At 60.6% G+C, this 227268-nt stretch carries 226 protein-coding genes, 3 tRNA genes, 9 pseudogenes and 1 riboswitch (2 of these 239 running past the window's edge); of the genes and pseudogenes, 172 read left to right on the forward strand and 66 right to left on the reverse strand.

The genetic code is table 11. The features are described 5' to 3' along the window. Window positions 1-105 carry the end of a CopD family protein gene (locus AT395_RS01515; protein ID WP_048628226.1) on the forward strand. It extends 294 nt beyond the left edge of the window, so the window shows 105 of its 399 coding nt (coding positions 295-399); the start codon falls outside the window, past its left edge; it ends in the stop codon at window positions 103-105. Window positions 106-351: 246 nt separating this feature from the next. Continuing rightward, entirely contained in the window at window positions 352-1020 is a 669-nt protein-coding gene (locus AT395_RS01520) for an AraC family transcriptional regulator (RefSeq protein ID WP_231586157.1), read from the forward strand. Here the strand turns inward: AT395_RS01520 and AT395_RS01525 are convergent. The 3 genes from AT395_RS01525 to AT395_RS01535 form a co-directional block, all read right to left on the reverse strand. Further along, window positions 968-1690 carry an HAD family hydrolase gene (locus tag AT395_RS01525; protein WP_042113429.1) on the reverse strand — a complete coding sequence of 241 codons (723 nt, stop codon included), beginning with the start codon at window positions 1688-1690 and terminating at the stop codon, window positions 968-970. The genes AT395_RS01520 and AT395_RS01525 overlap by 53 nt on opposite strands. Before the next feature lie 216 nt (window positions 1691-1906). Continuing rightward, complete coding sequence (locus AT395_RS01530; RefSeq protein WP_048628225.1) at window positions 1907-3163, reverse strand: hypothetical protein; 1257 nt, start codon at window positions 3161-3163, stop codon at window positions 1907-1909. Between the two features lie 161 nt (window positions 3164-3324). Further along, window positions 3325-4719 (reverse strand): aminotransferase-like domain-containing protein, encoded by a 1395-nt coding sequence (locus AT395_RS01535; protein WP_042113426.1) that lies wholly within the window; start codon window positions 4717-4719, stop codon window positions 3325-3327. Window positions 4720-5117: 398 nt separating this feature from the next. Here AT395_RS01535 and rpsL point away from each other — a divergent pair, with 398 nt between their 5' ends. The 35 genes from rpsL to dsbD all read left to right on the forward strand — a co-directional run bounded on the left by rpsL (window position 5118) and on the right by dsbD (window position 26800). Further along, window positions 5118-5492 (forward strand): 30S ribosomal protein S12, encoded by a 375-nt coding sequence (gene rpsL, locus AT395_RS01540; protein ID WP_010804142.1) that lies wholly within the window; start codon window positions 5118-5120, stop codon window positions 5490-5492. 124 nt (window positions 5493-5616) lie between these two features. After that, window positions 5617-6087, forward strand: a complete 471-nt coding sequence (rpsG, locus tag AT395_RS01545; RefSeq protein WP_010804141.1) for a 30S ribosomal protein S7 — start codon at window positions 5617-5619, stop codon at window positions 6085-6087. 117 nt (window positions 6088-6204) lie between these two features. Continuing rightward, on the forward strand, window positions 6205-8307 hold the full coding sequence (gene fusA, locus AT395_RS01550; RefSeq protein ID WP_042113425.1) for an elongation factor G: 2103 nt from the start codon (window positions 6205-6207) through the stop codon (window positions 8305-8307). A gap of 86 nt (window positions 8308-8393) precedes the next feature. Then, a complete protein-coding gene (gene tuf / locus AT395_RS01555; protein WP_042113424.1) occupies window positions 8394-9602 on the forward strand; it encodes an elongation factor Tu in 1209 nt (402 codons plus the stop codon). A 118-nt stretch (window positions 9603-9720) separates the two neighbouring features. Further along, window positions 9721-10032, forward strand: coding sequence for a 30S ribosomal protein S10 (rpsJ, locus tag AT395_RS01560; protein WP_010804138.1), 312 nt, complete (start codon window positions 9721-9723; stop codon window positions 10030-10032). A 204-nt stretch (window positions 10033-10236) separates the two neighbouring features. Next, the gene (rplC, locus tag AT395_RS01565; RefSeq protein WP_010804137.1) at window positions 10237-10893 is read left to right on the forward strand and encodes a 50S ribosomal protein L3; all 657 of its coding nucleotides are present in this window, start codon (window positions 10237-10239) and stop codon (window positions 10891-10893) included. Window positions 10894-10895: 2 nt separating this feature from the next. Then, window positions 10896-11516: a 50S ribosomal protein L4 gene (gene rplD / locus AT395_RS01570; protein WP_042113423.1), complete on the forward strand. Its 621-nt coding sequence runs from the start codon at window positions 10896-10898 to the stop codon at window positions 11514-11516. Next, the gene (gene rplW, locus AT395_RS01575; RefSeq protein ID WP_010804135.1) at window positions 11513-11827 is read left to right on the forward strand and encodes a 50S ribosomal protein L23; all 315 of its coding nucleotides are present in this window, start codon (window positions 11513-11515) and stop codon (window positions 11825-11827) included. The genes rplD and rplW overlap by 4 nt, the downstream gene beginning before the upstream one ends. 2 nt (window positions 11828-11829) lie before the next feature. Then, entirely contained in the window at window positions 11830-12657 is an 828-nt protein-coding gene (gene rplB / locus AT395_RS01580; protein ID WP_039374943.1) for a 50S ribosomal protein L2, read from the forward strand. A 13-nt stretch (window positions 12658-12670) separates the two neighbouring features. Continuing rightward, window positions 12671-12946 (forward strand): 30S ribosomal protein S19, encoded by a 276-nt coding sequence (gene rpsS / locus AT395_RS01585; RefSeq protein WP_010804133.1) that lies wholly within the window; start codon window positions 12671-12673, stop codon window positions 12944-12946. A 7-nt stretch (window positions 12947-12953) separates the two neighbouring features. Continuing rightward, window positions 12954-13286 (forward strand): 50S ribosomal protein L22, encoded by a 333-nt coding sequence (rplV, locus tag AT395_RS01590; RefSeq protein WP_197090685.1) that lies wholly within the window; start codon window positions 12954-12956, stop codon window positions 13284-13286. A 9-nt stretch (window positions 13287-13295) separates the two neighbouring features. Continuing rightward, window positions 13296-14099: a 30S ribosomal protein S3 gene (gene rpsC / locus AT395_RS01595; RefSeq protein ID WP_039374939.1), complete on the forward strand. Its 804-nt coding sequence runs from the start codon at window positions 13296-13298 to the stop codon at window positions 14097-14099. A 2-nt stretch (window positions 14100-14101) separates the two neighbouring features. Beyond that, on the forward strand, window positions 14102-14518 hold the full coding sequence (gene rplP / locus AT395_RS01600; protein WP_010804130.1) for a 50S ribosomal protein L16: 417 nt from the start codon (window positions 14102-14104) through the stop codon (window positions 14516-14518). A 14-nt stretch (window positions 14519-14532) separates the two neighbouring features. Then, the gene (gene rpmC, locus AT395_RS01605; RefSeq protein ID WP_010804129.1) at window positions 14533-14727 is read left to right on the forward strand and encodes a 50S ribosomal protein L29; all 195 of its coding nucleotides are present in this window, start codon (window positions 14533-14535) and stop codon (window positions 14725-14727) included. Further along, on the forward strand, window positions 14724-14996 hold the full coding sequence (rpsQ, locus tag AT395_RS01610) for a 30S ribosomal protein S17 (RefSeq protein ID WP_042113421.1): 273 nt from the start codon (window positions 14724-14726) through the stop codon (window positions 14994-14996). Before rpmC ends, rpsQ begins: the two co-directional genes overlap by 4 nt. Before the next feature lie 266 nt (window positions 14997-15262). Beyond that, window positions 15263-15631 (forward strand): 50S ribosomal protein L14, encoded by a 369-nt coding sequence (gene rplN, locus AT395_RS01615; protein ID WP_010804127.1) that lies wholly within the window; start codon window positions 15263-15265, stop codon window positions 15629-15631. Window positions 15632-15642: 11 nt separating this feature from the next. Continuing rightward, on the forward strand, window positions 15643-15954 hold the full coding sequence (gene rplX / locus AT395_RS01620) for a 50S ribosomal protein L24 (RefSeq protein ID WP_010804126.1): 312 nt from the start codon (window positions 15643-15645) through the stop codon (window positions 15952-15954). Window positions 15955-15972: 18 nt separating this feature from the next. Further along, window positions 15973-16512, forward strand: a complete 540-nt coding sequence (gene rplE / locus AT395_RS01625) for a 50S ribosomal protein L5 (protein ID WP_023593829.1) — start codon at window positions 15973-15975, stop codon at window positions 16510-16512. Between the two features lie 7 nt (window positions 16513-16519). Beyond that, entirely contained in the window at window positions 16520-16825 is a 306-nt protein-coding gene (gene rpsN / locus AT395_RS01630; RefSeq protein WP_042113420.1) for a 30S ribosomal protein S14, read from the forward strand. Between the two features lie 13 nt (window positions 16826-16838). Further along, complete coding sequence (gene rpsH / locus AT395_RS01635) at window positions 16839-17234, forward strand: 30S ribosomal protein S8 (RefSeq protein WP_010804123.1); 396 nt, start codon at window positions 16839-16841, stop codon at window positions 17232-17234. Window positions 17235-17249: 15 nt separating this feature from the next. Beyond that, window positions 17250-17783: a 50S ribosomal protein L6 gene (gene rplF, locus AT395_RS01640; RefSeq protein ID WP_010804122.1), complete on the forward strand. Its 534-nt coding sequence runs from the start codon at window positions 17250-17252 to the stop codon at window positions 17781-17783. 11 nt (window positions 17784-17794) lie between these two features. Next, window positions 17795-18160, forward strand: a complete 366-nt coding sequence (gene rplR, locus AT395_RS01645; RefSeq protein WP_010804121.1) for a 50S ribosomal protein L18 — start codon at window positions 17795-17797, stop codon at window positions 18158-18160. 13 nt (window positions 18161-18173) lie between these two features. Next, window positions 18174-18692, forward strand: a complete 519-nt coding sequence (rpsE, locus tag AT395_RS01650; protein ID WP_010804120.1) for a 30S ribosomal protein S5 — start codon at window positions 18174-18176, stop codon at window positions 18690-18692. Between the two features lie 11 nt (window positions 18693-18703). Next, entirely contained in the window at window positions 18704-18886 is a 183-nt protein-coding gene (rpmD, locus tag AT395_RS01655; protein WP_010804119.1) for a 50S ribosomal protein L30, read from the forward strand. An 11-nt stretch (window positions 18887-18897) separates the two neighbouring features. Next, entirely contained in the window at window positions 18898-19332 is a 435-nt protein-coding gene (rplO, locus tag AT395_RS01660) for a 50S ribosomal protein L15 (RefSeq protein WP_010804118.1), read from the forward strand. Window positions 19333-19355: 23 nt separating this feature from the next. Further along, window positions 19356-20693 (forward strand): preprotein translocase subunit SecY, encoded by a 1338-nt coding sequence (secY, locus tag AT395_RS01665; protein WP_010804117.1) that lies wholly within the window; start codon window positions 19356-19358, stop codon window positions 20691-20693. Between the two features lie 12 nt (window positions 20694-20705). Then, window positions 20706-20924 carry a translation initiation factor IF-1 gene (infA, locus tag AT395_RS01670; RefSeq protein WP_010804116.1) on the forward strand — a complete coding sequence of 73 codons (219 nt, stop codon included), beginning with the start codon at window positions 20706-20708 and terminating at the stop codon, window positions 20922-20924. 19 nt (window positions 20925-20943) lie between these two features. Further along, window positions 20944-21060, forward strand: coding sequence for a 50S ribosomal protein L36 (gene rpmJ / locus AT395_RS01675; RefSeq protein ID WP_010804115.1), 117 nt, complete (start codon window positions 20944-20946; stop codon window positions 21058-21060). Window positions 21061-21095: 35 nt separating this feature from the next. Continuing rightward, on the forward strand, window positions 21096-21461 hold the full coding sequence (gene rpsM, locus AT395_RS01680) for a 30S ribosomal protein S13 (RefSeq protein ID WP_010804114.1): 366 nt from the start codon (window positions 21096-21098) through the stop codon (window positions 21459-21461). 18 nt (window positions 21462-21479) lie between these two features. Further along, window positions 21480-21884 carry a 30S ribosomal protein S11 gene (gene rpsK / locus AT395_RS01685; RefSeq protein ID WP_010804113.1) on the forward strand — a complete coding sequence of 135 codons (405 nt, stop codon included), beginning with the start codon at window positions 21480-21482 and terminating at the stop codon, window positions 21882-21884. Between the two features lie 150 nt (window positions 21885-22034). Next, window positions 22035-22658, forward strand: a complete 624-nt coding sequence (gene rpsD, locus AT395_RS01690) for a 30S ribosomal protein S4 (protein WP_042113418.1) — start codon at window positions 22035-22037, stop codon at window positions 22656-22658. Between the two features lie 102 nt (window positions 22659-22760). Beyond that, complete coding sequence (locus tag AT395_RS01695) at window positions 22761-23738, forward strand: DNA-directed RNA polymerase subunit alpha (protein WP_010804111.1); 978 nt, start codon at window positions 22761-22763, stop codon at window positions 23736-23738. A 155-nt stretch (window positions 23739-23893) separates the two neighbouring features. Continuing rightward, entirely contained in the window at window positions 23894-24286 is a 393-nt protein-coding gene (gene rplQ / locus AT395_RS01700; RefSeq protein ID WP_010804110.1) for a 50S ribosomal protein L17, read from the forward strand. Window positions 24287-24480: 194 nt separating this feature from the next. Beyond that, window positions 24481-24813, forward strand: a complete 333-nt coding sequence (gene cutA / locus AT395_RS01705; protein ID WP_048628223.1) for a divalent-cation tolerance protein CutA — start codon at window positions 24481-24483, stop codon at window positions 24811-24813. A 58-nt stretch (window positions 24814-24871) separates the two neighbouring features. After that, window positions 24872-26800, forward strand: a complete 1929-nt coding sequence (gene dsbD, locus AT395_RS01710) for a protein-disulfide reductase DsbD (RefSeq protein ID WP_048628222.1) — start codon at window positions 24872-24874, stop codon at window positions 26798-26800. A gap of 226 nt (window positions 26801-27026) precedes the next feature. On the opposite strand, the gene hemB is transcribed toward dsbD, so the two are convergent. Next, on the reverse strand, window positions 27027-28025 hold the full coding sequence (gene hemB, locus AT395_RS01715) for a porphobilinogen synthase (protein ID WP_042113413.1): 999 nt from the start codon (window positions 28023-28025) through the stop codon (window positions 27027-27029). Window positions 28026-28617: 592 nt separating this feature from the next. Next, a complete protein-coding gene (yihA, locus tag AT395_RS01720; RefSeq protein ID WP_042113412.1) occupies window positions 28618-29286 on the reverse strand; it encodes a ribosome biogenesis GTP-binding protein YihA/YsxC in 669 nt (222 codons plus the stop codon). Between the two features lie 297 nt (window positions 29287-29583). On the opposite strand from yihA, the gene AT395_RS01725 reads away from it, so the two are divergent. From AT395_RS01725 to AT395_RS01745, 5 genes are all read left to right on the forward strand, one after another. Continuing rightward, window positions 29584-30240: a c-type cytochrome gene (locus tag AT395_RS01725; RefSeq protein ID WP_042113409.1), complete on the forward strand. Its 657-nt coding sequence runs from the start codon at window positions 29584-29586 to the stop codon at window positions 30238-30240. Between the two features lie 166 nt (window positions 30241-30406). Further along, window positions 30407-32542, forward strand: coding sequence for a cytochrome c biogenesis protein ResB (locus tag AT395_RS01730; protein ID WP_048628221.1), 2136 nt, complete (start codon window positions 30407-30409; stop codon window positions 32540-32542). A gap of 11 nt (window positions 32543-32553) precedes the next feature. Next, window positions 32554-33738: a c-type cytochrome biogenesis protein CcsB gene (gene ccsB / locus AT395_RS01735; RefSeq protein ID WP_042113406.1), complete on the forward strand. Its 1185-nt coding sequence runs from the start codon at window positions 32554-32556 to the stop codon at window positions 33736-33738. Between the two features lie 220 nt (window positions 33739-33958). Then, window positions 33959-34957 (forward strand): protein-methionine-sulfoxide reductase catalytic subunit MsrP, encoded by a 999-nt coding sequence (msrP, locus tag AT395_RS01740; RefSeq protein WP_042117507.1) that lies wholly within the window; start codon window positions 33959-33961, stop codon window positions 34955-34957. Window positions 34958-34968: 11 nt separating this feature from the next. Further along, window positions 34969-35772: a protein-methionine-sulfoxide reductase heme-binding subunit MsrQ gene (locus AT395_RS01745; RefSeq protein ID WP_048628220.1), complete on the forward strand. Its 804-nt coding sequence runs from the start codon at window positions 34969-34971 to the stop codon at window positions 35770-35772. Here AT395_RS01745 and lysA read toward each other — a convergent pair. Both lysA and lptM read right to left on the reverse strand, forming a co-directional pair. Further along, on the reverse strand, window positions 35700-36968 hold the full coding sequence (lysA, locus tag AT395_RS01750) for a diaminopimelate decarboxylase (protein ID WP_048628219.1): 1269 nt from the start codon (window positions 36966-36968) through the stop codon (window positions 35700-35702). The two genes, AT395_RS01745 and lysA, sit on opposite strands and share 73 nt — an antisense overlap. 63 nt (window positions 36969-37031) lie before the next feature. After that, window positions 37032-37319 (reverse strand): LPS translocon maturation chaperone LptM, encoded by a 288-nt coding sequence (gene lptM / locus AT395_RS26330; protein ID WP_376738474.1) that lies wholly within the window; start codon window positions 37317-37319, stop codon window positions 37032-37034. Between lptM and cyaY the strand changes: the two genes are divergently transcribed. After that, a complete protein-coding gene (gene cyaY, locus AT395_RS01760) occupies window positions 37318-37638 on the forward strand; it encodes an iron donor protein CyaY (protein WP_042113403.1) in 321 nt (106 codons plus the stop codon). The two genes, lptM and cyaY, sit on opposite strands and share 2 nt — an antisense overlap. A 97-nt stretch (window positions 37639-37735) precedes the next feature. Here cyaY and AT395_RS01765 read toward each other — a convergent pair whose 3' ends face one another. Then, entirely contained in the window at window positions 37736-40183 is a 2448-nt protein-coding gene (locus AT395_RS01765; RefSeq protein ID WP_042113402.1) for a penicillin-binding protein 1A, read from the reverse strand. 244 nt (window positions 40184-40427) lie between these two features. Here AT395_RS01765 and pilM point away from each other — a divergent pair, with 244 nt between their 5' ends. The 6 genes and pseudogenes from pilM to AT395_RS01795 all read left to right on the forward strand — a co-directional run bounded on the left by pilM (window position 40428) and on the right by AT395_RS01795 (window position 47820). Further along, window positions 40428-41477 (forward strand): type IV pilus biogenesis protein PilM, encoded by a 1050-nt coding sequence (gene pilM / locus AT395_RS01770; RefSeq protein ID WP_048628218.1) that lies wholly within the window; start codon window positions 40428-40430, stop codon window positions 41475-41477. Then, window positions 41468-42136: a PilN domain-containing protein gene (locus tag AT395_RS01775; protein ID WP_125347731.1), complete on the forward strand. Its 669-nt coding sequence runs from the start codon at window positions 41468-41470 to the stop codon at window positions 42134-42136. The genes pilM and AT395_RS01775 overlap by 10 nt, the downstream gene beginning before the upstream one ends. Then, window positions 42126-44918 carry a type IV pilus secretin PilQ gene (gene pilQ, locus AT395_RS01780; RefSeq protein ID WP_048628216.1) on the forward strand — a complete coding sequence of 931 codons (2793 nt, stop codon included), beginning with the start codon at window positions 42126-42128 and terminating at the stop codon, window positions 44916-44918. The genes AT395_RS01775 and pilQ overlap by 11 nt, the downstream gene beginning before the upstream one ends. Beyond that, window positions 44824-45342, forward strand: a pseudogene (locus AT395_RS01785) (shikimate kinase); the annotation flags it as partial. The gene pilQ and the pseudogene AT395_RS01785, both read left to right, overlap by 95 nt. 248 nt (window positions 45343-45590) lie before the next feature. Next, on the forward strand, window positions 45591-46667 hold the full coding sequence (aroB, locus tag AT395_RS01790) for a 3-dehydroquinate synthase (RefSeq protein WP_042117505.1): 1077 nt from the start codon (window positions 45591-45593) through the stop codon (window positions 46665-46667). Window positions 46668-46683: 16 nt separating this feature from the next. Beyond that, entirely contained in the window at window positions 46684-47820 is a 1137-nt protein-coding gene (locus AT395_RS01795; protein ID WP_048628215.1) for a deoxyguanosinetriphosphate triphosphohydrolase, read from the forward strand. Between the two features lie 102 nt (window positions 47821-47922). Here AT395_RS01795 and AT395_RS01800 read toward each other — a convergent pair whose 3' ends face one another. From AT395_RS01800 to AT395_RS01810, 3 genes are all read right to left on the reverse strand, one after another. Then, window positions 47923-48300 carry an ElaB/YgaM/YqjD family protein gene (locus tag AT395_RS01800; protein ID WP_048628214.1) on the reverse strand — a complete coding sequence of 126 codons (378 nt, stop codon included), beginning with the start codon at window positions 48298-48300 and terminating at the stop codon, window positions 47923-47925. A 269-nt stretch (window positions 48301-48569) separates the two neighbouring features. Continuing rightward, on the reverse strand, window positions 48570-49319 hold the full coding sequence (locus AT395_RS01805; protein WP_042113396.1) for an OmpW/AlkL family protein: 750 nt from the start codon (window positions 49317-49319) through the stop codon (window positions 48570-48572). Window positions 49320-49585: 266 nt separating this feature from the next. Then, window positions 49586-50434 (reverse strand): OmpW/AlkL family protein, encoded by an 849-nt coding sequence (locus AT395_RS01810; protein WP_042113394.1) that lies wholly within the window; start codon window positions 50432-50434, stop codon window positions 49586-49588. Between the two features lie 198 nt (window positions 50435-50632). Between AT395_RS01810 and AT395_RS01815 the strand changes: the two genes are divergently transcribed. Next, window positions 50633-51334 carry a transposase gene (locus tag AT395_RS01815; RefSeq protein WP_048628213.1) on the forward strand — a complete coding sequence of 234 codons (702 nt, stop codon included), beginning with the start codon at window positions 50633-50635 and terminating at the stop codon, window positions 51332-51334. Between the two features lie 55 nt (window positions 51335-51389). Here AT395_RS01815 and AT395_RS26220 read toward each other — a convergent pair whose 3' ends face one another. After that, window positions 51390-51518 carry a hypothetical protein gene (locus AT395_RS26220; RefSeq protein WP_257787204.1) on the reverse strand — a complete coding sequence of 43 codons (129 nt, stop codon included), beginning with the start codon at window positions 51516-51518 and terminating at the stop codon, window positions 51390-51392. Window positions 51519-51714: 196 nt separating this feature from the next. Here AT395_RS26220 and AT395_RS01820 point away from each other — a divergent pair, with 196 nt between their 5' ends. The 5 genes from AT395_RS01820 to AT395_RS01840 all read left to right on the forward strand — a co-directional run bounded on the left by AT395_RS01820 (window position 51715) and on the right by AT395_RS01840 (window position 61729). Then, on the forward strand, window positions 51715-56448 hold the full coding sequence (locus tag AT395_RS01820; protein ID WP_376738420.1) for a glutamate synthase-related protein: 4734 nt from the start codon (window positions 51715-51717) through the stop codon (window positions 56446-56448). Between the two features lie 95 nt (window positions 56449-56543). Continuing rightward, entirely contained in the window at window positions 56544-58010 is a 1467-nt protein-coding gene (locus tag AT395_RS01825) for a glutamate synthase subunit beta (protein ID WP_042113392.1), read from the forward strand. Between the two features lie 468 nt (window positions 58011-58478). Further along, entirely contained in the window at window positions 58479-59789 is a 1311-nt protein-coding gene (locus AT395_RS01830) for an MFS transporter (protein WP_048628212.1), read from the forward strand. 177 nt (window positions 59790-59966) lie between these two features. Continuing rightward, window positions 59967-60791 (forward strand): NAD-dependent epimerase/dehydratase family protein, encoded by an 825-nt coding sequence (locus AT395_RS01835; protein ID WP_042113390.1) that lies wholly within the window; start codon window positions 59967-59969, stop codon window positions 60789-60791. Continuing rightward, entirely contained in the window at window positions 60788-61729 is a 942-nt protein-coding gene (locus tag AT395_RS01840) for an SMP-30/gluconolactonase/LRE family protein (protein WP_048628211.1), read from the forward strand. Before AT395_RS01835 ends, AT395_RS01840 begins: the two co-directional genes overlap by 4 nt. A gap of 264 nt (window positions 61730-61993) precedes the next feature. On the opposite strand, the gene AT395_RS01845 is transcribed toward AT395_RS01840, so the two are convergent. The 3 genes from AT395_RS01845 to AT395_RS01855 form a co-directional block, all read right to left on the reverse strand. Beyond that, window positions 61994-63253 carry an MFS transporter gene (locus AT395_RS01845; protein WP_048628210.1) on the reverse strand — a complete coding sequence of 420 codons (1260 nt, stop codon included), beginning with the start codon at window positions 63251-63253 and terminating at the stop codon, window positions 61994-61996. Between the two features lie 85 nt (window positions 63254-63338). Then, complete coding sequence (locus AT395_RS01850; RefSeq protein ID WP_042113384.1) at window positions 63339-64139, reverse strand: SDR family NAD(P)-dependent oxidoreductase; 801 nt, start codon at window positions 64137-64139, stop codon at window positions 63339-63341. 110 nt (window positions 64140-64249) lie between these two features. Continuing rightward, on the reverse strand, window positions 64250-66037 hold the full coding sequence (locus tag AT395_RS01855) for an ABC transporter ATP-binding protein/permease (protein ID WP_048628263.1): 1788 nt from the start codon (window positions 66035-66037) through the stop codon (window positions 64250-64252). 253 nt (window positions 66038-66290) lie between these two features. Further along, a riboswitch (TPP riboswitch) is annotated at window positions 66291-66418 on the forward strand. A gap of 134 nt (window positions 66419-66552) precedes the next feature. Between AT395_RS01855 and AT395_RS01860 the strand changes: the two genes are divergently transcribed. From AT395_RS01860 to AT395_RS01875, 4 genes are read left to right on the forward strand one after another with little or no spacing between them, the layout of a single operon-like run. Continuing rightward, a complete protein-coding gene (locus AT395_RS01860; protein ID WP_042113383.1) occupies window positions 66553-67686 on the forward strand; it encodes an FAD-dependent oxidoreductase in 1134 nt (377 codons plus the stop codon). A gap of 16 nt (window positions 67687-67702) precedes the next feature. Continuing rightward, a complete protein-coding gene (thiS, locus tag AT395_RS01865) occupies window positions 67703-67900 on the forward strand; it encodes a sulfur carrier protein ThiS (RefSeq protein WP_039375141.1) in 198 nt (65 codons plus the stop codon). A gap of 1 nt (window position 67901) precedes the next feature. After that, window positions 67902-68747: a thiazole synthase gene (locus AT395_RS01870; RefSeq protein WP_042113377.1), complete on the forward strand. Its 846-nt coding sequence runs from the start codon at window positions 67902-67904 to the stop codon at window positions 68745-68747. 59 nt (window positions 68748-68806) lie between these two features. Then, complete coding sequence (locus tag AT395_RS01875) at window positions 68807-70000, forward strand: thiamine phosphate synthase (RefSeq protein ID WP_082164686.1); 1194 nt, start codon at window positions 68807-68809, stop codon at window positions 69998-70000. Window positions 70001-70072: 72 nt separating this feature from the next. Here the strand turns inward: AT395_RS01875 and AT395_RS01880 are convergent, their stop codons facing one another. Continuing rightward, window positions 70073-70567 carry a GNAT family N-acetyltransferase gene (locus AT395_RS01880; protein ID WP_042113374.1) on the reverse strand — a complete coding sequence of 165 codons (495 nt, stop codon included), beginning with the start codon at window positions 70565-70567 and terminating at the stop codon, window positions 70073-70075. A gap of 341 nt (window positions 70568-70908) precedes the next feature. Between AT395_RS01880 and AT395_RS01885 the strand changes: the two genes are divergently transcribed. The 26 genes from AT395_RS01885 (at window position 70909) to tatC (ending at window position 89749) form a co-directional block, all read left to right on the forward strand. Beyond that, window positions 70909-71727, forward strand: a complete 819-nt coding sequence (locus AT395_RS01885) for an ABC transporter ATP-binding protein (RefSeq protein WP_042113373.1) — start codon at window positions 70909-70911, stop codon at window positions 71725-71727. Next, complete coding sequence (gene mlaE / locus AT395_RS01890) at window positions 71724-72491, forward strand: lipid asymmetry maintenance ABC transporter permease subunit MlaE (RefSeq protein ID WP_042113372.1); 768 nt, start codon at window positions 71724-71726, stop codon at window positions 72489-72491. Before AT395_RS01885 ends, mlaE begins: the two co-directional genes overlap by 4 nt. Window positions 72492-72545: 54 nt before the next feature. Continuing rightward, window positions 72546-73100, forward strand: coding sequence for an outer membrane lipid asymmetry maintenance protein MlaD (mlaD, locus tag AT395_RS01895; RefSeq protein ID WP_048628209.1), 555 nt, complete (start codon window positions 72546-72548; stop codon window positions 73098-73100). A 6-nt stretch (window positions 73101-73106) separates the two neighbouring features. Next, window positions 73107-74018, forward strand: a complete 912-nt coding sequence (locus AT395_RS01900; protein ID WP_042113367.1) for an MlaA family lipoprotein — start codon at window positions 73107-73109, stop codon at window positions 74016-74018. A gap of 187 nt (window positions 74019-74205) precedes the next feature. Beyond that, on the forward strand, window positions 74206-74826 hold the full coding sequence (locus AT395_RS01905; protein ID WP_042113365.1) for an MlaC/ttg2D family ABC transporter substrate-binding protein: 621 nt from the start codon (window positions 74206-74208) through the stop codon (window positions 74824-74826). A gap of 4 nt (window positions 74827-74830) precedes the next feature. After that, complete coding sequence (locus AT395_RS01910) at window positions 74831-75088, forward strand: STAS domain-containing protein (protein WP_042113364.1); 258 nt, start codon at window positions 74831-74833, stop codon at window positions 75086-75088. A 340-nt stretch (window positions 75089-75428) separates the two neighbouring features. Next, complete coding sequence (locus AT395_RS01915) at window positions 75429-76355, forward strand: ABC transporter ATP-binding protein (RefSeq protein ID WP_042113363.1); 927 nt, start codon at window positions 75429-75431, stop codon at window positions 76353-76355. Further along, complete coding sequence (locus AT395_RS01920) at window positions 76352-77107, forward strand: ABC transporter permease (protein ID WP_042113361.1); 756 nt, start codon at window positions 76352-76354, stop codon at window positions 77105-77107. Before AT395_RS01915 ends, AT395_RS01920 begins: the two co-directional genes overlap by 4 nt. 18 nt (window positions 77108-77125) lie before the next feature. Further along, complete coding sequence (locus tag AT395_RS01925) at window positions 77126-77365, forward strand: BolA family protein (RefSeq protein ID WP_010808172.1); 240 nt, start codon at window positions 77126-77128, stop codon at window positions 77363-77365. Further along, entirely contained in the window at window positions 77362-78702 is a 1341-nt protein-coding gene (gene murA, locus AT395_RS01930; RefSeq protein WP_094067959.1) for a UDP-N-acetylglucosamine 1-carboxyvinyltransferase, read from the forward strand. Before AT395_RS01925 ends, murA begins: the two co-directional genes overlap by 4 nt. Further along, a complete protein-coding gene (hisG, locus tag AT395_RS01935) occupies window positions 78699-79379 on the forward strand; it encodes an ATP phosphoribosyltransferase (RefSeq protein ID WP_010808174.1) in 681 nt (226 codons plus the stop codon). Before murA ends, hisG begins: the two co-directional genes overlap by 4 nt. Beyond that, complete coding sequence (hisD, locus tag AT395_RS01940; RefSeq protein WP_042113359.1) at window positions 79376-80698, forward strand: histidinol dehydrogenase; 1323 nt, start codon at window positions 79376-79378, stop codon at window positions 80696-80698. The genes hisG and hisD overlap by 4 nt, the downstream gene beginning before the upstream one ends. 1 nt (window position 80699) lies before the next feature. Then, window positions 80700-81263, forward strand: coding sequence for a hypothetical protein (locus AT395_RS01945; protein ID WP_042113357.1), 564 nt, complete (start codon window positions 80700-80702; stop codon window positions 81261-81263). Window positions 81264-81315: 52 nt separating this feature from the next. Beyond that, complete coding sequence (gene hisC / locus AT395_RS01950; RefSeq protein ID WP_042113355.1) at window positions 81316-82380, forward strand: histidinol-phosphate transaminase; 1065 nt, start codon at window positions 81316-81318, stop codon at window positions 82378-82380. 27 nt (window positions 82381-82407) lie between these two features. Then, entirely contained in the window at window positions 82408-82995 is a 588-nt protein-coding gene (gene hisB / locus AT395_RS01955; protein ID WP_042113353.1) for an imidazoleglycerol-phosphate dehydratase HisB, read from the forward strand. Between the two features lie 111 nt (window positions 82996-83106). Then, window positions 83107-83733: a MarC family protein gene (locus AT395_RS01960; protein ID WP_042113352.1), complete on the forward strand. Its 627-nt coding sequence runs from the start codon at window positions 83107-83109 to the stop codon at window positions 83731-83733. Next, window positions 83730-84368 (forward strand): imidazole glycerol phosphate synthase subunit HisH, encoded by a 639-nt coding sequence (hisH, locus tag AT395_RS01965; protein ID WP_042113351.1) that lies wholly within the window; start codon window positions 83730-83732, stop codon window positions 84366-84368. The genes AT395_RS01960 and hisH overlap by 4 nt, the downstream gene beginning before the upstream one ends. 193 nt (window positions 84369-84561) lie before the next feature. Beyond that, complete coding sequence (gene hisA, locus AT395_RS01970) at window positions 84562-85311, forward strand: 1-(5-phosphoribosyl)-5-[(5-phosphoribosylamino)methylideneamino]imidazole-4-carboxamide isomerase (protein WP_042113350.1); 750 nt, start codon at window positions 84562-84564, stop codon at window positions 85309-85311. A 38-nt stretch (window positions 85312-85349) separates the two neighbouring features. Continuing rightward, window positions 85350-86123: an imidazole glycerol phosphate synthase subunit HisF gene (gene hisF, locus AT395_RS01975; protein ID WP_048628208.1), complete on the forward strand. Its 774-nt coding sequence runs from the start codon at window positions 85350-85352 to the stop codon at window positions 86121-86123. Between the two features lie 17 nt (window positions 86124-86140). Next, window positions 86141-86539 carry a phosphoribosyl-AMP cyclohydrolase gene (gene hisI, locus AT395_RS01980; RefSeq protein WP_042113348.1) on the forward strand — a complete coding sequence of 133 codons (399 nt, stop codon included), beginning with the start codon at window positions 86141-86143 and terminating at the stop codon, window positions 86537-86539. Between the two features lie 5 nt (window positions 86540-86544). Then, window positions 86545-86901, forward strand: coding sequence for a phosphoribosyl-ATP diphosphatase (locus AT395_RS01985; RefSeq protein ID WP_042113347.1), 357 nt, complete (start codon window positions 86545-86547; stop codon window positions 86899-86901). Window positions 86902-86983: 82 nt separating this feature from the next. Further along, a complete protein-coding gene (locus tag AT395_RS01990; protein WP_224787520.1) occupies window positions 86984-87409 on the forward strand; it encodes a DUF4870 family protein in 426 nt (141 codons plus the stop codon). A gap of 53 nt (window positions 87410-87462) precedes the next feature. After that, on the forward strand, window positions 87463-87837 hold the full coding sequence (locus AT395_RS01995; protein ID WP_042113345.1) for a histidine triad nucleotide-binding protein: 375 nt from the start codon (window positions 87463-87465) through the stop codon (window positions 87835-87837). Between the two features lie 248 nt (window positions 87838-88085). Beyond that, window positions 88086-88334: a Sec-independent protein translocase subunit TatA gene (gene tatA / locus AT395_RS02000; RefSeq protein WP_042113344.1), complete on the forward strand. Its 249-nt coding sequence runs from the start codon at window positions 88086-88088 to the stop codon at window positions 88332-88334. A gap of 12 nt (window positions 88335-88346) precedes the next feature. Further along, window positions 88347-88889 (forward strand): Sec-independent protein translocase protein TatB, encoded by a 543-nt coding sequence (tatB, locus tag AT395_RS02005; RefSeq protein ID WP_042113343.1) that lies wholly within the window; start codon window positions 88347-88349, stop codon window positions 88887-88889. A 68-nt stretch (window positions 88890-88957) separates the two neighbouring features. Further along, window positions 88958-89749, forward strand: coding sequence for a twin-arginine translocase subunit TatC (gene tatC, locus AT395_RS02010; protein WP_042113340.1), 792 nt, complete (start codon window positions 88958-88960; stop codon window positions 89747-89749). Between the two features lie 230 nt (window positions 89750-89979). Here tatC and AT395_RS02015 read toward each other — a convergent pair whose 3' ends face one another. Further along, a complete protein-coding gene (locus AT395_RS02015; protein ID WP_042113339.1) occupies window positions 89980-91197 on the reverse strand; it encodes a Do family serine endopeptidase in 1218 nt (405 codons plus the stop codon). Window positions 91198-91215: 18 nt separating this feature from the next. On the opposite strand from AT395_RS02015, the gene AT395_RS02020 reads away from it, so the two are divergent. Further along, the gene (locus AT395_RS02020) at window positions 91216-91965 is read left to right on the forward strand and encodes a Nif3-like dinuclear metal center hexameric protein (RefSeq protein WP_048628207.1); all 750 of its coding nucleotides are present in this window, start codon (window positions 91216-91218) and stop codon (window positions 91963-91965) included. Between the two features lie 56 nt (window positions 91966-92021). Here the strand turns inward: AT395_RS02020 and mscL are convergent, their stop codons facing one another. After that, a complete protein-coding gene (mscL, locus tag AT395_RS02025; RefSeq protein WP_042113335.1) occupies window positions 92022-92468 on the reverse strand; it encodes a large conductance mechanosensitive channel protein MscL in 447 nt (148 codons plus the stop codon). Between the two features lie 417 nt (window positions 92469-92885). Between mscL and petA the strand changes: the two genes are divergently transcribed. The 7 genes and pseudogenes from petA to AT395_RS02055 all read left to right on the forward strand — a co-directional run bounded on the left by petA (window position 92886) and on the right by AT395_RS02055 (window position 97064). Continuing rightward, window positions 92886-93500: a ubiquinol-cytochrome c reductase iron-sulfur subunit gene (gene petA / locus AT395_RS02030; RefSeq protein ID WP_042113334.1), complete on the forward strand. Its 615-nt coding sequence runs from the start codon at window positions 92886-92888 to the stop codon at window positions 93498-93500. Between the two features lie 147 nt (window positions 93501-93647). Beyond that, window positions 93648-94742 (forward strand): annotated as a pseudogene (locus AT395_RS02035) (cytochrome b); the annotation flags it as partial. A gap of 20 nt (window positions 94743-94762) precedes the next feature. Further along, window positions 94763-94921 (forward strand): annotated as a pseudogene (locus AT395_RS26435) (hypothetical protein); the annotation flags it as partial. Beyond that, a complete protein-coding gene (locus AT395_RS02040) occupies window positions 94918-95637 on the forward strand; it encodes a cytochrome c1 (RefSeq protein ID WP_048628206.1) in 720 nt (239 codons plus the stop codon). The pseudogene AT395_RS26435 and the gene AT395_RS02040, both read left to right, overlap by 4 nt. An 83-nt stretch (window positions 95638-95720) precedes the next feature. Next, window positions 95721-96332, forward strand: coding sequence for a glutathione S-transferase N-terminal domain-containing protein (locus AT395_RS02045; protein WP_010808196.1), 612 nt, complete (start codon window positions 95721-95723; stop codon window positions 96330-96332). A gap of 76 nt (window positions 96333-96408) precedes the next feature. Continuing rightward, the gene (locus tag AT395_RS02050; protein WP_048628205.1) at window positions 96409-96867 is read left to right on the forward strand and encodes a ClpXP protease specificity-enhancing factor; all 459 of its coding nucleotides are present in this window, start codon (window positions 96409-96411) and stop codon (window positions 96865-96867) included. Window positions 96868-96988: 121 nt separating this feature from the next. Further along, window positions 96989-97064, forward strand: a tRNA-Thr gene (locus AT395_RS02055). 80 nt (window positions 97065-97144) lie between these two features. On the opposite strand, the gene AT395_RS25430 is transcribed toward AT395_RS02055, so the two are convergent. Beyond that, a complete protein-coding gene (locus tag AT395_RS25430; RefSeq protein ID WP_156219668.1) occupies window positions 97145-97309 on the reverse strand; it encodes a hypothetical protein in 165 nt (54 codons plus the stop codon). A gap of 181 nt (window positions 97310-97490) precedes the next feature. Here AT395_RS25430 and AT395_RS02060 point away from each other — a divergent pair, with 181 nt between their 5' ends. Next, a complete protein-coding gene (locus AT395_RS02060; protein WP_082164685.1) occupies window positions 97491-98018 on the forward strand; it encodes a DUF1819 family protein in 528 nt (175 codons plus the stop codon). Here AT395_RS02060 and AT395_RS25955 read toward each other — a convergent pair. Beyond that, window positions 97946-98221, reverse strand: coding sequence for a hypothetical protein (locus AT395_RS25955; protein ID WP_231606077.1), 276 nt, complete (start codon window positions 98219-98221; stop codon window positions 97946-97948). The genes AT395_RS02060 and AT395_RS25955 overlap by 73 nt on opposite strands. On the opposite strand from AT395_RS25955, the gene AT395_RS26015 reads away from it, so the two are divergent. The 5 genes from AT395_RS26015 to AT395_RS25810 all read left to right on the forward strand — a co-directional run bounded on the left by AT395_RS26015 (window position 98132) and on the right by AT395_RS25810 (window position 103249). Continuing rightward, entirely contained in the window at window positions 98132-98617 is a 486-nt protein-coding gene (locus tag AT395_RS26015) for a hypothetical protein (RefSeq protein WP_231606079.1), read from the forward strand. The genes AT395_RS25955 and AT395_RS26015 overlap by 90 nt on opposite strands. 414 nt (window positions 98618-99031) lie before the next feature. Further along, window positions 99032-99964 (forward strand): hypothetical protein, encoded by a 933-nt coding sequence (locus AT395_RS25435; RefSeq protein ID WP_048628203.1) that lies wholly within the window; start codon window positions 99032-99034, stop codon window positions 99962-99964. A gap of 74 nt (window positions 99965-100038) precedes the next feature. Continuing rightward, on the forward strand, window positions 100039-101055 hold the full coding sequence (gene istA, locus AT395_RS02080; protein ID WP_048628202.1) for an IS21 family transposase: 1017 nt from the start codon (window positions 100039-100041) through the stop codon (window positions 101053-101055). Next, window positions 101052-101837 (forward strand): IS21-like element helper ATPase IstB, encoded by a 786-nt coding sequence (gene istB / locus AT395_RS02085; protein WP_048628201.1) that lies wholly within the window; start codon window positions 101052-101054, stop codon window positions 101835-101837. The genes istA and istB overlap by 4 nt, the downstream gene beginning before the upstream one ends. Before the next feature lie 638 nt (window positions 101838-102475). Next, the gene (locus AT395_RS25810; RefSeq protein ID WP_072632746.1) at window positions 102476-103249 is read left to right on the forward strand and encodes a helix-turn-helix transcriptional regulator; all 774 of its coding nucleotides are present in this window, start codon (window positions 102476-102478) and stop codon (window positions 103247-103249) included. Window positions 103250-103299: 50 nt separating this feature from the next. Here AT395_RS25810 and AT395_RS02100 read toward each other — a convergent pair whose 3' ends face one another. Then, window positions 103300-103647: an H-NS histone family protein gene (locus AT395_RS02100; protein ID WP_231606074.1), complete on the reverse strand. Its 348-nt coding sequence runs from the start codon at window positions 103645-103647 to the stop codon at window positions 103300-103302. Between the two features lie 105 nt (window positions 103648-103752). Then, window positions 103753-104694, reverse strand: coding sequence for a hypothetical protein (locus AT395_RS02105; RefSeq protein ID WP_058375279.1), 942 nt, complete (start codon window positions 104692-104694; stop codon window positions 103753-103755). An 822-nt stretch (window positions 104695-105516) separates the two neighbouring features. On the opposite strand from AT395_RS02105, the gene AT395_RS02110 reads away from it, so the two are divergent. Continuing rightward, a complete protein-coding gene (locus AT395_RS02110; RefSeq protein WP_082164683.1) occupies window positions 105517-106680 on the forward strand; it encodes an inovirus-type Gp2 protein in 1164 nt (387 codons plus the stop codon). Between the two features lie 304 nt (window positions 106681-106984). Beyond that, window positions 106985-107794 carry a peptide arginase family protein gene (locus tag AT395_RS02115; protein ID WP_048628259.1) on the forward strand — a complete coding sequence of 270 codons (810 nt, stop codon included), beginning with the start codon at window positions 106985-106987 and terminating at the stop codon, window positions 107792-107794. Between the two features lie 278 nt (window positions 107795-108072). On the opposite strand, the pseudogene AT395_RS26275 reads toward AT395_RS02115, so the two are convergent. Further along, window positions 108073-108483 (reverse strand): annotated as a pseudogene (locus AT395_RS26275) (hypothetical protein); the annotation flags it as partial. Here AT395_RS26275 and AT395_RS25445 point away from each other — a divergent pair. The 7 genes from AT395_RS25445 (at window position 108380) to AT395_RS02155 (ending at window position 113228) form a co-directional block, all read left to right on the forward strand. Then, a complete protein-coding gene (locus tag AT395_RS25445) occupies window positions 108380-109132 on the forward strand; it encodes a hypothetical protein (protein WP_048628198.1) in 753 nt (250 codons plus the stop codon). The pseudogene AT395_RS26275 and the gene AT395_RS25445 overlap by 104 nt on opposite strands. A gap of 216 nt (window positions 109133-109348) precedes the next feature. Beyond that, complete coding sequence (locus AT395_RS02130) at window positions 109349-109717, forward strand: hypothetical protein (RefSeq protein WP_048628197.1); 369 nt, start codon at window positions 109349-109351, stop codon at window positions 109715-109717. A 262-nt stretch (window positions 109718-109979) separates the two neighbouring features. Beyond that, window positions 109980-110978 carry a hypothetical protein gene (locus tag AT395_RS02135; protein ID WP_150691303.1) on the forward strand — a complete coding sequence of 333 codons (999 nt, stop codon included), beginning with the start codon at window positions 109980-109982 and terminating at the stop codon, window positions 110976-110978. 178 nt (window positions 110979-111156) lie between these two features. Then, complete coding sequence (locus AT395_RS02140) at window positions 111157-111900, forward strand: hypothetical protein (RefSeq protein ID WP_048628195.1); 744 nt, start codon at window positions 111157-111159, stop codon at window positions 111898-111900. A gap of 99 nt (window positions 111901-111999) precedes the next feature. After that, window positions 112000-112194 carry a YqaE/Pmp3 family membrane protein gene (locus tag AT395_RS02145; RefSeq protein WP_048628194.1) on the forward strand — a complete coding sequence of 65 codons (195 nt, stop codon included), beginning with the start codon at window positions 112000-112002 and terminating at the stop codon, window positions 112192-112194. Window positions 112195-112235: 41 nt separating this feature from the next. Then, window positions 112236-112610, forward strand: coding sequence for a hypothetical protein (locus AT395_RS02150; RefSeq protein ID WP_048628193.1), 375 nt, complete (start codon window positions 112236-112238; stop codon window positions 112608-112610). Window positions 112611-112895: 285 nt separating this feature from the next. Beyond that, the gene (locus AT395_RS02155) at window positions 112896-113228 is read left to right on the forward strand and encodes a hypothetical protein (RefSeq protein ID WP_048628192.1); all 333 of its coding nucleotides are present in this window, start codon (window positions 112896-112898) and stop codon (window positions 113226-113228) included. A gap of 202 nt (window positions 113229-113430) precedes the next feature. On the opposite strand, the gene AT395_RS02160 is transcribed toward AT395_RS02155, so the two are convergent. Beyond that, window positions 113431-114486: a hypothetical protein gene (locus AT395_RS02160; RefSeq protein WP_048628191.1), complete on the reverse strand. Its 1056-nt coding sequence runs from the start codon at window positions 114484-114486 to the stop codon at window positions 113431-113433. A gap of 150 nt (window positions 114487-114636) precedes the next feature. Between AT395_RS02160 and AT395_RS02165 the strand changes: the two genes are divergently transcribed. After that, the gene (locus AT395_RS02165; protein WP_048628190.1) at window positions 114637-115158 is read left to right on the forward strand and encodes a hypothetical protein; all 522 of its coding nucleotides are present in this window, start codon (window positions 114637-114639) and stop codon (window positions 115156-115158) included. Window positions 115159-115341: 183 nt separating this feature from the next. Here AT395_RS02165 and AT395_RS02170 read toward each other — a convergent pair whose 3' ends face one another. Beyond that, window positions 115342-115698 (reverse strand): hypothetical protein, encoded by a 357-nt coding sequence (locus AT395_RS02170; protein WP_048628189.1) that lies wholly within the window; start codon window positions 115696-115698, stop codon window positions 115342-115344. A 57-nt stretch (window positions 115699-115755) separates the two neighbouring features. Then, window positions 115756-116307: a DUF4339 domain-containing protein gene (locus tag AT395_RS02175; RefSeq protein WP_048628188.1), complete on the reverse strand. Its 552-nt coding sequence runs from the start codon at window positions 116305-116307 to the stop codon at window positions 115756-115758. A 181-nt stretch (window positions 116308-116488) separates the two neighbouring features. Between AT395_RS02175 and AT395_RS02180 the strand changes: the two genes are divergently transcribed. Beyond that, window positions 116489-116833: a helix-turn-helix transcriptional regulator gene (locus AT395_RS02180; RefSeq protein ID WP_048628258.1), complete on the forward strand. Its 345-nt coding sequence runs from the start codon at window positions 116489-116491 to the stop codon at window positions 116831-116833. On the opposite strand, the gene AT395_RS02185 is transcribed toward AT395_RS02180, so the two are convergent. The 13 genes and pseudogenes from AT395_RS02185 to AT395_RS02245 all read right to left on the reverse strand — a co-directional run bounded on the left by AT395_RS02185 (window position 116811) and on the right by AT395_RS02245 (window position 128676). Next, entirely contained in the window at window positions 116811-117449 is a 639-nt protein-coding gene (locus tag AT395_RS02185; RefSeq protein ID WP_048628187.1) for a hypothetical protein, read from the reverse strand. The two genes, AT395_RS02180 and AT395_RS02185, sit on opposite strands and share 23 nt — an antisense overlap. Before the next feature lie 2 nt (window positions 117450-117451). Next, a complete protein-coding gene (locus AT395_RS02190) occupies window positions 117452-117748 on the reverse strand; it encodes a hypothetical protein (protein WP_048628186.1) in 297 nt (98 codons plus the stop codon). A gap of 118 nt (window positions 117749-117866) precedes the next feature. Further along, a complete protein-coding gene (locus AT395_RS02195) occupies window positions 117867-118673 on the reverse strand; it encodes a DUF4942 domain-containing protein (protein WP_048628185.1) in 807 nt (268 codons plus the stop codon). A 66-nt stretch (window positions 118674-118739) separates the two neighbouring features. Continuing rightward, complete coding sequence (locus AT395_RS02200; RefSeq protein ID WP_048628184.1) at window positions 118740-119738, reverse strand: hypothetical protein; 999 nt, start codon at window positions 119736-119738, stop codon at window positions 118740-118742. Continuing rightward, window positions 119735-120661, reverse strand: coding sequence for a recombination directionality factor (locus AT395_RS02205; protein ID WP_048628183.1), 927 nt, complete (start codon window positions 120659-120661; stop codon window positions 119735-119737). Before AT395_RS02205 ends, AT395_RS02200 begins: the two co-directional genes overlap by 4 nt. Before the next feature lie 93 nt (window positions 120662-120754). Continuing rightward, on the reverse strand, window positions 120755-121750 hold the full coding sequence (locus tag AT395_RS02210) for a YqaJ viral recombinase family nuclease (protein ID WP_048628182.1): 996 nt from the start codon (window positions 121748-121750) through the stop codon (window positions 120755-120757). Between the two features lie 83 nt (window positions 121751-121833). Then, window positions 121834-122802 (reverse strand): DUF932 domain-containing protein, encoded by a 969-nt coding sequence (locus AT395_RS02215; RefSeq protein ID WP_048628181.1) that lies wholly within the window; start codon window positions 122800-122802, stop codon window positions 121834-121836. Between the two features lie 298 nt (window positions 122803-123100). Then, a complete protein-coding gene (locus AT395_RS26025) occupies window positions 123101-123706 on the reverse strand; it encodes a hypothetical protein (RefSeq protein ID WP_231606073.1) in 606 nt (201 codons plus the stop codon). Window positions 123707-124086: 380 nt separating this feature from the next. After that, the gene (locus AT395_RS02225; RefSeq protein ID WP_048628180.1) at window positions 124087-124278 is read right to left on the reverse strand and encodes a hypothetical protein; all 192 of its coding nucleotides are present in this window, start codon (window positions 124276-124278) and stop codon (window positions 124087-124089) included. 15 nt (window positions 124279-124293) lie between these two features. Further along, window positions 124294-124894 (reverse strand): annotated as a pseudogene (gene arsH, locus AT395_RS02230) (arsenical resistance protein ArsH); the annotation flags it as partial. Between the two features lie 95 nt (window positions 124895-124989). Further along, window positions 124990-126474, reverse strand: coding sequence for a caspase family protein (locus AT395_RS02235; protein WP_058375280.1), 1485 nt, complete (start codon window positions 126472-126474; stop codon window positions 124990-124992). Window positions 126475-126508: 34 nt separating this feature from the next. Continuing rightward, entirely contained in the window at window positions 126509-128305 is a 1797-nt protein-coding gene (locus tag AT395_RS02240) for a SulP family inorganic anion transporter (RefSeq protein ID WP_167370710.1), read from the reverse strand. Beyond that, the gene (locus tag AT395_RS02245) at window positions 128302-128676 is read right to left on the reverse strand and encodes a hypothetical protein (protein WP_058375281.1); all 375 of its coding nucleotides are present in this window, start codon (window positions 128674-128676) and stop codon (window positions 128302-128304) included. The genes AT395_RS02240 and AT395_RS02245 overlap by 4 nt, the downstream gene beginning before the upstream one ends. Window positions 128677-128890: 214 nt before the next feature. Here AT395_RS02245 and AT395_RS02250 point away from each other — a divergent pair, with 214 nt between their 5' ends. The 9 genes from AT395_RS02250 to AT395_RS02290 all read left to right on the forward strand — a co-directional run bounded on the left by AT395_RS02250 (window position 128891) and on the right by AT395_RS02290 (window position 137026). Further along, entirely contained in the window at window positions 128891-129787 is an 897-nt protein-coding gene (locus AT395_RS02250; RefSeq protein WP_048628176.1) for a hypothetical protein, read from the forward strand. A 2-nt stretch (window positions 129788-129789) separates the two neighbouring features. Continuing rightward, window positions 129790-131358 (forward strand): hypothetical protein, encoded by a 1569-nt coding sequence (locus AT395_RS02255; protein WP_048628175.1) that lies wholly within the window; start codon window positions 129790-129792, stop codon window positions 131356-131358. Then, window positions 131333-132265: a glycerophosphodiester phosphodiesterase gene (locus AT395_RS02260; protein WP_048628174.1), complete on the forward strand. Its 933-nt coding sequence runs from the start codon at window positions 131333-131335 to the stop codon at window positions 132263-132265. Before AT395_RS02255 ends, AT395_RS02260 begins: the two co-directional genes overlap by 26 nt. Before the next feature lie 143 nt (window positions 132266-132408). Then, window positions 132409-132843, forward strand: coding sequence for a T3SS (YopN, CesT) and YbjN peptide-binding chaperone 1 (locus AT395_RS02265; RefSeq protein WP_048628173.1), 435 nt, complete (start codon window positions 132409-132411; stop codon window positions 132841-132843). Between the two features lie 62 nt (window positions 132844-132905). Beyond that, window positions 132906-133670, forward strand: a complete 765-nt coding sequence (locus AT395_RS02270) for an RNA polymerase sigma factor (RefSeq protein ID WP_048628172.1) — start codon at window positions 132906-132908, stop codon at window positions 133668-133670. Beyond that, a complete protein-coding gene (locus AT395_RS02275) occupies window positions 133667-134314 on the forward strand; it encodes a hypothetical protein (protein ID WP_048628171.1) in 648 nt (215 codons plus the stop codon). The genes AT395_RS02270 and AT395_RS02275 overlap by 4 nt, the downstream gene beginning before the upstream one ends. A 274-nt stretch (window positions 134315-134588) precedes the next feature. Next, entirely contained in the window at window positions 134589-135365 is a 777-nt protein-coding gene (locus tag AT395_RS02280) for a hypothetical protein (RefSeq protein WP_048628170.1), read from the forward strand. A 90-nt stretch (window positions 135366-135455) separates the two neighbouring features. Further along, window positions 135456-136244, forward strand: a complete 789-nt coding sequence (locus tag AT395_RS02285; protein ID WP_048628169.1) for a DUF4852 domain-containing protein — start codon at window positions 135456-135458, stop codon at window positions 136242-136244. Between the two features lie 155 nt (window positions 136245-136399). Further along, the gene (locus tag AT395_RS02290; RefSeq protein ID WP_167370711.1) at window positions 136400-137026 is read left to right on the forward strand and encodes a class I SAM-dependent methyltransferase; all 627 of its coding nucleotides are present in this window, start codon (window positions 136400-136402) and stop codon (window positions 137024-137026) included. 29 nt (window positions 137027-137055) lie between these two features. On the opposite strand, the gene AT395_RS02295 is transcribed toward AT395_RS02290, so the two are convergent. After that, window positions 137056-137604 (reverse strand): hypothetical protein, encoded by a 549-nt coding sequence (locus AT395_RS02295; RefSeq protein WP_150691302.1) that lies wholly within the window; start codon window positions 137602-137604, stop codon window positions 137056-137058. Between the two features lie 160 nt (window positions 137605-137764). Between AT395_RS02295 and AT395_RS02300 the strand changes: the two genes are divergently transcribed. From AT395_RS02300 to AT395_RS25815, 7 genes and pseudogenes are all read left to right on the forward strand, one after another. Further along, on the forward strand, window positions 137765-138844 hold the full coding sequence (locus tag AT395_RS02300; RefSeq protein WP_167370712.1) for a TauD/TfdA family dioxygenase: 1080 nt from the start codon (window positions 137765-137767) through the stop codon (window positions 138842-138844). 23 nt (window positions 138845-138867) lie between these two features. Next, window positions 138868-139974: an aminotransferase class I/II-fold pyridoxal phosphate-dependent enzyme gene (locus tag AT395_RS02305; RefSeq protein ID WP_048628165.1), complete on the forward strand. Its 1107-nt coding sequence runs from the start codon at window positions 138868-138870 to the stop codon at window positions 139972-139974. Window positions 139975-140048: 74 nt separating this feature from the next. Beyond that, window positions 140049-141233, forward strand: coding sequence for a hypothetical protein (locus tag AT395_RS02310; RefSeq protein WP_072632750.1), 1185 nt, complete (start codon window positions 140049-140051; stop codon window positions 141231-141233). Further along, window positions 141230-141991 (forward strand): nucleotidyltransferase family protein, encoded by a 762-nt coding sequence (locus AT395_RS02315; protein ID WP_048628163.1) that lies wholly within the window; start codon window positions 141230-141232, stop codon window positions 141989-141991. Before AT395_RS02310 ends, AT395_RS02315 begins: the two co-directional genes overlap by 4 nt. Beyond that, window positions 141988-142872, forward strand: coding sequence for a glycosyltransferase (locus AT395_RS02320; protein ID WP_048628162.1), 885 nt, complete (start codon window positions 141988-141990; stop codon window positions 142870-142872). Before AT395_RS02315 ends, AT395_RS02320 begins: the two co-directional genes overlap by 4 nt. Window positions 142873-142887: 15 nt before the next feature. Then, window positions 142888-143676, forward strand: coding sequence for a 2OG-Fe(II) oxygenase (locus AT395_RS02325; protein WP_053086327.1), 789 nt, complete (start codon window positions 142888-142890; stop codon window positions 143674-143676). Window positions 143677-143683: 7 nt separating this feature from the next. Further along, window positions 143684-143845 (forward strand): annotated as a pseudogene (locus AT395_RS25815) (IS3 family transposase); the annotation flags it as partial. Here AT395_RS25815 and AT395_RS02330 read toward each other — a convergent pair. Then, window positions 143840-144483 (reverse strand): annotated as a pseudogene (locus AT395_RS02330) (tyrosine-type recombinase/integrase); the annotation flags it as partial. The pseudogenes AT395_RS25815 and AT395_RS02330 overlap by 6 nt on opposite strands. Before the next feature lie 245 nt (window positions 144484-144728). Here AT395_RS02330 and AT395_RS02340 point away from each other — a divergent pair. Beyond that, window positions 144729-145837 (forward strand): IS3 family transposase gene (locus tag AT395_RS02340; protein ID WP_150691301.1). Its coding sequence is split into 2 segments (ribosomal slippage): window positions 144729-144978 and window positions 144978-145837, totalling 1110 coding nucleotides; the frame shifts between segments, so codons are not numbered across the junction. 352 nt (window positions 145838-146189) lie between these two features. Here AT395_RS02340 and AT395_RS02345 read toward each other — a convergent pair. Further along, window positions 146190-146939: an alpha/beta hydrolase gene (locus AT395_RS02345; protein WP_231606072.1), complete on the reverse strand. Its 750-nt coding sequence runs from the start codon at window positions 146937-146939 to the stop codon at window positions 146190-146192. Between the two features lie 975 nt (window positions 146940-147914). Between AT395_RS02345 and AT395_RS02350 the strand changes: the two genes are divergently transcribed. Then, a complete protein-coding gene (locus AT395_RS02350; RefSeq protein WP_048628159.1) occupies window positions 147915-149039 on the forward strand; it encodes a porin in 1125 nt (374 codons plus the stop codon). A 178-nt stretch (window positions 149040-149217) separates the two neighbouring features. Here the strand turns inward: AT395_RS02350 and AT395_RS02355 are convergent, their stop codons facing one another. Continuing rightward, window positions 149218-150144 carry a LysR family transcriptional regulator gene (locus AT395_RS02355; RefSeq protein WP_048628158.1) on the reverse strand — a complete coding sequence of 309 codons (927 nt, stop codon included), beginning with the start codon at window positions 150142-150144 and terminating at the stop codon, window positions 149218-149220. A 114-nt stretch (window positions 150145-150258) separates the two neighbouring features. Here AT395_RS02355 and AT395_RS02360 point away from each other — a divergent pair, with 114 nt between their 5' ends. The 5 genes from AT395_RS02360 to AT395_RS02380 all read left to right on the forward strand — a co-directional run bounded on the left by AT395_RS02360 (window position 150259) and on the right by AT395_RS02380 (window position 154335). After that, entirely contained in the window at window positions 150259-151545 is a 1287-nt protein-coding gene (locus AT395_RS02360; protein ID WP_048628157.1) for an aromatic ring-hydroxylating oxygenase subunit alpha, read from the forward strand. Further along, window positions 151542-152039 carry an aromatic-ring-hydroxylating dioxygenase subunit beta gene (locus AT395_RS02365; RefSeq protein WP_048628156.1) on the forward strand — a complete coding sequence of 166 codons (498 nt, stop codon included), beginning with the start codon at window positions 151542-151544 and terminating at the stop codon, window positions 152037-152039. Before AT395_RS02360 ends, AT395_RS02365 begins: the two co-directional genes overlap by 4 nt. An 83-nt stretch (window positions 152040-152122) precedes the next feature. Beyond that, window positions 152123-152686, forward strand: coding sequence for a nuclear transport factor 2 family protein (locus AT395_RS02370; RefSeq protein ID WP_048628155.1), 564 nt, complete (start codon window positions 152123-152125; stop codon window positions 152684-152686). 92 nt (window positions 152687-152778) lie between these two features. After that, window positions 152779-153759, forward strand: a complete 981-nt coding sequence (locus AT395_RS02375; RefSeq protein WP_048628154.1) for a PDR/VanB family oxidoreductase — start codon at window positions 152779-152781, stop codon at window positions 153757-153759. Between the two features lie 63 nt (window positions 153760-153822). Further along, window positions 153823-154335 (forward strand): nuclear transport factor 2 family protein, encoded by a 513-nt coding sequence (locus tag AT395_RS02380; RefSeq protein ID WP_048628153.1) that lies wholly within the window; start codon window positions 153823-153825, stop codon window positions 154333-154335. 29 nt (window positions 154336-154364) lie between these two features. Here AT395_RS02380 and AT395_RS02385 read toward each other — a convergent pair whose 3' ends face one another. After that, complete coding sequence (locus AT395_RS02385) at window positions 154365-155285, reverse strand: LysR family transcriptional regulator (RefSeq protein WP_048628152.1); 921 nt, start codon at window positions 155283-155285, stop codon at window positions 154365-154367. A gap of 532 nt (window positions 155286-155817) precedes the next feature. On the opposite strand from AT395_RS02385, the gene AT395_RS02390 reads away from it, so the two are divergent. The 3 genes from AT395_RS02390 (at window position 155818) to AT395_RS02400 (ending at window position 159549) form a co-directional block, all read left to right on the forward strand. Then, a complete protein-coding gene (locus AT395_RS02390) occupies window positions 155818-156990 on the forward strand; it encodes an amidase (protein WP_048628151.1) in 1173 nt (390 codons plus the stop codon). A gap of 129 nt (window positions 156991-157119) precedes the next feature. Then, window positions 157120-158460 (forward strand): MFS transporter, encoded by a 1341-nt coding sequence (locus tag AT395_RS02395; RefSeq protein ID WP_082164679.1) that lies wholly within the window; start codon window positions 157120-157122, stop codon window positions 158458-158460. A 156-nt stretch (window positions 158461-158616) separates the two neighbouring features. After that, window positions 158617-159549, forward strand: coding sequence for a LysR family transcriptional regulator (locus AT395_RS02400; protein WP_048628150.1), 933 nt, complete (start codon window positions 158617-158619; stop codon window positions 159547-159549). A gap of 70 nt (window positions 159550-159619) precedes the next feature. Here AT395_RS02400 and AT395_RS02405 read toward each other — a convergent pair whose 3' ends face one another. After that, the gene (locus AT395_RS02405; protein ID WP_048628149.1) at window positions 159620-160333 is read right to left on the reverse strand and encodes an EthD family reductase; all 714 of its coding nucleotides are present in this window, start codon (window positions 160331-160333) and stop codon (window positions 159620-159622) included. Between the two features lie 44 nt (window positions 160334-160377). Beyond that, on the reverse strand, window positions 160378-160887 hold the full coding sequence (locus AT395_RS02410) for a flavin reductase (protein WP_048628254.1): 510 nt from the start codon (window positions 160885-160887) through the stop codon (window positions 160378-160380). Between the two features lie 298 nt (window positions 160888-161185). Here AT395_RS02410 and AT395_RS02415 point away from each other — a divergent pair, with 298 nt between their 5' ends. The 7 genes from AT395_RS02415 to AT395_RS26440 all read left to right on the forward strand — a co-directional run bounded on the left by AT395_RS02415 (window position 161186) and on the right by AT395_RS26440 (window position 170136). Beyond that, entirely contained in the window at window positions 161186-162340 is a 1155-nt protein-coding gene (locus tag AT395_RS02415) for an acyl-CoA dehydrogenase family protein (RefSeq protein ID WP_231606076.1), read from the forward strand. A 79-nt stretch (window positions 162341-162419) separates the two neighbouring features. Next, window positions 162420-162611, forward strand: coding sequence for a tautomerase family protein (locus AT395_RS02420; RefSeq protein ID WP_048628253.1), 192 nt, complete (start codon window positions 162420-162422; stop codon window positions 162609-162611). A 61-nt stretch (window positions 162612-162672) separates the two neighbouring features. Beyond that, window positions 162673-162894 carry a tautomerase family protein gene (locus AT395_RS02425; RefSeq protein WP_072632751.1) on the forward strand — a complete coding sequence of 74 codons (222 nt, stop codon included), beginning with the start codon at window positions 162673-162675 and terminating at the stop codon, window positions 162892-162894. A gap of 88 nt (window positions 162895-162982) precedes the next feature. Further along, window positions 162983-163909 (forward strand): catechol 2,3-dioxygenase, encoded by a 927-nt coding sequence (locus AT395_RS02430; RefSeq protein ID WP_048628147.1) that lies wholly within the window; start codon window positions 162983-162985, stop codon window positions 163907-163909. Between the two features lie 585 nt (window positions 163910-164494). Then, window positions 164495-168469, forward strand: coding sequence for a filamentous haemagglutinin family protein (locus tag AT395_RS26030; RefSeq protein ID WP_048628146.1), 3975 nt, complete (start codon window positions 164495-164497; stop codon window positions 168467-168469). A gap of 57 nt (window positions 168470-168526) precedes the next feature. Further along, entirely contained in the window at window positions 168527-169774 is a 1248-nt protein-coding gene (locus AT395_RS02440) for a ThiF family adenylyltransferase (RefSeq protein WP_231606071.1), read from the forward strand. Then, entirely contained in the window at window positions 169771-170136 is a 366-nt protein-coding gene (locus tag AT395_RS26440; RefSeq protein WP_072632752.1) for a ubiquitination-like system serine protease family protein, read from the forward strand. The genes AT395_RS02440 and AT395_RS26440 overlap by 4 nt, the downstream gene beginning before the upstream one ends. Here the strand turns inward: AT395_RS26440 and AT395_RS02450 are convergent. Next, window positions 170128-171326 (reverse strand): IS3 family transposase gene (locus AT395_RS02450; protein ID WP_167370756.1). Its coding sequence is split into 2 segments (ribosomal slippage): window positions 170128-171011 and window positions 171011-171326, totalling 1200 coding nucleotides; the frame shifts between segments, so codons are not numbered across the junction. The genes AT395_RS26440 and AT395_RS02450 overlap by 9 nt on opposite strands. Window positions 171327-171591: 265 nt before the next feature. Here AT395_RS02450 and AT395_RS02460 point away from each other — a divergent pair. Further along, window positions 171592-171765 (forward strand): annotated as a pseudogene (locus tag AT395_RS02460) (integrase); the annotation flags it as partial. A gap of 147 nt (window positions 171766-171912) precedes the next feature. Here the strand turns inward: AT395_RS02460 and AT395_RS02465 are convergent. Then, window positions 171913-172140, reverse strand: a complete 228-nt coding sequence (locus AT395_RS02465) for a helix-turn-helix domain-containing protein (protein WP_231606070.1) — start codon at window positions 172138-172140, stop codon at window positions 171913-171915. Window positions 172141-172164: 24 nt separating this feature from the next. Between AT395_RS02465 and AT395_RS26040 the strand changes: the two are divergent. Further along, window positions 172165-172296: pseudogene (locus AT395_RS26040) on the forward strand (ShlB/FhaC/HecB family hemolysin secretion/activation protein); the annotation flags it as partial. A gap of 333 nt (window positions 172297-172629) precedes the next feature. On the opposite strand, the gene AT395_RS02470 reads toward AT395_RS26040, so the two are convergent. Beyond that, the gene (locus AT395_RS02470) at window positions 172630-174003 is read right to left on the reverse strand and encodes a tyrosine-type recombinase/integrase (protein WP_048628144.1); all 1374 of its coding nucleotides are present in this window, start codon (window positions 174001-174003) and stop codon (window positions 172630-172632) included. Between the two features lie 968 nt (window positions 174004-174971). Between AT395_RS02470 and AT395_RS25450 the strand changes: the two genes are divergently transcribed. Next, complete coding sequence (locus AT395_RS25450) at window positions 174972-175346, forward strand: hypothetical protein (RefSeq protein ID WP_124988582.1); 375 nt, start codon at window positions 174972-174974, stop codon at window positions 175344-175346. Window positions 175347-176050: 704 nt separating this feature from the next. Then, complete coding sequence (locus AT395_RS02475) at window positions 176051-177892, forward strand: DEAD/DEAH box helicase (RefSeq protein ID WP_174554637.1); 1842 nt, start codon at window positions 176051-176053, stop codon at window positions 177890-177892. A gap of 81 nt (window positions 177893-177973) precedes the next feature. Here the strand turns inward: AT395_RS02475 and AT395_RS02480 are convergent, their stop codons facing one another. Together AT395_RS02480 and AT395_RS02485 are read right to left on the reverse strand one after the other, a co-directional pair. Further along, window positions 177974-178267: a hypothetical protein gene (locus tag AT395_RS02480; RefSeq protein ID WP_042113330.1), complete on the reverse strand. Its 294-nt coding sequence runs from the start codon at window positions 178265-178267 to the stop codon at window positions 177974-177976. A 319-nt stretch (window positions 178268-178586) separates the two neighbouring features. Further along, window positions 178587-179459, reverse strand: a complete 873-nt coding sequence (locus AT395_RS02485; RefSeq protein ID WP_048628143.1) for a LysR family transcriptional regulator — start codon at window positions 179457-179459, stop codon at window positions 178587-178589. 190 nt (window positions 179460-179649) lie between these two features. Between AT395_RS02485 and AT395_RS02490 the strand changes: the two genes are divergently transcribed. The 3 genes from AT395_RS02490 to AT395_RS02500 all read left to right on the forward strand — a co-directional run bounded on the left by AT395_RS02490 (window position 179650) and on the right by AT395_RS02500 (window position 183429). Beyond that, window positions 179650-180975 (forward strand): MFS transporter, encoded by a 1326-nt coding sequence (locus tag AT395_RS02490; RefSeq protein WP_072632753.1) that lies wholly within the window; start codon window positions 179650-179652, stop codon window positions 180973-180975. A 171-nt stretch (window positions 180976-181146) separates the two neighbouring features. Beyond that, a complete protein-coding gene (locus AT395_RS02495; protein ID WP_042117493.1) occupies window positions 181147-182337 on the forward strand; it encodes a M20 aminoacylase family protein in 1191 nt (396 codons plus the stop codon). Window positions 182338-182349: 12 nt separating this feature from the next. Then, the gene (locus tag AT395_RS02500) at window positions 182350-183429 is read left to right on the forward strand and encodes a M14 family metallopeptidase (RefSeq protein ID WP_312024206.1); all 1080 of its coding nucleotides are present in this window, start codon (window positions 182350-182352) and stop codon (window positions 183427-183429) included. 176 nt (window positions 183430-183605) lie between these two features. Here the strand turns inward: AT395_RS02500 and AT395_RS02505 are convergent, their stop codons facing one another. The 3 genes from AT395_RS02505 to AT395_RS02515 are packed head-to-tail and all read right to left on the reverse strand — an operon-like array spanning window position 183606 to window position 187268. Continuing rightward, a complete protein-coding gene (locus AT395_RS02505; RefSeq protein WP_048628140.1) occupies window positions 183606-185102 on the reverse strand; it encodes a caspase family protein in 1497 nt (498 codons plus the stop codon). A 25-nt stretch (window positions 185103-185127) separates the two neighbouring features. Next, on the reverse strand, window positions 185128-186897 hold the full coding sequence (locus AT395_RS02510; RefSeq protein WP_048628139.1) for a SulP family inorganic anion transporter: 1770 nt from the start codon (window positions 186895-186897) through the stop codon (window positions 185128-185130). Continuing rightward, window positions 186894-187268, reverse strand: coding sequence for a hypothetical protein (locus tag AT395_RS02515; protein WP_042113321.1), 375 nt, complete (start codon window positions 187266-187268; stop codon window positions 186894-186896). The genes AT395_RS02510 and AT395_RS02515 overlap by 4 nt, the downstream gene beginning before the upstream one ends. Window positions 187269-187559: 291 nt before the next feature. On the opposite strand from AT395_RS02515, the gene AT395_RS02520 reads away from it, so the two are divergent. The 8 genes from AT395_RS02520 (at window position 187560) to AT395_RS02555 (ending at window position 194828) form a co-directional block, all read left to right on the forward strand. Continuing rightward, window positions 187560-188438: a hypothetical protein gene (locus AT395_RS02520; protein WP_048628138.1), complete on the forward strand. Its 879-nt coding sequence runs from the start codon at window positions 187560-187562 to the stop codon at window positions 188436-188438. A gap of 2 nt (window positions 188439-188440) precedes the next feature. Next, window positions 188441-190009, forward strand: coding sequence for a hypothetical protein (locus AT395_RS02525; protein ID WP_058375285.1), 1569 nt, complete (start codon window positions 188441-188443; stop codon window positions 190007-190009). After that, a complete protein-coding gene (locus tag AT395_RS02530; RefSeq protein WP_048628136.1) occupies window positions 189984-190922 on the forward strand; it encodes a glycerophosphodiester phosphodiesterase in 939 nt (312 codons plus the stop codon). The genes AT395_RS02525 and AT395_RS02530 overlap by 26 nt, the downstream gene beginning before the upstream one ends. A 111-nt stretch (window positions 190923-191033) precedes the next feature. Further along, window positions 191034-191459 carry a hypothetical protein gene (locus AT395_RS02535; protein ID WP_042113312.1) on the forward strand — a complete coding sequence of 142 codons (426 nt, stop codon included), beginning with the start codon at window positions 191034-191036 and terminating at the stop codon, window positions 191457-191459. An 82-nt stretch (window positions 191460-191541) separates the two neighbouring features. Then, window positions 191542-192306, forward strand: coding sequence for an RNA polymerase sigma factor (locus tag AT395_RS02540; protein WP_042113310.1), 765 nt, complete (start codon window positions 191542-191544; stop codon window positions 192304-192306). Further along, window positions 192303-192959 (forward strand): hypothetical protein, encoded by a 657-nt coding sequence (locus tag AT395_RS02545; RefSeq protein ID WP_048628135.1) that lies wholly within the window; start codon window positions 192303-192305, stop codon window positions 192957-192959. The genes AT395_RS02540 and AT395_RS02545 overlap by 4 nt, the downstream gene beginning before the upstream one ends. A 234-nt stretch (window positions 192960-193193) precedes the next feature. Next, window positions 193194-193970: a hypothetical protein gene (locus AT395_RS02550; protein ID WP_042113306.1), complete on the forward strand. Its 777-nt coding sequence runs from the start codon at window positions 193194-193196 to the stop codon at window positions 193968-193970. Window positions 193971-194036: 66 nt separating this feature from the next. Next, complete coding sequence (locus AT395_RS02555) at window positions 194037-194828, forward strand: DUF4852 domain-containing protein (RefSeq protein ID WP_048628134.1); 792 nt, start codon at window positions 194037-194039, stop codon at window positions 194826-194828. Between the two features lie 128 nt (window positions 194829-194956). Here the strand turns inward: AT395_RS02555 and yiaY are convergent, their stop codons facing one another. Both yiaY and exaC read right to left on the reverse strand, forming a co-directional pair. Then, window positions 194957-196105, reverse strand: a complete 1149-nt coding sequence (yiaY, locus tag AT395_RS02560; RefSeq protein WP_042113304.1) for an L-threonine dehydrogenase — start codon at window positions 196103-196105, stop codon at window positions 194957-194959. Between the two features lie 170 nt (window positions 196106-196275). Next, on the reverse strand, window positions 196276-197796 hold the full coding sequence (exaC, locus tag AT395_RS02565; RefSeq protein ID WP_048628133.1) for an acetaldehyde dehydrogenase ExaC: 1521 nt from the start codon (window positions 197794-197796) through the stop codon (window positions 196276-196278). A gap of 293 nt (window positions 197797-198089) precedes the next feature. On the opposite strand from exaC, the gene AT395_RS02570 reads away from it, so the two are divergent. Then, window positions 198090-199994: a sigma-54-dependent Fis family transcriptional regulator gene (locus AT395_RS02570; RefSeq protein WP_082164676.1), complete on the forward strand. Its 1905-nt coding sequence runs from the start codon at window positions 198090-198092 to the stop codon at window positions 199992-199994. Between the two features lie 28 nt (window positions 199995-200022). Here the strand turns inward: AT395_RS02570 and AT395_RS02575 are convergent, their stop codons facing one another. The 6 genes from AT395_RS02575 to AT395_RS02600 form a co-directional block, all read right to left on the reverse strand. Then, entirely contained in the window at window positions 200023-200487 is a 465-nt protein-coding gene (locus AT395_RS02575; protein ID WP_042117490.1) for a CreA family protein, read from the reverse strand. A 95-nt stretch (window positions 200488-200582) separates the two neighbouring features. Continuing rightward, complete coding sequence (locus AT395_RS02580) at window positions 200583-202766, reverse strand: UvrD-helicase domain-containing protein (protein ID WP_048628132.1); 2184 nt, start codon at window positions 202764-202766, stop codon at window positions 200583-200585. A 191-nt stretch (window positions 202767-202957) separates the two neighbouring features. After that, window positions 202958-204301 (reverse strand): CsgG/HfaB family protein, encoded by a 1344-nt coding sequence (locus tag AT395_RS02585; RefSeq protein ID WP_231606069.1) that lies wholly within the window; start codon window positions 204299-204301, stop codon window positions 202958-202960. A gap of 139 nt (window positions 204302-204440) precedes the next feature. Beyond that, complete coding sequence (locus tag AT395_RS02590; protein ID WP_082117680.1) at window positions 204441-205091, reverse strand: hypothetical protein; 651 nt, start codon at window positions 205089-205091, stop codon at window positions 204441-204443. Window positions 205092-205130: 39 nt separating this feature from the next. Beyond that, the gene (locus tag AT395_RS02595; RefSeq protein ID WP_237165742.1) at window positions 205131-206261 is read right to left on the reverse strand and encodes a hypothetical protein; all 1131 of its coding nucleotides are present in this window, start codon (window positions 206259-206261) and stop codon (window positions 205131-205133) included. Beyond that, complete coding sequence (locus AT395_RS02600; RefSeq protein ID WP_231606068.1) at window positions 206261-207454, reverse strand: hypothetical protein; 1194 nt, start codon at window positions 207452-207454, stop codon at window positions 206261-206263. The genes AT395_RS02595 and AT395_RS02600 overlap by 1 nt, the downstream gene beginning before the upstream one ends. Window positions 207455-207726: 272 nt before the next feature. On the opposite strand from AT395_RS02600, the gene AT395_RS02605 reads away from it, so the two are divergent. The 12 genes from AT395_RS02605 to AT395_RS02660 all read left to right on the forward strand — a co-directional run bounded on the left by AT395_RS02605 (window position 207727) and on the right by AT395_RS02660 (window position 222830). After that, window positions 207727-207802 (forward strand) — tRNA-Ala (locus AT395_RS02605). A gap of 17 nt (window positions 207803-207819) precedes the next feature. Then, a tRNA-Glu gene (locus AT395_RS02610) sits at window positions 207820-207895 on the forward strand. A gap of 660 nt (window positions 207896-208555) precedes the next feature. Beyond that, window positions 208556-209716 carry a non-hydrolyzing UDP-N-acetylglucosamine 2-epimerase gene (wecB, locus tag AT395_RS02615; protein WP_042113295.1) on the forward strand — a complete coding sequence of 387 codons (1161 nt, stop codon included), beginning with the start codon at window positions 208556-208558 and terminating at the stop codon, window positions 209714-209716. A gap of 209 nt (window positions 209717-209925) precedes the next feature. Further along, window positions 209926-212106, forward strand: a complete 2181-nt coding sequence (locus AT395_RS02620) for a hypothetical protein (protein WP_042117486.1) — start codon at window positions 209926-209928, stop codon at window positions 212104-212106. 19 nt (window positions 212107-212125) lie between these two features. After that, window positions 212126-213823, forward strand: coding sequence for a glycosyl transferase family protein (locus AT395_RS02625; RefSeq protein WP_042113293.1), 1698 nt, complete (start codon window positions 212126-212128; stop codon window positions 213821-213823). After that, complete coding sequence (locus AT395_RS02630) at window positions 213820-216606, forward strand: NfrA family protein (RefSeq protein ID WP_231606067.1); 2787 nt, start codon at window positions 213820-213822, stop codon at window positions 216604-216606. The genes AT395_RS02625 and AT395_RS02630 overlap by 4 nt, the downstream gene beginning before the upstream one ends. A 44-nt stretch (window positions 216607-216650) precedes the next feature. Continuing rightward, window positions 216651-217661, forward strand: coding sequence for an alginate O-acetyltransferase AlgX-related protein (locus tag AT395_RS02635; RefSeq protein WP_048628129.1), 1011 nt, complete (start codon window positions 216651-216653; stop codon window positions 217659-217661). Window positions 217662-217719: 58 nt separating this feature from the next. Continuing rightward, complete coding sequence (locus tag AT395_RS02640) at window positions 217720-218781, forward strand: alginate O-acetyltransferase AlgX-related protein (RefSeq protein WP_082117986.1); 1062 nt, start codon at window positions 217720-217722, stop codon at window positions 218779-218781. Between the two features lie 13 nt (window positions 218782-218794). Then, window positions 218795-220372: an MBOAT family O-acyltransferase gene (locus AT395_RS02645; protein WP_042113285.1), complete on the forward strand. Its 1578-nt coding sequence runs from the start codon at window positions 218795-218797 to the stop codon at window positions 220370-220372. Between the two features lie 27 nt (window positions 220373-220399). After that, window positions 220400-220639: an acyl carrier protein gene (locus tag AT395_RS02650; protein ID WP_042113284.1), complete on the forward strand. Its 240-nt coding sequence runs from the start codon at window positions 220400-220402 to the stop codon at window positions 220637-220639. 32 nt (window positions 220640-220671) lie between these two features. Then, a complete protein-coding gene (locus AT395_RS02655; protein WP_048628128.1) occupies window positions 220672-222153 on the forward strand; it encodes an AMP-binding protein in 1482 nt (493 codons plus the stop codon). 2 nt (window positions 222154-222155) lie between these two features. Then, window positions 222156-222830, forward strand: a complete 675-nt coding sequence (locus tag AT395_RS02660) for an alginate O-acetyltransferase AlgF (RefSeq protein WP_053086326.1) — start codon at window positions 222156-222158, stop codon at window positions 222828-222830. Window positions 222831-222867: 37 nt separating this feature from the next. Here the strand turns inward: AT395_RS02660 and AT395_RS02665 are convergent, their stop codons facing one another. Continuing rightward, the gene (locus tag AT395_RS02665; protein WP_072632755.1) at window positions 222868-223911 is read right to left on the reverse strand and encodes a DUF4434 domain-containing protein; all 1044 of its coding nucleotides are present in this window, start codon (window positions 223909-223911) and stop codon (window positions 222868-222870) included. Here AT395_RS02665 and AT395_RS02670 point away from each other — a divergent pair. Further along, window positions 223910-224131, forward strand: a complete 222-nt coding sequence (locus AT395_RS02670; RefSeq protein WP_042113282.1) for a hypothetical protein — start codon at window positions 223910-223912, stop codon at window positions 224129-224131. The two genes, AT395_RS02665 and AT395_RS02670, sit on opposite strands and share 2 nt — an antisense overlap. Window positions 224132-224293: 162 nt before the next feature. Here the strand turns inward: AT395_RS02670 and AT395_RS02675 are convergent, their stop codons facing one another. The 3 genes in view from AT395_RS02675 to AT395_RS02685 are tightly spaced (at most 20 nt apart) and all read right to left on the reverse strand, a layout consistent with a single transcriptional unit that may run on beyond the window. Beyond that, window positions 224294-225433: an acyltransferase family protein gene (locus AT395_RS02675; RefSeq protein ID WP_048628127.1), complete on the reverse strand. Its 1140-nt coding sequence runs from the start codon at window positions 225431-225433 to the stop codon at window positions 224294-224296. 5 nt (window positions 225434-225438) lie between these two features. Next, window positions 225439-226428, reverse strand: a complete 990-nt coding sequence (locus tag AT395_RS02680) for a DUF6492 family protein (protein ID WP_042113281.1) — start codon at window positions 226426-226428, stop codon at window positions 225439-225441. 20 nt (window positions 226429-226448) lie between these two features. After that, a protein-coding gene (locus AT395_RS02685; RefSeq protein ID WP_042113280.1) for a GumC family protein crosses the window boundary here: on the reverse strand, window positions 226449-227268 show its final stretch. Its footprint extends 1319 nt past the window's final position; only the last 820 of its 2139 coding nucleotides appear in the window; the start codon falls outside the window, past its right edge — the gene reads right to left on this strand; its stop codon occupies window positions 226449-226451.

The raw sequence follows: 227268 nt of genomic DNA on the forward strand, positions 1-227268 counted from the left end.
CGTGACGGCGCCACGGCGTCGCCGGCGCTTTTTCAGCGAGCCCTGCCCGTTACGCTGCTCTCGATGGCGGGAATCGTGGCGTTGGTGATCGTCAAGCCATTCTGAACTGTGCGCGCCGCGCAACGGCGCGGTAAGGGATTCGGCTTGGTGGGCGTGCGTGCCCGGTGTTACGCTGACGACATCGCCAAAAACGTCCCAAAAATTACGCCTTTGACACGCCTGGTGCCGATGCCGATCCCAAGTGCGGTACCCCTGGAGTTTCAGGGGCATGCCCGCCCCGTCGGCGCGTTGGCGAAAGATTATCCGGATGGACACGTCGTGCGGACGCATAGGCACCCGCGCGCACAACTGATGTATGCCACCGCGGGCATTCTCGAAGTGCGCACCGACACGTCGTTCTGGGTGATACCGCCGCAACGCGCGTTGTGGATTCCGGGGGAAGTCGCGCATGAAGTGCGCATGCGCGGCAGAGTCGAGATGCGCACGATCTATGTCGACGTGGCTCGATGCGGTATCGCGGCACCCGACACGCCGGTGGTCATCCGGGTTTCCGCCCTGCTGCGCGAGTTGATCCTGCGCGCGACGACGCTCCCCGAAGACTGGTCGCCCAACGGCCGCGACGCGCTCGTCATGGCGCTATTGCTTGAGGAGGTCGAGTGGAAGAGCGACTCGCCGTTGCACTTGCAAGTGCCCCGCGATCCGCGTCTGCGCAAGATCTTCGATATTTATCTGAGTACGCCGGCCGACGCGCGCAGTTTGCAGGATTGGGCGATCGAGGTTGGGGCGTCGAGCCGCACACTTGAGCGACGCTTCATGACGGAGTTCGGATTGCCGTTCCGCGAGTGGCGTCAGCAGATGCGTCTGCTGGGCGCGCTGCCGCTGTTGGGCGCCGGGCGGCCCATCACGCAAGTAGCTCTCGAAGTCGGTTACGACACCCCGAGCGCGTTTTCCACCATGTTCCGCCGCTTTATGGGCGTGACGCCAAGCGAGTACCTGACACGCGCCCGCGGCCATGCGTGAGCCAGTGCAGGGCGTCCCACATGTCGTCGTAGACCGTCACGCCTTCGGCATGCAAAGGTGAGCGCTGGCGCTTCGAACCAATGCCGACGAAGTCGATGCCGAGTTGACGCGCCACTTTCAGATCCCACATGCCATCGCCAATCGAGACGATCGCGCGAGGTTTCGTAATGCCGTAACCGGCTTGCGCCCGCTTGATCGCTTCGGCCACGAGTTGTTCGCGCGAACTGTATTCCGACGCGGTGATGAGCATCGCGTCCGTGTAGTCGATAGCCACCGAGCGCAGCTTGCGGTGACTGACTTGCCGGATACCGCCCGTGGCGAATACCACGCCCCAGCGCGACCGGTGCGCGGCTTCGACGAAGGCTCGGGCGCCGGGAATTTCGGCCAGACCGTGGGCGTTGAGCAGGGCGGTGAAACGCTCGTCGATCTCGTGTTCGAAGCGAGCGAGGTCGTGAGGTTGCGGCAACGCCCGGCCGTGCTCGGCGTGGGCGTGAATCAGGATGCCGGTGTCGGTGTGATGGGGGTAGCTGCCCCAATCGGTATTCAGGTCCTCGAATGCCAGTGACTCCATTGCACCCAGCAGCGCGCGCTGGTGAATGCGGACCGAATCGGTCAGAGTGCCGTCGACATCGAGCACCAGAATGCTGTCTTTTTCGAAACTGGCCTGCATGGCGGAATGGGACTCGTGTCAGGGCGGAGGTCTAGCCACCTAAATGTCGCAGTGTACGAATTCGCGCTGTTTAAAAAAACGCGTTGAGTGACATCGGATACGCCGGATGCGACATGGAACCTGCGGGATTTGATAGTTCGGGCATCGTTTGCCGGCCATCTCCCGTGAAGGCGGCGCCAGGCCGCCCTTTCGCGGGGAGGGGGAGGCGCTGCACGATCAGCCGTAGCGAGGGCGCGACAGCGACGAGTATTTCTGTGCCAGACGTTCAAGCTTGGCAAGCGCCGCTTGCATTTCGGCGATCGATGGCGCCTGAGCGCGCTGAGCGCGGCGCATGCGTGAGCTGGGAAGGGTCTGCGTTGAGGTTTCGCCAGTCTTCGATTGCGCTTGGGGGGCAGGTTGCGCCGGGGCCGGTGGGGATGCCGGCACCCGCGGCGGGAAGGTCAGGGTCGAAGCGCCCGGTTGGCAGGGTTGCTGCCGGACATGGGCATGCGATTCGGGGGCGAGGGCTTCGCGTGTCTCGCCGCGAGCGAATTCGCCAAAACGTTGGTGTCCGTCATGAAGCAGCTCGGCGAGTGTGTGCACGATGTCTTCGCCCGGTCCCACGGCGCGCATTTGCATACGGGCCGTCATGTACGTATCGGGGACTTCGCCGAACAGTTGATTTACATGCTGAGCCGCATGTGCGAGCGTGTCCTCGAGAATCTGCTGCACGGTGGAAGGCGTAGCCAGCGAGACGAACAGCGAGTGGTGCCGGCCACCCGCAGGTGTTCGGATGTAAGCGCCCAGCATGGCGTCGCGCACCTCCGGGACGCCGGCCGAACGTCGGCTCTGCGCATTCGGGAATGGGCCTGCGACGTGATGGCGCCGGGCTTCCTGTTCGCCGCTCAGCACGCGCAGGAAGGCGAGTTGAGGGACTTCGACATAGGTGTCGGCATGGCGCAGCATGCGTTGCGCGTCGGGTGGCATCTGGCCAAGTTGCTGCGTGAGGCGTGCTTCGATGGACGCCACGGAGAACTTGCCCTGCGACTCGGCCGCGAAGGTTTCGGAGAATGCGCGCTCGAGCGAGTGGCTATCGCGGCGCTGTCTGGCGAGCATCGTGCGCATCGGCGCAGGGAGCGACGCTTCGCAACCGGCCAGCATCAAATGGCTTGGGCGCACCGCAACGTTGGTATCGGGGGGAAGGTCGAGCAGGCAATTCTCAGCGTCGTTGCGGCTGCCCCTCACGCAAACCGAACGCACATCCATGAGCCGTTCCGCGAAGACCTGTGCTCGGGTCGTGGGGGCGCGCGACCAGTCGAGCCTGTCTTCGGTGGCGACGCAGGCCAAACCTTGCGAAGCGGCAGAGGCGGGCGCCATCGCGACCTGCCGCAGTCCGGCTGTCATATCTTGCGCGTGTGCCGACTGATGCGGCAGCGCGACGCCGTGCGAGATGGCAAGGGCATTCGTTACCCAGTTCAGCAGGGGAATATGCATGGCGGTTACTCCGGTTGAGGTCACGGGTCCGTTCCCGCGATGCGCCGGAGTATGGCCGCTACACCGCTACGGATTGTTGCGTCGGGGCGCCCGCGTTCGGAATTCGGCACAGGCCGGTGCGCTCTCCTGCACAAGCGTATTCAAAGCGTACGTAACGGTATTCACACGATAGCGGCGCGCAGGCTGGGCGGCGCTTCGCGCAGCAACGACCTGAGGCGCTTGAGAGCGCTGGCGAGGCGCTCGGTATCGCGCACGCCGCCCAGCGAAATCCGGATGGCGTTGGGGGCGTCGGGGTTCAGACAGAAGGCGTCTGCTGGCGTGACGGCCAGCCCTTCGGCGCGCGCCGCCATCGTCAATTCGCGGGCGGTCCATGGCGCTGGCAGCGTATGCCAGAGATGAATGCCCTGCGTCACGGGGGTGTGCGCGTCGCCAAGAATGTCTGCGGCAATCGCCTGACGCTGCGCGGCGGCCTCCTTCACTCCGTCAAGAATGCGGTCGGCCATGCCGTTGTGTATCCACTGCGTGGCCAGCCCCGTCATCAACGGCGGCGCCATGAGCGCGAAGGAGTGCAACGTATTCAGGAAATTGTCGCGCTGACGCGCGCTGGCGAGCCGGACGTAGGCGGTGCGCAACCCCGGTGTGAGACATTTAGACAGCGTCGCCACGTAATGCACGCGATGCGGTGCGAGACGCGCCAGCGGCGGCGGCGCGTCTGCGGCGAGACGCCAATAGGGGTCGTCTTCGATCAGCGTCAGATCGAGTGTCTCGGCGACAGCGAGTAGCTCGCGGCGACGACGCTCCGGCATCGTGCGGGTGGTCGGATTCTGGAGGGTAGGGTTCAGATAGACGAGGCGCGCGCCGTGATCGCGTGCGGCGGCGCTCAGGGCGTCGGGCAGCATGCCGTCGTCGTCGGCGGCGACGTACGCCAGTTGGCGCCCGAGCGTGCGTGCCGCGCTATGCAAGCCTGGATAGACGATCGGCTCGCACAGCACCGTTTCGTCACGCGCGGTGCCGATGAGCAGTAGGGCGGCCAGCGTGGCCTGCGCGCCGGGGCAGACGAGCACATCGGACGGGGAAACCGCGCCGAGCATCGGGGCCAGCCACAAGGCGCCGGCCTGCCGGTCGGCCATACCGCCATCACCCAGTTGATAGGCCATGAGCATCGACGCATCCGTGTGCCGGAGCACTTCGTCGATACCCTTTTGCAACATCTCTCCCAGAAACAGACCGGCCGGGGCGGGCGGAATATTCATGCCCAGATCCAGTACCTGATCGAGGGCTACGCGCGGCGTACTCACGAAGGTGCCGAGCGGGCCGCGGCCTTCGATAGCGTTGCGCTCGCGCGCCCGGTTGTAGGCACGTGTGACGGTGGTGAAATCGATGCCCAGCCATGCCGCCAGTTCGCGCTGCGCCGGCAGACGGTCGCCCGGCCGCAGACGTCCATCCGCCACCGACTGCTCGATGAATCCGGCCAGCCGCAGATAGCGGGGCCCTTTGCCGGTGGTCAGGGCGGGCTTCCAAAAGGTGGCGCGCAGGCTGTCGTGAGAGGCGTCCATGGCAATGTGGGTGTGATGTATGGATATTTTTGGCGACTTGGCCGGGTGATTGCAGTGTAGTTTGCATACATGGTGGTCGCAATACTTGAATTCGGGAGGTGCCGCCGCATCTTGAGCGGGGACACTTGCACGGATTGCGGTGCAGGGTGGGTGGCAAGGCGTTAACAATCAACGACTTACCGGGCAAATCTGCTGGTGAGTGCATTGACACTTGCGGCGAGCGCAGGTATAGTCGCAGGCTCCGGTTTTTCCGGCGGCATGCCTGTGCCTAATGCAAAATGCTTATGCATCAAGCGGTTAGGTGCGGACAATCCGCAAGAGCAGCCGGTGAGTACGCAGTAAAGTCGCATGACGGCCCGCCTTGGCTTTCATGCTTTTGACACGTTTAGGAAATCACAATGCCAACGATTAACCAATTGGTCCGCAAGCCGCGCACCTCTGCTCAAATCAAGAGCAAGAGCCCGGCACTGCAGGACTGCCCGCAGCGTCGTGGCGTGTGCACCCGTGTGTACACGACGACGCCGAAGAAGCCGAACTCCGCACTTCGTAAGGTTGCCAAGGTGCGCCTGACGAACGGTTTCGAAGTCATCTCGTACATCGGCGGTGAAGGCCACAACCTGCAGGAACACTCGGTCGTGCTGATTCGCGGCGGTCGCGTGAAGGACTTGCCGGGTGTGCGTTACCACATGGTGCGCGGTAGCCTCGACACGCAAGGCGTCAAGGACCGTAAGCAAGCCCGTTCGAAGTACGGCGCGAAGCGTCCGAAGGCCTAAGCGGCTAAGCGGATATATGTTCGGTGATGGTGTATATCGTCACTGAGTAAGTGGTCACTCGGCCTCTGGTGGCTAGTAGGTGGCCTGGAGCAAAGCTCCAACTGAATTTATTAAGGAAGAAATCATGCCGCGTCGTCGCGAAGTCCCCAAGCGCGAAGTGTTGCCCGATCCGAAGTTCGGCAACGTTGATGTCGCTAAATTCATGAACGTGCTCATGCTTGCCGGCAAGAAGTCGGTTGCAGAGCGCATCGTTTATGGTGCTTTCGAGCAGATCCAAACCAAGGCGGGCAAGGATCCGCTGGAAGTCTTCAACACCGCTCTCGGTAACGTGAAGCCGGTGGTTGAAGTCAAGAGCCGCCGCGTTGGCGGTGCAAACTATCAAGTTCCGGTCGAAGTGCGTCCGTCGCGTCGTATGGCATTGGCGATGCGTTGGTTGCGTGAGGCCGCGAAAAAGCGTAGCGAGAAGTCGATGGCCCTGCGTCTGGCAGGTGAGCTGATCGAAGCCTCGGAAGGCCGTGGCGGCGCCATGAAGAAGCGTGACGAAGTTCACCGCATGGCTGAAGCCAACAAGGCATTCTCGCACTTCCGCTTCTGACGCTGGCAAGCAGTACCTAGAGCAGAAACCGGGGCGGGTGCGCATGAGAAATTGCGCCTCGCCCGTTTGTGTTAGTAGCCCCCTCAAAAATGGCGGCTACATTGAAAGAGGTTTAAAGTGGCTCGTACAACCCCTATCGAGCGCTACCGCAACATCGGTATTAGCGCTCACATCGACGCAGGTAAAACCACGACGACCGAGCGCATTTTGTTCTACACCGGTGTGAACCACAAAATCGGTGAAGTGCACGATGGCGCGGCGACGATGGACTGGATGGAGCAGGAACAAGAGCGTGGCATTACGATTACGTCGGCTGCCACGACCTGCTTCTGGTCCGGCATGGCGAACAATTACCAAAAGCACCGCATCAACATCATCGACACCCCGGGGCACGTCGACTTCACGATTGAAGTCGAGCGCTCGATGCGTGTTCTCGATGGCGCGTGCATGGTGTATTGCGCTGTGGGTGGCGTGCAGCCCCAGTCGGAAACCGTTTGGCGCCAGGCCAACAAGTACGGCGTGCCGCGGCTGGCGTTCGTCAACAAGATGGACCGTACCGGCGCGAACTTCTTCAAGGTCTATGACCAACTGAAGAACCGCCTGAAGGCCAACCCGGTGCCGGTGGTGGTGCCGATCGGTGCAGAAGAAAGCTTCAAGGGCGTGGTTGACCTCATCAAGATGAAGGCGATCATTTGGGACGAGGCGTCGCAAGGCATGAAGTTCGACTACGTCGACATTCCGGCCGAGCTGCAAGCCGAAGCCCAGAAGTGGCGCGAAGGCATGGTCGAAGCGGCTGCTGAGTCGAGCGAAGACCTGATGAACAAGTACCTGGAAGAGGGCGACCTCTCCGAGGCTGAAATCATCAACGGTCTGCGCACGCGTACCATCGCTTGCGAAATTCAGCCGATGCTGTGCGGTACCGCGTTCAAGAACAAGGGTGTGCAGCGTATGCTGGACGCCGTGATCGACTTCCTGCCGTCGCCGGTCGACATTCCGCCGGTCAAGGGCACGGACGACAAGGAACAGCCGGTCGAGCGTCGTGCGTCGGATGACGAGAAGTTCTCGTCGCTGGCGTTCAAGATCATGACCGACCCGTTCGTTGGCCAGTTGATCTTCTTCCGCGTCTACTCGGGCGTTGTGAACAAGGGCGACACGCTGCTGAACTCGGTCAAGGGCAAGAAGGAACGCCTGGGCCGTATCGTGCAGATGCACGCGAACCAGCGCGAAGAAATCGACGAAGTGCGTGCAGGCGACATCGCCGCAGCCGTCGGTTTGAAGGACGCGACCACGGGTGACACGCTGTGCGACCCGACCGCCCCGATCGTGCTTGAGCGCATGGTGTTCCCGGAGCCGGTGATTTCGCAGGCTGTCGAGCCGAAGACCAAGGTCGACCAGGAGAAGATGGGCCTCGCCCTGAACCGCCTGGCGCAGGAAGATCCGTCGTTCCGCGTGCAGACCGATGAAGAATCGGGTCAGACCATCATTTCGGGTATGGGCGAGCTCCACCTCGAAATTCTGGTTGATCGTATGAAGCGCGAATTCGGCGTGGAAGCCAACATTGGCGCTCCGCAAGTGGCTTACCGCGAAACCATTCGCAAGTCGGCAGCGGACGTCGAAGGCAAGTTCGTCAAGCAGTCGGGTGGTCGCGGCCAATTCGGTCACGCGGTCATCACGCTGGAGCCGAACGAGCAAGGCAAGGGCTACGAGTTCGTGGACGAGATCAAGGGCGGTGTCATTCCTCGCGAATACATCCCGGCGGTCGACAAGGGTATTCAAGACACCCTCAAGAACGGTGTTCTGGCTGGCTTCCCGGTCGTGGACGTCAAGGTTCGCCTGACGTTTGGTTCGTACCACGATGTGGACTCGAACGAAAACGCGTTCCGTATGGCCGGTTCGATGGCTTTCAAGGAAGCCATGCGCCGTGCTAACCCGGTGATTCTCGAGCCGATGATGGCCGTGGAAGTCGAAACGCCGGAAGACTACATGGGTAACGTGATGGGCGACTTGTCGTCGCGTCGCGGCATTATCCAGGGCATGGACGACATGGTTGGCGGCGGCAAGATCGTGCGCGCTGAAGTCCCGCTGTCGGAAATGTTCGGCTACTCGACCTCGCTGCGTTCGGCCACGCAAGGCCGCGCCACGTACACGATGGAGTTCAAGCACTACGCTGAAGCTCCGAAGAACGTGAGCGAAGGCATCATCAGCGCTAAGAATAAGTAAGTTATTGATTTGGTGGGTGTCCGCATCGGACGATACGGCACCCTACTCACTGTTTAATCGTCTATTCAGTATCTGAGGATTCGGAAATGGCAAAGGAAAAATTCGAGCGGACTAAGCCGCACGTGAACGTTGGCACCATCGGTCACGTTGACCACGGCAAGACCACGCTGACGGCTGCTATCGCAACGGTTCTGTCGTCGAAGTTCGGCGGCCAGGCCAAGAAGTACGACGAAATCGACGCAGCACCGGAAGAAAAGGCACGCGGTATTACCATCAACACCGCGCACATCGAGTACGAAACGGCTAACCGCCACTACGCACACGTTGACTGCCCGGGCCACGCCGACTACGTCAAGAACATGATTACCGGTGCTGCCCAGATGGACGGCGCTATCCTGGTTTGCTCGGCCGCCGACGGCCCGATGCCGCAAACGCGTGAGCACATCCTGTTGGCCCGTCAGGTTGGCGTGCCGTACATCATCGTGTTCCTGAACAAGTGCGACATGGTCGACGACGCCGAGCTGCTCGAGCTGGTCGAAATGGAAGTTCGCGAACTTCTGTCGAAGTACGAGTTCCCGGGCGACGACCTGCCGATCATCCAGGGTTCGGCCAAGCTGGCGCTGGAAGGCGACAAGGGCCCGCTGGGCGAAGAAGCCATCATGAAGCTGGCTGAAGCCCTCGACACGTACATCCCGACGCCGGAGCGCGCTGTTGACGGCACGTTCCTGATGCCGGTGGAAGACGTGTTCTCGATCTCGGGTCGCGGTACCGTTGTGACCGGTCGTATCGAGCGCGGCATCATCAAGGTCGGCGAAGAAATCGAAATCGTCGGTATCGCCATGGACGGCGACAAGCCGAAGATCGACAAGACGACCTGCACGGGCGTTGAAATGTTCCGCAAGCTGCTCGACCAAGGTCAGGCTGGCGACAACGTCGGTATTCTGCTGCGCGGCACGAAGCGTGAAGATGTTCAGCGTGGTCAGGTTCTGGCCAAGCCGGGCACGATCAAGCCGCACCGCAAGTTCTCGGGCGAGGTCTACATTCTGTCGAAGGACGAAGGCGGCCGTCACACCCCGTTCTTCAACAACTATCGTCCGCAGTTCTACTTCCGTACGACGGACGTGACTGGCTCGATCGGCCTGCCGGAAGGCAAGGAAATGGTCATGCCGGGCGACAACGTGTCGATCAAGGTTGAACTGATTCAGCCGATCGCCATGGAAGAAGGTCTGCGTTTTGCAATCCGCGAAGGTGGCCGTACCGTCGGCGCCGGCGTCGTTGCCAAGATTGAAGACTAATTGCGGATTCGATGAGGCGGGTGCCGGCGTGGCCGGTGCCTGTTTCTCAAAGTCTGTTTGCTCTTTGTGATTTACCCGGCACCCGAACGAGGGCTGCCACGCTCTTTGGAGAATTTCCATGCAGAACCAGAAGATCCGCATTCGCCTGAAGGCTTTCGACTACCGCCTGATCGACCAGTCGGCCGCCGAAATCGTTGAAACCGCCAAGCGCACCGGCGCAATCGTCAAGGGCCCGGTGCCCCTGCCGACGCGTATCGAGCGTTTCGACATCCTGCGTTCGCCGCACGTCAACAAGACGTCGCGCGACCAGCTCGAAATCCGTACGCACCAGCGCTTGATGGACATCGTCGATCCGACGGACAAGACCGTTGACGCACTGATGAAGCTGGACCTGCCGGCTGGCGTCGACGTCGAGATCAAGCTGCAGTAAGGCTTGCGAGCGACTTTGCTCTTGAAAGCCCCGCCAATGCTGGACCGGCGGGGCTTTGTTATGCGATTTAGCAACACTTGTCAAGCGATAAAAGTCCGTCTATAATGGCGGGCTCAAGTGTAGTTTTGAAAAGATGGCCCACATCCGTGGACCATCCTTTTGTCATTTAGCCCCGGCCAATCGCAGTCGGGAATGGAGAAAATCATGAGCCTTGGCCTTGTCGGTCGCAAGGTTGGCATGACGCGTATTTTCACGGACGACGGCGATTCGATTCCCGTCACCGTGCTCGACGTGTCTAACAACCGCGTGACGCAAATCAAGACGGATGAAACGGACGGCTACACCGCCGTTCAAGTCACTTTCGGCAATCGCCGCGCAACGCGCGTCGTTAAGGCCGCCGCCGGTCACTTCGCGAAAGCGGGTGTCGAAGCCGGTGAAATCCTCAAGGAATTCCGCGTTGACGCTGCCAAAGCTGCTGAACTGCAGCCGGGCGCAGTCGTTGGCGTCGATCTGTTCCAAGTGGGCCAGAAGGTCGACGTGCAAGGCGTGTCGATCGGTAAGGGCTACGCCGGTACCATCAAGCGCTACAACTTCGCTTCGGGCCGCGCTTCGCACGGTAACTCGCGTTCGCACAACGTGCCGGGTTCGATCGGTATGGCGCAGGATCCGGGTCGTGTGTTCCCGGGTAAGCGCATGACGGGTCACCTGGGCGACGTCACCACGACGGTGCAGAATCTCGAAATCGCGCGCATTGACGCTGAGCGTAACCTGATCTTCGTGAAGGGTGCCGTTCCGGGCGCCAACGAAGGCAAGGTTTTCGTGACCTCGGCAGTCAAGGCCAAACTCGCGAAGGGAGCGTAACAATGGAACTGAAGCTCCTGAATGAGCAAGGTCAGGAAGGCGCTGCGGTCAACGCGTCGGACGTCGTGTTCGGCCGTGACTACAACGAAGCGCTGATCCATCAGGTTGTGGTGGCTTATCAAGCCAACGCCCGTAGCGGCAATCGTGCGCAGAAAGACCGCGAACAGGTCAAGCACACGACCAAGAAGCCGTGGCGTCAGAAGGGTACGGGCCGCGCTCGTGCCGGTATGTCGTCGAGCCCGCTGTGGCGCGGCGGTGGCCGTATCTTCCCGAATTCGCCGGAAGAGAACTTCACCCACAAGGTCAACAAGAAGATGTACCGCGCCGGTGTGTGCTCGATTCTGTCGCAGCTCGCCCGTGAAGGTCGTCTGTCGGTCGTCGAGGACATCAAGCTGGATGCTCCGAAGACCAAACTGCTCGCTGACAAGGTCAAGGCCATGGGTCTTGACTCGGTGCTGCTGATCACGGATAGCGTGGACGAGAACCTGTTCCTGGCCTCGCGCAATCTGGCTCACGTTGCCGTCACCGAGCCGCGTTTCGCCGACCCGCTGTCGCTCATCTACTTCAAGAAGGTGCTGCTGACGAAGGGCGCGATCGCCAAGATTGAGGAGATGCTGTCATGAGCGACGTGCGTAAAAACGACCATCGTCTGTACCAGGTCCTGCTCGCGCCGGTGATCTCCGAAAAGGCGACGCTGGTGGCTGACAAGAATGAACAAGTGGTGTTCCAAGTTGCACGCGACGCGAACAAGCAAGAAGTGAAGGCTGCGGTTGAGCTTCTCTTCAAGGTGGAAGTCGAGTCGGTGCAGATCCTGAACCGTAAGGGCAAGCAAAAGCGCTTTGGCCGCTTCATGGGTCGTCGCGACCACGAGAAGAAGGCTTACGTGAGCTTGAAGCCGGGTCAGGAAATCAATTTTGAAGCGGAGGCCAAGTAATCATGGCACTCGTCAAAACGAAACCGACGTCGCCGGGCCGCCGTTCGCTGGTCAAGGTCGTCAACAAGGATCTGCATAAGGGCAAGCCGTTCGCCCCGTTGCTCGATACCAAGAGCAAGACCGCCGGCCGTAACAACAACGGTCACATCACCACCCGTCATATGGGTGGCGGTCACAAGCAGCACTACCGTATCGTCGATTTCCGTCGCAACAAGGACGGCATCACGGCGAAGGTTGAGCGTCTGGAATACGACCCGAACCGCAGCGCGAACATTGCTCTGCTGTGCTACGCCGATGGCGAGCGTCGTTACATCCTGGCCCCGAAGGGTCTGACCGTCGGCCAGCAACTGGTCAGCGGCTCGGAAGCCCCGATCAAGGCCGGTAACACGCTGCCGATCCGTAACATTCCGGTCGGTACGACGATTCACGGCATCGAGCTGCAACCGGGCAAGGGCGCGCAAATCGCTCGTGCTGCCGGTACCTCGGCAATGCTGCTGGCTCGCGAAGGCACGTACGCTCAAGTGCGTCTGCGTTCGGGTGAAGTGCGTCGCGTGCACATCGAGTGCCGCGCAACCATTGGTGAAGTCGGTAACGAAGAACACAGCCTGCGCCAACTCGGCAAGGCCGGTGCAAAGCGTTGGCGCGGTATTCGCCCGACCGTTCGCGGTGTGGCGATGAACCCGGTGGATCACCCGCATGGTGGTGGTGAAGGTCGTACGGCTGCTGGTCGTCATCCGGTCAGCCCGTGGGGTCAGCATACCAAGGGTAAGCGTACCCGCTCGACCAAGCGCACCGACAGCATGATCGTTCAGCGTCGCAAGAAGCGTTAATTGGAGCTAGCAAATGACTCGTTCTGTTAAAAAAGGTCCGTTTTGCGACGCTCATCTGCTGAAGAAAGTGGAAGCGGCAGCTGCATCGCGTGACAAGAAGCCGATCAAGACCTGGTCGCGTCGTTCGACCGTCCTGCCCGATTTTATCGGCCTGACGATCGCTGTACATAACGGCCGTCAGCACGTGCCTGTGTACGTGACGGAAAACATGGTCGGCCACAAGCTGGGTGAGTTCGCTCTCACCCGTACCTTCAAGGGCCATGCGGCCGACAAGAAGGCGAAGAAATAAGGGGCCGATCATGGAAGTGAAAGCAATTCATCGCGGTGCCCGTATCTCGGCGCAGAAGACGCGTCTGGTCGCTGACCAGATTCGTGGCCTGCCGCTGGAGCGTGCACTCAATGTCCTGACCTTCTCGCCGAAGAAGGCCGCGGTCATTATCAAGAAGGTTCTCGAGTCGGCTATCGCCAACGCCGAGCACAACGACGGTGCTGACATCGACGAACTGCGCGTTAAGGGCATTTACGTCGACAAGGGCACCTCGCTCAAGCGTTTCACGGCCCGTGCAAAGGGTCGCGGTAACAAGATCGAGAAGCAAACCTGTCACATTACTGTGACGCTGGGCAACTAAGGGGTCACGATGGGACAGAAAATTCATCCGACTGGCTTCCGTCTGGCTGTCAGCCGTAACTGGGCTTCGCGTTGGTATGCCAACAACCAGAATTTCGCACAGATGCTGAAGGAAGACATCGGCGTTCGCGAATATCTGAAGAAGAAGCTGAAGAACGCTTCGGTTGGTCGTGTCATCATCGAACGTCCGGCAAAGAACGCTCGCATTACGATTTTCAGCTCGCGTCCGGGTGTTGTGATCGGTAAGAAGGGCGAGGACATCGAAATCCTCAAGGCCGAGCTGCAAAAGCGCATGGGCGTGCCCGTGCACGTGAACATCGAGGAAATCCGCAAGCCGGAAACCGATGCGCAGCTCATCGCTGATTCGATCGCTCAGCAGCTCGAGCGCCGTATCATGTTCCGTCGCGCAATGAAGCGTGCGATGCAGAACGCGATGCGTCTGGGTGCCCAAGGCATCAAGATCATGAGCGCCGGCCGTCTGAACGGTATCGAAATCGCCCGTACCGAGTGGTACCGCGAAGGTCGTGTGCCTCTGCACACGCTGCGCGCTGACATCGACTACGCGACCTCGGAAGCGAAGACGACGTACGGCATCATCGGTATCAAGGTGTGGGTGTACAAGGGTGACACGCTGGGCCGCAACGACGCTCCGGTGGCTGAAGAGCCGGCCGAAGAAAAGCGTCCGCGCCGCAACGCGCGTCCGGGCGACCGTCGCCCCCGTCGTGACGACGCTGGCGATAAGGCCGGTGCGAAGCGCGGTGGTGCACGCCGTCCGGCTGGCAAGCCTGAAGGCGATGCCAAGACTGGAGAATAATCATGCTGCAACCGAAACGCAGAAAGTATCGCAAAGAGCAGAAGGGCCGTAACACTGGCGTCGCCACCCGTGGCAACGAAGTGTCGTTCGGCGAATTCGGCCTGAAGGCGGTCGGTCGTGGTCGTCTGACGGCTCGTCAAATCGAAGCCGCGCGTCGTGCCATGACTCGCCACATCAAGCGCGGTGGTCGTATCTGGATCCGTATCTTCCCGGACAAGCCGATCTCGCAAAAGCCGGCAGAAGTACGTATGGGTAACGGTAAGGGTAACCCGGAGTACTACGTCGCCGAGATTCAACCGGGCAAGATGCTGTACGAAATGGACGGTGTGGATGAAGCGCTGGCTCGCGAGGCGTTCCGCCTGGCTGCTGCCAAGCTGCCGATTCAGACGACGTTCTTCGTACGTCGCCTTGGCGCCTGAGGGGAGAATTTGAAATGAAAGCATCCGAACTTCGTGCCAAGGATGTCGACGGCCTGAACAAGGAACTGTCGGATCTGCTGAAGGCCCAATTCGGTCTTCGCATGCAAGCGGGCACCCAACAGCTGAGCAATACCAGCCAGTTGAAGAAGGTGCGCAAGGACATCGCGCGTGTGCGTACCGTGTTGACTGAGAAGGCGAGCCAGAAATGAACGATACCGCTAAGACCTCGCTGAAGCGTACCCTCGTGGGTAAGGTTGTCAGCGACAAGATGGACAAGACGGTTACCGTGCTGGTCGAGCGTCAAATGAAGCACCCGCTCTACGGCAAGTACATCGTGCGTTCGAAGAAGTACCACGCGCACGATGAGGCCAACCAGTACAAGGAAGGCGATACGGTCGAGATTCAAGAATCCCGCCCGCTGTCGAAGACCAAGGCCTGGACGGTCTCCCGTCTCGTGGAAGCCGCCCGTATCATCTAAGGTGAGCTGAAGCGAAGGCTTGACTTGCAAGTCCGGAATTATCATTGTATAATTCCGGACTTTCCGCTTCTTTCGCTAAAACCGGTCTTTGGTTTCGCAAGGGAGTGGATGGCTTCCGGAGCCGATTCGTATCCTCTACGGGTCAGGTAAAGGTAAGCAAGGTTGTCCACTTTTGAACGACTCAACCCAAACGGCACCCTTTGGTGCTGACGGGGACCAAGACTGACCGACGCGTATGTGTCGGATTAAGTTGGGAAGATAACACCATGATTCAAACTGAAACCCGGCTCGAAGTAGCCGACAACACCGGTGCGCGCGAAGTGATGTGCATCAAGGTGCTGGGCGGCTCCAAGCGTCGCTACGCCGGCATTGGCGACATCATCAAGGTCAGCGTGAAAGACGCTGCCCCGCGTGGTCGTGTCAAGAAGGGCGAAATCTACAACGCAGTGGTCGTGCGCACCGCCAAGGGCGTGCGTCGCCAGGACGGCTCGCTGGTCAAATTCGACGGCAACGCCGCCGTGCTGCTTAACACCAAGCTCGAGCCGATCGGCACCCGTATCTTCGGGCCGGTTACGCGTGAACTGCGTACCGAACGCTTCATGAAGATCGTGTCGCTGGCCCCGGAAGTGCTGTAAGGAGCCGACACATGAACAAGATTCGTAAGGGTGACCAGGTCATCGTGCTGACGGGTAAGGACAAGGCCAAGCGTGGCACGGTCCTGGCCGTTGATGGCGACAAGTTGGTCGTCGAGGGCGTGAACGTTGCAAAGAAGCACGTCAAGCCGAACCCGATGAAGGGCACGCAAGGTGGCGTAGTCGATAAGACGATGCCGATCCACGTTTCGAACGTGGCGCTGGTGGATGCCAATGGCAAGCCGTCGCGTGTCGGCATCAAGGTCGAAGACGGCAAGAAGGTCCGCTTCCTCAAGACGACCGGTGCTACGGTCGTCGGTGCCTAATCGCAGGGAGTATAGATAATGGCCCGTTTGCAAGAATTCTATAAGGACAAAATTGTCGCCGAGCTGACTAAGCAGTTCGGTTACAAGTCTGTCATGGAAGTGCCGCGCATCACCAAGATCACCCTGAACATGGGCCTTGGTCAAGCCGTTGCTGACAAGAAGATCATTGAGCACGCCGTTGGCGACCTGACGAAAATTGCCGGTCAAAAGCCGGTGGTGACGAAGGCTCGCAAGGCTATCGCCGGTTTCAAGATCCGCGAAGGTTACCCGATCGGTACGATGGTGACGCTGCGCGGTGAGCGTATGTTCGAATTCCTGGATCGTTTCATCACCGTGGCTCTGCCGCGCGTGCGTGACTTCCGTGGTATTTCGGGTCGTGCGTTCGACGGTCGTGGCAACTACAACATCGGTGTGAAGGAACAGATCATCTTCCCCGAAATCGAGTACGACAAAATCGACGCATTGCGTGGTCTGAACATCAGCATCACCACGACTGCGAAGACTGACGAAGAAGCCAAGGCTCTTCTGTCGGCGTTCAAATTCCCGTTCCGTAACTGAGGTAATCGTGGCTAAACTGGCACTTATCGAACGCGAAAAGAAACGCGCCCGTCTGGCGCAGAAATTTTCTGCCAAGCGCGCCGCCCTCAAAGCGATCATCGAAGACACCAGCAAGTCGGAAGACGAGCGTTATGAAGCACGTCTGGCGCTGCAACAGCTGCCGCGTAACGCAAATCCGACGCGTCAACGCAATCGTTGCGACCTGACCGGCCGTCCGCGCGGAACCTTCCGCAAATTCGGCCTGGCCCGTAACAAGATCCGTGAAATCGCCTTCCGTGGCGAAATCCCGGGCGTGACCAAAGCAAGCTGGTAATAGGAGAAGCACCATGAGCATGAGCGATCCTATCGCCGATATGCTGACTCGCATCCGCAACGCTCAGATGGTTGAGAAGGCATCGGTCAAGATGCCCTCGTCCAAGCTGAAGGTCTCGATCGCCAAAGTCCTCAAGGACGAAGGCTACATTGAAGACTTCGCGGTTGAAGCAGAAGAAACGAAGCCGGTGCTGAACATCGCACTGAAGTACTACGCTGGCCGTCCTGTGATTGAGCGCCTTGAGCGCGTGTCGCGCCCGGGTCTGCGTGTGTACAAGAGCCGCAACGACATTCCGCAGGTCATGAACGGCCTCGGCGTTGCTATCGTCTCGACCCCGAAGGGCGTGATGACCGATCGCAAAGCACGCGCCACCGGCGTGGGCGGCGAAGTCATCTGCTACGTCGCCTAACCGAGGAGAGTTGAAATGTCTCGAGTAGGTAAGAGTCCCATTGCACTGCCGAAGGGCGTTGAAGCGACGCTGGCTGGCAATGTGCTGACGATCAAGGGCGCCCTGGGTTCGCTGACCCGCGGCATCAATCCCCTCGTGATCGTCAAGATCGAAGACGGCACCGTCACCTTCGCCCCGGCCGATGAAAGCCGCGAAGCGAATGCGCTGTACGGTACGGAACGTGCGCTGGTCAACAACATGGTGACCGGCGTGAGCAAGGGTTTCGAAAAGAAACTGCAACTCGTTGGCGTGGGTTACCGTGCCAAGGCTGAAGGTAACAACCTGAAGCTCGAGCTGGGTTTCTCGCACGATGTTGTGCATGCCATGCCGGAAGGCGTGAAAGCAGAGACCCCGACGCAGACGGAGATCATCATCAAGGGCGTTGATAAGCAACGCATCGGACAAGTGGCTGCGGAAGTTCGCGGTTACCGTCCGCCCGAGCCCTACAAGGGTAAGGGCGTCCGCTATGCGGACGAGGTGGTGATCCTCAAGGAAACCAAGAAGAAGTAAGGGTGCGAAACATGGACAAGAAACAATCTCGTGTGCGCCGCGCTCGCCAGACTCGTATCAAGCTGGCAGCTCAGAAGGTGCATCGCCTTTCCGTGCATCGCACCAACGTGCACATTTACGCGCAAGTTTTCTCGGAAGACGGCACGCAAGTGCTGGCCAGCGCTTCGACGCTGGAAGCCGAAGTGCGCAAGGAACTGGGCGACAAGGAAGGCAAGGGTGGCAACGCTGCCGCAGCAGCGCTGATCGGCCGTCGTATCGCCGAAAAGGCGAAGGCTGCCGGCATCGAAAGCGTTGCTTTCGACCGCTCGGGCTTCCGCTATCACGGTCGCGTTAAGGCTCTCGCCGACGCAGCCCGTGAAGCCGGCCTCAAGTTCTAAGTAAGGATCCGTCATGGCAAAGATGCAAGCGAAAGTTCAGGCTGACGAACGCGACGACGGCCTTCGCGAGAAGATGATCGCGGTCAACCGTGTCACGAAGGTTGTGAAGGGTGGCCGTATTCTCGGGTTCGCCGCGTTGACCGTGGTTGGTGACGGCGATGGCCGCATCGGCATGGGCAAGGGCAAGGCGAAGGAAGTGCCGGTTGCCGTTCAAAAGGCAATGGAACAAGCCCGCCGCAATATGTTCAAGGTGCCCCTGAAGAACGGCACCCTGCAACACAACGTTCTCGGCCAGCATGGCGCCTCGCGCGTCCTGATGTCGCCGGCGAAGGACGGTACCGGTGTTATCGCCGGTGGCCCGATGCGCGCGGTGTTCGAGGTGATGGGCGTGACCAACGTGGTGACGAAGAGCCTTGGCTCGACGAACCCGTACAACCTGGTCCGCGCCACGCTCGACGGCCTGAAGAAACAATCGACTCCTGCTGACATCGCCGCCAAGCGTGGCAAGTCGGTGGAAGAGATCCTCGGCTAAGGGTGATCAATATGTCGCAGCAAACTGTGAAAGTTAAGCTGGTCAAGAGCCTGATCGGTACGCGTGAAGAACACCGCGCGACCGTCAAGGGCCTGGGCCTGCGTCGCCTCAATTCGGTCAGCGAGTTGCAGGATACGCCCGCTGTGCGGGGCATGATCAACAAGGTCTCGTACCTTGTGAAGATCGTCGACTGAGCGAGGGCAAAATGGAATTGAATTCGATTAAGCCGGCAGAAGGCGCCAAGCACGCCAAGCGCCGCGTTGGCCGTGGCATCGGTTCGGGTCTGGGTAAAACCGCCGGCCGTGGTCACAAGGGGCAGAAGTCGCGTTCGGGCGGCTTCCACAAGGTGGGCTTCGAAGGCGGTCAAATGCCGCTGCAACGTCGTCTGCCGAAGCGTGGTTTCAAGTCGCTGACGCGTCGTTTCGTGGGCGAAGTTCGCCTGGCTGACCTGAACAACCTGCCGGTCGACGAGATCGATCTGCTGGTTCTGAAGCAGGCTGGTCTGGTGAGCGAGCTGTCGCTGTCGGCCAAGATTATCGCCTCGGGCGAGATCACCCGCAAAGTCGTTGTGAAGGGTCTGGGCGTCACCAAGGGTGCGCTCACCGCCATTCAAGCGGCTGGCGGTTCGGTTGCAGAGTAAGTTAGGTCACCCCGGAGCCAGCATTGGCCAAGTCTCCTAATCTCGCTAAGCCTGGTACGCAGGGCCCAAAGTATGCGGATCTGCGTCGGCGGCTGGTTTTCCTGCTGCTGGCGCTGATTGTCTACCGTATTGGTGCGCATATCCCGGTGCCGGGCATCGACCCCGATCAGCTGGCGCAGTTGTTCCAGCGCCAGTCGGGCGGGATCCTGGGCATGTTCAACATGTTCTCGGGCGGTGCGTTGTCGCGTTTCACGATCTTCGCGCTGGGGATCATGCCGTATATTTCGGCATCGATCATCATGCAGTTGTTGGCGATGGTTTCGCCTCAGCTGGAAGCATTGCGTAAGGAAGGCCAGGCCGGACAGCGCAAGATTACGCAGTACACCCGGTACTTTACGGTGGTACTCGCGCTCTTCCAGGCAGCGGCGATCGCGGTGACGTTGGAAAGCGAGCCGGGGCTCGTCGTCGATCCGGGCATGTTGTTCCGCCTGACGACGGTGATCACGCTCGTGACCGGCACGATGTTCCTGATGTGGCTCGGTGAGCAGATCACCGAACGCGGCCTCGGTAACGGTATCTCGATCATCATCTTTGGTGGTATCGCGGCCGGTTTGCCGAACGCTGTGGGCGGTCTGTTCGAGCTCGTCGGTACCGGTTCGATCGGTCCGTTCTCGGCCATCGTGATCTGTGCCCTCGTGGTGCTCGTGACGTTCTTCGTCGTGTTCGTCGAACGTGGTCAGCGCAAGATCCTTGTGAACTACGCCAAGCGTCAGGTCGGCAACAAGGTGTACGGCGGTCAGGCTTCGCACCTGCCGCTCAAGCTGAACATGGCAGGCGTGATTCCGCCGATCTTTGCGTCGTCGATCATCCTGTTCCCGGCAACGATCGCGAATTGGTTTGGTGCGGGTGATAACGCGCGCTGGCTCAAGGATATCGCGGCGAAGTTGTCGCCGGGTCAGCCGATCTACGTGATGCTCTACGCACTGGCGATCGTGTTCTTCTGCTTCTTCTACACCGCACTGGTGTTTAACAGCAAGGAGACCGCCGAGAACCTGAAGAAGAGTGGTGCGTTTGTTCCGGGGATTCGTCCGGGCGACCAGACTGCGCGATATATCGACAAGATCCTGACGCGTCTGACACTGGCCGGCGCAGCTTACGTCACCTTGGTGTGTTTGCTGCCTGAGTTTCTGGTGTTGCGCTGGAATGTCCCGTTCTACTTCGGTGGAACCTCACTGCTGATTATCGTGGTGGTGACGATGGACTTCATGGCGCAAGTGCAGTCGTATGTGATGTCGCAACAATATGAGTCGCTGCTCCGCAAGGCGAATTTCAAGGGCGGCAATAACATGACGCTTCGCTAATGATCCTGGATCATGTCGAAAGACGACGTTATTCAAATGCAGGGTGAGGTACTTGAAAACCTCCCCAATGCCACCTTCCGGGTAAAGCTGGAAAATGGCCATGTAGTACTCGGACATATTTCCGGCAAGATGCGGATGCATTACATCCGCATCCTTCCCGGAGATAAGGTGACGGTAGAGTTGACGCCCTACGATCTGTCGCGTGCGCGGATCGTCTTCCGGGCGAAGTGATTAGAGAGAGGGAATTGTCATGAAAGTTTTGGCATCTGTTAAGTGCATCTGCCGCAATTGCAAGTTTGTGAAGCGCAAAGGCGTGCTGCGCGTGATCTGCAGTTCGGATCCGCGCCACAAGCAACGTCAGGGCTAATCGGCCTTTAACGCTATTTAGTTGGGGAATTACGAATGGCTCGTATCGCAGGGGTTAACATCCCGAACCACCAGCACACCGCTATCGGCCTGACGGCTATTTACGGTGTCGGCCGCACGCGCGCTCGCCAGATTTGCGAAGCCGCCGGTGTGCCGTTCTCGAAGAAGGTCAAGGACCTCGACGACGCTGATCTCGAAAAGCTGCGTGATCAAGTCGGTCAATTGACGGTTGAGGGTGACCTGCGCCGTGAAGTGACGATGAACATCAAGCGCCTGATGGATCTGGGCTGCTATCGTGGCATGCGTCACCGCAAGGGCTTGCCGCTCCGCGGTCAGCGCACCCGTACCAATGCGCGTACCCGCAAGGGTCCGCGTAAGGCCGGCGTCTCGCTGAAGAAGTAACCAGAGGATAGGAAACTCATGGCTAAGCAACAGAACAACGCCGCTTCGCAGCGCGTTCGCAAGAAGGTCAAGAAGAGCGTTGCGGAAGGCGTCGTGCACGTCCACGCTTCGTTCAACAACACCATCATCACGATCACCGATCGTCAGGGCAATGCGCTGGCATGGGCGACGTCGGGTGGCCAGGGCTTCAAGGGTTCGCGTAAGTCGACCCCGTTCGCTGCCCAGGTTGCTGCTGAGTCGGCTGGCCGCGTGGCACTGGAATACGGTGTGAAGAACCTGGAAGTTCGCATCAAGGGCCCGGGCCCGGGTCGCGAATCTGCGGTTCGCGCGCTGAATGCGCTGGGTATCAAGATCACGGCCATTTCGGACGTGACGCCGGTCCCGCACAACGGCTGCCGCCCGCCGAAGCGTCGTCGTATCTAAGACGCTTCAAAATCCTGCTATAATCGCGGGTTCGCGCACGGTCTAGGCCGTGCGCGAAGCAATTTCTAAGACCACCGTCCGGTACATTGGTACCGGACTTGCGTAGTGGACAAAGTTCGCTGCGTCAAATTTTGAGATAAAGGAACAACCGTGGCACGTTATATCGGCCCGAAGGCCAAACTCTCCCGCCGTGAAGGTACTGACCTCTTCCTGAAGAGCGCACGTCGCTCGCTCGCCGACAAGTGCAAGCTGGATAGCAAGCCGGGTCAGCATGGCCGCACCTCGGGTGCTCGTACGTCCGACTACGGCAACCAACTGCGCGAAAAGCAGAAGGTCAAGCGTATTTACGGCGTGCTCGAGCGTCAGTTCCGTCGTTATTTCGCGGAAGCCGACCGTCTCAAGGGCAACACGGGTGAAAACCTGCTGCAAGTGCTCGAGTCGCGCCTGGACAACGTCGTGTACCGCATGGGCTTCGGTTCGACGCGCGCTGAAGCGCGCCAGCTGGTCGGCCACAAGGCGATCGTGCTGAACGGTGTTGTTGCTAACATCCCGTCGATCAAGGTCAAGGCCGGTGACGTGATCACCGTGCGCGAAAAGGCCAAGAAGCAAGTGCGTATTCAAGAATCGCTGTCGCTGGCTGAGCAAGTCGGTTTCCCGATCTGGGTTTCGGTTGACGCCAAGAAGATGGAAGGCACTTTCAAGGCACTGCCGGAACGTAGCGATATCGCGGGCGACATCAACGAAAGCCTGATCGTCGAATTGTATTCGCGTTAATCCGTATGCTGACGCGCCTCACGGCGCGTTTTGCGTTCCGTGCAGGTTGTCACCCATCAGCCTTATCGGTGTAACGAGCCGAGGGTATTGAAAAGGAAACCTATGCAAACCAGTTTGTTGAAGCCCAAGATCATCGCGGTTGAGCCGGTCGGTGAGCATCACGCCAAAGTCGTGATGGAGCCGTTCGAACGTGGCTACGGCCACACCTTGGGCAACGCGCTTCGCCGCGTGCTGTTGTCGTCGATGGTGGGCTACGCGCCGACCGAAGTGACGATCGCCGGCGTTGTGCATGAATACTCCACTATCGACGGTGTCCAGGAAGATGTTGTCAACTTCCTGTTGAACCTGAAGGGTGTCGTGTTCAAGCTGCATAACCGTGACGAAGTCACCGTTACGCTGCGCAAGGATGGTGAAGGTGTAGTGCGCGCTTCGGATATCGAAGTGCCGCATGATGTGGAACTGATCAACCCCGATCACGTGATTGCGCATCTGGCCAAGGGCGGTAAGCTCGACGTTCAGATCAAGATCGAAAAGGGTCGTGGTTATGTCCCGGGCAACGTGCGCCGTTACGGTGATGATTCGGCCAAGGTGATTGGTCGTATCGTCCTCGACGCGTCGTTCTCGCCGGTCAAGCGTGTGAGCTATGCGGTCGAATCGGCCCGTGTGGAGCAGCGTACGGACCTGGACAAGCTCGTGATGAACATCGAAACCAACGGTGTGGTGTCGCCGGAAGAAGCGATCCGTCAATCGGCTCGCATCCTCGTCGACCAACTGTCGGTGTTCGCTGCGTTGGAAGGCACGGAAGCCGCCAGCGAAGCGCCGTCGCGTGCGCCGCAGATCGATCCGATCCTGCTGCGTCCGGTGGACGATCTCGAGTTGACGGTGCGTTCGGCCAACTGCCTGAAGGCCGAAAACATCTACTACATCGGCGACCTGATCCAGCGTACCGAGAACGAATTGCTCAAGACCCCGAACCTGGGTCGCAAATCGCTCAACGAGATCAAGGAAGTGCTTGCCTCGCGTGGTCTCACGCTCGGCATGAAGCTCGAAAACTGGCCGCCGGCTGGTCTCGAGAAGTAAGGTGTAATGACATGGCCGCCTTCGGGTGGCCATGTTGCTACGTAAGTGCGGCGCGTCGGAATGTTCCGATACGGCCGATAGCGAAGGTACCGGCCCGCGGTGTTTGTCACCGATAGAAGAGCTAGGTCGAAAACTCTGTTTAAAGGAAAGTTGAAATGCGTCACCGTCATGGTCTGCGTAAACTGAACCGTACCAGCAGCCACCGTCTGGCAATGCTGCGTAACATGTCGAACTCGTTGATCCAGCACGAAGCGATCAAGACCACGCTGCCGAAGGCCAAGGAGCTGCGTAAGGTTGTCGAGCCCCTCATCACGCTGGGTAAGAAGGACTCGGTTGCCAACCGTCGTCTGGCGTTCAACCGCCTGCGCGATCGTGAAATGGTCACCAAGCTGTTCAACGAACTGGGCCCGCGTTTCGCCAACCGTCCGGGTGGTTATCTGCGTATCCTGAAGATGGGTTTCCGCGTTGGCGACAATGCGCCGATGGCTTTCGTCGAACTGCTGGACCGTCCGGAAGTCGACACGGAAGCGCCGGAAGTCGCTGAGTAAGCGATTCGCGCAACGGTCTTTTCAAGATCGTCTGTCGTAAGAAGAAGCCAGGTCGCCGACCTGGCTTTTTTTGTTTTGAGGTGTTGTCAGACGCTGTCGCAGTACAGATCCGAAAATCACGGGTCGATTGCACACGTTTCGTGGCCTCGGTGTACAGTGAACAATCCTCACGCTTGAATGGTCTACCGCACATCATGGATGTCCTTCTTATCGTCATGACGACATTTCCCGACGAGGCCAGCGCCGAAGCCGCGATCGACGGCATGCTCGCCCAGCGGTTGGCGGCTTGCGTGCAGCAAATGGCGCCGGTGCGTTCGAGCTATCGCTGGCAGGGAAAACGCGAGACGAGTGTGGAAGTACCACTCATGATCAAGACGACTGCCGCGCGTTATGGTGCACTTGAGCAGTACATCAAAGAACATCATCCTTACGACGTACCTGAAATCGTCGCATGGCCGGCTACCGCAGCGTTGCCGGCCTATGCGCGCTGGGTCGAAGATGAGACGCGGGGGAAATTGCATGTCTGAGGGAGCGAGCGTGGTAGGGCCACTGATCTTGGACGCAGATCGTTGTCAGGGAGCACCGATGCGGCATCGCACTGTGCAATTCTGGGTGTTGGCATGGCTGGTCGTGGCCATGTTGCTCGCTCTTGGCTTGGGACATGCGCGTGCAGCCGATGATTTTCTCGATCCGGACGTCGCCTTCAAGGTGTCGAAGACGGAACAGCCTGGTGCTGTGCTGCTGCATTTCGAGGTTGCCAAGGGCTACTACCTCTACCGAGACCGATTTGCTTTCACTGCGGATAACCCGGCCGTCAAGCTCGGTACCCCAGAGTTTCCCAAGGGAGAGATCAAACATGACGAGACCTTCGGCAAGGACATGGAGGTCTATCACGAGCCCATCGACGTTCGTGTCCCGGTCGTTCAACCGAGTGGTCCGTTCACGCTGAACGTCACCATGCAGGGTTGTGCGGACAAGGGGTTGTGCTATCCGCCAATGGACAAGCCACTCAAGATTTCGGCGGATGGCCTCGGCGGTGCAGCGGGCGGGAGTTCGGCTGCGGTATCGACGGCAGGGCCGACGGCATCGGCTTTGTCTGGTAATGGCGCACAAGTGGCGGGTAATTCGCCCGAGGGAATGGCGGCTCAGTCTGCACCGTCGTCCAGGACAGCGGGCGGATGGTTGTCGGCGCGCGAAGACTACAGCGAGGCGGAGCGTATTCTCTCGGGCGGCAGCTTCGCACTGGCACTAGGGATATTCTTCGCGCTCGGCGTCGGGCTGGCCTTTACGCCGTGCGTGTTGCCAATGGTGCCGATTCTTCTGTCTATCGTTGCCGGCCAGGAGGCCAGCCGTGGCAAGGCAATACGTCTCGCTATTGCCTACGTACTCGGCATGGCTGTGGTGAACACGGTCATCGGTGTCGCGGCCGGATTGCTGGGGCAGGGCCTCATCGCGTTCTTGCAAGCGCCGTGGGTCTTGGCGCTGTTCGCTTTGCTAATGGTCGTCCTGTCGCTGTCGATGTTCGGAATGTACGAGCTTCAATTGCCGTCGGGCTTGCGAGCCAAAATCGATGACGCCGCTCGCAAACAGAAGTCCGGTCAATGGATCGGCGCCGCGATGATGGGTGTGCTATCCGGGCTGATCGTCAGCCCGTGTGTGACGGCTCCTCTGGCGGCCGCGCTTGCTTTCATCGCGAAAACCGGCGACGCCGTTTTCGGCGGTGCAACGCTCTTCGCATTGTCATTGGGCATGGGGCTGCCGCTGGTGATTCTCGCTGGCGGGGGCGGTGCGCTGCTGCCGCGTGCTGGGGCGTGGATGGATGGCGTGAAGCGTTTCTTCGGTTTCCTGCTTCTGGGCGTTGCCTTGTGGATCGTTCGGCCGTTGCTCCCAACACCTGTATTACTGTTGGGCTGGGGCGTCTTGCTGCTGGTGGCGGCCACATTCATGCGCGTGTTCGATAGCCTGCCTGAAGGCGTGAGCGGTGCCCGACGTCTTCTCAAGGGGCTGGGTGTTGTCGTCGCGCTTCTCGGAGCCGTCGCGCTGGTGGGCGCTGCGGCTGGGGCACGGGACCCACTGGTGCCGTTGGCCGGATTGACCACGGCGGCTTCCGGGAATGCCAATGCGAATGCGAACGCTGCTGCAATCGAGGGTGTCAGGTTCCAACGCGTGCGCAGCGTAGCGGAACTCGAGAAAGTCGTGGCGACGGCTGGGCGTCCGGTGATGTTCGACTTCTATGCGGACTGGTGCATTAGCTGCAAGGAGATGGAGCGATTCGTCTTCACGGATCCGAAGGTGAAAGCACGTCTCGATCAGATGGTGCTTGTACAGGCAGACGTTACCGCGAACAACGCCGATGATCAGGCCTTGCTTAAGCGTTTCGGATTGTTTGGGCCACCCGGCATCATCTTCTTTGACGCCAGCGGTAAGGAAGTCGCAGACACGCGTGTCATCGGCGCACAGTCGTCAGACCAGTTCCTGCGCAGCCTGGACAAGGCATACGGCCCCGCAGCTTAAGTTTCTGAGCCCGGCGCCGCGGGCGATGCCTGAGCAAATGATAGTGTGCTGAACCGACGACTTGCTCGGCCTTACGCGCGACGCAAAGCAAAACGGCCAACCCGAGATCGGGCTGGCCGTTTTCCTTTATGCGCGAAAGATCGCACTAGCGAGAGCATAGAAAACCAAGCTACCTAGGTTCACCTGATTCCGAGTGCAAATCTGTGGGTCGCGTTGGCCGTCTTGCTCAGGCTTGCGCACGGATCAGGCGGGCTGCGTCCAACGCGAAGTACGTCAGAATGCCGTCTGCGCCTGCGCGCTTGAATGCAAGCAGCGATTCCATCATCACCTTGTCGTGATCGAGCCAGCCGTTCTGTGCGGCGGCCTTGAGCATCGCGTATTCGCCACTCACTTGATAGGCGTACGTGGGGAAACGGAACTCGTCTTTCACGCGGCGCACGATGTCGAGATACGGCATGCCGGGTTTGACCATCACCATATCCGCGCCTTCCTCGATGTCCAGCGCGACTTCGCGTAGCGCTTCGTCGGAGTTGGCCGGGTCCATCTGGTAGGTCATCTTGTTGCCCTTGCCCAGATTCGATGCGGAACCGACGGCGTCACGGAACGGGCCGTAAAAAGCCGAGGCGTATTTTGCCGCGTAAGCCATGATCCGCGTGTGGATGTGGCCGGCCTCCTCAAGCGCTTCGCGAATGGCGCCGATACGCCCGTCCATCATGTCGGACGGGGCCACGATGTCCACGCCGGCCTCGGCCTGCGTGAGCGCTTGCTTCACGAGAAGTCGCGTCGTCACGTCGTTGATGACGTAACCGTTTTCGTCGAGTACGCCGTCCTGACCGTGACTCGTGTATGGGTCGAGCGCCACGTCGGTCAGTACACCCAGATCGGGGAAGTTGCGCTTGAGTTCGCGCACGGCACGCGGAATCAGGCCTTCGGGATTGGTCGCTTCAATACCGTCGGGCGTTTTCAGCGACGTTTCGATGTTCGGGAACAGTGCGATCACCGGGACGCCGAGCGTGACGCATGTATCGGCTACGCGGAGCAGATTGTCGATGGAGACGCGCTCGACACCAGGCATCGAATCGACGGCTTCACGACGGTTTTCGCCTTCAAGCACGAACACCGGGTAGATGAGGTCGTCGCAAGTCAGGTGGTTTTCACGCATCAGACGGCGTGAGAAGTCATCGCGTCGCATGCGGCGCGGGCGAAGCAGGGGGTAGGAACTCATGCGATCGGTCCTTTGGACGGAGAGTGGTGCTTCGAAAATTTCCGCGAAATGGGGCGTGTGGACTTGTCCCGAAAACGGATAGTCGTTGCGGCTGGCTCAACGATCCCCTAAGAGGGAAGGCGCGCAAAAAACGGCACTTGCCGGGAAACTTTCGAACGCATGGTATATCATACCAACCGGATGTTCGCACTGTGTGCGAGGGTCCCCCGCTTCTCCTCCCTGAGCGGGCGCCTGTCGTTCTACGATAAGGCTTATTTAAACCCGCCGTGCCTACACGGCGGTTTTTTTATGTGCGCGCGAATTGTCACTGCGAAGCCCCGGGTGCCCGTGATTTCCGGCAGATTCGAGAAGCCTCATCCGTTCGGCTGAGGGGACGTTATGCCGTCACTTGCGCATACGAGATTCCATTGCCCTTACCCAGCGTCACGCGGCTCGCCGCGACGATTTGTCGCGCCTGCCGAGCCTGAATGCCGTCTACCGTAGCGACTTGGTGGGGGTGTCTCGCGTGCGCGGAGTAGCGTTGCGTGGACCGCGTCGAAATAGACAATGAGAATTCGCCGATCCCCCATATGTACGAGGGATCAGGCGAAGATCACTTCTTGGCAGTGTCGCGCGCAGGAATGGCGAGCCAATCTTCGAGCACGCGCTGCGCGGCGTCTACGCCGGTGCGCTTGAGCGACGAGAACAGTTGTGCCGTGAACTGCGGCGGCGTGGCGGGATCGTCGGCAGGCAGGCCGTCGGTGCGCGGCAGCGCGGCCAGGCGTTTTTGCGTGTCACGCAGCACGACCGTCGCTTCCTGGCGCGTGAGCTTGTCCACTTTGGTCAGCAACACGTGAATGGGACGCCCCGTCGGCATGAACCAGTCGATCAGTTCGCAATCGAGGTCGGTGAACGGCCGGCGCGAGTCCATCAGAAGCACGAGACCACGCAGTTGCGGGCGCTGCACCAGATAATCGCCGAGGAGTTTTTGCCAGTGAATCTTCACGCCGCCACCGACCTCGGCGTAGCCGTATCCGGGCAAGTCGACGAGATAGCCGTACAGGGTCTCGAGGTGAGCGATCTCGAAGTAGTTGATGTGCTGTGTACGCCCCGGCGTCTTGCTCGAGAAGGCCAGGCGCTTTTGGTTGCAGAGGATGTTGAGCGCGCTGGACTTGCCCGCGTTCGAGCGTCCCGCGAAGGCGACCTCGGGCACAGCCGTGGGCGGCAAATCGCGCAGATGATTGACGGTCGTAAAGAAGCGGGCTTGATGAAGTAGGGACATGACGGAAACCGGGGAGCGCCACAGCCACAGGGATCGGGCCGCAACGCGGGTGCAGGGGCGCAGGACGGTGGGTTTGATGCCCACCGGCGACAGGCCGGGGAGCCCCGTTCTGCGGCCTTCTACATGGAAATCCCCTAAAGTCGGGGAAAGACTTTATTGTACAATATGAAAGTTAACCTTGGCCTTGCCAAGGCTTGCCCGAACGTCTCGCACGCCGTGAGGTTGGAGGAGAAACACGGCGTCGGACGGTGAGTTCGAACGACCGATTTCCCGACAAAACAGATATAAGGTGTGCGAATGAACCGAGGAGTGTGGAAGTCTCTCGCTGCAACACCGTTGGCGCTGGCATGCTTTCTTCTGAGCGGTGCAGGACAAGCCGCCGAGCCTCAGACGCCTGCAAAACCAGACTTGAACCGGGGACAGGCGATTGCCAGTCAGGTCTGCGCCGCCTGCCACGCGGCAGACGGCAATAGTACCGGCGCCGCCTATCCGAAGCTCGCCGGTCAACATGCCGAGTATCTGGATAAACAGCTCCTCGACTTCAAGGCGCAGCCCGGCAAAACTCCCGCGCGAAACAATCCCATCATGGCCGGCATGGTTGCGGCATTGTCCGAACAGGACATGCGCAATGTGTCTGCCTATTTCGCCTCGCAGACCGCGAAGCCGGGCGTGGCGCGTAACAAAGACACCGTGCCGCTGGGCGAGAAGATTTATCGCGGCGGTCTGGCTGATAAGGGCGTTCCCGCGTGCGCCTCGTGCCACGGACCGACCGGTGCCGGCATGCCGTCGCAGTATCCACGTCTGTCCGGGCAGTGGGCCGACTACACTGCGGCCCAACTGGTCGCGTTCCGAGATGAAACCCGCAAGAACAACGCGCCGATGCACACCGTGGCCTCGCGTTTGTCGGATAAGGAAATCAAGGCAGTCGCGGATTACATCGCCGGTTTGCGCTGATCGGCAGCCCCGCCCTGACATCATGTGAACGTCAGGGTATATTCGCTGACTTATAACGAAACCAGCAGCGGCGCCGCAGAGCGACCGGATAGATCTGGTTTAGCATACACAGGGTGGCGGGCGCGTGAGATACGCGTCCCCGCCCTTTTTTGTTGTCGGAAACAGGATGAGCATCAGTACCTCCGGAATGCAGATCAAAGGCACGCAGCGATGGGTGCGCGACGGTGTCGAGCTGGTCAGCTCGATGCGTTTTGCCATCAGCCTGCTAAGCGTGCTTGCCATTGCCAGCATCATTGGCACCGTGCTCAAGCAGGGCGACCCGTATCCCAATTACGTCAATCAGTTCGGTCCATTCTGGGCCGACGTTTTCCGCTCGATCGGACTGTACACGGTGTACAGCTCGTGGTGGTTCCTGCTGATCCTCTTCTTCCTGATGGCGTCCACGACGCTGTGCATCGTGCGCAACGCACCGAAGATGATCGCGGACATTCGCAGTTGGCGCGATCACGTGCGCGAGGGCAGCCTGCGCGCTTTTGGTCACAAAGGCGAATTCACCGGGCCCACGCCACGTGGCGACCTGCTGCCGCGTCTCACGGGCTATCTCGGGCGCCGTGGCTACCGTTTTGTGGTACGTGAGCGCGATGGCGCTACGCTCGTCGCGGCCAAGGCCGGCGCGATCAACAAGATCGGCTACATCTTCGCGCACAGCGCCATCGTCATCATCTGTCTGGGTGGGCTGGTCGACAGCGATCTGCTGATCCGAGCGCAGATGGCGCTATTCGGCAAGTCGCCGCTGCAAGGCAATGCCGTGATTTCGCAGATTCCCGAAACGCATCGCCTATCGCCGAACAATCCCGCGTTCCGAGGCTACTCGTTCGTGCCGGAAGGCGGCAAATCGACCACGGCGATTCTGAATTTCCAGGACGGCTCGGTCGTGCAGGATCTGCCGTTCTCCATTGAACTGAAGAAATTCCACGTCGACTACTATTCGACGGGCATGCCGAAGCTGTTCGCGAGCGACATCGTGGTGACCGACCCCGAGACCGGCAAATCGGTGGACGCGACGGTGAAGGTCAACGAACCGTTCATCTTCAAGGGCGTGGCGATTTATCAGTCGAGCTTCGAAGACGGCGGCAGCAAACTGAAGCTGACCGGATATCCGATGCGTGGGGCATCGGATCGTACGTTCGCTTTCTCCGGCGACATCGGCGGCTCGACGCAATTGCGCGGCGGCGCGGCCGGCAAGGATGAATACACCGTCGAGTTCAGCGATTTTCGCGCGATCAACGTCGAGAACATCAGCAATGGCGGAGGCGAACGCGATGTGCGCGGCGTGGCCCGCAAGTCGTTGCGCGACGATCTGAGCGCACAGCTCGGTTCGGGCGCCCGCACGGATCTGAGCAAGGATCTGCGCAACGTGGGGCCGTCGGTGCAATACAAGGTGCGCGATCGCAGCGGGCAGGCGAAGGAGTACCGCAACTACATGCTGCCGATTCTGGTGGACGATGGCGAGCGTGTCTTCATGACGGGCGTGCGCGACACGCCGGATGGCCCGTTCCAGTACCTGCGCATTCCGGCTGACGCGGACGGTTCCGTGAAGCAATGGATGCTGCTGCGTGCCGCGCTTCAGGACGATGGCGCACGTGCCGAGGCGGCTCGTCGCTTTGCCGCACAATCGCTGCCGGCACAAACGTCGACGACGCTTCGCGAGCAGTTGCAAGAGAGCGCCAAGCGCGAACTGGACCTGTTTGCCGGCGTGATTCCGGCGAGTAAAACCAGCCAGACGAAGGGCGGCTTGCAGGCAATCGCGGAGTTCGTGAACGAGAAGGTGCCGCAAGAGCAGCAGTCCAGCGCAGCCGATATGTTCCGTCGCATTCTCGACGGTACCGTCTGGCAACTGTGGCAAGTCGCCCGCGAACAGGCCGGGCAGCCAGCCATGGCGCCCTCGCCGGAGAACGAGCGCTTCGTGCATACGGCCACTAACGCGCTGTCCGACAACTTCCTGTACGACGCGCCGGTCTTCCTGCAACTCGATTCGTTCGAGCAGGTCCAGGCAAGCGTCTTCCAGCTCACGCGCTCGCCCGGCAAGAAGATCGTGTATCTTGGCAGCTTGCTGCTGGTACTCGGCATCTTCTCGATGTTCTACGTACGCGAGCGGCGTCTGTGGATGTGGCTGAAGGACACGCCGGACGGTGGCAGTTTGGTCTTGATGGCCGTGTCGACGACACGCCGCACACTGGATTTCGAAAAGGAATTCGCCCGCACGAAGGCGGAGATTGACGAGATCGTCACAAAACGATGAAGGTGAGACAGATGGAGTTATCGCAAAGCTATTCGGAAGCCTCCTGGCTGCGCCGCCGCAGCATCGGCGACTGGCTATTTGCACTGGCCCTGGCGATCGGTGCGGGCTTTGCCCTCAATCGCTACGGCCACTACATGGATTACTACGAGCACACGATTCTGGTGCTCGCTGTGCCCACTTTCGCGCTACTCGGCTGGCATTGGCGGTCGGTGCGCTGGCTGATGGCGGGGATCGCGATTCTCGCGCTCTCGGGCATCGGCTTGTATCACCACGATCTCGCGCGTGCAGATCAGGCGTTCTTTCTCAAGTACTTCCTCTCGAGTCAGTCGGCCATCCTGTGGATGAGCGCACTGTTCTTTCTGGCAACGATTTTCTACTGGGGCGGCTTGCTCGCCCGTTCGCCATTCGGTGCGAGCGTAGGGTCGTCGTTGTGCTGGGCGGCGGTGTTGCTCGGGTTCACCGGCATGATGGTGCGCTGGTACGAGTCGTATCTGGTGGGGGCCGACGTTGGCCACATTCCAATCTCGAACCTGTACGAAGTTTTCGTGCTCTTCTGTCTGATCACGGCGCTTTTTTATCTGTACTACGAGCGTCGTTACGAAACGCGCGCACTCGGGCCATTCGTGTTGCTCGTGATCAGCGCGGCTGTCGGCTTCAACCTCTGGTACAGCGTGGCGCGTAGCGCCTACGAGATCCAGCCGCTGGTGCCGGCGCTGCAAAGCTGGTGGATGAAGATCCATGTGCCGGCGAATTTCATCGGTTACGGTACGTTTGCGCTCGCGGCGATGGTTTCGGTGGCGTATCTGCTCAAGTCGGGCGAAAACAAGCGGCTGGCCGCGGCCGGCAAGCCGCTCGACAGTGGCTTCTTCTCGTCGCGTCTGCCGTCGCTCGAACTGCTCGACGATGTGATGTACAAAGCCATTGCCGTGGGCTTCGCGTTCTTCACGATCGCCACGATTCTCGGCGCGCTGTGGGCTGCCGACGCTTGGGGCGGTTACTGGAGCTGGGACCCGAAGGAGACGTGGGCGCTGATCGTCTGGCTGAACTACGCGGCGTGGTTGCACATGCGTCTGATGAAGGGGCTGCGCGGTGTGGTGGCGGCGTGGTGGTCGCTGACCGGCTTGCTCATCACGACGTTCGCGTTCCTCGGCGTGAATATGTTCCTCTCGGGGCTGCACAGCTACGGACAGCTCTGACGCGGGCTGCCTGCCGCATCGGGGCCCATGGGAAAGCCGCCGCATTCAGATGCCGGCGGCTTTTTTCATCGTGCCGTATGATTTCCCGCAGTGCGGCCGTGGGAACGGCGTTGTGCGCAGGGCTGTCTCAATCGACAGACGCGTCAGCATGCCGGCCGTGATTGCGACGGTGATGGCGGCAGTACCGAAGGGGCAGAGCTCAGGGTCAGGGGAACGCATCATGAAGACTAGTAAATCGCATCTGCGCGGCGAGGACATTCCGGCGAGCAGTATCACGCCGCGAGAGGTCGCCACGTCACGGCGGCGCTTCTTGCGTGCGTCCGGTGCCGGATTGACGGGGTTGGGCGGCGCGGTCCTTGGCGTGCTGCCGCAACGTGTTGCGTTCGCCGCCGATAGCGCCGGCACGGGACTGGCAAAACTGACGGCTGCGCGTAACACGCGCTACGTGATCGCCGACAAGCCGACCGACATTCAGGACGTCACCACCTATAACAACTTCTACGAATTCGGTACCGACAAATCCGATCCGGCACGACGGGCGGGCACGCTCAAGCCGCGTCCGTGGCAAATTGCTATCGAAGGCGAGGTGAAGCAGCCAAAGGTCTACGACATCGACACGTTGCTCAAGCTCGCCCCGCTGGAGGAACGGGTCTATCGCCACCGCTGTGTCGAGGGCTGGTCGATGGTCATTCCATGGATTGGCTATTCGCTTGCCGAACTCATCAGGCAGGTGCAGCCGACGGGCAATGCGAAGTATGTGGAATTCGTCACGCTGGCCGATCCGAAGCAGATGCCGGGACTGTCGTATCCCGTGCTGAGCTGGCCATACGTAGAAGGCTTGCGTATGGACGAGGCGATGCATCCGCTTTCCCTGTTGACGTTCGGGCTGTACGGCGAAGTGCTGCCGAACCAGAATGGGGCGCCTGTGCGAATGGTCGTGCCGTGGAAGTATGGATTCAAGAGTGCAAAATCCATCGTGAAGATCCGTTTCGTCGAGAAAATGCCGCTCACGAGCTGGAATCGCGCCGCACCGGATGAGTATGGCTTTTATTCGAATGTGAATCCGGGCGTCGATCATCCGCGCTGGAGTCAGGCGACCGAGCGGCGCATTGGCGACGGCGGAATCTTCACGCCCAAGCGCAAGACGCTGATCTTCAACGGATATGGGGAGCAGGTCGCCGGCCTGTATCAGGGCATGGATCTGCGTAAATTCTTCTAAGCCGATATCTCGTGTCGATCACGCCATCCGAGTCGGGCGACGTGCCTGGCGTTCCCGCCGCTTCCACCGGGGCTGCCGCGGCCACGGGGGCATCGCGTGCAACCGATACCGCTGCGCGGGCGGGGCGACGCTCGACACCCCATGTGCAGCGCTGGCTACCTTGGGCGAAAGTGGCCGTCTTCCTGTTGGCGATGGTGCCTCTGCTGCGGCTCGTTACCTATGGGCTAACGGATAAGCTGGGCGCCAATCCCGTCGAGTTCATCACGCGCTCGACGGGTACCTGGACGCTGGTGATGCTCTGTATCACGCTCGCGATCACGCCCGTGCGTCATCTATCGCGACAGCCTTGGTTGCTGCGCTTTCGCCGCATGCTCGGACTATTCGCTTGCTTCTACGGCGCGTTGCATTTCACAACGTACTTCTGGCTGGATCAGTGGTTCGACTGGTCAAGCATTCTGCGCGATGTGTCGGGCAAACGTCCGTTCATTACGGTGGGATTCGCGGCGTTCGTGCTGATGGTGGCGCTGGCGCTGACGTCGCCGCGCGCGATCGTGCGCCGCATGGGCGGGAAGCGCTGGCAGCGGCTGCATCGTCTGATCTATGCGATTGCCGTGCTGGCGATTCTGCACTACTGGTGGATGAAAGCGGGCAAGAACGATCTTGCCCAGCCGGCGATCTACGCGATCGTCGTGGCAGCCTTGCTCTGCGCCCGTCTGATCTGGGCGCTTCGCAGGCAGCGAGGTCAGATGCTCTCGGGCAGCAGTCGTTCGCCAGCGAACAGCGATTCGATCGTCTCGCGCTCGCGAACGAGGTAAGCCTCGTTGCCGTCGACCATGACTTCGGCGGCACGCGGACGCGTGTTGTAGTTGGAACTCATCGTGAAGCCATAGGCACCTGCCGAGCGGATCGCGAGCAGATCGTCCGGACCAATGGCCAGCGCGCGGTCGCGGCCCAGCCAATCGCCGCTTTCGCACACGGGGCCCACCACGTCATAGATCACGGCTTCGTCGGCGCGGCGCACCACCGGATCGATCCCGTGATAAGCCTCGTACATTGCCGGACGCGCCAGATCGTTCATCGCCGCGTCGACGATAGCGAAATTCTTCGTCTCGCCGTGCTTGAGGAATTCCACGCGAGTCAGCAGCACGCCAGCGTTACCCACGAGCGAGCGACCCGGCTCGAATAACACCTGACGATGGCCGTGACCGCGCTTGGCGATGTGATCGAGCAGCGTGGTGGCAAACGCGGTGATGTCGGGCGGCGTCTCGTCGGTGTAGGTGATGCCCAGACCGCCGCCGACGTCGATGTGATGCAGCGAAATGCCAGCAGTTTCGAGCTTTTCGACGAGATCGAGGATCTTGTCGGTCGCGTCGAGATACGGCGAAATCTCCGTGATTTGCGAGCCGATATGACAGTCGATGCCAACGACTTCGAGGTTTGGCATGGCAGCGGCGGCGCGATAGGCGTCGAACGCCTCTTCATACGCCACACCGAACTTGTTGCCGCGCAGGCCCGTGGAGATATACGGGTGCGTCTTGGCGTCGACATTCGGGTTCACGCGCAGTGAAACCCGAGCGCGCTTGCCGGCTTGTCCGGCCACTTCGTTGAGGCGATCGAGTTCCGGGCGCGATTCGACGTTAAAGCAGAAAACGCCCATTTCCAGCGCATAACGCATTTCCTCGGCGTGCTTGCCAACGCCCGAGAATACGGCGCGCTTCGGATCGCCACCTGCCGCGATCACGCGAGCGAGCTCCCCCGCCGACACGATGTCGAAACCCGCACCGAGCTTGGCGAACACGCCGAGCACGGCGAGGTTCGAGTTGGCCTTGGCGGCGTAGTGTACGGCGGCGTTGCGGCCCTCGCAGGCTTTCGCGTAGGCCTGATAGGCGTTCGTCAGGGCCGCCTTCGAATAGACGTACAACGGCGTGCCGAAGCGCTCGGCGAGGGCGGGCAGAGCAACGTTCTCGGCGTGGAGTACGTTATCGCGGTAGGAGAAGATGGCGTCGGGCATCGCAAAAACTCGGTAATCAACTAGGGCACGCTGGCAAGGCGGGGGCTTCCGGACAGAAACCGCTTACTCCGGTTTGGCGGCGGGCACCGAAGCGGCCGAGGGAACATCGACCGACGGCCCTCGCTGCGGCTCGGGGACACGCGGCGGCGGTGGCAGCGGCGCACCCGGAGGCGGCGTCGGTTTCGTGGGACGGGCAGGCATATACAGCGGCCCAGCCTGACCGCATCCGGCCAACACGCTGAAAAGGGCAATCGAGGCTACAATCGCGCAGGTTCGAATAGGTGCAGTCATTGGGGGTATCGCCGCGTGGTGCGGCATGCGAACGATGACGCAAAGCGTGGAGTTTAGCATGACGGAAAGTGAATTCCTGGCGCTCGCCGAGGCAGTACTGGCGCAGGTAGAGGCGGCTGTCGAGAGCAGCGACGTGGATATCGATTGCGAACGTACAGGCAACGTCCTGACGCTCGAATTCGAAGACGGCAGCAAGATCATCGTCAACCTGCAAACGCCGATGAGCGAAATCTGGGTGGCCGCTCGCTCGGGCGGTTTCCACTATCGCCTCAAGGGCGACAAGTGGCGCGACACGCGCGACGATTCCGAGCTGTTTGAAGCGTTGTCGCGCTTCGCGTCGCAGCAGGCGGGCGAGACGGTGACGTTGCAAGCCGGCTGACAAAAAAATCGAGGCGCCGCGCTCCCGGTGTGAAAGGGGCTGCGGCGCCTCGTGACGGCCCGGAACACGCCGGACCGTGAGCTTGAACGGCCCTTCGTCAGGGCTTGCTATTGAACATGTCCAGAATGCGCTGACGCTCCTGACGGTCCACCGGCGCGGGCGCAGCGCTCGGTTGCGCCGGCATTTGACCGGGCACGGGGCCGACCGACGGGCCAGGTGCCGCGGACCCATCGGGCGCAGTGTCGGCGCTCAACCCGACCGTGCTCACGGCGCGTCCCGGCGGATAGTCGTCGTAGAAGTAATCGCCATTGGCCTGAATGACGCCCGGCGGCATGGTTCGGGTCGTTTCCGGTACACCGCGCAGCGCCTTCGACATGTAGTCGATCCAGATTGGCAGTGCCAGACCACCGCCCGTTTCGCGATCGCCCAGATTGCGCGGCTGATCGAAGCCGATCCAGGCGACCCCCACCAGTTGCGACTGATAGCCGGCGAACCAGGCGTCGTGCGAATCGTTGGTCGTCCCCGTCTTGCCCGCCAGATCGCTGCGCTTGAGCACGTTGGTCTTGGCGGCCGTGCCGCGCGTCGCGACGTCGTGCAACATCGAATTCATGATGAACGCGTTGCGTGCCGGAATAGCCCGGATCGTCTCGTCGCCGGCCGTGGACGGCTTCTCCTCCATGATGACGTTGCCCTTCGAGTCGGTAATGCGCGCCACGATGAACGGGTTCACGCGGAAGCCACCGTTCGCAAACACGGCATAGGCACTCGCCATTTGCAGCGGCGTCACCATCCCGGCACCCAGCGCCATCGGCAGATAAGCCGGATGCTTGTCGGCCTCGAAGCCGAATCGTCCGATGAACTTCTGGGCATAGCCCGGCGTGATGCTTTGCAGAATCCGGATCGACACGAGGTTACGGGAGCGCATCAGGGCGACGCGCATCGGCATCGGCCCTTCGAAGCCGCCGCCGTAGTTCTTCGGCTCCCACGGCTGGCCACCTGTCTGCGCGGCGGTGAAGTACAGCGGGCCGTCATTGATGATGGTCGCGGGGGCGAAGCCCTTCTCGAGCGCAGCCGAGTAGATGAACGGCTTGAAACTTGAGCCCGGCTGACGCCATGCCTGCGTGACGTGGTTGAACTTGTTCCGGTTGAAGTCGAAGCCGCCGACCAGCGAGCGAATGGCACCGTTCTGCGGGTCGAGCGACACGAACGCCGCTTCGATATCCGGCATTTGCACGATCCGCCAGTTTTCCTTCGCGTCCTTCGTCACACGAATCACCGAGCCGCGGCGAATCTTCTGTTTCGGCTGGGCTTTGGCGTTCAGGCCGGCGGCGGCAAAGCGCAGGCCGTCGCCGGTCACGGTCACGTCGTCGCCGTTCAGGAGCACGGCCTTGACCTGCTGCGGCGACGCGGAAAGCACCACGGCGGCAACCATATCGCCACTGTCCGGATGTTCGACCAGCGTATCGTCGATCAATTGTTCGCGCTCGTCCTGATCGTCCGGCAAATCGATATTCGCCTCCGGGCCGCGATAGCCATGACGCAACTCGTAGGCCATGACCCCGGCGCGCAACGCCTCGTAGGCGGCTTCCTGGTCGGCCGAATTGATCGTCGTATAGACGTTGAAACCGCGCGTGTAGATCTCGTCTTTGAACTGAGCGTAGAGCAACTGGCGAACCATTTCCGCCACGTATCCGGCGTGGACGCTGAACTCGCTGCCCAGCCCGCGCACCACCAGTTCTTGCGAGACGGCCTGATCGTATTCGGCCTTCGAGACATACCCGAGGTCGTACATCCGCTTGAGGATGTATTCCTGACGCACGCGAGCGCGCTTGTAATTGACGATCGGGTTATACGCCGACGGCGCCTTCGGCAGCCCGGCAAGCATGGCAGCTTCGGCGAGCGTGATGTCCTTCAGATCCTTGCCGAAATAAACGCGCGCCGCGCTGGCGAAACCGTAGGCGCGTTCTCCAAGGTAGATCTGATTCATGTACAGCTCGAGAATCTGATCCTTCGTGAGGCGCGACTCGATCTTGTAGGCGAGCAGTGCTTCGTAAATCTTGCGGGTATAGGTCTTTTCGCTGGACAGAAAGAAGTTTCGCGCCACCTGCATCGTGATCGTACTGGCGCCCTGCGATGACCCGCCACGCGTGAAGTTGGCCAGGCCTGCACGGAAAATACCGATGAAGTCGACCCCTCCATGCTGATAGAAGCGATCGTCTTCGATCGCGATCACCGCCTTCTTCATCACATCGGGAATATCGGCAAAGCGCACCAGATTCCGGCGCTCCTCACCGAATTCGCCAATCTGAATTTCGTCGGCAGTGTAGATACGCAGGGGGATCTTGGGCCGGTAGTCGACGATCGTGTCGAGCGACGGCAACTGCGGTGTCATCACCACCAGGATGTACCCCGCGAGCAACGCGCCACATACGACCATCGCGGCGATCAGGCCGGCGAACCAAAGAGCGATGCGCAGCCAGATGGAGCGGCGCGGTTTGGGCGGGCGCTTGTCGCGGGGTGTCTCGGTTTGGGGTGTGCTTGCCATGGGGGAACCGGAAAAATCGATGGGCCGATTATAACGAACGACCCGCAACCTCCCTCCGCAGCCCCCCGAAATCGGAGTTCAGGCCTATGGAATCTCGGAATCGGACGACTAAAAAGTGGCATGAATTCCTAAAACGCATCTTGCTCACCTCATCACCGCATGGATTCGGACTGGTCCGATTGGGCTGCCGCATTGCGCTCGATAGCATCGATCACATCGACAAGGAGAAAGACGGGAGGAAGTCATGATCGAAGCGGTTCTGCGCGGCGTGCGCCACATGGGCAACCAATTGACGGCGGTAATGCCACGCGCCGGAGGGGGTGGTTGCGGTATACATTTTGACGCTGGCGGACTGCATTTCGTTCGCCTGACGCGTGTGGCCGGGCTTGCACGGCTGCGCTTGGCAGGCTACGGGTCGGCCGTTCTGGAAGATGACATGGTGCGCGGCGCATTGATCGCCAAGCCCGAGGCGGTAGCCCGTCGTCTTGAAGAGTTGCTGGAGCGAATCGGTATCGACGGACAGGATCTGCGTGGCGACACCATCGTGCTTGCCCTTCCCGCACATGGGCTCAAAACGCAGGTCGTCGAGCACCCGGCGAATCTTCCGTCGCGTGCGTTGCGTGCCTGGTGCGAGCGGCGTGCCGCCTTGCTGCTGCCTGGGGATGGCGACCTCGACTTGCGCAATCGCGTAGGCGTCACGTGGGCCGACCCGGGAGAGCATCGGCTGCGGTTGTATGCCTGTGAGGCAGCCCTGGTGGATGACCGCGTCGCTGTGCTCGAAATGGCGGGGCTTCGGGTGCATGCGATCGACTCGGCACACGAGGCTGGGCGAAGAGCTTTCCGATGGGCCTGGCCAGAAGACGACGATACCGCAGGGGCTGAGCGAAGTGGCGCGCCTATGGCGCTGTTGCAGGTAGACACCCGCGATCTCGATTTGTCGGTATTCGATGCGGACACCTGTGTTGCCGATGCACGGGAACGATTTGACGGTGTCGGCGGCCATCCCGAGGCGTTGGCAAGTGTTGTGCGGGAATTGGTGACGAAACTGTCGGTCGCTCCACGTGTCATGTACGTGGCTGCACAAGGTGCAAGCTCCGGCGGACTCGTAGCAATCTGCGACGCGGTGAGTGTGGCGTGCCGCATGCCGGTGCGCCCCTTCGATCCCTTGCGGCGGTTTGAGACACCCGGGCCGGCTGGCCCGAGACGACAAACGTTCGCGCAGCGCACATCGCTTGCCGCGCCTTGCGGGCTGGCACTGCGTGCCATGTCGATGCAGGGGGTGGCATGCGAGTGAGCGCGACGATTCCTCCGCTCGATTTCCTCCCCACGCTAGCTCAGCTACGGCAGCGCGAATTCCGGCGGCAATGGCGCCTATGGGCGTGTGTGGCGGCATTTGGGGCGCTGGCGGCGCTCGCGCCGATTGCCCGGGACATTCAATTGCGTCGTGAGGCACAGTCGCAATTGGCGGCGTTACGTGCGGCAAGCGAAAAGTTGAGCGGAACGCTGGCGGCGTTCGATGTCACGGGGCGCAAGCTCGCCGTCATGGATGCTCATCGCCGGGCCACCGTGGCATTGATCGAACGGCGGCAACCGGTCGCCGCCCAGTTGCTGGACGTTATGCGCGCCTGTGCCGACGGTGTGAGGCTGACTGCGGTGAAGTCGGGCGACGGTCAACTTCGTATAGCCGGCTATGCCACAACACAATCGCGGGTTCGGGAAACCCAGAAGCGCTTGAGAGCCCTACCGTGGGTGCGCAAAGTGGCGGAAGTCGAATCGAGTGTCGTGCCGGAGAGCGTCAGACGCCAATGGGTGAGCGTCGCAGCGCAGGCACTGGTGCCAAATATCCGTCGATTCACGTTACGTATCGAACTGAAGGTTGACACCAACCCGGTCGCGCTCGTGATCGGCGCAGACGGCGGTGCCGTGAGCGAGGAGGTGTCCGATGTACGGTGAACGCCCTCCGCCGGACGACGTGCGAGATGTTCTTCACGACGTGGTGACCCGCTGGCGTGTGCGATGGGCGGCATGGATGTCGGTGTCTCCGGTCGAATGGGCGCGGCCGGTAAGGTGGACGCTGGCCGTACTGGCGTGGCTCATGGGGCTGGCAATGGCATGGTCCGTCTGGTGGCTGGTGGGCTTGCCGACGCGTGCGACCTTGCAGAAGGATCTGGGTGTCGAACAGAGGGCGCTGGCGCGAGCCAACGACGCTGCACGTCGATTGCCTGTTGCCATGACAGCGCTTCAGGAGGCAGAGGCCGAGTCGATGGCCTGGGCGCGCTTGTTGCCGCGCGCCGCGAAAAGTGACGTCGGCGGCATTCCCGACGCGAACCGGAATGAAGCATCGCTGCCGGGGTCGGCGAATGACGTGGATGCGGCGTGGCGTGCGGATCTTGAGCGCCTCGCCGCTCAAGCGGGCCTGACGCTGGAGAGGGCGCGAGCGGGGCCATCGGCATCGGCAGGCGAGATTGAGATCGAGCGTGCGGAAATACGAGTGAGGGGGCCCGTCGCGAGTGCACTCGGCTGGCTCGCTGAAATCGACAATTTGCCGCGTCATGTGGCCATCGAACATCTGTCGCTCGAGGGGCCAGGTATGGGATCGGCGGATAGCGCGGCTGGCGCGGATGGCGACGCCGGACTTGCGGTCACCGTTGCCGCTTACCTATGGCGGCAGCCGGCAGAACTATCCGGTGTTTTCCCTGGGAACCCCCTGCCATCGCTACCTTCGCCGGTGGCTCGCTGGCAAATGCCCAAGGACACAATCAATGTATTTCTGACGCCGCTCACGCGCCAATCGGGTCAGAGCGCCGTAACGATGGCGCCGTCTGGCGCATCGTCATCGATCGGGGACGAGAACCCTATCGGTTCGATGCGCTCGGGATCGCGCCGCGTCACGTTGCACCGGATGGCAACGACCGGGTTGTCGGCGACATGGAGCGAAGGGCTGTCACGGCGCGGGATGGTGAGCGGAGATGTTGAGGAGGCATCCGTCGACGTCACGCTTCATGGTGTCGAGGTGGTCGATGCACTGCGGACGTTCGCGCGCCTGATCGGGCGGAGCGTCGTGATCGGCGAGCGCGTTACGGGGCGTCTCGATATGGAGGTGCAGAACGTCTCCGCAGCCACAGCTTTCGACGTCATGATCCGGAGTGCCGGACTGGGTGTCCACTCCCTGAACGGGGTCGACTGGATCGCGCCGCGTGCCGACCTCCTGGCCGACGAGCAGACGCAACTCGAGGCCGCCGCGAAGCGTGCGGCACTGTTGCCGCTGGCAAGCCGGCGTTTCACGCTGAACTACCCGCGTGCGCTAGCATTGCGGGAGATCATCATGGGCGAGAAAGACAGCAAGGGGCAGCGGCTGTTGTCCTCACGCGGCAGTCTGATTGCCGACCCGCGTACGAACCAGCTCTTCGTGACCGACCTGCCGGAAAAGCTCGATACGCTGGCGTCGTTTATTGCGCGGATCGACGTGCCTGTCCGGCAGGTACTGATCGAAGCGCGCATCGTCGAGGCCGACGATCGGTTCAGCGAGTCGTTGGGCGTTCGTTTGGCGGGATACGATGGGCGAGGAGAGGCTGGACAGAAGCGTGCCGCTCAAACCGTAGCGGGCAATTCGTCCACCAACGCTGAGACGGGCTCGGGCGATGGGAGGTCAGTAGGCAATGCGCTCGATGTCGGCCTGCCGGCGGCGGCGCTGGCAGGTGTCACGCCGCCGAGTCTGGCCATCACGCTATTCGGCCGGTCGGCAACGCGCTTTCTGCAATTGGAGTTGTCGGCACTTGAGACGACCGGGCGTGGGCGCGTCGTCTCCCGCCCCCGTGTGGTCACGGCGGATAAGATCCAGGCCGTCATCGAGCAAGGTACCGAGTTGCCCTACCAGACTCGAAGTGGCCGTCGCAGTGTAACGTCCGTCCAGTTTCGGAAGGCCACGCTGAGGCTCGAAGTGACGCCGCTGATCACGCCTGACGGTCAGGTGATATTAGACGTCGACGTACGTAAGGACAGCGTCGGGCAAGCCGTGGCGGACGGATTTGCGGTGGACACCCGGCACGTCAAAACACAGGTGCAGGTCGAGAACGGCGGCACGGTGGCTATCGGCGGGATCTATCAGGAAGAGCGCCGCGACAGTCGCGCCAGCGTGCCATGGTTAGGCGATGTGCCTCTGCTGGGAGCGTTGTTCCGTAATCGCGCCAACAATGATCGTCGTACCGAATTGCTGGTGTTTCTTACGCCCAGTGTGGTGCCTGAGGGGGGGCACGGGGAAGAGAGCATCGATCCGGTGGGAGCGTTGCCCCCCGCCGCGGGTGAGGCAGTCGGCTCCCCGAGCCGTCGCGGCAGCGCGCGTGTATGGGGCGATAAACGGGAGCACAAACGGGAGTACAAACGGGGGCATAAATGGGCCGACGAGCAGGCCGACGAACGGGGAACGGTGCCGGCACGGGACTCAACCGCGGATTTCCCCCGACAGCACGGTCTCCCGCCCGCGCCTCTAACGGCGTCGGAGGCGCGCCCAGAGCCGTCGCAAACTGACCTGCCGGCTGGTCATCCGCGGCTCACCGGGGTGTTCCCTGAGGCGACGCGTTCCGCACGCCCGACGCATATCCCGGTATCATCAGGGATTGGAATCCAAATATCAGCGATTTATGCTGGAAAACGTAATACTTGTCGGACTGATGGGGGCGGGCAAGACCACGGTTGGACGCGCAGTGGCACGACGTCTCGGACGGCAGTTCTATGACTCCGACCATGAGATCGAGGCGCGCACGGGCGTGCGCATTCCGGTCATCTTCGAACATGAAGGCGAGGACGGTTTCCGTCAGCGCGAAGCCCAGACCATCGACGAACTCACACAACGACGCGGCATCGTACTCGCGACTGGCGGAGGCGCGGTGCTGCGCGCAGAGAATCGCGAGAACATCAAGTCGCGAGGCACCGTCGTCTATCTTCGTGCCAATCCGCATGACCTCTGGCTGCGCACACGGCGCGACAAAAATCGTCCGTTGTTGCAAACGGCAGACCCGCGCGCGCGTCTCGAACAGTTGTTTCAGGAGCGCGATGCCCTCTATCGCGAGTGCGCAACCTTCGTTATCGAAACCGGCAGGCCGAGCGTCAATGCGCTCGTCAACATGGTGCTGATGCAACTCGAGATGGCAGGGATCGTTCCCAGTAATCCCGGGGCGCCGCACGAAGGGCTGGAAGTTTCTGACGGTGGGCCGGCAAGGACTTCCGAGGCGGCGGCCGACGTTGCGCCGGATGTTGCGCATGAGGTGGCTGCACCGACCGGCGATGCCGGCACGGTGACGCCTCCCGCCGGACGCGATGACGCATTGCAGGCAATACCCCCGTCGCCGGCATCCGATACCCTTCCTCGCTGATTCCGCCGATATCGCTGAATATGACAACAAGCGGCATGATTACCCTCAAACTCGACCTTGGCGAGCGCGCCTATCCCATTCACATCGGCACGGACCTGCTCACGCAGGAAGCGCTGTTTGCGCCGCATGTGCGCGGTACGCACGCTGTGATCGTAACGAACACGACTGTCGCGCCGCTCTACGCGGAGCGTGTCGCCGCAACGTTGCAACGCCTCGGCAAGCGAGTGGTGACTGCGGTGCTGCCCGATGGCGAGGCACACAAGAACTGGCAGACGCTCAATCTGATCTTCGACGAACTGCTCGGGGCCCAGGCGGACCGCAAGGCCACACTGATTGCACTGGGTGGTGGTGTCGTCGGCGACATGACCGGGTTTGCCGCAGCTTGCTACATGCGGGGTGTCCCCTTCGTGCAAGTACCGACGACGTTGCTCGCGCAGGTCGATTCATCGGTTGGCGGCAAGACGGGGATTAATCACCCGCTCGGCAAAAACATGATCGGGGCGTTTTGGCAGCCGAGCGCGGTACTCGCCGACATCGGCACGTTGTCCACGCTACCCGAGCGTGAGTTGGCGGCAGGATTGGCGGAAGTCATCAAGCACGGCGCGATTGCCGATGAAAAGTACTTCGACTGGATCGAAGCCAATATCGGCGCGTTGAACGCCCGCGATACGGCGGCGCTCTCCTACGGGGTGCAGCGTTCCTGCGAGATCAAGGCGCAAGTCGTCGCCAGCGACGAACGCGAGCAGGGGTTGCGCGCCACGTTGAACTTCGGGCATACGTTCGGTCATGCCATTGAGGCCGGACTCGGGTATGGCGAATGGTTGCACGGTGAGGCTGTGGGGTGCGGCATGGTAATGGCTGCCGATCTGTCGGCGCGATTGGGCTTCATCGACGAAGCACTAGTGCCGCGGATCAAGGCATTGGTCACGGCGGCCAAATTGCCGGTGAAAGCGCCGGACCTCGGAGAGGATCGCTACATCGATCTGATGCGAGTCGACAAGAAGGCGGAAGGCGGCGACATCCGCTTCGTGCTGCTCAACCGGCTGGGCCAAGCGTTCATGACGAGCGTTCCCGACGCAGAGCTTCGCGCCACGTTGCGCGCCAACATCTGAGGACGGAGGGCTGGCGATGATCGATTATGAAGCGTCGCTTGCCCCTTACGCGGCGCGCTCCAACGCGTCACGCGGGCGGCGGTTCGCGGAACCGGCGCCAACGACGCGCACGGAATTCCAGCGCGACCGCGACCGTATCATTCATTCGACCGCATTTCGGCGGCTCGAATACAAGACGCAAGTTTTCGTGAATCACGAAGGCGATCTGTTCCGCACGCGCCTGACACACAGTCTGGAAGTCGCGCAGATCGGCCGTTCGATCGCAAGGAATCTGCGCGTCAACGAAGACCTTGTCGAGGCAATTGCGTTGGCGCATGACCTGGGGCACACCCCCTTTGGTCACGCAGGGCAAGACGCGCTCAACGCGTGCATGCAGGATTACGGCGGATTCGAGCACAATCTGCAAAGCCTGATTGTCGTTGATGAACTCGAGGAGCATTACGGCGGGTTCAACGGTCTGAACCTCTGCTTCGAGACACGGGAAGGCATACTCAAACATTGCTCCCGCGCCAATGCACGAGGGCTCGGCGAGCTTGGTGAGCGGTTTCTCAAGGGGCGGCAGCCTGGCATTGAAGCGCAGATTGCCAATCTGGCCGACGAGATCGCCTACAACAACCATGATATTGACGATGGCGTGCGCTCAGGCCTGCTATCGCTCGATCAGCTCGACGACGTGCCGCTCTGGAAGCGTTATTGCACCGAAGCACGGGCGGCATGGCCGGAGATCGCTGGCCGGCGGTTGGTGCACGAAACGACGCGACGGATCATCAACGCGCTCATCGTCGACCTGATCACGACCACACGCCAGCGTGTAGCAGACGCTTCCCCGTCCTCAATCGACGACGTGCGAGGCGCGGGACCGCTGGTGGCCTTCAGCAGTGAGATGCGCGAGCAGGCCGGACAACTCAAGCGGTTCTTGTTCGACAATCTGTATCGGCATTACCTCGTGATGCGAATGTCCGCGAAAGCGCAGCGCATCGTTCAGGAATTGTTCGACGCATTCCTCGCCGATCCACGGCTGCTGCCACCGAATTACCATACCGAGAACGTCGAGGATCAGCCCCGTTGGATTGCACACTACGTGGCCGGGATGACGGATCGCTATGCCATCAAGGAATACCGAAGGCTTTTCACGATTGAGCCGACGCTCTGATGCGCAGACGGGAACCAAACGAAACAGCCGGCGTTAGCCGGCTGTTTTAATGTTGGTAGCTACGACGAGGGCGGAGGGCCGCCTTTCGTCGGCAGGGGAGAATTAGCTGCGACCCGCGATAAACCCGAGTACCAGTGCCACGGCGGCCACGGTACCCACGGTCTGCCACGGCCGTTCGTGCACATAGCCGTCGGCTTCTTCCCAGACTTCATTGGCACGGAGTCGCAGATTGGCGCGAGCATCGCCGAAGTCGCTACGGGCCTGACGCAACTTGTCGCCGATTTCGGCGCGCAGCGCTTCGACGTCGGAGGCTGACTTCGCGTTGGACAGCGCGTGGTCCAGATCGTCCAGAAGGTCGCGAACACGCGACGATACGTCGCTGCTCGCCAATCGCGCTGCGCGAGCCGTACGCCTGCCGGCATAGCGCGCATCTTCCAGACCGCTGTTGAGTGCCGTTTCCGCTTTCGAGGCAATTCCCATTTTCAGACTCCCAAGAGGTGGTATTGAAACGCGGCGTTCGATGGACCCGGATGGGCCGACGCCGGTGGAACCCTGAGGCGAACGGCCATTATGGCGCGGCAGTTCGCGTGCGTACACCTTTACAGACCGGGGAAGAAGAAAGAAAGTTGCGGCGTGTTCGCTGAAGATCGTGTGAGAAGGCGCCTACATTGCCCTCGAAAATGAGAAAACGCCGCATGAAGCGGCGTTTTCGGAGCAGCTCGGCGCGTCTTTCAACGCGTCAAGGCTGTTTAGAAGCGATAACCCAGCGACAGGAACGTCACCACCGGATTCAGCCTGACCTTGGCTTCGCTGGTCGTGGTGATAGGACCGCGAGTCGTGGTCAGCTTGGCCGTCGTGCTGACCGGGATGTACGACACGGAGAAAGCCAGCGTCCAATGCTTGTCCATGTTGTAGTTGATACCGGCGTTGAAGACCGGGGCCCACGAGTTAGTCAGGCTTGCCGTGGTGTTACCGCCGGGGCCGAGGGTCAGCGCATTGCTGGCCAGCGACTGGAAGCCCGGTGTGAGCTCGATGTTCGAGTAGAAGAAGTAGCTTGCACCGATGCCCAGGAACGGACGCCACGTGTCGTTCGCCTGGCCGAAGTAGTACTTCAGCAACAGCGCGGGGCTCCACTGTTTTGCCGAGGCCAGCGAACCGCCACCCGGCAGCGCGAGCTTGCCCTGACCGTACAGACGGAACTTCGGCGGAACGCCGAGCACGGCTTCCACTGCGATGTTGTCGGTGAAGAAGTGGGCAAACGTGATGCCTACCGTGTCTGCGTCGTCCACCTGTGCGCCGGTATTGCCCAATTGGCTATTCAATGCATTGGCCAGGCCGGGCACGTTCGAACCCGTCACCCGCAGCGGATCGCTCGAAACCTGGGGCGAGAGGTGGAACCAGCCAAGGTTGATAACGTTATCGCCAGCTTGCTGCGCGAAGGCGGCCCCCGATGCCGTCAGCATGGCTGCGGCAGCAATCGTCAAATGCTTCAACTTCATCGATTCGTCTCCTGCTCAAGATTCTTTATTGTCGAGAATTTCGTTAAATGAAATTCAGGGCCATTATGCCGACCGTGCAAAACGTCGGATAGCAAGAGTCTGGAGGCCGCGCTCTAAAGGTGTTGTTTCTGCGCATCGACTCATGGAATGCCCTTAGAAAAAAGGGCTGGACGAAAGAAAAGCGTGCCTTTATACGTCAGGCACGCTTTAGGAATTCACTGCGGAGTCCGATATGCCGGACGCATTATGCGTCCCGCACACTGAGGTTAGAACTTGTAGCCGAGCGATACGAAGGTCACAATCGGATTCAGCTTGATGTCGGCGTCGGAGGACGAGAGCACCGTGCCGTCCTGCGCCTTGATCTTGATGTTCGCGGTAGTCTTGAGTGGCAGGTAGGAGACTGAGGCGCTCGCGACCCAGTGCTTGTCGAAGGCGTAGGAGAAGCCGGCGTTAAATACCGGTTGCCACGACGCCGACGATTTCGCTTCCACGCTCGTCGGGCCGTTATGCCCCGAAGTAAAAGCGAGCACGCTGCCGAAATTCTGATTCAACGCCGCTTCGAAATTCGGATTGAGATTGACGTTGGTAAAGAACGTATAGCTCACGCCGACACCCAGAAATGGGCGCCACGTCGAATTGGCCTGACCGAAGTAATACTGCAGCACGAGGGCTGGGCTCCATTGGCGAACGCTTTGCACAATCGGGTTGTTTTGCGCAGCGCCGAGGTCGATACTCGTGAGCGCGCCGGCAATGCCCGGCGGCGCGATCACGCCCTGACCCGTGAGCTTGAATTTGGCGGGAACGCCAGCCACCGACTGCAAGGCAATGTTGTCGGTGAAGAAGTGAGTAATGACAAGCCCGAGCGTGTCGGCGTTGCTGACCTTCGCGCCGCTGCCCGGGGAAGTGAAGTTCGACGGCACCAGGGCAGGCGTGAGACCCTCCTGAGTGACGCTGGTGGTCATCGGCTTGCTGGAGTCTTGCGGGGCGATGTGAAACCACCCGAGGTTGACGACGTTGTCGCCGGCTTGTTGTGCAATGGCGCAGGTGGACGCCAGGGAAACGCCGAGTCCGAGCGCGCAAAAACGCGCCGCGGACCAATAGGTCCGAGTTGTCATTTGTCTATCCTCCCAAGATTATTTATTTATTTTTCGATGCATTATGCGCTTGGGATTTCGCGGCGCAATTGCCGGATCTAGAGCTTTTGTACGAATCAATGGGGTTTGGCTAGATATCAGTATTTAAAGAGGTTTTTTAAGATAAAACCCTCTCGCAAATCGTGATGTCGAGCTTTAAAGCATTACATTTGAATAAGCATGGCCCGATTACCGAGACTTTTCATTCCGCGCCAACCGCAACACATTATTTTGCGTGGCAATAACCGGCAGGCAATCTTCGTGGACGATGAAGACCGGCGTGTATTTCACGACCGGCTTCGCGACGCTGCACGCGCTCACGGGCTGGCCATTCACGCGTGGTGCATGATGCCGAACCATCTGCATCTGGTTGCCACGCCGTCAGACGAGCGCAGCCTGCCCGCCACCTTGCAGGCGGTCGGCCGCTATTACGTGCTGTATTTCAATCGTCGCCACCTGCGCACCGGCACGCTGTGGGAGGGCCGGTATCGCGCCACCGTGATCGAGGCCGAGCACTATCTGCTGCTCGCCAGCCGTTACGTCGAACTCAATCCGGTGCGTGCAGGGTTGGCGGATGCGCCTGGCAATTACGTATGGTCGAGCTACAACCATCACGTCGGTCTCACGGTCGACAGTCTGGTGACGGACCACGCACTCTATTGGGCGCTTGGGAATACGCCGTTCGAGCGTCAGCGTGCTTACGCGGAGGGGTTCTCGACGCCGCTGCCGCCGCACGAAGTCGACGCATTGCGTACAGCAACACAGAAAGGGTGGTTGCTCGGCGGTCCGGAATATCAGGCCCGCATGTCGCTTGCGGCGAATCGCCGAGTGAGTCCACTTACGCGGGGCCGACCCCGTAAAACGGTGTCCGACACGCTTTGATGCCTCTCCCGGCAGGCCGATTCCGGCCTGCCATTCATCTTCCAAGCATTTGAAATCACAGATTTTTTGTTGGTAGCTCTGCTGCACGAAAATAATCTGACCCCAATAAAAACAAGCCTTCTTTTGGTGCGGTTTTTAATTGGAATCTGACCCCATTAAAATATTTTGTCATTGTGAATTTCATGGCGTATATTCCAACTTCGGCCGATTGGTGCGATGCGCAAAAGCGTGCGCGCTGAGTCGGCTCCTGTGGCAACGCCCGAGAACGATCTTCGACGTGCGCGAATCCGCAGCCCTGGCCCGCCCGGCCAACCCCCACTTAACCCGGTCGACCGCGACGAGCATGCGCGCGGCGACCTCGCCAAGAGACGGTGTAACTCGTGGAAAAGAAACAACAACCGATTGCGACGGCAGCAGCGCTGCCGGGTGAGGCGTACTTGGCGCCGGCCGCACAGGGCATGTACGACCCGGCCAACGAACACGATGCCTGCGGCGTCGGCTTCGTGGCGCACATCAAGGGCGTGAAAAGCCACGCCATCGTCGAGCAGGGCCTGAAGATTCTCGAAAACCTCGATCACCGGGGCGCCGTTGGTGCCGACCCGTTGATGGGTGACGGCGCCGGTATCCTGTTGCAGATTCCCGACCAGTTCTACCGTGAAGAGATGGCCAGGCAGGGTGTGACGCTGCCGCCGGCCGGCGAATATGGCGTCGGCATGATCTTCTTGCCGAAGGAGCACGCGTCGCGTCTGGCCTGCGAGCAGGAACTGGAGCGCACCGTGAAGGCCGAGGGGCAGGTCGTGCTGGGCTGGCGCGATGTTGCGATCGACCGCGACATGCCGATGTCGCCCAACGTGAAGGCCACCGAGCCGGTGATCCGCCAGATTTTCATCGGCCGCGGTCAGGACATCATGGTGACGGACGCTCTGGAGCGTAAGCTGTACGTCATCCGCAAGACGGCGAGCCACCGCATTCAGGCGCTCAAGCTCAAGCACGGCAAGGAGTATTTCGTGCCGTCGATGTCGGCACGCACGGTTGTCTACAAGGGCCTGCTGCTGTGCGATCAGGTTGGCCGCTACTACCGCGATCTGGCCGACCCGCGCACTGTCTCCGCACTCGCACTCGTTCACCAGCGCTTCTCGACGAACACGTTCCCGGCCTGGGAACTGGCCCACCCGTATCGCATGGTGGCGCACAACGGTGAGATCAACACCGTGAAGGGCAATGTGAACTGGATCAACGCCCGCACGGGCGCGATCTCGTCGGCCGTACTCGGCAACGATCTGCAAAAGCTGTGGCCGCTGATCTATCCGGGGCAGTCGGACACCGCGTCGTTCGACAACTGCCTCGAAATGCTCACGATGGCCGGCTATCCGCTTGCCCACGCCGTGATGATGATGATTCCGGAAGCGTGGGAGCAGCACACGCTGATGGACGAGAACCGCCGCGCATTCTACGAATACCACGCCGCGATGATGGAGCCGTGGGACGGCCCCGCCGCCATCGCGTTCACCGATGGCCGTCAGATCGGCGCTACGCTCGACCGTAATGGTCTGCGTCCGGCACGCTTCGTGATTACCGACGACGACATGGTCATTCTGGCGTCGGAGTCGGGCGTGCTGCCGATCCCCGAGTCGAAGATCGTGAAGAAGTGGCGTTTGCAGCCGGGCAAGATGTTCCTGATCGACATGGAGCAAGGCCGCATCATCGACGACAAGGAGCTCAAGGACAACCTCGCCAACGCGAAGCCGTACAAGAGCTGGATCGACGCCGTGCGCATCAAGCTCGACGAAATCGAGCCGAAGGTCGAAGAAGCCGGCGTGCATCACGACACGGCCACGCCGCTGCTCGACTTGCAGCAGGCATTCGGCTATACGCAGGAAGAAGTGAAGCTGCTGATGACGCCGATGGCGATCAACGGCGAAGAAGCCGTGGGCTCGATGGGCAACGACAGCCCGCTCGCGGTCATGAGCAACAAGAACAAGACGCTCTATCACTACTTCCGCCAGCTCTTCGCGCAGGTGACGAACCCGCCGATCGATCCGATCCGCGAGAACATGGTGATGTCGCTGGTGTCGTTTATCGGCCCGAAGCCGAACCTGCTCGACACGAACAACATCAACCCGCCGATGCGCCTCGAAGTGTCGCAGCCGGTGCTGGACTTCAAGGAAATCTCGAAGATCCGCCACATCGACAAGTACACCGGCGGCAAATTCCGCTCGTACGAGTTGAACATCTGCTATCCGGTGGCATGGGGCAAGGAAGGGATCGAAGCGCGTCTCGCCTCGCTGTGTGCGGAAGCCGTCGATGCCGTGAAGTCGGGCTATAACATCCTGATCGTCTCGGATCGTCTGACGAACCGCGAACAAGTCGCGATTCCGGCGCTGCTCGCCACGTCTGCCGTGCACCAGCATCTGGTCGCACAGGGCCTGCGCACGAGCACGGGCCTCGTGGTCGAAACCGGTTCGGCGCGTGAGGTGCATCACTTCGCGTTGCTCGCGGGCTACGGCGCGGAAGCCGTGCATCCGTATCTCGCGATGGAGACGCTTGCCCAGATCGCCCGCAAGCAAGGCGGCGACCTGACGCCGGAGAAGGCGATCAAGCATTTCGTCAAGGCAGTCGGCAAGGGCCTGCACAAGGTCATGTCGAAGATGGGCATCTCCACGTACATGTCGTACACGGGGGCGCAGATTTTCGAAGCCATCGGCCTGTCGCAGGAACTGGTGAAGAAGTACTTCCAGGGCACGGCCTCGAACGTTGGCGGGATCGGTATCTTCGAAGTGGCCGAGGAAGCTGTGCGTCTGCATCGCGAGGCCTTCGGCGACAACCCGGTGCTGGCCAACATGCTCGACGCCGGCGGCGAATACGCATTCCGTATTCGCGGTGAAGATCACATGTGGACGCCGGACGCCATTGCCAAGCTCCAGCACTCGACCCGCTCGAACTCGTACCAGACGTACAAGGAATACGCGAACCTCATCAACGACCAGAGCAAGCGTCACATGACGTTGCGCGGTTTGTTCGAGTTCCGCGTCGATCCGCAGCGCGCGATTCCGCTTGATCAGGTGGAGCCGGCCAAGGACATCGTGAAGCGTTTCGCCACGGGCGCGATGTCGCTCGGTTCGATCTCGACCGAAGCCCACGCCACGCTGGCTGTCGCGATGAACCGTATCGGCGGCAAGTCGAACACGGGTGAGGGCGGTGAAGATCCGCGCCGCTATCGCAATGAACTGAAGGGTATTCCGATCAAGAAGGGCGAATCGCTCGCATCGATCGTCGGTCGCGATGTCATCGAGACGGATATCGAACTTCAGGACGGCGATTCGCTGCGCTCGCGCATCAAGCAGGTGGCGTCGGGCCGCTTTGGTGTGACGGCCGATTATCTGGTCTCGGCCGACCAGATTCAGATCAAGATGGCGCAGGGCGCGAAGCCGGGCGAAGGCGGTCAGTTGCCGGGCCACAAGGTGACGGAATACATCGGCAAGCTGCGTTACTCGGTGCCGGGTGTGGGCCTGATTTCGCCGCCGCCGCACCACGACATCTACTCGATCGAAGATCTGGCGCAGCTCATTCACGATCTGAAGAACGTGAATTCGTCGTCGTCGATCTCGGTGAAGCTCGTGTCCGAGGTGGGGGTGGGTACGGTGGCTGCCGGTGTCGCGAAGGCCAAGGCCGATCACGTGGTGATCGCCGGTCACGACGGCGGTACGGGCGCCTCGCCGCTGTCGTCGGTGAAGTATGCCGGCACGCCGTGGGAACTGGGTCTGGCGGAAACGCAGCAGACGCTGGTGCTCAACCGTCTGCGCGGTCGTATCCGCGTGCAGGCCGACGGTCAGATGAAGACCGGTCGCGACGTGGTGATCGGCGCACTGCTCGGCGCCGACGAATTCGGTTTTGCGACGGCGCCGCTCGTCGTCGAAGGCTGCATCATGATGCGCAAGTGCCACCTGAACACTTGCCCGGTGGGCGTGGCAACGCAGGATCCGGTGCTGCGCAAGAAATTCCAGGGCAAGCCGGAACACGTCGTCAATTACTTCTTCTTCGTGGCCGAGGAAGTGCGCGAGATCATGGCGCAACTGGGCATTGCGAAGTTCGACGATCTGATCGGCCGCGCCGATCTGCTCAACACCAAGTCGGGCGTTGAGCATTGGAAGGCGAAGGGGCTCGACTTCTCGCGCATCTTCTATCAGCCGGAGGTGGAAGCCGACGTGCCGCGTCTGCATGTCGAATCGCAAGACCACGGCCTGGCCGGCGCACTCGATCACGCGCTCATCGAAAAGGCCATGCCTGCGCTGGAAAAGGGCGAGCACGTTTCGTTCATCCAGCCGGTGCGCAACCGTAACCGTACGGTCGGCGCCATGCTCTCGGGCGAAGTGGCCAAGCGTTACGGTCACGAAGGTTTGCCGGAAGACACGATCCACGTGCAACTCAAGGGCACGGCGGGCCAGAGCTTCGGTGCATTCCTCGCGCGCGGCATCACGCTCGATCTGGTGGGCGACGGGAACGACTATGTGGGCAAGGGCCTGTCGGGCGGGCGCATCATTGTGCGTCCGACCAACGACTTCCGTGGCAACGCCGAAGACAACATCATCGTGGGCAACACCGTGATGATCGGCGCCATCGAAGGCGAAGCTTTCTTCAACGGCGTGGCCGGCGAACGCTTCTGCGTGCGCAACTCGGGGGCGACGGCGGTGGTGGAAGGCACGGGCGATCACGGTTGCGAATACATGACCGGCGGTACGGTGGTCGTGCTGGGCGAGACCGGCCGTAACTTTGCTGCGGGGATGTCGGGCGGTGTGGCTTACGTGTACGACGCCGACGGCACGTTTGCTGCCAAGTGCAACACGGCGATGGTCGCGCTCGATCCGGTGCTGCCGCATGGCGAGCAGGAGCGCACGGTGAGTCAGGGGCTGTGGCATCGCGGCCAGACCGACGAAGCGCAACTGCGCGACCTGATCGAGCGTCACTTCCAGTACACGGGCTCCACGCGTGCGAAGGCGCTGCTCGAAGACTGGGACGGCGCACGCCGCAAGTTCGTGAAGGTGTTCCCGAACGAATACAAGCGTGCCTTGGGCGAAATGGCCAAGGCAGGTGACAAACAAGCACTGGCGGCCTGAAGCCGCTCGCGCGGCAACGCGACGGGGTGAGGGCCCCGTGGCGTGCCGCGCGCCGGTGAGGCACGGTAACCACAAAACTTTCCGACTGAAGAAACATGGGCAAGGTCACAGGTTTTCTCGAATTCGAGCGCCAGAGCGAGTCGTACGAAGCACCGCTGGCACGGGTAAAGCACTACAAGGAGTTCGTGCTCGCGCTCTCCGACGATCAGGCAAAGGTGCAGGGCGCACGCTGCATGGACTGCGGCATTCCGTTCTGTAACAACGGTTGCCCGGTCAACAACATCATTCCCGACTTCAACGATCTGGTGTATCGCCAGGACTGGAAGTCGGCCATCTCCGTGCTGCACTCGACGAACAACTTTCCGGAGTTCACGGGCCGCATCTGCCCGGCGCCGTGCGAAGCCGCGTGCACGCTGAATATCAATAGCGATGCCGTCGGCATCAAGTCGATCGAGCACGCGATCATCGACAAGGCGTGGAGCGAAGGCTGGGTCGAGCCGCAACCTGCGAAGCACAAGACCGGCAAGACGGTTGCCGTCGTCGGTTCGGGGCCGGCAGGCATGGCGGTCGCGCAGCAACTCGCGCGCGCCGGTCACGACGTGACCGTGTTCGAGAAGAACGATCGTGTGGGCGGTCTGCTGCGTTATGGCATTCCCGACTTCAAGCTGGAGAAGTGGCTGATCGACCGCCGCATGCGTCAGATGGAAGCCGAGGGTGTGACGTTCCGCACGGGTGTCTATGTCGGTAAAGACGCTCCCGATGCGCACATCAACAACTTCTCCAAAGAGACGATCTCGCCGGAGCAGTTGCAGGCACAGTTCGACGCCGTGGTCATCGCCGGCGGCGCAGAGCAACCGCGTGATCTGCCGGTGCCGGGCCGCGAGCTGGACGGCATTCATTTCGCGATGGAATTCCTGCCTCAGCAGAACAAGGTCAACGCCGGCGACAAGCTGGCGAACCAACTGCTGGCCACGGGCAAGAACGTGATCGTGATCGGCGGTGGCGACACCGGCTCCGATTGCGTGGGCACGTCGAATCGCCACGGCGCAAAGAGCGTGACGCAGTTCGAGCTGCTGCCCCAGCCGCCCGAGCAGGAAAACAAGCCGATGGTGTGGCCGTATTGGCCGACCAAGCTGCGCACGTCGTCGAGTCACGAAGAGGGCTGCGAGCGCGACTGGTCGGTGGCGACGAAGCGCTTCGAAGGCAAGAACGGCAAGGTCGAGAAGCTGATCGCCGTGCGTCTCGAATGGAAGGACGGCAAGATGCAGGAAGTGGCGGGCTCGGAATTCGAACTCAAGGCCGATCTGGTGTTGCTGGCCATGGGCTTCGTCTCGCCGTTGCAGACGGTGCTCGACGCGTTCGGTGTCGACAAGGACGCGCGTGGCAACGTGCGTGCCTCGACCGAAGGCGAGCGTGCCTACACGACGAACCTGCCGAAGGTATTTGCGGCCGGTGACGTGCGGCGCGGCCAGTCGCTGGTGGTGTGGGCAATTCGCGAAGGCCGTCAGTGCGCGCGCGCTGTCGACGAGTTCCTGATGGGACACTCGGAATTGCCGCGCTAAGCCTCAACAGCATCAAGCGCGCCCTCCGGGGTGCGCGCAGGTAATGCCTGCCAAAACCACAAATACGGGGTTGAGAGGAGGGGCGCAGAGGTAGGCATCTGCGTCACTGTGGAGAAACCGTCCGGACGGCAACGTCCGGACGGTTTTTTCTTGCCTGCGCGTTTTGTCTGCCCGGGGCTGGCGCGCGGGCGACCAGAGTAGCTAGATTTCTGTAGATCGCAAAATATAAGATGTCATACAACAAGACGTCTTTGAGGCTTTTGGGCATGTGAGAAAATCCTCTCAACATGTGCAAACATCAATGTTATTAAGGGTTGTGCGGCCGAGTGGCATCACGGCGAGAAACCCTAGGGATTATCCGTAAACAGCGTATTCCGTGATTGTCATCGTACATCATCTCACGTAGGATGCCTCTCCATGCGAGCGACGGACTCGCAACAAGAATATCCACGGAGAGAGACAACCATCATGGCACTGAAGATCAAAGGCCTGCGCTGGTGGATGATCGGCTTGCTGACGCTCGGCACGGTCATGAACTACCTTGCGCGCAGCTCGCTTGCTGTTGCCGCCCCCACGGTAATGACGGATCTCCACATTACCACTCAACAATACGGCTGGATTACCGGCGCATTCCTCGTGCTGTACCCGATCGGCGCTCCGCTTACCGGCTACCTGATGGATCGTATCGGTCTGCGTCTGGGTTTCCTGTTGTGCGGGGTGATGTGGTCGGTGGTGTGCATGCTGCACGGCCTGGCAGACGGCTGGATCGGTCTTTTCGTGTTGCGCGGTTTGCTGGGGCTGGCCGAGGCGTCGTTCATTCCGGCCGGCATGCGTGCCGCCGCGTTCTGGTTCCCGTCGAAAGAGCGCGCGCTCGCCGCAGGCATCTTCAACATCGGTACGTCGATCGGCGCGATTCTCGCGCCACCGCTGATTGCCTGGTCGATCCTGCGCTATAACTGGGAAACGGCGTTTGTGATCGCAGGCGGACTGGGGTTGGTGTGGGGCGTGCTGTGGTACGCGTTCTATCGTCACCCGACCGATCATCCGGCGCTCACGAAAGCCGAGTCCGAGTACATCAACGAAGGCAATGTGGTTGATGCCGCAGCCGATGCACGCAAGCCGAATCTGATCTCGATCCTGGGGCAGCGCAATTTCTGGGGCATCGCCCTGCCGCGCTTCTTTGCCGATCCCGTATGGGGCACCATCGTGTTCTGGATGCCGTTGTACCTGAATCAGGCGCGCGGTTTCGATCTGAAGACGATTGCTGCGACCGCGTGGCTGCCGTTCGTGGCGGCGGACATCGGATGCCTGATGGGGGGCACGATTTCCGTGTGGCTGAATAAGCATTTCAAGATCACGATCTTCAACGGCAAGCGCGTTGTGTTCACGATCGGTGCCATCGTCATGACGGCGATGTGCGGCGTGGGCTTTGTCAAAGACCCGATGGTGGCAATCTTCCTGCTGTGCCTCGGTGGCTTTGCGCACCAGACGCTTTCCATCAGCGTGATCTCGATGTCGGCCGACCTGTTCCCGCGCAACGAAGTGGCGACGGTAACGGGACTCGCCGGGCTGTCCGCCGGTATCGGCAATCTGCTCTTCACGCTGGTGATCGGCACTTTCGTCACGGCGGTGGGCTACGCCCCGTTCTTCGTCGCGCTGGGGCTCGGCGATCTGATCGGTGCGGTGATTCTGTGGACGGTGGTGAAGCCCGGCATGTCGGGCACGGCTACGCCGTCCGCGCTCAAGCGTGTCGACGTGGGCCGCACCGCGAATGCCTAGTGCGCAATGCGAGTGATGAGAGTGATGAGAGGGGTTCGATGAGGCAAGACTTCGTCGCCCGATGATTCGACGCGCGCCGCGCCGCACGCTCCCCCTTGGGTGTGCGGCGCGGTGTTGGCTTTGTTGTGGCGATGCGTTGCAGAACGCATTGCGATTTACCAATGAACAAGGAGTGAGATGAGCAAGACTTCCGGCAAACCCTTCCGCCGTCTGCTGCTGACCGGCGCGGCGGGCAATCTTGGCAAACAACTGCGCGGTAAGCTCGCCGAGTGGGCGGACATCGTGCGCGTGAGCGACATTGTGCCGCTCACCGCCGACGCGCCGCACGAAGAGGCCATGCAGGTCGACCTCGCCGATCGCGCAGCGGTGCATGCGCTGCTTGAAGGTGTCGACGCGCTGGTGCATCTGGGCGGCATTTCCGTCGAAGCGCCGTTCGACGACATCCTGCAAGCGAATATCCTCGGCCTCTACAACGTCTACAGCGCGGCGCAGAAGCAAGGTGTAAAGCGCATTGTCTACGCGAGTTCGAATCACGCGGTCGGTTTCCATCCCGTGACGGAAGTGCTCGACATCGACGCACCGCATCGCCCGGATGGCATGTATGGCATTTCGAAGTGCTTCGGCGAAGACCTGTCGCGCTATTACTTCGATCGTTTCGGCCTTGAGACCGTGTGCCTGCGCATCGGGTCGTCGTTCGAGCAGCCGAAGAATCCTCGCATGATGGTGACGTACCTGAGCTATCGCGATTTCATCGAACTCGTGCGCTGCTCCCTATTCACCAATCGCGTGGGGCACGCCATCGTCTACGGCGTGTCCGACAACCCGACGCTGTGGGTCGACAACACGAAGGCCGCATTCCTCGGCTTCCGGCCGCAAGACAGCTCGGCCGAATTCGCCGGACTATTCCCGCCCACGGCGCCCGATCCGCAGATGGACGACTGGACGCAGCGGTATCAGGGCGGCCCGTTCGTGTTGTTGGGGCCGATGGAGCCCGAGGCATGAGCGTGTCTGTCGAACGTCTCGAGCCGTCGCGAGCGACGCCTTATGCTGTGGGCGAAAGCCCGTTGTGGCGAGCGCACGAGCAGGCCCTCTACTGGGTGGATATCCCCGCGAAGCAACTGCATCGCGTGACGCCCGCCGACGGCGAGCATCGTGAGTGGACCTTCCCGGAACAGATCGCGTGCTTCTCGTTCGACGTGTCGGGCACGTTGCTCGCGGGTTGCGAAACCGGGCTGTTCGCGGTGTCGCTCGGAGAACCCGGCGTGATCGGGGCGACCGGGTGGCGGCAACTGGCCGCGCCGGTATTTCCTGCGCCGGGCATGCGCTTTAACGACGGCCGCTGCGATCGTCAGGGGCGCTTCTGGGCGGGCACAATGGTGCAGGACATGTCGCTCGCGAGCGACGCGGGCGCGCTCTTTCGCTTCGATGCCGAGGGCCGTCTCTCCGCGCCGCTCGTCGACGGCCTCGTGACGCAGAACGGTCTGGGCTTCTCGCCCGACAGCCGCACGATGTATCTTAGCGATTCGCATCCGACGCGCCGCCGCGTGTGGGCGTTCGACTTCGATGCCGAGAGCGGTGCGATCGGCGCACGGCGCTTGTTCGTCGACATGAATCAGTATCCGGGACGCCCCGACGGCGCGGCCGTCGATGCCGACGGTTGCTATTGGACGTGCGCGAACGATGGCAGCCGCTTGCTGCGATTTACGCCCGCGGGAGTTCTCGATCGCGAGATCGTGTTGCCGGTGTCGAAGCCGTCGATGTGCGCGTTCGGCGGCCGCGATTTCGACACGTTGTTCGTCACGTCGATTCGTCCGGGAACGGGGGGCAATGACCATGACGGGCATGTCTTCGCCGTGCGGTGCGGCGTGCAGGGATTGCCGGAAGCGCCTTATGCAGGTTTCGCAGGATCGGCCGGCGCGTTTTCGGCGGCAGGTGTGTAGGCGGGGGTATGTCGGTAGCGACGCCGCGCGCAGGTAAATAAGCGGCGAGCACTGCGGAAGTGGTTCCGGGTTGGCTGGCTTACACGCAAGGCCGCCCGGTGAGGCGGCGGGACGCCGGATCGAGAGTCCTTAGCGATCCGGTGTCCCGTTTTGCCATCGGCAGACGGCCGGGGCCGACGGTGGTTTAAGACATCGAGACGGTCGGCGTCGTCAGTATCGTGGGTGCCATTATTTTCATCAGTGCCATCAGTGCCATCAGTGCCATCAGTGCGTGAAGTCGGCCGAGACGAGCGACTTGCCGCGCGTCTCGGGCAGCAGCAACGCGCATACGACCACGAGCAGATAACCGCCGCCAGCGACCAGCCCGATCGCCTTCACGAGTGAGCCGGTCTGCGCGAGCATGCCCACGGCAATGGGGAAGAACGAGCCGATGCCGCGTCCGAGGTTGTAGCAGAACCCTTGTCCGGAACCGCGAATGTGGTTCGGATATAGCTCCGTCAGATAGGCGCCGATGCCCGCGAAAATGCCTTGCACAACGATCCCGAGCGGGAAGCCGAGCAACAGCATCGCGCTATCGGTGATCGGCAGCATCGTGTACGCCATGCCGAGCACGAACGATGCGACGGCGAAGAAGATAAAAGCGCCGCGACGTCCGAGTTTGTCGGAGAGTATCGCGCCGACAATGTAGCCCACGAACGAGCCGACGATCAGCACGATCAGATACGCGCTCGTGTTGAACACCGAGAGGCCGCGCACCGTTTTCAGATAGGTCGGCAGCCACGTAGTGATCGCGTAGTAGCCGCCCAGCATGCCGGAGCAGAGCAGGCTGCCCAGAATCGTCGTCTTGAGGTGTTCCGGCGCAAAGATCTGCATGAAGTTGCCTTGCAGCTTGCCCTCGGCAATCTTGCGACGGGTCTGCGTGAAGATCTCCGGGTCCGACACGTTACGGCGCACGTACGTGATCCAGAGCGCCGGCACAATGCCGATCCAGAAGCACGCGCGCCAGGCGGTGCCTTCGTCGAGCACGGCGAAGAAGAACCAGTACAGCAGCGCGGCGGCGGCCCAGCCGACCGACCAGCTGCTCTGCACCGTGCCGACCGCCTTCGCGCGATGCTGCGGCGAGCGGATCATCTCGCCCATCATCATCGTCACGACCGTCCATTCCCCGCCGAAGCCAATGCCCTGCAATGTGCGCGTGATGAGCAACTGCCAGAACGAGTTCGTGAAGCCCGAGAGGAACGTGAACAGGCAGAACGTGGCAATCGTCCATTGCAGCACGCGCACCCGGCCGTAGCGATCCGCGAGAATGCCCGCGAGCCATCCCCCTACGGCCGACGAGATGAGCGAACTGGTGGCGATCATGCCCGCTTCGCCCTTCGTCATTCCCCACGCGGCAATGAGCGTGGGAATCAGGAAGGAGTAGATCATGAAGTCGAACGCGTCGACGGCGTAGCCGCCGAAGCCCGCATACAGGGCCTTGCGCTCCTTCGTGTTGAGTTCCTTGAACCAGGAAAAAAATGCCATGAAGACTCCTCGGTGGATCGTGGGCTTGTCGTTATGTGTGTGACGTCTGTGTTTTTCTTGTGCGGTGCGCAGGCCCGCGCGCGGCTCAGAGTGTCAGGCCGCCGTCGACGTGGATCACCTGTCCCGTGATCTGACGCGCATGCGGCCCGAGCAGAAACACGGCGAGCGCGGCAATGTCGTCCGGCTCGCAGAGGCGGCCGGTCGGCGTGGCGTCGGCCGCGCGCTGCCACGCGGCCGGATCGATCGCAGAGTGCCCGCCGTCCTTCCGGGTATAGCCGGGCGCCACGCAATTGATCGTCACGCCCGAGCGTGCATATTCGGCGGCGGCACTCTTTGCGAGCGCTTCAATCGCGGCTTTGGCGGCGGCCGTTGCCGGAAAGCCGGGCTGATTCGGCGCGAAGCGATGCGCCACGAACGAACTGACGGCGACGACGCCGGCTTGCGGCGAGCCTTGCAGATCGGGCAACGTGCTGCGCAGAAGCGCGGCAAATGCGCCCGGCATGGCGGCGAGCGTGCGGGCGAAGGCGTCGTCGTCCACGTCGGCCAGACTTTGGCGAGTGGCGAAGCCTGCGTTGCTCACGAGTTGGTCGACGGGGCCGAAGGCGTCGTGCGCCGCATCGATCAGATGCGCGGCGGCCGAGGGCTCGGTGAGATCGCCGAACCAGACCGCGCACTGCGCGCCGAGCGACTCGCAGGCGTGGCGCACTTCGGCGAGCCGTGCCTGACTCGCATCGGACGCCCCGCGGGTGTGCAGTACCAGACGCGTTTGCGGGCCGGCGAGTTGGCGGGCGATGGCTGCGCCGATGCCCGACGCGGCGCCGGTCACGACGATAGTGCGTCCGGCGGGTCGATGAGACTGGCCGGATGAGGAGGCGGGGGTGGTCACGATGAGCCCGGGGCAAGCAAAGGGTGCTCGTGATTATGCCAAAGCCCTTGCGCGCCGGGACAGGCGCGTCAATATTATTTAGGAAGTGAATGAACTGGCTTACGCGCGCGCTACGCGGCGCCGACCACCCTTGAGCGTTCCACGTCGTCGATCGCCCGCAACGTCATGGTGTGCTGATGGAAGCGTCCGAGGGTTTCGCGATGCGCCACGCTCACCATCGTCGTCCCGGGCAAACGCGCATGCAGTGCTTCGTACACGGCTTCTTCCGACTCCACGTCGAGTGCACTGGTGGCTTCGTCGAGGAACAGATAGTCGGGCTTTTGGAGCAGGGCGCGTGCGGCCGCGAGGCGTTGTTGTTCTCCGCCGGAGAGCCGTCTCGCCCAGTGGGAGACTGTTTGCAACTCGTCCGCGTATTGTCCGAGATTGACGGCCGCCAGCGCCGCACGGCACTCGTCGTCGCTGAACGTGTCGGGCGACGAGGGGAACGCCAGTGCGGCCTTCAATGTGTCGATGGGCAGATAGCTTTGTTGCGAGAGGAACAGCACGCGGGCGTTGGCGGGAACGTCGATGCGACCGCTGCCGAACGGCCACAGGCCGGCGAGCGCGCGCAGCATGGTGCTCTTGCCGCAGCCCGAGCGGCCGCGAATGAGCCAGCGCGAGCCCGGCGCGAACGCAAACGATCCGGCCACCGCGAGCGGTGTGCCGTTGGGAAGCGCGAGATGCAGATCGGTCGCCGCGTAACCGGGAGATGCTGCGTTGCCCCCCGTCACGACGGAGATCGCGCTCGCGTCGGATGGCGAAGGGGGGGCGTCGATCACCCGCGTGAATTCGCGCAGACGATTGATCGTCGCCTTCCAGTCGGCCAGTGTTGCGAAGCTGTTCACGAACCAGGAGAAGCCGTCGCTCACCTGCCCGAAGGCGTCGATGATCCGCATGAGCACGCCGAGGGTGAATGCGCCCGCGAAGTAGCGGGGCGCTGCCGCCATGATCGGGAAGACGATGGCGATCTGCGCGTAAATCGAGTTCGCGAATATCAGGCGCTTCGTCACGACCATGATCTGCCACCAGTTGTCGCGCACCGCGCCGAACGCCGACTTCAGGCGCGAGAGTTCGGCGCCTTCGCCACGATAAAGCGCGACCTGTTCGGCCGACTCGCGCAAACGCACCAGCAGAAAACGGAAATCGGCTTCCACTTGTTGCTGCCGATAGCTCAGCCCCACGAGCGGACGGCCGACCTTGAAGATGAAATACGAGCCCACGAGGGCATAGAGCGCCGCGACCCAGACCATGTAGCCGGGAATCGTGATGTTCATGCCGCCAAGCAAGAACGACACCGCACCCGAGATCGTCCAGAGAATCGTGATGAAGGAGAACAGCGAGACGAGCGTGGTGAGCAAATCGAGCGATAGCGCGAGCGACGAACTCACGAGCGTGCGAATGTCTTCCGAAATACGTTGGTCGGGGTTGTCGGCGAGATGGTCGCGTTCGATACGGTAGTACGCCTGACGGGTGAACCACTTCGACAGGTTCATATTCGTCACCCATTGCCGCCAGCGGATTTCGAGCATCTGACGGAAGTAGGTGCGGAACGTGGCAATGATGATGAAGCTGAAGGCGAGGACCGCGAATTCGGCGAGCGACGACTTGAACACTGGCCAGTTGCGCTTGTCGAGGGCGTCGTAAAAGCTGGCGTTCCATGCGTTCAGGCGCACGTTGATGAACACGACCGCCAGATTCAGCGCCACGACGAGGGCGAGCAGCCGGCGTCCCTCCCAACGCTTCTCCGACACCCAGTACGGCCGGATCAATTGCCAGGCCGTGGGGTGCTTCGGCGGTTTGGGCGCGGGCGTGGCGACAGGGCTGCCGGTCGGCGGCGCTTCGGGAGGTTGGGAAGACATCGGCGTGTGAACCATGATCGTCTGGCGGCAATGCCGCAGTGGGGCAACGTGTTATGGGGGACGACGGCTCATTTGACCTCAGTTCCCAATGCTGCGTTGCACGAATTGGGCTCCGAAACTCGGGTTACGTCGAATTCCAGTTTACGTGCCGTTACAAGCGCCCGGAGATTCGTCAAAAAACGAGACGCAACGGACGTGCAATCGGCCGGGAGCCCAGCTTGCACGGGCGTCGGCATCTATGTTGTAATGGCTGCGGGCGAAACAGGGGTGCTCCGTGTCGGACGCGGGTGATGACCATGCGTAACGGCGTCACGGGGCTGAGAGAGACCCTTTGCACCCGACCCGGGTAATACCGGCGTGGGAAGTTTCCGACTACTCCAGTGGGGGTAAGGTGTCCAACACCGTTTCGTCCTTTTGCTTTCATGAGGAAAGGACCCCATGCGCTGCCTTCCACAGATTCCTTCGTTTTCCCCTGAGTGCCTGCGCGCCGTGATGGCTTGCGCGGCGGTGCGCGTATGAGCGCCTCGACTTCCCGTGCCACTTCCCGTCCTGACGTTGCCGTGCTCGGCGGCGGACTGTCCGGCCGTCTGCTCGCATGGCAACTGATTCGCACCGGTGTGCGCGTGGCGCTGTACGAGCGGGGCGATGCCGACGGTTCGTCTGCCGCTGGCTGGGTGGCGGCCGCCATGCTCGCGCCACTGGCCGAGGCCGCTGTGGCTGAGCCGAGCATCGTGGAGATGGGCGCGGCGGGTCTCGAGCGCTGGCCGTCGTTGATCGACGGGCTGCCCGAGCACGTTTTCTTCCAACGCAACGGCACGCTGGTCGTGTGGCACAACCCCGACCGCGCCGAGGCCGTGATGTTCGATCGCCGCATGCGCGCGAAAGCGCCACCGGAGTTGCTGCGCGGCGGGGTCGAGCGGGTGACGGGCGCGCAGTTGGGCGAGGTCGAACCCGCACTCGCCGGGCGATTTCAGGAAGGCTGGCTGCTGCCGAACGAGGGGCAGCTCGACAACCGCCAACTGCTGCGTGCGCTGGCGGCCGGCCTCGAGAAAGCGGGGGCGGAACTGCATTGGCATACCGAGATCGCGGAAGGCGCCTACCCCGACGCGGGTCTTGTCATCGATTGCCGCGGGCTGGGCGCACGCGGGGTGCTCGCGCGCCTGCGGGGCGTGCGTGGCGAGGTCGTGCGCATTCACGCGCCGGGTATCGGATTGCGGCGGCCGGTGCGGTTGCTGCATCCGCGCTATCCGATCTATATCGCCCCCAAGGAAAACGACCTTTATGTGATCGGCGCGACCGAACTCGAGTCAGAAGACATGTCGCCGATGACTGTGCGCTCGGCGCTCGAATTGCTCTCGGCGGCTTATTCGCTGAACCCGGCGTTCGGCGAGGCACGCATCATCGAGTTGAACGTCAACTGCCGCCCCGCGCTGCCCGACCATCTGCCGCGTGTGCAGTGGGACGGTGCGCGGCTGCTGCGGGTGAACGGCTTGTACCGGCACGGCTATCTGCTCGCGCCGGCAGTCACGGGAGAGGCTTGCGCGTTGGCGCAGGCATTGATGCAATCGACGGGCGCTTCACCGAATGCGTTCGACTGGGAGACGTGGCGAGCGAGCCGGCCGTGGCCGGACCTGTTCCGTCAGGCATGAGAGGGAGCTGTACGCGATGGACATTCATATCAATCAACAGACGCTGAGTGTGGCCGAGACGGCAACGCTGGCCGAGGCACTCGCCGCTTACGGCGCGCAGCCGCCGTTTGCGGCGGCGATCAACGGGCAATTCGTGCCCAAGACGCAATACGCTGCGCGCACCCTCGCGCAGGGCGACAAGATCGATGTCGTGCAACCGGTGGCCGGAGGCTGAAATGAACGCATTCACCGAATCGGCCAATGTGGCCGCAGGCAGCGCGCGCGACGCGCTTACGCTGTACGACACCCGCTTTGGCAGTCGTTTTCTGCTAGGCACGGCGCGCTATCCGTCGCTGCAAGCGCTCAACGACTCCATCGATACTGCGCGGCCGGGCATGGTGACGGTAGCGCTGCGCCGTCAGTTGTCCGGTGCCGGCGCACAGGCGTCGGAAGGACATTTCTGGGAAACGCTGCGGCGCCTTGCGGTGCCGGTGCTGCCCAATACGGCAGGCTGCCATTCGGTGCAGGAAGCGGTGACGACGGCGCAAATGGCACGTGAGGTCTTCGAGACCGACTGGATCAAGCTTGAGCTGATCGGCGACGACTACACGTTGCAGCCCGATCCGTTCGGTCTGGTGACCGCCGCCGAGCAACTGATTCGCGACGGCTTCAAGGTGCTGCCGTACTGCACGGAAGATCTGGTGCTGTGCCGCCGCCTGCTCGACGTGGGTTGTCAGGCGCTGATGCCGTGGGGCGCGCCGATCGGCACCGGTAAGGGGGTGATCAATCCGTATGGTTTGCGGCTGCTTCGCGACCGTTTGCCGGATACGCCGCTGATCGTCGACGCCGGCCTCGGTTTGCCGTCGCACGCCTGTCAGGTCATGGAATGGGGCTTCGATGGCGTGCTGCTCAATACCGCCGTGGCGCTTGCCGCACAACCGGTGGAGATGGCCGGCGCGTTCGCCGGGGCGATCAAAGCGGGGCGCACCGCATGGCTTGCGGGGCCGATGGCCCAGCGCGAAAGCGCCGAAGCCAGCACGCCGGTGGTCGGTGTACCGTTCTGGCACCAGACCGGCGTCTGAGCGCCGTTCGCCTGAGTTTCGCCCGTCACCCGGCGCCCCTCGATTCACAAGGACATTTCATGACGACGCAGATTGGCGCCACCCGGTTGGCACATGTGCAATGCCTGCCCGCCGATGCGCCACTTGCGGTGGCATGGCAGCAGGCTGCCGCCGACATTCGCGCGCGGCTGGCGCCGTGGCCCTCGGACGAGACGTCGTCGCATTGGCGCCTGTATGCCGAGACGCCGGCGAGCGCAGGCAAGGGCGACGTGGTCTGGTGGCCGTTCGCGCCGCAAGGCGGGGCAGGCACGGCGGCGTTGGTGCAGATCGATGCGTGGCGCGCTGCCGGTGCCGTGGTGCTGTGTTCGCATGCGCTCGCAGAGGGTCAGGTGCAAGACACGCTGTACACGGCTGACGGGGTCTATCGCGTAGCCGGGGCGGACGATCCCGCGTTCTTTCCGGCGTTCGCGGCGTTTCTCGACTGCGGCCTCGTGCCGCACGACGCCCTCGTGCTGGCGCGCGCATGGCGCACCGACGGCAGCCACGCGCGCCCGGAAGATGCGCACACGCTGGGCGCATGGCCGACCGTGCTCGAAACCTTCCCGACTGTGTTGGGACAGGTGCCGTCGCCCGGCCGCTTTCCGGCATGCCCCTCACGGCTCGGCCTGTATCCGGTGTTGCCGGATGCCGACTGGTGCGAGCGCATGGCCGATCTTCAGGTCGGTACGGTCCAGTTGCGCATCAAGGACCCGGCACATCCCGCCTTGCGTGCGGAGATCGAACGAACCGTAGCCGCAGGGCGACGTGTGACGCGCAACAGCGCATGGTTCATCAACGATCACTGGCGCGAGGCGGCGCAAGCGAACGCTTACGGCGTCCATCTCGGGCAGGAAGACATGGCGGCGCTCTCGGCCGACGAGGTGGCGACGCTGCTGGCGAGTGGCATGCGGCTGGGCATCAGCACGCACGGCTATTACGAGATTCTCGCGGCCCACCATTTCCGCCCGAGCTATCTGGCGGTCGGCGCCGTGTTCCCCACGACCACCAAGGTGATCGCGACCGCGCCGCAGGGGCTCGCGAAGCTGGCGCGGTATGTGAAGCTGATTGCGCCCCATTACCCGCTTGTCGCGATCGGCGGTATCGACGCGGGCAATCTCGCGCAGGTGCTCGATACGGGGGTGGCGTGCGCGGCCGTTGTGCGGGCTGTCACGGAGGCCGCCGATGTGCCGGCAGCGGTGAAAAGCATGCAGCAGGCGTTCGCGCAGCGCGCGTGATGCGACGGTACGCCGCTGGCGGTGGCTAAACGGCCACAGCATCGCGGCGTGGCAGGGGATGGCGTTACAGGGTTACAGGTCGCGTGTCATGAACACCGCGCCATCGCCGTACCCTTCCAGCTTGGCGGCAATCAGCGGCGAGATGTCCGTTGCGACGGCATAACCGAAGCGCGCCCAGAAGCCCTGCGATTGCTGCACCGCGACAAGCGCCGAGGCGCGCAGCCCCAACGACTGCGCCGACGCCAGCGCTACCGCGTAGAGTTGGCTGGCGACACCCGCGCCGCGCGTGCGGGGAGCGAGCGCCATATCGTGTACGTACCAGCAGTCGGGCGTGTCCGGCAGGGCGTCCAGAACGGTGTCCAGCGGCGGCGGGGCGGCAATGCGCCATGGGTGCGTGAACAGGTAGCCCGCCACCGGGGCGTGCGCCGAGCCGGCGTCGACCGCGACCCAGCAGGTGGATGGCGATAACCTGAGCCGTGAGGCCAACGTGGCTTCCGACTCGTGCATCAGGTCGCGATAGGCTTGTGCCTGCACCGCCAATACTTGGGAGATGTCGCCCGGTTGCATCGGACGAATCCGAAACTTCGGCGTCTCCGTTGACTGCGTGGGATGGCGGCGGAAAGGCGATGGCGGGGCGGGGGGCATTCGGGTCAATGATTTATTGCGTGAAACGCCGTATTGTAGCAACGGCGCAACACCCGTGGCGGCTAAGGGCTCGGTAAGTCCTTGCCGCGGTTACGTTTTCTGCCTGTCACGTAAATCGGAACATGAGGCGGCGTCCGTGCCAAGGCACTGTAGAATGCCCCGGGGCTACGCCGATCCTCGCTTTCACCCACCCTCCTTGGGCGGCATCAATCGGCATTCCCCCCTATAATTGGCGTTTTGCGCCGCACTATAAGACCCGAAACGTGCCTACCCCGAATCCGGAAAATTTGCTCGAATTGCGCGACGTCAGCTTTGGTTATGGCGAACGGCTGGTGCTTTCCGGGTTGAATATGCGGTTTCCCCGCGGCAAGGTGATCGCCGTAATGGGCGGCTCGGGCTGTGGCAAGACAACGGTATTGCGCCTCATCGGCGGGCTCGTCCACGCCAGCCGGGGCGTTGTCGATTTCGACGGTACCGATGTTGCATCGCTTGACCGCGACGGCTGGTACCGGCTGCGCCGCCGCATGGGCATGCTGTTCCAGTTCGGCGCGCTCTTCACCGACATGACGGTGTTCGACAACGTGGCCTTCCCGCTACGCGAACACACCCGGCTCGATGAAGACCTCATTCGCGATCTCGTGTTGATGAAGCTCAATGCGGTCGGTCTGCGGGGCGCGCGCGACATGAAGCCCGCCGAGATCTCGGGGGGGATGGCACGCCGTGTGGCGCTGGCGCGAACGATCGCGCTGGATCCGGATCTCGTCATGTACGACGAGCCGTTCACCGGTCTGGACCCGATCTCGATGGGCATAACGGCGAATCTGATTCGCAAGCTCAACGATGCTCTGGGCGCCACCTCCATCATTGTTTCGCACGATGTGTCGGAGACGTTCGCCATTGCCGACTACATCTATTTCATCAGCGAAGGGCGCATTGCTGCGGAGGGTGAGCCTGAGGCGCTGCGCGCCTCGAGCGACCCGACCGTGCGCCAGTTTATCGATGCGCAACCGGACGGCCCTGTGAAATTTCAGTATCCCGCGCCACCGCTCGCGGAAGATTTCGGTATCGGAGCGCGTGCATGATTACCGCCATCGGCAGTTTTGTTCGCGGCCACGTCGAGCGAGTCGGCTACGGCGCCCGCTTGTTCCTGCGCATGCTTTCGTCGAGCGGTGCGCTGTTGCGCCGGCCGCGTCTGGTGACCGATCAGGTTCATTTCGTCGGTAACTACTCGTTCGTCATCATCGCCGTCTCGGGCCTGTTCGTCGGCTTTGTGCTGGGCTTGCAGGGCTATTACACGCTTAATAAGTATGGCTCGGAGCAAGCGCTGGGACTGCTCGTGGCGCTCTCGCTGGTGCGGGAGCTGGGGCCGGTCGTGACGGCGTTGCTGTTTGCCGGGCGCGCGGGTACCTCGCTGACGGCCGAAATCGGTCTGATGAAGGCGGGCGAGCAACTGACCGCCATGGAGATGATGGCGATCGATCCGATCGCGCGTGTCGTGGCGCCGCGTTTCTGGGCCGGTGTGATCGCCATGCCGATTCTCGCGGCGATCTTCTCGGCGGTGGGTATTTTTGGCGGTTATCTGGTCGGCGTGCAGTTGATCGGTGTAGACGCCGGCGCGTTCTGGTCGCAGATGCAAGGCGGCGTGGACGTGTGGGCGGACGTCGCAAATGGCGTTATCAAGAGCATCGTGTTCGGCATTGCCGTCACATTCATCGCGCTGTATCAGGGGTTTGAGGCGCATCCGACACCGGAGGGCGTGTCGCGTGCGACTACGCGCACGGTGGTGCAGGCGTCGCTTGCCGTACTCGGCCTCGACTTCCTGCTGACGGCCCTTATGTTCAGCTAAACGGGCCAACGTGCCTGCCAAGACATAGACAGACAGTTTGCGCACACTGACACAATGAAAAAACACCCTCTCGACTTCTGGGTTGGCTTGTTCGTGGTTCTCGGATTTGCAGCGTTGCTATTCCTCGCGCTCAAGGCTGGAAACATGAGCTCGCTGTCGTTCTCGAGCACGTATCCGGTGACGGTGCGCTTCGACAATATCGGCGGTCTCAAGCCGCGTGCAGCGGTCAAGAGCGCAGGCGTGGTGGTTGGGCGTGTGGCGTCGATCAAGTTCGACGACAAGCGTTATCTGGCTGACGTCACGCTCAACATCGATTCGCAATACCAGTTCCCGAAGGACTCGTCGGCCAAGATCCTGACGTCGGGTCTGCTCGGCGAGCAGTACATTGGCCTCGAACCCGGTGGTGACGACCAGATGCTCAAGGCCGGAGATACGATCACGCTCACGCAATCCGCGATCGTGCTGGAAAATCTGATCGGGCAGTTCTTGTACAACAAGGCGGCGGATGCCGGTGGCGCCCAGGCGGGCGGTGCACCGGCCGCGCAGGCACCCGCAGCGCCCGCTGGCGCACCGACGCCGGGGGCAGCAACGGTAACCCAAGGAAAATAAGAGAAAATGACCAGCTTCCGTACTTCGGCAGTGCTGGCCGCCGGCGCGATGGCGCTGGCAGGTTGCGCCACTGTTACCAACCCGAACCCCGCTGACCCCATCGAAGGTTTCAACCGTTCGATGTATTCGTTCAATGACACGCTCGACAAGGCGGTCATGGTGCCGGTGGCCAAGGGCTACCGTTTCGCAGTGCCGGAACCGGCGCGCGACATGGTCACGAACTTCTTCTCGAACGTGGGCGACGTGTACAACTTCGCCAACAACCTGTTGCAGTTGCAGGTCACGGCCGCCGCGCAGGATCTGATGCGCCTGACCATCAACACGTTCTTCGGCGTGGGCGGTCTGTTCGACTTCGCAACCCCCGCCGGGCTGCCGAAGCACAGCCAGGATTTCGGCGTGACGCTGGGCAAGTGGGGCTTGCCTGACGGCCCGTATCTCGTGCTGCCGCTGCTCGGCCCGAGCACGGTGCGCGACACCGTCGGCATGGCTGGCAATATGTTCATCGACCCGACGTCGTATATCAAGCCGGACTGGGTGAGCTACACGATTTATGGCGTGCGTCTGGTGAACACGCGCGCGAACCTGCTCGACGCTTCGAACCTGCTCGAAGCGGCGGCGCTCGATCCGTACTCGTTCACGCGAGACGCCTATCTTGCGCGTCGCAAGTTCCTGATCAACGGCGGCGCGTCGGGGAACGCAGCGCTGCCGAACTACGAAGACGAAGGTGACACGGCAGGTGCTGCTGGCGCCGCCGGGGCGGCTGCGGGCGGTACGAGCGGCCAGCCGATGCCGGCTGCGCCCGCGTCGGGCGTAAGCGCACCGGCGCCGGCCTCTGGCGCGCAGGGCGAGTCGGACACGCCGCAAGGCTCTCCGGTGCCCGGACCGATGGTCCCGGGAGGACTCCCGTTCCGTCGTTGATCGGCGCAGATCGCGCATCGTTCGGCGCCGATTCGCAAAGATGACAGGGTGCCCCGCTCGCCGGGGCGCCGTCGGCAGGCCCTCGGGCAACAGTTTGTTACACGACACTGCCGTTATTCCGAGAACTCAAGACGCAACGCGGGTATCCAATCCCGCAACACTCGTCACTCGAAAGAGGAAGTCCACAATGAAGAAGTTCTGGCTCATTCCCGTCATGGCATTCATGACGTTTACCGCTGCCGGTTCCGCGATGGCGCAGGCACAGGCACCGGACGCGCTGGTCAAGCAGACCGTGACCGAAGTGATGGCGGCCGCCAAGAGCGATCCGAATGTGCAGAAGGGTGATCTGAACAGCATTACCCGGCTGATCGAAACGAAGATCATGCCGCATGCCGATTTTGTGAAGACCACGCAATTGGCGACCGGCCGCGCATGGGCAACTGCCACACCGCAGCAACGCGAACAACTCACGAACGAATTCAAGAAGCTGCTGCTGTACACGTACGCCGGCGCCATTGCGCAGATTCGCGATCAGCAGGTGGAATACAAGCCGTTCCGTGCCCAGCCGGGCGATACCGACGTGGCCGTCAACACCAGCGTGTTGAACAATGGCCAGCCGATCGAACTCGATTACCGTCTGTACAAGAACGCGAATGGCGAATGGAAGCTGTATGACCTGAACGTGCTCGGCGCGTGGCTCATCCAGGCCTATCGTAGCCAGTTTGCCGAGCAGATCAACAAGAGCGGTGTCGACGGCCTGATTCAGTTCCTGAAGACCCGTAACCAGCAACTCGCAGGCGGCAAGTAAGCGCATGCTCGCGTTGCAGACCGACCTCACACACGACACCGCCGGCGAGGTTCTCGCGAAGGCGATCGACCGCATCGACGCGGGGGAAACCCAGATCGATTGCGCCGGACTGAAGCAGTTCGACTCGTCCGCGCTCGCCGTGCTGCTGGCCCTTCGCCGGCACGCGGTCCGTCGTGGTGCGACGTTGGCGTTCACTAACTTGCCGACGGGGTTAGCCAGCCTTGCGCTGGTGTACGGTGTCGACCATCTGCTCTCGAGCTGATGCGTCTGGCCGGACTGCCGCCCCCGATGAAAGCGCCGTCTCCCAACGGCGCTTTTTTTATGGCTGAGGGGGCGTGCCGGCCGGAAATCGCGCGTTACCGGGTTTTTGAAGGTTACGCGTGTTACGGGGGCTGTCAGGCCGGCGAGACCCGTGTTGAGTACGGCCGGTACCGGCTTCCTTTATAATCGGGGGTTTTCTGCCGACTTTTAGGCAGTTACCCCCTATCCGGGCACCCCTGCCGCCGATTTGGCAGCCGCCGCGATGTTCGCGGCCTGCGCACGCGGCCCGCCGTGGCCGGAGAACACAATGGCGCACCCGCCAAGACGGGTGCGCGCAGTCCATGGCCGCCATCGAAATCCGTAACGTCAAAAAACGCTATCAGGCGTTGCAGGCGCTCAAGGGCGTCAGCTTCTCGATCGAAGAAGGTGAATTCTTCGGTCTGCTCGGGCCCAACGGCGCCGGCAAGACTACGCTGATCAGCATTCTCGCGGGCCTCGCGCGCGCAGATTCGGGCAACATCAGCGTGCTCGGTCACGATGTGGTGCGCGACTACCGCAATGCCCGCCGCAAGCTCGGTGTGGTGCCGCAGGAACTCGTCTTCGATCCGTTCTTCTCCGTGCGTGAAACGTTGCGTATCCAGTCCGGCTATTTCGGGCTGACGCGCAACGACGACTGGATCGACGAAGTGATGGCCAACCTCGATCTGACCGACAAGGCCAACGCCAACATGCGTCAGCTCTCGGGCGGCATGAAGCGGCGCGTGCTCGTTGCGCAGGCGCTTGTGCACCGTCCGCCGGTGATCGTGCTCGACGAGCCGACCGCCGGGGTCGACGTGGAACTGCGTCAAACGCTGTGGAAGTTCATCTCGCGTTTGAACCGCGAAGGCCACACCATCGTGCTGACGACTCACTATCTGGAAGAAGCGGAAACGCTTTGCGACCGTATCGCCATGCTCAAGCGCGGCGAAGTCGTGGCGCTTGAGCGCACGGCCTCGCTGCTTCAGCGCTTTGCGGGCACCCGTCTCGTGTTGCGCTTCAAGCAGGGTACGCTGCCCGACGCACTGCGCCCGCTGCTGGTTGACGCCCAGGCCACGAGCGGAAATCAGTTCGCGCTGCGTCTGGCGGGGTGCGACGAAGTGGAATCGATTCTTGCCACCTGCCGGGCGGCGGGCGGCATTGTCGAGGACATCGACATTCAGAAGGCCGATCTCGAGGACGTGTTCGTGCAGATCATGTCGGGTTCGCGCGCGCAGGAGGTGTCGGCATGATCGGCTTCCGCACGCTGTTCTACAAGGAAGTGTTGCGTTTCTGGAAGGTCAGCTTCCAGACTGTGGGCGCGCCGGTACTCACCGCATTGCTGTATCTGATGATCTTCGGCCACGTGCTCGAAGACCGCGTGAAGGTCTATGACCAGATCACCTACACGGCATTCCTCGTGCCGGGGCTGGTCATGATGAGCGTGTTGCAAAACGCGTTCGCCAACAGTTCGTCGTCGCTGATTCAGTCCAAGATCACGGGCAACCTCGTGTTTGTGCTGCTGCCGCCGCTCTCGCACTGGGAGATGTACGGGGCCTACGTGCTCGCCGCCGTCGTGCGCGGGCTGTCCGTGGGGCTGGGGGTCTTCGTGGTCACGGCCGCGTTCACGCATCTGTCGTTTGCTGCGCCGCTGTGGATCATCGGCTTCGCATTCCTCGGGGCGGCGATTCTCGGCACGCTGGGACTGATCGCGGGTATCTGGGCCGAGAAATTCGACCAGCTCGCGGCATTCCAGAACTTCCTCATCATGCCGGCGACCTTTCTCGCGGGCGTGTTTTACTCGATTCATTCGCTGCCGCCGCTGTGGCAGGCTGTCTCGCACTTCAACCCGTTCTTCTACATGATCGACGGGTTCCGTTACGGCTTCTTCGGCGTATCCGACGTGGCCCCGGAGACGAGCCTCGCCGTCGTCGGTGCGACTTTCCTGATACTCGCAATCGTGGCGCTGAATCTGCTGCGCCGCGGCTACAAACTGCGTCACTGAACTTCTCCAGGATCAGCCATGCTGCCTACCCCCGAACAAATCAAACAGTACATCGAAGCCGGTCTGGCTTGCGAACACGTGGCCGTCGAAGGTGATGGCCAGCACTTCTTCGCGACCATCGTCAGCGCGCAGTTCGAAGGCAAGCGCCTCATTGCGCGTCATCAACTTGTGTACGCCGCACTGGGTGATCGCATGAAGGCCGAAATTCATGCGCTGTCGATGAAGACCCTGACGCCCACGGAGTATCAGGCGCAATGAGGATTACGCAAGAGAGCGCTGGCGCAGCCGGCAATAGCGAGGCCGCCGCCGGCGAGCGCGTGGCCGCGGACCACCTCGAAATCGAAGGTGGCGAGCGGCTGGCAGGAGAGATTACCGTCTCGGGTGCGAAGAACGCCGCCCTGCCCATTCTGTGTGCGAGTCTGCTCACGGACGAGCCGCTGGTGCTTGGCAACGTGCCCGATCTGCACGACGTGCGCACCATGTTGACGCTGCTCGCCCGCATGGGCGTGAAGGTTGAGCGCAACGGCGAATCGGTAACGCTCGACGCGTCGCAAATCACCGAGCCTGCGGCCCCGTACGATCTCGTGAAGACCATGCGGGCGTCGATTCTGGTGCTGGGCCCGTTGCTCGCTCGCTGCGGCGAAGCGCGCGTGTCGCTACCGGGCGGGTGCGCCATCGGCGCGCGGCCTGTCGATCAGCACATCAAGGGGCTTCAGAAGATGGGGGCCGAGATCACGCTGACGCATGGCGATATTGTCGCCAAGGCGTCGCGTCTGCGCGGCGAGACTCTCGTGACCGACATGATTACCGTCACGGGCACCGAGAATCTGCTCATGGCGGCAACGCTCGCCGACGGTGTGACCGTGCTGGCCAACGCTGCGCGTGAGCCTGAAGTGACGGACTTGGCGCGCCTGCTGGTGAAGATGGGCGCGAAGATCGAGGGTATCGGCACGGATCGCCTGGTGGTGACGGGTGTGGCGCGCTTGCATGGTGCAACGCACGATGTCGTGCCCGACCGTATCGAAGCCGGCACGTTTCTGTGCGCGGCCGTGGCGACGCGTGGCGATATCACGCTGCATCGCGTGGCGCCGTCCACGCTCGACGCCGTGATCGAGAAATTGCGCGAAACGGGCGCAAACATTACGGCCGGTGCGGATTGGCTGCGCGTGACGATGGATCGGCGCGCGCGGGCGGTGAGTTTCCGGACGTCGGAATATCCGGCGTTCCCGACCGATATGCAGGCGCAGTTCATGGCGCTGAACTGCATTGCACAAGGGGCTTCGCAGGTCGTTGAAACGATCTTCGAGAACCGCTTCATGCATGTGCAGGAACTGATGCGTCTGGGTGCGAATATTGGCATCGACGGCAACACGGCGCGGATTTCCGGCGTAGAACGCCTGTCGGGTGCGCACGTCATGGCGACCGATTTGCGCGCATCCGCCAGCCTGATCGTCGCGGGTCTGACGGCCGATGGCCGCACGCTCGTCGACCGTATTCATCACCTCGATCGCGGCTATCATCGTATCGAGGCAAAGTTGTGCGCCGTGGGCGCGCGAATCCGGCGTGTCGAAGCACGCCAGGGAGAGATTGCATGAGTTCCGCCAAGCCGGCCCAGCCGCTCGCTCAGCCGTTGACGCTGGCACTTTCCAAAGGCCGCATCTTCACGGAGACGCTGCCCCTGCTGGCCGCAGCCGGTATCGAAGTCACGGAAGATCCGGAGACCTCGCGCAAACTGATTTTGCCGACGACGGATCCGAACCTGCGCGTCATCATCGTGCGCGCGACCGACGTGCCGACCTACGTGCAATATGGTGCCGCCGACTTCGGCGTCGCCGGCAAGGATGTGCTCATCGAGCATGGCGGCGGCGGTCTGTATCAGCCGATCGATTTGAACATTGCGCGCTGCCGCATGTCTGTCGCTGTACCGAAGGGTTTCGATTACGCCAATGCCGTACGTCAGGGGGCGCGCCTGCGGGTGGCGACCAAGTACGTGCAGACCGCGCGCGAGCACTTCGCGGCCAAGGGCGTGCACGTCGACCTGATCAAGCTGTACGGTTCGATGGAGCTGGGGCCGCTCGTCGGTCTTGCCGACGCGATCGTCGATCTGGTGAGCACCGGCGGTACGCTGCGGGCCAACAATCTGGTGGAAGTGGAAGAGATCATGGATATCTCGTCCCGCCTCGTGATCAATCAGGCTGCGCTCAAGTTGAAACGCGAGTCGTTGCAGCCTATTCTGGACGCCTTCGAGCAGGCTTCCCGGCAAACAGCATGAAACTCGATATCCGCAAACTCGATTCCTCCGCCGAAGACTTCGCGAAGCAGCTTCGCGATGTTCTCGCGTTCGAGGCGAGCGAAGACGCCGCCATCGATCGCGCGGCCGCCGAAATTCTCGCCGACGTGAAGACGCGCGGCGATGCGGCCGTTATCGAATACACCAACAGGTTCGACCGTCTGAGCGCGAGCGACATGACGGCGCTCGAACTGCCCGCTGAAGCGCTGGCGGCTGCGCTCGAGAGCCTTGAGCCGAAGCGCCGCGCTGCGCTGGAAGCGGCGGCGGCGCGTGTGCGCGCCTACCACGAGAAGCAACGCATTGAATGCGGCACCCATAGCTGGCAATACACCGAGTCGGACGGCACGGTGCTGGGCCAGAAGGTCACGCCGCTCGATCGCGTAGGCATCTATGTGCCGGGTGGCAAGGCGGCGTATCCGTCGTCGGTGTTGATGAACGCCATTCCGGCGCGTGTCGCCGGCGTGAAGGACATCATCATGGTGGTGCCCACGCCGGACGGCGTGCAGAATCCGCTGGTACTCGCCGCCGCGCATATCGCCGGGGTGGACCGCGTGTTCACCATCGGTGGCGCGCAGGCTGTCGGGGCGCTGGCATATGGCACTGAAACGGTGCCGGCGGTCGACAAGATCGTCGGGCCGGGCAACGCCTTCGTGGCGGCGGCCAAGCGCCGCGTGTTCGGCACCGTCGGCATCGACATGATCGCCGGGCCGTCTGAAATCCTCGTCATCTGCGACGGGTCGACGGATCCCGACTGGGTGGCCATGGACCTGTTCTCGCAGGCCGAGCACGACGAACTCGCGCAGTCGATCCTGCTGTGCCCGGACGAGAAATATCTCGCGCGCGTGCATGCCTCGATGGAGCGCCAGATCGACGAGATGCCGCGTCGCGACGTGATCGCCGCATCGCTGCAAGGCCGTGGCGCGCTGGTCAAGGTGCGCGATATGGCCGAAGCCTGCGAGATCGCCAACGTGATCGCGCCCGAGCATTTGGAAATCTCGGCCGAAACACCGCAGCAGTGGGGCGAGAAGATCCGTCACGCCGGTGCGATTTTCCTCGGCAAGTTTACGAGCGAGAGTCTGGGCGATTACTGCGCCGGTCCCAACCACGTGTTGCCGACATCGCGCACTGCACGTTTCTCGTCGCCGTTGGGCGTGTATGACTTCATCAAGCGTTCGAGCCTCATCGAGGTGAGCGAAGGCGGTGCCCGCATGCTCGGCGAGATCGCCGCCGAACTGGCCTATGGCGAAGGTCTGCAAGCGCACGCGCGCAGCGCGGAATACCGCCTGCATCACGAGTCCTGACATGCGCGACGACGCCCTGCGGCCCGCGTACTGTCAAACGACGTCGGCCACCGCCTGGCGTCGGACCCGCGCACTCGCTGCTTTCCCCTTGTTCTCGCTGCCCGCCCGCCATGCGCGGGCTGGGCTGCGTGCTGCCGCCGTATTCGCCATGTTTGCGCTCGGGGCGGCGGCCAGCACCGCAGCGCATGCGGCCAGCAATGATTGCCAGCACGCCACGTTCGACGGCGCGTCCGTCGAGCGGTTGACGGTGTGCGTGAGCCGTCAGGCTTTCGACAACGATGTCTACGTGTTGCGGCTCAACGGCAAGACCGCCCTGCGCGGCACCGACGACGAAGTCGCCCACGGTGTGTTCGCGCGGGTGGGCAACCGACTCGTGGCTATGCGCTGCGAGGCCGAGGCGGCGCCTGCGCGTGTGAGCCCGGCGGTTGCGCAGGCGCTGTCGTGGCAGACCGGCGTGCGCGTGCAGCGCATTACGGACGCCCTCGGCAGTGTGGAGACGGGCCGCCGGTGTACCGTGAAGATCGACGGTGCCGATGCCGGACGGCTCACGTTCGCGTTCAACTGACTCTCGCTGTCCGACACGCGCCGACTTTCACGCAAGACACTCATTCATCGCCATGTCCGTCAACCAAGTGATTCGCCCCGATGTGCTCGCCATGAGCACCTACCCCGTGCCCGATGCCAGCGGCTTCCTCAAGCTCGACGCGATGGAGAACCCGTACGGTCTGCCGGCGGCGTTGCGCAATGAACTTGGGCAGCGGCTGGCCGACGTGGCGCTCAACCGTTACCCGGCGCCGCGCCCGCAGGCGTTGCTGGAAAAGCTCGCACACGCGATGGGCGTGCCGGCCGGGGCCCGGTTGCTGCTGGGCAACGGGTCGGACGAGATCATCAGCATGATCGCCATGGCCACGGCGCGTCCGGGCGCAGCGGTGATCGCCCCGATGCCGGGATTCGTCATGTACGAAATGTCGTCGCGCTTTGCGGGCATCGAATTCCTGGGCGTGCCGCTGCGCCCGGACTTCTCGCTCGACATGCCGGCCATGCTGAACGCCATTGCGGCGCATCCGGGGGCGGTCGTCTATCTGGCCTATCCGAACAACCCGACCGGCAACCTGTTCGCCGATGACGACATCGAGACGCTCGTGCGCGCCGCAGGCCGGGGGTTGGTGGTGATCGACGAGGCGTACCAACCGTTCGCCGGGAAGACGTGGATGCCGCGTTTGCCGGAATTTCCGAATCTGCTGGTCATGCGCACTGTTTCGAAGCTTGGCCTGGCGGGTATCCGGCTGGGTTATGTGGCGGGGAGTGCCGACTGGCTGGACCAGCTCGACAAGGTGCGTCCGCCGTACAACGTGAATGTGCTCACGCAGGCATGCGCTGAATTCATGCTCGATCATCTTGACGTGCTTGATGCGCAGGCGGCCGAACTGCGGGCCGAACGCACGCGGCTGGCCGCGGCGGTGGCGGCGCTGCCGGGCACGACCGTGTTCCCGAGCGATGCGAATTTCCTGCTCGTGCGCGTGCCGGATGCCGACAAAACCCACGCTCGCCTGCTGGCACAGAAGGTGTTGATCAAAAACGTGGGTAAAATGCACGTATTGCTGGCCAATTGCCTGAGATTGACGGTCGGCACCCCCACGGAGAATGCGGCAATGGTTCAAGCCCTGGCAGCATCACTCTAACAAGCTATACGACGAGAACTCACCATCATGCGCATTGCGGAAGTCGTTCGCGATACCAGCGAAACGCAAATACGCGTCAAGATCGATCTGGACGGCACCGGCCGGAAGACGCTCGATACCGGCGTGCCGTTTCTGGACCACATGCTCGACCAGATCGCGCGCCACGGCCTTATCGACATGGAAGTCGAGGCAAAGGGCGATACCTTCATCGACGACCACCACACGGTGGAAGACGTCGGCATTACGCTGGGCATGGCGGTCGCCAAGGCCATTGGCGAGCGGAAGGGCATTGTGCGCTACGGCCACAGCTACGTGCCGCTCGACGAAGCGCTCTCGCGCGTGGTGATCGATTTCTCGGGCCGTCCCGGTCTCGAATTTCATGTGCCGTTCACGCGTGCGCGGGTTGGCAATTTCGACGTCGATCTGACCATCGAATTTTTCCGTGGCTTCGTGAATCACGCGGGCGTCACGTTGCATATCGACAACCTGCGCGGTATCAACGCCCATCATCAGTGCGAAACGGTGTTCAAGGCGTTTGGCCGTGCGCTGCGCATGGCGGTCGAGATCGATCCGCGTGCGGCGGGTGTCGTGCCGTCCACGAAGGGAAGCCTGTAACGCGAGACGGTCCGGTGCGTAGCGCCGGACAGGATAGCCCGCCGGCCGGTGAGGCCGGCGCCCCCTGCGACGCATTACCGACCGGCCGCACGCCGGCGCCGTGTGCCCCTTATGACGCTCGACGCCTTCAAGTTCTTTATTTCGTTGCTGGCCCTGATCAACCCGCTCGGGGCGATCCCGTTGTTCATCAGCCTGACGTCTTCGCAGACGCGCGAAGAGAAGCGCCATACGATCAAGGTTGCAGCGATCGCCGTGGCGCTGGTCGTTGCCGGTTCGGGATTGTTCGGCGAGGCGATCATTCGCTTCTTCGGCATTTCGATTGCATCACTTGAAGTGGGCGGCGGCGTCATCATGTTGCTCATGGCAGTGAACATGATCAACGCGCAGACGGGCAACACGCGGGCGACGGCGGAAGAGCGTCACGAGGCGGAGGAGCGGCCGAACATTGCCGTGGTGCCGCTTGCGATCCCGCTGCTCACCGGCCCGGGCACGATCAGTACCGTAATCATCTACTCGGGCCGCGCGCACGGCTGGGCGCAGATTCTGGCGCTCATGGCGATCGGTGTGGGCGTGGGAGCGGTGTGCTGGGTGGCGTTGCGTAGTGCCGGACGTATCGAAGGCTGGCTTGGGCGTACGGGCATCAACATCGGCACGCGTCTGATGGGGTTGATCCTCTCGGCGCTGGCCGTGGAATTCATTATCGATGGTTTGAAAATACTGCTGCCGGGTTTGAGATGAATAAGATTGCGATTGTCGACTACGGAATGGGTAACCTGCGCTCGGTCTATCAGGCGCTGCGTGCGGCCGCGCCGGAAGCCGACGTGAGCATCAGCAGCGACGCCGCCGAGATTCGCGCCGCCGACCGCGTGGTGCTGCCGGGCCAGGGGGCCATGCGAGACTGTATGGGCTGCCTGAACGAGTCGGGCCTGCGCGAAGCGGTGGTCGAAGCGGCCGCCACCAAGCCGATGTTCGGCGTGTGTGTGGGCGAGCAGATGCTGTTCGACGTGTCGGACGAAGGCAATACGCCCGCCCTCGGTTTGCTGCCGGGCCGCGTGGTGCGCTTCGACCTCGAAGGTCAGGTGCAGGACGACGGCTCGCGCTTCAAGGTGCCGCAGATGGGGTGGAATCGCGTGCATCAGACGCAGGGCCACCCGATCTGGGCCGGCGTGCCCGACGACAGCTATTTTTACTTCGTGCACAGCTATTACGTCGTGCCCGGAAAGCCGGAACTGACGGCTGGCGAGACAGTCTATGGCGTGCCCTTTACCTGTGCGGTGGCCCAAGATAATATCTTCGCCACCCAGTTCCACCCGGAAAAGAGCGCCCAGGCTGGCCTTGCCCTTTATCGCAATTTCGCACAGTGGAAGCCCTGATCGTGCCCCGGGCGGTGTGTATGCGCCCCGGTGCCTCTCCGAGCTCGTCTGCTGTCCCGGCTTATACTGTGTGTCATGTTGACGAATCCGATTCCGATGTGCCGGTGCCCGGCAAGGCAGGGATCGGTTTTGTGTTGTCCGCGTAATTTGCGATTTTCTTTTACCTCCCACTAGCGACGTTTCACGATTGCCTATGCTGCTCATTCCGGCCATCGACCTCAAAGACGGTCAATGCGTTCGCCTTAAACAAGGCGACATGGATCAAGCCACCGTATTCTCGGAGGACCCCGCTGCCATGGCTCGACATTGGGTCGAGCAAGGCGCGCGCCGCCTCCATCTGGTGGACTTGAATGGTGCATTCGTCGGCAAGCCGCGCAATGAGGCGGCGATCCGCGCCATCATTCAGGAAGTGGGCGCCGATATTCCCGTGCAATTGGGCGGCGGCATTCGTGACCTGAATACCATCGAACGCTATCTCGACGACGGTCTGTCGTACGTGATCATCGGAACGGCGGCGGTCAAGAACCCCGGTTTTCTGAAAGACGCGTGCAGCGCGTTCGGCGGCCACATCATCGTCGGCCTCGATGCCAAGGACGGCAAGGTCGCCACCGACGGCTGGAGCAAGCTCACCGGCCACGAAGTCGTGGATCTGGCGCGTAAGTTCGAGGACTACGGCGTCGAGTCGATCATCTACACCGATATTGGCCGCGACGGCATGCTCCAGGGCATCAATATCGATGCGACGGTGCGTCTCGCTCAGGCGGTGACCGTGCCGGTGATCGCCAGCGGCGGTTTGTCGAATCTGGGCGATATCGATGCGCTCTGCCAAGTCGAGCGTGAAGGTGTCGAAGGTGTCATCTGCGGTCGCGCGATCTACTCGGGCGATCTGAATTTCTCGGCGGCGCAATCGCGTGCCGACGAGCTTTCCGGAGGAGCGGCATAAGCGAGACCACGGCTACGGCCGTCTCGCCTGCCATCATCATGGCTCTCGCTAAACGCATCATCCCGTGTCTGGACGTGACGGCCGGACGTGTCGTCAAGGGTGTCAATTTCGTTGAACTTCGCGACGCGGGCGACCCCGTCGAGATCGCCCGCCGTTACGACGAGCAGGGCGCAGACGAACTGACGTTCCTCGACATCACGGCGACCTCCGACGGGCGCGACCTCATCCTGCCGATCATCGAAGCGGTGGCCGCGCAGGTCTTCATTCCGCTGACCGTGGGCGGTGGCGTGCGTGAGGTGGCCGATGTGCGCCGCCTGCTCAACGCCGGTGCCGACAAGGTCAGCATGAATTCGTCGGCGGTGGCGAACCCGCAACTGGTGGCCGACGCGGCAGCCAAGTATGGCTCGCAGTGCATTGTGGTCGCGATTGACGCCAAGCGTGTCTCGGCCGATGGCGAAGCGCCGCGCTGGGAAGTCTTCACCCACGGCGGCCGCAAGGGAACCGGGCTGGACGCGGTGGGCTGGGCGAGGCAGATCGAAGCGCTGGGCGCCGGCGAGATTCTGCTCACCAGCATGGATCGCGACGGCACGAAGAGCGGCTTCGACCTGGCGCTCACGCGCGCTGTCTCTGACGCCGTGAACATTCCCGTGATCGCCTCCGGCGGCGTGGGATCGCTCGCCGATCTGGCCAATGGCGTGACCGAAGGCCACGCAGATGCCGTGCTCGCCGCAAGTATCTTCCATTACGGCGAGCACACGGTCGGCGAAGCGAAGCGCTTCATGGCCGACAAGGGCATTTCGGTGCGGCTCTGAACGGGAATCGACGGATCATGACGCAAGACTGGCTGGACAAGGTAAGTTGGGACGCACAGGGCCTCGTGCCCGTGATCGCGCAGGAAGTCGGCAGCAACGACGTGCTGATGTTCGCCTGGATGAATCGTGAGGCGCTTGCGCGCACGGTCGAGACCGGTGAAGCCGTCTACTACTCGCGCTCGCGCAAACGCCTGTGGCACAAGGGCGAGGAATCGGGCCACGTGCAGAAGGTGCATGAGATTCGTCTGGATTGCGACGAAGACGTGGTCCTGCTCAAGGTCGAGCAGATCGACGGCATTGCCTGCCATACCGGCCGTCATTCCTGCTTCTTCCAGAAGTTCGAGGGCAGCGTCGAAGATGGCCGCTGGGCCACCGTCGAGCCGGTGCTCAAAGACCCCCACAAGATCTACAAGTGACCGCCATGAACGATACGCTCGAGCGTGTTGCCGAAGTGATCGCCTCGCGTAAGGGGGGCGATCCCGACAAGTCGTACGTTGCACGCCTGTTTCACAAGGGCGACGACGCGATCTGCAAGAAGATTGGCGAAGAAGCTACCGAAGTGGTGCTCGCGGCGAAAGACATTCGCATTGGCGGGGCCGACAATCTGCGCCAGAAACTCGTCAACGAGACGGCCGACCTGTGGTTTCACTGCATGGTGCTGCTCGCCCATCACGACCTGAGCCCGAACGAAGTGCTCGCCGAACTGGCACGCCGCGAAGGGTTGTCGGGGCTCGTCGAGAAAGCGCAGCGCGCCACGCGCGGCGAACACGCGGACTGACTTCCCCTGGCCGTCTGGCCGTCGTGCCCGCCGTGGCGCCCATCGCGCGCCTGGCGGGCAGACTCACGCGAGGAGACGCCTCATGAACGATCCGCAATCCCCCGGCACGACCGGTTCGCCCGGCAGCACTGACCACCCGTACGTCGTCACCCCTCCGGCGAGCGCACCGAGCGCCGAGCAGGAGCGGGCGTTGCGCAAGCTCACGCATGTGCTCTACGCGCTCTATGCGCTGTTCTGGCTCACGGGAGGCGTGACCGCCATCGTGGCGATCATCATCAACTACATCAAGCGCGACGATGCGACCGGCACGCTCTACGCCTCGCATTTCACCTGGCAGATCCGCACTTTCTGGTGGTCGGTGGCCTGGGGCGTGCTGGGTGTGGCGCTTGCCGTGGTTATGGTCGGCTTTGCGATTCTCTGGGTGCTCGGCATCTGGACGCTGTACCGAATCGTCAAGGGCTGGCTCTACCTGAACGACAACAAGCCAATGTACGCTGCGCGCGCCTGAACGGCGTTGGCCGCGTTTCGATCCATTCGAGAATTCGAGAGGAAGACACACGTATGACGCAAGATAACTGTATCTTCTGCAAAATTATCGCCGGGCAGATTCCGAGCACGCAGGTCTACGCCGACGACGACGTCGTGGTGTTCAAGGACATCAATCCTGCAGCCGACCTGCATTTGCTGATGGTGCCGCGCGAGCACATTGCCACGTTGCAGGACTGCGAGCCCGAACACCAGGCGCTGCTCGGCAAGATGATGCTGCTCGCACCCAAACTGGCGGCCGAACAGGGCTATCGTTTCGACGGGAATGCGTCGAACATCGAAGGCAACGGCTTCCGGGTCGTGATGAACACGGGGCCGGGTGGCGGGCAAGAGGTTTATCATCTTCACATGCATATCCTGGCCGGCCCTCGGCCGTGGAAGCGTATGTAAGTGATGGTGGCAGCATAATGCGACGAATTGCCGCGTGATGTTGTCAGTTTGTGCAACAGTTCCGCATCGGGAAAGGTTTCACGAAACATTTATTTCTACCCGGCGTCCGGCCCGGTTACGATGCAGGACGTGACGCACGATGTGCCACAATGGGGCATTATTGCTGCGCTCACCGGGGCAAACACAGAGCGCCCCAATAAGACCCCGTCGCGAGGCGGCAGGGGTGGGGAAACGCAAGGAGAGTGGTCATGGGTTCGTTGAGTATTTGGCACTGGCTGATCGTGCTGGTGATCGTGATGATGGTTTTCGGCACCAAGAAGCTGCGCAATATCGGTAGCGATCTGGGCGGTGCGGTAAAGGGCTTCAAAGATGGCATGAAGGAGGGCGAAGGTGGCGCTCCGGCGGCCAAGGACGACCCGGCTGCTGCCAAGGAACTGCGCGATTCGACCACCATCGACGTGCAGGCCAAGGACGCGAGCAATCACAAGCAAGGCTAAGCCGGCGTCGACATGATCGATCTCGGCCTTTCCAAACTGATGTTGATCGGCGTTGTCGCGCTGGTCGTGATCGGTCCCGAGCGCCTGCCGAAAGTGGCTCGTACGGCGGGCGCGCTCTTCGGCCGCGCCCAGCGCTATATCAACGATGTGAAGGCTGAAGTGAGCCGCGAGATGGAGCTCGACGAGCTGCGCAACATGCGCACGCAGTTCGAGGAAGCGGCCCGCAGCGCCCAGAACACCGTTCAAAAACAACTGCACGAGCAGGAAGCATCGCTCAACGACGCTTGGGCGAGTGCCACGGGGACATCGACGGGCGAGATCGCCGGCGGAGGCACAGATGCAGCGACCGGGTATTCCGATAGCTATCTTGCCGAGCCGGTGGTGACGTCGGGCATACGTGCCTCGACCAAGCGCCGCAACTGGCGCGTGCGCCGGGCTGCCACGCCGATGTGGTTCAAGCAGGCCAGCACCACGCGCACGCGGGTGCAGTCGGGAGCCGCGCGCGTGGCGCGTCACACGCCGGCCAAACTGCGCCGGCCCGTCAAGTTCTTCTGAGGCGCTTGCGCACCGAACTTCCCGCCAACTGGCACTGTGCTGCCGGCTTCATTCCTGGATAAGTCGACGTGAGCGACGACAAGCAAATCCCCGACGGGGGCACCGAAGAGACTTTCATCTCGCATCTGATCGAGCTGCGCAATCGCATTATTCGCGCAGGTACGGCAGTGATCGTTGTGTTCCTCTCGCTGGTCTATTGGGCGCCTGACATCTTCCGGCTGCTTTCCCGCCCGCTGATGCAATCGCTGCCGGCCGGCGGCAAGATGATCGTCACGGACATCACCGGTTCGTTCTTCGTGCCGATGAAGGTCACGATGATGGTCGCGTTCGTCGTGGCGCTACCCATCGTGCTGTATCAGGCATGGGCGTTCGTCGCACCGGGGTTGTACCAGCATGAAAAGAAGCTGGTAATGCCGCTCGTTGTCAGCAGCTACACGCTGTTTCTGCTCGGCATGGCGTTCGCCTACTTCCTTGTGTTCCCGACCGTGTTCCACTTCATGGCGCATTACAACGCGCCTTTGGGCGCGGAGATGAACACCGATATCGACAACTACCTGAGTTTTGTCCTCACAATGTTCCTGTGCTTCGGGGTGACCTTCGAAGTCCCGGTCGTGGTGGTGGTGCTCGCGCGTATGGGCGTGGTGAGCATTCAGAAGCTCAAGCAGATTCGGCCGTACGTGGTGGTGGGCGCCTTCGTGCTGGCCGCCGTCGTCACGCCGCCGGACGTCCTCTCGCAACTGATGCTGGCGATTCCGCTGATCATCCTTTACGAGTTGGGCCTGATCGCCGCACGGATCTTCGTCAAGCAGGGACGCACGGAGGACGAAGGCAGCGAAGGGAACGGGCAGGCGGCGCCGTAACGTCATCGGACGTTGCCCGAGCGGGGACGCCGGGCACACCGCTCGCGACAGCGATAGGTTGGCAAGCACACGAAAGCACGGGCGAGTCCCGTGCTTTTTTGTTGGGCGATGGGAAGCGACGGCGCGACGGCGCTCAATTCGCCAGGGTCGAGGGCGCCGATATTCGTCGCCCAAACGAAAACGGCCGCGCCGAAGCGCAGCCGTTTTGTCTTGCCGGGAGCCCGATGCCGTCAATCGGCGTTGTTGTCGTCGCTACCGTCGTCTTCGTCCTGCGCCGGCCGCTTGGGCGGCGGCGGGCGCTTGCCGATCATCACGGTGAGGTCCAGTTCCTTCTTCTTGCGCGTGACATGCAGCTTGGCCTGCGTGCCCGGCTTGATCTGGGCGATGACGTTGAGCAACTCGGTCGTGTCGCGAATCGACGCGTCGTTCACCTTGGTCAGAATGTCGCCCGGCTGAACGCCCGCCTTGTCGGCCGGCCCGCCCTGCACCACACCTGCGATGATCACGCCCGAATCCTGTTGCAGACCGAAGGACTCGGCGATATCCGAGGTGATGTCCTGCGGCTCTACGCCGACCCAGCCGCGCGTGACCGCACCGGTGGTGATGATGCTCTCGAGTACCGAGCGGGCCGTCGACACGGGAATCGCGAAACCGATACCCATATTGCCGCCGCTACGCGAGTAGATCGCGGTGTTGATCCCCAGCAGATTGCCGTTCACGTCGACCAGCGCGCCGCCCGAGTTGCCCGGGTTGATGGCGGCATCCGTCTGAATGAAGTTCTCGAACGTGCTGATATCGAGGTGATTGCGGCCCAATGCGCTGATGATGCCCATCGTGACCGTCTGACCCACGCCGAACGGGTTGCCGATCGCGAGCACCACGTCGCCCACCCGCACCTGCTCCATGCGGCCGAGCGTGATGGCAGGCAGGTTGTCGAGCGTGATCTTCAGAACCGCCAGATCGGTCTCGGGGTCGCTGCCGACCAGCTTGGCGCGGGCCTTGCGGCCATCGGCGAGGGCGACTTCGATCTCGTCGGCGCCGTCCACCACATGGTGATTCGTGAGAATATAGCCTTCGCTGCTCACAATCACGCCCGAGCCGAGGCTCGACACCGGATCTTGCCGCACCGTGCCGCCGCCGTCGCCGAAGAAATAGCGGAACAGCGGATCGTCGAGGCGCGGATCGCGATTCTGCTTTTGTTCCTTGCTGGAAAAAATGCTGACCACCGCGGGCATGGCCTTTTGCGCGCCGTCAGCATACGAGCCGGTCGCCGGCTTGTCCGACAGACTCGGCGCCACTTCCTGCAAGGCGATGATCGGATTGGCCAGTTGCTTGCCGAACGAACCCTGGCGTTGCAGCCACTGAGGCTTGAGAGTGGCGATGATGAAGAGCAACGCAAGCAGCACGGTGACCGCTTGCGCGAACAGTAGCCAGAAGCGTCTGAGCATGAAAGAGCGAGACCTTATATGAATCGTGTTGAACTCGAATTGTATCTGAACGATACCCTGCAAATCGCGCAATTTCGCGATTACTGCCCCAACGGTCTACAGGTCGAGGGGCGTAGCGACATCCGAAAAATCGCTAGTGGCGTGACCGCCAGCCTGGCCTTTCTCGAGGCAGCCCGCGACTGGGGCGCCGATGCCGTTCTCGTTCACCACGGCTATTTCTGGAAGAACGAAGATGCCCGCATTACCGGCATGAAACGTCGTCGTCTGGGGGTGTTGATCGGTCATGACATCAACCTGTTCGCCTACCACTTGCCGCTCGACGCGCATCCTGAAATGGGGAACAACGCACAACTCGGCAAATTGCTGGATTTTACCGACGATGGGGGCCGATTCGGCCCGGATCAGCTCGGCTGGCTCGGGGCACCGGCGCAGCCGACGACATTGGCGGCGCTGGCGGCGCATGTCGGGGCCCGGCTGGGGCGCGTGCCCCTGATGCTGGGGGCGCCGAACCGGGAGGTGCGCCGCGTAGCGTGGTGCACCGGCGGGGCACAGGGCTTCTTCGAAGCGGCGATTGCGGCCGGGGCCGATGCTTACATCAGCGGCGAAGTGTCCGAGCCGACCCAGCATCTCGCGCTTGAAAGCGGCGTGGGATATCTGGCGGCGGGACACCACGCGACAGAGCGTGGCGGCGCGAAGGCCGTTGGCGAGCATGTCGCGGCGCGTTTCGGGCTCGAACACCGGTTCTTCGATATGCCGAACCCGGCCTGACCCGGACGAGCCCCGCTCGGGGGCGGCGTTACATCAGCCTCGCCGCCCGCGAAGCGTCACCCGTTCTGCTTCTTGAGGCTGTCGCGGATTTCGCGCAGCAGAACAATGTCTTCCGGGGTGGGCGCCGGTGCTGCCGGGGCTTCCGGTGCCGGGCGCTTGAGCCGGTTGATCTGCTTGACCATCAGAAAGATGATGAAGGCCAGAATCAGGAAGTTGAGGGCGACGGTGATGAAATTACCGTAACCGAAGACGGCCACACCGGCCTTGGTCAGGTCGGCGTAGGACGTCGGGTTGCCCTTGAAGTCAGGGGGGATCGTGCCGAGCAGGATGAATTTGCTCGAGAAATCGAGACCGCCGAAGATCGCACCGACGATCGGCATGATCAGGTCCTTGACGACCGAATCGACGATCTTGCCGAAGGCCCCGCCGATAATCACACCGACGGCCAGATCGATCACATTGCCTTTGACGGCAAATTCCTTGAATTCCGACATGAAGCTCATGCCATTCCTCCGCTGTTTTGATGAGTGGCCGGGGGGTGCATCGCTGCGCCAGCCCTCACGAATTGGCATTGATTGACCGGTAATTCCGTGCGAGGCCACAGGCCAGCGGCATGGGTCGCGATGAGCATTGTCACGCGATTGCCACAGGCCGCGCACGATGTCACCGGGGCGAGACAACGAAAATGATGACTAAATGTCGTGCACGCGTCAACGAAAGCAGCGATCATAGCGGTTCTCGTGCAGCATCCCAGAAGCGAAACCCCGGGTGAGCGCTTGCCACCCGCAGGGTACGTTAATCCTTTGAAAATACGCGAAAACCACTAGGAGACTGGGGCGTTTTGCCGTTGTTTCAGGCATTTGCGCTCGCGTATGATTTCAGGTTGACGGAAATACCAATTCAACCGTGTGGGGCTTGTGATGAGTGACAATCAAGAAAAGGCCGTCGACAGTAGCCGCCGGAATCTGTTGATTGCGACGTCCGTAGCTGGAGGCGTGGGCGGCGTTGCAACACTGGTTCCTTTCGTCAGTTCCCTGGAACCCTCGGAGCGTGCCAAGGCAGGTGGGGCACCGGTCGAGGCCGACATTGGCAATCTCAAGCCCGGGGAGAAGATGACCGTGGCGTGGCGGGGTCTGCCTGTCTGGATCGTGCGCCGCACGCCGGACGAGATGGCTTCGCTGTCCAAAGTGACGGCAGAACTGGCCGATCCGGACTCCAAGGAAACGTTTTCCTACCCGATGCCCGACTATTGCAAGAACGCGTTCCGCGCGCGTACCGAGCAGAAGGACCTGCTCGTGGTGGTCGGCATCTGTACTCATCTCGGCTGCATTCCTTCCGGCCCCTATCAGGCGAACACCAACGCCGCGCTGGGCCACGATCCGGGCTTCCTGTGCCCGTGCCATGGTTCCACCTACGATATGTCGGGCCGCGTCTTCAAGAACAAACCGGCGCCAAAGAATCTCGACGTTCCTCGTTACATGTTCGTGAACGACACCAAGATCGTGATCGGTAAAGACGAAAAAGGAGAAGCGTAAATGGCCGCCGACAAACAGGTCGACACGACGGGCTTGCTGGGCTGGATCGACCGACGGTTCCCGCTCACCCAGCTCTGGCGGGAGCACGCGTCCGAATATTACGCGCCCAAGAATTTCAATTTCTGGTATTTCTTCGGTTCGCTGGCCATGTTAGTGCTGGTGATCCAGATTCTCACCGGTATTTTCCTGGTGATGAACTACAAGCCCGATGCCAACCTCGCGTTCGCGTCGGTCGAGTACATCATGCGCGAAGTGCCGTGGGGCTGGCTCATCCGTTACATGCACTCGACGGGCGCCTCGATGTTCTTCGTCGTGGTGTATCTGCATATGTTCCGCGGGCTGTTGTATGGCTCGTATCGCAAGCCGCGCGAGCTGGTGTGGGTGTTCGGCTGTCTGATCTTCCTGTGCCTGATGGCCGAAGCGTTCATGGGCTATCTGCTGCCCTGGGGGCAGATGTCGTACTGGGGCGCTCAGGTGATCGTGAACCTCTTCTCGGCGATTCCGTTCATCGGCCCGGATCTGTCGCTGTGGATCCGTGGCGACTACGTGGTGTCGGACGCCACGCTCAACCGCTTCTTCGCGTTCCATGTGATTGCGATCCCGTTGGTGCTGATCGGGCTGATCGTCGCGCACATCATCGCGCTGCACGAAGTCGGGTCGAACAACCCCGACGGCATTGAGATCAAGGACAAGAAGGACGCCAACGGCCGGCCGCTCGACGGTATTCCGTTCCATCCGTATTACACGGTGCACGACATCATGGGCGTGGGCGTGTTTCTGATGGTGTTCTCGGCGATCGTTTTTTTCGCGCCGACGATGGGCGGTTACTTCCTGGAAGCGAACAACTTCATCCCGTCCGATCCGCTCAAGACGCCGCCGCATATTGCGCCGGTGTGGTATTTCACCCCGTTCTACTCGATGCTGCGCGCCACGACCGACGACTTTAAGCACGTGCTCATGGTGCTGGCGGTGATCGTCACGGCTGTCTGGTGGATCAAGGGCAAGGCGGCGGCGACGACGAAAGTGGCAGCGTCTGGCGGTGTGGTGTTGCTGCTGTTGGCGATGTATCTGACCGAAGCCAAGTTCTGGGGTGTGGTGGTGATGGGCGGTGCGGTGGTCACGCTGTTCTTCCTGCCGTGGCTGGACCATAGCCCGGTGAAGTCGATTCGTTACCGTCCGGGCTTCCACAAGGTGCTGTTGGGTATTCTCGTCGTCATTTTTGCCGTGTTGGGGTATCTGGGGATCCAGGAACCGACGCCCGTGAAGACCGCGATCTCGCAGGTCGGCGCGCTGTACTACTTCGGATTCTTCTGGCTGATGCCGCTCTGGAGCAAGCGGGGCACATTCAAGCCGGTGCCGGAGCGCGTGACCTTCGCGGCGCACTGAGCGCACGCAAACGACGACTAGGGATATCAAGATGAGAAAACTGTTGCTTATCCTGGCGCTCCTGAGTAGTTTCACGGCGCCGGCTTTTGCTGAAGAGGGTGTGGCGCTCGACACGGCGCCCAATCGGATCGACGATCTGGCCTCGTTGCAGCGCGGCGCGAAGCTGTTCGTGAACTACTGTCTGAATTGCCATTCGGCGGCGTCGATGCGGTATTCGCGCCTGAAAGATCTGGGATTGTCGGACACGGAGATCAAGAACAACCTGCTTTTCACGACAGACAAGATTGGCGAGACCATGACAGTGGCCATGCGCGCTGCGGATGCCAAGGAGTGGTTCGGATCGGCACCGCCCGATCTGTCGGTCGAGGCGCGGGCGCGCGGTACGGACTGGCTGTACACGTACTTGCGTACGTTCTATCGGGACGATGCGCGGCCGACGGGTTGGAACAACCTGGCGTTCCCGAATGTGGGCATGCCGAACCCGTTCTGGCAGTTGCAGGGGCAGCGAGGTTTGAAGCACGTGGAGGGCGCGGAGCATGGTCCGGCGCAGTACGTGCAGATCACTCAGGGGACGATGAAACCGGTGGAATTCGATTCTGCCGTGGCTGATCTGGTATCTTATCTGGATTGGATGTCAGAACCGGCGCAACGCACGCGTCGGCAGTTGGGTGTCTGGGTTTTGTTGTTCTTGGGACTCTTTACGGTACTTGCCTGGCGCCTGAATGCGGCCTATTGGAAGGACGTGAAGTAAAATAACGTCTGTACGACGGGGCCAGGGTTTGGGAAGCGTCGGTTTCCCGCCCCGGCCCCGTTGGTTTTTAAGGAAGACGCGCTATGATGGTTTTGTACTCGGGCACTACGTGCCCCTTCTCCCAGCGTTGCCGGCTGGTTTTGTTCGAAAAAGGCATGGATTTCGAAATCCGTGACGTCGACCTGTTCAACAAGCCGGAAGACATTGCGGTGATGAACCCGTACGGTCAGGTGCCGATTCTTGTCGAGCGTGACCTGATTCTGTACGAATCGAACATCATCAATGAGTACATTGACGAGCGATTCCCGCATCCGCAGCTGATGCCGGCCGATCCGGTTCAGCGTGCGCGTGCGCGCCTGTTCCTGTTCAATTTCGAGAAAGAGCTGTTTGTGCATGTGAGCTCGCTCGAGAACGAGAAGGGCAAGGCGGCAGAGAAGACGCATGAGAAGGCGCGTGGAGCGATTCGCGATCGTCTGACGCAGCTTGCGCCGATTTTCGTGAAGAACAAATACATGCTGGGCGAAGAGTTCTCGATGCTCGACGTGGCGATTGCGCCGCTGCTGTGGCGTCTGGATCACTATGGCATTGAGTTGTCGAAGAATGCTGCGCCGTTGATGAAGTATGCCGAGCGGATTTTCAGCCGTCCGGCGTACATTGAAGCGCTGACGCCGTCTGAAAAGGTGATGCGTCGCTAATGCGTTGAATTACCCGCTGGCGAAGCTGGTTTGCCGAGAATGGCGATCGGGTTTCGCGGCGGGGTGAGTTGGTCATATGCCTGAAACGTCTACCAAGCCTTATCTTCTGCGCGCGCTGTACGAGTGGTGTACCGACAACGGATATACACCGTATTTGGCCGTGCATGTCGATGCCAAGACGCGAGTTCCGCGCGAGTTTGTGAAAGATGGCGAGATCGTGCTGAACATCAGCTTCGACGCCACGAGCGGATTGCAGATGGGCAACGACTGGATTGAATTCAGCGCCCGTTTCGGTGGTATCTCACAGAAGGTGGAAGTGCAGGTACCGAACGTACTGGCGATCTACGCCCGTGAGAATGGTCAGGGGATGGCATTTCCGGTCGACAAGCAGGCGTCTGCGGACGAGGGGACGGAGCTGGAAGCCGTGCCGTCGGTGCAGGAGCCGGGCGACGACGATCCGGAACCGCCGAGACCTGGCGGCAACGCGCCGGCGGGCGGTAATGCCGGCCGCGCTCACCTGAAGGTGGTGAAGTAACGTGATTGCTGGGTGAGTGGCGTAGTGCTTATGAGCATTGACCATTCACCCGCACTCTCGGACGATTTTTCACTGCCAGGTAGCCGCAGCGACCGATGAATCGGTTACAATATGCGACTTCGCCGGCTTAGCTCATCTGGTAGAGCAGTTGATTTGTAATCATCAGGTGGCGGGTTCGAGTCCTGCAGCCGGCACCAATAAAATCAAGGGGTTACAAGATTTTTCTTGTAACCCCTTGTTCATTTCTGGCGGCCATGTAACCAGCGTGTAACCGGATTCAGTCAATCCCGGTGTACGTTGCTTCGGTTGCACGGCATCCCGGAAGGGCGCCGACCACTGCAACTGAGAGGCGCGTGCCGAACGGGCTGCCGCCGACATCGACGCCAGGGTAATCCTCGCTGGTCATCGGCAAGCCGGTTGCCGGATTGATAGGGTATGTCATAGCGCCCTCCATGCTGAGCGGTTGGGAAACGCCTCGCGGTCATCGAAGAGGCGTGTGAAACTCAGTCCTCGTCAGTCATCAGAATCGTGATAACGGGTTTGGCCGAGCTGTACGCGATAATGGCGACTTTGAAGTGATGGGCGCTGCGCGCTCAGCGAATCACGGGCGATGAAGAAAGTTGATGGAACAGCGTGATCAAAATGGGAACTTGCGACCATTTGCGAAGGCTGCGGTCTGGGCACGACAACCCACGTCATCCGGGGGATTGTTGGGGAGATGTGCGGTGGGCCTGTATAACGCCGAAATCTCCGCAGGTTCACTGATGATTCCTGAGAGCCGGCGGATCGCGCCCCTTTTGCTTTCGCGACCCAGCGACGAACTGTGGGAGTCGGCCCTGAACGACGAGAATTTATTGCAGAAGAAGCCAGCCACGGCTAAGCGTCAGGCACGCCTAATCCGTCGTCGCCTCGAAACCTTGGACGAAGAGGGCGTTCGACTTGTGGTCGAAGGCGACGGCGAGCTTTGCCGACAGATTTTGCTGTCGGCGGCGATTCGTCATAGCCGGCTGCTGGGCGACTTTATGCGCGATGTTTACGCGATGGATCTGCGACGCCTGGAAAAGAATCTGAATCATCGTCAATGGGACGGTTTCCTTGCTGAATGTGAGCACCGCGACGACGCCGTTTTCAAGGCGCTAGGCGTCGAGTGAGCAGAATTTAACCCACTATCTCCCGCATCTGTGGTTGTCAGAAGCACCGGCCGAATCAGCGATTCGTGAACGTGGAGACGGCGAATTCGAAGAGGCGGGTCCCGGAAGTCCCCTTGGTGAAGAATGATGATCTTGTCCCGCTGGCGTGTCTGGGCGGTGTACAGCATTTCACGCGTCAAGTTGCGGCAGGGGTTTGGAACCACAACGAAGGTTTTGCCGAACGCACTTCCCTGCGTCTTATGCACGGTCAGCGCATAGGCCAGTTCAAGCGGTGGCGTACTCTCCTGCGAATCGAATTCCCACGGCTTGTACTTGTAGGAAATCTCGGGCTGCGAGGCCAACTCAACTTCGACTTCGTGAGGCGCTCAATTTCTCCCCCTGGTCCTGCGGTGCCCGGTGACAATGCCGATGTCGCCGTTGGCAACACAGGCATCATCCTTTTCCGGATAGGTCTCGCGCCCGCTCTTGTTGATGACGGTGATAGCTTTGTCACCGTAGATGATTCCCTCTGGGCCGGCAGGGCTTGGGATCTTCTTGTCCGGCTTTCGCACGTTCCGTCGGTTGATACCGGCGCTGGGCTTGAGTATCGGACAGGTTAAACCGGGCCAACAGCATCAACAGTCCCCGCCGCTCGGGCAGCAGCCTCTCCCACTTCTTACGGAGGGTGAACTGCGAGGCCGGGGTCGGGAATTACCCTATCGAACGGCATTACATTCGCAACGTGCAAACCGAAAGCATTTCTCAGGTATCTTGTCGATTGCTCGGGCTCTGCAAAAAGGCCAAAATGGCCACCCACGGGCATACGAGATGCCACTCGCAGCAGCCCAAGCGATCTGCCAACGCCACGCCAAGCGACAACACGCTGAGACTACGCTATGCCCGCACGAGCCGCTGAGACTAAGACCGCGAGAGCTAAAACTGCAAGCCCTGCCGCGAAGACCATCAAGCCGTTGAAGCCGAAGAAGGCGATTAAGACGACTCCGACTAAAAAAACCGTCAAGCCGAAGAAGCCCATGAAGACGGCGACCACCGTCAAGAGTAAGAGCGAAAGCCTGTTGGGCAAGCTCGTGCGAACGGGTCTCTCACGCACCAAAGCCGCAGCGCGCGCCGAGGCCGTCGGCCGTGCACCGAAGGAAGATCCGGCGCCCAAGCGCCGCACACTCGGCGATACCGAGGCCGCCAAACTCCGGCACAAAGAGGCCGAGGCGAGTCGCGACGAGCTCCCCTCGCCGACGAAAGCGCAGCTCCTCGACTTCCAGCTCGATTTTCTTATCGACGCGAACCTCCTGCTCTACACTGAAAACCCGGTGACCTTCGCCACCGCGCGATCCACCCGGCCGGACCCCGAGGAGCGTCTCGCGGGTTTTCTTGAACGCACATTCGGCACGCGCAAACCCGACGCGATGATTGCTCGATTCGTGCCGCTGTCCGATTTCGGCGGTAACACCATGATGAAGCGCCTGCATCAGGAGAACGCTGGGCCCGACGTAAACGCGGTGATCGACCGGGCGCGAGCACGCGCCGATGAGCGGGTGGACCAAGCGCGTGAGTCGCTGCGGGCGAAGCATAAGCAACGGTTGGTAAACCAGCGGGCGGAGCAGAAGGCGGAGCAGGCACGGCTCGTGCGAAACCTTTCCGAGTATCCCGCTCGCTGGCTTGGGGACTTGGCGGTCCAGTTCGATGATCTTAATAGCGCCGCCGGTGGGCAGGTCATCAAAGACCCGCGGGTGGTGCAGCGGCTGTTTGACATCGCGCGGCGCGCGGAAGAACAGGGTACCGTAAACGGCGACGACGAGGCGGCTACGCCCGTAGAATTTGTCGTCGGCGAAGTAATTGAAGCTTACAACGCGTTGGCTTTACACGAGCGACGTCAACGTGAGGTGGACAGGAGGCGTATCCAGGAACTCGAAGAGCAACTCGCAAGGCTTCAAGAACCTGGGTGTTAGCGCCGATGTAAAACTGACCCACCCGCCGAAGTGAATCTGACCCACCTGGGAGAGGATGGCGGCTTTTGCCGCCGATGCTGACTCAGGAGCAAGCAGTGGAAATCAAGGTATTGGCAAGGCGCGGAGCGCCGGTGCGGGAGATAGCGAGGCAGATGGGTGTCTCGCGGAACACGGTCCGACGATATCTGCGCGACCAGAAGGCTAGCCGGTATAAGGGGCGAGAGCCTCGGCCAACCAAACTGGACCCGTTCAAGGCGTACCTGCTTGGGCGAATCGAGGCGGCGCGGCCGCACTGGATTCCGGCAACGGTGTTGCTGCGCGAGTTGCGGGAAGAAGGCTACGACGGCGGTATCAGCCAACTCAAGGTGTTCCTCGCGCCATACAGGGACGCGGAGCCGGAACCGGTCGTGCGCTTCGAGACGCCGCCAGGCCGACAGATGCAAGCCGACTTCACCACGATCCGACGCGGCAGGTCGCCGTTGCTGGCGCTGGTCGCCACGCTGGGCTACAGCCGGGCGACGTACGTGCGTTTCACGAGCGGCGAGGATGCCACGACGTTGTGCCAGTGTCTGCGAGAAGCCTTCGTCTACTTCGGCGGCACGCCCGAGCATGTGCTGTTCGATAACGCCAAGTCGGTCATCGTCGAACGCGATGCTTACGGCGACGGTCATCATCGCTGGAACGGCGAGATGTTGGCGCTGGCGGAAACGTATGGATTTACGCCGAAGGTATTCAGGCCGTACCGTGCCAAGACCAAGGGCAAGGTCGAGCGCTTCAACCGGTATCTGAAGCAGAGCTTCGTGGTGCCGCTGGCGGCGACGCTCAAGCAATCTGGCCTGAAGCTGGATGTCGAGGCGGCTAACGGCCATATTGGCCGCTGGCTGGCCGAGGTGGCGAATGTCCGGGTGCATGCCACGACGAAAGAGAAACCGTCGGTTCGACTGCCGTTAGAGCAAGCGGCACTGCTGCCGTTGCCGGTGTCGACCTCGATTACAGCACCGGTACCGACGCGGCTTAAGCGAGTGCTGCCGAGCGAAAGCCTGCAGCATCCGCTGTCGGTCTACGACGCCTTGCTGGAGGTGGCAGCATGAATCTCCAGCATGAACGCATTGCAGGGCTGTGTGACGAACTGAAACTGGACCGCATCGGGAACGACTGGAGCGTGCTGGCCCAGAACGCTGCCAACGCTGATGCCAGTCACGCCGACTTCCTCGAACAGCTACTGCTGACCGAACGGGATGCCCGAGAGGAACGCAAGCGCCAGACGCTGACCAAGATGGCCTCCCTGCCGGGCATCAAGACGCTGGAGCAATACGACTTTGGCTTCGCCAGCGGCGCACCGCGAGCCCAAATCCAGGAGCTGGCCGGGCTGGCGTTTATCGAACGGGCCGAGAATGTCGTGCTGCTCGGGCCATCTGGCGTGGGCAAAACGCACATCGCCTGCGCCCTGGCGTATCGGGCGACACAGGCAGGAATCAAGACGCGCTTCACGACCGCCGCCGACTTGATGATGCAGTTGGCCACAGCCCGGCAGCAGAACCGGCTGCGGGAGTTTTTTAACCGCGCCGTGGTTGGCCCAAAGCTGCTGGTTATCGATGAAATCGGCTACCTGCCGTTTGGACGCGAGGAAGCCAATCTGCTTTTTAACGTGGTGGCCAAGCGATACGAGCGCGGAGCCATCGTGCTGACGAGCAACCTGCCATTTACGCAGTGGGCCACGGCATTTGCCGACGACCAGACGCTGACTGCGGCGATGCTCGACCGGCTGCTGCATCACGCGCACATCGTGCAGATTGCAGGCGAAAGCTATCGGCTGAAGGACAAACGGAAAGCTGGACAAACTACACGCGCAGGCGCGAAAGCCGCCGCGTGACACGGAGCCTGGGTGGGTCAGATTTACTTCGGCGATACGCCGGAAGGTGGGTCAGATTTAAACCGGCGTTGACACCTGGGCGAGCCGCCGGCTGAACTGTGCACGTTCAATATGTCGCACCCTTACGCGACATCGATACCTGATCAGTACGAGGTCGGGTCCGCCCACTGATTGTCGAGCGGCTAGAATCGACCGACGGGATCGTATCAGGAAGATTAAGATGCGTTCCCGCAAACCGATCTTTCCGATGCCGATTCTTGGGCGCCGCCACGTTACAGGCATATGTGTCAATTCGTCCGTCGTAAAAAAGTAACGTCACCTCATAGCAACGCGACCAACCGGAAACTACTGATACAGAAGCGAAATTTGCGTGTTACCCACGGATCAACAAGTTTCCATCTCGGGCATGGCGCCAAAGGCTCTCGAGTGCGCCTACGGTCAGCGTCGCTCCGTGGTCGGCAAGGGTAATGTAGTTCAGGCGGTCGTTGACCAAATGGCTCATAAGCTCTTCGCGATTGCTCAGATGCACTGTCGGCAACGTCCACTTGATCTACTTCGGATGTGGCACGACAAAATCGAGGCTTGTATGCTTGAGCAAGTGGACTTAGTTGTTCGCGAGGACTCCCAAGGAACGAGTCGTGACAAACAAAAAGACGCCGCAGGAACTGATTGAATTCAGCGTGCAACTGCATGCGCAACTCCGCTGCTATCTGGACATGCCGGCGTGGACGCCGGTGATGGGTGCCATGCTTTTGGCTGGGCTCCGACCGGAAGTTGAAGCTGGCTGCACCGAGATCCCGACTGACGGTTGGGTGGGATTGGAAGGGATTGAGCTTGATCGCGGGACGAACGGCCGTTTCATTGAGGCGCGTCGAATTTTGCGGGAATGGAACGATTGGTGCGAGGAGGAGGGGCAAGCACCCGCGATGCTACCTCCAATCGATTTCATTGCTTGGTGTGTCGATTACGAGATCAAGGAACGATTCGCAGTGTTCAGCTCGTTCCCTTGGATCGATGCCTTCAAAGGTGTAGTGGGCTATCCCGGTGAGAACGTTCATGTGCCATTCGAAGTTGCCCTATACGCAGCGAAAACGGCGCAGCCTCTCAATGAGATCCTTAGTCGGTTAGATGCCATGGACCGACGTGCGCTTGACGCGAGCCGATTGCTATCAGCCGCCTCTGCCCCTATTACTGCAGCGATCCCGATTTCTCCCTCCAATCCTCTTCGCCAGTTTCTAACAACAGAAGAGTTTGCCGCTGCGCTTGGCATTGCACCTCAAACCATTCGCAAAGGCTACTCGACTGATGGGCACTATTGCGACGTTAGGCCGACGAAGCTGCCAAATCGAAGACTCGCGTGGCCGACTGATGCGGTGGACCGCATTTTGCAGGCTTCGCGCGGAAATAAATAGCCAGCCAATCGCTCTCGAGCAACTTGGCTGGCTGAAGTCGACTTGATCCGTCAAGCAACGAGAAAATCGTCTTTCGCCGTTCCTTTCTCCTTAAGCCATTTGGGCGCTCTGCCACGCCCACTCCACGTTTCGCCAGTATTGGGATTTCGATATTTTGGCTCTTTTACCGTGGTGGCGGATTTTCCGGAAAAAGTTAGCCGACTGGCGGTAAATCCCAACTCTGCCGGGGTGATGCCATATTTGGCAATTGCCGCCCTCATGCTAGAAATCGCCTCTGCTTTCTCACGATTCCGTATTTGGGCCGCTTGCTGTTGAAGCTGCTCAATCTTGGCTTGAATTTCCTCGTATGTCTCCACTGTTTGCCTCTGTTCAAAGTAAGGGAGGGAAAATCGTTGCAATACGATCCTTATTGCTAGGAAATGTAGACAGCAGCTTGATCTCGAGTTGTGATGTACATTTTCGACCCTATTTTACTATCGAGCACTCAGATGTGACGTATTGAGTTAGCTTGACTCTATGGGATGCTGGAGGGAAATATTCGATGTCATACGGATGTCTGAAATTCCTTGTTTGGTGGCCAGTTCAATCAGTCGCTCTAGTGTCTCAGTACGGGATATGCCAAGCTGCTTGGCGAGCTTGTCGAGGTCTGCCATTGTTGTATCGGAAAGGACGAAGTTTCTTTGGCGAACTTTATTTTTCTCCAATTTCTCTCGATACTTTCGTTGACTCCAAAGCTTCCGGATGTGATCGACGTGGCTCTTTTTTTCGTGGTCAGAGATCCGGAGGGAATCGAAAAAACACTTCAGTCCCACTCCTCCCTTTTGCCTCCATGTGTCTGCGTCGCCCCAGCGAAAAAATGGCATTGCTGGTGCCAGTCGCGACTCTAATGCTTTCCAGGAAAATGCATGTCGCTCCTCGTCGATGTCATCAGAAAACCAATCGAGATAAGAAGTGCTTCGCAGATGCCCTGCCCATAATTGTTGCTGTTGCTTGATGTAGTGCAGCTTGTCCGCGATGGGCTGCATAACAAGATCAACTAGGCAAATGTAGTAATCGCGACTACTAAATCTTGCCCTGGCATCACCGATTTCAAACTTCAATGCCGAGTGGAGGGCGTTGATCAACCAATAGAGCTGACGAGCATTATCCGTGATCCAATCGAAGTCTGCGTCCTGAGTGAAGCAGCGACCCGCACGGAGCATCGGAATTATGACTTTGTTTTTTTTCAATAGCTGCCCGAGTTCAGCTTTTATGTCTCCTGCGGTTATTGTGCTGTCTGGACTCGGGGGCATGCCGACGGAATCTGGCATTGGCCAAAGCGCAGTGGGTGTGAAGTAGGGGAAGTACTTTAGCCGCAGCCACAACCATCTCTCTTCTCTCGCGGATACGTTACTCCCCCAGAGCTTTGAAATGTCTCCATGCGGGTCGGAATATTGAATAACCATAGTTTGTCGGTTCACCGTGATGCGAAGCTATTTTCAAGAAGATACCGTAGAGTACACCAAGAAAGAATCCGGACGCATTCAAGAAGACATCAAGAAGATCTCTAGATGTATCGTAGACTGTATTTCAACCAAACATGCCCTGTACTCAAGGCACTACAGCTTGTGAGGTATCAGAAGCCTGGTTGATTTGCCTGTGGTATGAAGGCCAGGAAAGGGGGCAGTGAAGTAACCAGACGCATGCTTCAGAGCGTTCGATCGCGAGTATTCTCGCGCTGGTGGATAACCAACTCAACTGACGATGATCTGAGCAACATTGCGGTGATGCCCCGAGGTCGGGATAACTCGAGATTGTGTTCGCGGCTAGCCCTTTGGGGTATTGCTTCCCCGGGGATTGAGATGTGGCTCTATCGGGATAATTCCGTAATCCCGATAGAGTTGGAAACCCCAGTGTTTCCTTGGATCATAATCAAAGAATGCCAGATAGCGTTGGGCATTTGTCTCTCTGCGCTTCTCTGCCTCCTATATTAAGATTGTCTTGAGTATTGTCTAGTAGTATTCATCATCAATCTCTCCCCTGTAGACTCACCTCCACTCCTTAGCGAAGGTGCATCGCACTCGCATCCCTATCGGCCATCAGTAGACGGACTGCTCGGTCTACTGTCGTGGTATTAAACTGGCATCTGCCAATGCCATCGGATCATCAGCCTCCACCAGTTGCGCAGCACGTAGTCCCGATACCTACGAAGAGGAGCCGTACTCCTCTTGTCGCTGATAAAAATTTATCTGGTTCATCTATCGAATGTCCTAACACGGAGATCCGAAATGTTCCAGAACACAACGCCCTTCAATCCGCCCGAGTCCAGTCCCTTCACGCAATGGGATGACCGGCAGGTAGCATCACCATCGCGGTACTGGGAGGTCGGTGAGTACGCTAAGGTACTCAATCAGCTTGATAGTTTCCTCGCAGGTGTGTTGCGCACCACCCAAGTGCCCTTTGATATCCGGATTCAATGGGGACGAGAAGTCGCTGTACGTAACCCTGTAGGTGTCTATGGCTACCGGAGCCTGGTTGGATTCCTTCCGTCATGTGCACGGTGGATGGACCTGTACCGGCCTGGCTATCACTACAGCGCCGATCTGCAACTGTTTTTTGATTGTTTCCGACAACACCCATTTGCTGGAGTATTCAGCAATGGTGTTCTCGCTAGCCCATGCGATCAAGTGTACGTTGCGAAGCTCTACAACGACTTCGTGGGTTGCCTACGGATTGAAGCAATTCGGCGTGGTGTCAAGAAGAGGTTGTGTGATTGGCGAGCCAATCTAAAAGACCAGGAGCAGGCTATTCGACGCTATGTCGCAAAACTACAAGCAGCGTATCCTTCTCTTCACCAGATTCGGTGTGACTTACACTACACGGACTACGCGATGAGTGACGCCGATACCCGATTGCGCACTAGCTGGGCGCTCTCGAACGGGAATTGGTTGGAACTTGCCTCGAATGTCCCGTCGGGACACGGACGACCGGAAACTGCCGCTCGCTTCGACCCTGCTATTGCCATGGCAGATCGAGATCGGTTCTTCGATAACCAGCGGGGAGCGGATAACGATCTATTCGAGCCCATGGTCGGTTATATCTGCAAAATGGAGCAAGGCGGGATACACAGGGCGAATCATTTCCACTGCGTATTTTTCTTTGACGCGACTCGTGTGACCCAAGCGCAGGTGGAAGGCTTCAAATGCCGTATTGAGGATCGTTGGCGGAAAGTCACTCGTGGGCATGGCCTGACGTTCGACTGCCACGAGGGATCTCGCCGCGCAGAGCTTGAAGCTCAGGGGCGATGGGTTCTTAATGGGCTCAATAGAGCCAATCCAGCGGAAGCTTCGAAGTTCGTCGAGTATCTGGTCTGTTATTTGACCAAGGACAAAATGCAAATGTTACGTATCAAACCGGCCGAAAAAGCTTGTACGTTGACGATGGGGCATTGAGGTCGCAATCAGGCGAGCGTGAGCGACATAACTAACCCCAAGGATCTTGTGCTGCACCCCGCCCGCTGCATGCTGAGCCGGACGATTCACCGCCCGGTTACCTTCAGCAGGCCATCACGCCTGCCACTGGGCATGTTGAGCACAGCGGTGGATAAGGCTTTGGCGAGCACGGGGCAGGCCTCGATTGCACGGAGGCGCGCGAGGCTCTTGCGCTTGATGTGCCGTCCCCCAACGGGGGTAAGGGCCATGCCATCCCGCGCCTCGTTGTATGCTGGTACCCTCTCGCAACAAGGGCATCACCAGCATGGCTCACCAGAAGCACATCATCGGTGGCAAGGACGTGTACGTCGTCAAGCATCACCACCACGTCCTCGGCGGCTGGGCGGAAGTTCGGCGCCGCCAGGAACAGGCCGGGGTCGGCGCCCCGGCGCTGCTCACGCTCGATCACCACACGGACACGCGATCGCCGTTCGACAACCACTGCTACTGGACGGTGCACCCGGGCCCGGGGATGGTCCAAAATCGGAACACCGTGGCGATCGACGCGATGGCGGGCGGCCTGCTCAGGAACCTCACTTGGACGACCAAGGCCAGCGTGAACCGGGCCATCGTCAACCTCAAGCACGACGAGCACATCCGGACCGCGATCGCGGCGGACATCCTGTCCCGCGCGTTTGTGATTAACACGGACGGCTCGAACCGTGCAGACCCGGTGGGGCACGTCTACGAGACGTACTCGGGGTGTGCCGCGATCGCATGCCCGAAGGCCATCCACGACGACCAGTGCGAGCGCTTGCGCGCCGATCAGGCGCTCGAATCGTGGCACCTGAACCACGAAATCGCCGAACTCGACGCCAAGGCTCGGGCCAACGGGGAGCCCGGCGTTGGCGAGGCGCCCTACGTCCTGGACATCGACTTGGACTATTTCCACACTGAGAAAGCCATCGCCCCGAATGATTCGGCAACCTTTTACCAACTCGTGCAAAACGCGCTTGCGATCACCGTCGCGACCGAACCCGCGTGCGTGCGGAATCTCCGGCTTCCGGGATCGAAGATCACCGCGAAATCACTGCTGGCGAATATGCTGCGACTGATTAAGATCGCACTGACCTGAGCGACAACGTTGTTCCAAGCGCGTAACCATCGGGAAGCGCTGCAGGGACCTCGCCATTCCCTGGCCGCAGTGGTTGTGCGTGACAACGGACCGTCGGGTCGCCGTCCCAACGGAATGCCCACAGCAGGGCATCCGAAGGGGCGCGAAGGGGGCTCAGCGACGCGGCGTTTGGTCTGACTCACCGTTGTCCCGGAAGTATTTGCTGGCGCCAACGCGTTTCCACGCTTCCTGGGGTTGTACCTGCAGACAGGAAAGTTGGAGCAGGAATGAAACTCTCCGTAGGGGCCGGAGCGCAAGACCAGAATCCCTCGTCTGCACGATGGGCATTCTTCTTCCTCAATGACCTGTCCGTCGGCGTCCGTGATCGACACTTCGCCGTTCTGTTCTAGTTCCCGCAAGAAGAAGGAACACTGTCCACGTGTCGTAAACATGGCCACGCTACGGCGAGCCCTGGTGAGGGCCACGTAGAAAAGACGCCGCTCCCCAACATACGAAAATTCCACAGGAGAACCGCAGGGAATAAACTTGACACAGGCCGACGCTCTAGGCATTAATTCTTGCAAACCTAAATATCCGCGACAACAAATGCTAGCAACAGCGAAACAGCACTTCGACGAGGATATGCAGCGCGCTGCGGATCTTCTTATCCACGCAGCGACGTTGCCAGCCAGCCGATTGCGAGACGACATACTACGCGGTGTGTGGATGATGGCGGTGGGCGCTTGCGACGCATACTTCTCCGATGCATACGCCGACCTGATTGCTCGCACGCTTCGAGCGAAGGATCTACAACCCGCGGTGAACCTCCCAGATAGATTGAATAACCTCAAGGTGCCCGCGATAGCGGTGATCAGAGATGCAGGCGGCTGGCGGTGGCGCATGGCCGCCCGCGAGCTAATTGAGGACGAGAACGTATTGTCCCTCAACAAGATCAAGCAACTCTTCAACCACTTTTTCCGTAAAACACACAAGATTCTGACCCAGACAACTATCGAGAGTTGGATTTTGCACACGCAGGCCAAAACTCGCCTGTTCGGAATCACGAAGACGGCGTATCGGGCTCTCAACGCGACAGATAAGGCCAAAGCGCGGGGCGACGCTTTGGATCAGTTCGAGAATTGCTTCGAGGAAATATTCCAGCGTCGCCACGACTGCATTCACAATTGTGACCGTCCCAAGATAGCCCTGCAGCCCATTACAGACAGCGTCGCCGGAAAGCGCGTCCAGGACATCACCTTCCTCGTGGAAAGGTGTCACGACGCCTTTCTTGCAGAGTTCCCCGAATACCTTAGGATGCTTGGCTTCAGCGGCGTGACCCGGAACCGCGTGGGAGCCTAGCTTGGGCGGTTGCGTTGCCGATGCGAAATAAAATTTGACGCGATGGCGAGCGACCTGCACTCACGAATATCTTGCGCAGCCCGAAAAAACAGGCCGCACCACGTAAAGAAGGGAGAAAATGCGACGCGGCGGCGACTGGTGAGCCTGAAGTGATGGAGTGTGAAAGCGTGCTCGTAAAAATCGGTGACTCGTCAAGTCGTCTGGGCGGAGATTGCCATGAACGACGAAAATGAGTTCGCGCATCTTATGGAGATGGAACTCAAACATGGGGAGTCTGGCCAATGCGCGATCCTGCTGCACTTGTCAGATTTTTCCAGGTTTGAAGACCGTCAATTCTCCGAACTTCTCGTGCTCACTGCGGTGCAAAACAGATGGCCGGATCATCACAATAAGTGGCCATCCGTGCAGTACCAGCACCGAGCGAATGCCATGTTCGCCAAGATTAAAATGCATCGCATCCATCATCCCAAGAGAACCGACGATGAGAGGAAAACCGGGGCAAGAAATTCAAAACTAGACCCGATGTTGTGGAGCGCGGTGCTGGTGGATAGGATGGACGAACTGCTTCCGAGCGTATCCGCGTGAACGCGGCTGCATGAGCTGCAGGAGGATGAAAATGTATGCACGTCGTGATCTTCGATCTCTTCGGCACCTTGGTTGAGATCAAGGAGCAGCGCTACCCATATCGCAAATTGCTCCGCTGGATACAGCGAAGCGGCGCGTTATGCAGAAGATCACCCATTTACAAACTCCGGTGGAAATTTCAGTGATTTTTGCATTTACCGGTAGAAATTACACGGGCGCTATACTGCGCTGAAAGTCGGGTATGAACCCACGGGGGCTAGACATGAACGACCTATTTGCTGGACGTCGTGTGAAGTGTCTTTGGGCGATCGTGGCGGGAGCATTGCTAATCACGGGATGTGATAGCCGTTCGGTGTCCGGGGTCTATGTGTCGCATACCGACAATCAAGCTGCGCTACTTCAAATCACCGAGACCCCCGATCACCGCTTCACCGGCACACTCCGCCACACCACGCTCAACAATGACGGGACACTGTCATCTGGAGACGCCAATGTGTCCGGCTCGGTTGATGGGGGCAGCATTACACTTACCGTTTTGGCCGCGATCCTGCCCATCGGCAAGAATTTCAGTGGTGCAGTGACGCGCGATGGGATTGACCTGAACTTTGCTAACGGTAATCAAACCGCCGTCCAGCATTTCGCTAGGGGGCGCCCTTCCGATTTCGAATCGGCAGTTGCCCAGCTTAATCAAATCGGGCAACCGATCGTGGCTGCACGCCGACACGGTCAGCAGGTCGATCAACTAAACCGCCAAGTTGGCGTTCTCGCGAGCGATATCAATAGATTTGTAGCCAGTGCCGATCAGCATATCAAGCGCCTATCCAAGGCCAAGGCCTACTATGAGCGTGCTGTGATAGTGGAACAGGCGAAGCTCACTCAGGCACAGCGTCTCAAGGCATCCGGCAATAGTATTGCGCAAGGTCAGGCTGCGATGATTGTTGCTCAGATGGGCGGTGATAAGTCTCAGCTATCCATGGCCGATGACGGTCTCGATCGTACCCACAACGACGCGATCTCGACGGAGAATTCTCTCAACGCTCGGATCTCAGCGTGGCGCGGGACCTGTTTGGATGGGGGCGCAGTAAAAAGGGGAGACGCTATCCCTGACATGGGGCCGTGCAAGGCGCTATCTCAAGCTGTCGCGTCGTACAACGCCACCGTCCCTGTGCTGCACGATGCGTTTTCGACGGCCCAAAATGCGCGCACGCAATCCAATGCGAGGTTGGCCCTCATCTGGAGATCTGCTGACCAGATGGAGTAGCGGGCTCGATCGCTCTGAAAACTATCAATTCGAGCTCCCGGTAGCATCGTTGATTCGAAGAAAGGCAAATATACGGCGTAGGGGAGCGTGCTATCTAGTGAGAATGTCGCGAACGTTTGTGAGACTAAAACGTGTAGTTCGAATGGCGATCCGTAAACTCTACTTATTATGACTAACTATGCCTGAGTTGAACGGGACTGCATCGGTCGCAGATGCGATTGCATTGACAATGCGGTCTTACTTCTCGATTAATCATCTTGCGACTGCGGCTCACCAAGCTCAGGTCGCAGCCCGCATTGAAGCCGCATACGGCGGCTTCAATGCGGGGGAGGCGGTCGAACACAAGGGGGCCGTTTCGGGTTCGATTTTCATGAGTGTCGCGGGAGTGGAGGCGTCCATTAACGAGTTTTTCTCGGACTGCGCGGACGCTCATATGTATCACCTCGTCGGCCTAGAAGAGCAAGCCGTGGATCGATTGGCGAGAGGCTGGAATGCAACTTCAATTGTTGAAAAGGCGAGCATATTGGAAAAGTTTCAGTTTGCGTGCCTGTTGGCTGATAAGGCACCACTAGATCTCGGCACTCCGGCTGCGCAGGATCTGGCGATTGGTATCGATATTCGTAACGCGTTGATGCACTACAAGCCTCAGTCCGTTGATCTCCCGTTGGACGGAACATCTGTGACGGTGGTGGGGAGCTGGAAATCCATTGAGCGGAAGCTCAAGGGGCGTCCGAAATTGACGCCAAATCCGTTCGCGTCGGAAGCGCAACCGGAATTCCCGTATCGAGTGCTCGGATACGAGTGTGCCAAGAGGACTCTCAGCGGTGCTCTATCATTTCTCGAACTTTTTGCTAGCCATCTTGGCCTGACAAGACCACCATTTCAGAACATCTGTTCGGAGTTGCGGGCAGGTCGGAAGTGACCTTTGTGCGGGGTTCCCGTCCGAATCTGCAGCATTATCATCGGCGCAAAGCGCCTCACACCGACCCGAGGCCGGAACACTAATCGTAAGAGGAATTACATGCGTCTGCTGCTTGCGTTGATTCTGCCGTGGCTTCAATTTTTCACTATCGGGCGCCCCTTTGCCGGGATCGTCTGTCTGCTTCTACAACTTACGATCATCGGCTGGATTCCGGCCGCGATCTGGTCTGTGTATGCGCTGAGCCAGTACAAGACCGACAAGAAAATCGAGCGCGCCTTGGCTAACCGCAGGTAGCGAGAAAACGCTGACCGACACTTCATCTGGAGGGCTTCGGAATGTCTATTCTTAAGAGGATATTCGGTAGTGGGATGGAGAATCCTAGGACTCTGGCTGCGCTGAAGCGCAGAGCAAAGGAGGGGGCAAGAATCACGTTGTTGGCGACCCAACTGAAAGGGAGTGACATGCCACTTCCAGATGAGCTGCAGGGAGTTGAGCGCGTGATTACCCGCGTATTTCCCGATCGAGTGTTGTTCAATCCGAACGGACCGGGTGGCGAGCAAAGGGCGGATTTCCGATGGCCGTCAGAGCCGCGCGACGGCTTTGCCGGCATGATCATAGACCCCAACGGTGTGTTTGTCGGATTTGTGGACGATAGCACGTTCATCGTGGATACGATAATCAGCTACAGCATTTATCGAATCGATGACTGAACTTGGGAAATTAGTTTGACGCGTTAAGAGATTGATTTACCACTTTCAGCGGGTACGTTCGAAATGAGCTGAATTGCATACGCGCCCGTTCCGCTAGGGAGCGGTAGACGGATGAGCATTACACCTCGGGACAAAACAGGATTTTCCGGCCTTGTTTGATACGGAGCCCTAACACACGGAGCGTGGGGCGCCGGATTTTTCTCGGAGTGAAATACGCCCGGCCAATTTTTGCCGGGTACGGGGCGTACCGAGTCTTCCTGCTCAAGAAAACCTAACGGAAGAATTATGACTGGAACCATGGGCGAAAATGATGACGGAATTGAAACTTCGATTCTCTATTCCATCATCGGTGAGATGGAGCGAGTCTGGGGCAGCCTTGGCTTGGACGGAACATCCGAGGAGTACGCGTGGTTGAACGCGACCTACCAAATCACGGAAGAAGAAGACGTTAAATGGCAGATGGTTCTCGAGTATTTTGTGACTCATGACCTTCCCGAGGACGATGAGAAGGATCCGGAGGCTATGGCGTTTCTCAACGACTATGATGCGGTGGATTCATTCTTGACAGAGCTTCTTCGGAAGTATCGAAGCAGCGGTAAGGTCTATCCTCGAGCGTAACGTTCGGTACTGGGACGTATTCGACGCGCCAATCGCATCGATTCCTGCATGTTGGCCCAACTTGGGAGTTCAAAGAGCGTAGGCGATGGTAGCTATACTGCGTATAGACTCGAATGCGAGGGAATTCGGCATTGCCACAAGTCGGGCAATGAAGGCCATTCGAGCGATTGCATTTGCTCAACTTGTGGTCGTGACGGTTCTCCTACGCGGCATCGTTCCACGAGGTGAGAATGCTCTTCTCCAATCGCTCGATCTCTTCCTCAATCTGGGAGTTATCAACCTTCGCCCCCTCGAGCATGCTCGTTAGTACGCGTCTTGATCGCGCCGAATTCCTCCCCTTTAGAAGCTCATTTAGGCGCTCACGCTTGTCAGCGTAAAACGGGAAATCGTAGTCTACGGCAGAGGCAGACAAGAAAGGTTGGCCGGAATCCAGAATCAATGCGCGAGGAACGCATAGTTTTGCAATATATGCGGCCGCCGCATCATCAGTGACGAAGATCGGGTGCTGCGATACCCCGTCCACGGGTAGCGTCGGAAGATAGTTTTGGACCATCCAGCAATGCCAGATATCCCATGCCGCTCCCCACGCTGCATCAAGCGGGGTTTTTCCCTTGCGAAGACTCAGAAGTTTGTTTGCGTCACTGGCTCCACCAAAGAGTGCGAGTGCGGCCTGTGAAATCAGTGCGATGTGGCAGTTCATCGATTCGCACCAGTCGAAGAACGCAATGAAGTTCTTGACCGCCCTATCCTTCAGAAAACCGTGCGATCGAATTTCGAATATCTTTAGAAAGCAGCAGTATGCATAGCGCAGTAAGGGTCGTACCTCCGATATGGATGTGTCGTCCAACGTCAACGTGTCGAGAATTTTGGTTTGTGCGCTGCGCCCCATCGCCAACGACTCTTCAGTTTGCGCGAGCGCGCGTGCGACGTTTGAGGTGATGCTCAATAATTTGTCCGTGTCGAGCAGATCGCTTTCGCGTGATGATGCCAGTTCCAAGCATCCAAAATACGGAACAACATCCACATTGACTAGCTCGACTGCCAGGAGAAACTGACGGAATGTCGACTCCTTGTCAGGGTCCTTCTGGCCTCGCGAATAATTTGACAAATTGAGGCAAATGTTCGCGTCTAAGACTAGCGCTGTGACGACACCCTGCCGGGCGTTAGCGCGAATGAGGTCTGGGGACGGGAAGTTACATTCACCAGCGCGGTCAAAATAGGACAATGGTCTTGCTATGAACGGGGCCATGTTTGCCATATTTCTATGCAATTTGGTATGACGCAATCAGGATGCGTCGACTATGTGTACGACAGCTCGCACGGTAGATAGCGGGTACCCTAGGCGTAGTCGAGTATATATATCAGGATAGTATATGTTGGTTTCCAAACGAATTGATCAGATGCAGCAATGACGATACAGAAGACATCCAAACGAGGCGAGTTCAACGCGAATTGGCCAGTGCCTGATGATTATCTGATGGAGCTCGGCCGCATGGTGAGCGTCTGGGGGTCTCTAGAATCAACAATCGCAATGGCAATCGCCAAGTTGGCCGGCTATGACTCCCCTCTGGATTTGCGTGCATTGACGATGGTGGCACATAGCAATTTTCAGCAGCGTGTGGACATTGTGAGCGCTTTGTGTGTGCAGCTCGTAAACGATTTTTCTCACTTGCGTACGTATGAGGGGGTCGTCAAAAAGATCAGGGCAGCGCAGTCGGCGCGCAACAAGTATGCCCACAATGCGTTAACGGTGAATGACGACGGTCAGGTGACCATCTCGTACATGTCGGCACGCGGCGTGCTTAAGACATCGGTGGAGCTCGTACGTCTCGCGGACATTAAGGAGGCCACTGCCAAGGTCCATGAGGCGAGTGTTGCTCTATACGCCTTAGTCACAAACTCGGATCTCAAGCCGATGTGGGAGCGTTGACGCTCTTCGGACTGAATCAGTCGTCGCTGGGCGGATTCTTGCTTGCGGGGGGGGGGAGATTTGACGGGGACTGCCACAGTACATTTGCGCTGCGTGATGCTCGGGCAGCATCCCCGAGTTAAAGAAAAAACAGATATGTTGCATAGAGGGGGCGTGCCAATTGGCACGCCCCCTCTATGTATGTCAATTACAGTTGCGTTGATCCTGGAAATCAAAGTCGCTCAACTTAGCCCACCCGACAATACGCCCGGCGTTCTGATTCGGATTCGGCTTATCGTAGTCCGGCACCGTCACAAGTTGGACGTAACCACCAGGCGCCTGCGCCTTGATGGTGAACGCTTCCAGCGAAGTGAGCGCGCGTTTGTTTGCGCTGGTGTTCGGTGCGTCGGCGAGACTGATTTGCGATTTCATGACAAGCCGGCCTCCCGCGCCGGCCTTTGTCTTGGGAAACACGCACTGTCCGATGTGATTCGCTGCAAATACAGTCGCCGAGCAGGCAAGGCCGATGGCGATAGCCATAATTGCGGTGATCTTCTTCATGGTTTTCCTTGGGATGATGGGGCAAGAAATGTACCGATTCGTCTTTTATTGAGGCGGTTAGATAAGTCCAACGAGCATGAACGTTGCGATCCAAACCCAGAAGTACGCTTTAGGCTGGCGCAGAGAGGCGGCCCGTTTCCACAAGTACACGGGCACGATGAAAGCAAACTTGCCGAAAGCCGACGTATTGACGCCTGCCCGCTTGAGTTGCCGGTCGTCCAGTAAGCTCAAACCGATGTTGACCAACAGCGTGATGTACCAGTACTGGTTTGACCGCAACGCTGCGGTAGCCGCTGCACTGGCCATGTAGTCGGGGACAATAGCAGCGGCGAAGATCGCCTCAAGAAGTACCCCGATGATTGGAGCGAAGGCGAGAATCCACACAATTGTGTGGCCAATGCGCGTCGCGGGAAGCACTGGTGGTGCGCTCGCTTGGCGCAAATGCACAGCGAGATCAGTCTCCGCGAGTGGTGTCCAGTCTGCCAGGCCTTGCGACCAGACAAGCGTATTCCCGTCGATAGTGCGGTTCTGAATCAACTCCCCGACCTCGGCGGCGCTGATGGCGCCGATGCGCCGGCCATCCTTTTCGTAATGCCATGAATCCGTCATGAAGCCATTTTCTCCCTAAGTGATTGTCGTGTTTACTCTGCAAAGATGGGCGTACATCAACTCGTCAAATGCCAATCGCGTCATGGCGGGTTGACGCACCAAAGGATCAGAATATATTTGTAGTATATAGTCATCATTAATTGATGTGTTTACAGCGTCGTTAATCAGTCATCAGACGGGCATCCTGCCGTTCATGACTGCCAAACGCCAAGAAGCCACTGCCGCTCGCCAACCGGCCCCTATTTCGCTTGCTTTGGGCAAACGGATCAAGCAATGTCGGCACGAAGCGGAGAAATCTCAGGAAACCCTGGCGTTCGAGGCGCACGTAGATCGCACGTATATCTCTGCGATCGAACGTGGCGTGGCAAACCCGTCGATTGAGACGATCGCCAACATTTGCCATGTGTTGGGTGTGACGCTTGCCGAGCTATTCGAGCCGCTTGCCAAGGTGTCTTTGGCACCGACGGGGACACGCCGGGCGAATGCGGCCACCCCGCCAGAAATCAAGCGTCAACGTTTGCGCTGACGACATTGCGGATCGACACGCCGCAAAGCAATTTGACGCCTCTCGAGGTCGACGGTGACTGATACCGAAATTGCGTGTCGTTGTGTCGGGCCAGACGTGCATTGAACCCGGCAAGTCCGGGTTCATTTCCCGCCGGATCAATCAGCAGCAGTGCTTGCGTATCGAAAACCCGACTGCTCTGGCGTCCTTCGATGCCGACCACCAGCGCGGCGCGCCATTTCACTAGGTGCCGTTGCTGCCAACCAATGATGACTGGCCAGCCCGCATCGAGCTCGCGTTGCACAAAGCGAAGCAGGTCTTGTCCCGAGGCCGTGCACGTCGAAGGTCGTACCCCGAGATTCAACTCCGCAATAAAGCTAGCGAGTTCGGGCAAAGTCATCCCGTTCAGGTAGTGCGGCCACGCGTCATCCCAAAAGTTCTGTTCTGGCCCACAGCCGTGATACGGTAGATAGACTGGATCGGTCAGCTTGCCAAGGAGTGCCAATGCCATGGCAACGCAGTGCAGCGTACTGCCGCCGTCCCAGTGCCCCTGACGGCTGAACAGCGGGTTACCTGTTGTGGAGACGACCGGCTGCTGTCCGAGGCGGAGTGCTGGATGGAATTTCCGAATCAGCATGGTCAATATTCTTCGGGCAGCAGGATCGTAGTCGTCGACCGATCAGCGTCGGTGACGATCCATACCTTCAGCTCGCCGCCCAGTGGATAGCAGGACAGCACACGTCGTCCTGAGACGACGGATAGGTCGTTTTGCTCCCGATCGGCTTCCGGTAGATCCCCCCAATCACCGCAAGCATGCCGGTTGACCAAAGCGTAGATCGAGGCTCCGGCCGATTGGATAGCATCGACGGCAGCGGGCGTTGCCAACAAGCGACCGAGCGGCAGGCGAGCTCGCCGAATGGGCAAAGTGGAATTCATCAAAGTTCTCCTAGATAGAGACGAATTGGGACGTGCCGTGGCCTCCGAGCGAATCGGGTGCACAGTTGAATGGCATCGATGGGAAATGGCAGACGCAGGACGCGTCCGTAGACGACGATTAGCGCGCTTCGGAGGCGAGCGCGTTGGGGTAATGCTTGGCGAGAATCTTGTTCATCGCGTCGGCTAGGTCGGGGCGGGAAAACGTCAGGTGCCCGTTACCGTTCTTGAACCAGCGTAAGTGGAAGTAGGCGTGCACGGTCTCGCTCTCACGCTTTTGCTGGGCGCCCGAGACGAGCCCGTATATGCCATGTCGATGATCTGGTTCGGGCTGGCCGTCCAGCACGCAGAATGCCCGAATCAGGTCGTCGAGTTCGTCGGTGACGCGGTGATTCAGACTACCTTGGGACAGCAGGTGCTTGACGATGATCCGCTTGCCGAACCGGAACGGTTGATTAGCGCGGTAGTCCCACGATAGTCTGCGAAAGCACTGAATTACGCCACGCTCGAACATGTCACCCCGTGCACCATAGAGTTGGGTGAATGTGGCCTCAATGTTGGCGGCGGTAAGCTCTGGCACGTCACCCTCTGCGATCTGCCGGCTCCACTGCTCGCGCGCTTTTGCGTCCATGAACGTGCGCATGCCAGACTCTGACAGCAAGTAATTCCAGCCGTGAGCGTCGATGAGACGAACCATGGCGGTTTGGGCTTCGTCGCGCTTGGCATAGTCCCCCGTCACGCTGGGCCGACCTCGGCATCCGTAACTTTCGTCGAGGACAAGTCGGGGAAATCGGAGATGCGCTGAGCTGGCTAGCTGTTGAGCTTCGCAGAGCAGGTCGAGTGCGGCGTGGATGCGCTCGACGATGGCGGTGCGCTGGTTGGTGAGGTTGGCGATGCTGATGCTTTTGACGAGGTCGGTGGTGTCCATGTTTCATGGTGAGGGATGGGAACTAGAGTGAAAAGAGGGCATAGTCGCCGGGGAAAGCCCCGGCAGCTATGCCGTAGTGTTACGGACAGCCGCCGAGCGCATTTGAACTATTTGGCGACGCAAGGCGATAGCCCGTGCCTGCGAGCAACCGAGGTGACGGCGAATGTCAGCGACGGTGGGGCGTAACCGTCCGGCAGCAATGTCCTGAGCGAGTTGCGCGGCGTCGTGATCGATGGCCTCAGGCGTCTGTGACGCTATCGAGAACGGCGTGACGGACTGGTTTGGCATGGCGTGGCCGTCACAGTCACCGTCGGCGTCATCGTGACTCTCCCTGACTTCATGAGCGACTGTGGGCGCGACCGCCTCGACATAGGGTTTGCACCTCGGGTGAAGTGCGACGCTCCAGAGCAGGCACGCGACGCCTTCTAGGACTGAGGCAAATGCCAGTCCGGTCAGCAGGTCGACGCGGGCTCCCGCCGTGCCGAGTAACGTCGCGAGTCGCGCAGTCACGGGATCAGCCATCCTTGCGTCGTGCCGGGTCATCGCTCGGTCGTCCAAGTCCTGCGCACGACGGATGTCACTGACCTCCGCGTTCAACGCCTCGAGCCTGGCGGTCAGCGTGACGCGACGGGCCTCTAGCGTCGGGCACTTGCCAGAACACGACTGAGCATTGGCCGTCGCCAGTCGTGCCGAGACTTCGGCCCGCTCTCGCATGACGACGGTAAGGCTGCGGCCGGTGATTTCAGCCAGGACGACGGGCGCAGCTTCGGCACGTCGCTGTGCGGCATGCTGCGCAGCGAACAGGAAGAAATAGGCGTGACTGTTGATTGCGGTGAGCATGCATGCGCCCCACAGCAGATAGCCGGCTAGCCGGACTCGCCTGGGAACCCCTCGCACGAGTGCGGGTAGTAAGTGAGCGCTGAGTACCAGGACGACACCGAGCGTGACCCATACGACCCGCTCGGCGCGCGTGCCGCCACGTTGCTCGCTGGCGATCACCGAGATACCGATGGCAGTGGACGTTGCCGCGACGGCGAGCCACAAGGCGGGACGATCCCGGGTCATGCTGCCATGTCTCCCTGTTTGGTATCCAGCAATGCCGCCTGTCGATCCAGCCGATCCTTGAGACGAGAGGGCCCGGTGGGGTTTAGCGCTCCGCTATTGCCATTCGGTACATCGTCGCGGGACTGCGCCGGGTAGAACTCCTCGGTCACGGCGGCACTGTCCTCGATGGACTCTTCGAAGGCACCGTTGCGGAATCCGGTATGCGCCGCGGCGTCGAGTGCCGTCTGATCGAACCCAACCGCCTTTCGCCGAGTATCCAGCTCGGTTGCTGTGGTGATGGCTTGCTCCAGCGTACTGCCACTGCGCACGCCGATGTCCACGTAATAGATTGCCGATCCGTAGCTTTGTGTGGTCGACTTGCCCCGTAGCTTCAATTCCAGCGGCAGACACGCGAGCCGATTGCCTGATACGGCGCTGAAGTAATACAGGCGTGCGGCAAGCGTGCGAATCGAGTTGTACGAGGTGGTCCGAAAAATGAACGAGCCCATCTCGTCCTCGTCACCAATGAGCACATTGAGTCGCCCATACGGCTTGCAGGCACCGCCCTGGCTAAAAGAGCATCCGTCGGGAGACGGACACGGTAACTCCGTAACACCTGCTTCGCCGGCGCGGCGGCATGTCTCGCCATTGCCGACGCACGTGGGGCGGCCCGACTCGCGGTCGAAGCACGCATACTCGGCACGAAGATTCAGGTCCGGATCATTGAACAGGAACTGGACAGGAATTGCCCGCAGCTTGCCGGTATTGGCTTTGCGTAGGGATTCGTTAAGCGGGTGCAGCATCCAGCCGTCGCGCTGCTGAATCTGGGTGGTCAGAGTAAATTGATCGTCCTTCTCGGGAAGGCGCTTGCCGTTCTTTTCGACGACACGACCGATGGAGATCCGCCCGATGACGGGCGGCGTAATCGCAAGACCTTTGAGCATCAGGAACTCCTGGTGGAGATTTGAGAAATGAAAACGGGATGGGGAATACGATGGGTGCGCCGCACAGGAATACAGACGGAGAAAATCTGAGACCTAGACTTGGACAAGAAACCGGCGAGAACCGGGTTTCGTGATGGCGTACCGTGCAGCGAGTTCTGGCTGATCGGCTAGCAATCGTTTGAGGTCGATGCCAGTGCCGTCTTTGCTGCGTTTGTAGGAAACAGAACCGGTCTCGAACTGTGCCCGGTCGGCTTCCCCCATGGCCTGAGTGAGCGTCTGTTTCAACTGCGCTTCGACCGCCTCGCGGGATTCGATCTGGGCACGTACCGAAACGAGATCGGCGAACGTCGAGGACAATGCGCGGTCGTCGGTGAAGTCCACGGTGCCGCCAGTGCCCGGATAAAGACAGCGCAACGCCCGGTCGGCCGACTCGGAGCCGTCGGCTGGCGGGGGCGTGTCAGTCTGGATGTAGCGCCAGAACGCCGCTTCGAGTTCGATCAGTCGGGCAATCAGCGCGTCATCGCGAACAATTCGGTGGACTTCGAGCTTCTGCCCGCACAGCAGTACCGCCACATCGGCTGCCGGTTTGCCAGTGACGGCGAGCTGATGCTGGACCTGGATCTGTACGTATTCCGGTACACCCTCGCGCCAGAGGCGCGCACCGAACTCGCCCGCCGTTTTGCATTCCAAAATCGAGACTTCCGGCGCACCGATGACCTCACGGTCGATATTGGCGAGCATCCAGGGAATGGTGGGATGGCGCAGCACCGCGTTGATCCGCCTCACGCGCCGCCCGGTCTGCTTCGTATAGGACGCCGCGACAACCGGCTCGAGCAGTGTTCCCCAATACACCGGATCGGTGGTGTCATCGGGATCAGGCTTGGGCAGATCAGCATCTCGGCCCCTCTTGATCATCCACAGTTCCAGCGGACTCATGTAGGGACTCAGGCCCACGGCGGCCGCGGCATCCGATCCGCCGATACCTGTTTTTCTCACCGACAGCCAATCCTCACGGGACAGGGATACAGTGTCGACCAGCCGCAGGGCGGCATGGTGCCGTTCACGTATGACCGGTTCGGGGTGTGGCATGGCAACCTCCTAATATAAGAAAGCCCGGCGGGCAAGATCCCGGCCGGGCGTTATGACGACATGACGGTGTGGTGAACAGCGATTCACGCCACCAGTTTCATGGCTTCGTCCCAGGCCTTCTGCTTGAGCGCCGCACCTGCACCGAACCAGGCGGCATCGCGTCGGTGGTCATCGCTGCGCGCACGTCGGTGGTGGTCAACGTGTTCCGTGATGGCATTGACCAGGCCCCATGCGGTGCCGGCCGACGAGGCCAGCGTCGCCCCCTTGCCGCGACCGGCATACAGCTGCTCAACTGCCTTGACGGCGCGCTCGTTGACCGCAATGGCATCGCGTTCGGTTGCAGTACTCGCCGAATAGGTCAGCACACGTCGGAAGAAGGCTTCTGCAGTGGTCTCGGTGACTTTGCGTTCCGCCAATGCCTTGGTACGGACCATGAACGCATCCCACGAGGAGACGGCAATGCCGAGTTGGCGCTTGACGGCTTGCGCGTCGAATTGCGAGCGGTGTGGGACCTTGACGGCACTGACGTTGTTATCCAGCGCGATCGCCAGCGTGTTGTTGCACACGACGCGAACCGAGGTGAATTGCGCCGTCGTGGCGAGCGTGCCGTCGCAGGCGGTGGCGAGCAGTAGATAGCCTTTGATCTCGTCTCGGCCCTTGAGCATGCCACTCTGACCTGTGCGGGCTAGCGCCCACAGCTTGCGGCCTTCTTTGAGGACGCCTGCCGTTTCGAGCTCGAAGCCGCCGACTTCGGTCAGATCCTTGTAAAAGTCCAGGATTTCAGCGGGTTGAACGACTTGGTACCGAGAGGACACCACGGACAGCGGGGCCTTGGTGTCGGAGCGGTAGAGGACCTTCTGGTCGGGAAATGCGTGGATGGAGCCGAGATCGCCGTTGCTGGAGGCGACAAATCGCACGTCGGCTTCTTCGATACGCCAGTCCATACCGGCGGCTTTGGCCCAAACGTCGAGCGGTTGTTTCGGGGCGAGGCGACTGCCCAGACCGTGCCACGGCGTGGCGCCGACGTAGGCCATGGATTGAACGAGATGCATGGATTTCTCCTGTTAGAGATAGACAAAGGCAGATAACGGCATATGACCCGGCGCAAGCCGGGTGTTATGACGGATATGGAAAGGGAATGCGGGAGACGAGCACCGAAGCGGGCTCAACAGGCAGGAACTGAGGTCGGAACAGCAATGGCAGTATTAGCTCGCCGGACAGACCCTCTCAATGCTGGTGGTACGTCGTGGGAGGTGACTGAGAAGCGCGGACCAGAGTGCTCCGGCAAGGAAGGCGATGGCGAACGCCATCAGATATTCGAACGGGGACGGTTGGATCATTGATGCTCTGTCAAACCGAAGCGCTGAATGTGTGCCCGCAGGCCACACAGCGATGGTTGTCGAGAACGTTCTCGTCAATGACTTCCCCCATGGCGGCACCCGCAGCGCAGCCCGCCGCACTGGCAGCGAGTCCGGCGAGAATTGCTCCAGCTAAGCCTCCGAACACGGAGCCGATGGGGCCCGCGATGAGTCCCACCGTTGCGCCGACTTCTGCGCCCGATAGTGTCATGGCGACACCACTCGTGGCCCCAGCGACAGCGCCAATGGTGCTGCCCGCCTTACGCGCCTGATTGCGCTTTTCAACGTGGTCGGATCCGCACCGAGGGCATAACGGATGGTTGTGGGGCGAAGGGGGATCGGGGGCTTCCTGAAACGTAGAGGCTTCGGCATCACTGCCGCTGTCACTCCGCTCCTTGTGAATTGCCGAGTACGTGTAATAGCCCGGGTCGCCACCCAGGATTTTTTCGTCTATAACCTCGGCGTCGAGTGTTTGCGCCGTGAGTTCGAGTCGAAGGGGGTGGTAGTGTCTGCGCACTTGCGCAGAGATAAACCAGGTGGCGAGGCACATCATGACGACGCAGAAAAACAGTGCCGGGTAGAGAAAATTCGCGATCACATATCCTCCAAAGGCTGCCTTCGGGCGGGATTGCGCGAAGGGAGCGACCGCACAATCACGGGCTCAAGTGGGTGATATGTGATTCAAAAAATATGGAATCGTGAATGGGACCGCGACTTCAATTATTTCGACGTTCTTTCGGCAAAAGCAGTCGGTCACCATAACCAAAGTACGCGGCCAAAACTGCGTGCCAAACGCACGGGTACGCGGTTTTTGTTCGGTGAACCCGAGTAGAAAAAGTACCTCGCCAGCGTGTTACAGTTTCAGTCATCCGGCCGGCCCATCATCCTAGGATGTGTGAGCGTGAGAATCGAATATCTGCCTCTATGGGCGTCCGGGGGATATCGCTGCGCTGACTCGATCGGTCTTACCTTGACGCCTTAGGCGGCCAATCCGAACACCAGCAGGCCGAGTGGCAGTGCCGCATTTGTCGAGGCACGGCCCCAGCCTTGGGATTGCTCCATCGGGGCGACGAAAAGCGAAAACGCGCAGTAGACGGCGCCCCAGGCAACGAGCTGGGCCATGGCGAGCGCCCAGGTGAATGCGTTCCCGTCAGGCACGCGATCAGACATGGGACGTGACATCGGTCAGATGCTGCCCTGATTCACGCGCTTCATCAGGGCCTCGGTACTTTCCTGGCGCTCGCTGTAGCGGTCGACGAGATAGGGTCTGATATCGCGCGTGATCAATGTGAACTTCACCAGCTCTTCCAGCACGTCCACCACTCGATCGAAATAGGCCGACCGCCTTATGCGGCCGGCCTCGTCGGACTCCTGGAATGCCTTGGTCACCGACGACTGATTCGGGATGGTCAGCATCCGCACCCAGCGCCTTAGCACAGGCATCTCATTGACGGCATTGAACGACTGTGAGCCGTCGCTGACCTGCATGACGACGAGTGTCTTGCCCTGCGTCGGCCGACAACGGAATCCAGTCGATCTGCGATTTCATGATGCCGGTCATCGCGCCGTGACGCTCCGGCGAGCACCAGACCATGTCCTCCGACCACTGCACCAACTCGCGCAGCTCGGCCGCCTACGGGGGGGCGTCATCGGGCAGCGGCAGGCCGCTGGGGTTGAACGTGCGCACCTCGGCGCCCATCGCGGTGAGCAGCCGGGTGGCTTCTTCGCTCATCAGGCGGCTCAACGAGCGCTCGCGCGACGAGCCGTAGAACATAAGGATGCGTGGCGGGTTTCAACGGCAAGCGAGCACCCCTACACCCAGCGCTAACACGCTGAACATAGAAACGGATGGCATTTGTAATTCGTTTTTAATGGGACGCTTCAATGGCCGTATTGCCGCTGCGTCTGTTGCTGTTGGCGGCGAAGCGAGTCGATCATGATCGATGCAGCATCGGCCCAGTTTTGCATGCCGTTTGCGCCGCCCTGACCGCGTGTTGCACGCACTTGCGCCAGATCGAGGCGCGCGCGCGTGTAGTCTTGCGACGCCGCACGCGCCAGCCACTTCTCGCTCTCGGCATAGTCACGTTGTGCGAGCTTGCCTTCGAAGTAGATCTCGCCGAGCAGCGTCTGCGCAATCGGATAGCCGGTGCTCGCCGCGCGCTTGTAGAAGTTGATGGCGGAGTTGCCGTCGCGCGGTATGCCGTGGCCGTTCTCGTAGATCATGCCGAGCGTGGTGAGCGCTGCCGCGTCATTGCCGCGCTTCAGCAGCGCGGCAATGTCGTTGCGGTCGGCGCGCTGCGCGGCCTGCGTGATACGTAATTCGGCGTCGTCCCAGGCGTTGGCGCGCTGTGTCTGCGGTGTCTCCTGAGTTTGCTGCGGTGGTGCCGCCGGTTGCGCATTCGCGTTCTCGCGAACCTTCGCCAACTGATCGACCAGATACGGTGGCACGTGGGCGACGGAGCCCATGCTGCCCGGCGGGGCGACGGGAGCGACGGGGGCGGTGCCGCGTGTTGCACCGCCGCGTGTCGCATCGGCGGACTTGCCCGCAGGCACGTTGGACGCGACAAGGTACTGTGCGCCAAGCGGCACGTCGCCGATCAGGCCGCTCGAAATCCACGGGCGCTGCTGTCCGCCCGTGAGCTCCGCCACCTGCTGCTGCACGAGGTCAAGCGTGTGCTTGATCGTGGCGCCGGGCGTCTTCATGTTCATCGCCAGGTAGTAGGCGAATGGACTGTTGTCGGCAGCGCTGCCGAAGTTGCGCATGGAATCGTAAGCGCGTGCCTGATCTGCCGTAGAGAAGGCAATCAATTCGCCTTGTCCCACTTTTTCGGGCTTGAGTCCCGGACCGGCATTGCCGCGCGAGGGAACGCGGCAGGCGTCGATCACCGCGATGAACGACGTGGGAGCCGACGGCATGACCTTGCTGCGCACATAGCCCAGCCGAAGAGCGCGTTCGAGCAGAATGGGGCGAGTCATCGCGCGAATGGGTACCCCGGCATGCACAGGCACGAGGAAGTTGTCGCCCCCCGACTCGAAGCCGTGACCCGCGAAGTAGAAGAGTGACACCTGCGCCCCCTTGGACGCCTGCGCCAGCCAGGCCACTGCGGTCTTGAATTCTTCCTGCGATACATCGATCGTCACGCGCGTTTCGAAGCCGAGCTGGCGCAGCGTATCGCCAATGAGCTTGACGTCGTTCGCCGGGGCGACGAGGCGGTCGGCACCGTCGTAGCTGCTGTTGCCCACGACGAGCGCAACCTTGCGCGCGGGCTGAGGTGCCGGGGCGGCCTGGCTCAGGGGCGGCGCGAAGCAAGACGCGGCCAGCAGGACAAGGGTCAGGCCGCGCCGCAGCAAGGAGGTCATGGACATGGTGACTGGAATGCGTTCGATTGGGATAACGCCGTCAGGGCGTGAGCGGCTGCGGGGCGGCAAGCCCATCGGCCACCGCGGGCGCCCCGGGCCGCGGCACGACGATCAGACGCGAGGGGCCTACGAAGTGCGGTAGTGCCTGCGTCATCGGATGCGCCGGCGCAAATGGAAGCGAGGGACGCGATATTGCGTCGCGCTCCGCCGGGATCCGGAATCGCACATCCGCATGACGTGCAGTGCAGAACTGGGCGAACTGGGCGAGTGCTCGGCATGCCGTGAGGTCCGTGCGGACGACGTCCGTGAGGTCGAGTACAACGGGCAGCGGCGGCAGCGCGCTCAGCGCCACCCCCGGGTGATCGCGCTCGCGTGCCGCGTTGGCCTTGTCCACCTGCGCGAGCAGGGGTTCGACGACGGCGCTGTCGACGTTGTAGGCGAGCAGGGCGCCGCCGAGCTTGGCGACGAGGCCGTTGTCATGTTCGTCGCTCGTGGCCACCGTAATGGTCAGGCGACGCGGCGCGGGCCAGGCGACGAGAGTACCGAAAACGGCGCCCACGCCAAAGCCGACCAGCGGCTGGCCCGACGCGAGCGTGGCGACAAGTTCGAGCGTGAACAGCCACATCGCGGCGCCGAACAACCGGCGTGGCCGCGCGTCGGAGAAGGCGTGACGCGTGATGGTGCGCGCGCCCTCGTCGATCATGTCGAGCGACATCACGATCACGACCACGGCGACCGCGAGCTTCGGCAGCATGGCCACGAGTCCGACACCGGCCGTGAGCGCGACACAGACGAGTACCGCGTGCATGACGGCGGTCCAACGCGTTTGCGCGCCGCTGGTAATCGCCATGTTTGAGCGCGTGACCGAACCGACGTTGGGCAGCAGGGCGAGCGTGCCGAGCAACGTGTTTACCGCACCGAACGCGAGCAGGTCGCGGTCGACGGTCCCGCGTCGCAGCGTGAGCGACTCGATGGACGAGACCGCAATCACGGTGTCGAGGGACGACACGAAGCCGATCACGAGGCCGTAACCGATCGTCAGGGCCAGCGCATGCGGGCTCACGCCGTGCAGCAGGTCGAGCCACACGTCGGTGTCGACGGGGCGCCATGCCGCGAAATCGAGCCCGGCCACGCCGATCAGACGACAGGCAGGCGAGGGCGCCGGCAGCACGCGCAGCGCCAGATAGTACGTGCCGGCCGCGACCAGCATGGCGATGAACAACGACAGACCTGCGGGCAGCGTGAGCCTGCGTCCTGTGCGTGCCATACGCTGCGCGAACGCACGCCACGCGAAATGGCTAGCAATGCCGAGTCCGGCAATCGCCAGCGTGACGACGCCCCAGTCGAGCGTACAGCGCACGAGGAAGTTGACCTGATCGGCCACGGCCAGCCCGGCCACGCCGAAGATCAGACCGGAGAGCACCGGCGCGGGCACCTTGCGCACATACGACCCGCCGTGACGCAGGCCGATGATCATCTGCATCAGCCCGGAGATCAGCACCGCCACCCCGGCCAGCGCGAGGATCGGTCGCATGCCCTGGGCTGCCATCGCCGGATCGGCTACCAGTGCACCTACCAAATTCGATAGGAAGAGTGTCGACGCGACGCGCGGACCCGATACCATCGGTCGCGTGCCGGCACCCAGCGCGGCAAGGGCGATGCCGATCACGGCCGTCAGGATACCGAGCAAAATGCCGAACGCGGCCGCTTGAGGACCGGGCAACGGTGACGTGGCCTGAGCGCCGAGGGCGATGTATTCGGTGGTGCAGCCGAGCGTGACGACCAGCGCGGCAAGTGCCTCCAGACCCCAACGCACCCGGGGTCGCGGCGCGCTCATGCGCGGCATTGCGGGTTGGCAGCCACACGGGCAACGCCGTTGGCGCGCGAGGTGGCTTGCAGAGCGTCGTCGAGCGGCAGCGCAGGGAAGTGCAACTGCCACGCGCCGTTTTCGTTGGGCCCGTAGGTGACCACGGCGCCGTATTGCGTCAGGAACTCGTTGAGGTTGGCGAGCGAAGCCTGCGGGCCGAACCAGGCCTGGACTTCACCGCAGATGCCGTCGCTGGCACCGCGCCGGGCGGCTTCGCTGTGGCTGCCACTCAATGTCGCGACCGCGTGACCGAGACCGAGGGTGAGGCCGGCGAGTGCCAGCAGCAGGGCAAGCACGAAAGCGGTCTTGCTGTTGATCCAGTCGGCAATCGTATCGAACACGTTCACTCTCCCCAAGCAGCGCGGCAGTGGCGCGCATGGCGTGAGAGCACGGTTGGCGCCTTGTTTTGAGTGCGCCGAGCATAGCAGAGAATGCGAGGCCGAAAAATACCGTTGCGTGCACAACACGGGCGGAGCGCCCAGTCCGTCTCGTCATCGTTTTGGTAGTTTCGATGTGAGAGAATCAGGCGCCAGATTCAGACATCAAACAACAAGAATGACACGAATTGAACACGGGAAGCGCGGTGCGGGCTGGGGTGCCCGCACGGCAATGCGGCGCGCAGGACTGCTGAGCGCCATGGTCATGACTTTCGCGCTCGGCGGTTGTGCCGTGACGAAGAACAGTCAGGGCAACACGGTCTACGGCATCGATCAGGCGAGCCTTTTCGGCACGGTGGTCGACACGTTCAAGCTGGCCGACGGCTCGGAAGGCAATCTGCGCCGCAGCAACGGTCAGTACTCACTCAAGCTCGAACGCTATATGCGCGTACTGCCGTTGCAAAACGCGATCACCGCACGCGTGGTGCGCAGCGAAGTGGTCGGCGACCGCTCCGTTGTGGTGGTTGAAACGCAGGAGCGCAACTGCCCGTTCAAGTATGTGCTGTATGCCATTCAGGACAGCGATGTACTTGGGTGGACGTTCGGCAACTGCGCGGACCGTCCGCGTGCCGACCTGATCGACAAGGGACGCGCGCTCGTGTTCGACTTCCCGGGCAACGGCCGCCTCGTGCGCCACACCTATACCGATAGCCGTTTGCTGCAATCGGCCATCCCGGTGCCGCCGGGTGTCGACGTTCGTCGCAAGCCGTTCGCCGATGCGTCGCTCAAGGCCGTCGACGACCCGGCAGACGCCAACCGCTTCGTTCCTGCGCCACCGCAGACGGCGGGAGCGGCGGCGAACAGCAATCCACAACCCGGGCGTCATGCGCCCGCACGCCGTCAGGCGCGCAACACCGGGACGGCCGCACCGACCAATAATGCGCCGGCACCGAATACGCCCACGACCGTGGCGTCGTTCGGGCGGACCGTGCCGGGGTTGCCGAGTGCCCCCGGCGCGGGGCTGACGTTTGGCGCTGAAGAAGTCAAACCCGTTCGAGTCGACCTCCGGAACTGATCGTGCGCAATACCCTGCTGAAACAGACGGCGTTTCTGATCGCCCTCACGCTGGTCTACCTGACTTTCGAACTCGGCTTCAACGGGCGCCTGCTCGACGTGGTGGGCGGCACCGCAACCATCGACGATGTGCATCACATCGAAGTCTACGGGCGCACGCTCTCGGGCATTGCGGCGGCGCTGTTCGTGCTGCAATGGCTCATGGGCAAGCGTACGAAGAGCGGCAAGGACGGCGGCAAGAAGTCGCCCGGCTTGCGCACCATCGGCATTGCGTGCCTCGTGACCATCGTCGTGGTGTATTTCGCCATCAAGACCTTCGTCGACGTGCTGGTGACCACGCGCGACGCCGAGTTCCGTCGCATTGCAGCCAACACGATTCTGTTACAACGCTCGCTTGTCGAGGGACGTCTGCAACTGGACGGGCTGACGGGCAGCGACATGGTGTTCGCCAAACCGCAGGGCAAGGCGTTTCTGGCGCTGTTCCCGGTGTTGGCCGTATCGGTCGACCGGCTCGACGAGAAGACCCGCGCGGTCAAGGCGACGCTGGTGCGAGAAGCGGTGCGCCGCGAGATCGGCGGCGCGAAGGGCTACTACGACAACTATCGCGACGCGATGAAGCGGCTGCACGACGACTGGAGCAAGTACGCTGCGATCATCCCCGACAGCGATTCAGGTTTGCTCGCCGAGCAACAGCGCGCGTGGAACGACTATCGCGCCCGCTTGTCGCGCCGTGGCTGGCAGCCGGAGACGGTGCCGTTCTATGCACGCGGCAAGGTGAGCGCGAGCGTTCGCCGAGATCTGCCTGCGCTCCCCGGCAACTGGCATCCCAGCGACATCGTGTCGTTCTATCGTGCGGTTGCGGTGAAGTACCGTCAGGCGGCTGCGCGCAAGGTTCATAGCGTGGAGGTCGGCGGCGAGACGATTCCGCCGGGGCTCTCGTACGAAGCGTTCGTGGCCCGTGCGGGCGTGCAGAAGGAACTGCGCAAATCGCTAGGTCTGCCCGCGAGCGCCACGGTGCAGCCGTCGTACGCCAGCACCGAAGCATTCGGCCAGTTGTTCGACGCCTTCTCCGACGAGCAGGCGCGCTTGCAGATGAGCAAATACGATGCGAAGCCGGCCGACTTCGAGGATGGCGGCAAGTACGCGCAGGAAGGCATCGACGCCACGCGGGCGGCCATCGTGCCCGCCGTCGCGCTGTTCTTCTCGCTGCTGGGCGCCATCGCACACTTCTCCAAGCTGTTGTTCCTGAGCGCCAAGTGCCTGATGCTCATGCGCACCGGCCCGGACGGCGAGTTGAGCCGCCGAGCCTCGCGCACGGCGCTTGCCGTGCTCTTCTGCGCGATGATCGGGGTGTGGACGATCCTGTCGATGGCGTCGAACGACATTACCCGCAGCGACTTGTTCGGCCAGATGATGTCGTGGGCGCGCACGGGGGCCTCGGGCGGTCGTGCGCTGACCAACATCGCGCATGTCGTCGTGGTGGGACAGGGCTACGGCTATCCGCTCAACGAAGCGATTCGCAAGGATGTTCTGCAAGGGCTGAACTATGGCTATCACCCGGCTGCGCACTAGCACCGCCGCGCTTGCGCTGACGGTGCTGGCGGCGATGACCTCGCCGTCGTATGCCGCCTGTCTCGGCATGCAGATTCACGCGCATCGCGGCTCAGCCGCCGACCCCGAGAATTCCGGCAGTGCGCTGCGCAGCGGCTACGCCGGAAAATGGGACGGTGTGGAGACCGACATGCAGCAGTTGTCCGACGGCACCTGGGTGCTGCATCACGACTTGCGCACGGGCCGCTCGGTGCTCGCGGGCGCACCGCGTCCGGTGGCGCAGCTCACGAGTGCCGAGTGGCGCGCCGCACGCATGACGCTCAACGGCAGGCCGACTGCCGAGGCGCCGCCGTTTCTGTCCGATGCCCTTGCCATCGCAAGCGGCTATCCGGGCAAGACGCTCAACGCGGAAATCAAGGAAGTCGTCGACAACTGCGCACCGATTCAGGGGCTGGTGGCGCAGATGCGCCAGGGCATACCGCATGGCAACTGGTTCCTGACGTCCGGGCTGTTGCAGAACCTTCGCTGCGCGCGCACGGCCGATGCCCAGGGGTACATGGGGCTGATCGTGTTCGATGGCCGCAACGCCGAAGCGGCGGCGTCGAACCGTTGGACGAAGATGATTGCGAAGCACGCCAAGGCCCCTGTGCTCGACCGGAACTGGATGAACCGGCTGGTCGCCGAGCTGGGCCTGCCAGCCGGCATTCACGTCGACGCGCGTACCATGGACGCCAACCCGGATCTGCTGGCGGACGCCACGGCCTCACGGCTGGCTGTCTTCGCCTATGCGGTGCAGGGCGACGCCGCGCTAGCGGACGCCATCGGCCGGGCGCACGCGCGCACCGGGAAACTGCCGAGCGGTGCGGTGATCGATGGCGACGCCGACGCTTTTTGCCGTCGCGTTGCGAGCACCACCGGCCTGCACTGAGTCGTCGTGACGTAATACCTTTCCGGTTTCCCGCTTCTGCTGCGAATAGGGGATGTCGGCGCCTTGCCGCCAGCCCGCCGGTCACCCCCGGCGGGTCCATCCCGATCGCATTCGGATCCCTTGCGGATCCTCAGGAGCCAGCCATGCACCAAGCCATTCCGACCCTGCTCGATTACTTCAAGCGCGAGGGCTATGTCGCCCATGTGGACGACGACGGCGACATCGTCTTCAAGCGCGAAGGCATGAATTACGCCTTGTGTTTTGATCGCGAGGACCCGGAATTCTCCAAATTGCTGCTGCCCAACGTGTGGTGTGTCGATACGCCGGAGGAGCGGGCGTTCGTGTTGCACGCCATGAACGAGATCAATCGCCGCTACAAGGCGATCAAGATCCACACAGTGGACGACCAGGTGTGGCTTGCCGTGGAGATGTGGCTTGTCGATCAGGCCGATTGGGCGGTGCACCTGCCGCGTGCGGTACGGGCGTTGTCGCATGCGCTGTTCCGGTTTGCGGAGCAGATGCGGATCTCGGTTGAGGAGGCCCGTGGGGCCAATGAGACACTACGGTTGAATCACTGATTCCGGCGGGGACGGTACGGCGCGGATCACGTAGAATTCGCGCTGGACTACGCCCTGCCCGCATGAAAAGCGACGACATCGATAACGAAGAACTGACGCGCCTGCTACGCAAGTTCGGCAAAGCCGGAGACCGCAGCCGCGAGGCGCTTGCGGCGCACCGCAAGTTCTACGACCATATTGCCCGCGTGCTAGACCGGCAGGCATTGCAGGCGACCAATTACAACGAAGATCTGGCCGTCGCCGCAGTGCAAGACGCCTGGCTGCGCATTCTGCGCAAGGCCGAGACCTACGATCCGGCGCGCGCTACGGTCAAGACATGGGTCAAAGACATCACGTACAAATGTGCGATCGATGTATTGCGCAAGCATTACAAGCACAATCGCAATACCTCCCTGTCAAATGAGGATGCCGCGTCGGCTGACGCCGACGGCGACGCTACCGCGGGCCGCACCAGTGCGAGCCACTGGCTCGAGCCTGTTTCCGATCCCGACGAGACCGCCTGCGACCTGCCGTCACCTGAAGACCGTGCCTACGGTTCGCAACTCGAGCGCGTGATGCGAGACTGTCTCAACATGTTGCCGACCGGTGACGGGCCGAACTACCGGCTGGCGATGGAGCTCACGCTGGAGGACGAACTGAGCTACGCAGACATGACCGTGCGTTTGCAGGAACAGACTCCGCCCGGGGTTCTCATCAATGCCGAGCAGGTGCGCGGCTGGGTCCGGGCGGCCACGCAGCGTATGCGTCGGTGTGTGTCTGCAAAACTCGGCTGGGCGCGTCCGAAGCGAGGCGGCATGGCCACGGATCAAAAGGAGACGCGCGCATGACGAACGACGATCAGGAACGCTTCCGTGCGTTGGCTCTGCTGTATGTCTGCGGCAAGCTCGACGACACCGAGTCGGCATGGATGAAGCAGAAATTGACTGCGCATCCCGAATGGCAGGCGACGCTCGACGAGGAGCAGCGCTTCGCCGACACGACCCGCGAGGCTATCAATTCGAGCTACGCCGAGCGTCGTCCGCTGGTGGCATTCGACGAGTTGCCTACGCTGGCGCCGGAACGCGGCGCGCTGTCGTTGGCGGAGCGCTTGCGTGCGTGGTGGACGCGTCCGATACCGCGCGGCTGGGCGTTCGCCTCCCTTGCCGCGCTGGTGCTGGTGGCCGGTACACAGACGATGCGTCTGGCCGAAATGACATCGACGTCTGAAGACAATGGCGCAAGCGCGATGCGTGGCGCACCGGTGTCTCCGGCGCCGGGTGTGCCAATGCTTCAGGTGATCTTCGCAGACGGCACGACCGTCGCGCAACTGCGCAAGGCGATCGGCGATCTGCAACTGGATATCGTGCGCGGTCCCGACGAGGACGGCATGATCTGGCTCGCAGTGCCCGCGGGGAACGCTGTGAAGGCGCTCACGGATCTCAAGGCGACGGGGCTGCTGTCATACGGCGAAGTGGTGGACGACCTGCACTGACCGGGGGGCGCTGCCGCGCATCGACACGCAGGATCAAGGGGGCTTCGGCCCCCTTTGTTTTTGTCCGCGCGCCTGTCGCGTCGCGCGGGGATTTCGCCCGCGAAAATATTTCTCAGATTCTTTTCCGGTTTTGCCGGGGCGCTCCGAATAGGGGGTATCCGCCGCGATGCTCGATGAGCCCGGCGGGCAACGGCGCGGGCCCGTGAGACGGCCGTGCGCTCGACCCAACCCCTCAGCGTGCCGCAGATGCGACACCAAGCACTGGAGAGAAACGATGAACCAACGTGGCAAGATTTTGCGCGACACGAGCACCGGCCCCGGCCTTGTCAGCATTGGCGGTCACCAATATCCGTTCACCCTGGAAGGTGTGTGGCAATCGGAGCAGGCCCCCGCTGTGAACATGACGGTCGATGCGCTGATCGACGAAGCAGGCCAGTTGGCGCAACTGCGTGCGGTCTCCGATAGCCAGCTCGCCCGCGAGGCGACTGACGAGGCACTCTCCGCAGTCAAGCAGCGCGGTAATGCGCTCGTGGCCCGCTTCGGGGCGCGCACGCTTGGCGCGATGGGCTTGCTGGCCGTGTCCTGGTTCTTCCTGAACACCATCACGGTGCAGGTGTCGTCGAACTACAAGGTCGGCATTTCGCTGTGGAAGTTGCTGGGCCTGATCAATGCGCCGGGCGGCATGATCAACGCGCTGGGCGGCAACGGCGGCAGCGCAGGTGTGTACGGTGTAGTGGCCGCAGTCGCACTGTTCGCGCCGCTGGCCCCTTACTTCGTGCGCGATCCGCGCGCGCATCTCGCGAACCTGTTGCCGCTCCTCTTCATGGGGGTGCTGATGGCCGGCATCTACATGAACATCAGCGACGGCATTTCGCAAGCTCAGGGCGCGGCAACGATGTTCGGCGGCAAGCAGGCGGCAGACTTCGCCAGCGAACTCGTTCGTGAAGCGCTCAAGGCCGTGTCGATCGGGCTGGGGGGATATCTCGCCGTGCTGGTGAGCCTGTATCTCGCGGCAACCGGCGTGCTCGGCTGGACGGCGGCCAAGCGCTGATTCGCACCGTCGACCGACATCGACTTCACGCGTTATTCCCACCTATGAACGCACTCGAATCCCGAGTATTCCTCAATAAGGATGCCCATCATGCATACGCACACGCTCGCTCTGCAACGTAGTTTCAAACATCTTGTGCTGACGGTGGCGTTCGCCGCAGCGTCGGTCGGATTGTCGGCCTGTGGCGACAAGGCGCCGCAGGGCAAGCCCGCCGCCGACGCCGCCCCCGCAACGCCGAATCTGGCAGACGCGACTTCGCTGCGGGCCGTGGCACAGGCGCAGCAGCAGGCCGCGCAGGCGGCGCTGCCCAACGGAGATCCGGCTACGCCTGCATCGAGCTATGTCGAATACAACAGCGGCAATCAGTTGATGTTCGCGTACCTCGCGCTGGCCGACATGCCGGTCGACTACGATCAGATCGCCAATCGCATGTCGCGTGACTATGCGGGCGCGAACGACGAGTTCCGCAAGCGCGATCTGCTTGCAGCCCTCAAGCCACGAATCGATCAGGCGGTTGCGCAGGCCAAGGCACAGCGCTACTTCCGCATTACCGTGAGCAATCCTGTTCAGAAGTACGACTTCGAGAGGAAGAGCTTCCCGCTCGACAGTTCGTTGTGGGAGAGCGGCTCGTTCCGTTATTTCTACGATAACGGCGAGTACCGTCTGAGTTTCAGCAATGGAGATGGCTTCCGTTATCTGGCGGTTGCCAATGAAGACGCAGCCCGAAACATCGAGTCGATGCGCGCGCGTGGCGCGGCGCCGACGCTGGTGGTCTATGGCTACACGCAATCCGCCGACATGTCGAACAAGTCTGTCAAGGCACAAATCGTCAAGGTGGCGCTGGTCGATCGTCAGGGCAACGTGTTGGCCGAGCAATAATCCGGCCTGAGTGTGGGAGGCGCGTAATTAGGCTCGGAATCCATCTGGGAATGCCTCAAGATATGCTGTAACGTACTGCACTTAAGTGTTCCTGCCCATTGGGACTGTTGCACAACGAGCGCTCCTCCCGCGCTCGCAAAAAAATGCATTCGATTATGTCAATTCGAGCCGGCTACGATACGTGGTCCACCACGTACGACAACGACGAAAACATCACACGTGACCTCGACTCCTGGGTGACAGAGAAGCAGTTTGCGAATCAGGCTTTTCAAGCGGTCATTGACTGCGGCTGTGGCACGGGAAAGAACATTCCATTTTTTGCGGCGCGTGCGGAAAGCGTTCTGGGAATGGATTTTTCTGCGGGAATGATCGGTATCGCACGTCAAAAAGCGGTGCGGCCAAACGTCGCATTCCTGGAGTGGGATATCAGCCAGCCGTGGCCGGTGGACAGTGCTTCACATGATCTGATCAGTTGCAACCTGGTGTTGCAGCACGTGGAACGACTCGACGCGGTGTTTGCTCAGGTGCGGCGCTGCCTGAAGCCGGGAGGTCGTTTTTTCATCAGTGAGCTCCATCCCATAAAGAAGTATCAGGGCAGCATGGCGCGCTATGTCCGCAATAGCGAGGACCTGACGGTGCCTGCGTTTGACCATCAGATCAGCCACTTTCTCCAGGCGGCGCGGCAACATCAGCTTCGCCTGGTGGATATGGATGAGGCCTGGCATGACCGCGATGCTGGGCGTCCGCCCAGGCTGGTCACATTCCTCTTTGAGAAAATCTGACATAGCAAGCCCATGGACGGCACCCCGATCTATCGGATGACCCAGACCTCCTTGTCAATTTCCTGCCAGAGTGTCTCCAGAACGCCAAGGCGGGGTGCAGACTGCATTGCGACTGCCAGAGGACTGACCATGCGCACGACGTTCCCGGCCACGCCGGGTTGGCGTGGCGACAGGAAGTCCAGGTATTCCCGCGACAAGGATGAGGCGTCGATCCAGGCAGTCAGTTGTCGACATTGTTCGATCCAACTCTGTAGTGCAGCGGCAGGCATGCCTTCCTCCACGCGGCATCGATCGAGGAACTCGCGCATGGCTGCTACCGTTTTTGAGATGTCGCGGGCGATCTCGGCAACATCCGGTTCCTTTCTGACCGAACGCCGGCGATGTTGCGCCTGTGCCAGCCGTACCAACGCATCTGCGCTGACGGACGTTGCCGACAGGCCATCGAACCCGTTTAGTCTTGGGATATCGTCGGAATGCAATTTCCCACAGAAATCCAAAATGAAATAAAAGCGTGTCTGGGGAAAGCGTATGTTCGATCTGACGTACGATTTTAAGAATTTTTTATCCAGATCATCCATGGTCTGAATAGGCGATTCCAGCGTGTGCGTAGCATTCATTGCCAAGGGCGACGACTGCAAATTTGGATGAATTCGTATTTTATTTCAGATTTCGATATCGGTAGAAATGCATAAGATCAACGACATTGTCACGGTTGAAGTGGGTTCGCGTTTTATGGACGTGGCTTGGCGCGACGGGAGTGTCAGCCGTTACAGCAAGTTTTGGCTGCGTGACAATTGCGCGTGCGAGATTTGCGGCGATCATGAAAGCGGCAGCCGTTTTCAGTCGTGGCTGAAGATTCCGCAGGACGTGACGTTGCGCCACGTAGCATGGGACGGCGCTTGCCTCGATGTCGTCTGGGATGATGGTGACCATCGATCCCGGTACGCCCTTGCATGGCTGCGGAGCAACTGCCACGTGCAAGCCACGTCGCATACGCAGAAGACTCTCTGGGACATGACCTTGCCCGAGATTCCCACGGCCGACTATCGGCTGGCGTTGCACGACGATCGCGAGCGATACCGGTTACTCGATCATGTGGTTCGCTATGGCTTCGTGGTGGTGAAGAATGTCGGGACCGATCCCGCAGAAACCGCCGCGTTGACCCGGATGCTTGGCTATACGCGTGACACGCATTTTGGCGCCATCACCGATCTGCAACTGCGCGAACAAGGCAGCCATTTGTCCGATTTCCCGGTCGAGATCCTGCCGCATACCGATGAAACGTACCGACCTGTGCCCACCGGCATCAATGTTTTTCATTGCATAACGCCCAGCCGCGATGGCGGTGGCGTGTCTTCGATGACGGACAGTCACGCCTGCGCGAAACAGTTGCAAACTCTCGACGCTGCGGCGTACGAAGTGCTGTGCAAGACCCCTATTCGTCATGCGCGACGCGCCGGCAACGAAATCATTGTCTCGAATCATCCCGCCTTTATGAGGGACTCGGCGGGCGAGTTGACGGAGGTGCGTCTTAACGAGCGCACCATGTCTGCCCTGCGCATCGACCCGGAGCAGATGGATGCCGTCTATGCAGCATTGCGCAAGGCATTGGAGATTGCCTATTCCGGTGCCTATACCGTCTGGTATCCCATGGAAGCGGGTGACGCCATGGTTTTTGACAATCTGCGCGTTCTGCATGGTCGCACCGCGTTCCGAACGGAGCGACTGATTCGACAGACCAATGTGATGCGCGATGAATTCCATGCCCGCCATGCCTTCCTCGCGGAGCAACTGCATTCCATCGGAAGCAAACGCTGATTTTTAATAGTTATCTGACTGCTGTGCACAATCTTACAGAAGAACAAATATCGGCTCTGTCCAATCAATTGAATCTGGCGGACGGTCATGCCTATCGTGAATTGAGTGCGGAGGAAAGTGCAATTATTCAGAATCTCCCTCGCATCTTCATGCAAGTCGATCGCATGCAACAGAGGGAAATTGAGCTGGCCTATGTGCAAACCTTTCTCGGGGCGGCGCGCCAGACCTGTGACCACGATGCCTGGTCGTACTTCATGTGCTTCACCGCGTCGATCGGCCTGGAAGTCGTGGCGAACTACCTTCGCCTGGAAAAGCGCACCGCGGCGTTGATCGAGCCCTGCTTCGACAATCTGCATGACATCCTGCGTCGCCATGACGTTCCGTTGCAGGTATTCCCTGAGGCTTGGATGCAAAGCCGGCCTGATGAATTGCCAATGCATCTGGAGCGCCTTGAAGCGGATGTGCTGTTTCTGGTTGCGCCTAACAATCCGAGCGGAATGGAGCTGCCGCAGGAAAACCTTCAGGTCGTGATTGATTTCTGCGAAAAGAAAAAATGCCTGCTGGTGTTGGATGCGACCTTCCGCTTCTTTCAGCGGCCCGGGGCAGTCTATGACCAATACGCCATGCTCGCGCGCTCCGGGATCGATTGCATCCTGATCGAAGATACGGGCAAAACTTGGCCAACCAAGGAAATCAAGGCGCCCTTTTTTAGCGTTTCCATGGGGCTGGCGCCGCGCATCGCGCATATCTACTCCGACTTTATCCTGCACGTATCGCCGGTGGCCATCGAGTTGTTGCGGAATTTTGTCGCGTTGGGTACCGAGCAGGTGCACGCCGTCATTGCTGCCAATCGTCTGGCCTTGCAGGAGGCGCTGGAAGGAACCTGTCTCTGTCTGCAAGAGGGGGGGCGCATGAGCGTCGCGTGGTTGCAGGTCACAGGGCCGCGCACGGCCACGCAGTGGCAGGCATTGATGGCGGAACACGGCCTGTCCGTACTCACTGGCGTGCAATTTTACTGGGCCCATCCTCACGCAGGTGAGAAATACCTGCGCGTGGCGCTCCAGCGCAATCCTGCGATGTTCCAGTTGGCCTGTACCCGCTTGCGTGCTCTGCTGACGGCTGAGGGTTGAAGCATATGTCCGAGGTATGCAATCTGTTGGCGTCCTGGAACCCTGCTCCGGCGCATCATCTGCGACATGTCCGATTGGAAGAGGATATCCGCGACGCCTTGCAAAGCGTACGTTTGCGGCAGCCTGCGCTTGCGGAAAGAATCCGTCTGCTCGAATTAAGCGCCGCGGTTGGCGTGCAACATGCCTTTCTGGGATTTCCGGCGGCATCACCACAAGAGTACGCCCGCTGCACAGCGCTGGCCCGGCATGTCCATGACCGGAAGTTGCCGATAGAACCTGTGTTCATGGCCCGCGCCGTGGAGGCCGATGTTCAGGCGATTCTGGCGATCCGCGACGCGACGCAGGCCCCCATGGCTGCGGACATTTTTATCGGCATCAGCGATTTACGGCTGCGGGTCGAACACTGGACGTTCGAACAAGCACTGCAAAAGCTCGAGAAAGCGTGTGCTTTGGCCGCACGGGAAAACTTGCCGTTCCGGGTGTCGTACGAAGATGCTTCCCGCGCAGGGCCGGAAGCGCTGACCCGGGGGCTGCAAGCGGCGACCGGCTGGGGTGCCCTCATCGTCGTGATTTGCGACACCGTGGGTGACTGTGTTCCCGAAGGGGCTCGGCGCCTGACCGAATTCGTGATGAATGTGCTCGCACGGATCCATTCCTCCGTGGAAATGGGCTGGCATGGCCACAATGACAAAGGCTTGAGTCTGGCCAACGCGTGGGCGGCCGCCACGAGCGGTGCGTCAATGATAAGCGGCACTTTTCTGGGCGTCGGAGAGCGCACCGGCAATACGCCGCTGGAGCAGTTCATCTGGTTGTTGCGGGAAGCCGGCAATAGCCACTTCGCTCTGGAGCCCATGGCTAGCTTATGTGCCCTTTTGGCCGAATCCGCGGGCATCGGCATTGCCCCGCAGGCGCCGCTGGTCGGCGCCGATGCTTTCAGTACTTCCACGGGCACCCATGTCGCCGCAATTCTCAAGAGCCGCGACTTCGGTGAGGCATATGAGGACCTGGTCTACTCGGCCGTGCCGGCGCGCGCGCTCGGTCGCGAGCAGGCTTTGTTGCTGGGGCCGGGCAGCGGTCGCGCCGCGGTGGAGTATGCGTTGCATGTCTGTGGTGTGGACGTGCAGCCGGAACGGGTCGCGCGTCTTTGGGCGTATTGCCGTAGCCGCCAGGGCTGTCTGACGGGCGTGGATGAGATCCGCTTCGTCGTCGAGCAATTGCTTCGGGACGAGGCGTCATCCCCGGCGGGAGCGTCGTCATGAGCTCCCGGCCGGTTGCGGTCGGGCCGGTGCTTGGGCCCGCGCTGGCGGACGCACTGCATCAGTATTTTGTCCACGCCGATGTGCAGCAATTGCTGGCGCAACTCCGGGTCTTGATGCCCATCCCCTTTTCGGGGGTGGTGCTGTATGGCAGCCTGGCGCGGCGTCCGTTGCCGGCGGAATTCGGCGACTCGGATGTCGACTTGCTGCTGCTGACCGATGAGCCTGCCCACGGCGGTATTTTCGGTTTTGCACAGGAGGTTCAGGTGGATCTTCATGTGCAAACGCGCGCTGCGACACTGGCTGACCTCGCGTCAAACTGGGTTTACGCAGATGCGCGAATTCTCTGGGACGCAAGGCCACCCGAACTGCTGCAATGGCAAAGCACGCTGCGAGCCTGGAAGAGCGCTCACCGGCCCGAGTGGAACGAGGTGGATCGTTTGCGCAATCAGGTTTGGGCTGAGCGACTGATCCGTCGGCTGGAGAAGCTGGCTCCCGTGGATGAAGGGAAAGCCTGGCTGCTGTCGTCACGGCTGATTGCCGCCATACCGCAGTTCCATGCGCACGTGCGTGGCATGCATACCACGTCGTTTAGCCAATGGTGGGGTGCGTTGGCGGTCAGCGACCCGCTGTTGCATGACCGGCTGGACCAATACCTTTGCGCCAGACAACTCCGCCCGCAAACACTGAGAGAGATTTTTGCTCTGATTTTCGAGGCTCCCGTGCCCTGCGATCCCGGTCAATCGGTGCCTATGCCATGACACGCCCCCGTATTTCGGTGCTGCTCGCCGTTTTCAACGGAGAAGCGTTCCTGTCGCAGCAGTTGGAAAGCCTTGCTGCGCAGTCGATGTTGCCCGATGAGCTGGTTGTGTGCGATGACGCATCCACGGATGCCAGTTGGCACATACTGGAACGCTATGCAGCGTGCGCTCCCTTTGCCGTACGGATGCAGCGGAATGAAAAAAATCTGGGCTATTCCCGGAATTTCGGTTGCTGTCTGGAAATGGCGCAAGGAGAGATTCTGTTTTTCTGTGACCAGGACGATGTCTGGTTTCCGGAGAAAATTGCATCTGTGGTGCAAAAAATGGAGTCCCGGGACGATGTTCTGCTGGTGATCCATGACGGGAAACTGGTGGACGAGAATCTGATATGGCAAGGCGCATGCAAGCTTGGACAGGTAAAGGCCTTGTATGCGCCGGAGAGATTCGTTACCGGATCGCTGACGGTGATCAGGAGGCCTTTGGCCACGCTGGCCCAGCCGCTGCCCGACCAGATCAGTCATGACGTGTGGATCCATGCGCTGGCCCTGGCGTTGGATGCACGTCAGATCGACCCGCAGCCTTTGCAACTTATCCGACGGCATGGGCGGAATGCCTCCCTCGGGCGTAGCAGCACACTTAGGCCATTCACACGCTGGCAGGCGATGCTATTACGCTGCCGATGGCGCGATCATCAGTATTGGGAGGAGGAGGCGTATGTGGACCGGGAGGTCGTCCGACGTTTACGGTTCCGAGCTCAGACGGTTGGCCCGTTCATCCGTAGCGACTTGCCTGTACGCCTTGCCCGGCTTCTGCGCAGAGCCAAGCGTATTGAGCGTTGGCGAAGCTGGCCGGGAAGCCGCTTTCTATTCAAATTCTTGTAACACGTGAGGCCCTTGATGTATTTGCCCGTGACATATCTTGATGGGTTCCGTCTGGACATCCAGGGAGCGCGTGACTATGGCACGCCGTTGGCGGATGCCTATCAGCTCGCCACACCTTATCCGCATGTTGTGGTGGACGATCTTTTCCCGCCGGACATCGTAGCGCGCTTGTGCCGGGAATTTCCCTCCGCCGAGGTAGATCATTATCTTTATGACATTGGTTACCGTGGCAGTTTGAAAAGACAGTACTCGCCAGAAAATTGCAGTTCTTTTTGCCGGCAGTTTTTTCAGTTATTGAATTCGGCGCCATTTCTGGAGTTTCTCGGCGCCGTGTCGGGTATTTCGGGTGTCCTTGGAGATCCGTACTTCGAAGGGGGTGGTTTCCATGAAATATTGCCCGGCGGGAAACTGGGAATTCACCGCGATTTCCGCATCCATAAGCGCCTTTCTTTGCTCCGAAGGTTGAATGTCATCCTGTATCTGAACGAAGGCTGGGAGTCCGGGTTTGGTGGGGACCTGGAGTTGTGGAGCCGCGACATGCAGCGCTGTGTGCAGAAGGTCGCACCCGTGATGAACCGATGCGTTATTTTTGCGACGGACGACTGTTCGTTTCATGGTCACCCTGATCCGCTGAGCTGCCCGTCGAACCGCTCCCGGCGCTCCCTTGCGACGTACTACTACACTGCCTCCGAAAATATCTTCGACGAGATTCCGTCGAGGCGCACTCATTTCGTCGCTCGGCCGGGTGAGGCTGAGGACATTAGGATTGCATTGCGCGAGGCCCAGGTTAACTCGGTAAGTTGAGTCTGGTTTGATGAAGCAGGAGCGATTGGCGGTTGCCGCGCCGAAACGACGCCGATGCGGCTCTTATGTGCGCGAGATCGGGCTGGCACCAGAGAACATCGTCAATCGTGACTTCGGCGCAGCGACACCGAACGAGAAATGGCTCGCCGACCTGCTTCAGTTGTTAGTAAGCACGAGGTGATGCGATTTGATTCGAGATGGTTTGCTGTGCAGTGCTAAAGTGGGCTTCCTCGGTCGCTGTTGTTGCTTGGGGAGGCTCAATTCCCGCTTGCGCCAGCATCCAAAACTCAATCTTGTCATGCCACATTCGTAACATGTCGAGCGGCCTGCGTCTATAGTGCTTTTCAGCCAGCGCTGACGGCTTGTGCCCCTGAATCTGTGCCACGACGCCTACGGGAACCTAGCACCATTCGGATAGTGTGCCGAAGGATCGGCGCGGGCCGTGTAGCGTTACATGAGGCAGACCGGCGGATTCGATAGCCTGGTTGTGCGCGTAGCGCGGTTCGGCAATCCGTCCCTTCCCCGAATTGAGGCTGTGAAACACCCAGGGGATGGCTCCCATTTCTGTCCGCGTTCTTCCAGGCTGCGCAGGCGGCGTTTGCTCGGTGGCGTTTCATTGAGTTGCTTCAGATTGAGCAATAGGGAGGCCAGAAAGGGCGTGAGGGGAATTACACGCCCGGTTTCGATCTTGTCTGCGATCTGAAGACTTCGCCACTGGAAGTCGACATTTTCCCAGCGCAGGGCAGCGAGTTCCTCCCGGCGCGCGCCGGTGATAAGCAAGACCTGCAAATACGCGGACTGCACTGGACGCGCAGCGCGATGCGCTCGATCACGTCCGCACTTACGCCTACGAGCATCACCTGCTCACCCGTTACACGGACTTCAACGGCTACGCGGTCCACCTGGAATGGACGTGGCGAGGGCAACCCCTTGGCGCGGTGGCACCGACAAACCCTGCCGACGCGCGTTGCTCGCGCACCTGACCTGTCCGTGAAATTTCGTACCAAAGAAATCTAGAGATAATGGCTCCTCAGCTCAGATGAGGAGTTGGTATGAAGAAAAGCCGGTACAGCGACGAACAGATTGTGCGGATACTGCGCGAGGCAGATCGAGACACAGTGCCTGAGGTGGCCAAGCGCCACGGCGTGAGCGAGGCGTCGATTTACGCTTGGCGAAAGCGCTTCGGTGAGATGGTCAGCGATGACATCAAGCGCCTCATGGCACTCGAAGCGGAGAACGTCCGACTGAAGAAGCTGGTCGCCGACCAGGCGCTCGATATCCAAGTCCTGAAGGAGATCGGCGCAAAAAAGTGGTGAGCGTGCAGGCTCGCTGTGAGCAAGCCCGGTTTGCGATGGCAAGGGGCTTGAGCCAACGGCGAGCGTGCACGCTGATGCAGGTCAGCCGTTCGAGCTTGGGTTACGAGCTCAAGATGCCGAGCAAGAACGCGCCAGTGATCGATGCGATGCGAGCATTGTCGGGGCAATTCCCGCGCTTCGGTTCGCGTCGCATTCGAGTATTGCTCGGGCGTGAAGGCATCGTGGTCGGTCGAGACCGTTGTGCTTCGCTCTGGGCGCAGGCCGGCCTGCAAGTACCAATGAAACGTCGTAGACGCCGCGTGGCAGGCAGTCGTCCAAGACCCCATGCGCCAGCAACCCGCAACTCGGTCTGGTGCTATGACTTCGTATTCGATGCCTGTGCGAACGGCCAGCAAGTTAAATGCCTGACGGTGGTCGATGAATATACGCGGGAGTGCCTGGCGATTGATGTGGCGGGATCGATTCGCTCGCGTCGAGTCATTGAAGTGCTGAGCCGGTTAATTAGCGTGCACGGCGCGCCACGTTATCTGCGCTCAGACAACGGGCCGGAGTTTGTCAGCACAGCGCTGTTGAAATGGGCAGTCCAGGAGCAGATTGAGACGGCACTGATTGACCCCGGCAAACCATGGCAGAACGGCACCAACGAGAGTTTCAACGGAAAATTTCGTGATGAATGTTTGGCGATGGAGTGGTTTCGCAATCGGATCGAGGCGAAGATCGTGATCGAGGACTGGCGCACTCACTACAACGAAGTGCGCCCGCATTCGAGTTTGCAGTACCTGACCCCGGCTGAATTCCGTCGGGTTAGCGAATGTAGTTCAACCACCGGGGCTGTGATTCTCTAGACACCCGTGGTACGAAAATATCCGTCAGGTCACCGCGCGCTATGCGTTTGAGGCACGGCTCCGGGCATCCGCTTCAGGCCGATGGCGGCCGTAGTCCTTCGGCCGCTTACGGCCCGAAGCGGACGTCTGGCCTCACGTTGTATGTGTCCGTTTTCAGTAGGAAGCGTCCAACGGAGGGCGGACTGCAACCAACCGGCAGCAGACCTACCTTGTTCGCGCTCAAGCGCCCGCCAAGTGTCTCAGGGCAAACAGTCAGGCCAATCGATTGAAAAACACTTCGAATATGCGGGTTGATTGCGTCATTCATCGAAAGATAGATGGCGAACGAACCACTCCATAGCACACTGGCTCGTCACCTCGAAGTGTTTCGCATAGAGCGTAAAGTGCCTCGTGAAATCATCGCAAGTTGTTTGGGTGGTAGCGCATCCTCATACGCACGCAGGCACAGATCGGTGGCCGTCAACGTGCCTGCGTCGGCCTCGATCATCAACAGCGGCGTCGGGGAGATGCGTGTGATGTACTCCGCAGGTTCGTTTTCGCGCGATCGCTCTGCGCTGCGCAACGTCACCTCGTTTCGCCACTGCGGCGCGAACGCTGCTGTGCCTGCATAAAATGCGTGGCTGTCGGCTCCCGCCATCGCGCGTGGCTCTGCAGGATCGACACTCGTCGCAGGCAAGATGTCTGGGGTGCCCCCCGACGAAGCATTGCGCGCGGTCCGCCTCGAACGCCCTAACAACGCGGTAACGTGATCTGCGCGTGTCCGACGCAATGCCGATTGATAACGATTGATCTGCGGCAGCTGCGAAACCACACATTTCACTCGGCGATCGACCGCCGCAACCTCAAGCACATTGCCACCGCTGAAACTTGAACCCCAGATCCCTATGCGTGTGCCGTCCACGTCTGCCCGAGTCGAGACGTAGGTAATCGCGTCGCGATAGCACCGTTTCTGCAACGCCGGATCAACTTCCTGGCGCGGTATCCCTTCGCCGTCACCGAAATTGCGATGGCCGTAGACGAGCACAGCAAAACGTGCGCCAGCGAACGCCTCAGCATAACGATCGAGATATTGCCCCTTTACCGCCGAGAACCCGTGCGCCATCACGATGGCCGGGTGTTCACCCGCACGCCGCGATTGAATGGGCAGATAGAATCAGCCGCGCAGAAGCGCGCCCTCTGAAAGAAACGCCACGTTTTGACGTCCCATTGCGTATCCCTCTTGAATCAGGTGCGCCCGAGTTTTGGCGCTCAGGTCTCACGTTACGCAAGTAAGGCGCGTGTTGCGCTGCAAGTCAGGACATGCCCTACGCCAATTCGGACAATCTGAAATACGAGCTCGGCGTGGTTCCCGTTACGAGACGAAACATCGCCGCAAAGGCGCCCGGTGCCTCGCCGCCGCGGTCGAGTCTCGCCGCGACTCGCTTTCCTATCTTGATGTAGAGCCTGACGGCGCGGATGTGCTCTTCGTATGTGTACATGAACTACCTCCAAGTAGTCCAAGATTTTGTCCGCATCCCCGATGCAGTTGAACATTGTTCCCTCGGACACAACGTCCCTAGCTACCTCGGATCCACTTTGCGTGAAATTCCGCACTCGTCGAGCACCGAGCAAGAAGACGCGAAATAAATTCATGTCGATGCCGATGATATTCATTTGACTTATGGTATCGGCATTTACGACGCATTTGACGGATATTCCCCCCATTTCTAGACTCCATCGAAATGATTCGCCGACATGGCGAGAGTAGCCACATTGCGACCATGGCCGAGCCGACATGTCGGGTGTCAAGGGCCTAAGCCGACCTGGAGTTGCTTTTTATTGATCGCGGAGTAGGCGCGGCAGCGTGACTCAGCATTCGCTCGAGGCCGGGATTGTCGCCTTTTTGCGAGGCAAATTCCTGTTCAATCAGCCCATCGATTTCCCGTGGGTAGATGCCGAATTCTTGCCGAATTTGTTGCACACTCTCAATTGCTCACGGTCGAAATAATAAGCAAATAATTAGTACTGCATATCATATAAAAGGCCACAAATGAAGGCCATTCGCATTTTTTTTCTAACCACAAAATAGGTGTTGGATATGCGCTTCAAGTATGGATTTGTTGCATTGCTGATGGGGGTTTCATTTTCCGCGCTCGCACAGAGCTCAGTCACGATTTACGGGGTGATTTCAGATGGGATTGGATACTTCAATAACGAGGGTGGGCATTCCAACGTCCGGCTTGTCAGTGGCGCGAATCAGAACAACCGTCTCGGTTTTCGTGTGAATGAGGACCTGGGTGGCGGCATATCCACGATCGCAACGCTGGAGAACGGATTTGACATCAACCAGGGGTCGCTGGGTCAAGGCGGAAGAATGTTCGGCCGGCAAGCTTTCGTCGGGCTGTCAAGTCGAGAATACGGCACGATCACGATCGGACGCCAGTATGACGTGCTGTGGGACTATCTCGACCGAATCGAACCTCATGCAATGGGGCCAGGGCTTGCCACTAGCATAGGCAGCAACGACAACATTGAGGGCAATTTCCGCTACAGCAATTCGGTAAAGTACAAGAGCCCTGAGTGGAAGGGGCTGGAGTTTGAAGCGCTCTACGCTTTCAGCAACAAAGCTGGCGACTTCACACAGAATCGCGCATACAGCGCCGGTATCAATTACGCCTGGGGCTCGCAACGCTACGCATTGACCTACCTGAACATTGATCAGCCGGGCACGACCAACTCGTCAGGTGCGGTCAGTAACGACTACTCAGGCGGCGCATTCCAGTTGTTTCATACCAGCCCGCTGTCGCCCAATGTCGGCGTACAGCGGCAACGCGTATTCGCTGGCGGTGCGGAGAATGCGTTTGGGCGGGTGCGTCTTGGTGGCATCATCTCTGATGTTCGATATTCCTATCTGGACGGCACCAGCCTGCATCTCGATAACTTCGATCTTACCGCCGTCTACAACATTTCTCCGGCACTCGATATCTCGGCGGCCTACGTCTACTCGATGGGACACTATGGCGGGATCGATGCGTCGTCTCACTGGAATCAAGTGCAATTAGGCGCGGACTATTATTTGTCGAAGCGCACAGACGTTTATGCCTACGTCAATTATGTGAGGGCATCGGGCTCCCGAGCGACCGCTGTACTCTTCCTTGCCGCGGCGGCCTCCAGCACGAACACGCAGACCGCGCTGCTCGCAGGCATCCGACACAAGTTTTAAGCGTCAGACGCTGGTCGCAATTTCGCCAGCGTGATCCTTGAGGTGCTGGGGGGCTCTCATCGATTCACATTGGCATGTTGCGACCAGCGACCGATATCGATCTCGTGATTTTTCACCCGCAGCGCCGGAAATTCGTTCAGATTTTCCACACTTCCAAGACTACTTGGCGCGAAGTGTGTCAGGACCAACTTCTATCGAACCCCTGAATGACATCGGTCAGCAATCGCCTCATCCAAACGTTCGCTTCGTCTGATTCGAAACCTTCGTGCCAGTGCAGGGTGACAGCTGCGTGGGGTAGTTCAACGGGGAACTCGTAAATGCGCAGTGCGCTGTCTTGCGCGAATACTGCCGCGAGATGGTGAGGAACCGTGGCATACAAATCTGTGGCCGCCAAAACGTCCGGTAAAGCCACGAAATGCGGCACCTCCAATACGACATTGCGCTTCACTCCTTGCTGCACGAATGCGGCGTCTATAGCGTGGTGACTGTGCTCCGCAGACGACACTTGTACGTGCCTGGCCTCCATTAGAGTGTGAAGGCGTATCGTTCTTCCGCCCGGCAAACCTTTCCGCTTTCGCGTGATGCAAACATAAGTTTCGTCGAAAAGCGGCAAGCTGCGGGTGCGAGATTTCAGTGCGGGCAGATTACCTACAGCGAAATCGATATTGCTGCAGCGCAATGCCTCCTCGATCTCATCGGCCGGCAGCGGGAAAACGCCAAGACGCACATTCGGCGCAGTCTGGCGCAACAACTCACATATAGCCGGTAGGTACGCGAGCTCACCGGCATCGGAGATCGAAAGCCGAAACGTGCGGCTGCTGACCAACGGCTCGAATCGTTCGGCATACCGCAGTGCAACTTGAACGGATTCCATTGCTTTCGAAACGATGGTCGCGATTTCCAATGCCGCAGCTGTCGGCCGCATCCCGGTTCGAGTGCGAACAAATAGTGGGTCGTCGAAGAGTGTGCGAAGCCTGCCGAGACAGTGGCTGACTGCCGGTTGCGAAAGCGAAAGGCGCTCCCCTGCTCGCGTAAGGCTTCGCTCTTCCACAATCGCTTTGAATACGCGCAACAGATTGAGGTCTATACCGTCGATCGAGTTCATGATATTCGGCTGGCTTATGTTGGTGGAATTTTAGATCAATTTGACGCATGTATTCAAGTCACTGAAACTTGAATCCGCATCGACAAATCATCACCCCCAACTCCTCAGACAAAAATGAGCGAACCTACATATCAAACCATCGACGTGAGCGACCTGAAGCGTCGCGTGAAGGCGGACCGTTTTTTGCCTTCGCTTTACTACGATCCGTCACTCTTCGAGGCCGAGCTTGAGCGAATCTTCTACAAGACCTGGATTTGGGTCGCGCATGAAAGCGAGCTAGTTAACCCGGGTGATTTTCGTACCACTTTGATTGGCCGCCAACCGGTGATCGTGGTGCGCGACAAAAACGGAAGCGTCAACGTTTTTGAGAACCGTTGCCGACACCGCGGCGCTACTGTTTGTGAGCAACACAAGGGGAACGCGAAGTCTTTCACCTGCCCCTATCACAGCTGGTCGTACGGATTGGACGGCGCACTGCGAGGTTTGCCGTACAGCGACGGTTATGAGGGAGTCATTGAGAAGTCAGAGTTGCCACTCAAGGCGCTACGCGTTGGCATCTATCAGGGATTGATTTTCGCGAGTTTCAATCACGAGATTGAGCCTCTCGAGGATTTTCTTGGCAACGCGAAGCCGTGGATCGACCTCTTCATGAAGCAGGGTGCCGGGTATCCGATCAAGACGAACGGTGAACACAAGTTCAAGTTCAAAGGAAACTGGAAGATTCAGCTCGAGAACACCACTGATCTTTATCACTTCCCTGTGGTGCACAAGTCGTGGATGGATTCGATCGATGAGGAGACGGCCACCGCAGTGACCAGCTTTATTTCGAGCGATAAGGCCTTCTGTCGTTCGTTGGGCAATGGGCACAGCATTGCGGTGCAAGTGCCAGAGCTCATGAACATCGAGACTGACGACGGGGCGCCCCTGCCTGAGCGGTTCGAGCCGCTAGCGAAGTCGCTGCGTGAGAACCATTCGGAAGAAGAGGTTCGCCGCATCGTTCGGTCGCTGATGGGCGTCGGCTTCAACGTTAACCTCTTTCCTAATCTTGCGCTCTCGATGGCGTTCTTCCGAGTGCTTCGGCCTATTTCCGCCGACGAAACGGAAATTCGGCACATCGCGTTGGCCATGGACGGAGGGCCGGAAGAGGCAAATCGCGAGCGACTGCGCATTCACGAGAACTTCCAAGGCCCCTTCGGCTTTGGCAGCCCTGATGATGCGGAAGCGTGGGAGCGTGTCCAGCGAGGATCTTACGCCGGCCCGGACGTCCCCATTCTTCTTAACCGAGGCATCAATCGTGAAGTGACGCTGCCGAATGGCGACATTAACGGTCACTCTACCGACGAAACTGGTATGCGCGCTGGCTACGCAAAGTGGCTGGAGTTGATGGAGAAAGGACAATGAGTCTAGAAAATACGTCACTTGCCGTGCCGACCGTGGCCCGCGCTATCGAGCTGGTTTGGAAAGAAGCAGAGCTGCTGGATCGAAAAGAATACGCGGAATGGCTGCGTCTGTGGAATGCAGAAGGGATTTACGTCATTCCGATCGACCCCGCGACCAGTGATTTCTACGCGACGCTCAACTATGCGCTGGACGACCATGAGATGCGGAAGAAGCGGGTCGAACGTTTGATGTCGACATCCTCGCCGTCAGTCTCGAATGCGGCGAAGACAATCCGGACGGTGTCACGGTTCAACGTTGTTCGCGACTCGGATGGAATCGTCGACCTCCGTTCTGCGCAGATCGTCGTTGCTTACCGCCAAGGAAATGCTTCGCTGTTCGCTGCAGAGGTGGAACATCGGATCGACGTGTCAACCCAAGATGCACGCTTAGTGCAGAAGATCGTTCGGCTGGTCGATTCTTTGGACTCGTTGGCTGCCATCAGCTTCCTGCTCTGATTGAAAAATGTTCCGCCTTCGGCGCACGAAATCGCTCCGGCGGCGGAACCCTCATTAACTAGCAATCTTATCGATGCTTGAAAATGAACGATCAAAATCTTATTGAGGAAGTCCGCGCCTTGCGGAACACAGTAAACGAGCTTGCCGCTGAGGCGGACATCCGACGCATCGTCGCACGGTACATGTTTCTGTGCGATATCCCCTTGCCTGCCACGGGTGTTGCGCTTGAGGATCGCGTGAAGGAAATCGTAAGCCTCTATAGCGAAGATGCGATTTGGGAGGGAGTGGGCGCGCATTACAACGCGCAATTCGGACGCTTCGTCGGGCGCGAGCAGATTTACGCACATCTATCAAAGTTCTTCGAGCCTCGCGATCCGAAGATGATTCTCAACTGCCACTACCTTACGTCGGAGCAAATTCATGTCCGGGGCGAAACGGCGGAGGGTCAGTGGGTACATTTTCAGCCGTGGATCTTCGAGGATGGTTCGTCTGTCCTTCGGTCCAGTCGTATTAATAACGCGTTCAAGAAGGTGGACGGTGTTTGGAAGATGTCGCGCTATCGCACAGAGAACGTTTATATCGCGCCGCTTCCGAACAATTGGGCGACCAACGTCGCCAGCACGTCGATTCTGATGGAGACAGCGTAAGCCATTGGTCCCCTGGCAGGGGCCGCGATGTGTCCGTTGACGCCCGCGGTCCTCTACCACGTTACTGCCAAGCTTAAACGCGAAATTTGATTATGCAATCGACAGGCAAGACAACCTATACGGTGCGAGTCAACGAGATCAATGAAGAGGCGGTGGGGATACGATCCTTCCGTGTTTCTCGAGTAGACGGATTGCCGTTGGAACCCTATGAGCCAGGTGCTCATGTGGACGTTACCAGCCCTAGTGGCATAACACGCCAGTACTCGTTATGCGGTGATCCCGACGTTCGCGACGAATATCTCTTCGCCGTAAAGCGTGAAGAAAAATCGCGAGGGGGCTCGATATCCCTTCACGATGATGTGATGGTCGGTACGCAGTTGCTGATCGGTCGCCCCAGGAATCTCTTCGCGCTTGAGTCTCTGGCCAGCCACACTGTTCTGTTTGCCGCTGGAATTGGCATTACCCCGCTGCTCAACATGGCGTATCGGCTAGTGCGATTGCAACGCAAGTTCGTATTGCATTACTTCGTTCGCAGCAAGGCACACGCAGCGTTCTCAGAGATATTGCTTGCCCCTCCGTTCGCGCAACATGTTCACATGCACGTCAATGAGCCGCGGGACGGGATCGAACGCACGATGCATGAGGCGTTAGACCAAGCTGGTGGAAGTGCACATGTCTACACCTGTGGTCCATCGCCGTTCATGGAGTTGGTGGAAAAGATCGCGGAAAACTATGTTGCCGCGGACTCCGTTCATCTTGAGCGTTTCGAGGTGGCACCTGATCCTATATCTGAGGATAACGAGCTTGAGACCTTCAATGTGAAGGTCGCCAGTACCGGACAGATAGTGCGCGTGGAGAAAGGTGTGTCTATCGTTGAAGCATTGGCGACGATCGGGGTAGACGTGGACACTTCGTGTGCCGAAGGAGTCTGCGGGACCTGCGTTGTCGATGTCGTGGAGGGTGATCCATCGCATCGAGACCAATGCTTGAGCAAGAAAGAACGAGCATCCGGGAAAGTAATTTGCAGTTGCGTTTCCCGCTCTCGCTCACCGCTTTTGATCCTAGACCTTTAGAGGGTGCGAAGGAATTGACGCGGCAGCCTCCCTTCCAAAAACGATGAATACCGGAGAAAACACATGGACGCAATGATGAAACGACTTGCCGTACTCGAGGCCGAACACGCTGTACGCAGGACGATGGCCCGATATATGGCGCTCTGTGATGTCCCTAACGGCGGAGTAGAAGGAGAAACTCTAAAGGACCTGTTTGCGAGCGATGCCATTTGGCAAGGGATTGGCCCCCACTATGCGAACAAGTTTGGATACTTGCAAGGGCACGAGCAAATCATCGGGATGCTAAATCGATATCATCCTCCCGTGCCGCACTTCACGCTGAACGTGCACTTTCTGACGACCGAAACGATTGAGGTGAACCCTGATGCAGAGTTTGCCAAGGGTCGATGGATTATGCTGCAGACATCAGCGTACGTCGCAGGAAATTCCGAATTGATTGGTGCCAAGTTGGAAATCGATTTCAAGCCATCGGTAGACGGTACCTGGTTGATTCAGCACTTCCGTACGCAGCGCCTCTTCGATGCCCCTGCACAGCTCAATCCGGCAGTGCAGCTGGATCATGCTGCGCAACAATGAAGCAATAAGTGCATCCGCAAGCCCAATGTCTACTGACACGACTTGCGGATCACCTCAGATAAAAGATTGCGAAGCCAAACGTTTCCGCCATCGGCGTGGAAGTTCTCATGCCAGTGCAATGAGACCTCGGCCTTAGGAAGGGAAACGGGCGGCTCATAGATCCTGAGCTGGCCATTTCTAGCCGCCAAGGTACTGGCAAGCCTTCGAGGCACGGTCGCAAAAATGTCCGTCACTGCCAGAATCTTCGGCAATGCCGAGAAATGTGGCACTTCAAGAGCTATCTTTCGATTCACCCCTTGCAATCGGTAGGCGGAATCGACCGACTGGCGATAGTGTTCCTGCGATGGGACGTGGACGTGGAATCCCGCTAAAAAATAGTCGATGTCAACGATGTGCCCCGGGGGCAATTCGGCGCGTGATCGCGTCACGCAAACATACGACTCTTCAAACAGTACTTCCGCCCGAGTCTTCAATCGCAGGCCAGGTAGATTCCCGATCGCAAAATCGATGCGATTCGATCGCAGACCATCCTCTACCAAATCGTAAGGCAGCGGGTCGACCGTGATCTTGACGTTCGGGGCGAGGCTATTGAGCGCGCTACAGATCGGGGGAAGGTAAACCAATTCGCCTGCGTCGGACAGCGAGAGTCTGAATGCGCGTTCGCTTCGCATCGGGTCGAACGACTCCCCATAGCGCAACGCATCCCTCAATGTCAGAAGCGTACGCGAAATCGGGGACTCGAGCTCTAACGCTAAAGGCGTGGGCTGCATCCCAGTACGGGTCCGCACGAAAAGCGTGTCGCCAAACAAAAGCCGCAAACGGCTTAGCGAGTAACTAATTGCCGGTTGCGACAACGCGAGTCGCTCCCCCGCCCGCGTCAAACTACGCTCCTTCGCAATCGCATCAAAAACGCGCAGCAGATTCAAATCGATACTGTCAACCGTCGTCATGGCAGTGCTGTGCTTTTAGCTGTGGGATGTCGTTGGGTACACATAGCTTGCGGAGTCGATTCTCAAGCAGAACCTTTTGCGAGGCAACGACCTTGGGATTTTCCCCTAGCCCGTCGGATTTTTCGCGACCGGAATGGGCAGCGTCTGAACTGATTTTGCCTCGATCGCCTCTCCGACGCCATTGTGCTGCGCTCCCTAAATAGCCGCGTACGGCGGGCTATGTGACATCGCTGACGGTCCGTCAAAAGGCCGATGTCCGATCGCAGCCCTCTCATTGTCGAATGAGACATTCGTCCCGCTGATGATGGTGCGATTTTAGATGAATTTGTTGAATTAGCGGGTGGGCGCGAAAATTTGCTCATCGATACCTGACACGTGAATCGCCGGATTTCGATGACTATCCAGTGTGCAACTGAATCCACGGGAAGGCGCATCAGGGGGCTGCTATCGGAGGCTCCAGGCACCTTGCGTTGGGAGCGGATACGCGGCGTTTCCTTGGCGCTGGAAACTAAGTTTATGGGGAAGACTCGTTGTGAATGAATTGCTCTCTGAATTTTCGTTGGGCTCGGGTGATCGCACGATCGTGATCAAAGACTCGATCGATATCAAGGGATTGAGGACCTCCATGGGGAGTCGAGCTTTTGCGTCCGATAGTCCGGCCGCCTCTCACGCTGAAATCGTCGATCTTTTGATCGATGCCAACTGGAGAATCGTGGGCAAAGCGAACATGCACGAACTGGCGTTCGGCATGACTGGCATCAACGACTACGCTGGCACACCGACCAACCCCCAAGGTGAGGAACTTATCCCTGGAGGATCGTCAAGCGGGTCCGCTGCTGCGGTAGGTCGGGGGCTCGCTCAGGCTGCAATCGGCACCGATACTGGTGGCTCCATTCGCGGTCCGGCGTCGTGCTGTGGCGTTATAGGTTTAAAGCCGACGTTTGGTCGAGTGAGCCGTATCGGTGTGCTTCCGATGGAATCATCTCTGGACTGCGTTGGCCCCTTTGCCCGATCGATGTCTGTAATTACCGATGTCATGTCGGCAATCGCTCCGAATTTCGATAGCAACGCAGCCGACTTCAAGCGAGTGAACGCTGCTGGGGTTCGCGTGGGCATGGTGCGGGCTCAAGCGGATTCGGCGATCACAAGCGCTATCAAGACGACGATTTATGAAAGTGGCTTGGCTCACGCCGAGCTCGATCTCCTAAAAATCTCAGACGCGTTCAATGCTGGCCTCACCGTAATCAACGCGGAGACGTGGCTTGCGTTTGGACACCTTTGCGGGAAAGCCCTGCTAGGGCCGGACATCGAGGCTCGCCTGCTGTCCGCTTCCCGTGAGTCGCCTTCATCGATTGCTGCGGCGGAGGTTGTGCGAAAGGTTTTTACGGCAGAGGTCGACAACGCTCTCGACCAGTTCGATGTTCTTGTTCTGCCCACGATGCCGGCGCCGCCGATAACGCTAAACGCCGCTCGGGGCGGGGCATCCGTAATCGGCTTGTCCTCCCTCATTCGTCCGTTCAATTTGAGTGGCCATCCAGCAATCAGCATTCCCGTTCCCGTGTTTGGCCACGTCGTTCTGGCGGGACTGCAGGTTGTTGGTAGACGCGGTGCCGACGAGAGGATTTGTGCAATTGCTCAGTTGCTGGAGGCATCGATGAGTTCGCGGCTCAGGATGCATAGGCAACTGCAACATCAACACAGCTAATCATCTCGATTCTGACCCATTGGTCGGTGCGCAGGGGTTTGTTGGTCGGCGTTTCGGGAAACATGAAATCCCGAATTTTCATCAAGAGAAATCATAGGATGGCAGTTCATTTTTATAAGGCTTGAGGCTATGAGCATTGCGGCGGAAATTTCAGACAACGCGCAGGTCAGTACGACGGATAGCGATAAGAAGCGCATCCGTCGAGCCGTTTTGACCTCGGTGATCGGACAGATACTGGAGTGGTATGACTTCTTCTTGTATGGAACAGCGGCAGCGTCGGTTTTTGGGACGATATTTTTCCCAATCGGAGTCGATCCACTAACAGGCACAATCGCCGCATTCGGCGGCTTGGCGGCCGGATTCATCGCGCGGCCGATTGGCGGGATCTTGTGCGGGCACTTTGGAGATAGATACGGTCGCCGCGCGGTGATGATGCTCACCCTTGGTGCAATGGGGAGCAGCACATTTCTCATGGGGCTCATTCCGTCCTACGCACAAATTGGTATTGCCGCGCCGGTACTTCTTGTCGCGCTCAGGCTGGTGCAGGGTCTGGCGGCAGGCGGAGAGTGGAGCGGCAGCATTTTGCTGATCAGCGAGAATGCACCTCAGCGAAAACGCGCCCGTCTGTCGGCCTGGAGCCCCTCCGGAGCGGTGATCGGATTTGCACTGTCTACCGGTGCGTTCATGCTGGCGCAACGCTGGTCGGGAGAAAGCTTTCTCACTTGGGGCTGGCGCGTTCCCTTTCTGCTTAGCGTGATCATGATCGGTATCGGCATCTACCTCCGGTCCCACATCGCAGAGAGCGAGGATTTCGCGAAACTCAGCAAGGAAGGAAAGGTTGCACATGCGCCGCTGTTGGAAGTTCTGCGGACGTGCCCGGGCCGGGTGTTGATGGTGTTCGGGCTGCGTTTGGGTGAGGGGACTGCATCGTGGATCTTCTTTGCTTTCTCGATCGCTTTCGGAAAATTCTGTGGAATTTCTGATCAGCTGGTCTACAGCGGGCTGATCGTTTCGATGTTGCTGTCGATCCCCGTGTGTTTGTTTTCTGGATATGTCAGCGACATCATTGGCCGCAAGCCTGTGTATTTGATTGGCGCGGTCGGTATCGTTGCACTTTCATATCCGTTCTTTGCGATCTTCCAAAAAGGTACGACCGTTGCTGTGATGACGGCACTTCTCCTCGCGAATAGTCTGGTTCTAGGCATTCTGCAAGGTTCACAGCCGGCATTCATCAGTGAATTGCTCCCGCCGAGACTCCGCTATTCTGGTCTTGGGATTGGACGAGAACTGTCTTCGGTATTAGGCGCCGGGTTCGCGCCGGTTATCGCGACAGCACTGCTCGCGCATTATCGAACCATAGGCCCGATTGCTCTTTATCTTGCCGCGCTTGGCATGGTGACAGTGATAGCGGCGTTGATCGCACCGGAAACCTACCCCAGAGAGGCACGGACTCGGGATCAATCGACCTAAGGACGTTGCCGCTACGTGGTTAGCCGCGGGACGGATGCCCTGTCCCATCAGTTCGGTCACGGTGATAGTTTGTCGTCGAACTGATGGGTCAGGGCATCTGTCCCTATTCTTAGATGCGTGGCCGTAAATGAACGTTCGAACGGTAGGGTAGGCACAATGAAGCAAGTCAACATGACGACCGTTGATCTAAACCTGCTCAGGACATTTCTTGCAATATGGGAGGGGCGTAGCTTGACTGTCGCCGCGGACAAGCTTCACGTCAGCCAACCCGCAATTAGCCACGCATTGCGCCGCCTGCGGGAGGTTTTCGACGATCCGCTGTTTGTTCGAAGCTCATTGTCGATGGAGCCGACCCCCGCAGCAACCCGATTACATTTGCCCATTCAGGAAGCGTTCACCATCATTCATGGTGCTCTTGTGAGGCACGCTGGTTTCGAGCCTGCGACCGCGTCACGAACGTTTCGATTGGCAATGTCGGACATGGCTCAACTGCACGTGTTACCAGCGCTGATGCAAGTGCTGGCAACACGTGCCCCCAATGTAGAAGTGCAGGTCCAGCAACTGCCTGTGGATCTGATAACCACGGCCTTACGCAAAGGCGACATTGATCTTGCCCTAGGGTACCTTGCTGAGCCAGGTCACGAATGTCGTTTTGACAAGCTTCGTGAGGACGAGTTTGTGTGCATGCTGCGGGCTGAACATCCGTTCCGTGCCAGCGAGTTGACGATCGAGGATGTGAATCGCTTGCGGTTTGTGCATTCGTGCACGAATACCACCGGCCACAACTCGGTAATGGAGGTCGCGTTTCGCCAAGCAGGAATTCAACAGAGTATTGCGTTACAGGTTCCGCAATTTACTATTGCGCCGCAGGTTGTTGCGATGACCGACCTTGCCTTTATTCTTCCGCACCCGATCGCAGAGCAGGTAAATCGCGATGGCATTTACCGATTACTACGCCTTCCGCTTACGCTGCCGACGATAACAGTGGGCCTTTACAGCCACGACCAATTTTCCGAGGACGACGGTATCGCTTGGCTGCGCTCGGTGCTCATCGAGCTATTTTCATCAAATTCCGAGAGCCCTTGGTAAGGGGCTCTCGGACTTCTCGCGCACATCCTGGATCGGCGATCAACCAGCCGGGAAAACAATGCCGGCAAGTCTAAGAAATGCTGTATTCCAGCGTTTGCATTGGGTAGTGGGGGCTTCTGCCAGAAAACGTGGGCAAAGACAGAAAGTCGTCGCGGAGTCGCTGTCGAATGGGAGAGGCGAGCGCTTGCCTCAGTGCGTGGTGGGAGTCGAAGACAGTTTTGTTACGTTGCATGTGGTTCGCACGCTCAACAGGCAAGCTGCTGAGATAGTCGATCCGGGTATAGATCTCAATTTCACGCACGCCAGGCAGCTGTGCCATCAGAGGGGGATGATTCCGGATGTAGTGATCGTGCCAAGCGTTCTCGTTCTCCGCCGGACCTTCATAGGAAACCAAGTAGGTACATTTCTCAATGCCATAAGAACACGTCTGACTCGGTTCATCAACCGGAAAGCGGCGCGTTAACATTGCTTGAAGTGCCCAGTCGCAATTCGCAAATGATGGAAATGAATGAGGATCGAGTAACGAATGCAACGCGCCGCCTTTCGTGAGAGCGGATTCAAGCGTATCGATGCCACCAAAATGCAACTGCAACGAGCACGCTGGCGCATCCTCCGCCGGGATGAAGGGGTCGTCCGCTTTTGCCGTGACAGGGAGATGAATCGCGAGCTTCTGCAGGCCGGGAACTAGATCTAGCAGGTCGTGAATCGACGCGGCACTGGCGGTGTTGTCGTGTTCGGCGCCACCATTCCTGGTGGTCGCAGTAAGAAATACGCAGAGTGACATTGTGAGCCTCTTTTTAAGGCGTTCGTAATTTTATCTGTTAGGCGTTATGCCGTGACGTGATGACTCAGGCGGTGAAAGGCTCTGCCGAAATAGGTCAAACAGTCGTCACTATCGCCAATCCTAATTTGGGCGATCTCAATGAAAATCACCGTGTGTGAGCCGACGATTTTCGTATAGGCAATGACACCCTGGAGGCTAGCGAGCGCGTCGCGCAAGACGGGCACACCGAACTCCCCCTCCTCCCACGCGTCCGCAGAAAATCGTTCCAAATGGGGAACGTTTGCCATGCCGGCAAATTGCATTGCAAGTGCTTCGTGGTGACCAGGAAGAATGTTAATGCAGACCCTTCCGTTGCTTAGCAACGCGTCGTGAGCTGCTCCTTTTCGGTTCAGGCAAACAAGCACGGTCGGCGGGGAGTCGGTAACCGAGCAAACTGCGCTAGCTGTGACGCCGTATCGACCACTTGGCCCGTTGGTACTCACAACATTCACGGCCGCGGACAGTCGCGACATCGCCTGTCGGAAGTCTTGCGTCATAAATTCGTTGATCTGCATGTCCGTGATACCTGTGTCAATGAATACGGGAATCATAGTTTGCTCTGTTCGCTGCAAGCAAATTCAAATAAATAATTGATGCTATTAGTGGTGATTATTTTTATCTTCGATCTTTCGCATTCTGTGTGGAATAACTATCAATTATTCGCGGAATTCGAATTGATAATTTGACGATTTATTAGACTAGCGAGATCCTTTGTTTGATTTCTTTACGGCGGGCTGCGACTTTGGAGGCTGCTCGACGAATGAGTCTGACTTGGAGATGCTAATGAAAATCGAACCCAGCGAAGCACTACTCATGCCTAGCGAACGCCAACCGGTCACGGCGACCGCGCTCGACGAATTGCTGGTCGAGGTGAAAAATCGGCGAGAGGAATTCAATCGCCTGTCGCATGTCCCTCGCGACATGGTGGAAAAGATGAAGGCCGTCGGCATCTTCCGTGCGAGCACGCCGAAGCGTTTTGGTGGCGATGCACTTCCGCCTGCACAGTTCTTGCGCGTCGTGGAACGCATTTCGGAGGTCGACGGGTCCACGGGATGGGTCGCAGCCTTCGGTTCCGGTAACGTCTACCTCGCCGCGCTGCCGGTTGAGACCCAGGCAGTGATCTATTCGACCGGTCCCGATCAGGTTTTTGGCGGCGGCTTGTACCCCTTGCAGCCGGCAGTCGAAGTTGAAGGCGGCTGGGAAGTGACTGGGCAATGGCGTTTTGCGAGTGGTTGCAAAGGCGCTTCGTGGCTTGGTGTGGGTATCGGCGGTACCGCTGCAAACGGCGGTGGTGCCGCAGCCGGAAAACCGCTGACAGCTGTGTTTCCGGCGTCCGAAGTGGAAATCGTCGAAAACTGGGACGTGGTGGGGATGCAAGGCACGGGCAGCCATGATTTGCGTCTGCATAAAAAGCGTGTAGACACGGCATGGACATTCACTCGTGGCACCGCGCCTACGATTGACGAGCCTCTGTATCGCTATCCTTCGATTTCGTATCAAGCACAGGTTCATGCCGCCGTGAATTTGGGCCTCGCTCGAGCGGCCCTTGACATGGTCACCGAGATGGCTGGAGGAACGAAAACGGTGACTGGCGCTCCGCGTCTTGGTGACCGCGCCTATTATCGAATTGAGCTCGGTAAGGCAGAAGCCATGTTGCGCAGCGCCCGGGCGTTTTTCTACGAGGCTCCCGAGGCCGTGTGGGACGGGATTCTGTCTGGCAAACCGGTTACTCCGGAGCAGGCGAATCTGTTGCGCCTGAGCGCGACGTATGCCGCGCAAATCAGTGCCGACGTGGTGCAGATGGCTTACCGGTTGGCCGGGACTGCGGCCATTTACAAGCCGAATCGGCTGCAGTGGATCATGCGAGATTCGCTCGTCGTGACACAGCACGCATTTTTGGGCGAGGCTACCTACGATAGCGCAGGCGCCTTGTTTGCCGGTGTCCCGCCGGTGACCCCGTATCCGTAAGCCGGCACATTCTTGACCGTAAGGCGCCGCAGAGGAGCCTTACGGTCCAGTGCGTCAGTTATTCACACGGGTGGCATACATGCCAAATATCGAAATATTTATCGTGGAAGGATACAGCGATCGGCAAAAGGCGGACTTAATCGCGACCGCTACGGCAGCGACCGCTAGTGCTATCTCGTCTCCACTCGATTCAATCCGCATCTGGTTGACGGAGATCCCCGCCAATAACTTTGGCGTGGCCGGAAGAACCGTGGAAAGCGAAGCGATGTGACGCTGGTGCGGCATGAGAGGTTGGTTTATCAACACCGTTCATGCTGTGTGCGACGTCATTTATGCGAAGGGAGGTTCAGGTGCCGATCGTTCAAGTTGTGCTTATCGCTGGCCGTACCGACGAGCAGAAGACTCGTCTGATCGCTGGGCTGACGGACTCAGTGGTGACAGTCCTCGGCGTGGGGGCTGAGTCGGTACGAGTTTTCATCAAAGATATACCCAATACCGAGTTCGGGATTGGGGGCGCGACGGCCGCCTCGCTGGGGAGGGGAATCGGTCGTTGAGGTCGCAGTTCAGTGCAGAGATTTTCAGAAGCCCACCTTCGTAAAGTGCGAAAGTGCGCCTCACCACTTAAAATAATAGGAGACAAGCATGGCACTCACAGGCGTACTGAGGCCCGGGCACGCTCAGATCCGTGTGACCGATCTTGAGGACTGCGTCCACTTTTACACAAATGTTCTCGGGCTGAAAGAAACCGGTCGCGATCGTAGCGGCCGAGTGTACTTGAAGGCTTGGGATGAACGAGATCACCATAGCCTAGTATTACGGTGCGCGACTGAGCCAGGCCTTGATTTCTTTGGCTTCAAGGTGCTCGACCGCGCCACTTTGATGCGCCTAGACTCGGATTTGCGGGCGTGGGGCGTGCACACTGAAGCCGTTCCGGCTGGCGACATGCTTGAGACGGGGGACCGAATCCGGTTCGAGGTACCCAGCGGCCACGTCATCGAGCTTTATGCGGAAAAAACGGAGGTGGGAACGGCAATGTCCGTGACAAACCCCGCGCCTTGGTGTGCCGACGCAGAGCGGGGAATTGCGCCCATGCGCATGGATCATGCGCAATTGAACGGCACCGACATCGATGGTGCTCGGGAGATTTTTACTGACGTCCTCGGCTTCTACGTTACCGAACGCCTCTTGATGGAAGATGGACGAGATCAGGGCGTGTGGCTGTCATGTTCCAACAAGGCGCATGATGTCGCCCTAGTTCGCCATGACACGCCGGGCAGACTGCACCACGTTTCCTTTTTGCTCGAAAGCTGGGAACGAATCTTGCGAGCAGCCGATTTGATGTCGATGCACGGCGCCAAAAAAGACATTGGTCCGACACGCCACGGCATCACCAGAGGGGCGACCATCTATGCATTCGACCCCTCGGGTAATCGATTTGAGACATTCTGCGGAACCGCTGTTGGTTATCCAGACCAAACGCCGCTTGTGTGGACCCACGAAGAAACGGGGACAGCTATCTTTTATCACGACCGAGAAATGCATGAACCATTTCTGACTGTCATGACTTGACCCTATTGGCGGCGCCGATAACGTGCCGCCCGACGAATCGCACGTGCGACGAGGGGGCTTGATTGTCAATAGTCGCCGTACATTTGCCGTACGAGCCAAGTGCATCGAGTTGACGTGGCCAAGTAAGTTGCTCGACTGTTGATATGAAAGCAGGAGTTCAGGTCGGCCACTTACTTGACGGCGAACTCGGGCGGCAAATCGAGCACCAACGCGAAGCCAGTTTGCTTAACGTCACGCAAAGGTATTTGTCGGAGTACTCCGCGTGTGAGCTTTCCCGTGGAAGGCGGAAACGCGCCACTCGGATCGTTGTGGAGTCGCTCGACTCTTGAGTTCTCTGAACGTTTGGCTCTGAACTGTGTTGCCGGACCGATTTTTTTAAGCAAGCGGACATCTAGAACACGGTGGTCATTTTCCGCTTTGGGTCGTTAACGGCCAAATTTAGTGGTGAAATCCATGGCGTTCGGGACGGCGAGCCAATTCAACCGAGGGCTCGTTTGCGCGCACCACGTAGGCGCATTCGCTGTATTTATGGGGCCGCCGAAGCGGGATCCCGTAACGGAGTTAATTGTTCCGTAACGGAGTTAATTGTTTTACATCAGCATCGCGCTCAACGGTTTCTGGACCTACAATCTGCCGGGCGGCAGCACCATCACCCAGGGGACACTGGACGGCTACGACGTCGCGAGCACTGCGTTCATCAGCGCCGCGCTGGCAAACAGCGCCCTGCAAGGCAGGCTCGCGGGCCTGACCGCTTACGGCAACGCCTATCATCTGCGCCCGGGCGTGCAGATTACCTCGAGCGGCGATCTGTTGACCTCGGGGGATATTGATCTGGCCGGCTATCGCTATGGTCTCGGGGCCAATCGCGACCCGAACTCTCCAGCGTACGGTGCCGGCGAGCCGATGGCCCTCGTAGTGCGTGCCGGTGGCAATCTCTCAATAAAGGGGAGCATCTCGGATGGGTTCAAAGCGTCAGCGGGAATACCGGCCACTGTCGCAGCTATCGATGTCACGAACAGTTCGTTCTTTGCTCAGAAAAAAACTGAGGTTGGTGCTGACAGTTATACATACTGGTTCGATCAGAAAGAAGACGTGATCGTTCTGAATGATTGGACCATTCCAGACAATGCCTTCTATAATTGGTGGACATTTAATTGGTGGGGCAACCTAGTCGACAGCAAAAACAATTACTATAACCCGGGCGACACGATCAGGGCGGGCACGATCATCAGTGCCAGTAACAGTTATGGCTTCGCATTCGAGCCTAGCAACATGCCGAATGTCGCAGTTGTGGTGAGCCCCGCAATTCCCGGCGCGGCGCCTACAGCGCCGATGGCGTCAATGCTCTCGGCTGGCTTGCTCTCAGCGTCTATCCGATTGGTCTCTGGCGGCGATCTCGCCGCTGCAGACCAGCGCGAGCTGCAAGCGATGCGGGCTCTCAACGGAGGCGGCAACCTTACGCTAAGCGCCACGAGCTACAACGCTTCGCGCAATGGCACGTACTTTAGCGTGCTGCGAACCGGTATCGGGAATCTCGAATTACTCGCGGGTGGCAGCTTCAGCGAAGCGACCCCGTATGGCGTCTACACGGCCGGCACGCAGGCCGCGCCGATTCTGGCCGCGGACGGCAATCCTTACGACCTGATCGGCGTGGATGGCACCACCCATGCCTGGTATCCGGAGCATGGCGGTGATCTGCTGCTCATGGCGCAGCAGGACGTTTCCGCCAAGGTGCAATTGTTTGACAACGTCACCCGCTATGTGGATTCGGATAGCACGGCGAACTGGTTGTGGCGCCAAGGTGGGGGCGGTGTTACCCCCGATCCGACAGCGTGGTGGATCAATTTCGGCAGTATCGCCAAGACCAGCAGCTGGACCAATGACAGCTCACTCGTCGGATTCCAGGGAATCGGCACGCTGGGCGGTGGCAACCTGACGCTCATCGCCGGGCGTAATGCTGGCGTAGCGAACGCTAGCTCGACCGCTCTGGATCTGGCTGTGGCATCAACGGGCCGGGTGGCAGCAGATGGAACATTGGTGCAGACTGGTGGTGGTGACCTGATCATGAAGATCGGCGGCATGCTCAATCCAATGCCTGCCAGCCAAGCTTCGAACCGCGCCTCTGACTACTTTGGCGCAGTGACCAATCTGCGCGGTAATATCACTGTGAACGCTGGCGCCGTCGGCGCGGTGGCTCAGTTCTTCGGGAGCGCCTCATGGACGTCGTACGATCCGCGCGCCGTCGATCCAAACGTCTTTTCGCATTCGCAGAAGACCCCCGGCCCGATCTTCACGCCGGGCGATGGCACCGTCAGAATTACGGCGCGCGGCGATCTGGTGTTTGGTGGCGCTGGCGATGCTACGATGGCGACGCCCGTGGATCGGCGAGGCGGGGTCTACACGGTGACGGACGCCAGTGGTAAGGCTTACGGGACTGCCCGGGGGGCACTGTCCAGCTTCACGTTGTGGACGCCAGCGACGGCCATCAATCTATATGCAGCAGGCGGCGATGTGGCCCCATTGACTGGAAATACTGCCGATGGCAACTACAGCACCAACTTTTATCCTGGTACCCTGATTGCCACGGCAGCCAACGGCGACGTCCGCTTCTCGGAGCCGGGTAGCGCAGCGTCGTTTGGGGTACTCGAACTGGTGCCCTCACCCTTGGGTCAATTCGAATTGCTCGCTGCGGGTTCGATCTACGGGACGAGCCAGGTGGTGGCGATGTCGGGTTCCAACATGAGCGCGCTAGCTACGCCGGTTCATCCCGTGTTCCAGTCGATAGCCGGTGCGAATGCGAGTCCGACGGCGCCATACTTGCTGTTCGATAACGATCCGATCGCGTTCGGTGAGGATACGCCATCTGGCTTCCTGCATGCACAGGACAGGAAGCCCGCGATGGTCTATGCGGGTGTCGACATCCAGGATCTGACTATTGGGCGTGTCTCCTCGCAAAATCAGAGCGTCGCGCTGGGATTCCACCCAACCCACGCGATGTGGTACGCCGCCGCGAAGCCGTTCGAGGTGATTGCGGGTCGGGACATCGTGGGGACGGGCACGACGCCAAGCGTGTTTCTGAATACGAACGCCAACGACATCACGCTGATACAGGCCGGGCGCGACATCTTCTACCAGTCGATTGATATTGTCGGCCCCGGCCTGCTTCAGGTGCAGGCCGGCCGCAACCTCTACCAAGGCTATTACGGGTCGCTGACGAGCGTGGGCGATGTGGCCAACCCGTCGAACCGCTCGGGCGGTGCGGGCATCACGGTGCTGGCCGGTGTCGGCGCGAATGGCCCCGACTACACGGCTTTCGCCAAACTGTACTTCGATACGGCGAACCAGTTGAGCACTGGCATTCCGCTGGCGGGCAGCGGCAAGGTTGCGCGTACGTACGACGAGGAGCTATTCGCCTGGCTGCAACAGCGCTTTGGCTACAGCGGCACGTCGGCCGATGCGCTGGCGTACTTCCTGGCGCTGCCCAGCGAACAGCAGGGTGTATTCGTGCGCCAGGTCTACTTCAAGGAGTTGCTGGCGGGCGGGCGTGAATACAACGACCCGACGAGCTCGCGCTACGGCAGCTACCTGCGCGGTCGCGAGGCCGTCGCTACACTCTTCCCGTCGACGGATGCCCAAGGCAATGCGATGAGCTATCAGGGCGACATCACGATGTTCAGCGGTATTACGGGTTCGAAGACGGTGAATGGCCAGACGGTGCCCGTCGTCACCGACGCTGGTATTCACACCAACTTCGGTGGCGACATCCAGATGCTCAACCCGGGCGGCAAGACGATCGTCGGCGTGGAGGGCGTGCCAGCGGGCGCGGGTGCAGGCTTGATCACGCAGGGGACGGGCAACATCGACCTGTATTCGAAGGGTTCGATCCTGCTGGGTCTGTCGCGCATCATGACAACGTTTGGGGGCAGCATCCAGGGCTGGTCGGCCGAAGGGGACATCAATGCGGGCCGAGGTTCCAAGACGACGGTGGTATACACCCCACCCAAGCGGGTCTATGACGAGATGAGCAACGTGACCATATCGCCGACTGTGCCGTCCTCTGGTGCGGGTATTGCAACGCTCAGTCCGATTCCGGAGGTGCCGGCAGGAGACGTTGACCTGGTGGCGCCGCTGGGGACGATTGATGCAGGCGAGGCAGGGATTCGGGTCTCGGGCAACGTGAACTTCGCGGCGCTGGCGGTGGTGAACGCGGCCAACGTGCAGGTGCAGGGCAAGTCGACGGGGCTGCCGGTGATGGCAAGCGTGAACGTGGGGGCGCTGACCAACGCGAGTGCGGTGGCGAGCACTGCGGCGACGGCCGCGCAGGATGCGATGTCGCGTGAGCGCGCTTCAGCACGCCAAGCCATGTCGTCGATCTTTTCGATACGCATGCTCGGCACCGGCGGTGAGGCGGCCCCGGACAACAGGCAGGCAGACCCCCAGGCGGAGAAGCCGACCAGCTATCGGTCGAGTAGCGCGGTTCAGGTCTTGGGCGGCGCGCATCTCGGAGACTTCGCTCGCAGTCAACTGACGGAGGCTGAACGACGATCACTCGGGCTTTAAACAAGATGTCGTTTTGTCTTCTGAAACGGCCCCTGGTCGGGAGTGCCTCGCACCAGGTTGATCTCGCACGAAGTCATCCCCGTCGCTGCCGATGAAATGGTCTCCGCATCGCCTGTCCGCGTCACATGGTCCACCCGCGGCTTCATGCGCACTCTCGGCATCGCGAAGGAACGGGGCCTAGTTGCGGGTCTGGTACACACGCATCCGAACGCGGCAGCGTTCTTCTCCGACCAGGATGACCGAAACGAGGCGGAGCTGGCTCGGACGACGTTCAATAGGGGCGTTTCCGGCCTGGCCAGCATGGTGTTCGGCCGCGATGACGCCATCGCGGGCAGGCTCTGGACCGCACCCGGCAAGACGGTCATGGCATCCTCGATCTCGCTGGTAGGAAGCCAGATCAAGATCGCGCGCACGGTGGCTTCGGCTGACGAAGATCAATTCCTGGCGCGGCAGGCCGCGCTCTTCGGCCAAGGGTTCAATCCAGTCGTGCGCGGGCTGCGGGTCGGTGTCGTAGGGGGCGGCGGCACGGGCAGTGCTGTCGCGATGCTATTGGCGCGGCTGGGCGTCGGCTTTCTGGGGCTGATGGACAAAGACATCATTGATGTCACCAATCTCAACCGCGTGCATGGCTCGCGCACCACAGATGTGGCCGCCGGCTTGGCCAAGGTAGACATCCTCGCGCGCGAGATTCGCGCCGCGGGTCTCGGCACCCAGGTCGTCACCAAAGAGGAGTGGGTCGGCCATCCTGATCTGCGCGATCTACTGCGCTCCTGCGATGTGCTGTTCGGCTGTACCGACGACCATCAGGGGCGGCTGACGCTCAACCGCCTGGCGCACTACTACGGCATCCCGTTGATCGATATCGGCCTGCGGATGCGCCCGGCACGCAGCGGCGCGGACTACGACATGACAGGCCGCGTGTCGACGATTCGCCCTGGCAACCCTTGTCTCATGTGTTTGGGAGTGGCTGATCCGCGCCGCGCTGCGAACGAAGGACTCCGGCGCAGCGACCCGGCCGAGTTCGAGCGGCGTAAGGCGGAAGCCTATGTGGATGGTAGCGGCGACCCTGCGCCCGCCGTGGTTACGTTCACCACGGCCATCGCCTGCGCAGCCGTCGATGAGCTTATTCAGGGCCTGACCAGCTTTCGCGGCTCGGGGGGCATGACACACAACAGGATTCGCCGGTTCGACCGCGTAGAAGATCGCGCGATGACCTGTCGACCCGTGGCTTCTTGCCCGGTTTGTGCCAGCCAGGCGAGCTGGGGGCGAGGCGATGTCAACCCATTCCTTGGCGTTATCGGATGACCGTCAAGCGAATTATCGTGCGAGCGCTGCGCCGGCTCGGGTGGCTGCGCTACGATCTGCTCGTTTATCCGGTTGCGCAGCATCCGGGCAAAAACGCCCTGCCGCCCGGAGAGCTGTGGGTGGTCATCGACACCGGCGTCAAGAAGTGGGCTTGTATGAGCTGCCCCGGCGGTTGTGGCGTACAGATATCGCTTTCCCTTAACCCGGATCGACGCCCCCGGTGGTCTGTCGAAACAGACTTCTGGGGGCGACCAACCATGTCGCCCTCTATCCACCAGCATCGAGCATGTTCATGTCACTTCTGGGTAAAGAAGGGTGGAGTTGCCCCTGTAACTCAGGACACGTGGACACCGTTAGGTTGATGACGCCGCTGCTCGCCTGAACTCGCGAGGCGAGCGGTATTTCAGGGCTTTGTGCGGGTGGCGCTCATTGTAATGTTCAAACGCAATGGCCAGACGCGAGAGCGCCGTTGGCGCGTCGGGCTTGTCCATATAGGCGACGTAATTGTGCTTCATGGTCTTCACGAACGACTCAGCCATGCCATTGCTCTGCGGCGAACGTACGGGCGTGGTCAGCGGCTCCAGGCCCAGCTCGCGCGCGAAGCTGCGCGTGCGATGGTCGATGTAGGCCGAGCCGTTGTCCGTCAGCCATTCGATGGCCTGCGCCGTCTGCGTGGTGCCGAAGCGCTGCTCGACGGCCGCCAGCATCACGTCGCGCACCACGTCGCCGCTATGCCCGCCGGTCGTAGCAGCCCAGCTAATCGCTTCCCGGTCACAGCAATCCAGCGCGAACGTCACGCGCAGCGGCGTGCCATCGTCGCACCGGAACTCGAAGCCGTCCGAGCACCAGCGGGTATTGCTCCTATCCACGGCCACGCGACCGTCGTGCCGCCGCTTGTCTCGCCGCACGCCGGGACGACGCAGCAACAAATGGTGCTCACGCATGACCCGATACACGCGCTTGTGGTTGATGCACGGTGCGCCGACCATCTCGCGACTGCGGCGCAGCAGCGCCCAGATGCGCCGGTAGCCGTAGGTTGGCAGATGCGCCACGTGGCCATGGATTTCCTCGACCAGTTCCGTGTCGTCGGTGGGCTTGGCACGGCGACCGTCTTGCCAGTCAGACGAACGAGCCTGCTTCACTGCCACAACAGAGCGCGCCACGCCGAGAACTTCGCAGACCGTTTTCAATGGTCGTCCCCCGGCAGCAAGGGCGAGCGCGCAATCAGGTTTTTTGAACGGCCCCATTCCACGGCTTCCTTCAGGATTTCGACTTCCATTGTCTTTTTCCCGAGCAGCCGTTGCAGCTCCTTGATTTCCTTGATGGCTGCAGCCAACTCCGATGCGGCCACTACGGTTTCTCCCGCTTTCACCGCCGCCAGACTGCCTTCCTGGTATTGCTTGCGCCAGCCGAACACTTGGTTCGGGTTCACGCCGTGCCGCCGGGCCACGGCTGACACCGATGCTCCCGGTGCCAGCGTCTCCTGCACGATGGCGATTTTTTCCTGCGCCGTGCGCCGCCGACGGCGCTCCGGCTCGGTCAGAATTTCGATGGGTTCCACGTAATGACTAGGCTTACTGATAGGCACAAGACTATCCGTTATTTTAAGAGAGTCCTTGTGTCCTCAGATACGTGGGGCCGCTCCAAAGGGTTTGATAGAGTGGTGCCGGTAGAGACCCACCCGGCACCATGTCTAGCCGATACGCAATCGACGCTGCCGTAGGCTAAGGTGCAGCCTTTGCCAAGCTCTAGGAGAAATCCACCATCCGCTGGTCGACTGCTGTTTAGGATCAGATTCCGAATATTCGTCCTTGAGGTTACCGTCGCCGAACTATCCGACTCGGCACATGACCCACGGTGAGCACTACGGCGGCTGGACGCGCGTGCTCAAGGCCGCAGGTGTGTCGCACGTTGGCAGCCACGGTATCCGTCACCGGGCGAAGACCGACATTGCCAACTCGGGCTTGCCGACCAAGGTGGGTATGGAGCTCGCGGCGTGAAAGTTTGCGGTACTCGAACTGCGCTACCACAGGTTTTTGTTGGTATTTCTGTTGGTGCCGGAACAGTTTGGGGGCATTTCTGGGGGCATGAGGGAACAGGCATGCCGCCTGACACTGGCGGCACAGTTGCTCTCGAGCTTAAAGAACTGCTTCGAGTCCTTTCCTATCAATCAGGTTCAGCAGCTTTTGCGAAGGTCCGCTCGGTCGTTTGTCGCCGATTTCCCACTTGCACACCGTCGAGGGACTGGTATTGAGCGCGGCTGCAAGCACTGCCTGGCTTAAATGAAACCGGGCTCGCAATGCGGAAATTTTCGCGGCATCGTATTCCGGCACGGGTTCGAGGCAGAGTGCCTCGTACTTCTGCATCTTTCGCTTGTCGATAAAACCGAGGCGATGCAGATCGTGCCGACAGAAGCGCCCGGAGAAAGCGATGTCGTCATCGACGTCAAGCGAACAAAGCGATGGAGCGTCGTCGCCTCAGTCGACAACTCAGGGTCTCGCGATACGGGGAATTACAGGGGAGCCTCGCAACAGCGGCGATTATTGACATCATCACGCAAAAAATCGCCGCTGTCAGATGGATTTACGTGCATTGAGGCCGACCGGAAATGCCTACGTCACGCCTACACGTAGTCATGCGTTGCGTGTAGGGCTTCCACAGAATTCACGCAAGCATGTGATTTGATTGGCGCGCCCGACTGGAATCGAGTCTGTGGCCCTCGGCTTCGGAGGCCAAAGTGTCAGGTCGCCCTTGATAATCATGCGTATTGATTGGTGGGCTGCTTAGCTGTGCAGGCAACCTCAAATAGTGAGAGGCCTCTGCACTTCACGTGGAAGGCTTACTCGAAACCCTATTTACTCCGTTGCTTTCGGCGCTTGCTCAAGCACAATGCCGGCCTGATCGAGCATCCAATGCTCGATCTTGTCGTGCCACATTCGCAACATGTCCAGTGGGCGGCGCCGATAGTGCTTCTCCGCTAGCGCCGATGGTTTGTGCCCTTGAATCTGGGCGACGACGCCAACGGGGACCTCGCACCACTCGGACAATGTGCCGAACGACCTGCGTAGCCCGTGCAGCGTCACATGAGGCAGACCGGCTGCTTTGATCGCCTGGTTGTGCGCGTAGCGCGGTTCGGCGATTCGCCCCTTTTCGGCGTTGAGGCTGTGAAACACCCAGGGCGAAGGCTCCCATTTGAGTCCACAGGCTTCCAAGTTGCGCAAGCGGCGCCTGCTGGGCGGTATTTCATTGCGATGCTTCAGCTCGAGCAACAGGGCGGCTAGATAGGGGGTGAGGGGAATCTCACGCCCGTCTTCAATCTTATCCGCGATATGGAGGCTACGCCACTGGAAATCGACATCATCCCAACGCAGTGCAGCGAGTTCTTCCCTGCGCGCCCCGGTGATGAGCAAGCCTTGCAGATACGCGGATTGCACTGGATTGTGCAAGGCGCGGACGGCGGAAAACCATGCGGCGAGCTGCTCCCTCTGCAGGCTGTCTCCTTCCTTGGTGCTGGTGCCCGGCAATGCCCCGGTGACCTTGGGAGATGTGAAGCAATCCGACGGAATAATGCCAGCGAACTTGTCCTCACCTTCGCACCATTTTGCGAACGCCTTGAGCATGCGGAAGCCATAGGCGGCACTAGTCGGTCGAACAGGTACCTCGGCCTCTAGCCATGCACCAACCGTTTTGGCGGTGAGGTTGGAAAGCTTTAGTGCCATCAGCGAGTAAAGCGGTCCGCGCTCCGTTTTCTTACCGCCACGTTTAGCTCGACTCCCGCCAGGAGCGGTCAACTTTATATGGTCGTTGATGTAGCCCGCAGATCTCGGCTTCTTGGTCTTCGGCGAAATCTTTGTGCGAAGGTCGTTAAGATAGTCGGCCCAAGCGTCCGCGACGGTCACGCTTTCCCGGATCACCGCTACTCGCCTGGCCTCATGACTGGCGCGTTGCTCTGCTTTCACTTCTCGCGGGTCGTGACCGGCGTCAACGAGCGTCTGCAGCCGGCGTGCTTCTTCCTGGGCCTTGCTGATAGTCCAGCTTCGCGGGTCTCCAATGGTCAGACGGACCGTCTGTCCGTGAATCTTGCCTTGAAAAATGTAGGACTTGGCTCCGCCTGCCGTGGCGCGTAGTCCCAGACCGGGCGAAGCAGAGTCCCACAGGAATGCTTGTGTTCTACCTTCGGGGCATCGATGTGAATCTATTCGCGCGGCAGTGAAGTTGACCTTGGCCATGTTCAATCAGGGGAGGGCTGTGCTCTGGTTACATTGCTCCATGTAACCGTCATGTAACCAGATTGTGTGGTATTTGATCTATCTCGGTCAACGAAAGTATCATCGGAAATCGACGGAAAGTGCTTTATTTCATGGGTTTTCTGAGCTTCGTGTATCTCAATCAACTTCAATGAATGAAGTGTTTTGGTGATTTGTAATCATCAGGTGGCGGGTTCGAGTCCTGCAGCCGGCACCAAATACAAAAGCGGGCCCCAGAAATGGGGCCCGCTTTTTTTTGCTTAAACGCTGCGTGGGCTCCACAAATCCGCCGACAAGCCCCCCTTGATCACGCCGCCACGTATTGTCAGAGAAGTTCTCCGGTCTTACGAATACGTTGAGCGGTTGATGTCAGGCCAACGCGTTTTCGGGTTCAAGCAAAATCTCTCTCGTCGGATTGCGGCTCTTGGCGCCCATAGCGAAAGGGTTGGACGCAATCACGGTCTCCAGCGAATCCAATTTCCATTGGTTGATGATTAACCTGTGGGGGCGTCTATCTTAAGACCCTATTCCAAGGCAATTAGCTTGGGGAAGTCGTGCCAATTCGATATCACATCGCGATCTGCGTGACTGGCAACGGCGGCGATGAATTGCTTGTCGTCAGTGTCTGGCAAGGTAAAGCCTCGATGAGAGGAGCCCTGGCCCCAGATTGGATTACTCCCCCGCCCGATTCAACATCCCCGGCATCGAAGCTTGCCCACAGTTAAGGGTTTGGTGCAACAAGCGACGCAAGCTTCGTCCTTCCCCCGAATTCCCCCATGACAGGTCACCGACGACGGCGCTATGACGTCTGGCGGGCGCGGATATGGCAAGAGGTTGTCGTCTTTCAAATAGGCGACGCGAGGTGAGGAAAAGCGATGCGGTGGCGGCAGCGTTAACCTTGGGAGTCGAGACGCGTGTGCGTCACTTGCGTAGGTGTGCGAAGCTACAATGTGCTGGACAAGAAAGCGCTTCATCAAACGAGTTGCGGCGAACTATGGGAAGAGTTGCCTTTTCCCCATTTCGCAGTAGAAATCGAGGGTCGGGATCGTGCTGAGACTGCTCCCGGTTCCATTGCTTGCATGGATCAACTAACGGTCAGTCGAGTTGTTGCAACGCTGGCAACGTGTATCGAACACAAGGTCCGTGGAGCCAGAAGCAAAATCGATGCATCTGCCTATTACGCGGTAAAACCGTTAAGCAAGTCTGAACAAGCGTTCTTCCGGCTTCTCGATAGCAGTCTGCCAGGATGCGTGATCCTGGCTCAGGTCGACCTCAAGAGAATCGTAAGGACAAAGAAAAGAAAAAGCCGCAAGAATGTCAATTGAGTTGTTCAGTTTTCGTTGGACTACATAACATGTAGAAATGAATTTTCCTTTGTTGCGGCCGTTGCGCTGGACGATCCTTCCCACGACCGTCAAAGGCAATGCATTTGCGACGAAAAGAAGAATGCGGTGATGATGCCCTTCGTCCGGTTCGACGCCAGACGCTATCCGTCGGAATCGGAAGTTCGAAACAATTACTCGCCGCAAGGGTGTGACGAAGTCAGGTCGATGACGGCTTAACGAAATGCGAAACAGGATCATAGAGATCATTCATTCCGTCGTCCCGTTCCACCGACGCTTCAAAGCGCTGGAGGACATGACCGCGATTCGGGCTCAGACCTGGAGGAGCATTTGCGACGGACGTCAGCGTGCAACGGAGGAGACGATAGGCGCATTGTGCGAACACTGGCCCCGGTACGCTCATTGGCTCGGAACGGGGCGAACCGATGAGAGAGCCGGTCACACATCACCGGTTCTAGAGCGAGTTGCCCGTGATTTGGAGGTAATAGGGCGAGTTGCAAAAAGGCCGGAAGGGAGCACGACCGGTGGTGAAACGGCACAGCAAATACACGGCCAGCGAGCCGTAGTGGCTCACGACGCCGCATATTCCGAATCCTCAAGGGGATGCCGATAACTATCTGATCACCTCGGAAGGCATTCGCTAATGCCATTTTCAGGAATTCCATTCTCGTTAAGGTTGGGGGAGCATGGCAACGATCATCCCGTCTTTGTCTTCATGTGTCGGCAGAATGCAGCCGGGCGAACGAAGATTCGCTGAGCGGCTGGAACAGAAGTTGAAAGAAGACTATTTGATTTGGTACGACGTCCCCGTCGCTTCCATGCAGGTATATCCCGACTTCGTGATTCTGCACCCGCAATGCGGGTTGCTGATCCTGGAAGTCAAGGACTGGAAGATCACGACAATTCAGAGCGCGGATCGGGGGGATTGGAGGATCCTCGGAAACAACGGTCTAAAGTCCGTCGTCAGTCCCCTGGAACAGGCGCGCCGATATACGCTTGAAATCGTCAACGCGCTTGAGCTGGATCGGGAGCTTGTGAATCCGCATGGGCATCCGTACCAAGGGAAACTGCGATTTCCATGGACGTTCGGCGTCGTGTTGCCCAACATCACGCGGAAACAGTTCACAGATGGGGGATTGGATCAGACGATTGAGCCGTCACGCGTTATTTGCGCAGATGAAATGACAGAGTCGGTGAACGCAGAGGCGTTTCAGGCACGGTTGTGGCAGATGTTCAAATTTCAATTTCGCGAGAAGCTAACGCCACCGAACATTGATCGAATCCGATGGATCTTGTTCCCTGAAGTCCGGGTGAAATCCGTTCAGCTAGAGCTGCTTTCAGATAATGTTGAACTACCTGACATCATGGCCGTCATGGACATTCAGCAGGAGCAACTGGCTCGCAGTCTGGGAGAGGGGCACCGTGTCATTCACGGCGTCGCGGGTTCCGGAAAAACCATGATTCTCGGATATCGCGCGGAGTATTTGGCTAATCAGTCGGAAAAACCGGTGCTGGTCCTCTGCTTTAGCGAACCGCTTTCCAAGCAAATCAAAGCGATATTGGACGCCAGGGGGCTGTCGAGCAAGGTCGTCGTGAGGAATTTCCACGGCTGGTGCTCTGATCAATTGACTGCCCATAACGTGACTCGCCCAAAAGGTAGCGGCAAGAAGTTCTTTGATGAACTTGTTCAATGCGTCGTCCGGGCTGTCGAGAATGGGCACATTCCGATAGCGCAGTACGACGCTGTTCTCATCGATGAAGGTCACGATTTCGAGCCGACCTGGTTCAAGCTGGCCGTGCAAATGGTTACGCCGGAACGAAATCATTTGCTTGTCATGTATGACGACGCCCAATCAATCTTCAATCGATCAGAGCGGCAGGGGTTCAGCTTCAAGAGCGTGGGTGTTCAGGCACAGGGGCGAACCACGATTCTCAAGATCAATTATCGGAACACGCGGCAGATATTAGCGCTTGCCGCGAGTGTAGCTAAAGACATTCTGGACAGTAAGACCACTGACGACGACGGCGTCCCGTTGATCCATCCGATAAGCTGTGGTCGAAACGGTCCTCCGCCGGTGCTAATCAGACGCCAATCCATTGAGGAGGAGGTCGAGGCCATTGCGGAGAAAATGAATCAAGCCCATCAGCAGGGCGTCGCCTGGCAGGATATGGCGGTCGTCTATCGAACGTGGAGCGTCGGCCAGGCATGTGTCGACGCGCTAACTGCGGCAAAGATTCCCTGCCAATGGCAACAGCGGAATCGCAAGAACTTCTCCCCCGGTGCAGACGCCGTTACCGTGCTCACCATGCATGCAAGCAAAGGTCTCGAGTATCCATTTGTTGCTGTGCCGGGCGTTGGGACGATGTCGACGGAGGGGGCCGATCTGGAGCAAGAAGCCCGTCTCTTCTACATTGCCGCGACGCGCGCCACTCATCAACTTCTCGTGACCGGGAGCGGGGATTCGCTGTTTATGCGCCGGCTATTTCCTGATGTTTCGTTAGAAGGCGCTGCTTCCTCGGTGCTATAAAAGACGCGGGCGTGGTGCCGTGGTAAGTACTGAAAATAATTTGAATGGACTCCGTCATTTGTGACGGAGTCCATGACGCGTTTATCCCTTCACTTTGGGCGGTATCCCTTTTCCGGGCGAGTAAAGGACAAGGCTAGGCGTCGCCAATCGATCCGATGCGACTACCGCATGGGCGTATGTGTCGAAGTAAATGGCATGTTCCGGGTCGGCAACATGTGTCTTCTCGATCTCTCTAACAGATTCATTCCACTCGAAACCAAGGTATTTCTTGTGTTCGTAGAACCAGACGACGTGACCTTCGCGTGCCAGCGAAATCGGGATGTCGAACTCGCCGTTTCCTCCGTCCTTTCCGTCGCTGCTATTTGAATCACTCATCAAAGTCTCCTGAGATGTAGGCGGGTTTAGCCGACCAGGCGGCTGAACCCATGATCTCAGGAGTGTCGAGCCTTGCGTTTCAGTAACTTCCGAATCTCCCCACCTATGCGTCGACACTCGAAACGTTCCAGCACATAGCGAAAACGTTTGTGACGTATGGTGAGCAAAAACGCCTCGTGCCGGCGTAAATCTTCAATGGGCCGAAAGGAACTGAGGCCCTGGTCAATCCGGTAGAGGATGCAAATGACGTTTGCTGTAGCGGTCTCACCTCACCGGTGCAGTCGCAACCTGGCGTTGCAGCCGACAGTCACACAACGCTTTACCCCTGCGCCATCACCTGCTGCGCAATTGCTGTCGTAATCCCCATCTTGTCGTGACGCGTGCGCTCAAGCAGCCCGATACTCCGCTGCTCGATCATGCCGGGTAGCGGAAGAATCCGTAGCGAATCGTCTTGTGCCCACGTCGCGCTTCTCAGCATTGGCACAACCGAAATTCCTACGCGTTGACGCACCAGCGCCACGATCCCTTCTATCGACGACAACTCCAAAAAATCGCTCACCTTCACATGTTGGCGTCGCACCGCCCGATCGATAAGCGCGCCGGTACGCTGCGTTCGATCAAACCGCAAGAACCGTTCTGTCTCCAGCAACTTCGCGACCGATCCAGTCTTCAACGCCGACGACGCCAGCAGTACCAACGGCTCCCGATACAACGGCGTCCATCGCACGCCGGCCGGACGCCTTCCCGAAGCTTCCACCAGCACCGCACAATCGATTTCGCCGGCATCGAGTTTCGCCGTGAGCTCAATCGAGCGCGCTGTCTGAATCAGAATCTCCAGATGCGGCTGCGCCTGCTTGATTTGCGATACCGCACGCGCCAGCGCACTCACCGCCGATTCCACCGCACCGATCGTCACCGGACCGGCCGTCGACTCGATGCCTGCGGCTAACGTGCGCATCGTCTGATACTGCGCCAGCAATTGCTCCGCATGCGGCAGCAGAAGGCGACCCATCGCGTTGAGCGCAACAGACCGTCCCACGCGATCGAATAGCGGATGGTCGAATTCTTCCTCCAGCGCACGCATTTGCATGCTCACCGCCGACTGTGTCATCGCAAGATGTTCGGCGGCCGCAGCGAACGATCCATGCCTCGCGACTGCCGCAAAAGTCTTCATAAATCGCAGATTGCTCATCGCTCGCTCGCCGTTTTTGGTCGGGAGAATAGGAGAATTCGTCCCGAAAAGTAGTCGTCAACACATCAAAAAATTTGCGATGACGGATCACAAATTCTAGCTTTTATTGGTTTTTTTGCACAAGCAGAATGGGGCGAAGCGAGTGCGGTCGGCTTGCCGCGAAAACACTTCACAGATGAGGAGTCTCCCCATGGAAGTTTCGGTCGGGCGCGACAGCGCCGCAAACGCCGCGGTCCCTGAGCGCTCGGGAAAGCGAATCGACGTCGGCATCATCGCCGTGTCCACCATTGGCAACGCGCTTGAATGGTTCGATTTCACCGTATTCACCTTCTTTGCCGCGAACATCGCCCGGCAGTTCTTCCCCAGCGATAACCCGACAGCGGCCCTTCTCGCCGCATGGACGACCTTCGGGGTCGGCTTCCTGACGCGTCCGCTCGGCGGCATCGTTCTCGGTGCCTACGCCGACAAGCACGGCCGTAAATCTGCCTTGCTGGTCACGATCTCCGTCATGGCGCTGGGCGTCGCGGTGATCGCCTTCGCGCCCACTTATGCGCAGATCGGCATGGCGGCCCCCGTGCTGATGCTCATCGGACGCTTCCTCCAGGGATTCTCCGCAGGCGGCGAAGTCGGCAGCGCCACGGCATTCCTCGTCGAGCATGCCCCGGTCGAACGACGCGGCGTGTATGGCAGCTTCCAAATGATCGCGCAAGCGTGCAGCATGCTGCTCGGCGCCATCGTGTCCGTGGGCATTACCCAATCGCTGACACCCGAACAAATCGATGCGTTCGGCTGGCGCATCCCGTTCGTCATCGGTTTGCTGATCGTTCCCGTCGGACTCTATGTACGTTCGCGGCTGGACGAGTCACCGGTGTTCAAGGACGCGCGTCACCAGTCCACGCAAAAGCGCTCGCCGTTCCTTGAATCGATCACGATGCACTGGCGTCAGGTCGTTGCCGGATTCGGGCTGACGGTGTACGGCACCATCGGCACGTATATCTTCTACTACTACATGCCGAGCTACGCTACGAAGTCGCTGGGCATCCCCTTCAAAAGCAGCGTGATCGCGTCGCTGTGCGCTGCTGTCGCGTACATCATCGGAACGTTTGCCTCGGGACGCCTCTCGGATTCGATTGGCCGCAAGAAGCCGATGACCGCTTCGGCGCTCATCAGCCTGATCATCGCGTATCCGCTGTTCCTTGCCGTCAGTCATGTGCCGACCCTGCCGATGCTGATCTTCGTGCAGTGCTGTCTGATGCTCTCGCTGGGTCTGTTTCAGGGCTCGTACTGCGCCTTCGTATGCGAACTCTTTCCGGCGCGCGTGCGGGCGACGTCGATGGCCATCGGCTACAACTTTGCGGTGATGATCTTCGGTGGTTTCGCCGGGGCCATCGCCACGTTGCTCATCGGCTGGACTGGCGACAAGCTCGCCGTCGTGTACTACGGCATTTTCGGTGCAGCCGTGGGCCTCGTCACTATCTTGCTGCTCAAGGACCGCTCGCGGCAGCCGCTGCTGTAACCCATCACCCATCACGGCGCCCGGCGTCTCGTCGCCGGTGCGCCTGCATCACCCCAGCCCATTCTGCCCCTGTCCAATGGCGTGATCCATGTCGTCGTTACCGTGGTCGGCACCCCCGACACGCACGACATGACGCGCGCCATTTGGGGCATTCATCAAGAGACGATACCTATGTCCATCATTCCTGAAATCGCCGAGCGCTCGGCAGAACTGCAAGCCATTCGACGCGATATCCACGCTCACCCCGAACTGCGCTACGAAGAGGCGCGCACGTCCGATATCGTGGCGAAGCTGCTCGAATCGTGGGGGATCGAAGTCACGCGGGGGCTGGGAAAAACAGGCGTCGTCGGCGTACTGCGCAACGGTACCGGCAAGAAGGTCATCGGCCTGCGCGCCGACATGGACGCGTTGCCAATTCAGGAACTCAACACGTTTGCGCACGCGTCGCAGTACGCGGGGAAGATGCACGCCTGCGGTCACGACGGCCACACCGCCATGCTCCTCGGCGCGGCGCAGCATCTCGCCGAACACCGGACTTTCGACGGCACCATCGTTTTCATCTTCCAGCCGGCGGAGGAAGGCGGCGGCGGTGCGAAGGCCATGCTGGAAGATGGGCTGTTCGAGAAGTTCCCGGTCGACGCCGTATTCGCGCTGCACAACTGGCCGGGCCTTGCTGCCGGTAGCTTCGGGGCGCGCGTGGGCGCAACGCAGGCGTCGAGCAACGAGTTCCGCATCGTCGTCAAAGGCACGGGCGCCCACGCCGCGATGCCGCACGACGGCATCGATCCGGTACTCACGGCCATGCAGATCGGCACCGGATTGCAGAGCATCATGACGCGCAACAAGCGTCCCATCGATGCCGCTGTTTTGTCCATTACGCAGATGCAGGCGGGCGAGGCTATCAACGTCATTCCGAACACGGCGACGCTGGCGGGCACGGTGCGCACCTTCTCGCTCGACGTGCTCGATTTGGTGGAAAAACGCATGCGGGAGTTTTGCGAATCGACCGCTGCGGCCTACGGCTGCACAGTCGAATTCTCGTTCCTGCGCAACTATCCGCCAACGGTAAACACTGCTGCAGAGACACAGTTCGCGGTCAACGTCATGCAGGAGATCGTGGGGCGAGATCACGTCGTCAGTCCGATCGACCCGACGATGGGCGCGGAGGACTTCTCGTTCTTCCTGCTGGAGCGTCCCGGTTGCTACGCGTACATCGGCAACGGGACGGGGGATCACCGCGCGCATGGGCATGGCCTCGGCCCGTGCATGTTGCACAACACGAGCTACGACTTCAACGACGACGTGCTGACCCTTGGCTCCACCTATTGGGTGCGGCTGACGGAAGCGTTTCTGGCGGGGTAACGCACGATGATCATGAGTCCGTTTTCGGATAGCTATCGCGAGGCGCGCGGGCGCTTTGCCGCTGCCGCGAGGAAGGCCGACGTGGAGATGACGAGTCACGCCATTCCCGACGTCATGGGCCGGGAAGGCGAGGAATTGGCGACGGACGTCGTGCGTTTGGGGGCAACCGACGCGCGGCGATTGCTGATCCTCACCTCGGGCACACACGGTGTCGAGGGCTTCTGCGGGAGCGCCGCGCAGATTGCTTTGCTGGGCGATGAAGGGTTGAAGGCGCGGCTCGATAACACGGGCGTGGCCATTCTGATCGTGCACGCTGTCAACCCTTACGGCTTTTCGTGGTTGTCGCGCACGAATGAAGACAACGTCGATCTGAATCGGAACAGCATCGATTTCTCAAAGACGTTGCCTGTCAACACGGCCTACGCGGATTTGCACGACCTGCTGGTGCCGTCGACCTGGCCGCCATCGGACGACAACGCCCGGGCAATTTCGGATTACATCGCGACGCATGGAGAGTCGGCTTACCAGCGTGCGCTGACGATCGGGCAGTACGCGTTTGCTGACGGGCTCTTCTACGGCGGACGCGAGCCGGTGTGGAGTACACGATTGATGCGTACGCTGATCGAGACGCACGCGAAGCACTGTGATGCGGTGGGTTGGATCGACTTCCATACCGGTCTCGGTCCGCCAGGTCACGGAGAGAAGATCTGTGTCGGTGCGCTCGACGCCGCAGAGTTGGCCCGTGCCCGCACATGGTGGGGCGCGGATCTTGCCAGTCCGATGGATGGCACGACGGTGGCGTCAAACGTCGGTGGACCATTGCTGGACACGCTGCGCACCGCGCGAGGCGATGCGCAGGTGACGGCGATGGCCATCGAATACGGCACCGTGCCGCTCGTCGACATGCTGCATATGTTGCGGGCGGATGCGTGGCTAAGGCGACATCCGGATACCCCGGACGCACAAGCGTCGGCGATTCGTCAGGCGGTGCGCTCGGCCTTCTGCTTTGACGATGCCGTATGGCAAGGACAGATTCTCGGGCAAGCGCGTGTGGCGATCCTGCAAGCGGTGACGGGCCTCAGCCAGTGCTAATCAGGCGCCAATCCATTAAGGGAGAGGTCGAGGGCATCGCGGAGAAGATGGATCAAGCCCATCAGCCGGGCGTCGCCGGGCAGGATATGGCTATCGCCTATCGGACGTGGAGCGTTGACCGGCCATGTGCCGACACGCTGACTGCGGCAAACATCTGCCGCTGATCAACGCTCTCTTCACCGCCCATATTGCTGCTGGCGACGCACAGAGTCGAGCATGATCGAAGCGGCATCGGCCCAGTTCTGCATGCCGTTGGCGCCGCCCTGTCCGCGAGTGGCGCGCACTTGAGCCAGGTCGAGACGAGCACGGGTGTAGTCCTGCGACGCCGCGCGTGCCAGCCATTTCTCGCTCTCCGCATAGTCGCGTTGTGCGAGTTTGCCTTCGAAGTAGATCTCGCCGAGCAGTGTCTGCGCAATTGGGTAGCCGGTGTTGGCCGCACGCTTGTAGAGGTTGACGGCAGCCTTCGGGTCGCGCGGCACGCCGTACCCGTACTCGTAAATCATGCCGAGCGTAGTGAGCGCTGCGGCGTCGTTGCCGCGAGCGCGCAGCGCAGCGATATCGTTGCGGTCGGCACGCTGCGCGGCCTGCGTGATGCGTGCTTCGGCGTCGTCCCACGCATTGGCGCGCTGCGCTTGCGGCGTCTGTTGCGGGGCGACTGATGGGGTGTTCGCGTTCTCGCGGTATTTCGTCAGTTGATCAACCAGATACGGCGGAACGTGGACGCCGGCAGCGGCGTTCCCTGGCGGCATGGCCGGTTGTGCCGCGATTGGCGCCGATGCGGCGACAGCAGCGGCGGGCACTGGCGTCGTGCCACGCGTCGCACCGCCGCGCGTAACGTCGGCGGCCTTCCCGGTGGGCACGCTGGACGCCACCATGTACTGCGCGCCAAGCGGCACGTCGCCGATCAAACCACTCGAGATCCACGGACGTTGCTGTCCCCCCGTCAGTTCGGCGACCTGCTGCTGCACCAGATCGAGCGTGTGCTTGATCGTCGCACCCGGGGCTTTCATGTTCATCGCCAGATAGTAAGCGAACGGACTGTTGTCGATAGCACTGCCGAAGTTGCGCATCGAGTCGAACGCCGGCGCCTGATCGGCCGTCGAGAAGGCGATCAACTCGCCTTGCCCAACCTTCTCCGGCTTGAGGCCCGGCCCGGCGTTACCGCGCGACGGCACGCGGCAGGCGTCAATCACGGCGATGAACGATGTGGGCGCCGACGGCATGACCTTGCTGCGCACGTAGCCGACACGGATGGCGCGATCGAGCAGAATCGGACGCGTCATTGCGCGAATCGGTACGCCGGCATGCACTGGCACGAGGAAGTTGTCGCCGCCGGACTCGAAGCCGTGACCTGCGAAATAGAACAGCGAAACTTGCGCGCCTTTCGACGACTGCGCGAGCCACGCCACAGCTGCCTTGAATTCCTCTTGCGACAAGTCGGTCGCCACGCGTGTCTCGAAACCAAGCTGACGCAAAGTGTCACCGACGAGCTTGACGTCGTTGGCCGGCGAAATCAGCCGGTCGGCGCCGTCATAGGCGCTGTTGCCAATGACCAGCGCCACCTTGCGCGCGGGCTGCGGCGCGGGTCCGGCGTAGGTCGGGTTCGAAGTGAAGCACGACACGCCCAGCAGGACGATGGCCAGGCCGCGCAGTAACAAAGAGGTCATGGACATGGCAGTTCTGGCTCGGTCGGATCAATCAGTGAGCAAAGGTCTGGGAAGCGGGCGCCGCGCCGCCAGAGATGGGGGTGTCGGACGCGGGCACGACATGCAGGCGCCACGCCGGGACAAAATGCGGTAGCGCTTCTGTCATCGGGTGTTCAGATGACACATCGGTGGCCGGCACGCGAAACCGCACGTCGGCATGGCGCGCCGCGCAGAACTGGGCGAATTGGGCGAGTGCGCGGCAGGCGGTCAGGTCGGTGCGGACAACGCCACACAGATCCAGCATCACCGGCAGCGGCGGCTGCGCGCTGAGTGCGACGCCGGGATGCTCACGCTCGCGTGCGGCGTTGGCTTCGTCCACCCGTGCGAGCAGCGGTTCGACGACTGCGCTGTCGACGTTGTAGGCTAGCAATGCACCGCCTAACGTGGCGAGGAGTCCGTTGTCGGGACCACCATCGGATGTCATCACGATGCTCAGGCGGCGCGGTGCGGGCCAACCCACCAGCGCACCGAATACGGCGCCGACGCCGAAGCCGACCAGCGGTTGGCCCGAAGCGAGGGTGGCGACGAGTTCGAGCGAGAAGAGCCACATAGCGGCACCGAACAGGCGGCGCGGGCGCGCGTCGGAGAACGCGTGGCGCGTGATCGTGCGCGCAGCTTCGTCGATCATGTCGAGCGACATCACGATCACGACCACGGCGACGGCCAGCTTCGGGAGCATCGCGACCAGCCCCACGCCGGCCGTGAGCGCTACACAGACCAGCACCGCATGCATTACGGCGGCCCAGCGCGTTTGCGCGCCGCTGGTGATCGCCATGTTGGAGCGCGTGACCGAGCCGACGTTGGGGAGCAGCGCCAATGCACCCAACAGCGTGTTGACGGCGCCGAACGCGAGCAAGTCGCGGTCGACAGTGCCGCGTCGCAATGTGAGCGATTCGATGGACGACACGGCGATCACCGTGTCGAGCGACGAGACGAAACCGATCACGATGCCGTAGCCGATGGTCAGGGCCAGAGCATGCACGCTCACGCCATGTAACAGGTCGAGCCACACGCCGGTGTCGATCGGTCGCCAGCCCGCGAAATCGAGGCCGGCTACACCGATGAGACGACAGGCGGGTGACGGCGCGGGCATCAAGGTCAACGCCAGGTAATAGGCGCCGGAAGCGGCCAGCATGGCGACAAAAAGCGACAGGCCGGCGGGCAGTGCGACCTTCCGCTTCGCACGCAACATCCGTTGTGCGAAGGATCGCCAAGTGAAATGGCTGGCAATGCCCAGCCCGGCAACCGCCAACGTCACGATGCCCCAGTCGAGCGTGCAACGCGTCAGGAAGTTGACCTGATCCGACACGGCCAACCCGGCCACACCGAAGATCAAACCGGAGAGTACCGGCGCGGGGACTTTGCGCACGAACGAGCCGCCATGACGCAGGCCAATGATCATCTGCATCAATCCGGAGATCAGCACGGCCACGCCGGCGAGCGTCAGAATCGGGCGCATGCCCTGTGCGGCCATTGCCGGGTCCGCCACCAGAGCCCCTATCAGATTTGATAGAAAGAGTGTCGACGCGACACGGGGGCCGGATATCATTGGCCGCGTTCCTGCGCCAAGTGCGGCGAGTGCAATGCCGATCACGGCCGTCAGTGTGCCGAGCAGAATGCCGAACGCGGCGGCCTGCGGGCCGGGCAACGGCGAGGTGGCTTGTGCGCCGAGTGCGATGTATTCAGTGGTGCAGCCAAGCGTGACGACCAGCGCTGCGAGCGCCTCCATGCCCCAGCGCACACGGGACTCGGGCGCGTTCATGCGCGGCACTGTGAGTTGGCGGCCACGCGCGCAACGCCGTTGGCACGCGATGTGGCTTGCAGGGCGTCGTCGAGCGAGAGCGCAGGGAAGTGCAGTTGCCACGCCCCGTTCTCATTGGGGCCGTAGGTTACAACGGCGCCGTATTGCGTGAGGAAATCGTTGAGCTCGGCGAGCGATGCCTGCGGGCCGAACCATGCCTGGACTTCGCCGCAGATGCCGCCGTCGGCGCCCCGTTGACGTGCCTCGCCATGGTTGCCCGCGAGCGTGGCAGCCGCATGTCCGAGACCGAGGGTGAGGCCGGCGAGTGCCAGCAGCAGTGCAAGCACGAAGGCGGTCTTGCTGTTGATCCAGTCGGCAATCGCATTGAACACGTTCGCTCTCCCCAGGCAGCGCGGCGATGGCGCACTTGACGTGAGAGCACGGGAGGCGCCTTGTTTTGAGTGGGCCGAGCATAGCAGAGAATGCCGGGCCGAAAAATAGCGTTGCGTGCGCAACACGCGAACGATGTCGGACCCCGCGCGTCATCATCTCGATAGTTTCGATATGAGAGAATCGGGCACCAAGGGTCTCGAACCGTTTGGATGCCTACGGGGGTAGGCGGTGGACTTGCCTACGGGGAAAGCGCCGGGAAAGACCGGGCGAAGATCAGACAGCAGAAAAAAATGACACGATTCGAAAACGGGAAACTCGACGGGGGCCGGGGTGTCCTCGTCGCGATGCGGCGCGCAGGTGTGCTGTGCGCTACGGTCATGACCTTCGCACTCGGCGGTTGCGCGGTCACCAAGAACAGCCAGGGCAACACGGTCTATGGTATCGATCAGGCAAGCCTGTTCGGCACGGTGGTCGACACCTTCAAGCTGGCCGACGGCTCCGAAGGTAACCTGCGCCGCAGCAATGGTCAGTACTCACTCAAGCTCGAACGCTACATGCGCGTGCTGCCTTTGCAGAATGCAATTACCGCTCGCGTGGTGCGCAGCGAGGTAGTGGGGGACCGCTCCGTTGTGGTGGTCGAAACGCAGGAGCGCAACTGTCCGTTCAAGTATGTGCTCTACGCCATTCAAGACAGCGACGTACTCGGCTGGACGTTCGGTAATTGCGCCGATCGCCCGCGCGCCGACCTGGTCGACAATGGCCGGGCGCTGGTCTTCGACTTCCCTGGCAACGGCCGTCTCGTACGCCATACCTATACCGATAGCCGCCTGTTGCAATCGGCCATTCCGGTGCCGCCGGGCGTTGACGTGCGCCGCAAGCCCTTTGCGGATGCCACGCTCAAGGCCATTGACGATCCTGCCGACGCTAACCGTTTCGTACCGGCCCCGCCGCAGACCGCAGGTGCGAGCACCGGCAGCAGTCCGCAAACGAGTCGCCACACGCCGCCGCGCCGTCAGTCCCGTAGCGCAGCAACCGCCACGGCGAACAACAACCCGCTGCCGGCCAACGCGCCCGTCTCGTCAGGCCGTACCGTACCGGGCCTGCCATCTGCGCCGCTCGCATTCGGCGCCGAGGAAGTCAAACCGGTTCGAGTCGACCTGCGGAATTGATCGTGCGAAATACCCTACTCAAACAGACGGCGTTTCTGATCGTTCTCACGCTGGTCTATCTCACCTTCGAACTCGGTTTCAACGGGCGCTTGCTCGACGTGGTGGGCGGTACCGCGACCATCGACGACGTGCATCACATCGAAGTCTACGGCCGCACGCTCTCGGGCATCGCGGCGGCGCTGTTCGTGCTGCAATGGCTCATGGGCAAGCGGGCGAGAAGTGGGAAAGACGGCGGCAAGCGCTCGCCGGGGCTCGGCACGGTCGGCATCGCGTGTCTGGTGACTATCGTCGTTGTGTACTTTGCCATCAAGACCTTTGTTGACGTGCTCGTCACTACGCGCGACGCCGAATTTCGCCGCATCGCTGCCAACACGATCCTGTTGCAGCGCTCGCTGGTCGAGGGGCGCCTCCAACTCGACGGCCTGACGGGCAACGACATGGTATTCGCCAAGCCGCAGGGCAAGGCCTTCCTCGCGCTGTTTCCGGTGCTGGCGGTTTCGGTCGACCGTCTCGACGAGAAGACCCGTACGGTCAAGTCAACGCTGGTGCGCGAGGCAGTGCGGCGAGAGATGGGCGGGGCCAAGGGCTACTACGACAGCTATCGCGACGCGATGAAGCAGGTGCACGATAACTGGAGCAAATACGCCGCGATCATTCCCGATTGGGATGACGGCCTGAAGGCAGAGCAGCAGCGGGCGTGGAGCGACTATCGCAATCGGCTGAGCCGCCGTGGCTGGCAACCCGAGACCGTGCCTTTCTATGCGCGTGGACGCGTGAGCGCAAGCGTTCGCCGCGATCTGCCGGCGCTGCCCGGCAACTGGAATCCCGGCGACATCGTGTCGTTCTACCGCGCGGTCGCCGTGAAGTACCGTCAGGCGGCGGCGCGCAAGGTCCACAGCGTAGAGGTAGGCGGCGAGACGATTCCTCCGGGGCTGAGCTACGAAGCGTTCGTGGCCCGTCCGGGGGTGCAGAAGGAACTGCGTAAGTCGCTGGGCTTGCCGGCCAGTGCGACCGTGCTGCCGTCGTATGCAAGCACCGAGGCGTTTGGCCAACTGTTCGACGCCTTCTCCTATGAGCAGGCACGCGTGCAGATGAGCAAGTACGATGCGTCGCCCGCCGACTTCGAGGACGGTGGCAAATATGCCAGGGAAGGGATCGATGCCACGCGTGCCGCCATCGTCCCCGCCGTAGCGTTGTTCTTCTCGCTGCTCGGTGCCATCGCCCATTTCTCGAAGCTCCTGTTCCTGAGTGCAAAGTGCCTGCTGCTCATGCGCGCAGGGCCGGACGGCGAGTTGAGCCGGCGCGCTTCCCGCACGGCATTGGCGGTACTGTTCTGCGCGATGATCGGGGTGTGGTCGGTTCTGTCGATGGCGTCGAACGACATTACGCGCAGCGACCTGTTCGGCCAGATGATGTCATGGGCTCGCACGGGGGCGTCGGGCGGACGGGTGCTGACTAACATCGCGCATGTCGTGGTGGTGGGGCAGGGCTATGGCTATCCGCTCAACGAGGCCATTCGCATGGACATTCTGCAAGGGCTGAACTATGGCTATCACCCGTCTGCGAAATAAGGCCGCGTTGGCGGCGCTCGCGCTCGCGGCGATGGCCACGACGGCCACTCCGTTGCAGGCGGCCTGCCTTGGCATGCAGATTCATGCGCATCGAGGCTCGGCCGAAGATCCGGAGAACTCCGGCAGTGCGCTGCGCAGCGGCTATGCCGGCAAGTGGGATGGCGTCGAGACCGACATGCAGCAATTGTCCGATGGCACATGGGTGTTGCATCACGATTTGCGCACGGGGCGTTCGGTGCTCGCCGGCGCCCCTCGCCCGGTAGCGCAGCTATCGAGCGCCGACTGGCGCGCTGCGCGTATGACGTTGCACGGCAAGCCGACATCCGAGGCGCCGCCGTTCCTGTCCGATGCGCTGGCCATTGCCAGCCTTTATCCGGGCAAGACGTTGAACGCCGAGATCAAGGAAGTCGTCGGCAATTGCAAACCCATTCAGGGGCTGGTCGCCCAGATGCGGCAAGGCATTTCGCACGGTAACTGGTTTCTTACGTCGGGCTTGCTGCAGAACCTGCGTTGCGCGCGTACGGCCGATAGTCAGGGTTACATGGGCCTGATCGTGTTCGACGGGCGCAATGCCGAGGCGGCGGCGTCCAACCGCTGGACCAAGATGATTGCGCGCCACGCCAAGGCACCCGTTCTCGATCGCGCATGGATGACTCGCCTCGTGAGCGAACTCGGATTGCCGGCGGGGATTCATGTCGATGCCCGCACGATGGACGCCAATCCCGATTTGCTTACAGACGCCGCGGCGGCGCGTCTGGCGGTCTTCGCCTACGCCGTGCAGGGCGACGCAGCACTGGCCGACGCCATCGGCCGGGCTCACGCCCGCACGGGCAAGATGCCGAGCGGCGCGGTGGTGGATGGCTCTGCCGATGCGTTCTGTCGCCGTGTGGCGCAGGTCACAGGGCTGCACTGACATAATATCTTTCCGGTTTGCTTCTCCTGCTGCGAATAGGGAATGTCGGCGCCTTGCCGCCAACCTGCCGGTCGTCACCGGCAGGTTCATCCCGAACCTCAGGAGCCTGCCATGCAATACGCCATTCCGACCCTGCTCGACTACTTTAAGCGTGAGGGCTACGTCGCCCATCTGGACGACGACGGCGACATCGTTTTCAAGCGCGAAGGCATGAATTACGCATTGTGCTTCGATCGCGACGACCCGGAGTTCGCCAAGCTGATCTTGCCCAATGTGTGGCATGTCGACACGCCGCAGGAGCGGGCGATCGTGCTGCATGCCATGAACGAGATCAATCGCGGTTACAAGACCATCAAGATCCACACTGTCGGCGATCAGGTGTGGCTGGCTATCGAGATGTGGCTCGTCAATCAAGCCGATTGGGCGGTGCACATGCCACGGGCGGTCCGGGCGCTGTCGCATGCGTTGTACCGGTTCGCCGAGCAGATGAGGACCTCGGTAGATGAGGCACGTGAGGCGCCCCGGCCGAATCACTGATTCACTGATGGCGTCCTGATAACAAGCAGGGACGACGCGGCGCGGATCGCGTAGAATTCGCGCTGGACTACGCCCTGCCAGCATGAAAAGCGACGACATCGATAACGAAGAACTGACGCGCCTGCTGCGCAAGTTCGGCAAAGCCGGCGACCGCAGCCGCGAGGCGTTGGCGGCGCACCGTAAGTTTTACGACCACATTGCTCGCGTGCTCGACCGTCAGGCGTTGCAGGCGACCAACTACAACGAAGATCTGGCGGTCGCTGCGGTGCAGGACGCCTGGTTGCGCATTCTGCGCAAGGCCGAGACTTACGACCCCACACGCGCCACGGTCAAAACTTGGGTCAAGGACATCACCTACAAAAGTGCGGTCGATGTCCTTCGCAAGCACTACAAACACAATCGCAATACCTCATTGTCCAATGACGACGCCGTGCCGACGGATGCCGATGGCGATAGTCTCGCCACCCGCACCGGTGCCGGCCACTGGCTCGCCACGGTGACCGATCCCGACGAGACAGCCTGCGAATTGCCGTCGCCGGAAGATCGCGTCTACGGCTCCCAGTTGGAGCGCGTGATGCGCACCTGCCTGGACACGCTGCCGACCGGCGACGGTCCGAACTACCGGTTGGCGATGGAACTCTCGCTGGAAGAGGGGCTGAGCTACGCCGATATGACCGTGCGCCTACAGGACCAGACACCGCCCGGCGTGCTGATCAATGCCGAGCAAGTGCGGGGATGGGTGCGGCAAGCCACGCAACGCATGCGACGGTGTGTGTCGGCGAAACTGGGCTGGACGCGTCCGCCGAAGGGCAATCCGGCAGTGGATCAAGAGGAGACGCGCGCATGACGAACGACGATCTGGAACGCTTTCGCGCGTTGGCTTTCCTGTATGTGTGCGACAAGCTCGACGATACCGAAGCGGCGTGGATGCGACAAAAGTTGGTTGCTCATCCCGAATGGCAGGCAGAACTCGATCAGGAGCGACGTTTTGCCGAGGCCACGCGTGAGGCCATCGACGCCAGCTACGCCGAGCGTCCCCCGTTGGTGGCGTTCGACGAGTTGCCCACTCTGGCGCCCGAGCGCAGCGCGCCGTCGCTGGGCGAGCGGCTACGCACATGGTGGACAGGCCCGATGTCGCGCGGATGGGCTTTCGCTTCCATAGCGGCGTTGGCGATCGTGGCAGGCACGCAGACGATGCGTCTGGCCGACACGACGTCGACGCCGGTGGATCGGGTGAATAGCGACACAAGTGCGATGCGCGGTGGACCGGTATCGCCGGCCCCGGGCGTGCCGATGCTGCAGGTGATCTTCCGAGAGGACACGACCGTCGCCCAGTTGCGTGCCGCGCTGGCCGATCTGCAACTCGACATTGTGCGTGGCCCGGACGAGGACGGCATGGTCTGGCTGGCAGTGCCCACGGGCGACGCGGCCAAGGCACTGGCAGGTCTCAAGGCAACGGGGCTACTGTCGTATGGCGAGGTGGCGGACGATCCGCACTGATCGATCCGACAGGTGGCACACACAAAAAAGGGGGCTTCGGCCCCCTTTGCTTTGGGGCCCGCAGAATATTTTCCAAATTCTCTTCCGGTTTTGTCGCACCGCTCCGAATAGGGGGTATCCGCAGCGATGCCCGATGGGCGCGGCGGGCGACTGCGCAGGCCATTTCCGACGGCCGGGCGCTTGACCGAAACCTTAGCGTGACGCAAACGCGACACGTCGAACTGGAGAGAAGCAATGAACCAACGTGGCAAGATTCTGCGCGACACGAGCACCGGCCCCGGCCTTGTCAGCATCGCTGGCCGTCAGTATCCGTTCACCCTTGAGGGAGTGTGGCAGTCCGAACAGGCGCCGAGCGTGAATATGACAGTCGACGCGCTGATCGATGAGGCTGGCCAACTGGTACAGCTGCGCGCCGTCTCCGACAGCCAGCTTGCCCGCGAGGCGACCGACGAGGCACTCGCCGCCGTCAAGCAACGCGGTAACGCGCTCGTCGCCCGGTTCGGTGCGCGCACGCTCGGCGCCATGGGCCTGCTCGCCGTGGCGTGGTTCTTCCTCAATACGATCACTGTGCAGGTGTCGTCGAACTACAAGGTCGGCATCTCCCTGTGGAAGATCCTGGGCCTCATCAACGCACCGGGCGGAATGATCAACTCGCTGGGCGGGACCGGCGGAAGTGCCGGTCTCTATGGCGTGGTGGCGGTGCTCGCGTTGCTTGCCCCGATGGCGCCTTACTTCGTGCGCGATCCCCGTGCGCATCTCGCGAATCTGTTGCCGCTCGTCTTCATGGTCGTGCTGGCGATCGGCATCTACATGAACATCAGCGACGGTATTTCTCAGGCGCAAGGCGCGGCGTCGATGTTCGGCGGAAAGCAGGCAGCGGACATTGCCAGTGAACTGGTGAAGGAAGCGCTCAAGGCAGTGTCGATCGGCTTGGGCGGCTACCTCGCCTTGGTCGTCAGTCTCTATCTCGCCGCGACCGGTGTGATCGGTTGGACGGCCGCCAAGCGCTAAACGTCACACGGCCTGCTCCCCCGACACTTAACCGAATTCCGAAGACTTTCGACAAGGATGCCCACCATGAATACGTACATGCTCGCCTTCCAACGTTCCGTCGGGAACCTCCTGCTGACGACCGCGATTGCGGCGTCGGCGCTGGGACTCTCCGCGTGTGGCGACAAGTCGCCGTCAGGCAAGCCGGCCGCCGAAGCGGGGCCCGCTGCGCCCAATCTGGCCGACGCGACGTCGCCGCGCGCTGTGGCGCAGGCGCAGCAACAGGCCGCACAGTCGGCGCTGCCCAAGGGCGACCCTGCGACACCGGCCTCGAACTACGTCGAATACAACAGCGGCAACCAGTTGATGTTCGCTTACCTCGCGTTGTCTGACATGCCGATCGACTATGACCAGATCGCCAACCGGATGTCGCGCGATTACGCGGCGGCGAACGACGAGTTCCGCAAGCGCGATCTGCTGGCCGCGCTCAAACCGAAGATCGATCAGGCTGTTGCGCAGGCTAAGGCGCAGCGCTACTTCCGCATCACCGTGAGCAATCCGGTTCAGAAGTACGACTTCGAGAAGAAGAGCTTTCCGCTGGATAGCTCGTTGTGGGAAAGCGGCTCGTATCGCTACTTCTACGATAACGGCGAGTACCGGCTGAGCTTCAGCGATGGCGACCGCTTCCGCTACCTGTCCGTGAATAATGAAGAGGCGGCACGCAACATCGAAGCAATGCGCGCGCGGGGCAATCCGCCCACACTGGTCGTCTACGGCTACACGCAGGCGTCCGATATGTCGAACAAGGCGGTGAAGGCGCAGATTGTGAAGGTGGCGCTGGTCGATCGGCAAGGTAACGTGTTGGCCGAGCAACAATAAACGTTGCCGGACAATCCGCATAAAAAATGGGCGCTGCGAGGTCTCTTGCTCTCGCAACGCCCTGCCGGTTTTCGGTCGCCGGCAAGACGGCAATGCTTCGCAGCCGACTTGCCGGGATCACTTGCGGATCAAAACGCCCGACGGAAGATCTCTTCGATCTCGGCTTGCTCTGCGCGACGCGGATTGGTGAATCCGCAGGCGTCCTGCATCGCGTTTGCGGCAAGTGTCGGAACGTCTTCGAGCTTCGCCCCGAGTTCGGTCAGTCCATTCGGAATCCCGATGTCCTTCGACAGACGACGGATCGCCGCAATCGCCACCTTTGCACCTTCTTCGTCGCTCAGGCCCTCAACTTTCTCGCCCATCGCCTGCGCAATATCTTTCAACCGCCCGGCGCTCACGCTCGCGTTGAACTCTTCCACATGCGGCAGCAGCACCGCATTGCAGACACCGTGCGGCAAGTCGTAGAAGCCACCGAGCTGATGCGCCATCGCATGCACATACCCCAGCGACGCATTGTTGAATGCCATGCCCGCGAGGAACTGCGCGTACGCCATGTTCTCGCGCGCCGTCATGTCGTCACCGTGCGACACCGCACGGCGCAGGTTCTGCGAAATCAGCGTGACTGCCTTGAGTGCGCAGGCATCGGTGATCGGCGTGGCGGCGGTCGACACATACGCTTCGGTTGCGTGCGTGAGAGCGTCCATACCGGTCGCGGCTGTGAGGCCCTTGGGCATCGCCGCCATCAGCGCCGGGTCGTTGACCGACAACAGCGGTGTGACGTTACGGTCGACGATCGCCATTTTCACATGACGCTTCTCGTCGGTGATGATGCAGAATCGTGTCATCTCGCTTGCGGTGCCAGCCGTCGTGTTGATCGCGACGAGCGGCAGTTGCGGCTTCTTCGATCGGTCGACGCCTTCGTAATCGGCGATATGTCCACCGTTCGCAGCACACAGTGCAATGCCTTTCGCACAGTCGTGCGGCGAACCGCCACCCAGCGAAATCACGAAGTCGCACTGGTGCTGTTTGAGGATGGCAAGTCCGGCTTCCACATTGCCGACCGTAGGGTTCGGCTTCGCGCCATCGAATACAACCGACTGAATGTCTTGCTGGCCCAGCAACTTCGCTACTTTTTCGGCAACGCCTGCCTTGGCGAGCCCGGCGTCGGTCACGATCAATGCGCGGCGGAAATGGTATTGGCGCAGGGCGGCAATCGCTTCGTCGAGGCTGCCGACGCCCATCATGTTGACGGCGGGGATAAAGAAGGTCGTGCTCATGGTCATGCTCCTTATTTTTTCTGAGAGGGGCACACCACGCGCGCTGGTCTCAACGCGAGCGCGCATGCGGTGTCCAGAATCGTCTTTCGCAGGCACTGAAGACAGCATCGCACCCACGGCGCGATGCGTCTTTGATCTGCTGCAAACTCAGGGGCGACTAGAGTTAGCGCTCAAAAGAAGCCGAGCGGGTTGATGTCGTAGCTCACCAGCAGGTTCTTCGTCTGCTGATAGTGATCGAGCATCATCTTGTGCGTCTCGCGGCCGATGCCCGACTTTTTGTATCCGCCGAACGCAGCATGTGCCGGATAGAGGTGATAGCAGTTGGTCCACACGCGTCCCGCCTGAATGCCGCGGCCCATGCGGTACGCGCGATTGATGTCGCGTGTCCACACCCCTGCACCCAGACCGAACTCGGTGTCGTTGGCGATGGCGAGCGCTTCGGCTTCGTCCTTAAATGTCGTCACGCCGACCACCGGGCCGAAGATCTCTTCCTGGAACACGCGCATGCGGTTCTCACCCTTGAGCAGCGTCGGCTGAATGTAGAAGCCCGACGCCAGCGGGCCGTCCAGCATCTCGATGCCGCCGCCGGTCAGGATTTGTGCGCCTTCCTTGCGCGCCAGATCGAGGTAGGTGAGGATCTTGTCGAACTGCTGTTGCGACGCCTGCGCGCCAATGGCCGTTTCCGTGTCGAGCGGATCGCCGCGCTTGATGCGTGCGACCCGGGCCATTACCACTTCCATGAAGGGCTCGTAGATCGATTCCTGCACGAGCGCGCGAGACGGGCAGGTGCAGACCTCACCCTGATTCAGGAAGCCCAGCACGAGGCCTTCAGCGGCCTTCTCGATGAACTCGGGCTCGCCACGCATGACATCGTCGAAGAAGATGTTCGGCGACTTGCCGCCCAACTCGACCGTGCTCGGAATCAGATTGGCGGCGGCCCGCGACAGAATGTGCCCGCCGACGGGCGTTGACCCGGTGAAAGCGATCTTGGCGATGCGCCGGCTCGTTGCCAGTGCTTCACCGGCTTCCTTGCCGAAACCCTGAACGATGTTGAGCACCCCCGGCGGCAGCAGATCGCCGACGAGTTCGGCGAACAGCGTAATCGAAAGCGGCGTTTGCTCGGCCGGCTTGAGCACTACGCAGTTGCCAGCGGCGAGCGCCGGGGCGAGCTTCCACGCGGCCATCAGCAGCGGGAAATTCCACGGAATGATCTGACCAACGACACCCAGCGGTTCATGGAAATGATAGGCGGCCGTGTGCTCGTCGATCTCTGCGGCCGTTCCTTCCTGTGCGCGGATACACCCGGCGAAGTAGCGGAAGTGGTCGATCGCCAGCGGCAGGTCGGCGGCGAGAGTCTCGCGCACCGGCTTGCCGTTATCCCATGTCTCGGCCACGGCGAACCGCTCAAGTTGCGCTTCGAGACGGTCGGCGATTTGCAACAGAATGCGCGAGCGCGCCTGTACCGACGTCTTTCCCCACTTCGGCGCCGCCGCATGGGCTGCGTCGAGCGCAAGCTCGATATCGGCGCCGTTGGAGCGGGGGAATTCGGCGATGATGCCGCCGGTGACGGGCGAGGTATTGACGAAATAACGACCTTCCAATGGTGGAACGAACCTGCCGCCGATGTAATTCTCGTAACGCGTTTGCAAAGACAGCAAGGCACCGGGCGTGCCGGGTGGGGCGTATCGCATGTTGTGTCTCCGGATATTGTCGTATCGGTGGTGCTGTGACCACATGGGGCAATAAGCAATTCGCGGGCCACCTGCGGCACATCCAGTCTCCATGCGGGGAACGGGCGTGGGGCGGCGCTTGCGTGTCACGGATCTGTGACACCTTTGTCTCGCGCCGTGACACCGGTTGTCTCGCCGATGTGACAGGCAATCGCTTCGTGCCAGCCGATTGACATAGCGCATTGCAATCGCCCCCGGCATGCGACATGCTTCGGGAACGACTACGAGATCATCCGGCACGGGGGAGACGACCAATGCCAGCCAATACAGAGTCCGCGCACGCGCGCCGTGTGCTGAATGTCGTACAGGGTCATTTGCCGCACGGCGCTGCGGCGACGGACCCGAATATCACCGATTCCTGGCGGCGCTGTCTGGATACCCACGCGCTCGACCCGGGCGCGCGCATGGCGCCGCGCGTGCTGGAGTCTGCGCAACTGCGCGAGCGGCGCAGCGCTATGGAGCGGTTGCGCAGCGTGTCGACCCCTGTGCTCGAGCGTTTGCAGCGCCAGTTGATGAATCCGCATCAGGCGGTGCTGCTCACGGCACCCGACGGGGTCATCGTCGATTCTCTGTTGCATGAGGGCCAGCGCGACGACTTCCATCGCGCCGGACTTTGGCCAGGCGCCGACTGGAGCGAGTCGTGCGAAGGTACGAACGGTATCGGTACCTGTGTCGTCGAGCGTGCCCCGGTCATCATCTGTCAGCAGGATCACTTTCGCGCGCTGCACACGCCGCTCACCTGCACGGCAAGCCCTGTATTCGCGCCGCACGGGGATCTGCTGGCCGTGATCGACGTGTCGTCGACACGAGCCGACCTCACGCGCCAGAGTCAGTTTCACACGCTTGCGCTTGTGAACTTGTCGGCGAAGGTCGTGGAGAGCGAGTATTTCTTTCTTCACTATCGCGACGAATGGCTGTTGCAATTGCAGGAGCAGGCCGATCATCTCGGTGGCTTCGCGCAGGCACTCATCGCGTTCGACGACACCGGGCGTGTACTCGCTGCCAATCAAAGCGCACTGAATCGTCTCGGTGTGTCGCGAGACGAGATTGTCGGCACACGTGTGGATCGATGGTTCTCCTCGACGCTCGATGCGCTGCTTGCGCAAGCGCAGCCCACACCGAACGCTTGCTGGCCGATTCGCACGCATACCGGCGAGTCGTTGCTGGCGATGGTGCGCGCACCGGAGCGCACGATACGGCGCATTCGCCGGTTGCCGATTCCCGAGCCACGAACATCGGCGCCCCCGTTTTCCGATCCGGTGTTGGCGCGCGAGTTTTCGCGCGCTTGCCGCGTGTTCGCTCGCGACGTGCCGGTTCTCGTTCGCGGTGAAACCGGGAGCGGCAAAGAGGTCTTTGCACGCGCCGTTCACGCGGCGAGCGAGAGAGCGAACGGGCCGTTCGTCGCACTCAATTGCGCAGCGATTCCCGAGTCGCTGATCGAGAGCGAGCTTTTCGGTTACGTGGGCGGCAGCTTCACAGGGGCGCGCAAAGAGGGGATGAACGGTAAGCTGTGGCAAGCGAACGGCGGCACGCTGTTTCTCGACGAAATTGGCGACATGCCTTTCGCGATGCAAACCCGCCTGCTGCGCGTGCTCGAAGATCGTGCGGTGTCGCCCCTCGGCGGCGGCGAGCCGGTGCCGCTGGACATTCGCATACTCAGCGCAACGCATCGGGACCTTTCGGCGCGCATTACCGAGAGGTTGTTCCGGGAAGACCTCTTCTATCGGCTGAGCGGGCTGGAAGTCACCGTGCCGCCGCTGCGCGAACGTGAGGACAAGATCGAGTTGATTCAGCGGCTGTTGGCGCAGGCCTGCGAATCAGGGCGAATCACCGTAACGGACGCCGCGCAGGACCGGCTTTGTACCTACGCGTGGCCGGGCAATGTACGTCAGATGCGCAGCGTTATCCGCACGCTGGCAGCGCTGAGCGAGAGTGGTGTCGTTACGCTGGACGACTTGCCGGGCGAGTTGCGCGAAGCGCAGGCAGACGTGAGCGTAGCACCGCGCTCAGAAGCGCCGCTGGAGGCTGCCGAGCGTCAGGCGCTGCGGGCAACGCTCGATGCCTGTCAGGGACAGGTCAGTGCCGCCGCCCGAAAGCTCGGGGTGAGCCGCAATACGCTCTATCGGAAACTGAAACGATTCGGCTTGCTGCGCGGTTGAGGTTCGCCGCGCAGCAATGGCATACCGCTTACTTCACCGGAATCGGCGTGGCCCGATCCACCGGCACGGCGGTCACGCTGTTCTGCGGCGAGCCATCGATGAGCTTGTCCGAGTAGGTGAGATAGACGAGCGTGTTGCGTGTCTTGTCGACCATTCGCACAATGCGCAGCTTCTTGAACAGCGGCGACAGTCCTTCGGAGAAAACCTCTTCTTCCTTCGGTAACGGCGCGCCGAACGAAATCGGTCCCACCGGTCGGCAGGCAATCGACGCTTCCGACTTGTCTTCCGCCAGTCCTACCATTCCCTTGACGCCGCCGGTCTTCGCGCGCGACACGTAACAAGTGACGCCGTGTACCTTCGGATCGTCGAAGGCATCCACCACGATCTTGTGGTCGGGACCGACTAACTTGAACGCGGTGCTGACGTCGCCAATCCTCTCGGCATGGGCCCAATTCGCGGCGACCATCAGCGCCAGTGCGAGTGCTTTTTTCATGATGATGTGTTCCGTCAAATGCGGCATTGGCGGCGACAGTCGCCCGGCGTGCATGCCGCGTGCAGCGGATTCTACCCGTGTCGCGCGACCGTGGGCTACAGCCATGGCGAGAAGGCCGCCGAGTCCTTCTCCGGCGTGATGTACCACTGCCGCCGCGCCGGATCGTAGATCGCCCCGCGCGCCGTCAGTTCGTCCTTCGCCCCATAGGTGTCGCCGCTCAGGTAGCGGCGGGCGGGTGTGGTGTCCACGGGCATCGCCATATTGCGCACGAGCGCGTCGTCGGCGAGAAGCACGGTGCGCGGCAAGTCGAGCGAAGCAATGAAGCCGCTTTGCCGGGTCTCGTCGCTCGACGTGATCAGCGATACCGATTCTCGTGCCCGGGTCATCGCCACGTAGAACAGATTCTTTTCGCTTTCCAGTGGCGCGAAAGGATTCGGAAACTCGTTGCGCTCCAGGAAGGGGATGACGACGTGATCGAACTCCTTGCCTTTGATGTTCGCGACGGTGTCTACGCTCACACGCGCACCCGCTCGCGTGCGGCGGACGGCGGAAAGACGCGCCATCATCGATGAAAAGTAATCGGCAAGGGGGGTGTCGTCGGCGGGCAGTGTCGACGCGTAGGCGCGCAGTGTGCGCTCGACAAGATCGACGTCGTACGGCCGCGCGTACAGGCGCGTGGCCACCGCCTGAAAATCGATCTTCTGACGAATACGGCGGAAGGCGTCGCTTGCCGAGAGCGTTGGCAGGCTCGCGCGCAACTCGCGAATCAACTGGCCGATGGTCGCGGCAGGTGTGCCCGGCACAGCCCCCAGCAGATACGACGTGTAGATCTGTTCGATCAGTTCCGGATGCTTTGCCGTCAACTGATACTGGTCACGCGACAGGCGAATGTTCGCGAAGATGCCGAGCACCGCGGCAACGGACATGCGTTCGCGCTCATCGATGGTTTCATGTGCGCGCATTGCCAACGCGAACACCGCGCGCACGAAACGAATCTCTTCGCGGAACTGAAAGCCCTCTTTGTTCGGCGATTCGAATGGAATCTCGGCACGCCACAACGCCTCTTCTATCGATGCGCTCTGATGCCAGTCGCGCAGAAGCACGGCACACGTCGAGCGCTTGTCGCTGTCTTGCAGCCAGTGACGCACGTCTGCCAGTACCGCGTTTGCCATCCCGTCGTGCCCGCCGTCAGCCTTGATGACGTCGACAGGCGTGTGGCGCCTGACATACGACTCGATGGTTTTGCGCTTGAACGCAGCAACCGGGTAAGCGATATGCGGGCCATGACGAAAGGTCCGTGTGAGCGGATAGGCGCTCGCGCCGGAGAAGTCCATGCGAAAGCGTTCGCCCATATACACGTCGCTCGCCCCCATCTCCCCGTGAATGACCTGATCGCGATCGCCCACGCCGACGAAACGGCAATTCAGTGTGCGAAGCAAATGACGCAGCACCCGATACGATGCTTCATTGAAGTCGTGCTGCTCGTCGCATACGATCAACCGGCATGGTGCGAAGTACTGTGGCGCGATACTCTCGCGATCGATCAACTGCGCAAGATCGTATGTGGCGTCGAAACGATCCCGGAACTTCGGTTCGTCCAGCGCACCCAGTCGGGCCCGCTCATAGGCCTGAGTGATCGCGTATTGCGCCGGCGTGACGTCCAGACGCTCGAGCAGGTCGCCAAGTTGTTCGTCGTCGACGTCGTCGAACAGTGCGCCGCCCGCCTTGAGCTTTCGCATGGCTTCGAGGCTTTGCGCCACATTGATGTGGTTGTCCTCGAAAGCGCCCGGCGCGTAGCGATCCTCGACGTCTTCGCGTAATGTCTCCATGGCCTCAATGAGGTAGGACGTGAGGAAACTGTCGCGTTGGATGCGGCGCGCGCGTTCGTTTGCCGTGGGAAGCGTTTCGAGGACATCATGGCTGTAGTCGTCGAAGGTCGAGACGCGCACCCGCTTGTGCAGATCGGCGTGAATGCCGGAGCGTTGCAGACGGGTGCGCAACACGTCGGCGGCGGTGGCGGTGAAGGTGAGGGCGAGGATTTGCTCGGGTGGCGTACCCCCGGCGATGGCTTCGCCGATCCGGGCGACGAGCGTTGTTGTCTTGCCGGTGCCCGCGTTGGCCATAGCGATGCAGATTCGCTCGTTCGAGACCTGAAGGGCGATCTGTTCCACGGTCAGCGCGGGACCGTTGGGCATGAAGCGAGGGGTGCGAAGCGGGGATTGGGTTTCACTCATGGCGTCGACCTTGCTGAGAACGGGCGATGCATGATGATGCGTCATGAGTCGGGCCCGTCGAAATCTGCGGCAGCGGCGACAATCGCCAGCTATGCGTGTCGCGGATTCTACTCGCGTCGAACGGCCGCCCCCTGCAACTGGCCCGGGGCGCACTCGTGAGCGGGCGCACAGCGCCGTCGCCCTGACACGGACGACGGCCTGCCGCCTGATGGCTTACGACGACTTGCTAAGGCGCGTTACCACTTCTCGTCCTGCGTCGCCGCCGATGGGGTGGCGGTCTGCGCCGTCCCCTTCTTCGTTGCTTTCTCGCCAGCCGTGGCTCTGGCGGCCGTGGCGGTCGTGGTGGTCGTAGCGTTAGGCGCCGCATCCGCCGTCGCAGCGACTCCCGCCTGCGGTGCTGCCTGAGCAGGCCGGGCGGCAAGCTCGCCCCGCACCTGAAGACCTGCGATTGGCAGGGCGTCGAGGTTGAGGTTGCTGCGCACGTTCTCAAGATGACCGTACGACAGATTTTGGGTCACGCGCTCCACGATCAGTTCGCAGCACGGATTCTCGGCGCGTCCGAGGCTTTGCCCCGTCTGAGGATCCTTGAACTCGTTGCCCAACGCGACGACCGCGTAGCGGCCGCCTTCACGCAGCGCCTGCCCGCCCTGGCTGACGACGACATTGGTGCCGTCGCGCCCGAGTACCGTAATCGGGAACGTCGATTGCAGGATGGCGCTGACGATCGCCTTGCTGGCCTGGTCTGTCATCTCGTTGAGAATGCGTTGTCCGTCGACACCAGTGCTCAGTGTGGTCGGTGCCGTTGCCGGCAGCGTATGACTCAACGAACTGGCCGCCGAGACCTGACGCGTGGCCACGTTCACCATCTTCTGCGAGAGGGCCCAGCCGCCCGAATAGCTGACCAGTTGACGATCGCTCGTGCGCAACTGCCGAGCCTGCCGCGTGTAGTTGAACGCGCTCACGCGGGCACTCCACACCAGATCGGCGCTGGCGGCCTGCGAGAGCTTCGCCAGTTCTGCGCTGGGCGCCTCGCCGGACTTGATCATGTCGAGTTCCTGCTCGATCTCGGGACTCATTTCGCGGTCCAGTACGGCGAAACGGCCGGTCTGCACGAGGGCATCGCTCACGCGTTGACGCAGCGTTGCTGCAACCTCCCGCGACGGCACGCTGGTGTCGCCCATGGGCAGCGAGGCCTGCGAGAAGACGACCGGGCCGACCACGATCTTGAGTTTCTGCATGTCGGCGGACGGCTTGAATTTCGCGATCTCGGCCTCGATGCTCGCCTTATAGCGCTTGGACAGCACGCCCGGCTCGTCGAGACTGATCACACGCAGACGCTGAATCACACCGCCCGAGCGTTGCTGAACGATGTCGGCGAACGCGTTTGCCCGCAGCGACGCCGAGTCCCGGTTCAAACTGACGTCCAGCCCGTACTTGGCGGTCACACTATCGGACTGGATCACGGCGCCGTTGACTTGCATCAGCGCGAGCTTCATCGCTTCGAGCACGGCTTCGCCGGCGGAGTTGCCGAAGCCGACCGCAGCCGTCTTTTCAGTCTCGACTTTGCCAACGTCCGGCACGGGCGCCGCTGCGCTGGGCGCGGAGGCGGGCGTTTGCGCGGGGTCTCCCGGTTTTCCGGAGCAGCCGGCAATAAAAAAGAGGGCCGCGAGGGCCCCCGTGAGCGAGTTACGCATCATGTTGTAGGTAGAGTGTTTCGGCTTACAGCGCTGCGAGTGCCTTGGTGGCGTCCGACGGCACGTCGATACCGTTGCTGCGTGCGAAGTCGATGGCGTTCTTCAGCGCCTTGCCGGCTTCCGTGACCGAGCCAGGGAAGTTCGACACAACGTAGGCGGCACCGCCCAGCGAGGTGAGTGCCATCGGCGAGGCGCTCTTCATGTTGGTGCCCATCGCCGTCACGTCGTTGCGCATACCGGCGTAATGCACCATGCCCAGAGCGAGGTGTCCGAGGCCCTGCGCAAAGGTCTTCTTCGAGGCGTCGTCGAGTACCGGCTTTTCCTTGAGCTTGGCCGCGATCGCGCCGCTCGTGTCGTCCACGGCGTTCACAGCCTTCGACGCGGAGTCCTTGTCTTGCGTCGAACCCGACGTCAATTGCGCCACGACGGCAGCGGCCTGTTCGGCTTGCGTTTTCAGACCGAGCGCTTCGCCCATCTTGGCATTGGCGTTGAGCACGTCAACGTTGGCGGCGACGTAGTTCTTCACCAGTGCAGCTTGCTGGCCCGACAGGTCAACGCTGCTATCCGACTTGCTGCCGCCGCCCACGAGGCTGGTCAGCCCGCCGAGTTGCGCGTACGAGGCGCCCGAGGCACCGACAAGAGCGGCTGCAACGGCGCAAGCGATGATTTTCTTCATGAACGTCTTCTCCAGGAGTGGGATGGTTGAATGCGGTAATTAACGCAAACTGAGATTGGTGATCTGGCTGGTCAATTCGCGTGCGGCGTTGTTGGCGGCCAGACGCAACGCATTGGTACGCGCTTCCGCCTCGGTCGGCCCGGTACCAGCGTATTGAACGGGCCCCACCGAGGCCACGGTGTCGGGAATGGTCTGGCCGATGTCGAGCAGCTTTGCGTTGACGGTGACTGCCACACGCATAAGACCGGAGTTCGGATCGCGATCGGCCAGACCGACATCGAGCGTGCCCAGCGCGATGTACGACATGCGGGCAACACGCATGCCCGAGACCATCGAGGCAAGCGTTGCCGGCTTCAGGTCCATGCCGTTCTGGTAGTCGTTCTCGACATTGGCGACCTTGAATTGACCACCAGTGTACGGCTCGATCAGTGCGGCTTCGTTGACCTTGAAGCCGGCTTTCGCGAATGTCGACGTGAAGACCTGTGAAAGGTTGGCGCTGGGAATCAGGCGGAACGTGTTATCGGTGGCACGTCGCGTCGTGCTGCCACCGGTCTCGACGGATACCGAGCTTTGCACCGATGCCGACATCTTTGCGCTCGTCGCCGCATGGGTGCCGATCTGATTGCTGCGGACGCTCTCGCCTTCGGTGCCTTGCTCCGACGCGTTGACTTGCGCCTTGACATCGGCTTTGCGGTCGACACGCTTGTACACGCGATCGTCGTAGGCGCGGGAGGTACCGACTTCACGGGATACGAAGATGAACGCCAGCGGCGAGCGTCCGGCGGGACCACCCTTGGCGACTGCGGAATTGCTCTTCACGGCATTGCGCAGATTTGCCACGTTGAGCGAGACCCGCACGGCGACCGTGTATTGCTTCTTGTCCGAGTTTTCGTCTTCGGCGAGGATCGTCGAGTCGAGAATGTATCGATCCGGCTCGGCAAGGATCTTCTGGCGAATCGCGTCGAAGTTCTCCGACTCCGCTTCACCGGCCTCGGCGTAGTAGAACTCCACTGCCTTCATTTGTGCGGCCGACAGAGCACGAGCTTTGTCGTCGCGCGAGATCGACCAGCCTTCATAACTTACGGTCGCCTTGCCGCGCGCTTGCTGCACTTGTGCAACGGCACCCGACGCGAATATGGCGGCAGCGAACAGCAGAATCAGTGTCTTCATCACTTGCATAGCTTCATCAATCCCATCGTCTTGTCGATTTGCGACGAAATGTCCGACGCCGAAGCGGCAGACTTCACCCATGACGTGTCCGCGCCCGCCACTGACTCGGCAAGTTTCACGAACAGACCGTTGACGGAGTCGTAGTAGGCCGGGAAATCGTCGACCCACGTTTGCGAGGCCGGCACTGGTTTCACTTCGCCGTTCTTGAGCGAAGTATTGAGGTAGGTCGTGCCGGTCAGCGGCTCGCGAATGGCAACGTCTGCATAGCTGCCATAGATATACGCGGTGCCTACTGCGTTCTCGCTGTACTTGATTTTTTTGAAGTTCTTGAGCGTGACATCGATCTCGTAGTCCGGTTGCGGCAGCTTGAGATTGAAGACCGTGCCGTCCATGATCTGCATCGACATGACGTTCCCGATCGCGTAGCCCTTCGAGTACGGCACGACAGGCACACCGATGCGTGTGGAGATGGCTTCGCTCACCATGTCGGCGACCCAGGTTTGCGCTGCGCCAGGCGTGCCTTTCAGGTAGTCGGGCAGCACAGCGACCGCTTCCGGCGCGACTTCCACATGGGTGACTTGCAGATAACGCGGCGCCTGATCGGGCAACTGGGCCTGCGCCAGGGAATCGGCGAAGCGGGCGTACAGGCCGGGCTTCCCGTTTGCGCCGTCGTAGACCATACGCACGCGATCAAGCACCTCTGCGCGAGTCGGCTCGTGATCGAGGTTGTCGACGTACCCGAAGCTGACCGGGTACGAGCGCAGAACGGTCATCGATTTGAAGTCGAAGAACAGCACCTGAGCGCGAAGCAGGACAAACAGCTTGCGGATCGCGCCGAAGCGCTCGACAGAAACCGTCTCGGTATTGATGACGAGCGAGACGACGAGCGCCTGGTCCCGGCCCTTCAACTGATCGATCGGCCCGGTCGTGAGCGTGAGGTGTCTGGCCGGATTTTTCGCCACGGCGGCCAGAAGACGTTTGTAGGGCGAATCGCCCGCAGCTTTCAGACCGCTCTCGTAAGCGCGGGAATAGGGGAATCGCTTGTCGATGCTGGCGGCGTCGCCACCATAGGCCGCGCCGGCAAACGTGACGGTCTTGTCTGTGATCTGCGCCTGAACGTGGCTCGCAAAGACCATCGAGAATGCCACCGAAAAAGCGGCGGCAAGACGGAAGAGAAATCCGTCGGCTTTCATATTGTTATGCTCCCCGGTACGCGCCGCTGAATTTGGGACGCGTGGACGCGGAATACTGGATTACTAACTATTTCAAGTCAATCGATTGGCGTCGATCCTATTTGAATTGATAGGGATGAATGCGAGTTGTATGCAGGGCCGATGTAGGTAATTCGGCGTAAATGCCGTGACCGGAATTCCGATGGAGGTCGTTGTGGAGACGAGCACGAAGGGCGTGTAATGGGTCGGTTGCAAGCCTTTGCCAAATGCGCTATAGTCACGCCTCTTCGCGCGGGGGTATAGCTCAGCTGGGAGAGCGCTTGCATGGCATGCAAGAGGTCAGCGGTTCGATCCCGCTTACCTCCACCAAACGAACGACGGTTTCCGTCCCCTTCGTCTAGAGGCCTAGGACATCACCCTTTCACGGTGAGTACAGGGGTTCGAATCCCCTAGGGGACGCCATCTATCGGCAGCGGTGTGATGCACACATCGAAGCCGGCCGGCGTCAGATTCGGCAAAACGCATAGCAAAGGCCGGATGTCTTTCGAGACATCCGGCCTTTTGCGTTTACCCTTCCTATCGGTTTTTCCCGGCGATCGCGTTATCTGCACATGCAATAACGCTTTGGCGACGATTTAAAAACTCATCAGCTAACTGAATCGGGTTACAAACATTTCAGCCCCGCCTCGACGTCGACTTTCGGCATCGGGGCGGGGCTTTTCGTCGCTGTCGTCACCATTGCAGCGACCGCATGTTCGAGGCTTTGATTGTTGCGCGTGCGCGACATGGGCGATCCCCCGAATCACCGGGGGACAGTATGGGGACGGTCGGCTTATACCATGCACTCATCATAAGTTTGCGTAAAGCCGATACATAAGTGGCATAGAGCAAACGTTCAGGTGGTAAGAGGAGCATATCAATCCGGGTATTTCCACGCCGGTATTGAAGATCGTCAGTCGCTGCACACAATTCATCCAAATAAGTTGGACTCCAATGGAACTGAATTGGCTTCGCAGCAAACCTATCGACCTCGCGCCACGCCCCGCCCCTGTCCGAAGTCCCCCGGGGTAAAAAAGCCTTCATGCCGCAAGGTGTGAATAGGCTCGATGAAAGCGTAGGAATATGAAAGTCCTGTCTATCTTCGGCACACGGCCCGAAGCGATCAAGATGGCGCCTTTGGTCACGGCACTTGATCGCGAACCCGGCATCGATAGCGTCGTGTGCGTGACCGGTCAGCATCGCCAGATGCTCGATCAGGTAATGTCGCTGTTCGACCTCAAGGCCAAGTACGACCTTGAAGTCATGATGCCTAATCAAACGCTCAACGGTCTTTTCTCACGTGCCATCGCACGTGTCGATGCCGTTCTGGAGACGGAGAAACCCGATTACGTGCTGGTTCACGGCGACACGAGTACAGCCGCCGCCTGCGCACTCGCCGCGTTTCATCGCCGCATTCCGATCGGGCATGTGGAGGCGGGACTGCGCACAGGCGACTTGTCCAAGCCGTTTCCGGAGGAGATGAATCGCCGTGTGGTCGATTGCGTTGGCAATTGGCTGTTTGCGCCGACGTCGACATCCCGGGAAAACTTGCAGCGTGAAAATCTGCAAGGCCGAATCGCCGTGACGGGTAATACCGTGATCGACGCGCTGGCGACGCTCACGGCGCGTTTGCGTGACGACTCGCCGCTCGCTGCTGCCGCTGCGGCACGCTATTCGTGGCTCGATGCATCGCGCCGTCTGGTGCTCGTGACGGGCCATCGCCGTGAGAGTTTTGGCGGCGGTTTCCTCAATATCTGCGCAGCGCTTGCCGATCTCGCGCGGCGCGACGATGTGCAGATTGTCTACCCGGTGCACCTGAACCCGGCAGTTCGCGACGTTGTGCTGACCGAGCTGGCCGGCCTGAGTAACGTGCATCTGATCGATCCGCTCGACTACGTCGATTTCGTCTGGTTCATGCAGCGGGCCTACGTGATCCTGACCGACTCTGGGGGCGTGCAGGAAGAAGCGCCATATCTCGGCAAGCCGGTGCTCGTCATGCGCGATGTGACCGAACGACCGGAAGCCGTTGCCGCAGGAACGGTGGCGCTCGTCGGCGCGAACCGAGGGCGCATCGTCGAAGGCGTGACACGTCTTCTCGACGATCTGGCGTATCACACGTCGTTCTCACGACGTCTGAACCCCTATGGCGATGGCCATGCCTCGCAGCGCATCGTGGCAGCCCTTTGCGGGCGCGCAATGAGCGAATTCGATCCAGGTTGCCCGGTAGAGCGCCGGGATCACTGAGATCCGGGTGGGTGCCGACGCGATTGATTGTCTCGCTGCCTCCGCCAAAGTCGTCCCACTGCGTTGCGTCCACCGGCACGGACGAAACGCCAACTTACGGATAATTCATGCTGTTGTTCAATACGTTGCAAGCGCGTCGTCGTACGGCGCATGATCTCCCGCGAACGTCGCCGGACGCCTTCCGCGTGCGCCTTCGTCGTATTTGTGCAATGACAGCCGGCACGCTCGGCGTGCTGGGCGGCGTTGTTCCTGCGACCTCGCATGCGAGTGCGTTGGGTGACGGTGTGCGTGCGCTTGGCGCCGGCACTCATCTGCAACGCAGTATCGCGTTGGCCGACCTCGGCATTACGGCGCCTGTCGTGCTCTCGGGCGACACCAGCCAGGACTTCTACCTGCCGGTGCCCAAGGGCCTGCCGCTGGCCGACGCCTCGGTAGCGTTCGACGGCCGCTATCTGAAGGGCGAACCGGGGGCGGCCTCCGTGGTGCTCTCCATCGACGGCCAGCCGATGACCTCGCAATCCGTGCCCGATGGCGACGGGCCGTTGCAGCGCAATCTGTCGGTGTCGTCGCGCCCACGCGAAACGGGCTTCGTGCGTCTGTCGGTGAACTGGCATTCGCGCACTGGCACCTATCGGTGCGAGCCGGATCGCTCGATGGCGAACTCGGTGACGATCACGCCGCAAACGCGTCTGACCTACCGCATCGATCAGAAGTCGGTCACGAGTCTCGACGACGCCTGGGGCACACTGCCCGGTGCGCCGTCGTTGCTCGTCGCATCGAAGACGCTGAGTCAGGAGACGTTCGATAGCGCATGGCGTATTGGCGTTGCGCTTGAGCGAAGCGGCAAGCGTGTCGTCGTGCGGGCGTTGCCCGCCGTGGGCGACATTGTCGACACGCGCGGCGTCAACGTGCCGGCCGCCCTCGCGGCGGTGCCGGCCTTCGCCGCATTGCGAGACAACAGCGCAACGCACAAGCTGGCCAACGACGCTGAGTTGGGGGCGTTGATGGCGATGAATGCGCCCTCGGTCAGCGGCGATGTCGCGGTCGCAGACGCCGCGCTGCGTGCGCGTCTGAGCGCCGCATTCGATGCTGTGCAGGGCCAGCTTGCCAGTGACGCAGATGCTGCCGAGGCATTTAAGACCTGGCGCGCGCAACGCGCACCGCTCGCGGGCGACGCGCTCGGCGCCAAGCAGATTCGTCTGCTGGCCATGGGCAGTCAGTCCGTGATCGCCGTGTCGGGAGACGCCGGTGCACAAGCTGCCGGTCTCTTCGACGATTCGCTGCGCCGCCTGTTGCTTTCGAATAACGTGACCGCTCCGATCGCGCATACCCCGGACATTGCGGACAAACAGGTGGTGCGCCTGTCGAGCCTCGGGGGCTCGTCGAATAGCTTCGACGTGCTCGCACGCGGCGACTGGACCGTGACCTTTCCGCTGAGCGCCGTGGCTTCCGACGGCCGCATGCCTGGAGAGATCTCACTGTATCTGGCGGCGGCGCCCGGCCCGGCGACATCGAAGCCCGTGGCAACGGTGTTCTGGAACGGCATTCTGCTCGCGGCCAAGCAACTCGACGCGAACGGGCGGCCTGAGCAACTCAAGGCGCGCGTGCCGGGCTATGTGCTTGGCGTGAACAATACGTTGCGTGTGTCGGTGCAGCGTCAACCGTACTCGGCCAACTGCGACGAGATTCCGCAGGCCTATCCGGTCAACGTGCTGCCCGCGGCGAGCTACATCCGCCCGGGCAAGGCTGAGCCGGACGGCACCTTTGTGGGCTTGCTGCCGCTGATGGCGGGCAATCCGCAACTGATCGTGCCCGATCGGTATCTCGAAGACGCACCTGCCAACATTCGCCGGGTGATCGGAATCGCCGCGGCAAGCGGTCTGTCGCCGTCGCGTGCAGAGCTGATGGTGGCCGCAGGCGGCAAGAGCGTGAAGCCGGGCAAGCCATTCGTGGCGATGGAAGTGGCAGTGGACGGTGCCAAGCCGACGGTGAGCGTGACCGACCGCAAACGGCTGGAGATCGGCGGCAAAGACGCCAAGTGGCTGGATATCACCGGTTTGCAAAACCTGTCGACGGCCGAAGTCGTGCGCGCAAGCGGCGAAGACGGTCTGCTTTGGTACGCGATCGGTACGCCGCGCGCAGACATTGGCGAGCCGTTCCTGCTGAATCGCGGCAATCTGGCGATCATCGGACCGGCCGGCCCGGTGGCCTGGATCGACAGCAGCAATCCGGACGCGAGCATGCCGCCGGGCGCGGGCGAGAGTGCGTTCTACGAATGGCGTCGCTATGTCTCGTGGGGCGTGCCGGCAATTGCGATCACGCTGCTGGTTCTGCTGTTGATTCTTGTGCTGGCGCTGCGTGCCGGTCGCAGGAAGAACGGCGGTCATTGAGTAGTAGAGGCACGTCATCGTGATCTCTTCTCTCTATTGGCCCTATCTGGTCGCCGACTACTATCACGCGCTGGAAGTTGCCGGTGCAGTCGTTGGCGTCGCCATCCTGCTCTCGAGCATCGACGATCTGTTCGTCGATGCCTGGTACTGGGTGCGCCAGATCTATCGCTCGCTGTTCATCAAGCGGCGCTACACGCCGTTGCAGGCATCGCAGTTGCGCGACGCGCGTGAGCAGCCGCTGGCGATCATGGTGCCGGCGTGGCTCGAGTACGACGTGATTGCCGCCATGCTCGAGAGCATGGTGGGCACGCTTGAGTACAAGAACTACATGATTTTCGTCGGCACGTACAAGAACGACGAGAAAACGAAGACCGAAGTCGAACGGATGCGCCGCCGCTATCGTCAACTGGTGCGCGTGGAGGTGCCTCACGATGGACCGACCTGCAAGGCCGACTGCCTGAACTGGATCGTGCAGGCGATCTTCAAGCAGAATCAACAGCAGGCAGAGCCCTTTGCCGGCGTGATTCTGCACGACAGCGAAGACGTGCTTCACCCGCTGGAGCTGAAGTACTACAACTACCTGTTACCGCGTATCGACTTCATTCAATTGCCGGTGACCTCGCTCGAGCGCGAATGGTACGAACTCGTTGCAGGCACCTACATGGACGAGTTTGCCGAATGGCACACCAAGGATCTGGTGGTGCGCGAGAGCCTGTCGAAGATGGTGCCGTCGGCGGGCGTGGGCACGTGTTTCTCGCGTCGCGCCCTCGAAGAGCTGGCCGCCGAGACGCACAACCAGCCTTTCAATACCGACACGCTCACCGAGGATTACGACATCGGCGCGCGGCTGGCGCGTCGTGGCATGAAGCAGATCTTCGGCAAGTTCCCGGTCGAGTACGTGATCAAGCGCACCGGACTCTTCGGCTTCGGTAAGGAGAAGGTGTCGACGATCCGCATGCCGCTCGGCATACGCGAGTACTTCCCTAACACGTTCAAGACGGCATATCGGCAGAAGGCGCGCTGGACATTGGGTATTGGCCTGCAAGGCTGGGCACAGGTCGGCTGGCAGGGTTCGCTCGCCACGAAGTATCTGCTGTTCCGCGACCGCAAGGGCCTGGCCACGTCGTTCATTGCGATCATCGCTTACGTGCTGCTGCTCAACTTCGTGCTGTTTCTGATCGCCGACAAACTGGGTTGGTGGACGATCTATTACCCGTCGATCTTTCCGCCCAACGGCTGGGTCATGACACTGATGAGTGTGAATGCCGTTGCGCTGGCGTTGCGCGTATCGCAGCGCAGCTTCTTCGTGTATCACATGTACGGCTGGGAACACGCGCTGCTCGCCGCACCCCGTATGGTGATCGGCAATTTCATCAATGCAATGGCCGCCGCGCGTGCCTGGCGTCTGTTTATCGTCCATCTCGTCACGGGCAAGCGCCTCGTGTGGGACAAGACGATGCACGATTTCCCTTCGACCGATCAGCTCACGCAGCAGCGTCAGCGATTGGGTGAATTGTTGCTGTCGTGGCAAGCCATCGATGAGACCAAGCTGGCATTTGCGCTAGAGACGCAAACCCGCGAGGGTCGCCCGCTTGGCGAAATCCTCATGCAACTGGGCTGGCTCGACGAAGCCACGCTCTCCGAAGCCATCTCGTTTCAGCAAGGTGTGGCCGCCCCGTCGCTGCAGCCTGCCAACTCTCCCTCTGCCGCGACATGATGACGCCCTCAACGCCTCTGACGCCTCTGACGCCTTTGCGCACACTCGCACTCGTTGCGGCGATGACCTGTTGTGGGTCCGCGCTTCCGACGTCGGCATTCGCTCAGACATCCTCGGCCACTGCCGACAAGGCAACCGGTGAAGCACCGCTTTCCGGCCAGGCATGGAAACTCGCCGATCAGGCGTACAAGCACTATCAGGCCGGTCGCTTCGCGCAGGCGGCAACGGCAGCGGCGGGCGCGGTTCGTCTGCGCCCCGACGTTTTGCGTTTGCGCATGCTGCTCGTTTATTCGCTGCAACGGGCGGGCAAGCTCGACGAGGCGCGCAAGGCTGTCGACGACGCACTCAAATACGGTTTCAATGCCCCGGCGTTGCGCGATGCGAATACGAATCTGGCACAGGCGCAGGCAAGCGGGCCGCCGCCGACCGAAGCCTACCGGCGCGGTTTCCCCATCGCAACGCAAGCCTATACCGAATACAACGCCCAGCAATATGCCGAATCTGCGGCGCACGCGGAGCAGGCGTTCCGCATCGATCCGTCGCAGGGCGCATGGGCGCTGTTGTGGATCGGCGCGCTCGAAGCTCAGGAAAAGCTCGACGACGGCGTGGCCGCAGCCAACGCCGCGATATCGCTTGGCGCGCCGAATACGTCGGATCTGAAGGCCCGTATTCAGGTGCTGCGCGCGCGCAAGGCCGTAGAGCCAGCCAGTCAGGGCTATCAGGCGATCATCGATAACCAGCCGAAGCAAGCCATTCCTTTTGCACGCGAGGCGGTCGGTCTTGCGCCGGAAGACGACAGCTATCGCTTGCTGCTGATCTCGGCGCTCATGCTCGACAATCAGTTGCAGGAAGCGGAAGACGCGGCATCCGAGGCGCTCAAGCAAAACGACGAGAACACCGTGGCGCTGGAGATGCGCGGATACCTGCGTCAGCTTCAGGGCAAGAAAGCCCTCGCCGATGCGGACTTCGACGAAGCGATCAAGCAGGACTGGCTCGACGAAGGGCAGGTTCGCAATGTCCGCCTGATTGCGGCCGACGCGGCGCTCGCCGGTGGCGATCATGCGAGGGCGATAGCGCTTCTCGCGCCGCTGAGCGACAAAGACGACGCGGTGAAATCACGACTGAAGCTCGCGCGTTCAAGCAAGCGGCCACCGCCGACGCTCACGCAGGTCAACTTCCCGGCGCCGATTCAGGACCCACGCGAAACGCCGTACGGCACGGTCTACGAACTGCTGCCGTATGACACTGTCGGGTACGGCGGGCCGTCTGCGCAGGCTTATGCGGCTTATGACCGCGAGGACTATCAGGAAGCGATCAAGCAGGCGCGTCGCGCGGTGGAACTGGACCCGAAGAGCCCGATCTACCAGAGTCTGTTGACGACGGCGCTGGCGGCCGGGAATTCGACGCAGGCGAAGGAGGCTAGCGAGCGCATCGAAAAGGCGCTCGCAGAGAAGCCGGGCGATCCGGACCTGCTGATTCAGCGTGGCTATTTGCGTCAGCGTATCGGCGAGCCCGCGCTGGCCGTCGAAGATTTCCAGGCAGCGCGCGCCAGCGGCAAAGCGTCACCCGATGTCGTGCTTGCCGAGGGGTATGCCCTCTCGGCTGCGGGCCGCAAGGCCGACGCCGAGGCAACCTTCCGCAAGGCCATCGACGACTACGATGCGAAGCGGCTATCGCTCACGCCGGAGCAACTCTACGACACACGAGGCGCTATTGCCGATGTGTCGCGCCAATGGGGTGCCACGGTCTCTGTGGGGTATCGCGGTGCGCGCCCCGCGGGCGGAAGTCTTGGCGGGGCGGCGATCTCTGTGCCGGGCAATGCCGTATTCAGTACCGCCGAAGTTTTCTGGCGTCCGCGCGGCTGGTTGAATTCGAACGATCGCGCGTTCGAGGTGTACGGGCAGTTGACGAACACGTTGTACGACGCCGGGGGCCGAACCATTGCGCAGTCGGGTCTCGATCCGTGCAGTCAGGCGCCGATCAACATCGATCCGACATCGAACCGGGGCAGCGCCGGCTTTCCCACGACGGTGGGCATTCTTGGCGTGCGCTTCACCCCGTCGACCGAGTTGGGACTGACGTTCGGTCTGGAGCGACAGTTCCTGCTCGGGTCGGCAACTCGCTCAGGCACCTTCCAGCCGAAACGGCAGGACCTGCAATGCACGTTGAATCAGAACAATCAGACGGCGAATTACCACGCCAATGCGGGGAATGGCGGTTGGCAGGCCTATGCCACGTACGGGTACTACATCGGCAGTGAACTGCGCATGGACCAGCCGAGCTGGTTCACGCTCGAAAGCTACGTGCAGGCGGGCTATTCGTGGCAAGACCTGCCGTCCGATCTCTGGCTCACGGACAACACGACGGGCGCGGCCACCACCAGCACCTCGGGCAAGGTCAAGCGGCGGCAGTATTTCGCCGCCTTCGAAGTGCGTGCCGGACAAAGCTTCCGCATGGACCAGATCAGCGAGCACCTCGTGCTGTATCCCTACGTGGTTCTCGCGGGCGATTGGCTGAAGAACGCCGACAGCGTGGAAGGCCTCGCGATCAACGATCAGGGCACGCCGCCGCAAGCCGTGAACAGTTACGACCTGCTGGGCAATAGTTCGTCGTGGTCGCTGGGGGCGGGTGTCGGCTTCAACGTCCGTTACTACTTCCGCTCGGACCATTACAACACCGCCCGTTCGTATGTCGATTTCGCCACGCAGTATCGCTTCAACATTGGTGGCGGTCAGGCAGATCGCGCGAAGGGGCTGTTCCTGACGTTCACGCTGTCGTACTGAGTATTGAGCATGAAAGATCTTCATCGATATCTAGGAGTTGGCGCATGACCCCCAATGCTTTCGAATCTCGCGCGCCGCGTTGCATAGGCGCCGGCATGCTTCGTTGCCTGACGGCTTGTGCCATGACGCTGGCCTTCGCCGCTGCGCAGGCGCAAGACGCCTCGACGCTGATCATTCGCGGCAAGGACAACTGGCTGTTCCCGGGTTGGGGAAGCCTCACGCAGGTGGACACGCGTGGCATCGACGCGAATACGGAACTCGTGCGCGAAGCGCGCGATGCGCTCGCCGCACGCAATATCAAACTCGAAGTGTTGCTGTTGCCGGACAAGTCGCTCTTCTATCAGGACAAGTTGCCCGACGGCAAAGTCATGAGTCCCGAAGTCAAGGCGCGCTACAAGACGATTTTGGGCAAGCTGCAAGCGGCCGGCATCAGTACCTTCGACGACGAAACCATCCTGCGCGGCATCAAGGATGGCGGTCAGGACGTGTATTACCGCACTGACCAGCACTGGACACAGGTGGCGGCCGATGCCACCGCGCAGGCGACGGCCGACATGATCCGCCGGGACGTGCCTAATCTGGCGGGTCAGCCCGGCACCGGCCTGCCGCTGGGCGCCATGGTCAACGACCGCCGTTACGGCGATCTGGCCGATCTGTTCATGACGGCCGACGAACGCAAGAAGATCGGCCGTGAGGTGTTTATGGTACGTCGCCCGTCGGAAGGTCAGGCCCTGCTCGACGATGCGCCTGCACCGGTGCACATCACGGGCCACAGCATGATGCAGCCGTACTTCGGCTTCCCGCAGAAGCTCTCGAACCTGCTTGACCGGCCGGTCTCCGTCAACTGGAAGCCCGGCAATGTGGGCCAATGGGTGATGCTGCTCGAATACCTGGAGTCGCCCGCGTTCAAGCAGACGAAGCCGCAGGTGCTGGTCTGGCAGATCTTCGAACCTGCCTATTCGCAAGGTCCGGATGCCGCCGGTCTGTGGGACAACGCCTCGATCATGACGCCCGACACATGGCGCAAGCGTCTGAAGGCCGCAACGGGAAATTGAGCACGTGCCGGACATTGAATCCCCCCAAGCGCCGTCGCATCGGCTGACGGCGTTCGTGATGGCGGCGCTGCTCGCCGCCGGCCTCGTCTGGGGCGTGTGGACACTCGCCCACGCCCGGCTTGAGCGCGAGCAGGTGAATCTGAGCGCTTGGCTCAACGGCACGGCGGGCGCCGCACTGAACAAGTCGTTGCGCCTCCCCGAGCAGGACACCGTCGAGACGTGGAACGCCGCGGTTCGCTACCGTGTGCTCGGCGACGTTGGCGAGCAGGTCGCCATGGGCTGCGCGCAATGGATGTTCTATCGCGACGGCATGCGACCCAGACCCGGCACGGGTGACGCCGTGTTTGCAGATCGCCTGCGTCTGATGCACGACTGGCTGACGCAGGTGCGCGCGCAAGGCGTGAAGGTGCTGGTGGTGGCGGTGCCGGACAAATCGCGTATCGAGTCGGCACATTTGTGCGGACGGCAGGTATCGCAAACCATGCTCGCGCGTCTGGATATCGTGAAATCGGCGTTGCAACGCGAAGGGGTGCCGTTCGTCGATCTGCGCCCGACGCTCGCGGCGGCCGAGCAGCCCATGTTTTTCCGTACCGACGTGCACATGAATGCCGACGGGGCAAGAGCGGCGGCGGCCGCGGTGGCGCATGCCGGCCTCTCGCTGCTGCCCGGCAAGGGATCGCAAGCGTTCGATATTGGCACGCCGGCCCCGGCGCAGCCCCGCGTAGGCGATTTGCTTGCGCTCTCCGGGCTGGCGCATGCGCGCGACCCGTGGCGGCCGCGTCCGGATCTTGCGTCGGCGCAGCACATCGCGCCGATCCGCGCAGGCGGACTGCTCGACGATACGCCGCCCGTCGAGGTCATGCTCGCCGGTAGCTCGCACGGACGCCGTAGCAATTTCGCAGAGTGGCTTGGCGTCGATCTGGGGCGCGAAGTGTGGAACCTGAGTATGGACGGCGGCGATTTTGCCGGTGCGCTGACGGTCGCCCTCAAGCAGCGCGCGCAGTGGCCCAAGAGTTTGAAACTGGTGATCTGGGAATTCTCGGAGAACGCGTTATCGCTGCCGCTCAGCGACGACGAGAAAGCCGCACTGACCCGTTTGCCCCAACGTCCGACGACCTGATACGCGATATCCGATGCTGTTCAATTCTTATCTGTTCCTGTTGCTGTTCCTGCCGGTGGCGCTGGCCGGGCATTACATCAGCGGGGCGATCAATCTGCGTCTCGCAGCGTTCTGGCTGTGTCTGACGTCGTTTGTGTTCTACGGCTGGTGGAATCCCCAGTTCGTGGTCTTGCTCGCCATTTCGATCGCATTCAACTACGCAATCAGTCAGGGCGTGTTGCGAAACGCGGGCCGTGTACGGGTGCAGAACGCCATCGTTGCGCTGGGCGTGGGTGTCGATCTGGCGGTGCTGTTCCACTACAAGTATTTCGCCGCGCTGCTCGGATTTCTGCACGATCTCGGTCTGACACATTCGACGATCGACACGTTGGTGCTGCCGCTGGGGATCTCGTTCTTCACGTTCACGCAGATCGGATATCTGCTCGACTGCCGCTCGGGGCTGGTCAAGGAACGCAGCCTGCTCAGCTATGTACTGTTCGTCACGTTCTTTCCGCATCTGATCGCCGGCCCCATCCTTCATCACAAGGAGATGATGCCGCAGTTTGCGCAGCGCGAGAATTACCGCTTCAAGGCGGAAAACCTGTCGATTGGCGGCATTCTTTTCGTGATCGGGCTGGCCAAGAAAGTACTGCTGGCCGACGCTATCGCCCCCTATGCCGATGCGGGGTTTGCTTCGCCGGGCGACCTGCAATTCTGGGGCGCATGGGGAACCAGTCTCTGTTATGCGTTGCAGGTGTACTTCGATTTTTCGGGCTATTCGGACATGGCGCTGGGGCTGGCGAAAATGTTCGGCATTCGCTTCCCGCTGAACTTCAACTCCCCATACAAGGCCACAAGCGTCATCGATTTCTGGGCGCGCTGGCACATTACACTCACGCGCTATCTGACGGCCTATCTGTACTACCCCGTGGCGATGGCGATTTCGCGTCGCCGGAGTGAGCGCGGATTGCCCGGCGGCTCGGAAGCCGCGCGTACGCCGTCGGGTTTTCTGAGCACGATCGTCGTGCCGACGGTTTTCACCATGGGACTGGCCGGTGTTTGGCACGGCGCGGGATTTCAGTTTCTGGTCTTCGGCCTGTTGCATGCGGCCTACCTTTCGATCAACCACGGCTGGCGCATTTTCGTTGTCGGCCGCAAACCGGCGTCGCGCAAGGTGCATTGGCCGTCGCATATCGCGTCGGTGGCGCTCACCTTCGTGGCGGTGCTGGTCGCGCAGGCTTTTTTCCGCGCCAATGGCGTGCACGACGCCTTGTCGCTGCTCGGCGGTATGGTCGGTTTGCGAGGCGTCGAGGCGTGGCCGTCGCTTAGCTATCTCGATGGCACAAGTCTGGGAGACGGATGGCGTTTGCTGATCGGACATCATCTGCAATTAGCCTATGTCGTGGTGCTGCTGGGCATTGTCTGGTTCACCCCGAATGCTCATCAGATTCTCGGGCGCTATTCGCCGGCCTTGTTCAAGGTGCAGGAAGCAGCACGCCGATTCATGCGCTGGCAACCGAATCCGGCGTGGCTGTCGGTCACGCTCGTGTTGCTGTTTTTGTGCCTCGTGAATCTGCACAAGGAAACACGTTTCCTCTATTTCCAGTTTTGATTGCGAATTGCTCGCAGGAGTCGTTTTATGAACATCAACGAGATTGAAAGCAAAGTCGCCGAGATCATCGGCAATATCGTTTTGACGCAAGTCGAACCCGACACGCTGCTCATTGACTCCGGGTTGGTCGACTCGCTCTCGGCGGTCGACGTGGTCCTCGCCGTAGAGCGCGAGTTCGGCGTGAAAGTGCCGCCGTCGGAGATCGACGTGTATCTGGAATCGGTGCACACGCTGGCCGAGTTCATTGCGGAACACAAGCGCGCCTGAGTCCCGGCGCGATTTGCCAGAGGAGTTCAACCATGCGCTTCGATTTTGAACGACGGGAATTCGTCGACCTTGCCCAGACGCCCGACGCCCCTGCGGTGATCGACACGCAAGGCACGCTCAGCTGGGCCGCGTTGCGCGCTGCCACGGATCAGTGGATGACGGATGCCGAAGTCGCGGGGGTATTGCCCGACGTGCCGCTGGTCATTTCGGGACACAAGGAGTCGGGCTTTCTGGTGGCGATGCTTGGCTGTCTGTGCCTGGGGGTGCCATTCGTACCGGTGGACGTGATCAACCCCGCGCAGCGGATTGCGCGCATTGGCGAACTGGTGCAGGCGGGGCTTCGCTTCGATGCTCAGGCCGACGCGTTCGTGCCGACCGGGCACGACGCTGCCGTGCTGGCGCAGAAGGGGCTCGCCTACATCATGTTCACGTCGGGCAGTACCGGCGACCCCAAGGGGGTGCAGATCGGCCGCGACAGCGTGGCGTTGTTTGCCGGTTGGATTCGCGACGATGTGAAGCCGGGTCCCGCCCCCGCCTTCATGGACCAGATGCTGTTCAGCTTCGATTTCTCGCTGTTCAACTGGGTGGGAGCATTAGCCACGGGCGGTTGTTGCGTCTTGTGCCCGCGCGAGATCATTGCCGATCGCGCGGCGTTCGCAAGTTATCTCGCAGACACGCACGTCAATGTGTGGGCGTCGACGCCGTCGTTCGTGCGGCAGCAGTTGCTCAATGCCGATTTCGATCACGCGCATCTGCCGGATTTGCGGATGTTCGTCTTCGGTGCGGAATCGTTGACCCCGGCGGTGGCCGAAGCGCTCTGGCAACGTTTCCCGGATGTTCGCATCGTGAACTCTTATGGTCCGACGGAAGCTACGTGTTCGACCACTTGGGTCGAGATCGACCCGGCCTTGCGCGCAGCCGCGCCGCTACCGTTTCCCATCGGCCGCGCCAAGCCCTACGCCGAGGTGTTCATCGACGACGGCGAGATTTGCATGGCGGGCGATCACGTCATGCGGGGGTATCTGAATCGCCCCGATCTCAACGAAACGCGGCTGTTTCAGTATCACGGCAAGCGCGCTTACCGCAGCGGCGATCTCGGTGAAATTGACGCGCAAGGGCTCGTCACCTTCCGCGGTCGCCGCGACGATCAGGTCAAGATGCACGGCTATCGTATCGAACTGGCGGAAGTCGATGCGTCGCTGGCGACGCTGCCGGGCATTCGGGCGGGGGCCGCTGTGGCGTTGCGGCGTCCGGACGGCGCAATCGTGCGCATGATCGGGTTCGTCGAGCCGGAAACGAACGGCCCGGCGGGACTGCACGATGTGCCCGAAGCGCTGGCGGGATGGAAGTCACTGCTTGCGCAGCGCTTGCCGCCGTACATGATCCCGTCGGAGCTGGTCGTATGTCACGGCTTCCCGACGACGAACAGCGACAAAGCCGATCGCAAGCAATTGGAACGGATGTATCTGGAGGCGCGCACGCGCCCGGCCTCATCCGCAAAAACGGAGTCGTAAGCATGAACATGTTGCGTAATCTGACACTCGCAATGACGCTGACTGTCACGGGCATCGGCACGAGCGCGGCCGAAGGCATCTTCGCCCGGCTGTATGCGGCGCGTCCACCGGCGGGTTCGTCATTCGTGCGTGTCGTCAATCCGGGCACCTCGGCCATGCGCGCGCAGGTCGCCAACGGGCCGGCGCAGGTGCTGACCGGGGAGAAGGTGGCCAGCACGTATGCCATCGTCAAGGGGAACGAAACGTTCCGGGTGGTCATCGACGGCAAGCCGGCCGGCACGCTTCAAGTGGCGCCGGATACCTTCAATACGGTGATCGTGCGTCGCGACGGTGGCAAAGTGGCGCTCACGACCTTGGTCGACACGGCCGGCACGCAAGACGGCCTGAAGGCCGAACTGCGCTTCTACAATCTCAGCGAGAAATGTTCGGGAGCGAAGCTGAGCGTGAGCCCGTCGGGACCGACGTTGTTCGACGACGTGGGGCAGGGGGCGTCGGTGGCGCGTGCGATCAATCCGGTGAAGGCCACGCTGGTATCGGGGTGTGGCGCAGCAGTGTCCGGGACGCTGGCCCTGCCGGGGCTTGAGCCGGGCGATCACTACAGCCTGTTTGTACTCGGTACACAGACTGCGCCGGTGCTGCGCGGGCAGTTGAGCGCGACCGATCCCTATCAGCAATAAGTGCCACGATGGCCTCGCGCCGTCGTGCTACGCCGTGTCAGGACAGTGCTGCCTTCCAGTCGCGTAGCAGCGCTTTCGAGCCGGGCGTATCGTCGAACACCCATGGGTCGATGGCGAATGCGACCAGCCGGGCCGCGCCGTACTGTCTGGCCGTCTCCCATTGACGCTTGACGCGGCCGAAGTCGGCCGCTATGGCGTTGAATTCCGTACCGTCGTTCTTCTGCGAAGGCAGTTCTTCGAAGAGTTCGAGAATGATGTCGAAACGCGCGCCCCGCGTTTTGAGCATCGAGAACAATGGCGTGAGCGCCGCGTAGTTCGCCATGCCGGCCACGCCCACGCCGTCCTGAATCATGGGGTGGAGCTGAACGCGTTCGAGCAGCGTGCCCCACAAATCGGTCAGCGTACCGAGCGTCGGGAGCTTGCTGAAGTAGGTGGAAATGGTCGGCGCCCGGCCGCTCGTGGCGATGGCCGCCTCCGACATGGCGCCGAGCCATGCACTGAGTTTGTCGATCCGGAAGGGCGTGGCCCAGTGGTATTGCTCGAGTTCGTAGGGCAGATACCAGCCACGAAATGCCGGGTGTTTTGTCCACCCCGCGTTCTGCATATAGGCCGCGGCGCGCTTCCCGGTGCGTTGCAGATAGGCGTCGAGGGCGTTCGCCTGTGTGGCATCGATGGCGGTCCACCAGCGCTCGTCGTACGGCACGCCCAGATGAACGCCCATCTCGAGCGCAGCGCTCTCGTCGAGGAGCGTACGGATCAACGCATCGGGAGCCATCCAGGTGTTGTCGGGCTCGCCGTCGATGCCGACCCATTGCACGAAGATTTCCTTGCAACCGAGCGCATGCGTGGCGGCGAGGCGCTCGCGCCATTGCGCGGGCGTCCATTCCAGATGGCTGCGCCAGAGTTGCACGAAACTCCCACCGATTTCCGGCGGCGTCGTACACGCAGCCATCGGCAGGCAGGCGACCAGCGCGGCAGCTTGCAGCAAGCGCCGGCGCAACGGGGAGTCAGGGGCGGCTGCCGGTACAATATTGTCTTTGCGCGTGGCGTTACGCCATGCGTTGTGTCGCGGATTCCTCATGAGCAAACCTGCCCTCACCCTCAAGTTCAAGTGCACCAAGTGTGCCAAACCGGTCACGCTGTATTTGCAGAAGACGACAGCCTGTTCGCACATCACCCCGTATCAGGGATGGTGCAAGTGTGGTCAATTGATGCGTCATGCCACAGGCGACAAGGACGCGGTTGCGTCGTTCGTCGATTCGATGGACCCGCTGTGGTCGCATCACCACCACCATCATTGAACGGCGCAGTCCTGCGCCCTCATGATCCCGGCTGGGATCATGATCTCGATCCGCCCCCAGATTAGACCCATATCGTGCCCTCGGGCCGTCCCCGGTCCGTCCCCCGAACGGACCGCTTGCCGGCGTCTCACCTGATCCTCCGGCGCTGTCGTATCGCGCCAGTCAGGGCGCGGCGTTCACGCGTGACGACCCGCCGAGCCACGCCAGACGCCGTCGAATGAAGGCTTGCGCGGGGGCTTCCAACGCCCGGTAGACCAGACGCGCCAACGTGAAGACCACGACGAGATAAGCCGCGAGGAACCACGGGCTCATGGCGAGCGTTGCGCTGCTCAAGCCGAACAACGACAGCACGATCACGGCCGTCAGTTGCAACGGGAAGTGAATGAGATAGCTCGAATACGTGGTGTTGCCAAGGTTGGCAATCGGCCCGGCCAGCCGCTCGGGAATCCACGGCTCGACGACTTGCAGCAGCACGATCGACACAGGCGCAATGACCGTAGCTGCGAGATACTTCGTGCCGCCGAACGCGAAGCAAACGCCGATCAATCCCAGATAGGCCGCGCAGCACAGCAGTATCGTCGCCTGCCGCCGCGACTCGATCACGCTGCGCAGCCGCTCGTACACCAGATGCACGGCCCCGCCCATAAAGAAGTAAAAGGCGCAGAAGACGATGTTCGATTCGCTGCCTTTGATCTGTTGATGAATCAGCAGCAGGCCCGCGACAGCCGACAGAACCATGAGCGACAGCGTCGATACCAGTCCGATACGGAAGAACCGCGCCAGCAGGAAGAACGCAAAATAGATGACGATTTCCGTCGACACGCTCCAGACTGGCCCGTTGAACGAGTCGGTGTAAGGCGTGAGCCATCCCGAAGCGAAGATCACGTTGACGAAGAAATCGTACGGCGTGTTGTACGGATACACGAAAAACGCGTGATTTTCGCGCACGTAATACAGCTGAAGCGCGGCGACTGCCACGAGCGTGACGATATGCAACGGATACAGCCGCGAGAACCGGTTCAGGAAGAACAGGCCGCCGGACACCCGGCGCGTGGCGATCTTCGTCAGATAGCGATTGAAGAAGATAAAGCCGGAGATCGTCCAGAAGACGTTCACGCCGAGCCACCCGTAATCGTAGAACGGGTGGAGCAGGGCGTAGAGCGGCTGGCCGGTACGGGCGACGTCGATCGACGCCGTCGCGGGCTGAAAGAAGAAATGCTGGTAATGCCAGATGAGAACGGCGAACGCGCTGAAGAATCGCAGGATCTCGATGCCGACCAACCGGTCTTGGCGACTGCTCATCGGTCTTATCCCTTGATTCCCTTTTCTCCGCGAAGTTTTCGCAGCATTTTGAGCCCCTTGCGTATGGCTGCAGAGTATATCTCTTTGCCCTTCAGCAGGGGGTCGACATGCCGGTCATATGGCTGAATCGTAATGGGGAAGTAGGGAGAGAGCTTGGCAACTACCTGGTCGATCGGAATCTTGGTGTTGCTCTGAACCACCGCGAACATACCGTCGCTCTCGGGCGCGAAGTAGTGCGCGGCGTCCCATTCCTGCATTTTGTCGGCGAACCACACGCTTTCGCTCGCGTGCAACGTGCGCTGCGGCGGCACCGCCTGCGTGTGATACCGCTCAAGCAGTCCCGCATGCTCGGCGTTGAGCCAGTAGAGCGTGTATTCCGTCCAGTCGATGGCGTAGTTCGCAAGCAGCACGCGCTTCCAGTCGGTGCCGTTCACGGCTTCCAGCCGTTGCTGCAACGACAGGCAGAGCGAGCGGGACAGCGTTGCCGGTGTCCACCAGACACCCTCGCGGTCCAGATGCGGATCGACGTCGAGCAGCTTGGCTGAGGCTTCCCAGTAGTACGGCTCGACACTGCGCCCCTTGAGGTGCGTTACCGCGCGGCCGTCCACAATCAGCGAATCGTAGTCGAAGGCGTGCGTGGCAAAGCAATCCGGGTCGAAGATGAGGAAATACTCGGTCTCGATCCACTCGGGTGCGTTGATCTTGATGATCTGCTGGCGATGCCAGTTACGGATCTGGTGACGTTGGGAGAATTCGGCAAACGCGCCCATGTAAAGCGATTCGTCGATCACCTCGATGGGGAAGTCGGACCAGGCTTTGGCATAACCCCTGACCTCGTCGACTTCGTCGTGCGGCACGATGATCACAAAGCGATGGAACAGATCCGGCGTTGTGAAGTGCCGCAGCGACGAGAACAGAATGTCGCAACGGCCGATGTTGTCGGCGTAATGGCGTCCCCGTGTTTTGATCGGCAGAATCGCGCTGATTTGTGGCATGGTGATTCGAGGCCGACGGCTTAGAAGAAACGGTAGATGAAGCTCGGGATATATCCCCGGCGATGCGTGAGCGCCACCCCGATCAGTCGTCCGCCTGCATCTTCAACCTGCGCCTTGAGCCCCGCGATGACCGGTTTGCGCGTCGCTTCGGCGCGCACCACGAGCACGGTGGCGTCTGCCAGCGAGGCGTTTTCGATGCCGGTGAAGGACTGGCTCGACGGCGGCGCATGCACGACGATGTAATCGTGCGATTCGCGCAGCGCGTCGAACAGGCGGTTGACTTGCTGCCACGACGAAGGAATCGCCCCGCTGCGCGGCTGCGCCACGACAATATTGTGGCCGTCCACCCGCGTGAACTTCAGATCCTCGATGGCTGCTGAATCGACCGGCGCTACGGCGTCGGCGTTGACCGTGCCGCTGCCGCCGTTAGACGGCCACGCCAGAAGCCCCTGCGCGTTGGGCTTGCCGTAGATCGGCGAGTCCGGTGTCGACGCGATATCGAGGATCAGGATCGGTTTGGCCGTGCGGTGTTCCAGTTCCGTAGTCAGCCCCTGAATCACGGACGCCAGCCCATCGTTCTTACCGGCCGAGAGCACCATGACGACCTTGGCGGGTGCGTCGGTTGCGCTGTTGATGGCGGCAATCATGCGGCCGTAGGCCAGATGCGCCGGCCGCGCGAACGCGGGCTCGGCGTCGGCGCTCGCGGAAGTGGCGACGGCACCCGCCGCGCCAGCTACGCCTGCCGCACCTGCCCGGCGCTCGCCGCCGAGCAACACCGGCGCATTCACGACCGGCAGCAACAGGGCGCGTTCCACCTGCTCGGGGCTCAGGAACGTCTCG

Source organism: Pandoraea apista (genome assembly GCF_001465595.2).
Classification (GTDB): Bacteria; Pseudomonadota; Gammaproteobacteria; order Burkholderiales; family Burkholderiaceae; genus Pandoraea; species Pandoraea apista.

Bases quoted from the DNA above. Each gene is read 5' to 3' on its own strand.
- AT395_RS02410 (WP_048628254.1), bottom strand. From the start codon at position 160,887: ATGCAGATCAACGAATTTATGACGCAAGACTTCCGACAGGCGATGTCG.
- AT395_RS01855 (WP_048628263.1), bottom strand. From the start codon at position 66,037: ATGTCTTCCCAACCTCCCGAAGCGCCGCCGACCGGCAGCCCTGTCGCC.
- AT395_RS02145 (WP_048628194.1), top strand. From the start codon at position 112,000: ATGCGTCTGCTGCTTGCGTTGATTCTGCCGTGGCTTCAATTTTTCACT.
- AT395_RS02680 (WP_042113281.1), bottom strand. From the start codon at position 226,428: ATGCCACAAATCAGCGCGATTCTGCCGATCAAAACACGGGGACGCCAT.
- AT395_RS01775 (WP_125347731.1), top strand. From the start codon at position 41,468: ATGCGAGTGAGCGCGACGATTCCTCCGCTCGATTTCCTCCCCACGCTA.
- AT395_RS02385 (WP_048628152.1), bottom strand. From the start codon at position 155,285: ATGACGACGGTTGACAGTATCGATTTGAATCTGCTGCGCGTTTTTGAT.
- rplF (WP_010804122.1), top strand. From the start codon at position 17,250: ATGTCTCGAGTAGGTAAGAGTCCCATTGCACTGCCGAAGGGCGTTGAA.
- AT395_RS02235 (WP_058375280.1), bottom strand. From the start codon at position 126,474: ATGTCCATGACCTCCTTGCTGCGGCGCGGCCTGACCCTTGTCCTGCTG.
- AT395_RS02370 (WP_048628155.1), top strand. From the start codon at position 152,123: ATGAACGATCAAAATCTTATTGAGGAAGTCCGCGCCTTGCGGAACACA.
- pilM (WP_048628218.1), top strand. From the start codon at position 40,428: ATGATCGAAGCGGTTCTGCGCGGCGTGCGCCACATGGGCAACCAATTG.
- AT395_RS02130 (WP_048628197.1), top strand. From the start codon at position 109,349: ATGAACGACGAAAATGAGTTCGCGCATCTTATGGAGATGGAACTCAAA.
- tatB (WP_042113343.1), top strand. From the start codon at position 88,347: ATGATCGATCTCGGCCTTTCCAAACTGATGTTGATCGGCGTTGTCGCG.
- AT395_RS02380 (WP_048628153.1), top strand. From the start codon at position 153,823: ATGGACGCAATGATGAAACGACTTGCCGTACTCGAGGCCGAACACGCT.
- AT395_RS02275 (WP_048628171.1), top strand. From the start codon at position 133,667: ATGACGAACGACGATCAGGAACGCTTCCGTGCGTTGGCTCTGCTGTAT.
- AT395_RS02400 (WP_048628150.1), top strand. From the start codon at position 158,617: ATGAAGCAAGTCAACATGACGACCGTTGATCTAAACCTGCTCAGGACA.
- AT395_RS01530 (WP_048628225.1), bottom strand. From the start codon at position 3,163: ATGCATATTCCCCTGCTGAACTGGGTAACGAATGCCCTTGCCATCTCG.
- AT395_RS02395 (WP_082164679.1), top strand. From the start codon at position 157,120: ATGAGCATTGCGGCGGAAATTTCAGACAACGCGCAGGTCAGTACGACG.
- rpmD (WP_010804119.1), top strand. From the start codon at position 18,704: ATGTCGCAGCAAACTGTGAAAGTTAAGCTGGTCAAGAGCCTGATCGGT.
- AT395_RS02225 (WP_048628180.1), bottom strand. From the start codon at position 124,278: ATGTCTGATCGCGTGCCTGACGGGAACGCATTCACCTGGGCGCTCGCC.
- AT395_RS02660 (WP_053086326.1), top strand. From the start codon at position 222,156: ATGAACATGTTGCGTAATCTGACACTCGCAATGACGCTGACTGTCACG.
- AT395_RS02050 (WP_048628205.1), top strand. From the start codon at position 96,409: ATGCCTGAAACGTCTACCAAGCCTTATCTTCTGCGCGCGCTGTACGAG.
- wecB (WP_042113295.1), top strand. From the start codon at position 208,556: ATGAAAGTCCTGTCTATCTTCGGCACACGGCCCGAAGCGATCAAGATG.
- AT395_RS02650 (WP_042113284.1), top strand. From the start codon at position 220,400: ATGAACATCAACGAGATTGAAAGCAAAGTCGCCGAGATCATCGGCAAT.
- rpsL (WP_010804142.1), top strand. From the start codon at position 5,118: ATGCCAACGATTAACCAATTGGTCCGCAAGCCGCGCACCTCTGCTCAA.
- AT395_RS02505 (WP_048628140.1), bottom strand. From the start codon at position 185,102: ATGTCCATGACCTCTTTGTTACTGCGCGGCCTGGCCATCGTCCTGCTG.
- AT395_RS02415 (WP_231606076.1), top strand. From the start codon at position 161,186: ATGCCTAGCGAACGCCAACCGGTCACGGCGACCGCGCTCGACGAATTG.
- rplB (WP_039374943.1), top strand. From the start codon at position 11,830: ATGGCACTCGTCAAAACGAAACCGACGTCGCCGGGCCGCCGTTCGCTG.
- AT395_RS02640 (WP_082117986.1), top strand. From the start codon at position 217,720: ATGGCGGCGCTGCTCGCCGCCGGCCTCGTCTGGGGCGTGTGGACACTC.
- rpsK (WP_010804113.1), top strand. From the start codon at position 21,480: ATGGCTAAGCAACAGAACAACGCCGCTTCGCAGCGCGTTCGCAAGAAG.
- AT395_RS02015 (WP_042113339.1), bottom strand. From the start codon at position 91,197: ATGCTCAGACGCTTCTGGCTACTGTTCGCGCAAGCGGTCACCGTGCTG.
- AT395_RS01900 (WP_042113367.1), top strand. From the start codon at position 73,107: ATGACCAGCTTCCGTACTTCGGCAGTGCTGGCCGCCGGCGCGATGGCG.
- rplR (WP_010804121.1), top strand. From the start codon at position 17,795: ATGGACAAGAAACAATCTCGTGTGCGCCGCGCTCGCCAGACTCGTATC.
- rpsG (WP_010804141.1), top strand. From the start codon at position 5,617: ATGCCGCGTCGTCGCGAAGTCCCCAAGCGCGAAGTGTTGCCCGATCCG.
- AT395_RS01520 (WP_231586157.1), top strand. From the start codon at position 352: ATGTATGCCACCGCGGGCATTCTCGAAGTGCGCACCGACACGTCGTTC.
- thiS (WP_039375141.1), top strand. From the start codon at position 67,703: ATGGACATTCATATCAATCAACAGACGCTGAGTGTGGCCGAGACGGCA.
- AT395_RS02320 (WP_048628162.1), top strand. From the start codon at position 141,988: ATGACACGCCCCCGTATTTCGGTGCTGCTCGCCGTTTTCAACGGAGAA.
- AT395_RS01880 (WP_042113374.1), bottom strand. From the start codon at position 70,567: ATGCAACCGGGCGACATCTCCCAAGTATTGGCGGTGCAGGCACAAGCC.
- AT395_RS25445 (WP_048628198.1), top strand. From the start codon at position 108,380: ATGCTAGCAACAGCGAAACAGCACTTCGACGAGGATATGCAGCGCGCT.
- rpsE (WP_010804120.1), top strand. From the start codon at position 18,174: ATGGCAAAGATGCAAGCGAAAGTTCAGGCTGACGAACGCGACGACGGC.
- AT395_RS01915 (WP_042113363.1), top strand. From the start codon at position 75,429: ATGGCCGCCATCGAAATCCGTAACGTCAAAAAACGCTATCAGGCGTTG.
- infA (WP_010804116.1), top strand. From the start codon at position 20,706: ATGTCGAAAGACGACGTTATTCAAATGCAGGGTGAGGTACTTGAAAAC.
- AT395_RS02535 (WP_042113312.1), top strand. From the start codon at position 191,034: ATGCAATACGCCATTCCGACCCTGCTCGACTACTTTAAGCGTGAGGGC.
- hemB (WP_042113413.1), bottom strand. From the start codon at position 28,025: ATGAGTTCCTACCCCCTGCTTCGCCCGCGCCGCATGCGACGCGATGAC.
- AT395_RS02365 (WP_048628156.1), top strand. From the start codon at position 151,542: ATGAGTCTAGAAAATACGTCACTTGCCGTGCCGACCGTGGCCCGCGCT.
- AT395_RS02280 (WP_048628170.1), top strand. From the start codon at position 134,589: ATGAACCAACGTGGCAAGATTTTGCGCGACACGAGCACCGGCCCCGGC.
- AT395_RS02155 (WP_048628192.1), top strand. From the start codon at position 112,896: ATGACTGGAACCATGGGCGAAAATGATGACGGAATTGAAACTTCGATT.
- AT395_RS02420 (WP_048628253.1), top strand. From the start codon at position 162,420: ATGCCAAATATCGAAATATTTATCGTGGAAGGATACAGCGATCGGCAA.
- rpmJ (WP_010804115.1), top strand. From the start codon at position 20,944: ATGAAAGTTTTGGCATCTGTTAAGTGCATCTGCCGCAATTGCAAGTTT.
- AT395_RS02215 (WP_048628181.1), bottom strand. From the start codon at position 122,802: ATGCATCTCGTTCAATCCATGGCCTACGTCGGCGCCACGCCGTGGCAC.
- msrP (WP_042117507.1), top strand. From the start codon at position 33,959: ATGAAGACTAGTAAATCGCATCTGCGCGGCGAGGACATTCCGGCGAGC.
- AT395_RS01815 (WP_048628213.1), top strand. From the start codon at position 50,633: ATGGCCCGATTACCGAGACTTTTCATTCCGCGCCAACCGCAACACATT.
- AT395_RS02405 (WP_048628149.1), bottom strand. From the start codon at position 160,333: ATGTCACTCTGCGTATTTCTTACTGCGACCACCAGGAATGGTGGCGCC.
- hisD (WP_042113359.1), top strand. From the start codon at position 79,376: ATGAAACTCGATATCCGCAAACTCGATTCCTCCGCCGAAGACTTCGCG.
- rpsS (WP_010804133.1), top strand. From the start codon at position 12,671: ATGACTCGTTCTGTTAAAAAAGGTCCGTTTTGCGACGCTCATCTGCTG.
- AT395_RS01525 (WP_042113429.1), bottom strand. From the start codon at position 1,690: ATGCAGGCCAGTTTCGAAAAAGACAGCATTCTGGTGCTCGATGTCGAC.
- hisF (WP_048628208.1), top strand. From the start codon at position 85,350: ATGGCTCTCGCTAAACGCATCATCCCGTGTCTGGACGTGACGGCCGGA.
- AT395_RS01960 (WP_042113352.1), top strand. From the start codon at position 83,107: ATGACGCTCGACGCCTTCAAGTTCTTTATTTCGTTGCTGGCCCTGATC.
- AT395_RS02240 (WP_167370710.1), bottom strand. From the start codon at position 128,305: ATGAGCGCGCCGCGACCCCGGGTGCGTTGGGGTCTGGAGGCACTTGCC.
- dsbD (WP_048628222.1), top strand. From the start codon at position 24,872: ATGCGGCATCGCACTGTGCAATTCTGGGTGTTGGCATGGCTGGTCGTG.
- AT395_RS02510 (WP_048628139.1), bottom strand. From the start codon at position 186,897: ATGAACGCGCCCGAGTCCCGTGTGCGCTGGGGCATGGAGGCGCTCGCA.
- mlaD (WP_048628209.1), top strand. From the start codon at position 72,546: ATGAAAAAACACCCTCTCGACTTCTGGGTTGGCTTGTTCGTGGTTCTC.
- AT395_RS02350 (WP_048628159.1), top strand. From the start codon at position 147,915: ATGCGCTTCAAGTATGGATTTGTTGCATTGCTGATGGGGGTTTCATTT.
- AT395_RS01845 (WP_048628210.1), bottom strand. From the start codon at position 63,253: ATGGCATTTTTTTCCTGGTTCAAGGAACTCAACACGAAGGAGCGCAAG.
- AT395_RS02655 (WP_048628128.1), top strand. From the start codon at position 220,672: ATGCGCTTCGATTTTGAACGACGGGAATTCGTCGACCTTGCCCAGACG.
- petA (WP_042113334.1), top strand. From the start codon at position 92,886: ATGAGTGACAATCAAGAAAAGGCCGTCGACAGTAGCCGCCGGAATCTG.
- AT395_RS02600 (WP_231606068.1), bottom strand. From the start codon at position 207,454: ATGAAAGCCGACGGATTTCTCTTCCGTCTTGCCGCCGCTTTTTCGGTG.
- AT395_RS01805 (WP_042113396.1), bottom strand. From the start codon at position 49,319: ATGAAGTTGAAGCATTTGACGATTGCTGCCGCAGCCATGCTGACGGCA.
- lysA (WP_048628219.1), bottom strand. From the start codon at position 36,968: ATGCCCGACGCCATCTTCTCCTACCGCGATAACGTACTCCACGCCGAG.
- AT395_RS01830 (WP_048628212.1), top strand. From the start codon at position 58,479: ATGGCACTGAAGATCAAAGGCCTGCGCTGGTGGATGATCGGCTTGCTG.
- exaC (WP_048628133.1), bottom strand. From the start codon at position 197,796: ATGCGATACGCCCCACCCGGCACGCCCGGTGCCTTGCTGTCTTTGCAA.
- AT395_RS02670 (WP_042113282.1), top strand. From the start codon at position 223,910: ATGAGCAAACCTGCCCTCACCCTCAAGTTCAAGTGCACCAAGTGTGCC.
- AT395_RS02260 (WP_048628174.1), top strand. From the start codon at position 131,333: ATGGCTATCACCCGGCTGCGCACTAGCACCGCCGCGCTTGCGCTGACG.
- AT395_RS01910 (WP_042113364.1), top strand. From the start codon at position 74,831: ATGCTCGCGTTGCAGACCGACCTCACACACGACACCGCCGGCGAGGTT.
- rplO (WP_010804118.1), top strand. From the start codon at position 18,898: ATGGAATTGAATTCGATTAAGCCGGCAGAAGGCGCCAAGCACGCCAAG.
- mlaE (WP_042113372.1), top strand. From the start codon at position 71,724: ATGATTACCGCCATCGGCAGTTTTGTTCGCGGCCACGTCGAGCGAGTC.
- hisH (WP_042113351.1), top strand. From the start codon at position 83,730: ATGAATAAGATTGCGATTGTCGACTACGGAATGGGTAACCTGCGCTCG.
- AT395_RS02375 (WP_048628154.1), top strand. From the start codon at position 152,779: ATGCAATCGACAGGCAAGACAACCTATACGGTGCGAGTCAACGAGATC.
- cutA (WP_048628223.1), top strand. From the start codon at position 24,481: ATGGATGTCCTTCTTATCGTCATGACGACATTTCCCGACGAGGCCAGC.
- cyaY (WP_042113403.1), top strand. From the start codon at position 37,318: ATGACGGAAAGTGAATTCCTGGCGCTCGCCGAGGCAGTACTGGCGCAG.
- rplN (WP_010804127.1), top strand. From the start codon at position 15,263: ATGATTCAAACTGAAACCCGGCTCGAAGTAGCCGACAACACCGGTGCG.
- AT395_RS25435 (WP_048628203.1), top strand. From the start codon at position 99,032: ATGAAGACGGCGACCACCGTCAAGAGTAAGAGCGAAAGCCTGTTGGGC.
- AT395_RS02575 (WP_042117490.1), bottom strand. From the start codon at position 200,487: ATGAAAAAAGCACTCGCACTGGCGCTGATGGTCGCCGCGAATTGGGCC.
- AT395_RS02205 (WP_048628183.1), bottom strand. From the start codon at position 120,661: ATGCTCAAAGGTCTTGCGATTACGCCGCCCGTCATCGGGCGGATCTCC.
- AT395_RS01795 (WP_048628215.1), top strand. From the start codon at position 46,684: ATGATCGATTATGAAGCGTCGCTTGCCCCTTACGCGGCGCGCTCCAAC.
- rplQ (WP_010804110.1), top strand. From the start codon at position 23,894: ATGCGTCACCGTCATGGTCTGCGTAAACTGAACCGTACCAGCAGCCAC.
- AT395_RS25430 (WP_156219668.1), bottom strand. From the start codon at position 97,309: ATGACATACCCTATCAATCCGGCAACCGGCTTGCCGATGACCAGCGAG.
- AT395_RS01985 (WP_042113347.1), top strand. From the start codon at position 86,545: ATGAACGATACGCTCGAGCGTGTTGCCGAAGTGATCGCCTCGCGTAAG.
- AT395_RS02115 (WP_048628259.1), top strand. From the start codon at position 106,985: ATGGCTCACCAGAAGCACATCATCGGTGGCAAGGACGTGTACGTCGTC.
- rpsQ (WP_042113421.1), top strand. From the start codon at position 14,724: ATGAACGATACCGCTAAGACCTCGCTGAAGCGTACCCTCGTGGGTAAG.
- AT395_RS01875 (WP_082164686.1), top strand. From the start codon at position 68,807: ATGACGACGCAGATTGGCGCCACCCGGTTGGCACATGTGCAATGCCTG.
- rpsM (WP_010804114.1), top strand. From the start codon at position 21,096: ATGGCTCGTATCGCAGGGGTTAACATCCCGAACCACCAGCACACCGCT.
- AT395_RS02630 (WP_231606067.1), top strand. From the start codon at position 213,820: ATGATGACGCCCTCAACGCCTCTGACGCCTCTGACGCCTTTGCGCACA.
- AT395_RS02355 (WP_048628158.1), bottom strand. From the start codon at position 150,144: ATGAACTCGATCGACGGTATAGACCTCAATCTGTTGCGCGTATTCAAA.
- AT395_RS02360 (WP_048628157.1), top strand. From the start codon at position 150,259: ATGAGCGAACCTACATATCAAACCATCGACGTGAGCGACCTGAAGCGT.
- rpsJ (WP_010804138.1), top strand. From the start codon at position 9,721: ATGCAGAACCAGAAGATCCGCATTCGCCTGAAGGCTTTCGACTACCGC.
- AT395_RS01945 (WP_042113357.1), top strand. From the start codon at position 80,700: ATGCGCGACGACGCCCTGCGGCCCGCGTACTGTCAAACGACGTCGGCC.
- AT395_RS02645 (WP_042113285.1), top strand. From the start codon at position 218,795: ATGCTGTTCAATTCTTATCTGTTCCTGTTGCTGTTCCTGCCGGTGGCG.
- AT395_RS02150 (WP_048628193.1), top strand. From the start codon at position 112,236: ATGTCTATTCTTAAGAGGATATTCGGTAGTGGGATGGAGAATCCTAGG.
- AT395_RS02135 (WP_150691303.1), top strand. From the start codon at position 109,980: ATGAACGACCTATTTGCTGGACGTCGTGTGAAGTGTCTTTGGGCGATC.
- hisB (WP_042113353.1), top strand. From the start codon at position 82,408: ATGCGCATTGCGGAAGTCGTTCGCGATACCAGCGAAACGCAAATACGC.
- AT395_RS02475 (WP_174554637.1), top strand. From the start codon at position 176,051: ATGGCAACGATCATCCCGTCTTTGTCTTCATGTGTCGGCAGAATGCAG.
- AT395_RS01925 (WP_010808172.1), top strand. From the start codon at position 77,126: ATGCTGCCTACCCCCGAACAAATCAAACAGTACATCGAAGCCGGTCTG.
- rplD (WP_042113423.1), top strand. From the start codon at position 10,896: ATGGAACTGAAGCTCCTGAATGAGCAAGGTCAGGAAGGCGCTGCGGTC.
- AT395_RS01535 (WP_042113426.1), bottom strand. From the start codon at position 4,719: ATGGACGCCTCTCACGACAGCCTGCGCGCCACCTTTTGGAAGCCCGCC.
- AT395_RS26220 (WP_257787204.1), bottom strand. From the start codon at position 51,518: ATGAAATTCACAATGACAAAATATTTTAATGGGGTCAGATTCCAATTA.
- AT395_RS01995 (WP_042113345.1), top strand. From the start codon at position 87,463: ATGACGCAAGATAACTGTATCTTCTGCAAAATTATCGCCGGGCAGATT.
- AT395_RS02580 (WP_048628132.1), bottom strand. From the start codon at position 202,766: ATGACGCATCATCATGCATCGCCCGTTCTCAGCAAGGTCGACGCCATG.
- AT395_RS01840 (WP_048628211.1), top strand. From the start codon at position 60,788: ATGAGCGTGTCTGTCGAACGTCTCGAGCCGTCGCGAGCGACGCCTTAT.
- aroB (WP_042117505.1), top strand. From the start codon at position 45,591: ATGATTACCCTCAAACTCGACCTTGGCGAGCGCGCCTATCCCATTCAC.
- AT395_RS02285 (WP_048628169.1), top strand. From the start codon at position 135,456: ATGCATACGCACACGCTCGCTCTGCAACGTAGTTTCAAACATCTTGTG.
- mscL (WP_042113335.1), bottom strand. From the start codon at position 92,468: ATGAGCTTCATGTCGGAATTCAAGGAATTTGCCGTCAAAGGCAATGTG.
- AT395_RS26440 (WP_072632752.1), top strand. From the start codon at position 169,771: ATGACCGTCAAGCGAATTATCGTGCGAGCGCTGCGCCGGCTCGGGTGG.
- AT395_RS02495 (WP_042117493.1), top strand. From the start codon at position 181,147: ATGTCCATCATTCCTGAAATCGCCGAGCGCTCGGCAGAACTGCAAGCC.
- AT395_RS01920 (WP_042113361.1), top strand. From the start codon at position 76,352: ATGATCGGCTTCCGCACGCTGTTCTACAAGGAAGTGTTGCGTTTCTGG.
- AT395_RS01860 (WP_042113383.1), top strand. From the start codon at position 66,553: ATGAGCGCCTCGACTTCCCGTGCCACTTCCCGTCCTGACGTTGCCGTG.
- AT395_RS02040 (WP_048628206.1), top strand. From the start codon at position 94,918: ATGAGAAAACTGTTGCTTATCCTGGCGCTCCTGAGTAGTTTCACGGCG.
- AT395_RS02470 (WP_048628144.1), bottom strand. From the start codon at position 174,003: ATGGCCAAGGTCAACTTCACTGCCGCGCGAATAGATTCACATCGATGC.
- lptM (WP_376738474.1), bottom strand. From the start codon at position 37,319: ATGCTAAACTCCACGCTTTGCGTCATCGTTCGCATGCCGCACCACGCG.
- rplE (WP_023593829.1), top strand. From the start codon at position 15,973: ATGGCCCGTTTGCAAGAATTCTATAAGGACAAAATTGTCGCCGAGCTG.
- AT395_RS02190 (WP_048628186.1), bottom strand. From the start codon at position 117,748: ATGAATTCCACTTTGCCCATTCGGCGAGCTCGCCTGCCGCTCGGTCGC.
- AT395_RS02550 (WP_042113306.1), top strand. From the start codon at position 193,194: ATGAACCAACGTGGCAAGATTCTGCGCGACACGAGCACCGGCCCCGGC.
- AT395_RS02290 (WP_167370711.1), top strand. From the start codon at position 136,400: ATGTCAATTCGAGCCGGCTACGATACGTGGTCCACCACGTACGACAAC.
- AT395_RS01800 (WP_048628214.1), bottom strand. From the start codon at position 48,300: ATGGGAATTGCCTCGAAAGCGGAAACGGCACTCAACAGCGGTCTGGAA.
- tuf (WP_042113424.1), top strand. From the start codon at position 8,394: ATGGCAAAGGAAAAATTCGAGCGGACTAAGCCGCACGTGAACGTTGGC.
- AT395_RS02555 (WP_048628134.1), top strand. From the start codon at position 194,037: ATGAATACGTACATGCTCGCCTTCCAACGTTCCGTCGGGAACCTCCTG.
- AT395_RS02545 (WP_048628135.1), top strand. From the start codon at position 192,303: ATGACGAACGACGATCTGGAACGCTTTCGCGCGTTGGCTTTCCTGTAT.
- murA (WP_094067959.1), top strand. From the start codon at position 77,362: ATGAGGATTACGCAAGAGAGCGCTGGCGCAGCCGGCAATAGCGAGGCC.
- rplC (WP_010804137.1), top strand. From the start codon at position 10,237: ATGAGCCTTGGCCTTGTCGGTCGCAAGGTTGGCATGACGCGTATTTTC.
- AT395_RS02480 (WP_042113330.1), bottom strand. From the start codon at position 178,267: ATGAGTGATTCAAATAGCAGCGACGGAAAGGACGGAGGAAACGGCGAG.
- AT395_RS02185 (WP_048628187.1), bottom strand. From the start codon at position 117,449: ATGCTGATTCGGAAATTCCATCCAGCACTCCGCCTCGGACAGCAGCCG.
- AT395_RS02325 (WP_053086327.1), top strand. From the start codon at position 142,888: ATGTATTTGCCCGTGACATATCTTGATGGGTTCCGTCTGGACATCCAG.
- AT395_RS02195 (WP_048628185.1), bottom strand. From the start codon at position 118,673: ATGGACACCACCGACCTCGTCAAAAGCATCAGCATCGCCAACCTCACC.
- AT395_RS02635 (WP_048628129.1), top strand. From the start codon at position 216,651: ATGACCCCCAATGCTTTCGAATCTCGCGCGCCGCGTTGCATAGGCGCC.
- rplW (WP_010804135.1), top strand. From the start codon at position 11,513: ATGAGCGACGTGCGTAAAAACGACCATCGTCTGTACCAGGTCCTGCTC.
- AT395_RS01695 (WP_010804111.1), top strand. From the start codon at position 22,761: ATGCAAACCAGTTTGTTGAAGCCCAAGATCATCGCGGTTGAGCCGGTC.
- istA (WP_048628202.1), top strand. From the start codon at position 100,039: ATGCTGACTCAGGAGCAAGCAGTGGAAATCAAGGTATTGGCAAGGCGC.
- hisA (WP_042113350.1), top strand. From the start codon at position 84,562: ATGCTGCTCATTCCGGCCATCGACCTCAAAGACGGTCAATGCGTTCGC.
- AT395_RS02250 (WP_048628176.1), top strand. From the start codon at position 128,891: ATGACACGAATTGAACACGGGAAGCGCGGTGCGGGCTGGGGTGCCCGC.
- rplP (WP_010804130.1), top strand. From the start codon at position 14,102: ATGCTGCAACCGAAACGCAGAAAGTATCGCAAAGAGCAGAAGGGCCGT.
- AT395_RS02045 (WP_010808196.1), top strand. From the start codon at position 95,721: ATGATGGTTTTGTACTCGGGCACTACGTGCCCCTTCTCCCAGCGTTGC.
- yiaY (WP_042113304.1), bottom strand. From the start codon at position 196,105: ATGAGCACGACCTTCTTTATCCCCGCCGTCAACATGATGGGCGTCGGC.
- AT395_RS02210 (WP_048628182.1), bottom strand. From the start codon at position 121,750: ATGCCACACCCCGAACCGGTCATACGTGAACGGCACCATGCCGCCCTG.
- AT395_RS02465 (WP_231606070.1), bottom strand. From the start codon at position 172,140: ATGCAGAAGTACGAGGCACTCTGCCTCGAACCCGTGCCGGAATACGAT.
- AT395_RS01835 (WP_042113390.1), top strand. From the start codon at position 59,967: ATGAGCAAGACTTCCGGCAAACCCTTCCGCCGTCTGCTGCTGACCGGC.
- AT395_RS02105 (WP_058375279.1), bottom strand. From the start codon at position 104,694: ATGGTTATTCAATATTCCGACCCGCATGGAGACATTTCAAAGCTCTGG.
- AT395_RS02665 (WP_072632755.1), bottom strand. From the start codon at position 223,911: ATGAGGAATCCGCGACACAACGCATGGCGTAACGCCACGCGCAAAGAC.
- AT395_RS02265 (WP_048628173.1), top strand. From the start codon at position 132,409: ATGCACCAAGCCATTCCGACCCTGCTCGATTACTTCAAGCGCGAGGGC.
- AT395_RS01765 (WP_042113402.1), bottom strand. From the start codon at position 40,183: ATGGCAAGCACACCCCAAACCGAGACACCCCGCGACAAGCGCCCGCCC.
- AT395_RS02530 (WP_048628136.1), top strand. From the start codon at position 189,984: ATGGCTATCACCCGTCTGCGAAATAAGGCCGCGTTGGCGGCGCTCGCG.
- AT395_RS02170 (WP_048628189.1), bottom strand. From the start codon at position 115,698: ATGAAGAAGATCACCGCAATTATGGCTATCGCCATCGGCCTTGCCTGC.
- AT395_RS02110 (WP_082164683.1), top strand. From the start codon at position 105,517: ATGTTCCAGAACACAACGCCCTTCAATCCGCCCGAGTCCAGTCCCTTC.
- rpsC (WP_039374939.1), top strand. From the start codon at position 13,296: ATGGGACAGAAAATTCATCCGACTGGCTTCCGTCTGGCTGTCAGCCGT.
- hisC (WP_042113355.1), top strand. From the start codon at position 81,316: ATGTCCGTCAACCAAGTGATTCGCCCCGATGTGCTCGCCATGAGCACC.
- AT395_RS02485 (WP_048628143.1), bottom strand. From the start codon at position 179,459: ATGAGCAATCTGCGATTTATGAAGACTTTTGCGGCAGTCGCGAGGCAT.
- AT395_RS02490 (WP_072632753.1), top strand. From the start codon at position 179,650: ATGGAAGTTTCGGTCGGGCGCGACAGCGCCGCAAACGCCGCGGTCCCT.
- AT395_RS02020 (WP_048628207.1), top strand. From the start codon at position 91,216: ATGAATCGTGTTGAACTCGAATTGTATCTGAACGATACCCTGCAAATC.
- AT395_RS02570 (WP_082164676.1), top strand. From the start codon at position 198,090: ATGCCAGCCAATACAGAGTCCGCGCACGCGCGCCGTGTGCTGAATGTC.
- hisI (WP_042113348.1), top strand. From the start codon at position 86,141: ATGACGCAAGACTGGCTGGACAAGGTAAGTTGGGACGCACAGGGCCTC.
- AT395_RS01810 (WP_042113394.1), bottom strand. From the start codon at position 50,434: ATGACAACTCGGACCTATTGGTCCGCGGCGCGTTTTTGCGCGCTCGGA.
- istB (WP_048628201.1), top strand. From the start codon at position 101,052: ATGAATCTCCAGCATGAACGCATTGCAGGGCTGTGTGACGAACTGAAA.
- AT395_RS02590 (WP_082117680.1), bottom strand. From the start codon at position 205,091: ATGAAGAAAATCATCGCTTGCGCCGTTGCAGCCGCTCTTGTCGGTGCC.
- AT395_RS02520 (WP_048628138.1), top strand. From the start codon at position 187,560: ATGACACGATTCGAAAACGGGAAACTCGACGGGGGCCGGGGTGTCCTC.
- AT395_RS01825 (WP_042113392.1), top strand. From the start codon at position 56,544: ATGGGCAAGGTCACAGGTTTTCTCGAATTCGAGCGCCAGAGCGAGTCG.
- AT395_RS01730 (WP_048628221.1), top strand. From the start codon at position 30,407: ATGAGCATCAGTACCTCCGGAATGCAGATCAAAGGCACGCAGCGATGG.
- hisG (WP_010808174.1), top strand. From the start codon at position 78,699: ATGAGTTCCGCCAAGCCGGCCCAGCCGCTCGCTCAGCCGTTGACGCTG.
- AT395_RS02620 (WP_042117486.1), top strand. From the start codon at position 209,926: ATGACAGCCGGCACGCTCGGCGTGCTGGGCGGCGTTGTTCCTGCGACC.
- AT395_RS02200 (WP_048628184.1), bottom strand. From the start codon at position 119,738: ATGACCCGGGATCGTCCCGCCTTGTGGCTCGCCGTCGCGGCAACGTCC.
- AT395_RS02500 (WP_312024206.1), top strand. From the start codon at position 182,350: ATGAGTCCGTTTTCGGATAGCTATCGCGAGGCGCGCGGGCGCTTTGCC.
- AT395_RS02165 (WP_048628190.1), top strand. From the start codon at position 114,637: ATGACGATACAGAAGACATCCAAACGAGGCGAGTTCAACGCGAATTGG.
- AT395_RS02060 (WP_082164685.1), top strand. From the start codon at position 97,491: ATGGAACAGCGTGATCAAAATGGGAACTTGCGACCATTTGCGAAGGCT.
- pilQ (WP_048628216.1), top strand. From the start codon at position 42,126: ATGTACGGTGAACGCCCTCCGCCGGACGACGTGCGAGATGTTCTTCAC.
- AT395_RS01725 (WP_042113409.1), top strand. From the start codon at position 29,584: ATGAACCGAGGAGTGTGGAAGTCTCTCGCTGCAACACCGTTGGCGCTG.
- AT395_RS02295 (WP_150691302.1), bottom strand. From the start codon at position 137,604: ATGGATGATCTGGATAAAAAATTCTTAAAATCGTACGTCAGATCGAAC.
- AT395_RS02675 (WP_048628127.1), bottom strand. From the start codon at position 225,433: ATGAGCAGTCGCCAAGACCGGTTGGTCGGCATCGAGATCCTGCGATTC.
- rpsH (WP_010804123.1), top strand. From the start codon at position 16,839: ATGAGCATGAGCGATCCTATCGCCGATATGCTGACTCGCATCCGCAAC.
- ccsB (WP_042113406.1), top strand. From the start codon at position 32,554: ATGGAGTTATCGCAAAGCTATTCGGAAGCCTCCTGGCTGCGCCGCCGC.
- AT395_RS02430 (WP_048628147.1), top strand. From the start codon at position 162,983: ATGGCACTCACAGGCGTACTGAGGCCCGGGCACGCTCAGATCCGTGTG.
- rpmC (WP_010804129.1), top strand. From the start codon at position 14,533: ATGAAAGCATCCGAACTTCGTGCCAAGGATGTCGACGGCCTGAACAAG.
- AT395_RS02540 (WP_042113310.1), top strand. From the start codon at position 191,542: ATGAAAAGCGACGACATCGATAACGAAGAACTGACGCGCCTGCTGCGC.
- AT395_RS01990 (WP_224787520.1), top strand. From the start codon at position 86,984: ATGAACGATCCGCAATCCCCCGGCACGACCGGTTCGCCCGGCAGCACT.
- AT395_RS02140 (WP_048628195.1), top strand. From the start codon at position 111,157: ATGCCTGAGTTGAACGGGACTGCATCGGTCGCAGATGCGATTGCATTG.
- AT395_RS02425 (WP_072632751.1), top strand. From the start codon at position 162,673: ATGCGAAGGGAGGTTCAGGTGCCGATCGTTCAAGTTGTGCTTATCGCT.
- AT395_RS02595 (WP_237165742.1), bottom strand. From the start codon at position 206,261: ATGAAGACACTGATTCTGCTGTTCGCTGCCGCCATATTCGCGTCGGGT.
- AT395_RS01905 (WP_042113365.1), top strand. From the start codon at position 74,206: ATGAAGAAGTTCTGGCTCATTCCCGTCATGGCATTCATGACGTTTACC.
- rplX (WP_010804126.1), top strand. From the start codon at position 15,643: ATGAACAAGATTCGTAAGGGTGACCAGGTCATCGTGCTGACGGGTAAG.
- AT395_RS02315 (WP_048628163.1), top strand. From the start codon at position 141,230: ATGAGCTCCCGGCCGGTTGCGGTCGGGCCGGTGCTTGGGCCCGCGCTG.
- AT395_RS02270 (WP_048628172.1), top strand. From the start codon at position 132,906: ATGAAAAGCGACGACATCGATAACGAAGAACTGACGCGCCTGCTACGC.
- tatA (WP_042113344.1), top strand. From the start codon at position 88,086: ATGGGTTCGTTGAGTATTTGGCACTGGCTGATCGTGCTGGTGATCGTG.
- yihA (WP_042113412.1), bottom strand. From the start codon at position 29,286: ATGTCCCTACTTCATCAAGCCCGCTTCTTTACGACCGTCAATCATCTG.
- AT395_RS01870 (WP_042113377.1), top strand. From the start codon at position 67,902: ATGAACGCATTCACCGAATCGGCCAATGTGGCCGCAGGCAGCGCGCGC.
- AT395_RS02175 (WP_048628188.1), bottom strand. From the start codon at position 116,307: ATGACGGATTCATGGCATTACGAAAAGGATGGCCGGCGCATCGGCGCC.
- AT395_RS02345 (WP_231606072.1), bottom strand. From the start codon at position 146,939: ATGGCGCACGGGTTCTCGGCGGTAAAGGGGCAATATCTCGATCGTTAT.
- AT395_RS02160 (WP_048628191.1), bottom strand. From the start codon at position 114,486: ATGGCAAACATGGCCCCGTTCATAGCAAGACCATTGTCCTATTTTGAC.